This is a genomic window from Christensenella sp. MSJ-20, from assembly GCF_044357945.1.
GTDB lineage: Bacteria > Bacillota > Clostridia > Christensenellales > QAND01 > QAND01.
Map to the genome: position 1 here is coordinate 1144787 of NZ_CP076563.1, position 228805 is coordinate 1373591.

222 protein-coding genes, 2 tRNA genes, 3 rRNA genes, 1 pseudogene and 1 riboswitch (1 of these 229 only partly in view) are annotated in these 228805 nt (G+C 56.8%); of the genes and pseudogenes, 113 read left to right on the forward strand and 115 right to left on the reverse strand.

Going from position 1 to position 228805, the window contains the following annotated elements; translation table 11 throughout:
* The first annotated feature begins 357 nt into the window (after window positions 1-357).
* Complete coding sequence (locus KP626_RS05850; protein ID WP_395975711.1) at window positions 358-822, forward strand: pyridoxamine 5'-phosphate oxidase family protein; 465 nt, start codon at window positions 358-360, stop codon at window positions 820-822.
* A 25-nt stretch (window positions 823-847) separates the two neighbouring features.
* Complete coding sequence (locus tag KP626_RS05855; RefSeq protein ID WP_395975713.1) at window positions 848-1303, forward strand: GNAT family N-acetyltransferase; 456 nt, start codon at window positions 848-850, stop codon at window positions 1301-1303.
* 317 nt (window positions 1304-1620) lie between these two features.
* On the opposite strand, the gene KP626_RS05860 is transcribed toward KP626_RS05855, so the two are convergent.
* The 4 genes from KP626_RS05860 to KP626_RS05875 form a co-directional block, all read right to left on the reverse strand.
* Entirely contained in the window at window positions 1621-2052 is a 432-nt protein-coding gene (locus KP626_RS05860; protein ID WP_395975715.1) for a hypothetical protein, read from the reverse strand.
* A 74-nt stretch (window positions 2053-2126) separates the two neighbouring features.
* Window positions 2127-2957 carry a uridylate kinase gene (locus tag KP626_RS05865; protein WP_395975717.1) on the reverse strand — a complete coding sequence of 277 codons (831 nt, stop codon included), beginning with the start codon at window positions 2955-2957 and terminating at the stop codon, window positions 2127-2129.
* Window positions 2958-2966: 9 nt separating this feature from the next.
* A complete protein-coding gene (locus KP626_RS05870) occupies window positions 2967-4331 on the reverse strand; it encodes an MATE family efflux transporter (RefSeq protein ID WP_395975719.1) in 1365 nt (454 codons plus the stop codon).
* 30 nt (window positions 4332-4361) lie between these two features.
* On the reverse strand, window positions 4362-5327 hold the full coding sequence (locus KP626_RS05875) for a D-2-hydroxyacid dehydrogenase (protein WP_395975721.1): 966 nt from the start codon (window positions 5325-5327) through the stop codon (window positions 4362-4364).
* 231 nt (window positions 5328-5558) lie between these two features.
* On the opposite strand from KP626_RS05875, the gene KP626_RS05880 reads away from it, so the two are divergent.
* From KP626_RS05880 to KP626_RS05890, 3 genes are all read left to right on the forward strand, one after another.
* Window positions 5559-6299, forward strand: a complete 741-nt coding sequence (locus KP626_RS05880; protein WP_395975723.1) for a hypothetical protein — start codon at window positions 5559-5561, stop codon at window positions 6297-6299.
* A 391-nt stretch (window positions 6300-6690) separates the two neighbouring features.
* The gene (locus KP626_RS05885) at window positions 6691-7281 is read left to right on the forward strand and encodes a hypothetical protein (RefSeq protein WP_395975725.1); all 591 of its coding nucleotides are present in this window, start codon (window positions 6691-6693) and stop codon (window positions 7279-7281) included.
* 195 nt (window positions 7282-7476) lie between these two features.
* Window positions 7477-8535 (forward strand): DUF3592 domain-containing protein, encoded by a 1059-nt coding sequence (locus KP626_RS05890; RefSeq protein WP_395975727.1) that lies wholly within the window; start codon window positions 7477-7479, stop codon window positions 8533-8535.
* Between the two features lie 51 nt (window positions 8536-8586).
* Here the strand turns inward: KP626_RS05890 and larA are convergent, their stop codons facing one another.
* On the reverse strand, window positions 8587-9858 hold the full coding sequence (gene larA, locus KP626_RS05895) for a nickel-dependent lactate racemase (RefSeq protein ID WP_395975729.1): 1272 nt from the start codon (window positions 9856-9858) through the stop codon (window positions 8587-8589).
* A gap of 168 nt (window positions 9859-10026) precedes the next feature.
* Here larA and KP626_RS05900 point away from each other — a divergent pair, with 168 nt between their 5' ends.
* On the forward strand, window positions 10027-11046 hold the full coding sequence (locus tag KP626_RS05900) for an aldo/keto reductase (RefSeq protein WP_395975731.1): 1020 nt from the start codon (window positions 10027-10029) through the stop codon (window positions 11044-11046).
* A gap of 42 nt (window positions 11047-11088) precedes the next feature.
* Here KP626_RS05900 and KP626_RS05905 read toward each other — a convergent pair whose 3' ends face one another.
* The 4 genes from KP626_RS05905 to hisC form a co-directional block, all read right to left on the reverse strand.
* Window positions 11089-11520 carry an RrF2 family transcriptional regulator gene (locus KP626_RS05905; protein ID WP_395975733.1) on the reverse strand — a complete coding sequence of 144 codons (432 nt, stop codon included), beginning with the start codon at window positions 11518-11520 and terminating at the stop codon, window positions 11089-11091.
* Between the two features lie 62 nt (window positions 11521-11582).
* Window positions 11583-12434 carry a PHP domain-containing protein gene (locus KP626_RS05910; RefSeq protein WP_395975735.1) on the reverse strand — a complete coding sequence of 284 codons (852 nt, stop codon included), beginning with the start codon at window positions 12432-12434 and terminating at the stop codon, window positions 11583-11585.
* 26 nt (window positions 12435-12460) lie between these two features.
* On the reverse strand, window positions 12461-13288 hold the full coding sequence (locus KP626_RS05915; RefSeq protein WP_395975736.1) for a histidinol-phosphatase HisJ family protein: 828 nt from the start codon (window positions 13286-13288) through the stop codon (window positions 12461-12463).
* A 19-nt stretch (window positions 13289-13307) separates the two neighbouring features.
* Window positions 13308-14372: a histidinol-phosphate transaminase gene (hisC, locus tag KP626_RS05920; protein WP_395975737.1), complete on the reverse strand. Its 1065-nt coding sequence runs from the start codon at window positions 14370-14372 to the stop codon at window positions 13308-13310.
* A gap of 266 nt (window positions 14373-14638) precedes the next feature.
* Between hisC and nifJ the strand changes: the two genes are divergently transcribed.
* Entirely contained in the window at window positions 14639-18163 is a 3525-nt protein-coding gene (gene nifJ, locus KP626_RS05925) for a pyruvate:ferredoxin (flavodoxin) oxidoreductase (RefSeq protein WP_395975739.1), read from the forward strand.
* A 240-nt stretch (window positions 18164-18403) separates the two neighbouring features.
* Entirely contained in the window at window positions 18404-18607 is a 204-nt protein-coding gene (locus KP626_RS05930) for a helix-turn-helix domain-containing protein (RefSeq protein WP_395975741.1), read from the forward strand.
* Between the two features lie 135 nt (window positions 18608-18742).
* On the opposite strand, the gene KP626_RS05935 is transcribed toward KP626_RS05930, so the two are convergent.
* The 3 genes from KP626_RS05935 to KP626_RS05945 form a co-directional block, all read right to left on the reverse strand.
* Window positions 18743-20161 (reverse strand): MATE family efflux transporter, encoded by a 1419-nt coding sequence (locus KP626_RS05935; protein WP_395975743.1) that lies wholly within the window; start codon window positions 20159-20161, stop codon window positions 18743-18745.
* A gap of 118 nt (window positions 20162-20279) precedes the next feature.
* Window positions 20280-20717 (reverse strand): GNAT family N-acetyltransferase, encoded by a 438-nt coding sequence (locus KP626_RS05940; protein ID WP_395978971.1) that lies wholly within the window; start codon window positions 20715-20717, stop codon window positions 20280-20282.
* Between the two features lie 311 nt (window positions 20718-21028).
* Window positions 21029-21253 (reverse strand): hypothetical protein, encoded by a 225-nt coding sequence (locus tag KP626_RS05945; RefSeq protein WP_395975745.1) that lies wholly within the window; start codon window positions 21251-21253, stop codon window positions 21029-21031.
* Window positions 21254-21402: 149 nt separating this feature from the next.
* Between KP626_RS05945 and KP626_RS05950 the strand changes: the two genes are divergently transcribed.
* A complete protein-coding gene (locus tag KP626_RS05950; protein ID WP_395975747.1) occupies window positions 21403-21654 on the forward strand; it encodes a helix-turn-helix domain-containing protein in 252 nt (83 codons plus the stop codon).
* 684 nt (window positions 21655-22338) lie between these two features.
* On the opposite strand, the gene KP626_RS05955 is transcribed toward KP626_RS05950, so the two are convergent.
* A complete protein-coding gene (locus tag KP626_RS05955; protein ID WP_395975749.1) occupies window positions 22339-26289 on the reverse strand; it encodes an efflux RND transporter permease subunit in 3951 nt (1316 codons plus the stop codon).
* A 282-nt stretch (window positions 26290-26571) separates the two neighbouring features.
* Here KP626_RS05955 and KP626_RS05960 point away from each other — a divergent pair, with 282 nt between their 5' ends.
* On the forward strand, window positions 26572-27108 hold the full coding sequence (locus KP626_RS05960; protein WP_395975751.1) for an HdeD family acid-resistance protein: 537 nt from the start codon (window positions 26572-26574) through the stop codon (window positions 27106-27108).
* 86 nt (window positions 27109-27194) lie between these two features.
* On the opposite strand, the gene KP626_RS05965 is transcribed toward KP626_RS05960, so the two are convergent.
* The 4 genes from KP626_RS05965 to KP626_RS05980 form a co-directional block, all read right to left on the reverse strand.
* Window positions 27195-27824 carry a GyrI-like domain-containing protein gene (locus KP626_RS05965; protein ID WP_395975753.1) on the reverse strand — a complete coding sequence of 210 codons (630 nt, stop codon included), beginning with the start codon at window positions 27822-27824 and terminating at the stop codon, window positions 27195-27197.
* 15 nt (window positions 27825-27839) lie between these two features.
* Window positions 27840-28958: a sensor histidine kinase gene (locus KP626_RS05970; protein ID WP_395975755.1), complete on the reverse strand. Its 1119-nt coding sequence runs from the start codon at window positions 28956-28958 to the stop codon at window positions 27840-27842.
* Window positions 28948-29646 carry a response regulator transcription factor gene (locus KP626_RS05975; protein WP_395978973.1) on the reverse strand — a complete coding sequence of 233 codons (699 nt, stop codon included), beginning with the start codon at window positions 29644-29646 and terminating at the stop codon, window positions 28948-28950. Before KP626_RS05975 ends, KP626_RS05970 begins: the two co-directional genes overlap by 11 nt.
* Window positions 29647-30219: 573 nt before the next feature.
* Complete coding sequence (locus KP626_RS05980; protein WP_395975757.1) at window positions 30220-31407, reverse strand: amidohydrolase; 1188 nt, start codon at window positions 31405-31407, stop codon at window positions 30220-30222.
* 175 nt (window positions 31408-31582) lie between these two features.
* Between KP626_RS05980 and KP626_RS05985 the strand changes: the two genes are divergently transcribed.
* A complete protein-coding gene (locus tag KP626_RS05985) occupies window positions 31583-31714 on the forward strand; it encodes a hypothetical protein (protein WP_395975759.1) in 132 nt (43 codons plus the stop codon).
* Between the two features lie 107 nt (window positions 31715-31821).
* On the opposite strand, the gene pflA is transcribed toward KP626_RS05985, so the two are convergent.
* Together pflA and pflB are read right to left on the reverse strand one after the other, a co-directional pair.
* Window positions 31822-32547, reverse strand: a complete 726-nt coding sequence (gene pflA / locus KP626_RS05990; RefSeq protein WP_395975761.1) for a pyruvate formate-lyase-activating protein — start codon at window positions 32545-32547, stop codon at window positions 31822-31824.
* 2 nt (window positions 32548-32549) lie between these two features.
* Window positions 32550-34784 carry a formate C-acetyltransferase gene (gene pflB / locus KP626_RS05995; protein WP_395975763.1) on the reverse strand — a complete coding sequence of 745 codons (2235 nt, stop codon included), beginning with the start codon at window positions 34782-34784 and terminating at the stop codon, window positions 32550-32552.
* A gap of 53 nt (window positions 34785-34837) precedes the next feature.
* A riboswitch (ZMP/ZTP riboswitch) is annotated at window positions 34838-34919 on the reverse strand.
* A 117-nt stretch (window positions 34920-35036) separates the two neighbouring features.
* On the opposite strand from pflB, the gene KP626_RS06000 reads away from it, so the two are divergent.
* Genes KP626_RS06000 through KP626_RS06010 form a run of 3 tightly spaced genes read left to right on the forward strand, consistent with a single transcriptional unit; the run spans window position 35037 to window position 36767 of the window.
* On the forward strand, window positions 35037-35792 hold the full coding sequence (locus KP626_RS06000; protein ID WP_395975765.1) for a molybdopterin-guanine dinucleotide biosynthesis protein MobB: 756 nt from the start codon (window positions 35037-35039) through the stop codon (window positions 35790-35792).
* Window positions 35792-36445 carry a hypothetical protein gene (locus KP626_RS06005; protein ID WP_395975767.1) on the forward strand — a complete coding sequence of 218 codons (654 nt, stop codon included), beginning with the start codon at window positions 35792-35794 and terminating at the stop codon, window positions 36443-36445. Before KP626_RS06000 ends, KP626_RS06005 begins: the two co-directional genes overlap by 1 nt.
* A gap of 58 nt (window positions 36446-36503) precedes the next feature.
* Window positions 36504-36767 carry a TIGR03905 family TSCPD domain-containing protein gene (locus KP626_RS06010; RefSeq protein ID WP_395975769.1) on the forward strand — a complete coding sequence of 88 codons (264 nt, stop codon included), beginning with the start codon at window positions 36504-36506 and terminating at the stop codon, window positions 36765-36767.
* A gap of 78 nt (window positions 36768-36845) precedes the next feature.
* Here KP626_RS06010 and KP626_RS06015 read toward each other — a convergent pair whose 3' ends face one another.
* Window positions 36846-37661, reverse strand: coding sequence for an amidohydrolase family protein (locus KP626_RS06015; protein ID WP_395975771.1), 816 nt, complete (start codon window positions 37659-37661; stop codon window positions 36846-36848).
* A 208-nt stretch (window positions 37662-37869) separates the two neighbouring features.
* On the opposite strand from KP626_RS06015, the gene KP626_RS06020 reads away from it, so the two are divergent.
* From KP626_RS06020 to KP626_RS06055, 8 genes are all read left to right on the forward strand, one after another.
* A complete protein-coding gene (locus KP626_RS06020) occupies window positions 37870-38799 on the forward strand; it encodes an efflux RND transporter periplasmic adaptor subunit (protein WP_395975773.1) in 930 nt (309 codons plus the stop codon).
* Complete coding sequence (locus KP626_RS06025; RefSeq protein ID WP_395975775.1) at window positions 38796-39488, forward strand: ABC transporter ATP-binding protein; 693 nt, start codon at window positions 38796-38798, stop codon at window positions 39486-39488. Before KP626_RS06020 ends, KP626_RS06025 begins: the two co-directional genes overlap by 4 nt.
* Window positions 39485-40660, forward strand: coding sequence for an ABC transporter permease (locus KP626_RS06030; RefSeq protein WP_395975777.1), 1176 nt, complete (start codon window positions 39485-39487; stop codon window positions 40658-40660). The genes KP626_RS06025 and KP626_RS06030 overlap by 4 nt, the downstream gene beginning before the upstream one ends.
* A 24-nt stretch (window positions 40661-40684) precedes the next feature.
* Window positions 40685-41218 carry an NUDIX domain-containing protein gene (locus tag KP626_RS06035; protein WP_395975779.1) on the forward strand — a complete coding sequence of 178 codons (534 nt, stop codon included), beginning with the start codon at window positions 40685-40687 and terminating at the stop codon, window positions 41216-41218.
* A gap of 78 nt (window positions 41219-41296) precedes the next feature.
* Window positions 41297-41764 (forward strand): TspO/MBR family protein, encoded by a 468-nt coding sequence (locus tag KP626_RS06040; protein ID WP_395975781.1) that lies wholly within the window; start codon window positions 41297-41299, stop codon window positions 41762-41764.
* Window positions 41765-41985: 221 nt separating this feature from the next.
* The gene (locus KP626_RS06045) at window positions 41986-42981 is read left to right on the forward strand and encodes an aldo/keto reductase (RefSeq protein WP_395975783.1); all 996 of its coding nucleotides are present in this window, start codon (window positions 41986-41988) and stop codon (window positions 42979-42981) included.
* Between the two features lie 188 nt (window positions 42982-43169).
* Window positions 43170-44162: an aldo/keto reductase gene (locus KP626_RS06050; protein ID WP_395975785.1), complete on the forward strand. Its 993-nt coding sequence runs from the start codon at window positions 43170-43172 to the stop codon at window positions 44160-44162.
* Between the two features lie 186 nt (window positions 44163-44348).
* On the forward strand, window positions 44349-45341 hold the full coding sequence (locus KP626_RS06055; protein WP_395975787.1) for an aldo/keto reductase: 993 nt from the start codon (window positions 44349-44351) through the stop codon (window positions 45339-45341).
* Between the two features lie 87 nt (window positions 45342-45428).
* On the opposite strand, the gene KP626_RS06060 is transcribed toward KP626_RS06055, so the two are convergent.
* The 17 genes and pseudogenes from KP626_RS06060 to KP626_RS06140 form a co-directional block, all read right to left on the reverse strand.
* Window positions 45429-46220 (reverse strand): ZIP family metal transporter, encoded by a 792-nt coding sequence (locus tag KP626_RS06060; RefSeq protein WP_395975789.1) that lies wholly within the window; start codon window positions 46218-46220, stop codon window positions 45429-45431.
* Between the two features lie 48 nt (window positions 46221-46268).
* Entirely contained in the window at window positions 46269-47030 is a 762-nt protein-coding gene (locus tag KP626_RS06065) for a DeoR/GlpR family DNA-binding transcription regulator (RefSeq protein WP_395975791.1), read from the reverse strand.
* Between the two features lie 253 nt (window positions 47031-47283).
* Complete coding sequence (locus tag KP626_RS06070; RefSeq protein ID WP_395975793.1) at window positions 47284-48192, reverse strand: sensor histidine kinase; 909 nt, start codon at window positions 48190-48192, stop codon at window positions 47284-47286.
* A 53-nt stretch (window positions 48193-48245) separates the two neighbouring features.
* A complete protein-coding gene (locus tag KP626_RS06075; protein ID WP_395975795.1) occupies window positions 48246-49010 on the reverse strand; it encodes an ABC transporter permease in 765 nt (254 codons plus the stop codon).
* Window positions 49003-49923, reverse strand: a complete 921-nt coding sequence (locus KP626_RS06080) for an ABC transporter ATP-binding protein (RefSeq protein ID WP_395975798.1) — start codon at window positions 49921-49923, stop codon at window positions 49003-49005. The genes KP626_RS06075 and KP626_RS06080 overlap by 8 nt, the downstream gene beginning before the upstream one ends.
* A gap of 219 nt (window positions 49924-50142) precedes the next feature.
* Window positions 50143-50832, reverse strand: a complete 690-nt coding sequence (locus tag KP626_RS06085; RefSeq protein ID WP_395975800.1) for a response regulator transcription factor — start codon at window positions 50830-50832, stop codon at window positions 50143-50145.
* Between the two features lie 70 nt (window positions 50833-50902).
* Window positions 50903-52108 (reverse strand): glycosyltransferase family 4 protein, encoded by a 1206-nt coding sequence (locus KP626_RS06090; RefSeq protein ID WP_395975802.1) that lies wholly within the window; start codon window positions 52106-52108, stop codon window positions 50903-50905.
* A 184-nt stretch (window positions 52109-52292) separates the two neighbouring features.
* Window positions 52293-54434 carry a ferrous iron transport protein B gene (feoB, locus tag KP626_RS06095; protein ID WP_395975804.1) on the reverse strand — a complete coding sequence of 714 codons (2142 nt, stop codon included), beginning with the start codon at window positions 54432-54434 and terminating at the stop codon, window positions 52293-52295.
* Between the two features lie 64 nt (window positions 54435-54498).
* On the reverse strand, window positions 54499-54699 hold the full coding sequence (locus KP626_RS06100; protein WP_395975806.1) for a ferrous iron transport protein A: 201 nt from the start codon (window positions 54697-54699) through the stop codon (window positions 54499-54501).
* 214 nt (window positions 54700-54913) lie between these two features.
* Window positions 54914-55081, reverse strand: coding sequence for a hypothetical protein (locus KP626_RS06105; protein WP_395975808.1), 168 nt, complete (start codon window positions 55079-55081; stop codon window positions 54914-54916).
* 36 nt (window positions 55082-55117) lie between these two features.
* Window positions 55118-56011, reverse strand: coding sequence for a sugar phosphate nucleotidyltransferase (locus KP626_RS06110; protein WP_395975810.1), 894 nt, complete (start codon window positions 56009-56011; stop codon window positions 55118-55120).
* Window positions 56008-57603, reverse strand: a complete 1596-nt coding sequence (locus KP626_RS06115; protein ID WP_395975812.1) for an ABC transporter permease subunit — start codon at window positions 57601-57603, stop codon at window positions 56008-56010. Before KP626_RS06115 ends, KP626_RS06110 begins: the two co-directional genes overlap by 4 nt.
* Window positions 57600-58373, reverse strand: coding sequence for an ABC transporter ATP-binding protein (locus tag KP626_RS06120; protein ID WP_395975814.1), 774 nt, complete (start codon window positions 58371-58373; stop codon window positions 57600-57602). Before KP626_RS06120 ends, KP626_RS06115 begins: the two co-directional genes overlap by 4 nt.
* Entirely contained in the window at window positions 58361-59344 is a 984-nt protein-coding gene (locus KP626_RS06125) for an extracellular solute-binding protein (protein ID WP_395975816.1), read from the reverse strand. The genes KP626_RS06120 and KP626_RS06125 overlap by 13 nt, the downstream gene beginning before the upstream one ends.
* Before the next feature lie 135 nt (window positions 59345-59479).
* Entirely contained in the window at window positions 59480-60460 is a 981-nt protein-coding gene (locus KP626_RS06130) for an extracellular solute-binding protein (protein ID WP_395975818.1), read from the reverse strand.
* Between the two features lie 163 nt (window positions 60461-60623).
* Complete coding sequence (feoB, locus tag KP626_RS06135; RefSeq protein ID WP_395975820.1) at window positions 60624-62636, reverse strand: ferrous iron transport protein B; 2013 nt, start codon at window positions 62634-62636, stop codon at window positions 60624-60626.
* An 88-nt stretch (window positions 62637-62724) separates the two neighbouring features.
* Window positions 62725-62973: pseudogene (locus KP626_RS06140) on the reverse strand (ferrous iron transport protein A); the annotation flags it as partial.
* A gap of 113 nt (window positions 62974-63086) precedes the next feature.
* On the opposite strand from KP626_RS06140, the gene KP626_RS06145 reads away from it, so the two are divergent.
* On the forward strand, window positions 63087-63476 hold the full coding sequence (locus KP626_RS06145; protein ID WP_395975822.1) for a metal-dependent transcriptional regulator: 390 nt from the start codon (window positions 63087-63089) through the stop codon (window positions 63474-63476).
* Between the two features lie 300 nt (window positions 63477-63776).
* Here KP626_RS06145 and KP626_RS06150 read toward each other — a convergent pair whose 3' ends face one another.
* The 6 genes from KP626_RS06150 to KP626_RS06175 all read right to left on the reverse strand — a co-directional run bounded on the left by KP626_RS06150 (window position 63777) and on the right by KP626_RS06175 (window position 71271).
* Window positions 63777-65855, reverse strand: a complete 2079-nt coding sequence (locus KP626_RS06150; protein WP_395975824.1) for a CotH kinase family protein — start codon at window positions 65853-65855, stop codon at window positions 63777-63779.
* Between the two features lie 14 nt (window positions 65856-65869).
* Window positions 65870-66541 carry a DUF4956 domain-containing protein gene (locus KP626_RS06155; RefSeq protein ID WP_395975826.1) on the reverse strand — a complete coding sequence of 224 codons (672 nt, stop codon included), beginning with the start codon at window positions 66539-66541 and terminating at the stop codon, window positions 65870-65872.
* Window positions 66542-66680: 139 nt separating this feature from the next.
* Window positions 66681-67364 (reverse strand): polyphosphate polymerase domain-containing protein, encoded by a 684-nt coding sequence (locus KP626_RS06160; RefSeq protein WP_395975828.1) that lies wholly within the window; start codon window positions 67362-67364, stop codon window positions 66681-66683.
* Between the two features lie 188 nt (window positions 67365-67552).
* Window positions 67553-69013, reverse strand: coding sequence for a sensor histidine kinase (locus KP626_RS06165; protein WP_395975830.1), 1461 nt, complete (start codon window positions 69011-69013; stop codon window positions 67553-67555).
* Window positions 69003-69683 (reverse strand): response regulator transcription factor, encoded by a 681-nt coding sequence (locus tag KP626_RS06170; RefSeq protein ID WP_395975832.1) that lies wholly within the window; start codon window positions 69681-69683, stop codon window positions 69003-69005. Before KP626_RS06170 ends, KP626_RS06165 begins: the two co-directional genes overlap by 11 nt.
* A 349-nt stretch (window positions 69684-70032) precedes the next feature.
* Window positions 70033-71271, reverse strand: a complete 1239-nt coding sequence (locus KP626_RS06175; RefSeq protein ID WP_395975834.1) for a S1C family serine protease — start codon at window positions 71269-71271, stop codon at window positions 70033-70035.
* A gap of 409 nt (window positions 71272-71680) precedes the next feature.
* Here KP626_RS06175 and KP626_RS06180 point away from each other — a divergent pair, with 409 nt between their 5' ends.
* Entirely contained in the window at window positions 71681-72505 is an 825-nt protein-coding gene (locus tag KP626_RS06180) for an aldo/keto reductase (protein ID WP_395975836.1), read from the forward strand.
* Window positions 72506-72584: 79 nt separating this feature from the next.
* On the opposite strand, the gene KP626_RS06185 is transcribed toward KP626_RS06180, so the two are convergent.
* The 3 genes from KP626_RS06185 to KP626_RS06195 form a co-directional block, all read right to left on the reverse strand.
* The gene (locus KP626_RS06185; RefSeq protein ID WP_395975838.1) at window positions 72585-73403 is read right to left on the reverse strand and encodes a DUF4097 family beta strand repeat-containing protein; all 819 of its coding nucleotides are present in this window, start codon (window positions 73401-73403) and stop codon (window positions 72585-72587) included.
* Window positions 73400-74071, reverse strand: a complete 672-nt coding sequence (locus KP626_RS06190; RefSeq protein WP_395975840.1) for a LiaF transmembrane domain-containing protein — start codon at window positions 74069-74071, stop codon at window positions 73400-73402. The genes KP626_RS06185 and KP626_RS06190 overlap by 4 nt, the downstream gene beginning before the upstream one ends.
* Before the next feature lie 154 nt (window positions 74072-74225).
* The gene (locus KP626_RS06195) at window positions 74226-75821 is read right to left on the reverse strand and encodes an amidohydrolase (RefSeq protein WP_395975842.1); all 1596 of its coding nucleotides are present in this window, start codon (window positions 75819-75821) and stop codon (window positions 74226-74228) included.
* Window positions 75822-75955: 134 nt separating this feature from the next.
* Between KP626_RS06195 and KP626_RS06200 the strand changes: the two genes are divergently transcribed.
* Genes KP626_RS06200 through KP626_RS06210 form a run of 3 tightly spaced genes read left to right on the forward strand, consistent with a single transcriptional unit; the run spans window position 75956 to window position 77070 of the window.
* Complete coding sequence (locus KP626_RS06200; protein WP_395975844.1) at window positions 75956-76177, forward strand: spore coat associated protein CotJA; 222 nt, start codon at window positions 75956-75958, stop codon at window positions 76175-76177.
* A 5-nt stretch (window positions 76178-76182) separates the two neighbouring features.
* Window positions 76183-76449, forward strand: coding sequence for a spore coat protein CotJB (locus KP626_RS06205; RefSeq protein WP_395975846.1), 267 nt, complete (start codon window positions 76183-76185; stop codon window positions 76447-76449).
* A 3-nt stretch (window positions 76450-76452) separates the two neighbouring features.
* Window positions 76453-77070: a manganese catalase family protein gene (locus tag KP626_RS06210; RefSeq protein ID WP_395975848.1), complete on the forward strand. Its 618-nt coding sequence runs from the start codon at window positions 76453-76455 to the stop codon at window positions 77068-77070.
* A gap of 84 nt (window positions 77071-77154) precedes the next feature.
* On the opposite strand, the gene KP626_RS06215 is transcribed toward KP626_RS06210, so the two are convergent.
* Window positions 77155-78696 carry a hypothetical protein gene (locus tag KP626_RS06215; RefSeq protein WP_395975850.1) on the reverse strand — a complete coding sequence of 514 codons (1542 nt, stop codon included), beginning with the start codon at window positions 78694-78696 and terminating at the stop codon, window positions 77155-77157.
* 251 nt (window positions 78697-78947) lie between these two features.
* The gene (locus KP626_RS06220) at window positions 78948-79325 is read right to left on the reverse strand and encodes a metal-dependent transcriptional regulator (RefSeq protein ID WP_395975852.1); all 378 of its coding nucleotides are present in this window, start codon (window positions 79323-79325) and stop codon (window positions 78948-78950) included.
* Window positions 79326-79528: 203 nt separating this feature from the next.
* On the opposite strand from KP626_RS06220, the gene KP626_RS06225 reads away from it, so the two are divergent.
* The 4 genes from KP626_RS06225 to KP626_RS06240 all read left to right on the forward strand — a co-directional run bounded on the left by KP626_RS06225 (window position 79529) and on the right by KP626_RS06240 (window position 82682).
* The gene (locus KP626_RS06225) at window positions 79529-79747 is read left to right on the forward strand and encodes a ferrous iron transport protein A (protein WP_395975854.1); all 219 of its coding nucleotides are present in this window, start codon (window positions 79529-79531) and stop codon (window positions 79745-79747) included.
* A 25-nt stretch (window positions 79748-79772) separates the two neighbouring features.
* Entirely contained in the window at window positions 79773-79994 is a 222-nt protein-coding gene (locus KP626_RS06230; RefSeq protein WP_395975856.1) for a ferrous iron transport protein A, read from the forward strand.
* Window positions 79995-80062: 68 nt separating this feature from the next.
* Complete coding sequence (locus tag KP626_RS06235; protein WP_395975858.1) at window positions 80063-82489, forward strand: ferrous iron transporter B; 2427 nt, start codon at window positions 80063-80065, stop codon at window positions 82487-82489.
* A gap of 19 nt (window positions 82490-82508) precedes the next feature.
* Complete coding sequence (locus KP626_RS06240) at window positions 82509-82682, forward strand: FeoB-associated Cys-rich membrane protein (protein ID WP_395975860.1); 174 nt, start codon at window positions 82509-82511, stop codon at window positions 82680-82682.
* A gap of 154 nt (window positions 82683-82836) precedes the next feature.
* On the opposite strand, the gene KP626_RS06245 is transcribed toward KP626_RS06240, so the two are convergent.
* Together KP626_RS06245 and KP626_RS06250 are read right to left on the reverse strand one after the other, a co-directional pair.
* Window positions 82837-84417 (reverse strand): L-serine ammonia-lyase, iron-sulfur-dependent, subunit alpha, encoded by a 1581-nt coding sequence (locus tag KP626_RS06245; RefSeq protein WP_395975862.1) that lies wholly within the window; start codon window positions 84415-84417, stop codon window positions 82837-82839.
* Between the two features lie 237 nt (window positions 84418-84654).
* Entirely contained in the window at window positions 84655-85497 is an 843-nt protein-coding gene (locus tag KP626_RS06250) for a phosphate ABC transporter substrate-binding protein (RefSeq protein WP_395975864.1), read from the reverse strand.
* A 177-nt stretch (window positions 85498-85674) separates the two neighbouring features.
* Between KP626_RS06250 and KP626_RS06255 the strand changes: the two genes are divergently transcribed.
* A complete protein-coding gene (locus KP626_RS06255) occupies window positions 85675-87366 on the forward strand; it encodes a M14 family metallopeptidase (protein ID WP_395975866.1) in 1692 nt (563 codons plus the stop codon).
* Window positions 87367-87420: 54 nt separating this feature from the next.
* Here KP626_RS06255 and KP626_RS06260 read toward each other — a convergent pair whose 3' ends face one another.
* The 3 genes from KP626_RS06260 to KP626_RS06270 are packed head-to-tail and all read right to left on the reverse strand — an operon-like array spanning window position 87421 to window position 90190.
* Entirely contained in the window at window positions 87421-87768 is a 348-nt protein-coding gene (locus KP626_RS06260; RefSeq protein ID WP_395975868.1) for a DUF6054 family protein, read from the reverse strand.
* Window positions 87743-89008: a GNAT family N-acetyltransferase gene (locus KP626_RS06265; protein ID WP_395975870.1), complete on the reverse strand. Its 1266-nt coding sequence runs from the start codon at window positions 89006-89008 to the stop codon at window positions 87743-87745. Before KP626_RS06265 ends, KP626_RS06260 begins: the two co-directional genes overlap by 26 nt.
* 6 nt (window positions 89009-89014) lie before the next feature.
* Window positions 89015-90190, reverse strand: a complete 1176-nt coding sequence (locus KP626_RS06270) for a MalY/PatB family protein (RefSeq protein ID WP_395975872.1) — start codon at window positions 90188-90190, stop codon at window positions 89015-89017.
* A gap of 559 nt (window positions 90191-90749) precedes the next feature.
* Between KP626_RS06270 and KP626_RS06275 the strand changes: the two genes are divergently transcribed.
* A complete protein-coding gene (locus KP626_RS06275; protein ID WP_395975874.1) occupies window positions 90750-91259 on the forward strand; it encodes a helix-turn-helix domain-containing protein in 510 nt (169 codons plus the stop codon).
* A gap of 227 nt (window positions 91260-91486) precedes the next feature.
* On the opposite strand, the gene nagA is transcribed toward KP626_RS06275, so the two are convergent.
* From nagA to KP626_RS06295, 4 genes are all read right to left on the reverse strand, one after another.
* Entirely contained in the window at window positions 91487-92617 is a 1131-nt protein-coding gene (nagA, locus tag KP626_RS06280; protein ID WP_395975877.1) for an N-acetylglucosamine-6-phosphate deacetylase, read from the reverse strand.
* Window positions 92618-92769: 152 nt separating this feature from the next.
* Window positions 92770-93612, reverse strand: coding sequence for a class II fructose-bisphosphate aldolase (locus tag KP626_RS06285; protein WP_395975879.1), 843 nt, complete (start codon window positions 93610-93612; stop codon window positions 92770-92772).
* A 75-nt stretch (window positions 93613-93687) separates the two neighbouring features.
* Window positions 93688-94530, reverse strand: a complete 843-nt coding sequence (locus KP626_RS06290) for a class II fructose-bisphosphate aldolase (protein ID WP_395975881.1) — start codon at window positions 94528-94530, stop codon at window positions 93688-93690.
* 199 nt (window positions 94531-94729) lie between these two features.
* The gene (locus KP626_RS06295) at window positions 94730-95059 is read right to left on the reverse strand and encodes a hypothetical protein (RefSeq protein ID WP_395975883.1); all 330 of its coding nucleotides are present in this window, start codon (window positions 95057-95059) and stop codon (window positions 94730-94732) included.
* Window positions 95060-95237: 178 nt separating this feature from the next.
* Between KP626_RS06295 and KP626_RS06300 the strand changes: the two genes are divergently transcribed.
* Entirely contained in the window at window positions 95238-95888 is a 651-nt protein-coding gene (locus KP626_RS06300; protein WP_395975885.1) for a hypothetical protein, read from the forward strand.
* 63 nt (window positions 95889-95951) lie between these two features.
* Here the strand turns inward: KP626_RS06300 and KP626_RS06305 are convergent, their stop codons facing one another.
* The 12 genes from KP626_RS06305 to rlmD all read right to left on the reverse strand — a co-directional run bounded on the left by KP626_RS06305 (window position 95952) and on the right by rlmD (window position 105432).
* On the reverse strand, window positions 95952-96299 hold the full coding sequence (locus KP626_RS06305; RefSeq protein ID WP_395975887.1) for a hypothetical protein: 348 nt from the start codon (window positions 96297-96299) through the stop codon (window positions 95952-95954).
* A gap of 120 nt (window positions 96300-96419) precedes the next feature.
* A complete protein-coding gene (locus KP626_RS06310) occupies window positions 96420-97778 on the reverse strand; it encodes a hemolysin family protein (RefSeq protein WP_395975889.1) in 1359 nt (452 codons plus the stop codon).
* A 314-nt stretch (window positions 97779-98092) separates the two neighbouring features.
* Window positions 98093-98785, reverse strand: a complete 693-nt coding sequence (locus tag KP626_RS06315) for a tyrosine-protein phosphatase (RefSeq protein WP_395975891.1) — start codon at window positions 98783-98785, stop codon at window positions 98093-98095.
* 174 nt (window positions 98786-98959) lie between these two features.
* Entirely contained in the window at window positions 98960-99355 is a 396-nt protein-coding gene (locus tag KP626_RS06320; protein ID WP_395975893.1) for a DUF5655 domain-containing protein, read from the reverse strand.
* Window positions 99352-100539 carry a GGDEF domain-containing protein gene (locus tag KP626_RS06325; protein ID WP_395975895.1) on the reverse strand — a complete coding sequence of 396 codons (1188 nt, stop codon included), beginning with the start codon at window positions 100537-100539 and terminating at the stop codon, window positions 99352-99354. Before KP626_RS06325 ends, KP626_RS06320 begins: the two co-directional genes overlap by 4 nt.
* An 84-nt stretch (window positions 100540-100623) precedes the next feature.
* Complete coding sequence (locus tag KP626_RS06330; RefSeq protein WP_395975897.1) at window positions 100624-100821, reverse strand: ribbon-helix-helix protein, CopG family; 198 nt, start codon at window positions 100819-100821, stop codon at window positions 100624-100626.
* A gap of 158 nt (window positions 100822-100979) precedes the next feature.
* A complete protein-coding gene (locus KP626_RS06335; RefSeq protein WP_395975899.1) occupies window positions 100980-101423 on the reverse strand; it encodes a GNAT family N-acetyltransferase in 444 nt (147 codons plus the stop codon).
* 27 nt (window positions 101424-101450) lie between these two features.
* Window positions 101451-102431 (reverse strand): NYN domain-containing protein, encoded by a 981-nt coding sequence (locus KP626_RS06340; RefSeq protein WP_395975901.1) that lies wholly within the window; start codon window positions 102429-102431, stop codon window positions 101451-101453.
* Window positions 102432-102525: 94 nt separating this feature from the next.
* Window positions 102526-102990, reverse strand: a complete 465-nt coding sequence (locus KP626_RS06345; protein WP_395975903.1) for a hypothetical protein — start codon at window positions 102988-102990, stop codon at window positions 102526-102528.
* 10 nt (window positions 102991-103000) lie between these two features.
* Window positions 103001-103210 (reverse strand): helix-turn-helix domain-containing protein, encoded by a 210-nt coding sequence (locus KP626_RS06350; RefSeq protein WP_395975905.1) that lies wholly within the window; start codon window positions 103208-103210, stop codon window positions 103001-103003.
* A 213-nt stretch (window positions 103211-103423) separates the two neighbouring features.
* Window positions 103424-104056 (reverse strand): GNAT family N-acetyltransferase, encoded by a 633-nt coding sequence (locus KP626_RS06355; protein WP_395978975.1) that lies wholly within the window; start codon window positions 104054-104056, stop codon window positions 103424-103426.
* A gap of 32 nt (window positions 104057-104088) precedes the next feature.
* The gene (gene rlmD, locus KP626_RS06360; RefSeq protein WP_395975907.1) at window positions 104089-105432 is read right to left on the reverse strand and encodes a 23S rRNA (uracil(1939)-C(5))-methyltransferase RlmD; all 1344 of its coding nucleotides are present in this window, start codon (window positions 105430-105432) and stop codon (window positions 104089-104091) included.
* A gap of 118 nt (window positions 105433-105550) precedes the next feature.
* Here rlmD and KP626_RS06365 point away from each other — a divergent pair, with 118 nt between their 5' ends.
* Window positions 105551-107797, forward strand: coding sequence for a hydratase (locus tag KP626_RS06365; protein ID WP_395975909.1), 2247 nt, complete (start codon window positions 105551-105553; stop codon window positions 107795-107797).
* A 53-nt stretch (window positions 107798-107850) separates the two neighbouring features.
* On the opposite strand, the gene KP626_RS06370 is transcribed toward KP626_RS06365, so the two are convergent.
* Entirely contained in the window at window positions 107851-107988 is a 138-nt protein-coding gene (locus KP626_RS06370; protein ID WP_395975911.1) for a hypothetical protein, read from the reverse strand.
* Between the two features lie 378 nt (window positions 107989-108366).
* Here KP626_RS06370 and KP626_RS06375 point away from each other — a divergent pair, with 378 nt between their 5' ends.
* From KP626_RS06375 to KP626_RS06390, 4 genes are all read left to right on the forward strand, one after another.
* A complete protein-coding gene (locus tag KP626_RS06375; protein WP_395975913.1) occupies window positions 108367-109659 on the forward strand; it encodes a uracil-xanthine permease family protein in 1293 nt (430 codons plus the stop codon).
* A gap of 227 nt (window positions 109660-109886) precedes the next feature.
* Entirely contained in the window at window positions 109887-110441 is a 555-nt protein-coding gene (locus KP626_RS06380; RefSeq protein ID WP_395975915.1) for a nitroreductase family protein, read from the forward strand.
* Window positions 110442-110458: 17 nt separating this feature from the next.
* A complete protein-coding gene (locus tag KP626_RS06385; RefSeq protein ID WP_395975917.1) occupies window positions 110459-111022 on the forward strand; it encodes a nitroreductase family protein in 564 nt (187 codons plus the stop codon).
* A 9-nt stretch (window positions 111023-111031) separates the two neighbouring features.
* On the forward strand, window positions 111032-111475 hold the full coding sequence (locus KP626_RS06390; RefSeq protein WP_395975919.1) for a hypothetical protein: 444 nt from the start codon (window positions 111032-111034) through the stop codon (window positions 111473-111475).
* Window positions 111476-111544: 69 nt separating this feature from the next.
* On the opposite strand, the gene KP626_RS06395 is transcribed toward KP626_RS06390, so the two are convergent.
* Window positions 111545-111973, reverse strand: a complete 429-nt coding sequence (locus KP626_RS06395; RefSeq protein WP_395975921.1) for a PTS sugar transporter subunit IIA — start codon at window positions 111971-111973, stop codon at window positions 111545-111547.
* Window positions 111974-112407: 434 nt separating this feature from the next.
* Here KP626_RS06395 and KP626_RS06400 point away from each other — a divergent pair, with 434 nt between their 5' ends.
* The 13 genes from KP626_RS06400 to KP626_RS06460 all read left to right on the forward strand — a co-directional run bounded on the left by KP626_RS06400 (window position 112408) and on the right by KP626_RS06460 (window position 126621).
* Window positions 112408-113247, forward strand: coding sequence for a MurR/RpiR family transcriptional regulator (locus KP626_RS06400; RefSeq protein ID WP_395975923.1), 840 nt, complete (start codon window positions 112408-112410; stop codon window positions 113245-113247).
* 291 nt (window positions 113248-113538) lie between these two features.
* A complete protein-coding gene (locus KP626_RS06405; RefSeq protein ID WP_395975925.1) occupies window positions 113539-114702 on the forward strand; it encodes an ABC transporter substrate-binding protein in 1164 nt (387 codons plus the stop codon).
* A gap of 206 nt (window positions 114703-114908) precedes the next feature.
* Entirely contained in the window at window positions 114909-115799 is an 891-nt protein-coding gene (locus KP626_RS06410; protein WP_395975927.1) for a branched-chain amino acid ABC transporter permease, read from the forward strand.
* Between the two features lie 10 nt (window positions 115800-115809).
* On the forward strand, window positions 115810-116781 hold the full coding sequence (locus KP626_RS06415; RefSeq protein ID WP_395975929.1) for a branched-chain amino acid ABC transporter permease: 972 nt from the start codon (window positions 115810-115812) through the stop codon (window positions 116779-116781).
* Entirely contained in the window at window positions 116778-117572 is a 795-nt protein-coding gene (locus KP626_RS06420) for an ABC transporter ATP-binding protein (protein WP_395975931.1), read from the forward strand. The genes KP626_RS06415 and KP626_RS06420 overlap by 4 nt, the downstream gene beginning before the upstream one ends.
* Entirely contained in the window at window positions 117572-118276 is a 705-nt protein-coding gene (locus KP626_RS06425; RefSeq protein WP_395978977.1) for an ABC transporter ATP-binding protein, read from the forward strand. Before KP626_RS06420 ends, KP626_RS06425 begins: the two co-directional genes overlap by 1 nt.
* Window positions 118277-118539: 263 nt before the next feature.
* On the forward strand, window positions 118540-119448 hold the full coding sequence (locus KP626_RS06430; protein ID WP_395975933.1) for a DMT family transporter: 909 nt from the start codon (window positions 118540-118542) through the stop codon (window positions 119446-119448).
* Window positions 119449-119497: 49 nt separating this feature from the next.
* Window positions 119498-119965, forward strand: a complete 468-nt coding sequence (locus KP626_RS06435; protein ID WP_395975935.1) for a YbaK/EbsC family protein — start codon at window positions 119498-119500, stop codon at window positions 119963-119965.
* A gap of 2 nt (window positions 119966-119967) precedes the next feature.
* Window positions 119968-120939: a lysophospholipase gene (locus tag KP626_RS06440; protein WP_395975937.1), complete on the forward strand. Its 972-nt coding sequence runs from the start codon at window positions 119968-119970 to the stop codon at window positions 120937-120939.
* A complete protein-coding gene (locus KP626_RS06445; RefSeq protein ID WP_395975939.1) occupies window positions 120936-121634 on the forward strand; it encodes an HAD family hydrolase in 699 nt (232 codons plus the stop codon). Before KP626_RS06440 ends, KP626_RS06445 begins: the two co-directional genes overlap by 4 nt.
* Window positions 121631-122746 (forward strand): alanine dehydrogenase, encoded by a 1116-nt coding sequence (gene ald, locus KP626_RS06450; protein WP_395975941.1) that lies wholly within the window; start codon window positions 121631-121633, stop codon window positions 122744-122746. The genes KP626_RS06445 and ald overlap by 4 nt, the downstream gene beginning before the upstream one ends.
* 345 nt (window positions 122747-123091) lie before the next feature.
* Window positions 123092-124816, forward strand: coding sequence for a M3 family oligoendopeptidase (locus KP626_RS06455; protein WP_395975943.1), 1725 nt, complete (start codon window positions 123092-123094; stop codon window positions 124814-124816).
* Between the two features lie 191 nt (window positions 124817-125007).
* Window positions 125008-126621, forward strand: a complete 1614-nt coding sequence (locus tag KP626_RS06460; protein WP_395975945.1) for a Na/Pi cotransporter family protein — start codon at window positions 125008-125010, stop codon at window positions 126619-126621.
* Window positions 126622-126920: 299 nt separating this feature from the next.
* On the opposite strand, the gene KP626_RS06465 is transcribed toward KP626_RS06460, so the two are convergent.
* The gene (locus KP626_RS06465; protein ID WP_395975947.1) at window positions 126921-127412 is read right to left on the reverse strand and encodes a molybdenum cofactor biosynthesis protein B; all 492 of its coding nucleotides are present in this window, start codon (window positions 127410-127412) and stop codon (window positions 126921-126923) included.
* Window positions 127413-127603: 191 nt separating this feature from the next.
* Between KP626_RS06465 and glp the strand changes: the two genes are divergently transcribed.
* From glp to KP626_RS06490, 5 genes are all read left to right on the forward strand, one after another.
* Window positions 127604-128827: a gephyrin-like molybdotransferase Glp gene (glp, locus tag KP626_RS06470; protein ID WP_395975949.1), complete on the forward strand. Its 1224-nt coding sequence runs from the start codon at window positions 127604-127606 to the stop codon at window positions 128825-128827.
* A gap of 12 nt (window positions 128828-128839) precedes the next feature.
* Window positions 128840-130744: a molybdopterin biosynthesis protein gene (locus KP626_RS06475; RefSeq protein WP_395975951.1), complete on the forward strand. Its 1905-nt coding sequence runs from the start codon at window positions 128840-128842 to the stop codon at window positions 130742-130744.
* A complete protein-coding gene (moaA, locus tag KP626_RS06480; RefSeq protein ID WP_395975953.1) occupies window positions 130737-131675 on the forward strand; it encodes a GTP 3',8-cyclase MoaA in 939 nt (312 codons plus the stop codon). The genes KP626_RS06475 and moaA overlap by 8 nt, the downstream gene beginning before the upstream one ends.
* 4 nt (window positions 131676-131679) lie before the next feature.
* Window positions 131680-132153, forward strand: a complete 474-nt coding sequence (gene moaC / locus KP626_RS06485) for a cyclic pyranopterin monophosphate synthase MoaC (RefSeq protein WP_395975955.1) — start codon at window positions 131680-131682, stop codon at window positions 132151-132153.
* Window positions 132154-132214: 61 nt separating this feature from the next.
* Entirely contained in the window at window positions 132215-132652 is a 438-nt protein-coding gene (locus KP626_RS06490) for an MOSC domain-containing protein (protein WP_395975957.1), read from the forward strand.
* Between the two features lie 42 nt (window positions 132653-132694).
* On the opposite strand, the gene KP626_RS06495 is transcribed toward KP626_RS06490, so the two are convergent.
* The 10 genes from KP626_RS06495 to KP626_RS06540 form a co-directional block, all read right to left on the reverse strand.
* Window positions 132695-133267 (reverse strand): hypothetical protein, encoded by a 573-nt coding sequence (locus KP626_RS06495; protein ID WP_395975959.1) that lies wholly within the window; start codon window positions 133265-133267, stop codon window positions 132695-132697.
* Between the two features lie 114 nt (window positions 133268-133381).
* Complete coding sequence (locus KP626_RS06500; protein WP_395975961.1) at window positions 133382-134179, reverse strand: undecaprenyl-diphosphate phosphatase; 798 nt, start codon at window positions 134177-134179, stop codon at window positions 133382-133384.
* Between the two features lie 554 nt (window positions 134180-134733).
* On the reverse strand, window positions 134734-135165 hold the full coding sequence (locus KP626_RS06505; protein WP_395975963.1) for a hypothetical protein: 432 nt from the start codon (window positions 135163-135165) through the stop codon (window positions 134734-134736).
* Window positions 135166-135178: 13 nt separating this feature from the next.
* Complete coding sequence (locus tag KP626_RS06510) at window positions 135179-136381, reverse strand: recombinase family protein (RefSeq protein ID WP_395975965.1); 1203 nt, start codon at window positions 136379-136381, stop codon at window positions 135179-135181.
* A 199-nt stretch (window positions 136382-136580) separates the two neighbouring features.
* A complete protein-coding gene (locus KP626_RS06515; RefSeq protein ID WP_235380564.1) occupies window positions 136581-137051 on the reverse strand; it encodes a DUF4411 family protein in 471 nt (156 codons plus the stop codon).
* Complete coding sequence (locus KP626_RS06520) at window positions 137045-138229, reverse strand: ImmA/IrrE family metallo-endopeptidase (protein ID WP_395975968.1); 1185 nt, start codon at window positions 138227-138229, stop codon at window positions 137045-137047. The genes KP626_RS06515 and KP626_RS06520 overlap by 7 nt, the downstream gene beginning before the upstream one ends.
* 18 nt (window positions 138230-138247) lie before the next feature.
* Window positions 138248-140887 (reverse strand): DEAD/DEAH box helicase, encoded by a 2640-nt coding sequence (locus KP626_RS06525; protein WP_395978979.1) that lies wholly within the window; start codon window positions 140885-140887, stop codon window positions 138248-138250.
* A 16-nt stretch (window positions 140888-140903) separates the two neighbouring features.
* A complete protein-coding gene (locus tag KP626_RS06530) occupies window positions 140904-142496 on the reverse strand; it encodes a site-specific DNA-methyltransferase (protein ID WP_395975970.1) in 1593 nt (530 codons plus the stop codon).
* On the reverse strand, window positions 142465-143028 hold the full coding sequence (locus tag KP626_RS06535) for a hypothetical protein (protein WP_395975972.1): 564 nt from the start codon (window positions 143026-143028) through the stop codon (window positions 142465-142467). Before KP626_RS06535 ends, KP626_RS06530 begins: the two co-directional genes overlap by 32 nt.
* 171 nt (window positions 143029-143199) lie before the next feature.
* Window positions 143200-143403: a DNA-binding protein gene (locus KP626_RS06540; protein ID WP_395975974.1), complete on the reverse strand. Its 204-nt coding sequence runs from the start codon at window positions 143401-143403 to the stop codon at window positions 143200-143202.
* A 406-nt stretch (window positions 143404-143809) separates the two neighbouring features.
* Here KP626_RS06540 and KP626_RS06545 point away from each other — a divergent pair, with 406 nt between their 5' ends.
* The 8 genes from KP626_RS06545 to KP626_RS06580 all read left to right on the forward strand — a co-directional run bounded on the left by KP626_RS06545 (window position 143810) and on the right by KP626_RS06580 (window position 150274).
* Window positions 143810-144139, forward strand: a complete 330-nt coding sequence (locus KP626_RS06545; protein ID WP_395975976.1) for a plasmid mobilization protein — start codon at window positions 143810-143812, stop codon at window positions 144137-144139.
* A gap of 18 nt (window positions 144140-144157) precedes the next feature.
* On the forward strand, window positions 144158-144373 hold the full coding sequence (locus KP626_RS06550) for a hypothetical protein (protein ID WP_395978981.1): 216 nt from the start codon (window positions 144158-144160) through the stop codon (window positions 144371-144373).
* A 93-nt stretch (window positions 144374-144466) separates the two neighbouring features.
* Window positions 144467-145120: a replication initiator protein A gene (locus KP626_RS06555; protein ID WP_395975978.1), complete on the forward strand. Its 654-nt coding sequence runs from the start codon at window positions 144467-144469 to the stop codon at window positions 145118-145120.
* Window positions 145121-145125: 5 nt separating this feature from the next.
* Window positions 145126-145977 (forward strand): ATP-binding protein, encoded by an 852-nt coding sequence (locus KP626_RS06560; protein ID WP_395978983.1) that lies wholly within the window; start codon window positions 145126-145128, stop codon window positions 145975-145977.
* Window positions 145978-145998: 21 nt separating this feature from the next.
* Entirely contained in the window at window positions 145999-146205 is a 207-nt protein-coding gene (locus tag KP626_RS06565) for an excisionase (RefSeq protein ID WP_253494726.1), read from the forward strand.
* Window positions 146206-146329: 124 nt separating this feature from the next.
* Window positions 146330-147511 (forward strand): tyrosine-type recombinase/integrase, encoded by a 1182-nt coding sequence (locus tag KP626_RS06570; protein WP_395975980.1) that lies wholly within the window; start codon window positions 146330-146332, stop codon window positions 147509-147511.
* A gap of 113 nt (window positions 147512-147624) precedes the next feature.
* Window positions 147625-148719 (forward strand): redox-regulated ATPase YchF, encoded by a 1095-nt coding sequence (ychF, locus tag KP626_RS06575; protein ID WP_395975982.1) that lies wholly within the window; start codon window positions 147625-147627, stop codon window positions 148717-148719.
* Between the two features lie 262 nt (window positions 148720-148981).
* On the forward strand, window positions 148982-150274 hold the full coding sequence (locus tag KP626_RS06580) for an amidohydrolase family protein (RefSeq protein WP_395975984.1): 1293 nt from the start codon (window positions 148982-148984) through the stop codon (window positions 150272-150274).
* A 398-nt stretch (window positions 150275-150672) separates the two neighbouring features.
* On the opposite strand, the gene KP626_RS06585 is transcribed toward KP626_RS06580, so the two are convergent.
* From KP626_RS06585 to KP626_RS06605, 5 genes are all read right to left on the reverse strand, one after another.
* Window positions 150673-151665, reverse strand: coding sequence for a DMT family transporter (locus KP626_RS06585; RefSeq protein ID WP_395975986.1), 993 nt, complete (start codon window positions 151663-151665; stop codon window positions 150673-150675).
* 73 nt (window positions 151666-151738) lie between these two features.
* Window positions 151739-152542, reverse strand: coding sequence for a glycerophosphodiester phosphodiesterase family protein (locus KP626_RS06590; protein WP_395975988.1), 804 nt, complete (start codon window positions 152540-152542; stop codon window positions 151739-151741).
* Between the two features lie 17 nt (window positions 152543-152559).
* On the reverse strand, window positions 152560-153564 hold the full coding sequence (locus KP626_RS06595) for a DMT family transporter (protein WP_395975990.1): 1005 nt from the start codon (window positions 153562-153564) through the stop codon (window positions 152560-152562).
* Between the two features lie 237 nt (window positions 153565-153801).
* Entirely contained in the window at window positions 153802-154137 is a 336-nt protein-coding gene (locus KP626_RS06600) for a GIY-YIG nuclease family protein (RefSeq protein ID WP_395975992.1), read from the reverse strand.
* Window positions 154137-154616, reverse strand: a complete 480-nt coding sequence (locus tag KP626_RS06605) for a DUF6530 family protein (RefSeq protein WP_395975994.1) — start codon at window positions 154614-154616, stop codon at window positions 154137-154139. The genes KP626_RS06600 and KP626_RS06605 overlap by 1 nt, the downstream gene beginning before the upstream one ends.
* 177 nt (window positions 154617-154793) lie before the next feature.
* Between KP626_RS06605 and KP626_RS06610 the strand changes: the two genes are divergently transcribed.
* Complete coding sequence (locus KP626_RS06610; protein WP_395975996.1) at window positions 154794-154931, forward strand: hypothetical protein; 138 nt, start codon at window positions 154794-154796, stop codon at window positions 154929-154931.
* 109 nt (window positions 154932-155040) lie between these two features.
* Here KP626_RS06610 and gyrA read toward each other — a convergent pair whose 3' ends face one another.
* From gyrA to recF, 4 genes are all read right to left on the reverse strand, one after another.
* Window positions 155041-157509 carry a DNA gyrase subunit A gene (gene gyrA, locus KP626_RS06615; RefSeq protein WP_395975998.1) on the reverse strand — a complete coding sequence of 823 codons (2469 nt, stop codon included), beginning with the start codon at window positions 157507-157509 and terminating at the stop codon, window positions 155041-155043.
* Between the two features lie 370 nt (window positions 157510-157879).
* On the reverse strand, window positions 157880-159787 hold the full coding sequence (gene gyrB, locus KP626_RS06620; protein WP_395976000.1) for a DNA topoisomerase (ATP-hydrolyzing) subunit B: 1908 nt from the start codon (window positions 159785-159787) through the stop codon (window positions 157880-157882).
* A gap of 123 nt (window positions 159788-159910) precedes the next feature.
* Window positions 159911-160177: an extracellular matrix regulator RemB gene (remB, locus tag KP626_RS06625; RefSeq protein ID WP_395976002.1), complete on the reverse strand. Its 267-nt coding sequence runs from the start codon at window positions 160175-160177 to the stop codon at window positions 159911-159913.
* Between the two features lie 198 nt (window positions 160178-160375).
* On the reverse strand, window positions 160376-161470 hold the full coding sequence (gene recF / locus KP626_RS06630) for a DNA replication/repair protein RecF (protein ID WP_395976004.1): 1095 nt from the start codon (window positions 161468-161470) through the stop codon (window positions 160376-160378).
* A gap of 354 nt (window positions 161471-161824) precedes the next feature.
* On the opposite strand from recF, the gene dnaA reads away from it, so the two are divergent.
* On the forward strand, window positions 161825-163126 hold the full coding sequence (gene dnaA / locus KP626_RS06635) for a chromosomal replication initiator protein DnaA (RefSeq protein WP_395976006.1): 1302 nt from the start codon (window positions 161825-161827) through the stop codon (window positions 163124-163126).
* Here dnaA and KP626_RS06640 read toward each other — a convergent pair.
* Window positions 163116-163277, reverse strand: coding sequence for a hypothetical protein (locus KP626_RS06640; protein ID WP_395976008.1), 162 nt, complete (start codon window positions 163275-163277; stop codon window positions 163116-163118). The two genes, dnaA and KP626_RS06640, sit on opposite strands and share 11 nt — an antisense overlap.
* A gap of 119 nt (window positions 163278-163396) precedes the next feature.
* Between KP626_RS06640 and dnaN the strand changes: the two genes are divergently transcribed.
* The 13 genes from dnaN (at window position 163397) to KP626_RS06705 (ending at window position 175197) form a co-directional block, all read left to right on the forward strand.
* Entirely contained in the window at window positions 163397-164500 is a 1104-nt protein-coding gene (gene dnaN, locus KP626_RS06645) for a DNA polymerase III subunit beta (RefSeq protein WP_395976010.1), read from the forward strand.
* 429 nt (window positions 164501-164929) lie between these two features.
* Window positions 164930-165064: a 50S ribosomal protein L34 gene (gene rpmH / locus KP626_RS06650; protein ID WP_395976012.1), complete on the forward strand. Its 135-nt coding sequence runs from the start codon at window positions 164930-164932 to the stop codon at window positions 165062-165064.
* Window positions 165065-165088: 24 nt separating this feature from the next.
* Window positions 165089-165442, forward strand: coding sequence for a ribonuclease P protein component (gene rnpA / locus KP626_RS06655; protein WP_395976014.1), 354 nt, complete (start codon window positions 165089-165091; stop codon window positions 165440-165442).
* 1 nt (window position 165443) lies between these two features.
* On the forward strand, window positions 165444-165671 hold the full coding sequence (gene yidD / locus KP626_RS06660; protein ID WP_395976016.1) for a membrane protein insertion efficiency factor YidD: 228 nt from the start codon (window positions 165444-165446) through the stop codon (window positions 165669-165671).
* A gap of 1 nt (window position 165672) precedes the next feature.
* Complete coding sequence (locus KP626_RS06665; RefSeq protein ID WP_395976018.1) at window positions 165673-166686, forward strand: YidC/Oxa1 family membrane protein insertase; 1014 nt, start codon at window positions 165673-165675, stop codon at window positions 166684-166686.
* A 14-nt stretch (window positions 166687-166700) separates the two neighbouring features.
* Complete coding sequence (jag, locus tag KP626_RS06670; RefSeq protein WP_395976020.1) at window positions 166701-167588, forward strand: RNA-binding cell elongation regulator Jag/EloR; 888 nt, start codon at window positions 166701-166703, stop codon at window positions 167586-167588.
* A gap of 120 nt (window positions 167589-167708) precedes the next feature.
* Window positions 167709-169070, forward strand: coding sequence for a tRNA uridine-5-carboxymethylaminomethyl(34) synthesis GTPase MnmE (gene mnmE, locus KP626_RS06675; protein WP_395976022.1), 1362 nt, complete (start codon window positions 167709-167711; stop codon window positions 169068-169070).
* An 11-nt stretch (window positions 169071-169081) separates the two neighbouring features.
* Window positions 169082-170965, forward strand: coding sequence for a tRNA uridine-5-carboxymethylaminomethyl(34) synthesis enzyme MnmG (gene mnmG / locus KP626_RS06680; protein WP_395976024.1), 1884 nt, complete (start codon window positions 169082-169084; stop codon window positions 170963-170965).
* Entirely contained in the window at window positions 170962-171672 is a 711-nt protein-coding gene (gene rsmG, locus KP626_RS06685; protein WP_395976026.1) for a 16S rRNA (guanine(527)-N(7))-methyltransferase RsmG, read from the forward strand. The genes mnmG and rsmG overlap by 4 nt, the downstream gene beginning before the upstream one ends.
* Window positions 171673-171965: 293 nt before the next feature.
* On the forward strand, window positions 171966-172814 hold the full coding sequence (locus tag KP626_RS06690) for a ParB/RepB/Spo0J family partition protein (RefSeq protein WP_395976028.1): 849 nt from the start codon (window positions 171966-171968) through the stop codon (window positions 172812-172814).
* A 347-nt stretch (window positions 172815-173161) separates the two neighbouring features.
* Window positions 173162-173416, forward strand: a complete 255-nt coding sequence (locus KP626_RS06695) for a hypothetical protein (RefSeq protein WP_395976030.1) — start codon at window positions 173162-173164, stop codon at window positions 173414-173416.
* A 161-nt stretch (window positions 173417-173577) separates the two neighbouring features.
* Entirely contained in the window at window positions 173578-174351 is a 774-nt protein-coding gene (locus KP626_RS06700; RefSeq protein WP_395976032.1) for a ParA family protein, read from the forward strand.
* Entirely contained in the window at window positions 174352-175197 is an 846-nt protein-coding gene (locus KP626_RS06705) for a ParB/RepB/Spo0J family partition protein (protein ID WP_395976034.1), read from the forward strand.
* Between the two features lie 228 nt (window positions 175198-175425).
* Here the strand turns inward: KP626_RS06705 and KP626_RS06710 are convergent, their stop codons facing one another.
* The 6 genes from KP626_RS06710 to KP626_RS06735 form a co-directional block, all read right to left on the reverse strand.
* The gene (locus KP626_RS06710; protein ID WP_395976036.1) at window positions 175426-176127 is read right to left on the reverse strand and encodes a hypothetical protein; all 702 of its coding nucleotides are present in this window, start codon (window positions 176125-176127) and stop codon (window positions 175426-175428) included.
* 16 nt (window positions 176128-176143) lie between these two features.
* Entirely contained in the window at window positions 176144-177277 is a 1134-nt protein-coding gene (locus KP626_RS06715) for a hypothetical protein (protein ID WP_395976038.1), read from the reverse strand.
* A gap of 76 nt (window positions 177278-177353) precedes the next feature.
* Complete coding sequence (locus KP626_RS06720) at window positions 177354-178163, reverse strand: phosphorylcholine transferase LicD (RefSeq protein ID WP_395976040.1); 810 nt, start codon at window positions 178161-178163, stop codon at window positions 177354-177356.
* 10 nt (window positions 178164-178173) lie between these two features.
* Entirely contained in the window at window positions 178174-179592 is a 1419-nt protein-coding gene (locus tag KP626_RS06725) for a lipopolysaccharide biosynthesis protein (protein ID WP_395976042.1), read from the reverse strand.
* A gap of 1 nt (window position 179593) precedes the next feature.
* On the reverse strand, window positions 179594-180601 hold the full coding sequence (locus KP626_RS06730; protein ID WP_395976044.1) for a glycosyltransferase family 2 protein: 1008 nt from the start codon (window positions 180599-180601) through the stop codon (window positions 179594-179596).
* Window positions 180598-182007, reverse strand: coding sequence for an O-antigen ligase family protein (locus tag KP626_RS06735; protein ID WP_395976046.1), 1410 nt, complete (start codon window positions 182005-182007; stop codon window positions 180598-180600). Before KP626_RS06735 ends, KP626_RS06730 begins: the two co-directional genes overlap by 4 nt.
* A gap of 222 nt (window positions 182008-182229) precedes the next feature.
* Here KP626_RS06735 and KP626_RS06740 point away from each other — a divergent pair, with 222 nt between their 5' ends.
* From KP626_RS06740 to KP626_RS06765, 6 genes are all read left to right on the forward strand, one after another.
* Window positions 182230-183096: a diacylglycerol/lipid kinase family protein gene (locus KP626_RS06740; protein ID WP_395976048.1), complete on the forward strand. Its 867-nt coding sequence runs from the start codon at window positions 182230-182232 to the stop codon at window positions 183094-183096.
* 50 nt (window positions 183097-183146) lie between these two features.
* Window positions 183147-184523, forward strand: a complete 1377-nt coding sequence (locus tag KP626_RS06745; protein WP_395976050.1) for a CCA tRNA nucleotidyltransferase — start codon at window positions 183147-183149, stop codon at window positions 184521-184523.
* Window positions 184524-184867: 344 nt separating this feature from the next.
* Window positions 184868-185710, forward strand: a complete 843-nt coding sequence (locus tag KP626_RS06750; RefSeq protein WP_395976052.1) for an alpha/beta fold hydrolase — start codon at window positions 184868-184870, stop codon at window positions 185708-185710.
* Window positions 185711-185713: 3 nt separating this feature from the next.
* Entirely contained in the window at window positions 185714-185911 is a 198-nt protein-coding gene (locus tag KP626_RS06755) for a DUF951 domain-containing protein (RefSeq protein WP_395976054.1), read from the forward strand.
* The gene (gene lepB / locus KP626_RS06760; RefSeq protein ID WP_395976056.1) at window positions 185901-186467 is read left to right on the forward strand and encodes a signal peptidase I; all 567 of its coding nucleotides are present in this window, start codon (window positions 185901-185903) and stop codon (window positions 186465-186467) included. The genes KP626_RS06755 and lepB overlap by 11 nt, the downstream gene beginning before the upstream one ends.
* Before the next feature lie 79 nt (window positions 186468-186546).
* The gene (locus KP626_RS06765; RefSeq protein ID WP_395976058.1) at window positions 186547-187167 is read left to right on the forward strand and encodes a hypothetical protein; all 621 of its coding nucleotides are present in this window, start codon (window positions 186547-186549) and stop codon (window positions 187165-187167) included.
* 103 nt (window positions 187168-187270) lie between these two features.
* Here the strand turns inward: KP626_RS06765 and KP626_RS06770 are convergent, their stop codons facing one another.
* Both KP626_RS06770 and KP626_RS06775 read right to left on the reverse strand, forming a co-directional pair.
* Window positions 187271-187684 carry a hypothetical protein gene (locus KP626_RS06770; protein WP_395976060.1) on the reverse strand — a complete coding sequence of 138 codons (414 nt, stop codon included), beginning with the start codon at window positions 187682-187684 and terminating at the stop codon, window positions 187271-187273.
* Between the two features lie 82 nt (window positions 187685-187766).
* On the reverse strand, window positions 187767-188597 hold the full coding sequence (locus KP626_RS06775) for a substrate-binding periplasmic protein (RefSeq protein ID WP_395976062.1): 831 nt from the start codon (window positions 188595-188597) through the stop codon (window positions 187767-187769).
* A gap of 173 nt (window positions 188598-188770) precedes the next feature.
* On the opposite strand from KP626_RS06775, the gene KP626_RS06780 reads away from it, so the two are divergent.
* Window positions 188771-189175 (forward strand): FMN-binding protein, encoded by a 405-nt coding sequence (locus KP626_RS06780; RefSeq protein ID WP_395976064.1) that lies wholly within the window; start codon window positions 188771-188773, stop codon window positions 189173-189175.
* 53 nt (window positions 189176-189228) lie between these two features.
* Here the strand turns inward: KP626_RS06780 and KP626_RS06785 are convergent, their stop codons facing one another.
* Window positions 189229-191019: an alanine--tRNA ligase gene (locus KP626_RS06785; protein WP_395976066.1), complete on the reverse strand. Its 1791-nt coding sequence runs from the start codon at window positions 191017-191019 to the stop codon at window positions 189229-189231.
* A 279-nt stretch (window positions 191020-191298) separates the two neighbouring features.
* Here KP626_RS06785 and KP626_RS06790 point away from each other — a divergent pair, with 279 nt between their 5' ends.
* Complete coding sequence (locus KP626_RS06790) at window positions 191299-191763, forward strand: serine acetyltransferase (protein ID WP_395976068.1); 465 nt, start codon at window positions 191299-191301, stop codon at window positions 191761-191763.
* A 26-nt stretch (window positions 191764-191789) separates the two neighbouring features.
* Here KP626_RS06790 and KP626_RS06795 read toward each other — a convergent pair whose 3' ends face one another.
* From KP626_RS06795 to KP626_RS06805, 3 genes are all read right to left on the reverse strand, one after another.
* Window positions 191790-192272: a GNAT family N-acetyltransferase gene (locus tag KP626_RS06795; RefSeq protein ID WP_395976070.1), complete on the reverse strand. Its 483-nt coding sequence runs from the start codon at window positions 192270-192272 to the stop codon at window positions 191790-191792.
* Complete coding sequence (locus tag KP626_RS06800) at window positions 192259-192729, reverse strand: methylated-DNA--[protein]-cysteine S-methyltransferase (RefSeq protein WP_395976072.1); 471 nt, start codon at window positions 192727-192729, stop codon at window positions 192259-192261. The genes KP626_RS06795 and KP626_RS06800 overlap by 14 nt, the downstream gene beginning before the upstream one ends.
* 702 nt (window positions 192730-193431) lie before the next feature.
* Window positions 193432-194232, reverse strand: a complete 801-nt coding sequence (locus tag KP626_RS06805) for a lipoprotein (protein WP_395976074.1) — start codon at window positions 194230-194232, stop codon at window positions 193432-193434.
* Window positions 194233-194592: 360 nt separating this feature from the next.
* On the opposite strand from KP626_RS06805, the gene KP626_RS06810 reads away from it, so the two are divergent.
* The 3 genes from KP626_RS06810 (at window position 194593) to KP626_RS06820 (ending at window position 198549) form a co-directional block, all read left to right on the forward strand.
* Window positions 194593-196548, forward strand: coding sequence for a sodium-translocating pyrophosphatase (locus KP626_RS06810; RefSeq protein WP_395976076.1), 1956 nt, complete (start codon window positions 194593-194595; stop codon window positions 196546-196548).
* Window positions 196549-196661: 113 nt separating this feature from the next.
* Window positions 196662-197210 carry a pyruvate kinase alpha/beta domain-containing protein gene (locus KP626_RS06815; RefSeq protein ID WP_395978985.1) on the forward strand — a complete coding sequence of 183 codons (549 nt, stop codon included), beginning with the start codon at window positions 196662-196664 and terminating at the stop codon, window positions 197208-197210.
* A gap of 358 nt (window positions 197211-197568) precedes the next feature.
* Window positions 197569-198549, forward strand: coding sequence for an aldo/keto reductase (locus KP626_RS06820; protein ID WP_395976078.1), 981 nt, complete (start codon window positions 197569-197571; stop codon window positions 198547-198549).
* Window positions 198550-198935: 386 nt separating this feature from the next.
* Here KP626_RS06820 and KP626_RS06825 read toward each other — a convergent pair whose 3' ends face one another.
* Together KP626_RS06825 and thpR are read right to left on the reverse strand one after the other, a co-directional pair.
* A complete protein-coding gene (locus KP626_RS06825) occupies window positions 198936-199184 on the reverse strand; it encodes a hypothetical protein (RefSeq protein WP_395976080.1) in 249 nt (82 codons plus the stop codon).
* Window positions 199185-200158: 974 nt separating this feature from the next.
* A complete protein-coding gene (thpR, locus tag KP626_RS06830) occupies window positions 200159-200692 on the reverse strand; it encodes an RNA 2',3'-cyclic phosphodiesterase (RefSeq protein ID WP_395976082.1) in 534 nt (177 codons plus the stop codon).
* Between the two features lie 196 nt (window positions 200693-200888).
* On the opposite strand from thpR, the gene KP626_RS06835 reads away from it, so the two are divergent.
* The 5 genes from KP626_RS06835 (at window position 200889) to KP626_RS06855 (ending at window position 209578) form a co-directional block, all read left to right on the forward strand.
* Window positions 200889-204023 carry a PD-(D/E)XK nuclease family protein gene (locus KP626_RS06835; RefSeq protein ID WP_395976084.1) on the forward strand — a complete coding sequence of 1045 codons (3135 nt, stop codon included), beginning with the start codon at window positions 200889-200891 and terminating at the stop codon, window positions 204021-204023.
* Window positions 204007-207294: a UvrD-helicase domain-containing protein gene (locus KP626_RS06840; protein ID WP_395976086.1), complete on the forward strand. Its 3288-nt coding sequence runs from the start codon at window positions 204007-204009 to the stop codon at window positions 207292-207294. Before KP626_RS06835 ends, KP626_RS06840 begins: the two co-directional genes overlap by 17 nt.
* Window positions 207295-207306: 12 nt before the next feature.
* Entirely contained in the window at window positions 207307-208038 is a 732-nt protein-coding gene (locus KP626_RS06845) for an MBL fold metallo-hydrolase (RefSeq protein WP_395976088.1), read from the forward strand.
* A gap of 133 nt (window positions 208039-208171) precedes the next feature.
* Window positions 208172-208333 (forward strand): rubredoxin, encoded by a 162-nt coding sequence (locus KP626_RS06850; protein WP_395976090.1) that lies wholly within the window; start codon window positions 208172-208174, stop codon window positions 208331-208333.
* 72 nt (window positions 208334-208405) lie between these two features.
* A complete protein-coding gene (locus KP626_RS06855; protein WP_395976092.1) occupies window positions 208406-209578 on the forward strand; it encodes an FprA family A-type flavoprotein in 1173 nt (390 codons plus the stop codon).
* A 60-nt stretch (window positions 209579-209638) separates the two neighbouring features.
* On the opposite strand, the gene KP626_RS06860 is transcribed toward KP626_RS06855, so the two are convergent.
* The gene (locus tag KP626_RS06860) at window positions 209639-211339 is read right to left on the reverse strand and encodes a phospho-sugar mutase (protein WP_395978987.1); all 1701 of its coding nucleotides are present in this window, start codon (window positions 211337-211339) and stop codon (window positions 209639-209641) included.
* A gap of 340 nt (window positions 211340-211679) precedes the next feature.
* Here KP626_RS06860 and KP626_RS06865 point away from each other — a divergent pair.
* From KP626_RS06865 to rrf, 5 genes are all read left to right on the forward strand, one after another.
* Window positions 211680-213197, forward strand: a 16S ribosomal RNA gene (locus KP626_RS06865).
* A 159-nt stretch (window positions 213198-213356) separates the two neighbouring features.
* A tRNA-Ala gene (locus KP626_RS06870) sits at window positions 213357-213432 on the forward strand.
* 4 nt (window positions 213433-213436) lie between these two features.
* Window positions 213437-213513 (forward strand) — tRNA-Ile (locus KP626_RS06875).
* A gap of 131 nt (window positions 213514-213644) precedes the next feature.
* Window positions 213645-216554 (forward strand): 23S ribosomal RNA (locus KP626_RS06880).
* Window positions 216555-216648: 94 nt separating this feature from the next.
* Window positions 216649-216765, forward strand: a 5S ribosomal RNA gene (gene rrf / locus KP626_RS06885).
* Together the 16S, 23S and 5S rRNA genes with 2 tRNA genes alongside form the textbook arrangement of a ribosomal RNA operon.
* A gap of 312 nt (window positions 216766-217077) precedes the next feature.
* Here the strand turns inward: rrf and KP626_RS06890 are convergent.
* Window positions 217078-217962 (reverse strand): SPL family radical SAM protein, encoded by an 885-nt coding sequence (locus KP626_RS06890; protein ID WP_395976094.1) that lies wholly within the window; start codon window positions 217960-217962, stop codon window positions 217078-217080.
* A gap of 161 nt (window positions 217963-218123) precedes the next feature.
* On the opposite strand from KP626_RS06890, the gene KP626_RS06895 reads away from it, so the two are divergent.
* From KP626_RS06895 to KP626_RS06950, 12 genes are all read left to right on the forward strand, one after another.
* On the forward strand, window positions 218124-218669 hold the full coding sequence (locus KP626_RS06895) for a GNAT family N-acetyltransferase (protein WP_395976096.1): 546 nt from the start codon (window positions 218124-218126) through the stop codon (window positions 218667-218669).
* Between the two features lie 38 nt (window positions 218670-218707).
* On the forward strand, window positions 218708-219373 hold the full coding sequence (locus KP626_RS06900; protein WP_395976098.1) for an HAD family hydrolase: 666 nt from the start codon (window positions 218708-218710) through the stop codon (window positions 219371-219373).
* A 3-nt stretch (window positions 219374-219376) separates the two neighbouring features.
* Window positions 219377-220021 carry an HAD family hydrolase gene (locus tag KP626_RS06905; protein ID WP_395976100.1) on the forward strand — a complete coding sequence of 215 codons (645 nt, stop codon included), beginning with the start codon at window positions 219377-219379 and terminating at the stop codon, window positions 220019-220021.
* Window positions 220022-220639 carry a dTMP kinase gene (tmk, locus tag KP626_RS06910; protein ID WP_395976102.1) on the forward strand — a complete coding sequence of 206 codons (618 nt, stop codon included), beginning with the start codon at window positions 220022-220024 and terminating at the stop codon, window positions 220637-220639. It begins immediately after the preceding gene.
* Window positions 220636-221511 carry a hypothetical protein gene (locus KP626_RS06915; RefSeq protein ID WP_395976104.1) on the forward strand — a complete coding sequence of 292 codons (876 nt, stop codon included), beginning with the start codon at window positions 220636-220638 and terminating at the stop codon, window positions 221509-221511. Before tmk ends, KP626_RS06915 begins: the two co-directional genes overlap by 4 nt.
* Window positions 221483-222400, forward strand: coding sequence for a stage 0 sporulation family protein (locus KP626_RS06920; protein WP_395976106.1), 918 nt, complete (start codon window positions 221483-221485; stop codon window positions 222398-222400). Before KP626_RS06915 ends, KP626_RS06920 begins: the two co-directional genes overlap by 29 nt.
* An 82-nt stretch (window positions 222401-222482) precedes the next feature.
* Window positions 222483-222653 (forward strand): DUF362 domain-containing protein, encoded by a 171-nt coding sequence (locus tag KP626_RS06925; protein ID WP_395976108.1) that lies wholly within the window; start codon window positions 222483-222485, stop codon window positions 222651-222653.
* 72 nt (window positions 222654-222725) lie between these two features.
* Complete coding sequence (locus tag KP626_RS06930) at window positions 222726-222998, forward strand: hypothetical protein (protein ID WP_395976110.1); 273 nt, start codon at window positions 222726-222728, stop codon at window positions 222996-222998.
* Between the two features lie 146 nt (window positions 222999-223144).
* A complete protein-coding gene (locus KP626_RS06935; RefSeq protein ID WP_395976112.1) occupies window positions 223145-223576 on the forward strand; it encodes a cytidine deaminase in 432 nt (143 codons plus the stop codon).
* A complete protein-coding gene (locus tag KP626_RS06940; protein WP_395976114.1) occupies window positions 223576-224250 on the forward strand; it encodes a cytochrome c biogenesis CcdA family protein in 675 nt (224 codons plus the stop codon). Before KP626_RS06935 ends, KP626_RS06940 begins: the two co-directional genes overlap by 1 nt.
* A gap of 10 nt (window positions 224251-224260) precedes the next feature.
* Complete coding sequence (locus KP626_RS06945) at window positions 224261-224878, forward strand: redoxin domain-containing protein (protein ID WP_395976116.1); 618 nt, start codon at window positions 224261-224263, stop codon at window positions 224876-224878.
* Window positions 224853-225623, forward strand: a complete 771-nt coding sequence (locus tag KP626_RS06950) for a tRNA1(Val) (adenine(37)-N6)-methyltransferase (protein WP_395976118.1) — start codon at window positions 224853-224855, stop codon at window positions 225621-225623. Before KP626_RS06945 ends, KP626_RS06950 begins: the two co-directional genes overlap by 26 nt.
* Window positions 225624-226050: 427 nt before the next feature.
* Here the strand turns inward: KP626_RS06950 and KP626_RS06955 are convergent, their stop codons facing one another.
* The 7 genes from KP626_RS06955 to KP626_RS06985 all read right to left on the reverse strand — a co-directional run.
* Window positions 226051-226365 carry a hypothetical protein gene (locus KP626_RS06955; protein WP_395976120.1) on the reverse strand — a complete coding sequence of 105 codons (315 nt, stop codon included), beginning with the start codon at window positions 226363-226365 and terminating at the stop codon, window positions 226051-226053.
* Window positions 226366-226436: 71 nt separating this feature from the next.
* Window positions 226437-226694: a phage holin family protein gene (locus KP626_RS06960; RefSeq protein ID WP_395976122.1), complete on the reverse strand. Its 258-nt coding sequence runs from the start codon at window positions 226692-226694 to the stop codon at window positions 226437-226439.
* Between the two features lie 14 nt (window positions 226695-226708).
* Window positions 226709-227056 (reverse strand): hypothetical protein, encoded by a 348-nt coding sequence (locus KP626_RS06965; RefSeq protein ID WP_395975472.1) that lies wholly within the window; start codon window positions 227054-227056, stop codon window positions 226709-226711.
* 13 nt (window positions 227057-227069) lie between these two features.
* Window positions 227070-228017 (reverse strand): N-acetylmuramoyl-L-alanine amidase family protein, encoded by a 948-nt coding sequence (locus tag KP626_RS06970; protein ID WP_395976124.1) that lies wholly within the window; start codon window positions 228015-228017, stop codon window positions 227070-227072.
* Between the two features lie 22 nt (window positions 228018-228039).
* Window positions 228040-228456 carry a carbohydrate-binding protein gene (locus KP626_RS06975; protein WP_395976126.1) on the reverse strand — a complete coding sequence of 139 codons (417 nt, stop codon included), beginning with the start codon at window positions 228454-228456 and terminating at the stop codon, window positions 228040-228042.
* A complete protein-coding gene (locus KP626_RS06980) occupies window positions 228456-228719 on the reverse strand; it encodes a hypothetical protein (protein WP_395976128.1) in 264 nt (87 codons plus the stop codon). Before KP626_RS06980 ends, KP626_RS06975 begins: the two co-directional genes overlap by 1 nt.
* A gap of 15 nt (window positions 228720-228734) precedes the next feature.
* On the reverse strand, window positions 228735-228805 hold the 3' end of the coding sequence (locus tag KP626_RS06985; protein ID WP_395976130.1) for a DUF859 family phage minor structural protein. It continues 1756 nt past the right edge of the window; only the last 71 of its 1827 coding nucleotides appear in the window; its start codon lies beyond the right edge, outside the window — the gene reads right to left on this strand; the stop codon is at window positions 228735-228737.

A 228805-nucleotide genomic window follows, 5' to 3' on the forward strand; every position in this document is an offset into this window, starting at 1 on the left:
TTTTTTCTGTTAGTTTGTCCTGATTTTTTTGATGAATACCAATATAATAAGTACAAAATCAGTAACTTTGTGAAGGATGTACGCTTTTTAAGTACATTAATATTGACAGAAAATTGATAAAATTGACCGCAATTTACCATTTGTAGTAGAATTTGTACCTAATTTGCCGTTTATTTACCGTTTTGTTTATTTTACGATGGGTAATTCGTTCTTTGGGAATACAAAAATTTTCTTCGCTACATAAAAGAATAGGAAATGTGTAAGAATTGTCGAATTTGTCGGTTTTTATTGACGCAGCGGGAGGCCGGCGCGCTTCTATGGTATAATGCTGATAGCGTAACAAAAGGAGGGCTTTTTATGCGGAGAACGGATCGTCAAATGCCCCTGGAGCGGAGCATGGAATTGCTGGCGTCCGGGGAATATGGCGTACTATCTGTGGTGGACGGGGACGGCCTGCCCTATGGGATTCCCTTAAACTACTACTTTTCCCGGGAGGACAACGCCATCTACTTCCATACCGCCAAGGAGGGCCGGAAGATGGAAGCCCTGCTCGCCAATCCTCAGGTACATTTTGTGGTGATCCCCAGGAATGAGATCGCCCAAGACCTTTATACCACCCATTACGAGAGCGTTATGGCCCAGGGGGTGGCGTCCATCCTGGAGGATCCGGAGGAGGTACGGGAGCAGCTGCGCCGGCTTTGCCGCCATCTGGTGCCGGACGCCCTCTACCGGCTGGAGGAGGTCATCGACAAATATAGCACCGTTGCCGTCGTAAAAATTGCCCTCACACAGGTGACGGGCAAGTGGAACCGGGAACAATAGACCGTAAAGAAGGAGGCATCGTCCTATGATCCGATCCATGAGGCCGGAGGACCGGTCCGACTATCTTGACATGACCCATGAATTCCATCATTCTTCCGCCGTCCTTCATCCCACGCCTCGGGCGTATCGAGAGCGGACCTTCGATCACATCGTAGGGGGAAGCCCTTTTGTTCGGGGCTATATCCTGGAGGAGGAAGAGGGGCCGGCTGGATATGGCATCGTGGTGTTCAGCTATTCCACCGAGCGGGGGGGCATGATTTTGTGGGTGGAAGAGCTATATGTCCGGAGCGCCTTCCAAGGGCGGGGGCTGGGCACCGGATTTTTCCGCTATTTGAAGGAGGAGTTTGGCACGCTTCCCAAGGGATATCGGTTGGAGGTAGCGCCCGACAATGAAGGCGCTGCCCGGCTATATCAGCGGCTGGGCTACCGGGACGTCCAGTACCGTCAGTTATTCGCTCCGGACATCTTCCCGGCAGGCTGAGCCTGCACCCTCGCCGCGCAAAAACAACCCGAAAAAAAGCCTACATCGGCCAGCGGCACAGCGCTACCCAGCTTCCCCGTGCCTAACTAGCAGGCTGAGCCTGCACCCTCGCTGCGCAAAAACAACCCGGGAAAAAGCCTATGTCGGCCAGCGGCACAGCGCTACCCAGCTTCCCCGTGCCTAACTAGCAGGCTGAGCCTGCACCCTCGCCGCGCAAAAATAACCCAGGAAAAAAGCCTACATCGGCCAGCGGCACAATGTTACCCAGCTTCCCCCTACCTAACTAACGCGCAATATGGAACCGGTTATTGCCCGGATTACTCCTTTTCCGGGTTGGAGGCTATCATTCGGGCGATGGCATCATCGGTATAGGAGAGCAGCTTGCCCATGCGATAGGCCAGTTGATAGCGGGCATCCCCATGATAGGCCTTGGACTCCACCAGGGCCTTTTTGAGTGCCTTCAGGTCCTGATACTCCTTAAGATCCCCCTCGGCACCGTAAAAGATGATGATGTGCTTTCCCCGGCACATGGACACGGGATAGAGGTCGGTAACCAGCAGATCGCTCTCGGGGTACAGGCGGGTGCCGTATTTCTCACAAGCGGCCCGAGCCGGCTCCAGGAACGCATCCCGCTCCTCCGCCGTTGGGCTGGTATGGCTGAAGGCCATCCGCTTGACCCCCGCCGCCACCATCTCGTTGAAACAGTCAATGACACCGCACCGAAAGGAATACTTGTCGATCTCACGCATATGCGTCCCCTCCTATTTCCTCGGCCCACCGGCCGGTTTTTGACCGTATCCAGGATTTCAACCCATGCTCCGTCTCAAACGAGGCCAATCCGGGTACAGGGCACTCGCCCTGCCAGGAGGTCGCTGAGCCGATGCCGGGCATGGCCGATGATCACCGTGGTACCGGCCATGGCGGGCTCTTTGATGAACTCCAGCTTGGCTCCCGCTCCGTTGGCCCCCGCACGGCTGGCCCCCACGCAGCTGCGCTGCAGCTCGGAGATCCGCCGCAGCAGTTCCTGGGAATCCTTAGCCGTTACCTCCCGCACCAGGGTGCCGGGGTCCGCGGGATCGGCATAGATACCCTCCACCCCCGACAGGATCACCAGGGTGCGCGCCTTGACGGTAAGGGCGATGACCGCCGCGGTTTCATCGTTATCGATGCATTCCACCGGATGCCCGCCCCCCTCCCGGGTGATGGCGGCAATCTCCATCTTTCGGTTTTCGGTAGAGGAGACCGGGTCGTTATAATTGACGATGGGAATGGCGTTCTGCTCCTTGGCCCGAAGCAGCAATCCCTTGATATGCGCCCGTTTCTGAGGGTCGTTGAAATGCTGGTGTTCCACCAGCACCTGGCGCACGGAATACTCCGGCCGGACAAAGCGGCGGTAGTTTTCCATCAGGATCGCCTGTCCCTGGGCAGCGTAGTCGGTCTTCACCTCATCCATATCCCCGTGGAGCTCCCGGCCGCCACTGCGCTTTAAATAGTCCAGACGGCCGATCTCGGTGGCGCCGCTGCTGACCCAGATCATCCCGGGGCGCAGCTCGGCGGATAGACGAGAGAAGATGTTGTAGTCGATGTCGTTATCCTCCTTGCGGATCAAGGCCATGGACCCAATCTTTCCCACTACATCGTATTCAAAGTTCATGTCGATCCCTCACTTTAAAACATTGATCCATTTTCTGGAGTAAAACCGGCGTCTGCCGATAAAAAATTTGATGATTTCAGCCGGAATGGTAAAGGCAAACACCCAGGGAAGGGGGACCTGGAGCACAAAGGCTCCCAAGGCCACAAAGGGCAACACCAGCAGCCACTGGGCGCCGGAATCCACTACAAAGGCAAACCGGGTATCCCCTCCTGCGCGAAGGATGCCCACGATCATCATAAAATTGTGGGCGTCAAAGGGCAGCTTTACCGCAAGGGCAAGCAGGCTGCACCGGACGATGTACTTTGCCATGGGACTGGCGTTGTACAATCCCAACATGGCTGGGCCAATAAGATTGATCAGAGGGCCCATTACAAAGGCCAGGGCGATGGTCAGCCGGCGCAGCCGCAGGGCGTAGGTATAGGCTACATCGAACCGCTCCACACCCAGCTCCTTTCCCACGATGACCACGCCGCCGTTGGACAGCGCCATAAAGAAGATCAGCGCGATCTTTTCCAACACGTTGAAGATGCCCATGGCCGCCGTCATCTGGGTGCCCAGCTGGGCATACAGGAAGATCAGCATGGTCTGGGCGCCGGCCCAGAGGGCCTCGTTGCCCAGCACCGGCAGGGCGCGGGCAAAAAACCGCTTGGGGTACCCCGGCATCCCCCGGAATACCGGGCTGTGGTCCTCGACCAGGGGACTCTTTTTGGTATACATCAACAGGATCAGCAGGGCGCAGTTGACCACGTTGGCGATAACCGTAGCCACGGCGGCTCCCAGAACTCCCATGACGGGAAAGCCCAGCTTGCCGAAGATCATCAAATAATTGAACACGCAGTTGACGATGACCCCGATGATGGTGGTAAAGGTGGGGATCTTCAGCTCTTCCATACTGCGAAGCATGGCCCCCACTCCCAGAATGATGGGTTGAAGCAGGTAGGTATAGCCCACCGCGCGGAGATAGACCACTCCCGCCGCGATGACGGCCTCGTCCTTGCTGAAGATCCGCAGCAAAAACTCTGGACAGAACTGGCTCAGGATGAAAAAGACCACGCCCATGGCCCCGGCGCACAACAGCACCAGACCCATGGTACGGCGGATGCTGGGCACGTCCCCGCGCCCCCAGTGCTGGGACGCGAAGGCGGTGCCGCCGGCGCAGATGCCCATGATGAGGATCATCACCACAAAGGAGACCTGATTGGCCAAAGCCACCGCCGCAATGACGGTATCCCCCAGCGAGCCCACCATGATGTTGTCCACAAGCTGCAGCACGAAGTTGATGGTTTGCTGCAAAGCCAGCGGCACGCACACCTTCCAGATGCTCCGATAGAAGACGGTATCCTCAAAACCAAAGTACGCTGAAATTTTGGACATCCACTCACATCCTGTTTCTAAAATGTTGGATCAGGGGTTCACCACGTTGATGGGATTCCCCGCTAAATAGGCTCTGATGTTTCCCTCGGCGATCTCCATCAGCCGTTTCCGGCACTCGATGGGCGCCCAGGCGATGTGAGGGGTAATGATGGTGTTGGGGGCGGTCAGCAGGGGGTTATCGGCCTTGGGCGGCTCGGTGGATAGGACATCCACCCCCGCTGCGGCCACCTTTCCGCTATGAAGGGCCTCCGCCAGATCCGCCTCGTTGACCACGCCGCCCCGGCTGGTGTTGATGACGATGGCTCCGTCCTTCATCCTTTCGATATTTTCCCGGCAGACAAGGCCGGTGGTCTCGGGGGTCAAGGGGCAGTGGAAGCTGAGAATATCACAGGTGCTCCAAAACGCCTCCAGGGGCAACACCGGGTAGGGCACCTCCTTGCCCGCAACGTGGGCGTCGGCCACCACCACCTCCATGCCCAGGCCCGCCGCCGCCTTTGCGGTGGCCTGGCCGGTCTGTCCGAAGCCATAGATGCCCATCCGCTTTCCCGCCAGCTCAAACAGGGGGTGCTTCCAGTAGGTAAAGCTGGGGCTCTTCACCCAGTCCCCCCGGTGAACGGAGGCGCTGTGGTCCCCCACATGGAGGGCAATCTCCAGCAGCAGGGCCATGGCCATCTGGGCCACCGCCTGGGTGGAATAAGCGGGGATATTGGTCACCGTCACCCCGGCCGCTTTGGCCGCGGCGGTATCCACCACGTTATATCCGGTGGCCAGAACCCCGATATAGCGGAGGTTGGGCTTTTCCGCCAAAAGGGCGGCGTCAATGGGAATTTTGTTGAGCAGCACCAATTCCGCGTCCCCAATGCGGGAGAGAACCTCCTCCCGAGGGGTACTGGGATAGATGTTGTGGACGGTTAAATCGGTGACGCCGGCAATGGCGTCCCAGCTCAGATCGCCGGGATTGACGCCGTCGGCATCCAAAATCACGCATTTTTTCATGGCTCTTCCCTCTTTTTTCCTGGGATTGACCGGGAAAACGCATCCCGGGCTTGGATTCTATCCGTTGATGTATCCTATCATAGCCGGTTCCCCAAAAAGATGGAAGAGGGAGAAGGATAGAAATTCAAATTTAATTTACGTTGTATTTTTCCCGATATTATAATTGATTTATTATATATAATTGTTAAAATGTAAATAGATGGAAAAATATTTAAATATTTGGTGATTTTTTTGAAAAAAGTATTTTTGCTTATCGGTTTGATTGGTTTGCTTTTCCTCTATTCCGGTTGTTCCGGTCCTCAGGCCAATGACTACGCAGCCCTCTCTTCAAATGATCCTGATCTTCATGTGACTATGAAAAACTTCTATGCTGCAGATTGCCTAGCTCAAACTGGAGGAGAGTTTTTTCAAGCAAAACTTTTACAAGGAGCGAAAATCCCTACATTCAACACAGAAGGCGAACCTACAACGGATTATTTTTATCATATTATTATTGCACCTAGAACAGAAATGCCCCTTTACGAAGTAGGTTTTCGCATGCTACCCGGTAAACTGGCTCAGGATTACTTTTCAAATAAATTGAATGAAGATATTAACAGCGGTTCTAGCAGTGATCTTCGTTGGGACAAAATGATTAACCCTATGTCAACAAAGAGCGAGTTCGTCTGCTTTGACTTTTATATTAGTTGGAATAATCTTGGAAATGCATATTTTGAAAGCTCACAAATCCAATTAAGTTCTTTTGATCAGGCAATGAGCCAGATCACCATTATGATTCAATACAATGATTTCCATTGTGAAACGCTCGAGTTGTCTATCCAGCCCAAAATACATGAGGTTTCTTCGCTGGAAGATCCAATTGCAAAAAAAGACCGTATTGTTTCGTCGTTTTTAAAGGGGAAACCATTCGGGAAAGTAAGAAAGTACTTTTATAAAGATCTTTGTTTAGAATGGAGTGGAGGTGAGTATTAGTTCAAGAGTATTATAATCATTATTCCTATTCAGTTTAGCTTTACTTATGATTTTTTCATTTCCTACATTAGGACTAGCTAGTGAAGCTAATCTAAATACTGATCAAGAAAACATATCTTCCATTGATATTAGCAAAATTGAAACAAACGAACCTGCCATCCCTTTATTGAAAAGCAAAAGTGTTCTTACATCTAACACTATATAACTTCCTGAACGAAAAGCCTGGGTTGCTACAACCACGGCTGAACTTGAAAAAGCCTATGGTCAAAAAATACTAAATGTGGAAGAAACTCAAGATGTAATACGCTTTGTTTATGAAACTAGAGACTACGAACCGAGAGCAGAACTTGTCAATGAGGATGGTATCCCATGCACACCACAGCAATTGCTTATGACGGAATATACCAAACCTGAAAGCAACCTTGCTGCAAAGTTAAGCTCTAGTGCTAGTCCTAGAGCACTAAGCACGAAGATCAATTACTATTACGAATGGTCTGCATACTACAATCTTCAACGCAAGGGTGCACAAAGCTTCAACGCTGCGTATAATGTTGCTATTCTTATTGCTGGGGCGGTGACAAAGCCATTGGCCTCCGTAGTTATAAGTGTTGCAACTTGGTTAGGAGATAGTGTACTCAATTCACAACCAGTAGAAGCTGAAACTAAGGTCAAATACTATTATCAAACTAAAGCTGGTTGTGTTCTTGCAAATGGAGTTTGGACTGCAACTGTACAGGTTGGCTGTAGAAAGGGATTTGGACATTGGTGGGCTTCTTATAGAAATAGCTATAATGATCCGATTGCAGATTGGAGTGCCCCACATAACGCAAACAATTCCACCAATCCCAGTAATCAAGACTCCGTAGAGTATAAAGCGAATTTTAACAACAATACGTGGATACTAAATAAAGCCATTGAGTGTTATAATTCTGGTGTTCCTTATGTGGATATCTATGGTATAGCATCAAAACCTATTCCGTAAAAGCAAAAATAGTATTCTGAGTATGAGGACCATACAAGTATGGCCCTCATATTTTTGAATAGCACAGAATCAGGTTTTACTTGATCCCGTGGCGCTGACTTGCAATAAATGAAAAAGAGGGTAAAATCTATCCAAGGCGAAAGAGCGTCTAATATGGAGGCGCAAGGCTGCGAAACAAACGGGAGGGCAAGAAAAATGGATCAAAAGCGCTTTGCCGCAATGGGGATGCTGGTTCCTTCGGCCGTCACCACCGTCCTTCTGCTTTCCCTGTTTTTTAAAAATCCCAATGCCATGACCAGGCTCACCCTAATCCCCTTTCTCGTCTGCGGGCTCGCGTCCTTGATAAAATCACTCCTGCTTCTCTGCAACAGACCCCGGTACGTGGCGCTCTGCAACAGGGTGTTCGCCGGCGGGTTTCTTTTGTTTTGGTTCGGTTTTCTCATCGTCTGGTGTGTCACCGCTTTCCGGGACAACACCCCTCTGCTTTCCCTGCTCTCCCTGCCGTTTTGGTTCGTTGGGTTCTATTTGGCCAAAAGATATCTTCTGCCTCGAAAAACGGGGGAGGGGACCGCGCGGAAAAAGACCGGGCGGCAGGCTCGGCTTCGGATCAATCCTAAGGTGGCCATCAGCTGCTTTCTGGTGGGGGTCATCCTGATCGCCGGCGTATCGCTATTGTTCTTCGGCATCCGGGATACCTGGCGGCTGAGGACGGCCACCCGGGGGTATGCCGTTACCCAGGGGTATTTCATGGACTACCGGATTTACAGCCAAGATGAGGACGGCACCACCTACCAGCTCATCTACGCCTATCAGGTGGACGGGGTGGAGTACACCGTCCATACGGACTACGGCGCCGGGCAGATTCCCGCCGAGAACAGCCAACGGGAGGTGCGGTATGACCCGTCAAACCCCTCCAAAGCCGTGCTTTCCGGCGCCAACGGTAAGAATATGATGCTCTTCTTTGGGCTTTTCTTTACCCTGGGCGCCCTTGCCTTTATCCTGGCGGCGCTGTCCATAAAGGGCTGTTTTGACCGGTTCCGAATCGATGTGATGGGCGCCTATATCGGGTTCGTCCTTCTGGCGGTAGGCGCTGGGCTTCTCCTTTTCCAGAGCGGTACCGCATCCTCCTTCTGGGAGGGGATCCGGCTCATGGGGCTATGGGTTCTCATCCCCATCCTGTTCCTAGGAATCGGCGTATACCTGCTGATGAGAAGCCTATTCTTCGTGAGGCGAGGCGGGAAAACGCCCCAATAAAAAGAGGAAGGGCCGTGAACATCCACGGCCCTTCCTCTTTTTTTCATGTGGTTACAGGGGGATGATCTCCACCCCGTTGGGCAGAAGAAGCACGCTGCTCTCCCGGCCCATCCACTGATCCGCCAGGGCAAGGGCGGATTGGAGATCGGATGCATGGAGCAGACCGAAGTCCTCGATGAGGGCGGGATCGCATTGGTCGGTGACCAGGATCACCGTGGCCTTTTGCATCACCCGGGCCATGACCTGGGCCTGCCATTGATCGGCCATGGTATCCTCCGGCGCCTTTTCCAAGATGGCGCCCATGACCCGTCTGGGACTGCCATGGGTTTTGAACAGGTCATAAAAGCCCTGGCTGCCGTGCCCGTCCACACAGGAACAACAGGCGATGATCACCCCGTCCTTGCGGACGAATGCCTCGGCCCCCGACATGCACTTAACGCTCTGGTAGATGTTCAGGTCCAGGGGATAGCCGCCGTTGCCCGTGATGACGATATCCGCGGTGCGGGTCTTGGCGCCGGTACTCCGCCGGACGAATTCACAGCCCTTGCGATGGGCGGCGGTGCGGTCCCCCGCCACGGCGTAGGTGATCTGCTTTTGCTCGTTAAGGCACACGTTTAGGATAAAGGCCAAGCCTGCCCGCTCGGCGGCGTACTCCATGTCCCGGTGGATGGGGTTTTCCTCCAACACCCCCACCCGGCTGTGTTCGTCCGCCAGAAACCGGGCGTTGTGGTTATAGAACACCGTGGCCTGGCCCGAGATGCCGGGCAGCACGCTCTTGCGGCCGCCGGAGTATCCCGCGAAGAAATGGGGCTCGATGAAGCCCTCGGAGACCAGTAGGTCGGCCCAGGAGACCAGGGAATTGAGCCACAGCTCGCCCCCCGAGGGAAGGGTGCCGTACCGGGTAAGGCCGGCGTCATCCCGGGAATCGTGGACCAGGATGGTTTCCCGCTCAAAGAGGGCGTCCCCAAACCGCTGGCGCATCTCCGCCTCGGTCATAGCCCGGTGAAAGCCGGTGGCCACGATGATCTTGATCTCCGCCTGGGGATTTCCCGCTCGGATCTCGTCCAGGAGAAGGGGCAGGGTAATGGCGCTGGGCATGGGCCGGGTATGGTCGCTGGTGATCACCAGCACCCGCTGTTTATCCGCCGCCAGTTCCCGGAGCCGGGGGCTTTCGATGGGCTCCCGAAGGGCTTCCGCCACGATCTGCCGCTGCTGTTCCTCCGTCCGTTGCTCCTGATGCCGGGCTTTCACCGCTCCCAGCACCCGTCCGGCGTCCAGATCCGCCTCCATAACGCCTTTATAGTATGGAATGGAAATCCGCATGAACTCTGCTCCTCCTTTTTCCTGCGGGCCCCGCTGGGCCCATCCATGATCCTATGGTACCATATTCCCTGCCAAATGGAAGCATGGCTTTTCCCATTTGTCCCCGAAAGGGTTCCGTGATATGATAACAATATCGTTTATTCCTAGGGAATTTGGAGGTATGCCAGTATGGACAAAGTACGCTTGGGCCGCACCGGCCTTATGGTAACCCGCACTTCCTTCGGCGCCCTGCCCATCCAGCGGGACGATATGGACACCGCCGTCTCCATCCTGAGAAAGGCCTATGACGCCGGCATCAATTACTTTGACACCGCCCGGGCCTACACCGACAGCGAGGAGAAGATTGGCCGGGCTCTGGGCCATGTGCGCCAGAACCTTGTGATCTCCACCAAGACCAACAAGACCGACAAAGCCGGGGTGCTGGCCGATCTAGAGGAAAGCCTCCGCATGCTGAAGACCGATTACATCGACGTATATCAGCTCCACAACATCGCCTTTCTGCCCGACCCCGCCGATCCGGACTCCGTTTACGGCGCCCTTCTGGAGGCCAAAAAAGCCGGGAAGATCCGGCATATTGGCATCACCAACCACCGCATCGATCTGGCTATGGAAGCGGTAAAAAGCGGAGCCTATGAAACCATGCAGTTCCCCTTCTGCTATCTCTCCGGCCAGCGGGAGATCGACCTTGTTAACCTCTGCCGGGAAACCGACACCGGGTTCATCGCCATGAAAGCGCTCTCGGGCGGGCTCTGCGGCAACGTGCCGGCCACCTTCTGCTTCCTGCGGCAGTATGAGAACGTGGTGCCCATCTACGGCATCCAGCATGAGTGGGAGCTGGACGAGTTCTTGGCCCTGGACGCCAATCCTCCCGTCCTAGACGCCGAGATGGAGCAAGCCATCGCCGACGACCGGAAAACCTTCGCCGGGGAATTCTGCCGCTCCTGCGCCTATTGCATGCCCTGCCCCCAGGGGATCAACATCCCCACGGCGGCCCGCATCTACTGGCTGTGTACCCGGTCCCCCTATCAGAATTATATGACGCCGGAATTCTACGAGGAGATGCAGCGGGTCAAGGACTGCATCCACTGCGGCGCCTGCGCCAAGAAATGCCCCTTCGGGCTGGATACTCCCGCCCTTTTGGCAAAGCAGTATGAGATGTACATGGAGTTTTACGAAGCCCATAAATAACGGCATAAACGGAAAAGCCGCGGGAATTCTCCCGCGGCTTTTTTATGCTTCCGTCGCCTGAAGCGGTTGAACCGACAGACTGGCGAAGGTCACGGCAGACAGCCGGTCCCTTAGGGCAGCGCCCGCCTCCATGAGCTGTTCCTGGATGGGGCAAAGGTCCCAATCCGCCTCCAGGCCGCAAAAATCCTCATCCCGGATGCACCGGCACAGGGCCACCGGCCCCTCAATGGCCTCGATGGCCTCCAGCAGCGTCAGTTCCTCGGGGCTCCGGCACAGGCTGAAGCCGCCATAAATCCCGCGGCTGGACTGCACGATGCCCTTCATGGACAACTTTCTCAGAATCTTCAGGTTGAACCGTTCCGGAACGGACATCCGTTCCGCGATCCGTCCGGCGCTCACCTTCGCCCCGGGGCCTTGGGCCACCAGGTACAGGATAATACGCAGGGCGTAATCCGTTTCCCTTCCGATATGCATCTTATCCCCTCCAATGAAATGCACTTCGTTTTTTTATATGAAAGCCGAACCCGGCTTTGTTTTTAAAGGGAGAGCGCTCGATCCGGCTCCCAAGGATAGAAATGATAGCGGAACCCCAAGGATTTGGCAAGCTCCCTGGCCTCGGCAAAATTGGCGGCCAGCCGGTTATCCCCGTGGGCGTCGCTGGCAAAGCAGATGCGTTCGCCGCCCAACCGCCGGTAGGTCCGGAGCATCTCGGCTCCCGGCATAAACTCCTCCCCCGGCCCTGTATAGCTGCTGGTGTTGATCTCCACCAGCTTTTCGCTTTCAGCCAAAGCCTTGGCAACCTCCCCCATCCGCTCCCGGATGACGGCCCCGTTTTGGGTGAGAAGGGGGCTATCCAGGGGCAGGCCCCGTTTGTAGATGTCCACATGGCCCACCACCGTGTACTGGGGATAGGTGAGGACGTCCAGGATGTCGTCATAATAGCTGTGGATGACCTGGCCCATAAGGGCGGGGTCTGAGATGGCGTTTACCGCCCCCTTTTTGGATACTCCTACGCTGCCCTGAGGCGTTCCCACCCGATGGACAGATCCGATGAGGTAATCATAGGGCTGGCGGCGGAGCTCCCTTAGGGCATGCGCCATGACATCCTTGTCCTCGTCGTGGGTGACCTCCAGGCCCAGATAAACCCGGTAGCCCCGGCCCTGGGCTCCTCGTACCTCGGCGGCGTACCGGTCGCAATCGAAGAGCTTTTCGGGCGAAGAAAGCTGCTCCGGCCCGGGATGGACCTCCATAAAGGGGTGGTAGTGGTCGGCAAAGCCGATGGCTTCCGCTTCCCCCCGGTCGATGCGGCGAAGATACGCTTCCATGGGACACTGGCAGTCCCAGCCGGAATGATGGGTATGGACGTGCATGTCAATGATCCGGTGCAAGGTATGGTCAGATCCTTTCCGTGTGATTACAGGGCCACGGCATACTCCGGGGCCCAGGGATAGAACAGGTGGGAAAAGCCAAGGGACCGGGCAAAGGCCCTGGCGTCATCAAAGCTCCGGGCCAGGTCCTTCGCGTCGTGTGCGTCGCTCCCCAGGCAGATGCGCTCCCCGCCCAGCCGCCGGTACAAAGCCAAAAACTCCCGACCGGGCATATACGCCTTCTGGGGCCGGGAAAGCCCGGAGGTGTTGATCTCCAAAATGGTTCCGCTCTGAGCAGCGGCCCGGGCGGTCTCCTCCATGCCGGTTTGAATCAGATCCCGATGGGTCCGCAGCATGGGATGATCCGGGGGCAAGTTGCGTTTATAAACATCTACATGGCCCAGCACCGTAAAGCCAGGATCCCGGAGGATGGCCTGGCAGTCCCGGTAGTAGGCCGCAAGGATGCCGGGAACCTCCTCGGGCCGCTCCACCTCCTCATAAAAAGTGGAGCGGCTCACCGACACCCGGCCGATGAGATGGACTGAGCCGATGGCATAGGCGTACCGCCACCGGCGAAGCTGCTCCCTGCACCGTTCCATCACCTGAGGCCGGGGATCGTATGTGACCTCGATGCCTCCATGGATCAAAAAGCCGCGATTCTGGGCGGCAGCGATCTCCCGGCGATAGGCGGCGTGGTCAAAGGGGGGCTCGCTTGCTCCCTCCGGCCAGAGGTCCAGATGGGGGTGGTAATGCTCCGCGAAGCCGATTTCACGGGCGTCCCCCCGGGCGATCCTCTGAAGATACCTTTCCATGGGGCAGGTGCAGTCCCCCACGGAATGGGCGGTATGGACGTGCATATCCGCAATGGCTTCCATGGCGGGGCTCCTTTCCGGATCAGCCGATCTCCGTCAGAGCCGCCAGCACCCGCTCCATCTCCTCCTGGGTGCCGATGGAGATGCGCAGCCACTCCGCCGTCCGGGGAGCGGTGAAGTGGCGTACGTGGATGTTCCGCTGGGCAAGGGCCTCAAACACCTGCTGGGCATCCCCCCGGGGCGGGCGGGTAAACACGAAATTGGCGGCGCTGGGCAGGGTCTGGTAGCCCAGTCCGGAAAGGCCCTCTGTGAACCATTCCCGGGTGGCCATGACTTTTTTTGCGTTTGCCACCGCATAGGGGGTGTCCTCTACGGCGGCGGTAGCCCCTGCCAGAGCGATGGCGTCCAGGTTATAGCTGTTAAAGCTGTCCCGCATGTTGATCAGTGCCTGAATCAGATGGGGCTGGCCCAGGGCAAAGGCCGCCCGAAGCCCCGCTAGGGAATAGCCCTTTGATAGGGTCCGCACCACCAGAAGGTTGGGATACGTTTCGATGAGTCCGGCGGCGGTATGGCCCCAGAACATCTGATAGGCCTCGTCGATGAGCACCACGCAGTCGGGATTGTTCCGCAGCACCTCTTCGATCTCCCTGAGGCTGGCGGCGATGCCGGTGGGGGCATTGGGATTGGCGATAAGCACCCCGCCGTATTGGCCATGGAAAGCGGAAAGGGGCGCGGTATAATCCGAATGCAACGGGATGGCGTCGTACTCCACCTGGTAGAACTTGCAATATACCTTATAGAAGGCATAGGTGATGTCAAAGAAGGCGATGGGCTTTTCCTGTTTGAAAAAGGCAGGAAAGCACAGGGACAGGACCTCGTCGGAGCCGTTGCCCACGAAGACGTTTTCCGTAGAAAGCCCTTCCATTTTAGCGATGGCGGACCGAAGGGAGAGGCAATCGAAGCTGGGATACAGCTTGAGGTTCTCCCCGATGGCGGACCGCATGGCCTCCACGGCCCGAGGAGAGGGGGGGTAGGGGTTTTCGTTGGTATTGAGCTTCACCAGTCCCTCGTTGTTTTGGGGCTGGTAGCCCGGCACATAGGGTTCCAAGTCCCACAGATAGGAGGACAGAAACTTCTTGGTTTCCATAGGCGTTTTCCTCGCGCTTCCTTCCGGGAGCTCCGCAATCCATACCGGGTTTCTCCCGCTTTTGCCTCTATTCTACCATGAAAATCTCAGGAGATTAACGGCGATTTTCCCTTCCGGCAAAAATCCCGTGGGAATTGGCGTTTTTCCTGCAAGTTAGCCCCTTTCCTCCCTTGACATGGCTCGGCTGGTATTCCTATAATAAACGGGATACGGGGTTTCCGTTTTTGAAAGAAACCATTCAGAACCACTAAGGAGGTTTTTGCACAATGGCACATACCATGACCATCGATGGCAATACCGCTGCCGGCTATATCGCATATGCCCTAAGCGACGTAGCTGCCATCTACCCCATCACCCCTTCCTCCCCCATGGCGGAAGTCTGTGATGAGTGGGCCGCCCAGGGCAAACCCAACATCTTTGGCCAGCCCATGCACATCGCCGAGATGCAGTCCGAGGCCGGCGCCGCCGGCGCGGTTCACGGCTCTCTGGTAGCAGGCGCCCTCACCACCACCTTTACCGCCTCTCAGGGCCTCTTGCTGATGATCCCCAACATGTATAAGATCAGCGGCGAGCTGCTGCCCTGCGTATTCCACGTGAGCGCCCGCGCTCTGGCCTCCCACGCCCTGTCCATCTTCGGTGACCATGGCGACGTGATGGCCGCCCGCCAGACCGGCTTTGCCATGCTGGCTTCCGCCTCCGTCCAGGAGGTTATGGACCTGGCCCTGGTTTCCCACCTGGCCACCCTGGAGTCCCGGGTGCCCTTCGTCCACTTCTTCGACGGCTTCCGCACCTCCCACGAGGTTCAGAAGATCGAGGCCATCGATTATGAGGACATCAAGAATCTGGTGAACATGGACGCCGTCAAGGCCTTCCGGGCCCGGGCCATGAACCCTGAGCATCCCCATGAGCGGGGCACCGCCCAGAACCCCGACGTGTTCTTCCAGAACCGGGAAGCTGCCAACAAGTACTACGACGCCACCCCCGCCATCGTCCAGGAGATGATGGACAAGGTTGGCAAGCTCACCGGCCGCCACTATAAGCTCTTCGACTATGTGGGCGCTCCAGACGCTGAATCCGTCATCGTGGTGATGGGCAGCGGCTGCGACACCGTGGAAGAGACCGTCAATTACCTGGTCAAGGAAGGCCGGAAGGTAGGCTGCTTGAAGGTTCGGCTGTACCGTCCCTTCTCCGCAGAAGCGTTCCTTTCCGTCCTGCCCAAGACCGTGAAGCGCATCGCCGTTCTGGACCGGACCAAGGAGCCCGGCAGCATTGGCGAGCCCCTTTTGCAGGATGTCCAGACCGTCATGAATGCCCATGGCATGAGCGATGTGAAGGTCATCGGCGGCCGCTACGGCCTGGGCAGCAAGGAGTTCAACCCCTCCATGGTGCTGGCCGTTTACGACAACCTGGATGCTGAGCATTCCATCAGCGGCTTTACCGTAGGCATCAACGACGATGTAACCCATCTGTCCCTGCCTGTGGAGAAGCACATCGATACCGCTCCCTCCGGCACCTTCCGCGGCATGTTCTACGGCCTGGGTTCCGATGGCACCGTGGGCGCCAACAAGAACTCCATCAAGATCATCGGCGACCACACCGATATGTACGCCCAGGGCTACTTCGTCTACGACAGCAAGAAGTCCGGCGGTATCACCATCAGCCATCTGCGGTTCGGCAAGAGCCCCATCAAGTCCCCCTACCTCATCGATGTAGCCGACTTCGTGGCCTGCCACAACCCCAGCTACCTCAACAAGTACGATATGGTGAGCAACCTGAAAGAGGGCGGTATCTTCCTTCTGAACAGCCCCTACAACACCCTGCCGGAGTTGGAGCAGGCGCTGCCCGCCTCTATCAAGAACATCATCGCCAAGAAGAAGGTTCGGGTGTACAACATCGACGCCATCCAGATCGCCCAGTCCATCGGTATGGGCGGCCGGATCAACACCGTCATGCAGTCCGCCTTCTTTAAGATTGCCGGCGTAATCCCCGAGGCTGACGCCATCGATTACATGAAGCAGGCCGCTCTGAAGTCCTACGGCAGAAAGGGCGAGAAGATCGTCAACATGAACTACGCCGCCATCGACGCCGGCGCTGAGGGCCTCACCGAGATCAAGTATCCCGACAGCTGGGCTACCACCACCGAGGGCGCCAGCGTGGCCCCCGCCACCGGCGACGAGTACTTCGACACCGTGGTTCATCCCATCCTCATCCAGGAGGGCGACAAGCTGCCGGTTTCCGCCTTTACCCCCGACGGCGTGGTGCCCACTGGTACCACCCAGTATGAGAAGCGGGGCGTTGCCGTAAACCTGCCCAACTGGATCCTGCCCAACTGCATCCAGTGTAACCAGTGCTCCATCGTGTGTCCCCATGCCTGCATCCGCCCCGTGCTGGTGAAGGAAGAGGATCTGAAGGATGCTCCCGCCGGCTTTGAGACCAAGCCCGCCATGGGCAAGGAGTTTGCCGGGTACCAGTTCCGGATGCAGCTTTCCAGCTTGGATTGCACCGGCTGCGGCAACTGCGCCGATGTGTGCCCCGCCAAGGAGAAAGCCCTTGTGATGGTTCCCGCTCGGGAGATCATGGACGCCGAGGCCGAGAAATACGCTTTCTCCGCCAAGCTGCCCAAGCCCGATGTGGATTACAACAAGCTGACCGTGAAGAACAGCCAGTTTGAGCAGCCCCTGTTTGAGTTCTCCGGCGCCTGCGCCGGCTGCGGCGAGACTCCTTACGTCAAGCTGGTGACCCAGCTCTTCGGCGACCGGATGATCGTAGCCAACGCCACCGGCTGTTCCTCCATCTATGGCGGCAGCAGCCCCACCTGCCCCTACACCAAGAACGAGAAGGGCCATGGCCCTGCCTGGGGTAACTCCCTGTTTGAGGATAACGCAGAATACGGCTACGGCATGCGCATCGCTGCCAGCGCTCGGGAGAACTACGTTGCCGCTCTGATGAAGGAGTGCATGGATAACGGCTGCGACGCCGCTGTGGCCCAGGCCATGAATAACTGGCTGGAGAACCGCGGCGACGCTGAAATGAGCCGCAAGGCTTCCGACGCCTTGAAGGAGATCCTTCCCGGCGCCATCCAGGCCGACGCCAAGAACGCTGAGAACCTCCAGATCATCCTGGACAATGCCGATCAGCTGGTGAAGAAGTCCATCTGGTGCTTCGGCGGCGACGGCTGGGCCTATGACATCGGCTACGGCGGACTGGACCACGTGCTGGCCATGGGCGAGGATGTGAACATCCTGGTCATGGACACCGAGGTATATTCCAACACCGGCGGCCAGGCCAGCAAGGCCACCCCCACCGGCCCCATCGCTAAGTTCGCCGCTGGCGGCAAGCGTACCAAGAAGAAGGATCTGGGCGCTATCGCCATGACCTATGGCTACATCTACGTGGCCTCCATCTGCATTGGCGCCAATCCCGCCCAGGCCATCCGGGCGCTGGCTGAGGCTGAGGCCTATCCCGGCCCCTCCCTGGTCATCGCCTACGCCCCCTGCATTAACCACGGCATCAACATGAGCAAGTCCATTGCCGAGGCTAAGCGGGCGGTTGAGGTTGGCTACTGGCCCCTGTACCGGTTCAATCCTGCGCTCACCGACGAGGGCAAGAACCCCTTCACCCTGGACAGCCGCGCACCCCAGGAGGGGTACCGCGACTTCATCATGGGCGAGGTGCGGTACCGTTCCCTGTACGCCGCACATCCTGAGCTGGCTGAGGAGCTGTTCACCCGCTCCGAGAAGGAGGCCAAGGATAAGATCGCTGGCTACGAGGCTCGGGCCAAGCAGGACTAACCTAGACTGAAGACCCATAAGACGTTAAACACCCGGCAGGGATTCCCTGCCGGGTGTTTTTTTCATTTCACCGACTGAAATCGGGTTGGCGAATCCCCGCTTTTTCCCCAGACTGGACAGGGGAAAGAAAGAGGTTTCCGCTTGTCATTTTCCCCCTCTCTTTTACCAAACAATATGCTCAATAGATATAGCATGATCCATTTATTGAGCATGCTAGGTTTAGGAAGAGGAGGTGAAAACATGATTTCCTATGAACCGTTCTTTCAAACCCTATTGGACAAGGGCGTCACGGAATACCAGCTTATCTACAAACATGGCTTTTCCAGCCATACCCTGCATCGCATGCGGCACGGCATGAACATGAACGTCAAAACCCTGGACACCATCTGCTTCATTCTGGACTGCCAGGTCTCCGACGTCATTCGGTATGTAAAGGACCGCTGAGCGGCATTTTTTATTTTTGGAGAAATTCCCGATCGGATATTTCATTTTTCTTCCATCCAATTGGCAGGGCATGAAAGCAGAAAACGCCGGAGGCAGTTTCGCTTCCGGCGTTTTTCCAATTAGAATCGGATGGCGCTATTTCTCCGAGGCAACAGGCTCCTCCTGGTCCTCCTGGGAAGCGGGTTCGTCCTCCCCGGCCGTGGCCTTGCTCTTGATCAGCTCATGATCCAGCCATTTGCCCTTGATAAACCTGGGCAGGAAGAATACAATCCGGAAAACCCAGTCGGCGTACATGCCGATCCAGATGCCGTTGATGCCGATCTTCATCACCTGGGTGAAGTAGTAGGCGATGCCGATCCGCATGAAGATCATGGCGCCCACGCACACCGCCGAGGTATACACGGCGTCTCCCGAGCTCCTTAGGATGGAGGGCAGCGCAAAACCCATAGGCCACAGGATGGGCACCAGGAGGCAGATCATGCCGAACACATGGATGATCTCGTTCTGGACCTCTGGGGCGTCGGTAAACAGGGTGGTGAGGGGCGGCAGGAAGATGTACATCAAAAGGCTGGTAATGGCCAGCGCCACCGTGGCCAGGCCCAGGAACTGCACGCCCTTGCGCTTGGCCTCCTTCTTATCCCCCCGACCGCAGTATTTGCCCACGATGGGCGGCGCGGCGTTGCTTACCGTGAGCCCCGGGACGATCTGCAGGCTGTGGATGTTGTTGACGATTCCGTTGGCAGCGATGGCGTTGGTGCCGAAGGCCACCGAGAAGGTCTGGGTGATGAGCTTTCCGCCCTGGAACAGCAGGTTTTCCAGGAACAGGGGGAATCCCACGGTGAATACCGGCCGCATGATCTCCCCTTGGAGCCGGAGGGACAGGCGGTTCACCCGCATGTTCTCGTTGCCGCGCATCAAAAGCCAGATGCTGGCGGCCGCCGCAAGAATCCGGCTGGCCAGCAGGGAAATGCTAACCCCCGTCAGTCCGGTGTCCAGCACATAGACCGCCACCGCAGCCATCACCGCGTAGCCGCCGTTGTGGATCAGGGTAGCCCACAGGGAGGTACGGGGGAATCCGCTGCCGCGAATGGCCGCGGACGCCACGGTATAGATGGCGATAAAGGGCAGGGACAGGACGTTATAGACGAGATAGGTCCGGCTATAGGCGTAAACCAGAGGCTCGGAGTCCGCCAGGATCAGCCCCAAGAGGGGCTCCATGAACACGAAGCAGCCCAGGGCTACCACCACGCTTAAATAGATGGACAGCATGATGGACTGGCTGGCTGCCCGGCCGGTGGACTGGGTGTCCCCCCGGCCCAAGTACTGGGCCACCACCACCGTAACGCCCACGCCGATTGCCGTATAGGTTTGCTGGAACAGCATGGTAAGGGAGTTGAGCAGGTTGACGGACGCAACGGCCGCCATGCCCGATCCCTTTACCATAGCCGAGACCAGCATAGCCATCAGGGCGATGGTGAGCTGTTCCACGAACACCGGGATGCACATGGCCTTGATTTCCCGCACGTCCTCCTTGGACATTTTTATGAGTTTCAAAATTTCCCCTCCACTCCACGCACAAGCCGTGGATATTAAGATCATATGAAACGAACGTTTCTATATTAATCCCATTGGCGTTGAAAATGCAAGAGGGTTTGGAAAAGTCTGGTTTTCTTTATGGGGTTTGAATGTAGAAGAGGTGGATATCCTGGTAGGCTCCGGTTTTATCCCAAAACCCGCCGGGAATGACGCCTAGGTGGGTAAAACCCAGTTTTTCATACAGATGAAGGGCCGCTTTGTTGCTATCCACCACGGCGTTAAACTGCAAAATGGAAAATCCCATTCCCCGGCAGGAAGCCAGGCAATGGCGCACCAGGGCTTCCTCCACCCCATGGCCCCTGCTGTCCCGGGAGACGGCATAGGAGGCGTTGCCAATATGCCCGCACCGCCCCAGGTTATTGGGGTGCAGGATATACAGGCCAAGAATGGCTCCATCCGGCCCTTGGGCCACCGCCGACAAGGACTGGCCGGCAAAGAAGCCGGCGGCCTCCTGGGGGCTGAGAGGGTCGGTCTGGGGAAAAGCCATGCCGTCCTCCACCACGGCGTTCCAGATCTAGGTCATGGCGGGGAGGTCTTTTTCGGTATAGGGTCTGACGGTTACGGACATGGGACACGCCTCCCGGCAATTTTTTCTTATGATAGCACCGGCGAGGGCGAAAATACAAGCCGTAGGTATGGGGCGCCTCAGGCGGAGGCCTCCCAGCCATAGGGGAGGTTTCCCCCGCGATCCCCTGCGGGAGACAACGGAGGGTTGCTGGGAGGCCAGGCCCGGCGGCCGTTTGGCCGGTTTGGAGCGGCACAAACAACAGGGAGGACAAAAACGGGGCCCTGTTGCAGCTCCAGGACCCCAGGGATGGGCAGTGGTTATTCGGTATGGCGGCGGCGCCGCTCTCGCCGCGGCCGGTGCACGGGTTTGGACCAGGTGCGGGGCGCGCAATCGGCGCTGTCCTTCCATCCCGCGATATAGGCCTGGCGGAGCATGGTAAACAGGGTGGTTTCGGCGTACTCAAAGTACTTGCTCTCGGTGTACTGGTAGAACATAACCTCCCGGAGGTTTTTGATGGGCGGGGGGGATTCCATTGGTGACACGGCGGCACCTCCTAGATGGACTAACCTCTGGCAATACTTTTTTACAACTTTGTTTAAGTATAATTTATAAATTTTTAATTTGCAATCTATGTTTATTAAATTGTGTATTAAACCCAGCAATTTAGTTAATCTTATTTTGGGGTGAGAAAATGTCTAGATCGATGAAAATAAGCAATAAAAATAGATCTAGATATATTGAACTTGGCCTCAATGTTGCATATTACCGAAAACTAACAGGAATTACGCAGGAAGCATTAGCAGAAAGATGTGGCTTAAGCAGAACATATATTAGCAATATTGAAGCTTCCAATATGATTACAACGGTTTCCCTGGAAGCTCTATTCAATATTGCAGATGCCTTAGAAATAGAGCCATACAAGTTGTTAGAGTTTAGAACGTAGAGCTGCTAGTCGCAGCTCTTTTTTTACTTTTCTTGCAGAGTGGGGCCAGGGGGACTTTCGCAATGCCCCCCTTAGGCCCCCTCTGCACTCCCCCATAACCCCCCAACGACACGGGGGAAGTTTCCCCCATGACCCCCTCGCGGGGAGACAGGTACGGCTATAAGGAGAAGATTGGCATTTGTAGGATGGTTGGTTAAGGGCACACCAGCAACCGCGAAGCGGTTGCAACAGGGGTGCAGGCTCAGCCTGCCCCATAACCCTCCAACGACACGGGGAAGGTTTCCCCCATGACCCCCACGTGGGGGGACGGGTTTGGATAAAGAGCAGATGTTGGTGTTCATAGGATAGTTGGCCAGGGGCAGGCACGCACGCCATAGGCGTGCAACGTGGAGCCGACTGCCGCCAGTGGCGGAAAAAGGGAGGCGAAGGTTCTTGGCTTTGCGAGGTAAGTGGGAGCACAAGCGAACCACGAACCCGCAAAACAAGTGGGCGGCAAGTACGCCGAAGCCAACTGCCGAAGGCAAATGACGCTGCTCCCGTGGTCAATATAGGCAAGAAGCCGCTCAAAGAGCGGCTTTTTTTCTTTTCAAACAATGGTTAGCGGTAAAACACTGATCGCAAACGCAAAGCGGTTACGGGCTGCTGGCACGCCAAGGCGTGCAACAAGGGTGCAGGCTCAGCCTGCTAGAGGCCCTCCAGCTCCTGGTCCACGTCCCGGGGGGATTTGCGCTGGAAGATATCGTACATGACGGGAACCACAAAGAGGGTCAGCAGGGTGGCGTAGGTAAGACCTCCCACGATGACCACCGCCATGGGCTGGAGCATATCCGCCCCCATACCCATGCCAAAGGCCAGGGTACACAGGCCCAAAATGGTGGTCAGGGCCGTCATTAGAATGGGACGGATCCGAAGCCGTCCGGTCTCAATAAGGGCCTCCCGGCGGTCCATGCCCGCCAGCCGCAGACGGTTGACGCAGTCCACAAACACGATGCCGTTGTTGACGATGACCCCCGCCAGCACCAGGAATCCCAGCATGGAGATGACGCTTAGCTCAAACCCGAAGATCCACAGGGCCAGAAGGCCGCCGGTGAAAGCCAGGGGCAGGGTGAACATCACGATGAAGGGGGACAACAGGGACTGGAACTGGGCCACCATGATGAGGTAGATCATCGCCACCGCCAAGCATACCATGAAAACCAGGTCCCGCATGGTGTTCTGGATGGTCTCGTTCTCCCCGGACAGGGAGATGGTGTAGCCCTCAGGCACCTGATAATCCGCCAGGGCACGCTCCACCTCCTGGCCCACCTTGCCGATGTTGTGGCCAGCGTCCACCATGGCGGAAGCGGTGATGCTCCGCACCTGGTCGGAATGGCTGATGGCCTGGAGCTCCTTCCCCTCCTCCAGAACGGCGATCTCGGAAAGGGCGACTTCGGTCTCGGCCCCGTCCTTCTGCCCGGTGATGCTGAGATCCATAAGGGTATCCCTGCTGGGCAGGTCTGCCTCGGCGCGTTCTACCACCACAGCGTAGTCCTGGGCGTCCAGGGTGACGGTGGTGGCCTCGGTCTCGGCGGTGATGGCCACCGCCACCTGCTGGTATACCTGGGCCACGGTAAGGCCGTATCCCAGCGCCTTGTTCTTATCCACCACGATCCGGGTTTCGGCGGAGGCATCCTCCATGCCATCGGACACATCGGCGGTGCCGGGCACGCTGCTGAGAATCCCCGCCACATCCTGGGCAATGGACTGGAGGGTGTCCAGGTCATCCCCGGTGATGTTCACCTGGATTCCCTTTCCCCCCATGGCGGAGATGTCCATGGTGGATCCGGACGCGGTCACGTCGCAGTCCAGGTCTTCGGTGGCGTCCAGAACCATCTGGGCGATTTCGCCGCTGGTGTGTTCCCGATCATCCGCCAGGCGCACATAGATGCTGATGGTATTCCCGCCGCCGGTGGCGCTGCTCTGCATGCCGCCCACGGTCTCCACACCGGGCAAGGCCATGACCCGCTCCATGACTTCGTCCCCCAGGGCCCGGGTCTCGGCCTGGGTGCTGCCGCTGGGCGCTTCCATGGACACGGTGATCTCCTGGCTATCGGTCTCGGGCATAAAGGCGGTGCCCATCTGGGTCACTCCAAACACGCTGAGACCCAGAAGGCCGATCACCAGAACCAACAGAAGGGCTTTGTGGGAAAGGGTCCAGCCCAATAGGCGGCTATACCGGTTTACCATGCCGTCGAACAGGCGGTGCTTGGTCTCGTCCTGCTTTCTGAGGATGGTGCTGGACAGCGCCGGCACCATGGTAAGGGCAATGAGCAGGCTGGCCAGCAGAGAGTAGGCGATAGTGAGGCCCATATCGGTAAACAGCTCCCGGGAGATGCCCTGGGTAAACACGATGGGCAGGAACACGCAAATGGTGGTAAGGGTGCTGGCGGCAATGGCTCCCGCCACCTCCTTGGCTCCCTGCACCGCCGCCCGGGCCACGGACACGCCCTCCTGACGAAGGCGGTAGATGTTCTCGATGACCACGATGGAGTTATCCACCAGCATGCCGACCCCTAGTGCCAAGCCCGCCAGGGAGATGGCGTTGAGGGTGACCCCGGTGAAGTACATCAACACCACTGCCAAGGTCAGGCTGATGGGAATGCTCACCGCCACGATAAAGGTGGGCTTTAGGCTGTGGAGGAACAGGAACAGAATCAGAATGGCCAGAATACCGCCCATGGCCAGGTTCTGGAGCACCGATCCCGTTACGATGTCGATGTACACCCCTTGGTCGCTTAGGGCCGTCATGTGGAGGCCGGGATTCTCCGCCTCCAGCTCTTCCATGGCCTCCCGGATGGCGGAGGATACCTCGGAGGTGCTGGCGGTACTCTGCTTTTGCAGGGACAGCAGGATGCCGTCGTTGCCGTTTATTTTGGCGTACATGCCCCCGTTATCGCTGGTAAAGGCCACATCGGCCACATCGGCCAGCTTGATGTCTCCCACGTCCCCGGCGGCAACCGTAAAGAGGGTCAGGTTCGAAAGCTCCTCCAGGGAGCTGAACCGGTCTCCCACCTTCACGGCGTATTTCTCCCCATCCTCGGTAAGATAACCCGCAGGCATGGAGAAGTTTTCCCCCGCCAAGATGGCGGCAATGGTCTGCTGGGTGATGAGGCCGGAAAGGTCAGCCTGGTCCCGGGCGGTCTCCCGGGCGCTATCCAGCTGGGCGGACTGCTGGCGAAGCTGCTGTTCCCCCGACGCCAAAGCCGCCGTTCCCTGGCTCAGCGCTAGGTTCAGCTGGTTTCGGCCCACTCGGATGGCGGACAGCTTTTCATTGAGACCGGTAAGCGCGGCGGATAAGTCCCCCTCCTGGGCGGTCAGGTCGTTTAAAGTGGCCTGGGTGGCGGAGATGGCCTGATCCATGGCGGCAAGGGACTGGGCAAGTTCCTCATCGGTGGGATCGCCCATGGCGGCAAGGGCCGATACAATGGCATCCCGCTGGATCGTAAGGGTGGTTAGGCCGGCGGACAGCTTCTTCTGATCGGTTTCCTTGCCGGAAAGGGCCGCTTCCTTTTGGCCGATGGTGGTATCGCAACCGGCGATAAGGGTCTGCAGCTCCTCCCTGCGGGCAGTGTTTTCAGGGAGGTCGGGCAGGGCGCTCAGCTCGGCCTCATAGCCCTGCTTTTCAAGCTTGGCTTGATCGATCTCCTCTTTGAGCCCGGTGATCTCCCCCTCCAGAGCGGAGAGGCCCAGCCGCGCGCTCTCTATCTGCGCGTTTAAGGCGGGCAGGGATGCTTTGCCCTCCACCAGGGTCTTAAGTTGATCCCGCTGGGCCATGGTCTCTTGAAGGGTTCGCTGCAAAAGGGTACGGGTTGCGGACAGTTTGCCCAGGCCCTCTAGCGCCTGATCCTTGCCGGCGGTAAGGGCGTTCTCCGCCTCGTCCAGCTTATTCCCTTCCTCCTGGGCCTTTTGCGCAAGCTGGCTCCGTTGGTTTTCGATCTCTCCCAGCCCCTGGTTGATGAGGGATTGGGCCTCGTCCAGCTGTCCGTCCACCGCGTCCAGCACCCGCTGGTTCAGGGCGTCGATCTTCTCCTGGCTCAGGGTGATGGTCAGCTGTTTTTCCACCAATCCCATCCCCGTTACCGACGCCACCCCGCCGATCCGCTCCAGGGCGGGGATCACCGTTTCGGACACCAGGGCGCTGGTCTCCTCGATGCCCTTGCCGGAGACATCCGCGCTGGCCACCATCACCGGCAGCATATCGGGGTTGATCTTCATCAGCACCGGAGCGCCCACGCCGTCGTCCAGGGTGGCCTTGACCATATCCGCCTTGTTGCTCATCTCAATCATGGCGCTGTCCATGTTGGTGCCATAGCTGAACTGAAAGACCACCATGCTGCTGTTTTCCTGGGAGATGCTGGTGACCTTCTCCACCCCGCCCACCGTGGAGAGGCTGCTCTCCAGAGGCTTTGTCACCGTCTGCTCTACCTTCTCGGGGTTGGCGCCGGGATAGGTGGTGATCACCGCCAGATAGGGCAAATCGATACTGGGCAGTAGATCCGTGGGCATCTGGGTAAAGGAAATGACCCCCAGGATGATCACCATGATCACCGCAACAAACACCGTCATAGGCCGCCGTACACTGTATTTTGCAAACATATGGTTTTTCCCCCAGCTTTGGATAGCGGCCGATGAAATGGGCACGCTAGAACTTAGACGGCTCCCGGCGACACCGGTCCCCGATTTTTCATGTAGCTTATTGTACTGCAATTCCCCCACGGGCGCAACGAAATGGTTATTAAGATATAAGGTTATATTATGAAAAATGATTAAGAATGCCGTCTTTCCTTTGCATGACAGCGCCCAGGGGTATAGAATTTAACTGACCGTTCCCGGATGGTTCCAGCGCTGGAAGCATCCCACAAAAAAGGAGTGTTTTTTATGAAGCATCGGACCCTTTACCGCGTACTGTGGTGCCTTTCCGGCATCCTTCTAGTGGTGATGGGGGTGCTGTTCCTCTCTAGCCCCACCACCACCATGGTGACGCTATCCGCCCTTTTGGCGGTAGTGATGCTGGTGGACGGCATCATCGATATGGCCACCTATTTTACCGCCAAGGATTTCGTCTACGGCGCCGGCTGGGTTCTGTTGGACGGCGTTCTGACCACCATCGCGGGCCTGTTCCTGCTATTCAACCGCACGGCTGCGGTGCTGGCGGTTCCCATTCTCTTCAGCCTGTGGATCCTCACAACCGGCATCACCCACACCGTCCGGGCCTTTGGGCTCCGGCGTCTGGGATCCTTTGGCTGGGGCTGGCTCTGCACCCTAGGAGTGCTGGAGATTCTGGCGGGCGTCCTCACCCTATTTGAGCCCATCACCGCCATGGTAGCCATCAGTGTGATCCTTGGAGTGGTGCTTCTTTTAAAGGGCGTCAGCACCACCCTCAACGCCATCTTCCTGCCCCGCTGGATGGATTGACCAAGGCAGGCAAGGAATGGCGAAAAGGGCTTTTATCCCCGCCAGATCAAAACACAAAAAAGGACGGATCAACCGTCCTTTTTTATCTATTGCGGCCCTTTGACGGGAAGCCGAACCACGGTTTTCAGCTTTTCCACCGCCGTCCGCCGAGGATCGCTGAGATAGATTTCATGGTGCTTCCGTTCCGGGTCCAGGGACAGACCCTGTTCTGCAAGATATTCCAACATCCGCTGGACGGTAGGGGTCTCGTCGTCATAGGAGCCGCGGTGCATCATCTGCACGCAGAGCCCTTCCTGAAAGACCGCAAACCGGACGCCGGTCAGATCCACCTCCGGCTTCTTTTTCCGGCATTCCTCCACTGCCCACCGAAACACGTTCTCCGTAACAAATTCAGGCTGGCGGATCATGGAGGTCCAACGCCAGGAGGATTTGGGAGCATACAGATCCAATCCCCCGCCCGGACTCCACCAGAGCCCCTCCAAAGGAGGAACCACATATTCAAAATAGCCCGGAATGGGCCGCTCCCCCATCTTACTCATCTTGATGGTAAAGGACAGGCCATAAAGGGCGTTCAAGGCCCTTTGATAGCACTCGCCTCCCGGCTCTCCCCGTCCGTCCACCTGGAGAAACCCCATGGCGGGCACATCCACCAGGACGGGCTGAGCCTTGGGCTGGTACAGGTCCCGGTAGACCTTTTTATAATCCAATTTTTCCATGTAGCCTTCCTCCAATTAAGCCTGGGGCGGTTCCAAGGGCAGCATGATGTCAAAAGCGGTGCCGTCAAAGGTTTGCCGCGCCTGCATGGACCCGCCGTGGAGCTCCACGATTCCCCGGCTGATGGGCAGACCAAACCCCGTGCCTCCCGTGGCCTCGGACCGGGATTTTTCCAGCCGGTACAGCCGATCGAACACGTGCTCCAACTCCTCCTTGGGAATGGGGTTCGCATGGGTCACCACCGATACCAGAATGCAGCCCGCCCCCTTCTTCTGAATCACGTCGATAAAACGGCCCTCCCGAGCGTAGCGGATGCCGTTGACGATGAGGTTATCGAATACCCGGAACAGCAGATCCCCATCCCCCACAAAGGTTACATCCTCATGCTGGAGAAACAGGCGCAGCTCCATACCCGCCTGATCCACCATCAGTTCCGACTCGTCCTGAACCTGCATCAAAAGCCGTTTGATGCTTAGCTGGGAGGGGGAGAATCCCGTCTCCCGGGTGGTCAGCCGGGACAGGGTAAAAAGGTCATTGACCAGCTTTTCCATCCGCTTGCTCTTGGCGTTGGCGATGGCGGCGTACTCCTTTACCTTCTCAAGGCTCAGCTCCTCCTCATCGATGAGGGTCAAATAGCCTGTGATGGACATCAGGGGCGTTTTGAGGTCATGGGCGATGTTGGTGATGAATTCATCCTTCATCCGCTCCGCCTGGCGCTGAACCGCAAAGGCGTGCTCGATCTCCTCCGCCATGCGGTTCACGCTCTGCTCCAGGGTGCCGATCTCATCCCGGTTGTACTCCGGAAGCTCGGGATGATAATCCCCCTCCACCACGTTCTGCACCGCCTGGGAAACCCGATCCAGCCGCTTCATGGTCCGGCGGCTCAAAAGATAGAAGATCCCGATGAACAGGGGAAAAGCAATGAGGAACCACAGCATCCAAGGGGTGGAAGACACCACCCATTGGATGGCGTACAGCACGTTGGCAAATTGATAGGCTCCGGTGCCCGGCAGCTGCAGCACATAGGTGATGTAATAGTAGATGATGAACAAGCCCAAAAGCGCCAGCAAAAAACTGGCGATGGAGATGACGATGAGCTTTCTTCTCAGGCTTTTTCGTTTCGGCCTATTTCTCAACCTTATAGCCGACCCCCCACACGGTGTGGATGTATTTGGACTCCCTCGGCATATCCCCTAATTTACTGCGGATCCTACGGATATGCACCATGACGGTATTGTCCTGACCTAGGGAATCCAGCCCCCAGACCCGCTCAAAGATGGCTTCGGAGCTGAATACCATATTGGGATTTTGGGCCAGAAGCAGGAGGATTTCAAACTCCTTGGGCGTAAAGGCGATGAACTCCCCGTCCCGCTGGACGGTATGCTCCGCCGGGTTGATGATGAGATCCTTTAGCACGATCTGACCCTTGTTTTCCTCCCGGCTGTCGGTGCCAAGCTGATGAAACCGCCGAAGCTGGGCCTTGATCCGGGCCACCAATTCCATGGGATGAAAGGGCTTGGTAAGATAATCGTCGGCGCCGGTGGCAAGACCCATGATTTTATCCATGGGCTCTCCCTTGGCGCTGACGAAGATGATGGGGATGTTCTGGGTTTCCCGGATACGGCGGCAGGCTTCCATACCGTCCAGCTCTGGCATCATGATGTCCAGCACCAGAAGGTCCACTTTCTCCGCTCCGATGCGTTCCAGGCACTCCCTGCCGTTATAGGCCGTAAGGGTTTCATAGCCCTCGTTCTCCAGATACAGACAGATCAGCTTTACGATCTCCCTATCGTCGTCCACCACCAATATGCGGCCCTGGGCCAATGGGATCACCTCGTCTTCCTGATGAAAGCGGCCGAACGCCGCAGCAGCGTTTCCCTTTCCGGCAAGCGCTTATAAAACATTATAGCATATCCGACCGGGGTCCATCATAATAGGGCGGTTAGGCTCTGCATCTCCCCCAAGGCCATGCCGATGGCGGCGATCATGGCAATTCCCACCACATAAAACCAGGTTCTATTCATGGGGCTCCCTCCTTTTTGATGGTTCCATGCTACCCCATAGTTCTTAATGAAACCCCTATGGAAAACTTAAGTTTTCATAAACCCCCAAAGGGGCCGGTACCTTGCCGGAAACGAGGCGTCTGTTTTCACGGTTAAGGGGCGGGCAGCGACACGGCGACGGACGTATTCCCCGCGGTTATCACCTGGATCTCTATCGCGCGCAAAGCGCTCAGTGTAATATTGCAGTGCTTTTATCAAAGATTTTTCCACAAAAAAAGCAGTGGAACAAGCTGCTGCAAAACTTGTTCCACCACCATAGGATCGATTCACCCATTTTTATACGACATTTTTTCCGTTCCTGCAACCGATTAAAGTCATTTTTTTCTTTTTTGGATCAACTTTTCTCCAAATTTCGGCCATCATGGGCGTAGACCAAACGGCCGTCAATGATGGTGAACAAAGACTTGGTAAATACCTCCATGGGATTGCCGGTGAATACCGCCACGTCGCCGTCCTTGCCGGGGGCCAAGCTCCCCACCCGGTGCTCCACCCGGCAGATACGGGCGGCGTTGATGGTGATAGCCCGAAGCCCTTCCTCCACTCCCAGCCCCTCCCGGGCCGCAAACCCAGCGCAGATGGGCAGAGTTTGGATCAGGGTCACCGGATGATCGGTGGTGATGGCCACCTGCACCCCCGCCCGATGCAGTACCCCCGGGGTACGGAAGTCGGTGTATTGCATCTCCACCTTGTTGTGAAAACTAAGGCTGGGCCCCACGATGGCAGGAAAGCCCGACGCCTGGATTTCCTCCGGGATGATGTGGCCCTCGCTGCAATGGTCCAGGGTCATGGAAAGTCCGAATTCCCGGGCAATCCGCACGGCGGTAAGAATATCGTCCGCCCGGTGCACATGGGCTTTTAGGGGAATCCTGCCCCGAAACACCGGCTCCCAGCAGTCAAGGGTATGGTCCGTTTCAAACGCCTCGCGGTTTTCCGCCGCAGTCCATTTCCTTTGTAGATACTGCCGGGCCCGGGTCAGCTCCTCCCGCAACAGGCCGGCGATGGCCATCCGGGTGGCGGGGACGTTGCCGTTTATCCCATAGGTGTTCTTTGGGTTCTCTCCAAAGGCCACTTTCATGGCGGCGGGCTCCAGCACCACCCGGGATTCCATGGAGCCGTCCCCCATGGTCTTCATAAACAAAAATTGGCCGCCCACCACGTTTGCGCTGCCGGGGCCCACCATACAGGAGGTAATTCCCGCCCGAGCCGCCTCCTCAAAGGCCCGGTCCAGGGGATTGACGGCGTCCAGGGCCCGGAGCGCCGGCGTGACGGGGCCGGTGCTTTCGTTACAATCGTCCCCCGCGGTGCCCTTGTTGGCCTCTGTGATGCCGATGTGGCAGTGGCTCTCGATGAGTCCGGGCATAATCCAGCCCCCCTGGGCGTCCAGGATATGATGCCGGGGCAGGTTTGTTTCATCTATGGTTGGCGCGACTCGCTTGATCTTGCCCCCTTTGATCAAGACGCAGCCCTGGGGAAGGGTGGTTCCCTCCATGGTCAGCACCCGCCCATTTTTGATCAAAAGCATAACCCTTCCTCCTCCTGATTCCAATGGATTTAGTGTGATCCGATAAAAGATTTTTATGCGATTCATTGGAAAACAAAGGGATTTCTACCGGGCATTGCGGATTGGATTCAGGTATAAAGACGGGGCGGCGGGAAATACTAGGACTGAAATCTTTGCTGAAAGGAGGGACTTCATCGTGAACAACAACAAGCAGAATCAGCAGAACCAGAACCAGCGGCAGCAGCAGAACCAGCAGAATCAGCGCCAGCAGCAGAACCAGCGGCAGCAGCAGAATCAGCAGAATCAGCAGAATCAGAACCAGCAGTAAGCTTAGGTGAACGATAGCCATTCGGCATGAAACGATGCATCAAAAAAGACCGGCAGCGGGAAGGCTGGGGAAATTCCCCATCGGCCCCGAGGCCGGTCTTCTTCTTTTTATTTTTTTGCTGCTCCTTCCCCTGTTAGGCGGATCATGCCGCGCAGGCGATCCAGAAGGGCAGGCTCCGGCGGCTCTCTATCAGCAAAGGGAAAAGGGATTCCCAGCGCTTGATATTTCTCCAAACACAGCTTATGAAAGGGCAAAAGCTCCACCTTTTCCACGCAGGAAAAGGGCGCAATGAGCTCATTGAGCCGCAGGAGATTCTCTTCATCGTCGTTGACGTCCCGGATGATCACCTGGCGGATCCAGGTGGGAATCCCCCGTTCCTGAAGGCGGGCCAGAAAGGATATGGCGTCGGACAGGCTTCCGCCGGTATAGCGCCGGTAGTCCTCCTCCCGGGTCATTTTAATGTCCAAAAGCACCAGATCGGTGGCGGATAAGGCCCGCTCCACCTCTTGATTCCAGACGCAGCCGCTGGTGTCCAGGCAGGTATGGATCCCCTCCTCATGGCACAGAGAGAACAGCTCGTAGACGAACGCCGGCTGGCATAGCGCTTCCCCTCCCGAAAGGGTCACTCCGCCCTCGGGGCCAAAGTACTCCCGGCACCGGCGGATCCGGGCCATGACCTCCTCCGGGGTATAAGGGGTTCCTCCTGCAAAATCCCAGCTATCGGGGTTATGGCAATATGCGCACCGAAGGGGACAGCCCATGAGAAAAGCCACAAACCGGACGCCGGGGCCATCCACCGTACCCAGGCTCTGAAAGGAATGAATCCGTCCCATTTTCACAGGGCGCTGTGGAAAGTCCGGCTGATGACCTCCCGCTGCTGCTCCCGAGACAGCTTATGGAAGTTGACGGCATAGCCTGAGACCCGAATGGTGAGGTTGGGATACTTGCTGGGATCGCCATAGGCCTCCTCCAGCATCTCCCGGTTGAGGACGTTAACGTTGATGTGATGGGCCCCTTTTTTAAAATAGCCGGCAAGGATATTCACCAGGTTCTGAGTTCTGGCCTCGTCGTCCCGGCCAAGCGCGGCGGGCACGATGGAGAAGGTGTTGGAAATGCCGTCCCGGCAATCGTCATAGGAGAGCTTTGCCACGCTGTTGAGGGAGGCCAGAGCGCCTTCCCGCTCCCGGTTATGCATGGGATTGGCGCCGGGGGCAAAGGGCGCTCCCTTCTCCCGGCCGTCGGGGGTGGAGCCGGTCTTTTTGCCGTACACCACGTTGCTGGTGATGGTCAGTACCGAAAGGGTGTGGACGGCGTTCCGATAGGCCGGGGTTTTACGCAGCTCGGTGATGGTATCGTGGAGGATGGCCTGGGCGATGGAGTCCACCCGGTCGTCATCGTTGCCAAATTTGGGGAAATCCCCCTCGGTCTTAAAGCCAACCATATAGCCGTTGTCATCCCGAATGGGCGTTACCCTGGCGTATTTCACGGCGGAAAGGGAGTCGGCCATCACCGAAAGACCCGCCACCCCAAAGGCCATAAACCGGCCCACGTCGGTGTCATGAAGGGCCATCTGGGTCTTTTCATAGGCGTACTTATCGTGCATGTAGTGGATCACGTTCATGGTATTGACGTAAAGGGCACACAGCCATTCCCGGTAAACGGCAAGGCGCTCCATAACGGCGTCATAGGAAAGGACCTCTCCCGCCATGGGCTCCATCTGGGGTCCCAGGTGGAGGCCGGAGGTGTGGTCATAGCCGCCGTTTAAGGCCAGCAGCAGTAGCTTCGGCAGGTTGCACCGGGCTCCAAAGAACTGCATCTGCTTGCCTACCCGCATGGCGGAGACGCAGCAGGCGATGGCGTAATCATCCCCATAAAGAGGCCGCATCAGGTCGTCGTTCTCGTACTGGATGGCGTCGGTATCGATGGACAGCCGGGCACAGTAGCGCGCAAACGCCCGGGGCAGGTCCTGGCTCCACAGCACGGTCAGATTGGGCTCTGCGGAGGGGCCCAAGGTCCGGAGGGTGTGGAGGATGCGATAGCTGTTCCGGGTCACCAGGGTACGGCCATCCTCCCCCATGCCCCCTACGCTCTCGGTGATCCACATGGGGTCTCCCCCAAACAGCTCGTTGTACTCCGGAGTCCGCAGATGCCGGGCCATCCGGAGCTTCATGACAAAGTCATCCATGATCTCCTGGGCCCCTGCTTCGCTGAGGGTTCCCTCCCGGAGATCTCGCTCCAGGTAGATATCCAAGAAGGTGCTGACCCGGCCCAGGCTCATAGCGGCGCCGTTCTGTTCCTTAATGGCTCCCAGGTATCCAAAATAGGTCCATTGGGCCGCCTCCAAGGCGGTCTCGGCAGGCCGGGAGATGTCCACGCCATATAGGGCGGCCATCTCCTTTAGTTTGCCTAGAAAGGCGATCTGCTGGTACAGCTCCTCCCCCAGCCGGATGTTTTCCACATCCATGAGCTGACGGCCTTTGGCTTCCTTATCCTTTTGTTTTTCCTCGATGAGCCGGTCCACCCCGTAAAGGGCCACCCGGCGATAGTCCCCGATGATCCGCCCCCGGCCGTAGGCGTCCGGCAGGCCGGTGATGACGCCACTCTTCCGGGCGGCACGCATCTCCGGGGTATAGACCCGATAGACGCCATCGTTATGGGTGGTGCGGAAGGTGAACTCCTCCCGAATCTTCTGGCCCATTTCATAGCCATACGCTTTACAGGCTCCCTCGGCCATGCGAATGCCGCCAAAGGGGTTCACCCCCCGGCGCAGGGGCCGGTTGGTCTGCAGCCCCACAATCAGCTCCTTTTCCCGATCCAGATACCCAGGGGCATAGCTGGTCAGGGAGGAGACGGTTTCGGTGTCGATGTCCAACACCCCACCGAATTCCTGCTCCAGGGCCAGCAGCCGGTTGAGCTTTTCCATCAGCTCCTGGGTGCGGGGGGTAGCGGAGGCCAGAAAGGACTCGTCCCCCTCATAGGGAGTGTAGTTGCGCTGAATGAAATCCCGGACGTCGATGTTTTCCTTCCAGGGGCCGGACACAAATCCCCGATAGGCTCTGTTTTCTTCCATTGCGGTTTCCTCCTTAGCACTGGTAAGAAAAAAGGACAGCCTTTTGCATGTGCAAGGGCTGCCCAGACGGTCGGCGTTATAGCCCCGCACTCCCCTGTGGTAAACCCACAAAACCCGTCAGTCGTGCGGAACGTCCTCTTTCTTTCACCCTCAGTATAGGTTCCTTTCCAGGGCTTGTCAACAGTGGCTTCCTTCTTTCTTGCGTCCCGGCAAAAGCCGGGGTACAATGACGAAAAAGGGAGGCGTTTTAGCATGAAAGCCATCGCCATAGTGGGCCATAGCAAAACCGGAAAAACCACCCTGTGCGAAGCCCTGATCCGGACCCTTACGGCCCGTGGATACCGGGTGGGAAGCGTTAAGGAAATCCATGCAGAGGGATTTTCCATAGATGATCCCGCTTCCAACACCGGCCGGCACCGGTCCGCCGGAGCCCGAACCGTCATCGCCAGAGGCCCGGCGGAAACCGACGTGCTCCTTGACCACCCCATCCCGCACCGACAGCTATTGTCCTATTTTGATGAGGACTACGTCATCCTGGAAGGGGTGCGGGATGTGCCCTGCCCGTTGATCCAGTCAGCGGCCTCCCCCGAGGACCTGCCCAATCCCCTGGACCCTCGGACGGTGGCGGTATCCGGAGTCATCGCCAATGGAGGGCTCCGTGAAGTTCAAGGCCTTCCGGTTCTGAACCCCTTGGGAGATCCCGACGCTTTGGCGGACTTTGTGGAGCGGACTGCCTTTCCCCCGCTGCCAGGGGTGGATCCTAAATCCTGTGGGGCATGCGGCTGTGACTGCATGGCCTTTGCGGGAAAAATCGCCCATGGAGCGGCCCAGCGGGAGGACTGCGTCCAGTATCGGCAGCCCGTGTCCATCACCGTGGGCGGCAGGGAGCTCCATCTGGTGCCGTTTGTGGAGCGCATCGTCAAAAATGCCGTGCTGGGTCTGGTTCGGGAGCTGGACGGTTACCGGGAGCACAGCGAAATTACCGTCACCATCCGGGAGGATGGCTGATGAAGGGCCATCTCTTTCATTCCCGCCGCAACCAGGTGCGCTTGGTCCGCCGGCGGGGAGAGCTGGTGATCCGCAAGGAGTACCGGGATGAAGAAACCCTATTAACGGAGCAGCGCACCCTTCTTCTGCTCCATAGCCGGGGGGTGGACTCCATTCCCCGGGTTTTATGGAGAAAAGGGCGCTGCCTGTACCTGAACTATCTTCCGGGGGAGAACTACGCCGAGCTGGCTGACGCCGCCGAGACCGATGCCCAAATCCCGCTTTCCGCCGCCATGAAAGCGCTTTGCGATTGGATCGCCAGGTACCACGCCATGACCGGTTGTCTGCGGGGGGACGTGAACCTGCGAAATTTTCTCTACGACGGCATGATCTGCCGCTCGGTGGATTTTGAGGAGCCCCTCATCTCCGGGCCGGTGGAGGAGGATCTGGGCCCTATCCTGGCCTTTCTTCTAACCTACCTTCCCGCCTTAACCCCTTCCAAACTGGCGGCGGGAGAGGCCTTCTTACGCCAAGCAGCCGTTCATGGAACGGATATGGAAGCCCTGGAATCCGCCTATCTGCGGGAATTGGACGCCATGTATCTGCGCCGGGGACCGGATTCCCTTCCCATCCTTTCCAAAGCCAAGGACGCCTTCCGCCGGATACGCCCCTAGACAATGGGGATAAATCCGGGTATACTCCAAGGCATCACGGGCAAAAGGAGCGTTTTGTATGAGACACACCTACCGTACCAGCGGCACCTGCTCCCGCTCCATCGCGTTTGATTTAGAGGGGAATGTGGTAACAAACGTGGTATTTGAAGGAGGCTGTAACGGCAACCTCCAGGGCATTGCCCGAGCGGCGGAGGGCATGACCGTGGAACGGCTCCACGAGCTGTTTGCCGGTATCCGTTGCGGCATGAAGCACACCTCCTGCCCCGATCAACTGGCGCAGGCGGTAGCCGCTGCCTTTGGGGAAGAACGGGAGGAGCAATAGGCTGTTTGACCAAACCCCAATTCCAGAAAAATGCCCCCGGCGCTTGCCGGGGGCATTTCTTCTTCCTTTCACCCTCTTCTAAACCTCTACCCCGAAGAACGTCTCAAAATTGCGGTACAGGATCATTTCGTTCTCCCGGTCCGTCAGGCCTAGATTCAAAAACCGCTCCAGCTCTAGCACATGGTCCCACATGGGAAAATCGGTACCGAAGAAAAACCGCTCCGGCCCCATATGGCGGATCATCTCCACGGCATATTCCGGGGAAAGCTGAAATAGGCTGCTGCAGGTGTCGAACTGAATGTTGCCCTCGTAGAGACAATCCATGGCCTCCTGCCACCGCTGGTAGCCCCCAAAATGGGCGGCGATGCACCGGAGGTCCGGCACCGCGTCAGCGGCGTTCCGTAGCCGGAAGGGAGCGGAACGGTCATAGCGAGCATCCCCCATGTGGAACAGCACCGGCAGCCCGCTTTGGGCGATACACCGGTACAGGGGAATGCAAGCGGGATCATCTATGCAGAAATCCTGAAAATCGGGGTGGAGTTTGACGCCATGAAGGCCCAGCTCCAGCATCCGGTCCAGCTCCGCTTCCCAGCCCTCCATCCGCGGATGCAGGGTGGCGAATCCCAAAAAGCGGGGCTCGCGGGCGCATTCCCCAGCGATGAAATCGTTGATGGAACGAACCTGGTCCGGCCGGGTGGCGGTGGAGCACACCAGATACTTTCCCACCCCTATCCGGCTGCCGCTCTCCAGCAAATGACTGCTAAGACCGATGAACTGCATGGGCACATTATAGAACTTGCTGATGGACGCCGTGGCCTTTTCCGCAATTTTCGCGGGGAAGATATGGGTATGGGCATCGGCGATTTTTCCGTGATATTCCGCAGGGTTTTGCATCTTTGTTCGTCTCCGTGGTCCGCCCCGCCGGGCGGAAGAATGGACATATTCTAAACCCTTAAAGGCCAAATGTCCACCTGGCGGGGCAATTTTTCAGGAAAGTTTCCCGTCCATACCTCCTCTTTGGGCGCATAAGAAGTCCCCGGAAGCAAACAGTATAGAAAAGGATTTGAAACCGCCGGAAACCATGGGGAGGGAGCGACGCCAGATGACAAGCCGCAGGGATGAAAAGCCGTTTGGAGCGGCGGAAAAACAGAACGGGGCATTCCGGCCCCACAGGCGCAAAACCCGGCTGCTCTGGGCGGCGCTTTTATCGGTGGTTTTGGCCGGGTTGGTGCTATTGGTCGCCCTTTCCCGCTCCCCCGATGACGGCTACATCCAACAGACGGCCCTTACCGGAGACCTCACCACCTATTATAGTTTTTCCGGGTCGGTCATCGCGCCGGAACGGACGGTATCGGTTGCGGAGGACCCCCTTACCATATCCCAGCTTTATTACAGGGAGGGGGATCGTGTGGAAAAGGGAGAGGCCGTATTGAAAACCTCCGATGGTCGGGTATACCGGGCTGGTATGGACGGCGAGCTATGGGGACTTACCCTTTCAAAGGGCCAGACCGTCCCAGCGGGACAAACCCTGTTTTCCGTGGTAGACTACCAGGATCTGCGGATACGGATTCAGGTTGACGAACAGGATGTGGCCGCCCTCTCCCTGGACCAGCCCGTCCGCGTTTCCATCCATGCCCTGGGCCTCACCCAGGACGGCCGCATTTCCCGCATTGCCAGGGAGGCGTCGGGCCAGGGAGGCGTCCCCTATTTTGAGGTAGAAGTTGTGTTATCCCAACTGCCCGCAGGGCTGCTGGCCGGTATGTCCGCAGAGGTCAAGCTGGAAAATCAATCGGTGACGGATGGAGTGCTGCTGCCGGTAAAGGCCCTTCAGACCGACGATCAGAACCGTCCTTACGTCTATTATGTCAACGAAAAGGGCCGTATGGACGCCAAATACGTCACCGTGGGAATCAGCGACGGCATATACGCCCAAATTCAGCAGGGTGTGACGCCGGGAGAAACCGTTTACTTCCCGGTGGAACAGCCCCAAAGCCTGAACCCCATGGATTTGATCCGGGAGGAAACGGAATGACTCGGCGGCCCATTTTAACCCTTAGCGGGGTGGAAAAGGCCTATCCCATTGGGGAGGAGGAGCAGCTGGTGCTAAAAGGGGTGGACTTCACCCTCTACGAGGGGGAGTTTGTAGCGGTGTTGGGCCCCTCGGGCTCCGGGAAGTCCACCCTCATGAACATCCTGGGCTGTCTTGACATGCCCACCCGGGGGCGGTATACCCTCATGGGACAGGAGGTGTCCTCCTTAAGCGAACGGGAGCTGGCACGACTCCGCAACCGGGAGATTGGATTCGTCTTTCAATCCTTCTATCTGTTGCCCCGGCTCACCGCCCTGGAAAACGTGGAGCTTCCCCTGACCTATGCTGGCGTTGGCCGGCGCCAGCGCAGGGAGATCGCTCAGGGACTTTTAAGCCGGATGGGGCTGGAGAACCGAATGGCCCACTACCCCCGGCAGCTGTCGGGAGGCCAGCAGCAGCGGGTGGCCATTGCCCGCGCCCTCTCCTGCCGGCCCTCCCTTCTCCTGGCCGATGAACCCACCGGCGCCCTGGATCAGCACACCGGCCTCCAGGTGATGGAGTTGTTCCATGACCTGCACCGGGAGGGCAACACCATCGTCATGATCACCCACAACCAGGATTTGGCGAAAACGGCGCAGCGGGTGGTGAACATCCTGGACGGCCGTCTCTCCTCGGGGGAGGCGTTGTCATGATTCTGGAAAGCATCCGCATGGCTTGGCAGAATATCCGGCACAACAAGCTTCGCTCCTTTCTAACGGTGCTGGGCATCGTCATCGGGGTTGCGGCCATCATCGCCCTTATCTCCATGGTTCAAGGGGTCATGGGAGCCATCAATCAGAAATTCATCGGCCTGGGAGCTGGCAAGCTTTCGGTCCAGGTCACCGGCACCGCTCTGAAGGAGGGGCTTTCCTCCCAGGATCTGGAACGGCTGGAGGGCATCTCCTCGGTTTGCGGCCTTTCCCCCAACCTATCCGTGACAGCGCCCGTCCGGATGAACGGACAGACCGTAGAGGATGTGACCGTCCTGGGCAAGAGCCATGTGTACTTTCGGGAGGAGGCGCCCGCCATCAAATCCGGCCGGGCGCTGACCGCTTTGGACGCCTCCGCCCACAGCCGGGTGTGTCTCATTGGAGAGGACACCGAACGAGCCCATTTTCTGGGAGGAAGCGCCCTGGGCCGCACCATCACCCTTCATGGGGTAGATTTTACGGTGGTGGGGGTTACGGATCGGTCCCGGGCGGTGGACGCCATGTTCTTGACGGGAGAGGATCTGGTCATCCTGCCCTATGAGGCCATGATGTCCCTTCTGGGCCAGGATAGCCTTGGAGCCGTGGATCTGTATCTGCGGGATTCCGCCCAAATGGATGCCGCCGTAGAAGAGACGAAATCCATCCTCCGCCAGGCATTTAACTACCGGGAGGGCGCTTTCTCCATCATCAATATGGATAGCTTGACAAAGGTGCTCCGGGAGCTCCAAGCCATGATGGAGGCTCTCCTCATCGGCATTGCCTCCATCGCTCTTTTGGTAGGGGGCATCGGCATCATGAATATGATGCTGGTGTCGGTTTCAGAGCGGACCACCGAGATCGGCCTCCGCAAAGCTCTGGGCGCCGAGCCCCGGCGCATTCAGCTGCAGTTTTTGCTGGAATCCATGTTCCTATCCCTGCTGGGCGGGCTCATTGGAGCGGTTGGGGGCGTTCTCTGTACCCTGCTGGCCTCTGCCGTCATCGGGGTCTCCTGCTCCGTCTCCTTTGGTGCTATACTATTGGGGGTCGGCTTTTCCGCCGCCGTGGGCATCCTCTTTGGTTTTGCCCCCGCCCGGAAGGCCAGCCGGCTCAATCCCATCGAAGCCCTCCGCCATTAGCGGATGGAGAAGGAGAGAATTCCCATGAAACGCGAGGAAACCATCGTCAGCCAGTCCACGGTGTTCAACGGAAAAATCTTTTCGGTGGACCGGATGGAGATCACCCTGCCAAACGGCCGTCCCGCTCTCAGAGAGGTGGTGCGGAACCCCGGCGCATCCGCCGTTGTGGCAGCGGATGAAAATGGCCGGGTGGCCATGGTGCGCCAGTACCGTATTGCCGCTCAGTCGGAGCTATGGGAGCTTCCCGCCGGGAAGCTGGATCCGGGAGAAGACCCCCTTGCCTGCGCGCAGAGGGAGCTGTCCGAGGAGACGGGGCTCTCGGCCAAGCGATGGCAAAAGCTCACCGCCATGTGGTCTTCTCCCGGGTTCTGCGACGAGGTACTGCACATCTACCTGGCCCAGGATCTAACAGCAGCGGACAGCCATCCTGACGAGGGTGAATTCGTTTCCCTGGAGATGGTGCCCCTCCCCGTCCTATGGGAGCGGATCATGGCGGGGGAGCTCCGGGACGCCAAAACCATCGTTGGCCTTCTCATGGCCAAGGAGATCTTGGAATAAAAAAATAGGCCGCATAGGGGAGCTGGGTTCTTCTAATCCTAATCTAACAGCATATCGTTAGATCATGAGGTGAGTGCAATGTGGAACCGCGTCAAACCCTATGTCTATTCCATTCTCATCGCCCTGGGCGTGGGCGGGCTCTCCGCCCTTTTGACCGGCGGAAGCATGGATCTTTACAAAACCCTTAACCAGCCGCCGCTGGCACCGCCTGCCTGGGTATTCCCCGTGGTCTGGACCATCCTGTATGTCCTGATGGGCATTAGCAGCGCCCTGGTCTACCGGGAAGGAGGGCCGGACAGCAAGCGGGCCCTTCTTCTCTACGGCATACAACTTCTGGTGAATTTTATCTGGCCTATTCTATTTTTCCGATTTCAGTGGTATCTGCCCTCCTTCCTCTGGCTGGTATTGCTATGGGTCCTGATCCTCTGGATGATCGTCGCCTTTTACCGGGTTCGTCCCTTGGCTGCCTATCTTCAGATCCCCTACCTGGTGTGGGTTACCTTTGCCGGTTATCTGAACCTTATGATCTATCTACTCAATCCCTAGTGTCCTAACTGAAGAAGGAAGCCGCAATGCGGCTTCCTTTTTTATACGCCGTCAGCGAGCAAAAAATGAAAGAACGCTTTTCTGCATTCCAGGACAAGGGCGCCGGCCTTGACAGTCCTTCTTCCCCCATGAAATAATGAGCCCGTTACAGTTTCTTTGGTATTTGCCGCGCTTTGGCGCTGGTCAGGATACATATTTACTTTATTGAAGGAGAGAGACAAATGGTTTACAACAAGATTGGTCAGTCCGGTCTGTACGTCAGCCGCATCTGCCTGGGCACCATGGCCTTTGGCGGACTGTGCGACGAGAAGGAAAGCTTTCGCATCATGGACGAGGCCGTTGAGAAGGGCATCACCTTCTTCGACACCGCCAACGTGTATGGCCGCGGCGCCAGCGAGGAGATCATCGGCAAGTGGTTCGCCCAGGGCGGCGGCCGCCGGGAGAAGGTCGTCCTCATCACCAAGTTCATGTTCCCCGTGGGCGACGAGCTGGACGGCGCCAACAACCGGCCCGGCCTGTCCGCCTGGAAGATCCGCCGGAATCTGGACGCTTCCCTCCGCCGGCTGCAGACCGACCATGTGGAGATCTTCATGATGCACCGGGTTGACCGCACCGTATCCTGGCGCGAGCTGTGGCCCGCCTTCCAGGCTGCCCAGTTCCAGGGCAAGCTGGACTATGTCGCTTCCTCCGCCTTCTCCGCCACCGACCTGTGCACCGCTCAGTTCGAGGCCGAGAAGCGGGGCATGATGGGCCTCATCTGCGATCAGGGCCGTTACAACCTGGTTACCCGTCAGCCCGAGCTGGAGGTCATCCCCGCTCTGCGGCGGCTCGGCATGGGCATGCTGGTCTTCAGTCCTCTGGGCGGCGGCCATCTGTCCGGCCATGCTATGGATAACCCCGGTCCCCGGTCCAAGGGCCGGAAGCTCCACGACTATCAGATCGAGCAGCTCACCAAGTTCAAAGCCTTCGCCGAGAAGATGGGCGTGCCCGAGGCCATCATCGCTCAGGCCTGGCTGCTCCAGAATCCCGATGTGAGCGCCATCCTGTCCGGCCCTCGTACCTCCGAGATGCTGGACGACACCATCAAGGCTCTGGATGTGACCTTCACCGAGGAGCAGATCAAAGAGCTGGAGACCATCTTCCCCAGCCACGGCATGAACAAGCAGGGCACCCTGGTGACCGAGCATGTGGAAGCCACCGACGCTTACAACTGGTAAGTAAACCAAAAAGAGCCGCTTGCGCGGCTCTTTTTTTATTCCTAGTTTCTGTTTTTGCACGACGCGCCGTTGGGGCGGGCCCTGCGCTTGTAATGCCACGGCATTTATGCAATAATTTCTATATATTCCATACGCAAAACCGCGGGCTCATTCCGCGGAAATACCTATCATAAGGAGAGAGATGTACAATGGTCTACAACAAGATTGGTCAGTCCGGTCTGTACGTCAGCCGCATCTGCCTGGGCACCATGGCCTTTGGCGGACTGTGCGACGAGAAGGAAAGCTTCCGCATCATGGACGAGGCCGTTGAGAAGGGCATTACCTTCTTCGACACCGCCAATATCTATGGCCGCGGCGCCAGCGAGGAGATCATCGGCAAGTGGTTCGCCCAGGGCGGCGGCCGCCGGGAGAAGATCGTCCTCATCACCAAGTTCAACGCGCCCATGGGCGAGGCTGACGGCGCCAACAACAAGCCCGGCCTGTCCGCTTGGAAGATCCGTCGTCACCTGGACGACTCCCTCCGCCGGCTGCAGACCGACCATCTGGAGATCTTCATGATGCACCGGCCTGACCGCAGCGTGTCCTGGCGTGAGCTGTGGCCCGCCTTCCAGGTAGCCCAGTTCCAGGGCAAGACCGACTATATCGCTTCCTCCGCCTTCTCCGCCACCGATCTGTGCACCGCCCAGTATGAGGCCGAGAAACGGGGCATGATGGGCCTCATCTGCGACCAGGGCCGTTACAACCTGGTTACCCGTCAGCCCGAGCTGGAGGTCATCCCCGCTCTGCGGCGGCTCGGCATGGGCATGCTGGTTTACAGCCCCCTGGGTGGCGGCCAGTTGTCCGGCCACGCCATCAGCGATCCCGGCCCCCGTTCTTCCGGTCGGAAGCTGCATGACTATCAGATCGAGCAGCTCACCAAGTTCAAAGCCTTCGCCGAGAAGATGGGCGTGCCCGAGGCCATCATCGCTCAGGCCTGGCTGCTCCAGAATCCCGATGTGAGCGCCATCCTGTCCGGCCCCCGCACTGTGGAGATGCTGGACGACACCATCAAGGCTCTGGATGTGACCTTCACCGAGGAGCAGATCAAAGAGCTGGAGACCATCTTCCCCAGCCACGGCATGAACAAGCAGGGCACCCTGGTGACCGAGCATGTGGAAGCCACCGACGCTTACAACTGGTAAGTAAATCAAAAAGAGCCGCTTTGGCGGCTCTTTTTTTATTCCCAGTTTCTGTTTCTGCAACCCAGTCCATTGGGACGGGCCCTGCGCTTGTAATCGCCTTCCATTTGTGCAATAATTTCAATGTTACAAACCCAGTAAAGCTGCGGCTGGACGCCGCGGAAATATACCATTAAGGAGCGATGTAGTATGCAGTACAACAAGATGGGCCAGTCCGGTCTGTACGTCAGCCGCATCTGCCTGGGCACCATGGCCTTTGGCCGTCTGTGCGACGAGAAGGAAAGCTTCCGCATCATGGACGAGGCGCTTGACAACGGCATTACCTTTTTTGATTCGGCCAACGCCTACGGTGGCGGCGCCAGCGAGGAGATCATCGGCAAGTGGTTCGCCCAGGGCGGCGGCCGCCGGGAGAAGGTCGTTATGTGCACCAAGTTCAACGCCACCATGGGCGAAGAAGATGGCGCCAACCGGCAGCGCGGCCTGTCCGCCTGGAAGATCCGTCGCCATCTGGATGACTCCCTCCGCCGGCTGCAGACCGACCATGTGGAAATTTACATGATGCACCGGGTAGACCGCAGCGTTGCTTGGAAAGAGCTGTGGCCCGCCTTCAAGGTCGCTTATTTCCAGGGCAAGTTCGACTATGTCGCTTCCTCCGCCTTCTCCGCCACCGACCTGTGCACCTGTCAGGAATATGCGGAATCCATCGGCATGATGGGCCTCATCTGCGACCAGCACCGTTATAACCTGGTTACCCGTCAGCCCGAGCTGGAGGTCATCCCCGCTCTGCGGCGGCTCGGCATGGGTCTTATGTGCTACAGCCCCGTGGGCGGCGGCCATCTGTCCGGTCACGCTATGAGCGATCCCGGCCCCCGCTCCAAGGGCCGTCAGCTCCACGATTATCAGATCGAGCAGCTCACCAAGTTCAAGGCCTTCGCCGAGAAGATCGGCGTGCCCGAGGCCATCATCGCTCAGGCTTGGCTGCTCCACAACCCCATGGTCAGCTCCATCCTGTCCGGCCCCCGGACCCTTGATATGCTGCATGACACCATCAAGGCTCTGGATGTGACCTTCACCGAGGAGCAGATCAAAGAGCTGGAGACCATCTTCCCCAGCCACGGCATGAACAAGCAGGGCACCCTGGTGACCGAGCATGTGGAAGCCACCGACGCTTACAACTGGTAAGTAAATCAAAAAGAGCCGCTTACGCGGCTCTTTTTTATTGCTTGACTGGGTGCAGCTGACTCCGGCTTTCCACCGGACGAAGGTCCTTTAGCCCAAGGCTACGTCCAGAATCATCATCACTAAGAAGCCAGCCATAACCCCCAGGGTGCCCACATGGGAGTGTTCCCCCAGATGCGCTTCGGGAATCAGCTCCTCCACCACTACATAGATCATAGCGCCGGCGGCAAAGGCCAGCATCCAGGGCATAGCACTGCGCATGGTTCCCGCCATCAGGACCCCTACTACCCCGGCTAACGGCTCTACAACGCCGCTCAAAGCGCCATAAACAAAGGATTTCCCATTACTAAGCCCCTCCCGTTTTAGGGGCAGAGAGATGGCGGCTCCCTCGGGGAAGTTCTGAATGCCCATCCCCAGAGCCAGCACCAGCGCGGCGCTGAGGCTTGCCACTCCCTCTCCCGCCAATCCAAAGGTGAGGCCCACCGCCATGCCTTCGGGGATGTTGTGCAGCGTGACCGCCAAAACCAGCATGGTGGTGCGCTTCATGGAGCTGGGCAGCCCCTCTGGGATATCGCAATCGGCATGGAGATGGGGCAGCAGACGATCCAGCACCAGGAGGAACAGTCCCCCTAAAAGAAACCCTCCCGCGGCGGGCAGCCAGCCGATCATGCCCTGTTCTTCCGCCATATCGATGGCGGGAATCAGAAGGGACCACACCGAGGCTGCCACCATGATCCCGGCGGCAAATCCCAAAAACAGCCGCTGCTGGTCGGCGGAAACTTCCTTGCGGAAGAAAAATACCATGGCGGCTCCTGCCGCCGTCATAAAAAAGGTAAACCCTGTGCCCAACAGGGCAAGCGCCAGGGGAGAGATTCCGTCCATTCATTCACTCCTCAAAAGAAAAGAGGGCCAAAGGCCCTCTTGTTCGCCTTATTCCGCTACGTATACCGTAACCCCCAGATCCCGAATCCTTTGCAGGTAGGTGGGATCGGACTGGTTGTCGGTGACGATATAATCGAACTCGTCCACGTCGGCCTGCTTAACCAGGAAGGTCTGTCCCAGTTTATTGTGATCCGCCAGCAAAATTTTAACCTTGCCAGCCTGCAACATGGTGCGCTTGATGTTGCACTCGGTGAAATCCGCCACCGTAGCGCCCCGCTCCAGCTCCAAGCCCTGGGTGCCTAAAAAGGTCTTGTCCACATTAAAGGTCTCAAAGAACCGCATGGTCATATCGCTGATGACTCCCGCCTGGTTTTCCTTATATTCCCCCGGCGCTAGGATCAAAGTCACCCTGCTGTTGGAGCGGAAGTAGTTTACCAGAACCCAGGAGTTGGTAATGATGGTGATCCGCTTATCCTGCAGGTATTTGGCCATCTGCAGCACGGTGGTGCCGCAGTCCATGATGATGGTATCCCCATCCTCCACCAGCTTGCTGGCCTCATAGCCAATGGCCCGCTTGGTTTCAATGCGCTGCCCCGACTTTAGCGAAAAACTGGCGTCCATCGAAGTGCCCTGGTTGAGATAGGCGCCTCCGTAGTTGGTGGTGATGAGCCCTTGCTTTTCAAAAATGGCCAGATCCCGGCGTATGGTCATGGTAGAAACGGAAAACATCTTGGCCAGATTGTTAACCTCCACCGATTTGTTGTCCTGTATGATGTCAAAGATCCGCATTCTTCTCTGGGACGTTGTCATGTGGCCACTCCTCACATCATCAAAAAAGTAATCTCTTTTTCTTCAGTGTAGCCAACAATCCATCAAAAGTAAACAACATATTTTGTGATTCGGACAGCATTTTTTGCAAATAAGGGCTTTGATCCTTGATTTTACTCAAAATGCATAGGAATTCTCTTAAATCCTCCAGGATCGCACAACCCAGCAAAAAGAGAAGCCCCGTTTGCAAAACGCATCAACGAGGCTTCTCTTACATGTTGCAACATAACAGCAATCAGGCCTGGTGCCAGCGGATCAAAATGTACAGATCCTGGCCTTCCATATGTGCTTCAATGCGGCCCTTCATCTGTTCCACCAGCATTTTTACGATGGCCAGGCCCAAACCGGTGTTCTGGCCGGTGCGCATCCGATCGGCGGTAAAGAACCGCTCAAAAATCCGGCTGGCGTCCTCAGGGGATAGCCCATGGGTATCGTTGCAAAAGGCTGTTACCACCTGTCCGCTCTCCAGATATGCCCTAACCGACACCCGACTTACCCCATGGCGCAGAATATTCTGGATCAGATTCCCCACAATACGCATCACCGCCTTGGGATCGGCCAACACCGGCGGCAGGTGGGCGGGCACGTCCACCGATACCAAAAGGCCCCGGTCCTCAAAATCATTGTAGTAAGCGGCCAGCTGCTCACAGAGCAGAGGGGAAAGGTCTAGAGGTTCTGGCTCCAGGGGATACTCCCCCGCCTGGAGCCGAGACAGCTCGTAGAACATGGAGATCAGCGTCTTAAGGGCGCTGGCGCGATTTTTCATCACCGACAGATACTGGGCCCGCTCCTCCTGGGTGGCGGATGGATCCTCCAATAGCTGCAGGTATCCCATGATGGAGGTAAGGGGAGTGCGCAGGTCATGGGAGATATTCTCAATGGCGCTGCGCAGCTCCCGGTCGTTTCGCTGGTACTCCTCCATGGCCGCATTCTTTCCATCAATAACCCGATTGACCTGATCCACCAGCGCCTTGGTCTCCTTGGATGGAGAGGGCAAGTTGAGGCGGATCCGGGCGCCCAGCTGGTTGAGCCGCATCAGATCCTGGGTGATCTGCCGCATATCATGGCGCTGAACCAGGTACAAAAACAGGGAAAAGGCGGCAACAGCCAGGGCCATGGCCAGCGCGACCAGGAACCAAACCATTGATACCACCTACTTCCCCGATAGAGTTTCTATATTAAGCCGGCGTCCCGGCGCTATCTGATCTCCTTTTTCCGGAACACCAGAAGGCCCAGAAGGAAGAAGAACACCAAATATACCAAGCCCGTTAAGGCCGCCGTGGATACGATGCTGCCAGCCTCCACCCCAGGGTAGGCCACCATGCTCAGGCGGCCAAGCTGGTTCATGATGGTGTAGGGCTTTAGCACCTCAAAGCCGGCCCAAATCTTACCCAGGAACATGATGGGCAGTTCCAGAATGGAGATGATTCCCACCGATAGAAAGGCCGCCAGGATATTGCTCCGCATGATGCTGTTAAGGCAGATGCCCATGGCCACGCAGGCCATCCACAGGGGCAAAGCGCCCATTAGGCCCTGGAGCAGATAGGTAACGTACTCCATGGAAACGCCTCCGCCAATGGCGAACAGCAGCCATCCGCTGCCATATAGAGCAAGGAGGATCGCGGCAGCGCTTAAAAAAGAGACCGCCAAGGCAACCAGAAACTTGCTGATATAGATGGTACTCCGGCTCACGCCCATGGACACCGCGTTCTTCATCGTGCCGTTTTTGCTCTCCTCACCGCTGATCCAATCGGTAAACAACAGCACCAGATAGGCGGGCAGAACCAGGTAGTATAGTCCCATCAGGAGGATCTGGTCAAAGATCTCGGCCTGGCCAAGGCCGCCGTAAAAGCAGGAAAGCACATTGGTGGCAATGGCCAAAAGGGAGATCACACCCGTAAAGACATAGAAGGATTTCCTGTGAAATACCTTATAAAATTCACCTTTTAAGTAGTTAAGCATCCTTGCCACCTCCCACCAATTCCACATAATAGTTCTCCAGGTTGCTCTCCTGGGGGACGACGCTCATCACCGCGATGTCGGCGTTTACCAAGGCCCTGGTGATGAGATGGGGGGTGTCGATGCTCTGATAGACCCGAAGCTGGTTGCCGTTTAGAACCTCATAATCCTGAATGGAGAGGCTCTGCTCCAGCACCGCCGCGGCTTTGGCGCCGTCGTCCACCGTAAAGGCGATGGATTTCCTGCACCGCTGATGGATCTCCTCCGCCGAAACCTCCTCGATGATCCGGCCATTTTCAATGAAGCCATAGTGGGTCGCGATCTGGCTCAGTTCCCCCAAGATATGGCTGGAGATGATCATGGTGATGCCCTTCTCCTGATTCAGCCGGGCCACAATCTGCCGAAATTCCACGATGCCCATGGGATCCAGCCCGTTGGTGGGCTCATCCAGGATCAATAGGTCTGGATTGCCCATAATGGCAAGCGCCAGGCCCAGCTTTTGTTTCATGCCCATGGAAAAGTTTTTAAACTTCTTGTTGCCGGTGTTGGTCAGTCCCACAATGGCCAGAGCCTCTTCCGCCGACTGATCCTCCGGGATCCCCCGGATGGTCCGATAGTATTCCAAATTTTGCTTGGCTGTAAAATAGGGGTAGAAGCTGGGGCTTTCCAAAACCGATCCGATCCGCCGCCGCTCCATCAAGAGCCCCTTTTCCTCCACCGCTCCAAAGAGGCTGATGGTTCCCTGATCCGGCAGGGCGCATCCGCACAGCATCCGGAGAATGGTGGTTTTACCGGCGCCGTTGCGGCCTACCAGGCCGTATACCTGTCCCCGGTTTACCTGGATGTCCGCATCCCGGACCACGGCCTTATTTTTATAGACCTTGGTAAGATGCTGGGTGCTTACCGCAATATCCATGATTCATCACCTTTCCTTTTGATGACCCCAGTATATCGTCGCACCCGAAAGAAGCCCTAAAGCAAACCTTAAAAATCACTAAAGAATGCAGGCTGAGCCTGCGCCCCGTTGCAACCGCTTCACGGTTGCGAGGATGCTTTTAACCACGTTTTCCCGCTAGACGCCTACGCGTTCATAAACGCCGCTCTTTTCCTACGGCCTATCGGCAAAGGGAGCGGACTAATCCGCCATCTTAAAGCCAATACCCCAAACCGTTTTAATATACTCGCCATCGTCCACCTTGCTGAGCTTGCTGCGGATATTGCTGATGTGGACGTTGACGGTGTTATCATCTCCCATATAGGTATCGTTCCAAACGTGCTCAAATAGATTCGCCCGGGTGAACACCTTGGTGGGATACTCCATCAAAAGCGCCAGGATGGAGAACTCCCGAGCGGTAAGAGGAACTGGAACGCCGTTGAGGGTTACCTGAACGGTTTCCCGGTTTAGCACCAGCCCCTTATGGCGAAGCTCCCTCTCCTGCTCGGATGCCGGCGCAAATTTTTTATACCGCCGGAGCTGCGCCTTCACCCGGGCCAACACCTCCTGAAGATCAAAGGGCTTGGTGATAAAGTCGTCGGCGCCCATGGTAAGCGTCTCCACCTTATCCTCCTGGGCGGTTTTAGCCGAGATCACGATGATGGGCATGGTCTGGGTCTTCCGCAGCTGCGCAATGAGTTCCTCCCCCGTCATGCCCGGCAACATCAGGTCCAACAGCAAAAGGTCGTACCGCTCCTGGGAAACCCGGAGGCTGGCCTCGGTCCCGGAATAGGCCTGGGTCACCCGATATCCCTCTTTGGTCAGTATTTTAGCCAAAAGGGCGTTGATATCCCCGTCGTCCTCCGCAATTAAAATTCGGTCCTGCTCCATTTTCGGCATTCCTCCTTTTTGGGAACGTTTCCCCTATAAAAAGGGGCGGCTTCCGCCGCCGGTAGTGCACTCAGCTGGACTGTTCGGCCAGCTCCCTTAGATTCCGCTCAAGCTGTGCTAGGAACCGCGCCTTGGTAAAATGCTCCCGATAATAGGCCCGGCCCCGCTCTCCGCACCCCGCAAAGTCCTGGGGCTTGTCCATAAACCGCTCCAGAAGATCCGCCAATCCCTGGCTATCCCCTGCCGCTACGCAAGCGCCGCAGTCCGCCTCCCGCACAATCTCAGCGGTACCGCCGTTGATGGCCCCCAGCACAGGCTTCCCTGCCGCCATATACCCCTGGAGCTTCAAAGGGATGGTATTGCCAATATAGCTGTCCCCACGGAGGGTAACCAGGCAGGCATCGGCCAGACGGTAATATTCCCCCATCTCCCGGCCGGGACGACGGCCATGAAATACCACGGTCTCTCCCAAGTCCAAGCTGCGAGCCATCTGTTTCATGGCGGCAAGATGGGAGCCGTCCCCCAGGATGTGAACCCGGAAATCCCGGCGGTGCCGGAGCTGGGCGCTGGCGTGGAGAATGCATTCAATATCCTGAAGTTTACCTACGTTGCCCGCAAAGAGGAAATCCCACACCCCGTTGTCCAGGGGGGTAAAGTCCTCCTCCAAGTTGGCGTCGTTGGAATATTGGGGCAGGTACTCCATCCGACCCCGCGGGATCCCAGCCACCTCCGTCAGATAGTCCAAAAAAGGCGGGGAGGATACCAGGATCCGGTGGCTGCGCTGATATAGAAAACGGCTGATCTTCCGAATGATGCGGAAGGATAGGTTTCGTTCCCGGATGCCAAAGGCCTTGACGCTTTCCGGCCAGATATCCAGGCAATAGGTGAGCACCCGTTTTCCGCTTTTATTGGACCAGCGGATAGCAGGCATCAGCATGGTGGCAGGAGAAAGCTGATAGACGAAAATCACATCGAACTCCCGTTTATGAAAGGTGGCGTACAAAGACCCGTTTATTGCAAAGGACAGATAGTTGAGGGAACGGCAAAAAGCCCCATGGTGCCGGGCAAAGGTGGATACCCGAAGGATCTCCACCCCATCCACCCGCTGTTTCCGATTGCGGAAGAAGCGGTACTCCCGGGGGACGCTGCTGGTTGTATAATCAGGCAGCCCCGTCAGCACGGTGACCTCATGGCCTTGGGCTGCCAGGGAACTGGTGATATCATTGATCTGAAATTGATCTGGGTAGTAATTCTGGCTGATCACCAGTATCTTCATGGATTCTATCCTCGCCGTTTCTCGATAGCCATAGCTATTTTATTATTATAGTGCAAGGACCCGGAAGAAGCAAACAAAACCGCGGATTCCGGCTTTTTTCATCCATCAGGGGAAGCGGAAGCCAGCGCCTCAGCGTGCATTTGGAAAAACAAAGGACCCCGAACGGTCGGGGTCCTCGGGCGCTTTAGCCCAGTCCGCAGAAACGGGCCAGGGTGGCGATCACAAAGCATAGAAGAATGCCCGCCACCGTGGGGATAGCAAACCCCAGCGCCATCCACTTGGTGCTTCCTGTCTCCTTGCGGATGGTCCAGCAGGTGGTGCCGCAGGGAAAATGGCATAGGGAAAACACCATGGTGCACAGGGCGGTGATCCAAGTCCAGCCATTGGCCACCAGCAGATTTTTCAGCTCCATGAGATTATCCATCTCAATAAGGCTTCCCGTGGCAAGGTAGGTCATGATAGCGATGGGAATAACGATTTCATTGGCTGGAAATCCCAGAATAAAGGCCATGAGGATCACTCCATCCAAGCCGATGACCCGGGCAAAAGGATCGAAAAAACGGACGCAGTGGGCCAGAATGCTCATATCCCCCACCATGGTGTTGGATAAGGCCCAGATGAGGAGCCCCGCTGGAGCCGCCACCGCCATGGCCCGGCCCAGCACGAAAAGAGTCCGGTCAAAGATGGACCGCACGATGACCTTCCCTACCTGGGGCCGGCGGTAGGGCGGCAGCTCCAGGGCAAAGGAAGAGGGCATCCCCTTTAGGAGGGTGCGGGACAACCCCTTGCTCACCAATAGGGTCATGATCACCCCAAAGACGATGAGCCCGGTCAGCATCAGGGTGGAGAGAAGAGAGGCGCCCAATCCTCCCGCCGTACCCACAAAAAACATGGTGATGATGGAGATTAAGGTGGGAAAACGGCCGTTGCAGGGCACGAAGTTGTTGGTCAAAATGGCAATGAGCCGTTCCCGGGGGGAATCGATGATCCGGCAGCCCATGACGCCACAGGCGTTACAGCCAAATCCCATAGCCATGGTCAGGGCCTGCTTGCCGTGCGCTCCAGCTTTGCGGAAGTACTTATCCAAGTTAAAGGCTACCCGAGGCAAATAGCCCAAATCCTCCAGTAGGGTAAACAGCGGAAAGAAAATGGCCATGGGAGGCAGCATCACCGCAATCACCCAGCCCAGCGTTCGGAACATCCCCTCCACAAAAAGGCCATGGAGCCAGGCCGGTGCGCCCCAACCCGAAAACAAAAGGGTCAACTGCCCCTCCAGATAGCCGAAGAAAGAGGATAGCAGCTGAGAGGGATAGTTGGCTCCGGTGATGGTCAGCCAGAAGATCAGGGCTAGAAGGGCGATCATCACTGGAATACCGGTGGCCCGGCTGGTCAAAAGCCGGTCCAGGCGGCGATCCCGCTTATCGTATCCCTGCTTTTTCAGGTTCACACAGGAAGCATATACCCGCTCCGCCTGACACACGATGCGGCTTACCACCTGATCCCGCATGGTTTCCTGCCCGATCCCGGCCCGGCCCAGGTCTTCCCGTGCCCGGGTCAGACATTCCTGAATCACCGGGTCTGCCATCACCGGCATTCCCAAAAACCGCTCTAGGTTTTCGCTAAGGGTGTCGTCCCCATCCAATAGCTTAAGACAGGCCCAGCGTGGGTTCATGCGTTCTCCGCACAGCTCCGACACCCGGGGCATCAGAAGGGCAATGGCCTCCTCTATCTCCTTGCCATAGTAAAGATCCCGCGGGGACTGAGCCTCCCCAAAGGATACCTGGGAGATGGCTTCCATCAAATCCGGCAGCCCTTTGCCCTGCCGGGCGCTGGCGCCCACCACGGGTACCCCTAGCTCCCGGGATAGGGCGGCAAGGTCAATGGTGATGCCCTTCTTTTTGGCTTCATCCATGAGGTTTACGCAGACCACCATCCGGCCTGTCACCTCCAATACCTGCAGCACCAGGTTTAGGTTTCGCTCCAAACAGGTTGCATCCGTCACCACCACCACGGTGTCGGGTTCTCCGAAGCAGATAAAATCCCGGGCCACCTCTTCCTCCAAGGAGTTGGCCATCAGCGAATACGTTCCGGGGATATCCACCAGGATAAAATTCTCCCCTCCATATCGGTAGCGGCCCTGAGCGTTGGCAACCGTCTTCCCAGGCCAATTGCCCGTATGTTGGTTCAGTCCAGTCAACGCGTTAAATACCGTACTCTTTCCCACATTGGGATTCCCCGCCAAGGCGATGACCCGTTCCCGATCGTCCTGCCGCTGAATCACCAGCCCATCCCCATCCTGGATGGGCGCCCGATTGAGTAAACCCATGATCCTCCTCCAAACTATGTATGATAGGCCGGAAAGCGCATCCGCGCCTCCCGGCCCGGTCCTTCTATTGCAGTCCGGCCTGGTCTTCTACCAATACCTTTCTTGCGTCCTCATCCCGCAGGGCAATCACCGCGCCCCGGATAAAATAAGCGATGGGATCTCCCCCGGGGCTCTTATGTAAGGCCTCCACCACCGTACCTTGGGTTAGTCCCAAGTCCAGCATTCGGCGCCTTTGGATCCCCTGGGAGGTTAGCGATAAAACCATGGCCCTTTCCCCGACATGCAAACGATCCAATGTCTTTGCCTGTGGTTCCATTTCCATTACTCCAATGTGATCAATTTCCAACAACCCGAAAGGATTTTACGCCCAGGCGGGTTATCGGCTAATGCTAATATATGTATGGCCCGGGTCTGCCGTTCGTTTCCTTGGGATAAAACAAAAAGGCCCAGAGGCAATACCCCTGGGCCTTTTTACTATGTTAGGATTCTTTCCCATGCTCGTTTTGATCTTGGCGCTCCTCCTGGCATCGGCCGGCCATGGGACAACCGCCACAACACCCCGAGCACTTTCCCTTGTTTCGGATGGTATAGGCAACCGCAAAATACAGGGCCACCGCGATCACCGCGATGAGAATTCCCTCCAGCATCTCCGTACCTCCTTCCGACCATCGTCGGAATGATTTTTACCCTATATCATATGTGCTATCCAACCGAACCAGTTCCCGGAACGTATCGATCTCAATGATATCCTCAAAGGTGCATTCTCGAATGGCCACCCGATAGTCATGGATAAAGTATTCCAGAGCAGCCTGGTCCCAATACCGCTCCTTGCCGCCCGGCATATCATATACCTGCTGTAGATGCCCCGCCAATCGCGTGCCGTCCTGTTCCGTCCAATAGGATATCCCAAATAAATGATGACAGTTCCTTCCCCCTACTACCAATTTGGTGATAATACCATTCTTGCTGTATAAGCACCAATCATCAGTTACCTCTACCGGTACCCCAAGATAGTTGGAGCAATATTGATATTTTTGAATCAAAGCGGGATTGTAGAGCAACAGGTCGGCCTCTAGTACATAAGCGCCTCCCAGCAGATCTTTGGCGCAGATGGCCGAAGAGATGTTGTTGGCCTCATTATAGATAGGATTCTCAATAAAACGAATATTGGGATATTTATAAAGGAGCTGGTCGAACTGCTCAGCCAAATATCCCCGCACGATGACGATCTCCTCGATCCCTGCCGCCACGATGGCGTCCAGCAGGGTATCGATGATCCGGGTCCCGTTAACCCGGACGAGAGGCTTGGGGGTATTGAGGGTAATGGGCACCAGTCGGGTGCCAAAACCCGCGGCGATGAACACCGCCCGCTTCACTCGGTAGGGTTCCAATGCCTCCAATCCCTTGGGAGTAATGGTTCCATCTTGAAGATAGCCAAGCTGGGATAAATTCAATACCGTTTTATTGATGGTGCCCAAAGAGCGGCCAGTTGCGTTTGCCAGCTGCCTCTGTGTAACACTTTCCGTGTTTCGTTCCAAATAGGCTAAAATATCAAACTGGGTTTTTGTGAGACTCATTTTGCTTCCATTCCTTTTTGAGTTTTTCGCTTGTATAGATAGATCAAGCCCTTCATCACCAGGTTTACCGCTAGGATCAAAAGGGAAACAAAGGCAGCGCATTCCAGCAGCATCTGAGCTTCAAAAGCATTGATCATCAGAGAGATCGGCTGGGTATTGATATTGGATAGGAAGGAGACCGCTGAGATGGTCATCATAGAGTTTACGAAGAAATAGGAAAACATCTCAGCAAGGGTTCCTCTGGATTGGGGAATCAGCACATCCTTGATGATCCGCATACGCCCGATTCCCAATGTGGCCCCTACCGCTTCCAAGTTGCCGTTGAGCTTACCCAGGGTATTGTACATCATCAGGTAGGGCGAAGCAAAGAAATGCATCAGGTTCACCAAAATCAAAATGGCTAAGGTCCCATAGAGGAAGGATCCCTTAAAGAACAGCACATAGGAAATACCCATGGCCAAGCCGGGGATTGCCAGAGAAGTAATGGAGATCAAATGCAAAAACCGGGAGGACTTACTGGGCATCCGCGCCGTCAGATAGGCGGTAGCAAAGGAAATAACCACCCCAATTACGGCAACGAATAACCCGATAACCACCGAATTCAACAGGTACTGCCCTCCGCCCATATCCAGAGTACGCAACATATTGTTGAATGTAAAGGTCATATTGAGGGGATATTTCACCACAAAAGTAAGAATTGCAAAGGCAGCGATAGGCAAAAACACCAATAGCGATGCCGCAATACACAGAGCATAGGCCACAGCGCTGCTTCCTTTGGATCTGTTAGGCGCAAAGGGGCGAATGGCATAGCTCATATTCCCCCGATTCTTGTTCATAAGGTCAACCACAAAGGCGATCAGAGCCGGCGCCAGCAGCACCAATCCAATGACGCTGCCCTTTCCAAAATCCAGCAGCCCGATGACATCCTGGTACATCAGCACTGGCAACGTAGCAAATTTCCCTCCAATGGTGATGGGTACACCATAGTCGGTAACGATAAGGGTAAAGGTGGCAAAAATTACAGAAATCATGGGCCGCCGCAAATAAGGCAGCGTGATTGCGGTAAACTGTCGCCACTTGGGAATCCCCAAAAGGGACGCCGCTTCATAAGGCGTGCTGTCCTCATAGCGCAAAATATCCACGATCATCAAAAAAGCTACCGGGAAGGAATACATCACCGATCCCACCAAAATTCCCGATAAACCATAGATGCTGCCTTGTATTCCCAAAAGGTTGGTCAGCACGCCATTGGATCCCAATAGCACAATCAACCCCATTCCATGGGAAATGGAGGGAATTAACATGGGAAGGGTAAAAAGAAGGGTCCACATGCCCTTCCATTTGATGTTGATCCGCACGATACACCACGCCAGTGCTGTTGCCAAGAGCACCGACAAAAGGGTAGCAAGGCCTGCGGAAAGCAGGGAATTCTTCAGGGCGGTGGTAAACCGGGCTGAAGTAAAGATGGCCTTCACATCCGTCCCCGCAATGCTGGAAAACATGCTGATCAGGGGCAGGATTACCGCCACAATGAAAAATGCGGCCAGCAACAGTTTTACCGGTAAAGAGCCGTATCCAGACCGCCGGTTCATGCTTCAGACCTCACATATTGAATCAAGGAATCGATCTTCAGTTGAATATTGTGCAGTACGAACCGCTCAATGTACTCGTTGGCAGGATGATCCACCAGGTTGCGGGGCGTATCCAACTGTTGGATCTGGCCTTCCTTCATCACCATAATCCGGTCGGACAAGGCAAACGCCTCCTCCTGATCATGGGTGATATAGATCATGGTGGAGCCAAACTGCTTCTGAATCTTCTTCAGTTCTTCCCGCAGAATCAGTCGCGTATCCACATCTAAAGCGGACATAGGTTCATCGAATAGAATCACATCGGGATTAAGAGCCAACGTACGGGCAATGGCCACCCGCTGCTGTTGTCCTCCCGACAAACGGTGAGGATACTGCTTCATGTGATCCTTTAATCCCACCATCTCCAGCAGATTTTCAGCAATCTCCCGGGAACGGGGTTTCAGGTCGGGCTGCAGTCGGATGGCATATTCCACGTTCCGCAGTACCGTCATGTTCTCAAATAACGCGTAATTCTGAAATACAATTCCCATTCCTCGCTTGCTGGGCGGAAGATGGGTGATCTCCTGGCCATCCTTATAGATATGTCCCGAGGTAGCGGGAGTCAATCCCGTTAGAATTCGAAGTATCGTGGTTTTTCCGCATCCAGACGGACCAAGGATGGAGAGAAACTCTCCATCCTTGACCGAAAAACTAATCCTATGCAGCACCTCATTGGCGCCAAATTCCTTGGACAGTTCCTGGACAACCAATTTGTCCTTTAGTGGTTCCATTTTTCCAGCAGCCTTTCCTTTTCCTCGTTGGTGTTATTGCTCATATCAGCATATTTAATATCGCTGGGGTAATTCTCAATTTCAAAAGTCAGATCTTTATAGATCTGCTCTGGAAAATATAGCTGCTTATCTTCTTTGATCAGATCCGTATAGAAGAAACGAAATACGTCCTGAACGCATTTTCGGTCTTGCTTCCCTTCAACAATTCCCATCCCGTAAACCGAGTAAGGAGAACCCTCTTCAAAAAACAATATTTCTAGATCGGCGCCCTTGTTGATCTCGGTAACCGTTTGTGCCGTCATGGCAAGGCCAATGGCCGCCTCCCCCTGAACCAGCGCGTTGACGGGGCCGGATCCAGAGGAGGTAAACTGTAGGATGTTTTCCGCCAGTTGATCAAAATAGGCAAAGGCTTCCTCCTCACCCCAGGCGTTGACCAGACTCTTTAAAAACATATAGCCGGTACCGGAGGATTTGGGATTGGGCATGGAGACGAGCCCTTTGTACTCGGGCTTCAAAAGGTCTGCATAACTGGTGGGAACCGCCAAGTTCTTTTCCTCCAGCAGCTTTCGATTGATCGCAATACACCCTCCGTTTCGAACATGTGGAAGGATATATCCGCCAGGGTCCACAACTTCATCCAAATAAATGGACATATCATAATCAGAAAGGTCGGCCAGTACATCACCAAGTTGTGCAACGTAGCCATATTCAATGTCATAAGCAATATCACAGGGCGAATCCTTGCCTTCAGCCAGTAACTTTGCAACCTGATTTCCAGAAGGCATATATTCTATGACCACATTATATTCTGGAAACTGTTCATTCAGCCGCTTTTGAATATACTCGTTGCGATACTCCTCTACACTGGAATAAATCACAACTTTGTTTTCATCTGCAGTATTATTGCTGCCGCAGCCGATCGCACCGATTGCCGCTATCATCGCAAGCAACATCGTCCAAATTCGCTTCATCAAACAATCCTCCAAGTCATCCAGTTCATTTTCTTTTCATATTATCATCTTTTATGAACATTCACAAGAAAATTATTTTGTCTAACTTTTATTTTTTCTATGTTTTTTCTCATACGCAAATATGGAGAATCAGTATCAATGCTTCCATTTTTCCAGCAGCTTTTCCTTTTCTTCCGTAGTATTGCCGCTCATATCGGCGTATTTAATGTTGGTGGGGAAGTTTTCGATCTCAAAGGTCCGGTCCTTATAAATTTGTTCTGGGAAGAAACGCTCCTTGTCCTCAGGTACCAGGTCGGTATAGAAAAAGTTGAAAACCTCTTGCACCGCCTGCCGATCCTGTTTTCCCTCGATGATTCCCATGCCATATACGGTGTAGGGCGAACCTTCTTCAAAGAATAGAATCTCCAAGTCAGCACCCTTGTTGATCTCGGTTACGGTCTGGCCCGTCATGGCAAGGCCAATGGCCGCCTCCCCCTGAACCAGCGCGTTGACGGGGCCGGATCCAGAGGAGGTAAACTGTAGGATGTTTTCCGCCAGTTGATCAAAATAGGCAAAGGCTTCCTCCTCACCCCAGGCGTTGACCAGACTCTTTAAAAACATATAGCCGGTACCGGAGGATTTGGGATTGGGCATGGAGATGAGCCCTTTGTACTCGGGCTTCAAAAGGTCTGCATAACTGGTGGGAACCACCAAGTTCTTTTCCTCCAACAGCTTTCGATTGATCGCAATGCACCCTCCGTTTTTATATTCCGGCAGAATACACCCACTGGGATCTAGCAAATCTTCCAAGAAAATAGAGGTGTCATAATCGTCGGATACCTTGGCAAAAATACCATCCAATTGACCAATATAGCCGTATTCCAGATCATAGCTGATGTCGCAGGGAGTATCCTTCCCTTCGGCCTTTAGCTTGGCTACTTGGTTGCCGGTAGGCATGTATTCAATGACGATATCATACTGGGGAAACTGTTCATTTAGCCGTTTTTGAAAGTATTCATTGCGGTATTCCTCTGCGCTGGAATAGATGGTTACCTTCTCCGCTTTCTGCTCTCCGCCACAGCCGATCATGGCAAAAAGGGTGAAACCTGCAAGCAACATGCCCAGGATCCGTTTCATATCCGTACCGCCCTTCTGTTCATTTTATGGCGATCATATCACATTTTTAGAACGCAAGCAATCCTTTTTGTTCATTTTCTTTTCAATTATTTTTAATATTAGAACACCGGCCCTATTTAGGAGCCGGTGTTTCTCTGGGCATTCTTCCTATCTTTGATCCCGATTATCCCAATCCAAGAACCCGGCCCCAGGTATAGACCAGGAAAGCCACCACCCAGGCTACAGAGGTCTGGAAAGCCATGGCGGAGAGGGCCAAGCGGCCGGAGCCCAGTTCTTTTCGAGTGGCGGACATGGCGGCGACGCAGGGCATATACAACAGGGTAAAGACCAGGAAAGACACGGCGGCAAGAGGGGTGAACATCCCCTGAAGCGCCGTGGAAAGAGCGGCGTCAGTGCCAGCTCCGGTGAGGACTGAAAGGGTGCTGACCACCGTTTCCTTGGCGGTAAGGCCGGTGATGAGAGCGGTGCTGGCCCGCCAATCCCCGAAGCCCAATGGGAGAAAGATGGGGGCAATGAGGCGGCCCAGGGAGGCCAGGATGCTCATGGAACGATCGGTTACCATATTAAACTGCCAGTCAAAAGTGCTCAGGAACCAGATCACCACGGCGGCCGCAAAGATGATGGTAAAGGCCCGCTTTAAGAACTCCTTGGCCTTATCCCACATGTGCAAAAACACGTTCTTAAGAGTGGGAAACCGGTAGGCGGGCAGCTCCATGATAAAGGGCACGGGATTGCCCTTAAAGGCGGTATTCTTCAAGAGCAGGGCTCCCAGAATAGCCACCACCACGCCGGTAACATAGAGACAGGTTACCACCAGAGCTTTGTTGGTGGGAAAGAACGCCGCCGTAAAAGCCGCATAGATGGGAAGCTTTGCGCCACAGGACATAAAGGGCACCAGAAAGATGCTGATCTTCCTGTCGCTGTCGCTGTAAAGGGTCCGCGCCGACATGATGGCGGGCACACTGCATCCAAAACCGATGAGCATGGGTACCAGGGAATGGCCCGACAGGCCGATCTTCCGCAGCAGCCGGTCCATTACAAAGGCCACTCGCGCCATATAGCCGGTATCCTCCAAAATGGAGAGGAAGAAAAACAGCATCAGGATGGGGGGCAGAAAGGACAGCACGCTGCCTACGCCCGCCAGGATACCGTCAATGATAAGGGAGTGGAGCCATAGGCTGATGCCAGCACTGGTAAGCCATCCATCCACAAAGTCGGTGCCGGCCTGGATGAGGCCAGAAAAACCATCGCTCAAAAAGGTTCCTATCGGACCGAAGGTTATGGCAAAGATACTGGCCATAATCAGAATAAAAATGGGGATGGCCAGATATTTATGGGTGAGAACGCTGTCAATGCGGTAGGACCTCTGCTGGGCCTTGCTCTCCCCGGTTTTCTTGACGGTTTTGCGGCAAAGATCCTCGATGTAGCTGTACCGCATATCCACAATGGCCGCTTCCCGGTCGGTACCTAGGCCACTGGTCATCTCGTCCACAATATGGCCGATGATATCCAGATCGGCGGCGCTAACCCCCAGCTCCCGCTCCATGGGTTCGTCCTTTTCGATGAGCTTGGTGGCCGCAAACCGGGGGGAGATCCCCAGGCGCTTGGCCTTGTCCTCTACGATATGGGCAATGGAATGGATGGCCTTATGAACCTCTTGGGTACAGAAGTCAAAATGCTCCGGCAGGACGTGGTTCCGCCCGGTCTCCACCGCCCGCCGAATCAGTTCATCCACCCCTTCGTTCTTGCTGGCGGAGATGGGAACCACCGGCACGCCCAGCTCCCGCTCCATGGCGGCGACGTCGATGGTGGTGCCGTTTTCCCGCACCTCATCCATCATGTTGAGGGCGATGATGATGGGCAAGCCCAATTCCATCAGCTGCAGGGAAAGATAGAGATTCCGCTCGATATTGGTAGCATCTACGATATCGATGATGGCATCGGGCTTCTCCTTCAGCAGAAAATCCCGGCTGACCAGCTCCTCGCTGGTATAGGGGGACAGGGAATAGATGCCCGGCAGGTCCACCACATAGACATCCTTTTGCTTTTTAACCGGGCCGGTCTTCTTTTCTACCGTAACCCCCGGAAAATTGCCCACATGCTGGTTGCTGCCCGTCAGCTGGTTGAAGAGGGTGGTCTTGCCCGAGTTCTGGTTACCGATCAACGCGAAGACCATGGATCCTCCCCTCCTTTCCATGGCGGTGTCCATGACGGCCAGGGCCATCCTGTTGTTGGTCCTGGCCGGGGGAATGCCCCTTTACAGGTTCCACCTTAATGCGGGCGGCGTCCTCCTTCCGGAGGGTCAGCTGATAGCCCCGCACCGTAAGCTCCAGTGGGTCTCCCATGGGGGCTACCTTGCGGATGGATATGATTGTTTTGGGGGTAAGCCCCATATCCAGAAGCCGCCTTCTTAAGGCGCCTTCACAGTCCACCGCAAGGATCCGGTAGGGCTCTCCAAGCGTTCCATCGTTGAGCGTCACAAAAATTCCTCCCAAGTTAGATTCCTCTAACATTATAATCCAAACAAAAAAGACTGGTGTTAGCCAGCGCTTACAGATTACTTGCTTTTTTCCCCTCTGTCAAGTAAGCTGAAGGGGCGGATTCCAATGCATTTGAGGTGATTTTTATGAACCTGCCCTCCGCATCCAGCCAGGACTATTTGGAGGCCATTTTAGCCCTCTCGCCCCAAGCTCATGTGGGGGTGCGATCTGTGGATATTGCCGAAGCTCTGGGGGTATCCCGGGCCAGCGTCAGCCGTGCCATGGGGGTGCTGCGGGAGGCTGGGTACATACGGCATGAGCGCTATGGGCGCATTACCCTGACGGAATCCGGCCGGGCGGTGGCCCAAGCCGTCATGGGTCGGCACCAGGTGCTCAAGCGTTTTCTCATCAACGTTCTGGGCATTGATGAAGCCACCGCCGAGGCAGACGCCTGCCGCATGGAGCATGTGGTCAGCGCGGCCACCATGGAGAGCCTCATCGCCCACCTTGAGCGAGGCGGCCTGTCCCCTCGATAGCGTCCTAGCCTCCCCGTTGTTTTTGGAGCGTTTTTCCTTGGCCGGCATGCCACTTGCCGGCTTTTTTTATGAGACGCCTGGGGTTAGCCTGGAACTTCCATGGGCAAAAACCGGTTCTTTTCTGCCGGCAGAATGGGCGCAGCCGGGCGGACAGACGGTATGGTCGGCCTGTCCCACTACCACCCTATGCGGAAAAGAGGGAGGATAGAAGCAAAAAAGGAGCGGAAAACCGCTCCTTTTTTGCTGGGCCGGATTGGCCCAAATTGGTCTTGATTGGCCCTAAATCGCCCATTTGATCCATCAGTTTCTTCTTCGACGGAATCCTTTGGCCAGAAAAATCCCCAGAACCATGGCCGCTAGGCAGCCTCCTAGAACCAACCATTGGGCCATGGCACCGGAGGAGGCGCCTTGATCATCCTGGTCCCCTGGCATGCCGTTTGGATCCATGGCGTTATCCGGGGGGGCCATGCCATTCTGGCGGCCGCCGCCCATGTTCCTTCCACCGCCCTCCTGCGCTCGACTTTGTATGGCGGCAATCTGTTCCTCCGTCAATCCCAGGGCCAGAAGGGATTGGGTCTGTTCCTCGGTGAGCGTAGTGCTGTCTCCGATGATGGCCAGGGCCTGTTCCATGACCTCCCGGCTAAGGCCGCCCATGGCGTCCCCACCCCCCTGGGGCATCTCCGTTCCATCGGGGGGCATCATCCCACCGTTTGTGGCGCCTCCCGTCCCGGGCAGCTCCATACCGTCCGGGGGCGTCATGCCCTCCGGAAAATTGCCTCCCGCGGGCGGTTCCATCCCATTAGGAAGGGTGATCTCCCCAGGGTCGGCGGCGGAGCCCTCCTCCCCGGAGGATTGGCCGTCTGTGCCGTCGCCGGGAACGGCGTTTTCTGCACCCGGCAGGGAAAACGCCTGGCCCCCCGGAGGCGTCTGCTGGTTCCACTGGCCCCCGCCGAATCCGCCGCCCATGCCCCCCATGGAGCCCATATCCGATAGGACCAGGCCGGAGGCGTCGATGAGGGAGGCGGGATCGGCCTCCTGGCCCTGGCTGGTGGCGGGGATGGTCCCCTCCAGTTGGCCCGTGAGGCTCTGGGCCCGCAGTCCGATATAGGCGCGGAGGGCGGTAAGGCCGGTCTGGTATTCCTCATAGGTATAGAAGGCGGTGGCGTCGTTTTTCACGTATTCCCCGATGAGAGCGTCCAGGGCGTCGATCTTCTCCTCCGCCGTGGACATCCAGCCTGTAACGATTTCCTGGATATAGGCGTGGTACTGGGCCAGATAGCTTTCCTCCTCCAGGAGCCGGGCCAAAAGGGGCCGCTCCGAAAGGGAGACTCCGGATACGGGCGTATCCATGGGAAAGTTCACCGCGGCGCTGGCGGAGCCGGTCTGGAACCCGGCAAAGCTCAGGTTGTAATCCCAGGGCAGGATGGTTAGCACGCCGTCCTTTTCATAGAGATAGTAATTGTGCTTTAAGCTGCTGACGTAGCTGTCCAGATTGACCAGAACGGTGTTGGCAGCAAAGTACCGGAGGGCGCCGTCCACATCGAGATAATCCGAAAGATCCTCCCCCTGGTTCAAGCCCTTGATGGCTTGGATCAGCCGATTATAGTCGCTGGTTGTGCCGCCCAGCACATCGTTGTTCAGGATATCGGCATAGCTCGTCAGACTGTCATCGGTATAGACCAAATCGCTGCCGCCGGAGCCGGAAATCTGGGTCTCCCCTTCCAGCACCTCCTGCATAAAGCCGCCGCCCCGGCCGCCCATGCTCTCCGGCTTATAGAGGCTGCCGTAATCGCTGCCGTAGTTCCGAATGAGGAAGCTCTCCTCCAAGGCCTCCACCGCAAGGTATAGACCCCAGGGTTCCCCATTTACCGTGACGCTGGCGTAGCAGTAGAGGGGGGTCGTTACCCCGATGTAGTTGAGCATATCGTAGGACAGGTATTCCTTCAGATAGGTGGCGTCGCTGATGCAGTTGTTGAGGACGAATTTATCCAAGCCCAGAAGGGTTTGGTTCTTCACGTATTCATCCATTTGGATTTTGAAGCTGAACCGGTCGGTGGTGGCGTCGCTGGCCACCTGGCTTAAGCTGGTGTTGCCCTTGGGGCGGATCCCCACCCCGTAATAGGTGGTCCCGTTGACCACAATATCGCACTGGATGTAGGTTTCGGCGGTGGCGTTCTCCAGCATGGTCTCCCAGGCGCTCTCCTCCACCTGGATATCCACCGTCATCACGGTATCGGGGTCGAACAGAGCCTCGTAGGCCATGGCCGTGCCGCTGGAGTTCCCGAGGTCATCCCGGGGGATCAACAGCATGGCCGCCACCGCCAGAAGGGCCAGAACTAAAACCACGGCTACCGTCCGGTGAAAGGCTTTTTTCTCCATGGCGTCCTCCCGGCCTAGGCCATATACTCCCCGTTATAGCTCACCAGCACGGCGTTCTGCACCCCGGGCAGGGCGGCCAGCTGGTTTACGAAATCCGTGGAGTTTCCCGCAAGGCGCACCTCCATGGTGAGCTCCACCCCGTCCATGCCCACCGTCTTGGTTTTGACGGCGCTTTTCCTGGCCTGGGCCTTAACACAAGCCTGGGCGGATTCCTCTGAGGCATCCCCATCACAGCTGACCAGCAGAATGTAGGGAGTATCCTGGGATTTTTTGTTGACGAATACCATGAGAAGCAGGCCCAGGCACAGGGAGCCAATGACCGCAAGGGGAATTAGGCCGGCGCCCAGGATGATGCCCGCCGCGATGGCCCAAAATAGGTAGGCGATATCCATGGGTTCCTTGATGGCTGCCCGGAACCGGACGATGGACAGGGCGCCCACCATGCCCAGGGACAGTACCACGTTGCTGGTAACGGCAAGGATCACCACGGTGGTGATCATGGTCATGGCCATGAGGGATACCCCAAAGCTGTTTGAATACAGCACCCCGGTATAGGTCTTGCGGTATACGTAGTGGATAAACAAGCCGATGGCAAAAGCCATGGCCAGGGCGATGAGGGCATCCACCAGGGAGAAGGAGGAAACCTTCTCCAGGAAGCTGGATTTGAAGATGTCGTTAAAGGTCATGGGGAAATTCTTCCTCTCTATTTTGGATTTGTGGGGCGGCGGGAAGCGTATGGAGGGGGGAGGGAGCGGAAGCGAACCACGAGTCCGCAAAACAAGTGGGCGGCAAGTACGCCTTTATAGGAAACCGGGCACCGCCCGGCTAACCGAAAACGCGGGCGGCGGCGTATTTGCTGAAGGCGGTCCACCGGCGGTCCGGTATCTGGAGGAGGTCTCGGATCAAGTCGGGAAGGAAGGCGTCGTACTTGACCTCCAGGACCACGGTATCCGGATCCCCCGCCGGCAGGGTAGGGGCATGGGAATCGAAGAAGTTCCGGCAATAAACCCCGGTGCGGACGCCGCTATCCACGGTGATCCGTACGTTGCCCGGCCGGTAAAGGTACGCCTCCCGGGTGTAGTCCACCAGGGTCCGGGGCATGAGCTGCTGCTCCTTCTGCTTGATATACAGCTCCCACAAAAGGGGGTGGTCCCGGTCCGGCTTGGGGATTTGGCCAAGGAGAAGAGCTTCCACATACTTTCGGCCCACCTCCACGGAGCTCTTTTGACACAGGCCGTTTTCCTTCCGTTTCTTTTCCAGCCGAAGGAAGCTGTAGTCGCCGTTGTAGCACCGGACCCGGAATTTTTCCCGGCGGTTTACCCCATCCAGCTTCTCCAAAAGGGCTTTATCCCGGTAGTTGTCCAGATACAGGCTCCGGACCGTATATTGGCCGTCGGCAACGGCATAGGGATCGGGCTGGGCCAGGGGCCGAAGCCGGCTGCGGAGGGTCATCCAGTCCCCTCGGTGAATCAGGTGTTTGATCTCATGGCGCATGCCGGACGCTTCCATAAGCATCGCTCCTTTCGTTCCGCGCTTAGTATCCGCCCCGGGCGTGACGGTTTGGTGAACCGTCTTTGAATCAGCCCTGAATGTTACGCCTGGATGAAGTTCACGTTAAGGCGAAAGGAGCGGAAACCCCGCGAAAAATGGAAAAAGCCTCATCCTACAAAGGATGAGGCTTTTTCAAAAAGGCGTTGTTAGGAGGCCTGATACAGGGGCAGGGCAAACCAGAAGGAGGCTCCCTTCCCCGGCGGGCTTTCCACTCCAAACCGAGCGCCGTGGAGCTCCAGAATGGACCGGACGATGGACAGACCCAAGCCGGTGCCCACCTCCGCCCGCCGATGGGCCTGGCTGGACTTATAGTACCGGTCCCAGATATAGGGGACATCTTCCTCTGGAACCCCCTCGCCGGTATCCGTCACCCGAATGGTAACCCATCCATCCTGGATCCGCTGATCCACGGTAACGGTCTTATCCGCTCCGGTATAGGTGATGGCGTTGTTGATGAGGTTGTACAGCACCTGTTCGATCTTCACCTGATCGGCGTTGACCCAAGCATCCTCCCCATGGCGGAAGTTCAGCGTATAGCCCTTTTGCTCCGTCAGCTTTTGGTACCGGGAAAGGGTATCCGTTACGCTGGAGGTCAGATTATAGGGCTGGGGATCCATGGACATAGCGCCTCCCTGAAGCTTGCTCAGGTCCAGCACATCGTTGACCAGGGTGGTCAGCCGGTTGGCCTCGTCGATGATCACCTGGACGTTTTCCGGGGTATTCTCCCCCGGCAGGTCCCGCATCCCCTCGGCGTAGGCGGTGATCATGGTTAGGGGAGTACGGAGGTCATGGGAGATGTTGGCGATGAGCTCGTTCCGAAGCCGCTCCACCTTTCCCAGTTCCTCCGCCGCTTGGTTGAGGGTATCGTTCAGCTGGATGATCTCCCGATAGGCGCCGCTCCGCAGATCCAGATGGTATTTGCCATAGGCCAGCCCCTTGGCCGCCTCGTTGATCTCCACGATGGGCCGGTACACCCGCCGGCCGATGATAAAGGCCAGACCCAGGGCCATGACCACCAGGATCACGGTGATATACACCAGCTGCCGCCGGAGGGTCTGCACCGTGGCCGTCACCGGGCTTAGGGTGGTATTCAAAAGGATCAGGGCCGGCTGACCATCGATGAGGGTGGTTTGGGCATAAACGATGCTCTCCATCATTCCCCCATCCTTGGGCGGCACGTTTCCCTCATAATGGTCGTCGTTATACCGGTTGTTGAAAAAGCCCTCTCGGCTGAAGCGGTCCAGCCACTGGCCCCCTGCCGCCTGGGTTTTATCGAACATCCGCATCAGCTCCTCCATGGGCAGCTTGTGGATGATACACCCCGGCAGGATATCCGCCTGGGCCACATCCCGGCCATCCCGGGATATTACCCGGATACAGACCTCGTACCGCTGCGCCATCCGTTCCACCAGCGTCTGGATTTCCTCGTTATCGGCGTTCACCGAGATGGCGTTGCTGCACGCCCGAATCTCCCCCATCTTGCTGGCCTTGTAGAAGGAATCCAGAAACACCGTCTGAAACAGCCACAGCAGTACCAGCATCATGGCGGCGAACAGAAGAAAATAGGCGAAGATACGCCATTTGATGCTGATTCCGCTACGCTTCAAAGCGATACCCCACCCCTCGCAGGGTGACGATGAGGTCCCGGTATTTCCCCAGGCTGCTCCGCAGCAGCTTGATATGGGTATCAAGGGTTCGGTCGTCCCCAAAGAAGTCGTAGCCCCATACGTTGCTGATGAGCTGTTCCCGGGTGAGGGCAATGCCCCGGTTTTTCACCAGGTAGAACAGCAGGTCATAGGTTTTGGGAGACAGCTCCACCGTCTCTCCATCCACCTGTACCATCCGGGCGGTGAAGTCGATGGTAAGCCCTTGGTGGGTAAAGGTCACCCGGCGCACCCCGGCATCCTTCTTGCCGTTGCGCTGAAGGATCACGTTGACCCGCATCATCAGCTCCCGGGGGGAGAAGGGCTTGACCACATAGTCGTCCGCCCCCACCTCAAAGCCGTGGATCTTATCGTACTCCTCCCCCCGGGCCGACAGCATCAGGGCGGGAATGTCCTTACGCTTGCGGATCTCCCGCACGGCGGAAAACCCGTCCAGCTCCGGCATCATGATGTCCATGATCATCATATCGAAATCCTGTTTGCGGCAGAGGGACACCGCCTCCATGCCGCTGGCCGCCTCGGTGACCTGATAGCCCTCAAACTCGGCGTACTTGCGGATGATGGTCCGAATCTTCTCCTCGTCGTCCACCACCAATATGCGGTTTTTATTCATGGCATCTCCCTCTCTTTCCCCGGGCGGTCCCCAGGAGCGCCCACCATTTGGTGTTTATTGTACCCAGGCTTTGTGATGGAAATGTGACAACACCCTGACAATCGCCGGACGGCGGGGGCTTGGGGCGGACGCCCAGAACGCACGGAAGCCGGGCATCCGCCCGGCTCCTTATGTATGCAGGTTTTTTCCTGTTCTCTTTTATGGGGTTATGGGTACATCTCTTGCTTTGATCCACACGTTATCGTTTGATCCTCGATGGGCAATCACCTTCCTTTCAGCATTCTGGCACTTGGGTCTCGTCTACCATGGCACATCACCTCCTTTCCTGCTTCATATGGATAAAATTCTTTTATGAATTGGAGGGAACATACTCGCCAAGGGTGACGGTGACGCTCTGCTCCTGATTGTTCCGCAGCACCGTCAGGGTGATGGAATCCCCCACGGATTTTTCCGCGATGAGACCCGTTACCTGGCTGGCGGAGGCGACTTCAGCGCCGTCTACCGCAAGGATGCAATCCCCCGCCATAAGCCCCGCCTGAGCGGCTTTTCCGTTTTCCTCAACCTTTAGGACATAGACCCCCTGCCGGTTCACCCGGTACATCATCATGGTCTGGGCGTCGGTGATGTCCAAAAGGGTGGCCCCCATATAGGGCCGTCCCGTCACATAGCCGTGTTTGCTCAACTCCTCCAGCACCGGGGTTACGTCGTCGATGGGGATGGCGAAGCCCAGACCCTCCACCTCGGTACCGATGGATTTTGCCACCACGATGCCCACCAGCTCACCGGAGGCGTTGAACAGGCCGCCTCCCGAGTTGCCGGGGTTGACCGCCGCGTCGGTCTGCAAAAGGTTCATGGTTTCGCCGCTTACGGTGATCTCACGGTCCAGGGCACTGATGATGCCCTGGGTCATGGTGCCGCCCAGCTGCCCCAGGGGGTTGCCTACCACATAGGCTTTATCCCCCATCTGAAGGTTGCTGGAGCTGCCGATGGTGGCTGCCGTAAGGCCGGCAGCCTCGATCTTTAGAAGGGCGATGTCGGTTTTTTCATCGGTGCCCACCAGGGTAGCGTCATAGGTTTCCCCGTTTCGCAGGCGGATCTGAATGGTGTCCGCGTCCTCGATCACATGGTTGTTGGTGACGATATAGCCGTCGGCGGTGACGATAACCCCGCTGCCGGCCCCCTCCGTCACGCTCTGGCTGCCCATCATACTCATACCGCCGCTTCGGGCGGTGGTGACGATCTCCACCACGCTCTCGGCTGCGGCCGCAAGCCCTGTGGGCGCGATTTCATCCTGGCTCCCGGTGGAGGTGGCGGTGACGTTAAGGTTCAGCCCCGTCTGGGCTTTACCATCGTCTCCCCAGAGCCGGAAGGCGGCGTATCCTCCTCCCATGCCCGCTCCAAAGGCCAGCAGCAGGCCCAGCATGACGGCCCCGCCGCGGCGGAATCCTCCGCCTCGTTTCCGATTCATATTCTTCCGATCCTCCTCTGGTTTCATAGGAGTAAGGGGTTCTCCGGTCTGGGATCCAAGACCGGGGCCATACTGCGCTTCGTTCCGATATTCTTTATATTCATTGCCGTTTTCCATCATTCCTCCGGCCTCCTTTCTCTTGATGGGCATAGAATAGCCGTCAAATGTGAAGGAAGTTTGAACAGCCTTTGACACAATTCCGAACCTTTGTGGCCGGGCAAGACGGGCTGAGCCTGCCTCCATGCGGCGGGAAGGGAAGGTGAAAAAAAAAGCGGTTATGACCAACGGCAAAGCGTTGGTTTGGGAAAAGTTGGATAAAAGCGGAGGCTGGTTCTAGGAAGCGGATTGTTCGAGGCAGGAACAGCACGTCACCGGCGCACAATATGGGCCCAGCCCGGGAGAGGGGCGGTTTGACTTCTATACTTGACTTTTTTTGTGTATTTTACTAGACTAAATCCATAGGCATTTGGAATAATATAGAAGCTTTGTATCAAACCGGGCTTTTGCCCTGGATATTTGGAGGTAACCTATGGATTTGAACACCACCCGCAGACTGAACAACGGCGTCGAGATGCCCATGATGGGCTTGGGCGTTTTCCGTTCCCAGGATGGACAGGAGACCGTGGACGCCGTCCGCTGGGCCTTGGAAGCCGGGTACCGGCACATTGATACCGCCGCCTCCTACGGCAATGAGGAAAGCGTTGGCGAAGGGCTGCGCCAGAGCGGTGTACCCCGGGAGGAGGTCTTCATCACCACCAAGCTATGGACCACCGAAATGCGGGCCGGAAAGCAGAGGGAATCCTTCCTGCGGAGCCTGGAAAAGCTGGGCGTGGACTACATCGACCTCTATCTCATCCACTGGCCCGCCCCCCTGGTATACAAGCCCTCCTACAGGATCGTGGAGGACCTTTACAAAGAGGGGCTCATCCGGGCCATTGGCGTCAGCAACTTCCATGAATGGCATATGGAGGATCTGCTGGAGGAAGCCGAAGTGGTGCCCGCCGTCAACCAGATCGAGTTTCATCCCCTGTTGACCCAGCTGCCTCTCATCAAATACTGTGAGAAGATTGGCTGCGCTCCCGAGGCCTGGAGCCCTCTGGGCGCCGGCCATCTGCTGAGCGATGAAAGAGTGGTGTCCCTGGCCAAAAAATATGGCAAGACCCCTGCTCAGGTGCTTCTGCGCTGGGATCTTCAGATGAACGTCATCACCATTCCCAAGTCGGTGAAAAAGGAGCGGATCATCGAAAATTCCAAGATCTTCGATTTTGAGCTGACCCTGGAGGATATGGCCATTTTGGCGGCTATGAACACCTGCACCCACTTTGGCAAAAACCCCGATATCTGGAGTTTTTAAAGGGCAGGGCGGCGACAGGAAAACCGCCCATCGCAAAAGAGGGGCCGGACGATTGTCCGGCCCCTCTTTTTGCTTCGCTCTATTGAATGTTGATGTTGACCGCGCCGATGCCTCCGCTCACATGGAGGGCATTGGGCGCACCCGGCGTCCCGGCGGAACCGCTGATCTTCTGGCCGTTGAGGCTGATGGCGCCGATGCCCATATCGGCGGTGATGGAATAGTCCGCCACATTTCCGCTGATGTTAAGGGTGGTTTCCCCTACTCCGCATTCCACCCGGCTGCGGCCGGTAACGCTGCCGGTGATGGTGGTGGCTCCCACACCGGTTTCCAGGTCCAGGTCATGGAATTCCGCCTGTTGGATGGAAACCTCCCCTACCCCGGCGTCGATGTTGGTCCGCTGGGCGCTCATATCCTGGCCATAAAAGGCCCCGGCGCCGTTTTCGATGGCAAGAAGGCCGGCTTTAAGGCCCTTGATCTCCACCCGGCCGGCACCGTTTTCAATCTCCACCCGCTGGGCCTCATAGCCCTGAGGCAGGGTCACCACGATCTGGGTGCCGCCCGCCCCCCATCGGAAGGGATTCCAACCGCCGCCGCTTTCGATTTTCAGGGTGTCCCCCTGCTGGCGGCAGGTAAAGGAGTTCCGCGCGTCATAGGCCTCCACCCGAAACACGTCTCCCTGGCGGATGGTAAGGGCGCCCATATCGTTATCGATATCGATGTTCAAAACGCCGGCGTACTCCTGGCTGAAGTTCACGGTTCCCATCTCCCCTTCCTGCCACCATCCAACGACGCCAAAGAGGGCGCTGACGCCCCCTGCGATGGCCAGGATGATGGACAGCGCCAGGCATAGGCCCAACGCCATGGCCACATATTTAACGGTCCTTTGAAATCCGTTCATTTAATGTCCGCCCCTCCGAAGATGCACACGCTGTTGACAAACAGGGTGGGGGCGTTGGGATCGCTGGGAGGCAGCGTCTTGTTGCTGGTGCCGCCAAACACCGGCACGCTGCTCACCTTGACCTTGACGCCCTCGGGCGCGAAGATGTCCACTCCGCCGAAGATGGCCGAGGAATTGATGACGCGGTCCTCCGTCATGGTAGCGCCCCGGAGGTCCAGGGTGACTCCGCCAAATACCGCCGTTACGTTGGCCCCGGTAAACTCCTCATGGTACAAGGACGCGCGGTTGCCGCTGAATACGGCGGAATACTCCACCTGGCCGTCCTGGCGGACATGGCCGGTGCTCTGCCGCCGGAACATCCCTCCAAAGATGATCTGAAGGCCGATGAGCACTAGAATAAGGGGGAAGATCAGCCGCCCGATGACGCGGCCATTGACAAGGCCCTGGGCGGACAGCAGCAGCAATACGCCGATGACAAGGCCCCCCAGGTTCCAAAACCCCAGGCCGTCCCGGATCAGACTGATGAAGCAGGGCACGATGAGAAAGAGCGTCCACCAGCCTGAGAAGAAGAGGTTAAAATTCCACAGCCCCAGGGCTTGGCCGCCGAACCCCAAACCGGCCACAAGAAAAGCCAGCCCGAACAGGATGTTCCCAACACGTTGTCTCATATGGATTCGCTCCTTCTACCGTTTTCCCCGGGGGCGCGCAAACGGCCTTCCTCTCCCGGGACAGAACCAGTATAGGTTCATTGTATTAAGAAACCCATAAGAAGTCCACAACTATTTGTGAATGTTTTATCATATTATGGGCTGCTTTGGGCCCTCACTCCCCTTGATATACGGTTTTACCGTCCTTAATGGTTTCCAAAACCCGGATCCCGCGCAGGGCATCGGGGGGAGTGGTAAGGGGATTTTGGCTCAGAATCACCAGATCTGCCCGTTTACCGGTTTGAAGCGTTCCCTTCTCCCCTTCCTCAAAATACTGGTACGCCCCATAGGCCGTAATGCCCAACAGCGCCTGGTAGGGGGTCACCGCCTCCTCCTGGGATAGCAGCGCTCCCGCCCGGGTTCGACGGTTGACGGCACACCACAGGGTATCGATCATGTCGGGGGGCAGCACCGGGGAATCCTGATGGAGGGTGAAGGGCATGCCTCGCCGCACGGTGGAGCGGAGCGGGCTGATGGTCTCCGCTCGCCTCCCCAGGTTCTGCAGGTGCACGTCCCCCCAGTAATAGGTATGGGCTACAAAGTAGGAGGGGAGGATGCCCGCCGCCCGCATCCGGTCCAGCTGGTCCACCCGCACCATCTGGGCGTGGACCATCACCGGCCGAAGGTCGGCCTTTTGAACCCCTTCCCTCCGGACCACCTCCACCGCCGTGATGAACTGCTCCGCCGCCGCGTCGCCGTTGCAGTGGCACAAAAGCTGACGCCCCTGGGAGAACGCCGTCCGGACCAGCTCTGCCACCCGTTCGTCGGTGTGGATGGGGTATCCCCGATACCCGTCCTCCGCCCCCTCGTAGGGCTGGGTTAGCCATGCGGTGCGGCCTTGGGGGGAGCCGTCCAGAAAAATCTTATAGCCGCCGATTTTCAGCCTTTGCCGGTAGCCCATCAGGTATGCGGGGTTTTCCTGCGCCAGGTTGGGCGCTTTATCCAGATCCACATAGGCCGCCACATCCACCCGGAGGCGCCCAGCCTGGGCCATCTGCTTGAGGAGGGCCAGCTCGCCCTGGCCGGTCAAGCCCTCCTGCACCGTGGTGATCCCGTGGCGCAGGTAGATATCCTGGGCCTGATCCAACAGGGCCAGAACTCTCTGGGGACTGGGCGGAGGCACCTGCCTTCCCACCGCCATAAAGGCGGCTTCCTCCAGATACCCGTTAGGAGCGCCGCCAGCTTCTCGGCCAATCACGCCGCCCTGGGGGTCCTGGGTGCTGGCGGTGATCCCCGCCAGGGCCAGCGCCCTGGTGTTCACCGCTCCCATATGTCCTGAGGCGTGCGTCACCATAACGGGGTGCTCCCCCGCCACCCGATCCAGGTCCTGGCGGGTGGGATGCTCGCCTCCAGCCAGCAGGTTATGGTCATATCCAAACCCCACCAGCCAGTCGCCGGGAGCCAGATCCTGTTCCTTGGCAAAGTCCTCCAACCGCCGGAGGATTTCCCCTACGCTGCCGGCGCCCGATAGATCGGCCAATCCCAGGGTATTGGCATAGCTGGTAAAGTGGCTGTGGCCGTCGATGAATCCCGGCAAAAGGGTCCTCCCCCCTAGATCCACCCGGCGGCAATCGGGATTGACCAGATCCGCTAGACTCGATCGGGAGCCCAGAGCCTGTATCCGTCCATCCTCCCCCACCAGCAGGGCCTCGGGCTGGGGCGTTCCCTCCTCCATGGTGAGAATCGTGCCGTTGTAATATAGGGTTTGCATTCCTCCGCCTCCTTTGTTTTCCCCTCTATTATATCCTCTTCTTTGGATTTTCACATCGGGTACCCGCCTTCATATTATATAGTAAAGCCCTGGCTTGGGCCCGGGCTCTTCACAATGGAAGGGAGAACAATCACTTGAACAGATATCAACCAAGGTATATGGGTGCACAGCATGCCCCATGCCGTCATATGACGGTGGTAAAAACCGCCGCCCTTGCCGATTGCATCGATCGCGCTCCCCTGGCCATGGCCTATGTGCCCATGCAGCAGTGGGAACGTACCTATGACCTGGACGTGGCGCTGGACCGGGGGACCATCTTCCCCGAGCTGGATCTGCCGTTCTGCGCGAAGAGGTGAGCGATATGACGAGAAATTGTAACAGCGACCGTCAGAGAAAAATGCTTCAGGTACAGATGGCCGACTTCGCGTTGATCGACGCCAACCTCTACCTGGATACCCATCCCGGCTGCCAGAAGGCCATGGAGTACTTCCAGCAGCAGCACGAGGCAGCCCAGCGGATCCGCAGGGAGTACGTAGAGCTCTATGGCCCCCTTACCGCCGCCGACGCCGCCGGCAAAGACACATGGACCTGGGTAGAGACCCCCTGGCCCTGGGAAATGGAGGCATAACACATGTGGATCTATCAGAAAAACCTGGAATACCCCGTTAAAATCGCCCGGCCCAACGCCAACTATGCCAAGATCATCATCACGCAGTTTGGCGGCCCCGACGGCGAACTGGGCGCCTCCATGCGCTATCTTTCCCAGCGCTACGCCATGCCCTACCGGGATGTGGCCGCAGTAATGACGGATATTGGAACTGAGGAGCTGGCGCACATGGAGATCGTCAGCACTATGGTGCATCAGCTAACCCGGAACCTCTCCACCGACGAGATCATCCGCTCGGGATTCGATACCTATTTTGTGGACCATACCACCGGCGTCTGGCCCCAGGCTGCTTCCGGCATGCCCTTCAGCGCCTCCACCTTCCAGTCGGTTGGGGATCCCATCACCGACTTGATGGAGGATATGGCCGCCGAGCAAAAGGCCCGGACCACCTATGACAACCTGATCCGGCTCATCGACGATCCCGACGTGCTGGACGTCCTGAAGTTCCTGCGGGCACGGGAAGTCGTCCACTTCCAGCGGTTTGGCGAGAGCCTGCGGCTCACCACCGACCGGCTGGATTCCAAAAACTTCTATGCGTTCAATCCCGCCTTTGACGGGGTGGACGGCAAGGGCTGCAAATAACCCCAGCCCTTTGTGTCATGGATTCGTTCCAAACAAATCGCGCCCCGCGGAGGATCCTCCGCAGGGCGCTTTTTTCGCTATTCTTTAGTTTTCTTCCGCTTTCCTACCTTTCTTGCCACAGAAAATCCCGCCCAGAATACAGCCGGCACTGGCCAGCAGAAGCCCTATCAGAAGCCCAGGCTGCGCGCCGTCTCCGGTTGGCGGAATCTCTGGATCCACGGAATCCGGGGTATCCTCCGCCGGAATCAGCGTGTAGACCGCATTGATGACGGTATCGGCGATAATGGCCTTTCCATCCCCATCCCACGCTCCGGTATAGCCTTCCTTTGCGGGAACCTCCGGCGGAGCCGCATCCATCCCATGCTCTACCCGCACCGTGGCTACGATTTTTCCGTCCGCCCGATAGGTGACGGTATAGACATTGACTAGCTCCACCCTATCCGCCACCACGGCTGCTTCCGTGCCCTGTGCAGGCGCAAGATCAAAGACGGTATAATAGGTGTCGCCGTACACATCGATTTTATTCTGCTCAGGAACCTTGATTCCAAGATTGTCCGCCAGCTCGATGCCTGTTTGGGCGCGGATCGCCACAACCGACACGCCCTGGCCCTCTGAATCGGCGGTAATGGGGCCCACCGCCTTTTTGATCACAACCTTGCCCGCATCCGCGCGGATCCCATAGCTGCTTCCCGTATTCCCAGCGCCTCCATTGCCGCGGATGGCCCCGGTTGCGCCGCTGATCTCAACATCGCTATTTATGGAGCGAATGGCGCATTGTCCGGTGATATCGCCCAGTGTTCCGCTGATCTCAACCTTTTCCATGGCATAAATGCCATGGGTTCCGCTGATATTGCCCACCGTACCCTCTATGGCAACATTCGCAATCGCCATGATTCCGCCGCTGTTGCCCGATACATCGCCCACGCGGCCGCTGGGGGCAACGCTGAAATTCTTGTACGCAAAGACGCCGTAATCGGTGCCCTGGATTTTCCCAACCTGGCCGGCGATGATTACGTCGTGGTTATACTCCGACGTGATTCCAATGACGCCGGTGACATCGCCCACCTTGCCGTTTATGGTGATGTTTCCATTATCGGTTTGAAGGGTATACCACTCGCTATGCAAGTCGCCAAGAACGGCTCCCTCGGCGATGGTAATGTTTCCCTGAGTGGAATAGATTCCGCCATCCGTGCCACCGGTGATATCACCCATGGCACCCTTTATGGTGATGGCTCCCCTGGCAAAGATGCCGTTTTTTCCGCCGGAAACGGCGTTTTCACCGTTTGCCGGGGTATCCACCCCTACAACGGTGAGATCGCCGGCCACGGCCTCGATCCCGTTGCCGCCCGCGTTTTGAACCGTGGCGTCCGTCAGGGTAACGGTGGGAACGCCCTCCACCAACTCAAACCGTATGGTATGGTGATCGGCGTCGGCTCCCACGGTGGTCACCGCTCCCATGGCGTCGTTGGTAGCATAGGCAACGGTGTTTCCGGCGCCGATGGTCAATTCCACGCCTCCTACAAACACGGTATAGCTGCCGTCATCGGCTAGGGTGGTCGCAATGCCTATGGACATGCAAAGAATGAACGCAAGCAAGAAGGTGAAAAACCTTGAAAACCGTTTCATTACAGCCCTCCAGTCGGTCTCAGCGGTTGATTTTATTGTTCATTATTATATACCATTGTGACCAGCTTGTAAATGCGTCTTCCGCCGTCCTTTTTATAAGAAAAAACCGAATCAAGCAAAAAAATATTTCTATTTTTTGGATGATGCTAAGCTGGTCACAATGGTATAGGTTTTTATCAGAAAGGCATGAAAAAAGGCCATCCCAAAGGGAATGGCCCCATAATCCAATGCTGATAAAAAAAGTACTCTTTTTACCCCTTTTCACTCTCCAGACCCGCGTGCCTTTTTAGGGCGTCAAAGGTTGCGTCGCTGATGTAATGCTCGATCCGGCAGGCGTCCGCCGAGGCGGTTTCCTCGTCCACCCCCAGCCGGGTAAAGAGCTGGGTCAACAGGCGATGGCGCTCGTAGGTACGCTCTGCAATCCGACGGCCTGCGTCCGTGAGAAGCAGGTGGCCTTCCCCGTCCACCGTCACATAGCCATCCTTCTTCAAAAGGGACATGGCCCGGCTTACGCTGGGCTTGGAGTATCCCATCTCCTCCCCAACATCGATGGCCCGAACGGGGCCTTTTTGGCTTAAAATCAGGATGGTCTCCAGATACATTTCTCCCGATTCCTGTATGCGCGCCATGGCTTCCCCTCCTTTCCTTGGATGATAGCCTACATCCTTCATAAAATCAAGGTTCCTCCCTCCCGGCTCCTCAAATGGAAAATCTTTTAAAACCTGTTGACAATCCCCTATTGTCGGAGTATGATATCCGTAGTTAGCGAAAGCTAACTATATTTTGACCCATGGGTTAGTCTATGCTAACCATCGTGAGGAGGAGGTCCTTTGTGATGCCATTGACCCTTGCAACGCCCGGGGAAGAGAGCACCATCCAGCGGGTGGGTGGAAACCCAGAGGTGCGGGCCCACCTAAAAAACCTCGGTTTTGTGGTAGGCGGCGACGTAACGGTGATCTCCATCAACAGCGGGAACGTCATCGTGAAGGTAAAGGAAGCCAGGATCGCCATCAGCCAGGAAATGGCGGGCAAGATCATGGTTACGCCATAAATCTTATTGTAAAGGAGGAGCGTGGATGAAGACCCTAAAGGATGCAAAGGTGGGGGAAACCCTTACCGTGATGAAGCTCCAGGGGACCGGCGCCATCAAGCGGCGGATCATGGACATGGGCATCACCAAGGGCACCCAAGTGCACATCCGCAAGGTGGCGCCCCTGGGGGACCCGGTGGAGGTCAACGTGCGGGGGTATGAACTGTCCATCCGCAAGGGGGACGCCGAGCTGATCCTGGTGGAATAGCCAACGGACTGGACTACGTCTTTTCTTCTTACTCGATTCGCATTGCCTGATTTTAAAGGAGCGGTACCATGGAAAAACAAATCAGAATTGCCCTTGCGGGCAATCCCAACAGCGGGAAAACCACCCTGTTTAACGCCCTGACCGGAGCCAATCAGTTTGTTGGCAACTGGCCTGGCGTTACGGTGGAAAAAAAGGAAGGGAAACTCAAAAAACACGATGGCGTCATGATCATGGATCTGCCGGGCATCTACTCCCTCTCTCCCTACACCTTGGAGGAGGTGGTGGCTCGGGATTACCTCATTGGAGAGCGGCCCGACGCCATCCTCAACATCGTGGACGGCACCAACCTGGAGCGAAACCTCTACCTCACCACCCAGCTCACCGAGTTGGGCATTCCGGTGGTGGTTGCCGTCAACATGATGGACGTTGTAAAAAAGAACGGCGATAGCATCCATACAGAGGAGCTTTCCCGGGCTCTGGGCTGCCCGGTGGTGGAGATCTCCGCCCTCAAAGGGCAGGGGGTGATGGAGGCGGCCCAGGCGGCGGTGGACGCGGCCGGCACCACCATGGTCCCCGCTCACACCTTTTCCGGGGTGGTGGAGCACGCCATCGCCCACATCGAGGAGGCGGCGGTACACGGCCTTCCTCAGGAACAGCAGCGCTGGTATGCCGTCAAGCTGTTTGAGCGGGATGAGCGAGTCCTGAGCCAGCTTAACCTCAGCCAGGAGGTTCTAGGCCACATTGAGGAGGATATCGCCGCCGCCGAGCGGGAGATGGACGACGACGCCGAAAGCATCATCACCAACGAGCGGTATCTCTATGTGGCTTCGGTGGTCAAAAGCTGCTGCAAAAAGAAACGCGCCGGAGGTCTCACCACCTCCGACAAGATCGACCGGGTGGTCACCAACCGTTGGCTGGCCCTGCCCATCTTTGCCGTGGTCATGTTCCTGGTTTACTTCATCTCAGTAACCACCGTAGGTACCTGGGCCACCGACTGGGCCAACGACGGCGTCTTTGGCGATGGCTGGCATCTTTCGGGCGGCGTTGCCTATGAGGCAGCCGCCGAGGAATACGTGGTGCCGGGGGCCATGAAGGACGCTTTTGAAGAGGCTGCCGAGGCAGCGGGCGTGGACCCCGCTACCGCCACTGATCTGACCGCCACCGCCTTCCTCTATGACGACAACGGCGAAATCGAGGAGGAACTGCCCGTCACCTTTGCCGACTATCAGGAGGCAGCCCAGATGGAAGAGCCCGACCCGGCGGATTACGGGGTCTGGGTTCCCGGTATCCCAGCGCTGGTGGGCGACTGGCTAGAGAGCATCCACTGCGCCGACTGGCTTCAGGGGCTGATCCTGGACGGCATCGTCGGCGGCGTTGGCGCGGTATTGGGCTTTGTCCCCCAGTTGCTGGTTCTGTTCCTGCTACTGGCCTTCCTGGAAAGCTGCGGCTATATGGCCCGGATTGCCTTTGTGCTGGACCGGATCTTCCGCCGGTTTGGTCTCTCCGGCAAATCTTTCATCCCCATGCTGGTGGCCACCGGCTGCGGCGTGCCCGGCATCATGGCCTCCCGGACCATTGAAAACGACCGGGATCGGAAGATGACCATCATCACCACCACCTTTATGCCCTGCGGCGCAAAGCTCCCCATCATCGCCTTGATCTCCGGCGCCCTCTTTGGCGGCGCCTGGTGGGTGGCTCCCAGCGCCTACTTCATCGGCATCGGTGCAATCATCCTCTCCGGCATCATTCTGAAGAAGACCCGCCGGTTTGCGGGGGATCCCGCTCCCTTTGTGATGGAGCTTCCCGCCTACCACTGGCCCACCGTTCCAAACGTCCTGCGCTCCATGTGGGAGCGGGGCTGGTCCTTCATCAAGAAGGCCGGTACCATCATCCTGCTGTCCGCCATCGTCCTCTGGTTCCTCCAGGGCTTCGGCTTTGAAAACGGCTCCTTCGGCATGGTGGAGGATCTCAACAACTCCATCCTGGCGGCCATCGGCTCCGCCGTGGCCTGGATCTTTGCACCCCTGGGCTGGGGTACCTGGCAGGGCGCCGTGGCTTCCGTCACCGGGCTCATCGCCAAGGAAAACGTGGTTTCCACCTTTGGCGTCCTCTACGGCGGTCTCAGCGAGGTAGCCGAAAACGGTTGGGAGGTTTGGGTCAACGTACGGGCTGCCTTCACCCCTCTGGCCGCCTACTCCTTCCTCACCTTCAACCTGCTCTGCGCCCCCTGCTTCGCCGCCATGGGCGCCATCAAGCGGGAGATGAACAACGCCAAATGGACCCTCTTTGCCATCGGTTATCAATGCTTGTTCGCCTACTGCGCAGCCCTGGTAATCTACCAGCTGGGCATGCTGTTTACCGGCGCCGGCAACCTCCTGGGATCTCTGGCGGCCCTGGCCATCGTGGCGCTGACCCTATACCTGTTGTTCCGGCCCTATCGCGAACCCAACAGCCTTGTGAGCAAGCGGGAAGCCAAACTGCGCAACGTAGCATAACCCAAAAGGAGATGATTTCATGCTCAACTGGATCGGAGCAAACGGTTCCACTTTCTTGGTGGCCGGCATTCTTGCGGCCGTGGTGGCGGCCATCGTCATCCATCTGGTGCGGAACAAGAAAAAGGGCAAATCCTCCTGTGGCTGCGGCTGCGGCGGATGTCCTATGAACGGAAGCTGCCACAGCAGCCATTGATTCTTCCTCTAAAAGAAGCGCCGTATGCCGGACTTTGGCATACGGCGCTTCTTTGATGGAGCGGTTCCCTTTTCTACAATTTGGGATGAAAGCGGGCATAAAAAAGGGCTGGATGTAATCCAGCCCTTTCTTTGCAGCTCTAAAAGCGGCCCTACTACTCCCCTTGGTGCTCGGGGGATTCCGCCGCAAACCGAATACCGGTAGGGCTCATACAGGTGCCGCACCGATGGCCCAAATCCCGAATCTCGGCGCCCACCCGCACCATGGTGGTGATCATCTCGCTGAAGGGCACCAGCACGTCAAAGCCGCCCAGCACCGCGTTGGCATTGGCCATGGCCGTAGCCACCGCCGCCACATTTCGGGCCATGCAGGGCACCTGTACCTTGCCGGCGATGGGATCGCATACCAGACCCAAGAGGCTCTGGAGGGACATGGAAGCGCCATCACAGCACTGCTGGGGCGTTCCGCCCAGAAGGTGGATCAGCCCGCCGGTGGCAAGGGCGCAGCCGCTGGTGACCTCGGCCTGGCAGCCCCAGGCCCCGGAGAAGTTGGTCTCCCGCGCCATGATGGCGCCGATCATGCCGGCAGCCAGAAGGCCCTCTACCATCTTCTCATCATCCAATCCCATAGCCTGGCCGGCGCCGTACAGTACCCCGGGCACGATGCCGGAGGAGCCGCCGGTGGGGATGCACACGATGACCCCCATGGAATTGCTGTACTCCATAACCGCCTGGCTGGCGTAGATGGCATGGTTCAGGGCGCCCAAATCCAGGGCCTGGGGCGTGGAGACGAAATCCCGCATCTCGGTTGCGGAGGTCTGGATATAGCCCACCAAGGGGGATTCCTTGCTGAGGCCTTTTTCGATGGAATTCTTGATGACGCTCCACAAAAACCGGGCGTGCTCCAGCACCCCTTCCCGTCCCCATCCGCTCATGGCGGACTCATAGGCCACCGCCAGCTCAAAGAGGTTCAAATTGTGGGCTTCGCCGTAGGCCACCATTTCCTCGGCGGTTTCAAAGGGCGGCTTGTGGTTGATGTTTGCCACCACGGGATGGACCGGATTTACCACCCGGATATACTTTACCCCGGGGATGGCCTTCACCTTCTGGATATCCGCCTCGTCCCAGGGCTCCCCGGTTTTGAGTTCCACGATGGAGACGTCCTTTTTCCCCACCAAGCAGTTTACCGCATTGAGGGATTTTGCCATAGGCTTGGCGGCCTGGGCGATCCGCTCCAGCTCCTCCTGGAAAGCTGGACCGGTAAACAGAAGCAGCTCGTAGTGATCTCCTTTGATGTCGGTCAAACAGCCGTCGATCTCCTGAATCACGCAGGTTCCGCCGCCGGTGGAGTTGGTCACCAAGGTGGTTTCAAAGCCGTTCTTCCCCTTCATGATGGCCCGAATCCCCTGGACATCCCCTGGGATATCGATATCCAGAAACACGAATTCCACTTCCAGCCCCGCCTTTTTCGCCTCCTCCCGTGCCTGGGGGAAGTTCTCCTGGGGAGGCTTTTTACCCAGAAGGCCGCTGATGAGGGCCTTGTCGGTGTTCATACCCATATAGGAGTTGCGCATGGAGCTGGTGCTGGGGAACTCAAACCGCACGTGAGCGGGCTCCTCCCCCAGCAGATCCCGGCACAAAAGGCCGATCCGTCCGGGGCCTCCGGTACTGCTGCTGCTGGGGCCGGGGGTAACGGGGCCAAGCACCTGGTTGAAGATGGCGGGGTAACTTTTCATGGCATTCTCTCTCCCTCTTTGTGTATATGATGGATGCGCCGCCGGCGGATAGCCCAAGCGGCCATAGGTGGATCAGGTCCGGCAGAAAAGCCACAGGAGTGATCGCAATTTATTCGATGGATGGAGTGTCATTTACAAGAAGAGAGTACCATTTTCCCCCTACCCCGTCAACCGGGAGAAACCGACAAAAGGGGGGCCGCCGAAGCGGTCCCCCTTTTGCCTTGAAGGGACGATTTTTTAATTTACGGGAACGAAGCCTGCCTCAACCACCTGTTCCTGGCCGGCGTCGCTGAGGATGTAGTCCATGAACTCCTTTACCTTGCCGCTGGGCTCCTCGCTGGTGAGGAGGAGGAAGGGCCGGATGATCTTATAGGTGCCATTCTGGGCGTTGGGCTCGGTGGCCTCCACGCCGTCCACCTTCACGGCCTTGACCTGATCGGTGAGGCTGCCCAGGGAGATATAGCCGATGGCCTCCTCCTTATCCTGGACGTTCTGGGCCACGGCGTTGGTGGCGTCCACAAAGATGGCGGTGCTTTCATTGATGAGGGATTTGCCATCCTCGCTAAGGCTCATGATCTCCTCAAAAGCATCCCGGGTACCGCTGCCGGCTTCCCGGCAAACCAGGAGGATCTCCTTATCGGGGCCGCCTACGTCCTTCCAGTTTTTGATCTCCCCTTTGAAGATCTGGGTGATCTGCTCGGAGGTCAGGTCGGTGACGGGGTTATTATTGTTGATGATGACCGCGATGGCGTCGGTTGCGATCTGGGTCTCATGGAGGGTCTTCTCCTCCTCCTTCAGCTCCCGGCTGCTCATGCCGATGTCGGCCGTGCCGTCCTGAGCGGCCTTGATGCCGGCGCCGGATCCGGGGGCGGTGATCTCAAAGGTGACGGTGCCATCCTGCTCCGCGAATTGGTCGCTCAGGGAGATGGCCAGCTTTTCCACCGAGGTGGAGCCGTTGATGGTGATGGTGGTCTTCTCGCCGGTGGTGCCGCCCCCGTTTCCGTTTCCGCCGCAGCCCGCCAAAAGGCCCAGGGCCATGATTCCGGCGCACCCCAATGCAAACAGTTTATTCTTTTTCATGTCATATCCACTCCTTTATGGTTACGGCCCAAGGGTACCCCCACAATGTTAAGGCAGTATTTTACCCTTTTAACGGCTGCATTAAGTTTTTCCATTTTTCCATACTTTTTTGCGGAATACGATTGCATATTATTCGTATATATGGTATATTTATACGCACTAAGGAGGTTTTTTATCATGAAGCTCACGTTCGACCATTATTATGAATACGAGGAATTGACCGCAGCGGTAAAGGCCATGGCGGAGGAATACCCCGGCCTGGTTCATCTGGAATCCGCCGGCGTAACCCCCGAGGGCAGGGATATTTGGGCTCTGTCCATCACCGATTACGCCACCGGCGACCACAGCGAAAAGCCGGCCTATTATATGGACGGCAACCATCACGCCGGGGAGGTTACCGGCTCCATGGCCTGCATTTACTTTGCATACCGCCTGGTGACGGGCTACGGGCAGGATGACAAGATCACCGCCTTGCTCAAAACCACCACCTATTACATCATCCCCCGCATCTCTCCCGATGGATCCCAGGCTTACCTTACCAGCCCCGAGATGCTCCGCAGCGCCAACCGGCCCTATCCCTATCCCACCCTGTGCGCCGGAGTGCAGCCCCAGGATCTGGATGGCGATGGCGAGATCCTCATGATGCGGGTACCCGATCCCAGCGGGGAATGGAAAATCTACGACAAGGATCCCCGGATCATGGTAAAGCGGAAACCCGACGACATTGGCGGCACCTATTACCGGATGTTCCCCGAGGGGATGGTCAAGGATTATGAGGCGGGACAGTTCCTCCAGCCCGCTCCCGCCAAATGGGGGCTGGACCTGAACCGGAACTATCCCTTTGGCTGGTTCCCGGAACACCGGCAGCCTGGCGCCAGCGCCTATCCGCTCTCTGAAGTCGAGACCCGGTCGGTGGCCAACTTTGTGCTGGCCCACCCCAACATCGGCAGCGCCACCACCATGCATACCACCGGCGGCGTGCTGGCCTATCCCCCGGGAACCCGCAAGGCCGCTTCCGCGCCCAAACGGGATATCCAGATGTATAAAGAGGTGGGCGAGATGGCCACCGTGGAGATGGGCTATCCCATTGCCAATGTGTTTGACGAATTCCTCTCGGACCAGGAGAATTATTCCTCCGGCGCGTTTGACGACTGGATGTACGAACACCAGGGCATCCCCTGCTACACCGTGGAGCTATGGAACCTCCAGCAGCGCAGCGGCGCGGAGGACCGGTGGCCTGAGGTCAACAAGATGACCGAGGACCAGAAGGCCATGGATTACCTGAAAATGGTGAAGTGGAGCGATGAGAACCTGGGCGGAAAGGGCTTTGTTGACTGGGCTCCCTATGACCATCCCCAGCTGGGTAAAGTGGAGATCGGCGGTCTGAAGTTTAAATTCGTGTTCCAAAACTGCCCCAACGAGTATCTGGAGCAGGAGGTGGAAAAGACCTTCCGCTTCTGCCTGCGGCACAGCGCAGTCCTGCCCCATCTGGCTTTGAAGTCGGTATCCTGTCAGAAGGCCGGGGACGCCTACTGTGTTACCGCTACCGTCCAGAACACGGGGTATCTTCCCACCTTCATCACCGCTTCGGCACAGAATCTGAAGATCGACAAGCCGGTGAAGGCGGAGATCACCCTGCCGGAAAGCGCAAAGCTGGTCATTGGCAAACAGTCCATGGAGCTGGGCAGCCTGGAAGGCTTTGGCGGTGTGGATACCGGATATTACTATGGCACCATCGCTACCCACAAGAGCGATCCCACCCAAATTACCGTCCAGTGGATGGTGGAAGGCGCCGCTCCCGGCAGCACCGCTACCGTCAGCTTCAGCCATCCCAAGGCTGGATCCGTGGCAGCGGAAGTGCAATTTTAAGGGGTAACAAAGGACAAAAAAGCCGGATGGAGGATTCCATCCGGCTTTTTTATGTTACGTACCGCGGTTCTCAAACCGCTCCACCACTTCCTGTATCTGCTTGAGGAAGTTCTTTTCCCCAAAGGTGTTCATCTTCACATATACGGCCTCGCTGCCCCCCGACGTGATGATGGTCAGATAAACGCGCTGACCGTCGCCCACCAGGGTAACGCTGGCGCTCACCCGGTTGGAGCCCAGGTAGCTGTACCGCTCATAGACCCGGACGGCGCACCGTACCCCCCGAAGGTCATAGTCGGCGCCGTCCTCGTAGCTGGCCGACGCGCTTCCTCCAATAATGCCCCCGTCTACCCAGCGGAGCAGCTCGTCAAAATCCCCCTCAAGGACGCATTGGTATTTCGCCATGGAAATCCCTCTCTTTTTCCCAGTCTTTCCGGGAAATGGTGTAGATCAAATGGAGCATCTCTTTCCCTTTATAGCGTTTTATAAAGGAATCCGCCTCTCTGAGCCCAAGGGCCTCGGATACGCGGCGGGAAGCGGTGTTTTCAGGCCGGATCTCGGCGATGACCTCTTCCGCATGAAGGGTGGTAAAGGCGTAGTCCAAACAGGCGCGGGCACCCTCAGCTGCATACCCCATGCCCCAGCGGTCCCGACGGAGGATATAGCCCAGGCCCACATGGTCCTCCCCATGGATGGTCTCCACAAGGGGCCCTATAAGGCCGATGATCTCTCCAGTGGATTTTTCCACCGCCTTCAGATAGGCGTAGCCGTGGTTCCCATACCGCAAAAGGCATTCCTTTATGAACGCCACCACCTCTTGGTGGGAAAAGCCATGTTCCCAGGCGTACATGGTTTTTTCATCCGACAGGATGGGCTTCACCGCCTCCACATCTTCCATGGTTAGCCGAAAAAGGCACATCCGCGCCGTAGTGAGAACGGGCGTACGCTTCCGGTGCTGGAGAATCGCCTGGCCCAGGGCCAGATCCAGGGGGGTGGTGATCTTGATATTCTCTTTGTTTCCCAGGCACAGCCGGGGCTGGCGCCCGGTCATGGCGGCGTAGAGGCCGCAGTCGTCCGTCACCTCCGGGGGCGCGTCTTGAGCCGCATAGGCTTCATGGGCCTCAAACAGCTCTCCTAACCGAAATCCCTGGGGGGTTTGAACGGTATAGCAATCCTTTCGGGGGGGCTGCTGCTGGGCATACAATCCATCCTGGCTCAGCAGCATGGTGTTCTCGCTGGGATATACCGTATTGGCGGCGCCGCAGGTTTCCGCCGTCCGGGCGCATCGAATCAGGGTTTCCCCCGTCACCAAGGGCCGTGCGGCATCGTGGACCAGCACCACATCCTGGGAATCGCACTCCTCCAGCATGGCGGCAAGGCCCCGGTGGCAGGAGGCCTGCCGGGTTGCCCCGCCCGGCACCATCCGCCGCAGCTTGGGATAGCCTTCCGCCGGAATCAGAGCCCGGGTCTCCTCCAGATGCTCCGGGTGGCATACCAGATAATAGCCGTCCACCAGGGGACAGTCCTCAAAGACCTCAAGGGTATGGAGCAGAACTGGTTTTTCTCCGAGGGGTAGGAATTGCTTGGGCCGCTCTCCTCCCATCCTGCTGCCGATACCTCCTGCCAGAATCAATCCATAGACCATGGCGGGTTATCGGGCGGCGATGGCATCCGCCAGGCGGCCAATCACATCCACCACGTCGCTCTGCTGGGTGGCCAGGTTAATCCGCACAAAGCCGTCTCCAGCCTGGCCAAACTTCTTGCCCCGGTCCAGCCACACCCCGGCGTCCTCCGCCAGAAACCGGTCAAACTCCTCGCCGTAGAGGCCCAGGAAGGTCAGATCCACCCACATCAGATAGGTGCCCTCCAGGGGACTTACCACCGCCTGGGGAATCCGTTCCCGGATCAGGTCTTCCGCCACTCGATTGTTGTCCCGGATCAAATCCAGAAGGGCCTCATACCAAGCATCGCACTGGGTATAGGCCGCAATGGTGGCCGCATAGGCAAAATAGGGAATGCAGTCAAACCCCTCTACCAGCACCTGGGCATCGTAGATTTTCCGCAGGTTTTCGTTGGGGATCAGGATGTTGCTGCAGCACAGGCCCGCCAGGTTGAAGGTCTTGCTGAGAGCGGTGCATACGATGGCGTTATCCGCAAACGCCTGGCCCAGGGAACAGAACATATGGTGAGGGCGGTCTGGCCGCAGGGCCAGGTCGAAATGAATCTCATCCGACAGCACCAACACCCCGTTCTCCCGGCAGATATTGCCTAGGCGGCGGAGCTCCTCCTCTGTCCAAACCCTTCCAGCTGGGTTGTGGGGACTGCACAGAATCAACAGCTTGTTGTTGGGATCCTTGGCCTTTCGTTCCAGATCAGCGTAGTCCATGGTGTACCGGCCGTTTTCATTGATGAGGGGATTCTCCACCAGAACACGGCCGTTGTTCCTTACTGCGTTATGGAAGGGGGGATACACCGGAGTCTGAATGATGATTCCCTCCCCGGGCTGGGTAAAGGCGCGAACGCAGATATTGAGCGCCGCCACCACGCCGAAGGTGCAGCGGATGGCCTCGGGGGCTACGGTATAACCGTGCCGGCGCTGGATCCAGCTGATCACCGCCTCTCGATAGGGGCCGTCTGGCATGGTATATCCCACCACGCCATGGCGGGCGGCCTTCTCCATGGCCTCTATGATGGCCGGAGCAGTCGCCACCTCCATATCGGCCAGGGATAGGGGAATGCTGCCCGATTTCCGGATATGTTCCGGCACCACCGCCCATTTTTCCGAGCCCGTACCCGTCCGGTCTACCCGCAGAAATTCAAAACCCATGGAACTTACCTCCTCAATATTCCGTTGCATCACATCAACCGTTATGTATAAATGTATCACAGCCCTTTTGGATTGACAACAGCCACCCAGGCTGAGCCTGGTGCCCAGTGGGCACTTCCACGCCGCGGGAAGACGTAGGTGGTTGGACAGGTACGGTAACCACGGTGCCGGGCAGGCTGAGTCTGCACCCGCGCTGCAGGCAGAGGGTGGATGGTTGGATCTGTGCCGCAGCTAGCGGTAAAACGGTAGCTGCCGACATGCTCACGCAGAAGGTCACGCAGACTGAGCCTGCACTCGTGCCGCAGGCAGAGGGTGGATAGTTGGATCTGTGCCGCAGCCAGCGGTAAAACGGTAGCTGCCGACATGCTCACACAGAAGGTCACGCAGACTGAGCCTGCACTCGTGCCGCAGGCAGAGGGTGGATAGTTGGATCTGTGCCGCTTGCGGAGAGATGGACGCTGAGGAACGGCTCGATGGAATGTTACTACGCGTTGCTTGTAGCAACGGGCCGTTCCTCCTATTATAGTGATAACGGTTAGGAAAAAGGAGGTTGCCCCTCGTGTTAAACAAAAACATCAAGACCATCAGAAAATCAAAAGGACTTTCACAAGAAGAGCTCGCAATCAAGCTGCATGTTGTGCGGCAAACAATCTCTAAATGGGAGCAAGGACTGTCAGTTCCTGATTCCGAGATGCTGCTTTCCCTATCGGAAGCGCTTGAAACGCCTGTAAGCATTTTGCTCGGGGAAACTGTTGTTGAGTCACAAGCCGATGATCTAAAAGCGATTTCCGAAAAGTTGGAGATTATAAACTTGCAACTTGCGCAGAGAAAGTCCACTGGAAGAAAAATCCTTCATTGGCTTTTTATCTCCTTGTGTGCGGTCATAGCAGCAATGTATGCGGCTTTATTCGCATTGAATAGTCCTTATTTAGGCTGGAATTATGGCGACCCTGAAACCGCAGTTCTTGGGACAGCGTTTCACGCATTTGAATGGCTATTTATCAGGTTTGCGCCGATTCTCCTAATTGGGACGATCGCTGGAATACTCTTGACGCGAAAGAAGGCATAAATCCATCCTGCTTTTGGGCACGGTTTATTTGAGGACGATAAGCATTCGGAGCGGCCATCCGCGCCACTCGATACAGCAAAGCAGGCCATGCCATATGATAAAAACAGAGAGCAGAAACCCACGGGCTTTCTGCTCTCTGTGCAGCAATCGTGAAGCGGTGCCTTGCACACCTTGACCGCTCGACGCGTTTTAAAAGAGTGCCCTGACCGGCGCTCTTTTTTTGTCGTTTACAGCATGGCCTTGCCGCCAACGTAGGTCTGGACGCTCTTGAAATCGGCATCCAGTACGGCGATGTCGGCATCGTAGCCGGATTTGAGGAGCCCCTTCCGGTCCCCGATTCCCAGCATCCGGGCGGGATTGATGGTAGCGGCGTTGATGGCGGTGGCCTCCGGCAGGTCCGCCAGATCCATAAGATTTTTCACCGACTGGGACAGGGTGATGCAGCTGCCGGCCAGCTTACCGCTGGGCAGGCGGCCTACGCCATCCTCGCCGATGGTTACTTTGCGGTCCACGCTCTCATAATAACCGGGCTTCAGGCCCTTATAGCGGGAGGAATCGGTAATGACAATGAGCTTATCCTTTCCCTTCATGGTGCCGATGAGGTTGATGACCGCCGGATGAATGTGGATGCCATCCGCGATGACCTCCGTATAAAGCCCCCGGATGGTAAGCGCCGCACCCGGCAAGCCTGGCTCTCGGTGATGGAGGGGGATCATGTTGTTAAAGCAATGGGTGATGTTGCTAGCCCCCTCGGTATACGCCTGATAGGCTTCATCATACAGCGCGCCCGAATGGCCCATGCTGACGATGATCCCCCGTTCTACGCAGTATTTCAGCAGTTGGTGCCCTTCATCCTGCTCCACCGCCAGGCCGATCATCTTGATCCGGTTGCCGGAAGCCTCCTGAAACATCTTAAACTGCTCCACCGAGGGTTTCTGGATGAGGTAAGGATCATAGGCGCCTTTAAAATCGTGAGAGGTATAAGGCCCCTGAAGAAAGATTCCATAGAGGTTAGCCCCCTCGATCCGCTCCTCATCGGCCTCGGCAATGGCGTGCATGGCCTGGAGAATGCGGGCCTCACTCCGGGTCACCGTGCCCGGCAAAAAGGTGGTAACCCCTTCCTTAGGATAGTAGGGAATCCAGTTGCGGATGGTATCGGGGTTGCCGTCCGACGCATCGCCGCCGCCATAGCCATGGGTATGGGTATCGATAAGCCCGGGCAGAATCCGATGCTCCCCGTAGTCCACATCCGCGCGGCCATCCCCTGGCAAGACGCTCTCAATTCGATCCCCCGACAGCTCCACCACAGCCGGGATAAAGGCTTCGTCCACCCACACATTTTTACTCTTGATCCTCATACTAGCATCCTTCCTTTCCCTATGAACCATCGTGACGGGAGCAAAAACCCGCACCCTTTTGGGCATAGTGTACCATAGGTTGGAAATTTTGTGTATGCGCCCTACAAAAAAAGGACCCGGCATTGCCGGGCCCCTCTTCTGCTCTTTGCTGTTTACCAGGCTTTGTTCTCCATGTTGAACAGCTTCATGTAGTGGATCAGCTTATCCTTATAGCCGTTGCGCAGGGTCTCAACAGCCTGCATAACGCCCATGTTCTCGGGCAGGCCCTTCTCCTCCAGAGCGGCAACAGCGGCCAGGCTCAGGTCGGTGAAGATGTTGACCTTGGCGATACCCTCGCGGGTTGCACGGGCCAGGTTCTCATCGCCGGTGCCGGAGCCGCCGTGGAGCACCAAGGGGGTGTTGGGGATGGCCTTGCGGACAGCCGCCAGCACGTCGAAATCCAGGTGGGGGGTGCCTTTGTACACGCCGTGGGCGGTACCCATGGCGATGGCCAGCAGGTCAACCTTGGTCTTCTCAACGAATTCCTTGGCCTCGGCGGGGTTGGTCATGCCGGCGTCGCGGTCGGCGGCGTAGGTCACTCCCTGACCCACATGGCCCAGCTCGGCCTCGATGGAAGCGCCGCAGATGTGGGCGATGTTGGCCAGCTCAGCGCACTGGGCGATGTTGTCGGCCAGCTCCAGCTCGGAGCGGTCAGCCATGATGGAGGAGCAGCCCTCGCGGAGCGCCTCGATGCAGACCTCGAAGGTCTTGCCGTGGTCCAGGTTGGCGCACACGGGCACTTTGGCGTCACGGGCCTTCTCGATGACCATCTGCATGAAATGATGGAAGCCGTTGACGGCCATGCCGGGTCCCAGATCCAGGATCATAGGAGCGTTGAGTTCCTCAGCGGCGCTGATGGCGGCGGTGACGGAATATTCATCATATACGTTGGGAGCGGTTACACCGTAGCCGCCTTCCATTGCACGTTTGGCGATTTCTGCCATGGTTACATACATTTTAAATTACCCCCTAGTTGTTATTTGGGAGCCGCGGGGAATCCCCGCAGCGGAAGTTGCGTGGATCTGCCCTTGTTACCAGGCTTTGTTCTCCATGTTGAACAGCTTCATGTAGTGGACCAGCTTATCCTTGTAGCCCTTCATCATGATGTTCATCACGGGAAGTACGCCCATGTTCTCGCTGAAGCCGTTCTCACGGATGGCAGCGACAGCAGCTAGGCTCAGGTCGGTGAAGATGTTGACCTTGGCGATACCCTCGCGGGTTGCACGGGCCAGGTTCTCATCGCCGGTGCCGGAGCCGCCGTGGAGCACCAAGGGGGTGTTGGGGATGGCCTTGCGGACAGCCGCCAGCACGTCGAAATCCAGGTGGGGGGTGCCTTTGTACACGCCGTGGGCGGTGCCCATGGCGATGGCCAGCAGGTCAACCTTGGTCTTCTCAACGAATTCCTTGGCCTCGGCGGGGTTGGTCATGCCGGCGTCGCGGTCGGCGGCGTAGGTCATGCCCTGACCCACATGGCCCAGCTCGGCCTCGATGGAAGCGCCGCAGATGTGGGCGATGTTGGCCAGCTCGGCTACCTGAGCGATGTTCTCCTCAAGGGGCAGAACGGAACGGTCAGCCATGATGGAGGAGCAGCCTTCCCGCAGAGCCTGGATGCAAACCTCGAAGGTGCCGCCGTGATCCAGGTTGGTGCACACGGGCACTTTGGCGTCACGGGCCTTCTCGATGGTCATCTTCATGAAATGATGGAAGCCGTTGGGGGCCATGCCAGGAGTAACGTCCAGAATCACAGGAGCGTTGAGTTCCTCAGCGGCGCTGATGGCAGCGGTGACGGAGAACTCATCGTACACGTTGGGAGCGGTTACACCGTAGCCGCCTTCCATTGCACGTTTGGCGATTTCTGCCATGGTTACATACATAGTCTAGTTCCTCCTTGTGTATATGATAGTTTTTAATTGGCTGCCGGTTGGGGCGCTCAATTATCATACACCCGTTAAAATTTGATACTTACACAACTCATATTGTATACCATAACCCACAAATAGGAAAGAGAAATCCGCAAAGCTTCCCCTCCTTTTCCCGCTCAGAATCTGAAAGAGGCCGCTTCCATTTTATAGGCTATCCCCGGTAGCGGGAGAAGTACTGCCGCTCTCCCGAAAGGATGAGAACCAGCTCTCCCGACGCGATGGCGTAGGTGCCGGAAAAGCGCTCCTCGCCCCCCTCCAAAAGGATTTCGATGCCCGCCTCCCCCACAAGGGTATAACTGCCCCGCAGCACGTTGCCGGGATCGTCCGGCTGGCGCACCGAAAAGCCGCCGTCTTTTTCAAATTCAAAGACCAGGCCGTCCATGGCCTGGGCCTGCCAAGCGCCGTAGATGTTCCCAGCGCCGCAGCCTACAAGGGCCAGCAACAGGGTGGCCAGCGTCAATGCCCATAAGATCCTCTTCATGGTTTTCCTCCGTTCCCCGGGGCATATCCCCTATCCATATCTATTGCGGACAGCCTTTTTTCATGTCCAGCCGGGTAAAATCGGGGGAATTCCGCCGGTTAGGGCTAAAAACCGGGTTTGCCTTTTTCTCCGGTTCTATGGTATGAATGAAAATATTCTTCCAAAGGAGGGTTTTCAGATGAAGAAGAAACTGATTACAGTGCTTGCGTCTCTCACCGCGCTCTCTCTGTTGGCCACCGCCTGTTCCGGCGGCGGGGCGGGAAACAAAACCTCCCTCTTGCAAAAGGGGCTGGAGCTGGCGGGACAGCTGGACCTGCTGGCGGAAAGCGAGGATTACCGGAAATCCGTTACCACCGCACAGGAGGTGACCGGCGTGGTGGAGGAGATCGGCAGCTATGACTACGATTCGCCCCGGGCTGTGTACCAAATCCAGGGGGCGGATACCGCGTATCTGGGTATCCTGGCCTTGAGCGGCGCCAACCTAAGCCAGGAGATTCAGGACATCCTACGCCCGCGGTTTACCAGCGCCGTGGCGTCCATGATCAATGGTCAGCAGGGGGTTACCATCCTGGCCGCCACCGCTCTTCTAACCGTTAGCGACAGCTTTTTATACAGCGGGCTGGACAAGTCTTTGATCTATCTCTATCTCTACGAAGGCAAGTACAGCATAATGGTATCCTTCTCCCCCGATGACGAGGGCATCGTCAACGCCAACGCCAGCATCGTGGCGGATGAGGATCTTTCGGATCTTCAGAACACCGATGACGTCTCCGCCTATCTCATGGGCCGGGGCCTTGCGGGAGTAACCGTCACGCCGGTGGAGCAATGACGCATTGACAAGCGAAAAGGGAGCCGTGGTTTGACTACGGCTCCCTTTTTGTTTGTCCTCCCTTTATTGCTGGCCCTCCTGATAGCGGACCAGCTTCTGTTCCGCTTGGCCGCTCAGGGTTAGATACAGGGCATCGTCCTCCACCCGAAAGGTTCCGGTGGAGGAGACGGTATCCTCTCCCTCCGCCGTCATGGTAATGTCGCTGCCGTTGACCTTGTAGGCCATGGTGATGGATAGGTCCGGCATCAGGGGGGAGTAGGTCTTTACCTGGCCGTCCCGGGTGAACTCGATCACCGCCGCGCCATAATCCGCCTCATCGGTCCACTTGCCCACGATAGAGGCTCCGCCGCCGCAGCCCAAAAGGGCCAGCAACAGCAGCGCCGTCAGAGCAAAAGCCGCATATCGTCTCATGCAATCCCTCCTATCGCCCCAGGGGGCGTTTCATCCTATCCCCAGCATAGCAGGAAACGGCGATACCGGCAACGATGCAACGAAAAAAAGCGCGGGCGGCTATGCCGCCCGCGCAAAGGCTTACTCCTCCTCCGGCTCCGCTTCCGGGGTGCTCTGAGGCAGTTTTTCAACCAGGGCCCATTCCACCCGGCGGTCCATCAGCTCCTCCACCCGGATTCGGAGGCCTGCCACCTCCAGGGTGAATTTGCTGCCATCCCGAGGGATGGTGGTCATCTGGCTGAAGATTAGGCCGCCCAGGGTATCGCAGTCCTGACAGAGGGGCTGAAGATCGATTTCCAGACGCTCCTCCAGCTGCTCCAGATCCACCGAGCCCGACACCCGCCACAGGTTCTCCTCCAACTGTTGGATCTCCTCATCGGCCTGGGGGTCGTATTCATCATAGATATTGCCCACAATCTCCTCGATGAGGTCCTCCATGGTAACGATGCCGCTGGTGCCGCCGTATTCATCCACCACGATGGCCATATGGTTTTTCTTCTGCTGCATATCCCGGAACAGGATGTTGGTCCGCACCGATTCCGGCACAAAATAGGGCGCCCGCAGCAGCTCTAAAAGGGGCTTGGGCTCAGGACTCTTGGCGTTAAGAAGGTAATCCCGGGCAAATAGGATGCCCACGATATTGTCCACATCTTCCCCGTATACGGGGTATCGGGACAGACCGGAGTTCACGATGGTCTCCACGATCTCCTCATCGGTATCCTCCAGCCAGATCGCCACCACATCGGTGCGGTGGGTCATCACATCCCGGGCGGTGGTGTTGTTAAACTCGAAGATGTTGTCGATCATCTCCCGCTCACCGCTTTCGATGGTTCCCCTCTGTCCGCCGATGTCCACCATCATGCGGATCTCCTCTTCGGTAACGTTTTCCTCATCGTCCTTGGGATCGATGCCCATCAGCCGCAACACGCCGTTGGTGGAAACCGACAGCAGCCAGATGGCAGGGCTCACCACTTTGCTGATGACGTTGATCACGCCAGCCGACATCCGGGCCACCCGTTCCGCCTGTTTCATTCCCAGACGCTTGGGCACCAGTTCGCCGAACACAATGGTGAAATAGGAGAGGATGATGGTGATGACCACCACCGAAATGGTGTTGAGGGTGGCGGGAGAAAGGGCGGTGACGCCCACGCCGTTGACCAGCCAATCCACCAGCCGATCCGAGAAATTATCGGCGGCAAAGGCGCTGGCCAGAAAGCCCGCCATGGTGATGCCGATTTGGATGGTGGACAAAAAGCGGCTGCTCTGCTGGTTCATCCTAAGAATCAGCTTTGCCTTTTTATCCCCCTCGTCGGCCTGGCGGCGGATGCGGTTCTCATTGACGGAGATCACCGCGATTTCGGTGGCGGCGAAAAACGCGTTCACCAGGATCAAAATGACTTGCAGTAGCAGTTGACTCCACACTGGGTCGGGGTCAGCCAATTTCAGTTCCTCCTTTATGGAAATAAAAGTGTTTTAGCGTTATTATACACGAATCCTCCCCCAAAGTGTGAAAAATTCATCATTCTTTATAATTCCCAGGGAAAGCGGGGCCTAGTCAGGCTGAAAAAGCGCCCATCATTGGAGCCTGGCCTCTCTTTAAACAGGCCCTTCGCTCCAAGCCTCCAGCCTATCCAAGCCGGCAGAAACGCCTCTCCCATCTTTCCCGGGGAATAGATTTGGCGCCTGGGGATAGACCCGGCAAGCGCCCTTTTGCAATCCTAGCATATGCCCCGGCTCGCCAACGGCTGCGCGGGCTATTTGGTCAGCTTTCGGACCACGGCGTCCAGATCCTCCTCCACAACCCCCGCGCCCAGCAGATACCGCCGGGCTCCGCCATAGGTCTGGGCAAGCAGGTCCAGAAAGCCATTCATATAGGCGGGATCGGAACGGCCCACAAAAGCGGGCATATCGGGGTTTTCTATGCAGACCTGGCGGATGAAATCCTCCAAATAGGTATAGGATACCTGGTAGTTGGCCACAATGTCCGCCCGGGCCACCCCCGCCAGCTCCAGCAGCAGGGCGGACAGGATCCCCGTCCGATCCTTTCCAGCGGTGCAGTGATACAAAACCCCACCCGGCGCCGCCGCGATGATGGCAAAGATCCGGGCTATGTCGCCGGCCCGCTCCGTCAGCACCTGGAAATAGGATCCTCCCACCTGGGAGGGATCCTCAAGGGAATTGCAGGACAGGTGGATGGGCACGTTGTGGTAAACAAAGCCGGGCTGGCCAGCGAGAGCGCAGGGGTTCCGCGCGATCTCTTCTCCGTGGCGCAGATCGATGACGGTGGTTACCTTTAGATCCCGGAGCAGCCCCGCGTCCTGGGGCGTGACGGTGATGGGCGCATCGCTCCGCAGCAGCCGGCCAAACCGGGTCTCCCCGCCTCCGGCCAGGGGATAGCCCCCCAGATCCCGGGTGTTCATGGTGTGTGTCAATGGATACCGTTTCATGGTTCACCTCAAATATAGTCCAATGCTTTCGCATGGCTGATCCAACTCATAGGCCCTATACTGCCAAATTCCACGGCTTCCCGCAAGTCGCTTTTTGTCGGAAAGCCGCGAAATTCGCACAAAAAAAACGTCCTTTAAAAAGGACGCTCCCGTTCTCTCCGGAATTCGGAAGGTTCAACGGGCTCTGGATTTGGTCTGGGAGAACCGATAGGCTTCCTCCACCCAGGAGAGAAGCTCCTCATCCAGCTCCGCCGGATCCGCCACCAGTACATGATGGGTCCAGCGGCCGGGGTAGGGTTCCACCGCTTCCACGATCCGGGGATGCTCCAAATGATGGCCCAGGCCAAAGGTCAGAATCAGATAGCGGCCGGGGCGACCCTTGACGCGCCAGGTAGGCAGGGAGACAAAGGCGTAGTTGTACCGGTTTCGGAACGCGATCTGGCTTTTCCCCGCCCGAAGGGTGGTTTCGGGCAGCCGTTTTAGGATGGCCGCCTCCACCTGCCGATACAGGGGAAGGAGGGACGGATCCCTTTGAAAGAACACAATGGCAGTTTCGAGGGCGAGCATCATGACGCCATCTCCTGGCGGACATAACCTTCCACCCGGTTTCTGCCTCCCTTTTTCGCGGTATAGAGGGCGTCGTCCGCCCGGCGGATCAGATCCCGAAGCTCTCCGGGCTCAAACACGGACTGGGTGGCATAGCCGATGCTGACGGTGACGCTATCCAACAGGGGGGATGCCTGGAAGGGGATGTCCGCCTTCCGAATAGCGGCCCGCAGGGCGTCAAACCGCCGGCCCGCCTGAACGTAATCCAACCCCGGCAGAATCACCAGGATCTCCTCCCCGCCGTAGCGGCAGATCATGGTCTCCTCCTTTGCAAAAAACGCCTTGACCATATCGCTGATCTTTTTTAAGCAGTCGTCCCCCTCCAGATGGCCGTAGGCGTCGTTATAGACCTTGAAGTAGTCGATGTCGATGAATCCGCAGGCCACCTGCCTGCCCCGCAGGTCTTCTTTATGGGTTTCCATCCAATTACTCATTCCCCGCCGGTTCAGCAGGTCCGTCAAATAATCCACATGTGAGACCGCTTCCAGCTGAATCCGGCTGAGCTGGGTGGATAGAAAGCTGCTGAAAAAAACCTGGTTCACCACGAAAGCGCTCATCATCAGCATGACGCATTGCTGCAAATGGTTGGCGGGCGCATGGGCCAGAAGCAGCACTACGAGCTGGAACGACAGGCTCAGGCCAAAAAGGGGCGCAGCCTCCCGGGCCTCCAGCACCGGGAACACGCCCAGGTAGACCACTAGAGCCCAGAAGTTGTTGAGGGAATTCCGCTCAATGAGGTCGACGACGCTGAATCCCAGGATCAGGATGGAGATGAGAAAATAGTAGAGAAGAATAAACCAGCGCTTGCTCCGGCGGTAAACGCCTTGGGCGCTTTTATCCCTTAGAATCACCAGCACCCAGTGAGTAGCCAATAAACAGACGGCGATGATGCACAAGGCACCGATGTTAAAATAGATGCCATACGAACCATGGGCCTTGGTTAGTAGATCCACCGCCAGGTTCATAGTCTGAAACAGGATCAGCAACACGTTGGATAACATGATTCGGTTTAGGTTGGCCGCCATGCGCTGTTGCTGTATCTGCTCCATGTCCTGGGGAGAGAGTCCCCGCCGCCAGTGGAACACACGAGCAAGCGCGCTTTGGGCGCTATGCAGCAGCTCTTTAAAAATGGCGATGAATTCTCTCACGGATACGGCTCTCCTTTTGACCCCTACTGATCTATTATGATACCACATTCTCCCTCCAGTGCATAGGACGGTTCCCCATCTTCATCAAGAATTGGCGATTTCACAGTTCTCAATGGCGTATTCCAGTAGGATGCCGATGAGCTCGTTGCGGCTCCGGCCGGAATACAGGGCGAGCTGATCCAGCCTCCCCGCCGTCTCGTTCTTGATCCGGATGGAAAAGGTTTTATAGCCATCCTCTCCTTTGGGTAGCTTTGGCGTAATCCGCAGCTTGTTTTCTGCCACTATTCATACCCCTTTCACCCCTTATCTTAAGGCAGACGGCGGACATAATTATATGTTATGTTTTCTGTTGGAATCCCCTGGATAAAATACAAATATATAGAAAAATAAAACTTGGCCGGGTATTTCCCGGCCAATGGCATTTGGCGCTGATTTGACGCCTAGAAAAAATCCTTTTCGTAGTTGCGCTGGTTCTTTCGATGCACATACCCGTTGTGTTCATAAAATTCGTGGGCTGCGCCCCGTTCAAAACCGCTCATCAGCCGGACGCCCCGGCAGCCGTCCTCCCGGGCCCAGTCCTCGACGGCGCGCAAAAGGGCTTTCCCCACGCCCTTCCCTCGGGCAGCTTCCTCCACACAGATGGCCACCAAGGTCTTCATAGGGCTCCGATAGGTGCACAGATAGCCGCTGCCATGGGCATATCCCACCACCCGGCCATTTAGCTGCGCCACATACAGCCGGTCCGTTTCCGACAGGCCAATGTGCTCCACCTGGCGGACGGCCTGCTCCCGGGGAAATTCATAACCAAAGCAGCTTCGGTTCAAACGCCAAATGGCCGGCGCATCCGCCGCATCCGCCAATCGTACCAGGATCTCCCCCGGCATGGCATCCGCCTCCCTCTGGGCGCCGCCCTATTTTTTAAGCTGTACCACCCGGTTCCCTGCCCGGTTGGGCCGAATCTCCAACCCCTCCACGCTCTCCACAAACCGGGCCAGGGTGGTATAGCCGTAATCCTTTACATTGAACTGCTCAAACCGGTCGTTGAGCTTTCGCCCAAGGGTCTCAATCCGCATGCCGGACTTGCCGTTCTGCCGTACCAATTCCACGGCGCAGGCATCCAGCTCCTTGCGGGGAATCTGCCGATCCCGGAGCCGCACCGTAACGGCGCTGTTGCTCTTGCTCAGCTCAAAGGCGTCCATCTCCTCCAAAAATTTGCTGAGGGAGCTATACCCATAGTTGCGCACGTCAAAATCCGAGTATTTTTTCACCAGGCGGCTGCCCAATTCTCCCAGCCCGGTGGGCTTATCCTTGTCGTCATTCTCGCTGATGATGGCCGCGATGTCCGCCTCAATGACCCGCTGATGGATCAGCCCGCTTCGGCGACTGGGCTCCTCCTCCATGGCGGTTTCAGCGGGGCGGGCGGGAGGCGCCATGGCGGGCGCGTCGGGCGCGTCGTCCTGGTCCACCAATACCTCCAAAGTGGTAAACACCGAGCAGGCCGCCCGGAAGGACCGGGGGGTTTTCTCCTCCCCCATGCCGATAACCTGCATCCCCGATTCCCGCAGCCGGCTGGCTAGGCGGGTAAAGTCGCTGTCGCTGGACACGATGCAAAAGCCGTCCACATTGCCGGTATAGAGGATGTCCATGGCATCGATAATCAGCGCGGAATCGGTGGCGTTCTTGCCCACGGTATTGCTGAACTGCTGAATGGGCATGATGGAGTTTTCCAACAGCTCCTTCTTCCAGCGGGTGGTTTGGGCGCTGGTCCAGTCGCCATAGATTCTTTTATAGGTGACTACGCCGTACTTGGTCATCTCGTCCAGAATGCTGGAGATATAGCGGGCGGAAATGTTCTCGGAATCGATGAGAACGGCAAATCGTTTTTCTTCCATGTGGCTGCTCCTTTTTTGATGATGGGAGAATCGTCTCTAGGGACATTGTACACCCAACGGGCGTTTTGTACAGGAGAAGCCGGGAATCCAAGCGTTACAGGTAGTCTGCAAGAAGCGCCAGCACCCGTTTATTTGTCTCGTTGATCCGCTTATACCGAGCGAATTCATCGGTGCTCATCTCGTAATCCGGCTGCTTTAGCCCCTGCGCAACCCGTTGGGCCGCCGCCCGCCAGACGCCAATGACCTCCTCCTCCGTCAATTCCGTCCGAAGGGCGGGCTTTTGCTCCGGCGCTGTGGGCTGCAAAGGCGCTTCCTCCCGGGAGGGCGCCTCCGATAAAAGGTACTGATATACCCCCTTTTTCTTCTTGACCAGGCGGGGGGTATTCCGCTCCATCCGGCTCATGATGCTGTAAAAGGTGTTTCGGTTGAGCTTCTCCTCCGGGTTCCGCTTCTGACAGAAGTCAAACAGCTCCCCTACCGGCCATTCCGCTCCATTGCTCACCGCCTCCAGCGCGGACGCCCGAACCCGGTCCGCGATGCTGCATTCCATATTCATCATCCCTTCCCCCTTATGCAGAAACCAATAGTTCTTCTACGCTGTCCAAATGAAACAGTTTGCACATTTGGAGCATGCAGTCCACCGTGGGGAGGTTCCTTCCCCGGATATAGTTTCGAATCGCACTCTCGCTCAGATTCAGTTGAGCGGCCAAGGTCTTTACGGTATAGCCATTTTTCACCATCAGAGCTCGGATGTGTTCCCCCGTTTTTTGAACGCTCACGGTCTGTCCTCCCACAATCAATGAGCATTACCTCCCTTGTATTTTCTGATATCTCTTATTTTCAGTATACAGAGGCGCTTGCTGATTGCAACATTCAAATTGTGCGTTTTTTCGACAGCATCTTGCAAGATGCACAACGTTCACAAAGTCTCCATTTGGATGCATGAATCCAAATGACCCCTTCCGGCCATGCCGCAGACGGCAAGAAAGGCCCTATTCCACAGAGGAATGGCTGAGGATGTAAAATTCCTCCTGACTTGGACGATATGTCGTCTCTCGGGGGGCAAATGTCCGGTCAAAGGCTTCTATCGCATCCTCCTCCACCCGATAGGCCGGGCTATCATAATAGATCCAATTTTTCCCCTCCAGGGCGCCAGGCCGCAGTTCCTTTACCAGCATCGCTGCGGGATACCTGCCGTTTTCCAGGCTGACCTGGTGTTTTTTACAGCTTTGAAAGCCCCGCCCCACATAGTTCGCAGGATTGCCAAAGATCACAACCACATCATATTCCAGGGCAATGGCCTTTTCAAAGGAGTGCTCGATCAACGCCTTCCCGTACCCCTTTCTCTGATACCCCGGCCGAATGGCAACCGGGCCGAAGGTCAGGATATCCTTCTGGTTTCCTTCCGCGTCCACCAGCTTGGCCTTTGTATAGAGGATGCTCCCGATGATCCCCTCTTCCGTTTCCAATACCAGGTCCAGCTCCGGTATAAAGTCCGGATGCTCCCGTACCACATGGGCCACATAATGTTCGACACAGCCCGGAACATAGAGGTCCCAGAACGCGTCCCGGAGCAGTTCTTCTACTTCCCGGTAATCTGCCTTCTTTTCATTTCGGATCTTCATTTTCATGGCGTTTCTTTCCTTTGTCTTATTTGTTATTCCCGAACCAGCTGCGCCGCGCATTCTACATGGGGTGTGCGGGGGAAAAGGTCTACGGGCTGCGCTTTCTTCACCGCATATCCCGCCTGGGACAGAATTTTGACATCCCGGGCCAGGGTAGCGGGGTCACAGGAGATGTAGACGACCCGCCGAGGGGACAGGCGGGCCACGGCGGACAGGGTAGCGGCGTCACAGCCACGGCGGGGCGGGTCCAGGATGATGACCCGGGGATGAACGCCTTCTTTTAGAAGGGCCTGGGCCAACGTTCCAGCATCCCCTTCACGGAACGCCGCGTTGGCGATGCCGTTGCGGGCAGCGTTATCCCGGGCGTCCCGGATGGCGCTGGGCACAGCCTCCACGCCGATGAGCCGCCGGACGTCCCCCGCCATGGTAAGCCCAATGGTGCCGGTGCCGCAATAAAGGTCCAGTACGGTATCGTCAGCGACCGGCTCCGCCATGGCCCTTGCGGTCTCATACAGGCGCTGCGCCTGGGCATGGTTCACCTGATAAAAGGAGGTGGGAGAGACGCGAAACCGCAGCCCGCAGAGGGAATCCAGGAGATGGCCCGAGCCAAAGAAAACCTGGGTTTTCCCCGAACCCAGGACAGCGGATCCTCTGCCGGCATTTATATGAAGGGCTCCGGTATCCGCCCCTGCGTCCAACAGAACCCTTGCCAAAAGCTTCTTCTGGGGCAGCGCCTCAGCGGTTGCCACCACCGTGACCATGAGGCCGGATTCCGCGGTCCGCAGACAGAGGTGCCGGATCAGCCCCCTGCCGGTTCGGCGGTCATAGGGAACGGCGCCGGACTCCATCAGATAGCCTGCAAAGGCCTTTAGCACCTGAGGAGCCTGAGGCATCTGCAAAAGGCAGTCCGCAACCGGCACCACCCGATGGCTTTCCCGGGCGTAGAAGCCCAGAACAGGCTCCCCCGCGGAACCGCCCACCGCGAACTGGGCGTTGTTCCGGTACCGGCTGATCTCGGGCGCACCCAGGATGGGCAAGATGGCTTCCGGCTTCACGCCGCCCAAGCGGATCAAAGCGGAGGCCACCCGTTCCTGCTTCACCGCCAATTCCCCCGGATAGGTCATGCTCTGGTAGGTGCACCCGCCACAGTCCGCAAAATAGGGGCAGGGAGAGGGCTGCCGGTAGGGGGAGGCGTTTTCCACTCGGATCAGTTCCCCCACAGAGCTGCGTTTTTCCCGCCTAATGACGCGGCACCGGACGGTGTCCCCCAGGACGGCGCCCGGCACAAAGACAACCATGCCCCCATGGCGCCCGATCCCCCGTCCGTCATGGGCCATGGCCGTGATCTCCATGATGATCTCCTGTCCGTCCGTCATTGCCGTCCCATCCTTTTTTTGAATTGCCCTCATTTTACCACAGGGACGGGGGGATTGCGATTGCGCACCGGGTCCTTTCTGTGTTAAATTAGGAAAAAACCAGCTTGGAGGGCTGCACATGATACAGTTAATCGACCACGGCGTCTATCTATACAACGGCGAACCCCTGGGGGACGGCTGCGCTCCGGCTGCCGCTCCTGCTCCCCAGGATGCCCGGGAACAAACCATGGCTTATCGGATCCTGCGAGCCCATGACCAGGGCGGGGACGAGGCGCATTTGAGAGTCAAGTTTGACTCCCTCACCTCCCACGACATCACCTATGTGGGCATCCTCCAGACCGCCAAAGCCAGCGGCCTTCAGGCGTTCCCGGTGCCCTATGTATTGACCAACTGCCACAACAGCCTCTGCGCCGTGGGCGGTACTCTCAACGAGGACGACCACGTCTTTGGTCTGTCCGCCGCCAAGAAGTACGGCGGCATCTTCGTACCCGCCCATCAGTCGGTGATCCATTCCTATGCCCGGGAGATGTCCGCCGCCTGCGGCGCCATGATCCTGGGTTCCGACAGCCACACCCGCTACGGCGCCCTGGGCTGCATGGGTGTGGGGGAAGGCGGCCCTGAGCTAGTAAAGCAGCTTCTGTCCAACACCTATGATATCCCCGCGCCCCAGGTCATCGCCGTCTATCTCACCGGTACACCCCGGCCCGGAGTGGGGCCTCAGGACGTATCCCTTGCCATCATCAAAGCCACCTATCAGAACGGTTTTGTAAAGAACAAGGTCATGGAGTTTATGGGCCCTGGCGTCGCCAACCTTTCGGTTGATTTCCGGTGCGGCATCGACGTAATGACCACCGAGACCACCTGCTTAAGCTCCATCTGGGTCACCGATGAAAAGGTGGCGGACTACTATCGCATTCACGGCCGTCCGGAAGCCTATTCCCCTCTGGCCCCGGGTGAGGTTGCCTATTACGACGGCATGGTGATGGTGGACCTGAGCAAAATTGAGCCCATGATCGCGCTGCCCTTCCATCCCAGCAACGCCTATACCATTCGGGAGCTAAACGAAAACCCCTATGAGATCCTTCAGGCGGCTGAGGACGCCTGCCGCAAGCAGATCGACAACCCCGGCATCGATTTCCGTCTTACCGATAAAATCGAAAACGGCCGGATCAAGGCCACCCAGGGGGTCATTGCCGGGTGTTCCGGCGGTATTTTTGAAAATATCATGGAGGCATCGGCCATCGTTCGGGGTCACGGGGTGTCCAAGGACTATTTCTCCCTGAACGTCTATCCCGCCAGCGCCCCCGTAAACCTGGCCCTGATGAAAAACGGCGCCTATGCCGACTTGATCCAGGCCGGCGCCATCATCAAAACCGCCTTCTGCGGTCCCTGCTTCGGCGCCGGGGATACCCCCGCCAACAATGGCTTCAGCCTGCGGCACACCACCCGAAACTTCCCCAATCGTGAGGGCAGCAAGCCAGGAGACGGGCAGATCAGCTCTGTGGCCCTGATGGACGCCCGTTCCATTGCCGCTACCGCCATCAACGGCGGCTATCTCACCTCCGCAATGGATGTGGATCTGCCGGAGGTTGACCTGACCTACTCCTTTGACGGAAGCGTCTACGAGAGATCCGTCTACAACTGCTGGGGCAAGGCGCAGCCCGATCTGCCGCTGAAGTACGGCCCCAACATCGCCGATTGGCCCCAGATGCAGCCCCTTTCCGAAAACCTGCTGCTGCGGGTGGCCGCCGCCATCCATGATCCCGTCACCACCACTGACGAGCTGATCCCCTCTGGGGAGACCTCCACCTACCGGAGCAATCCCTACAAGCTAGCAGAATTCACCCTTTCCCGGAAGGATCCCGGTTATGTGGCTCGAGCCAAATCCGCGCGGGAGGCCGAAGCGGCCCGTTTGGCTGGGGAGAACCTGCCCCAGGAGGCCGCCGCCATGCTGGAAAAGGCGGGCGCCGATCCCAAGAACACCGCGCTGGGTTCCCTGGTCTACGCCAACTGCCCGGGCGACGGCTCCGCCCGAGAGCAAGCCGCCTCCTGTCAGCGGGTGCTGGGAGGGGTGGCCAACATTGCCCAGAGCTATGCCACCAAACGGTATCGCAGCAACCTCATCAACTGGGGGATCGTCCCCTTTGTGCTGGAGGAAGGGACGGACTTCGCCCCCGGGGTGGAGGATTACCTCTATATTCCCGGCGTCCGCTCGGCCCTGTTGGAGGGAAAGCCCTCCGTCACCGCTACGGCGCTCCTCTCCGGAAAGACCTATTCCCTTCTATTGAAGGATATCACCCCCGAGGAGCGGGATATTCTGTTGGAGGGCAGCCTCATCAACCACTATGCTAAGACGGCAAAATAGCGTTATAACGGATACAAAAAAAGGACCGCGGGTGCGGTCCTTTTTTATTGTGGTTATTCTGCCCAGCCCCAGCCTTCGTTTTGATCAATGGCGTGGATCTCCTGCGCAATCCGTTCAAAATCCGATTCATCCACATTCTTTTGAAAATGACGAAGCCCATGGATGATCTTCCATTGCACAAACTGGTGCAATTTCCTCCTCTGCCGTCAAAATACAGTAGTAGGCTCTATCTTCCGTATTCCAAAGGATCGGGATATGAGATGTTCCCTGGTCTGGACATCCTGCGCCTCTCTTTTTAGTATACCATTCGGCAAAAGTATGGTAACATTCCCTAATGTGCCTTTATAAAGGTTGTTTTTCGACAAAAAAAGCTGGACAGGTTATTGCTCCCGTGGTATCCTAAAAAAAATGCGTTCTGACCAGGTTGTTGCACCGGGTGGGTTCATGGGAACGATGCGTCTTGCCCGGCGGGTAAGACGCTTTTTTTGCGGCCATTTTCCCGCCTGCTGCCAGGGTGGCCGCTCCAATTACCGCCCATATATCCATTCAAAATAAAGGGGAGATTACAAATGGAAAACACAACCCATTCCGCCGGTAAGCTCTGTATTCTGGGCATCCAGCACGTCTTCGCAATGTTTGGCGCTACGGTATTGGTTCCGCTGCTCACCGGACTGGATACCTCGGTAGCGCTTTTTTGCGCCGGCGTGGGCACCATCATCTTTCACCTGTTTACCGGCCGGAAGGTGCCGGTATTTTTAGGCTCCAGCTTCGCCTTTATCGGTGCCATCCAGGTGACGGCCTCCATGATGTCCGGCGGGGCGGCCATCGGCACCGCTGAGTACATGGTGGGACTCCGCTACGCCTGCGGCGGCATCATCGTGGCTGGCGGCCTCTACGTGGTTCTGGCCCTTTTAGTGATGGTCTTCGGCGCCGACAAGATTCGCTCCTTCTTTCCCCCGGTGGTCACCGGCCCCGTCATCATCATCATTGGCATGATGCTGGCCCCTACCGCCATCAACAGCATCATCCTCAAGGACGGCGTAGCGCTGATGGGTTCCGCTCTGTGGGTCAACTGGGCCATCGCCGCCATTACCATCGGCACCATGTTCGTGGTCTCCATCTACATGAAAGGCTTCTTTAAGATGGTACCCATTCTCTTTGGCATCGCGGTGGGATATCTGGCCGCCGTCATCTTCAATGCCTGCGGCTTCCCGGTGGTGGATTTTACCCCCGTAGCAGAAGCTCCCTGGGTCTCCGCTCCCAAGTTCTTCCTGCCCCTCTTTGATTGGCGGGCCATCGCGCTGATCGCCCCCATTGCCATCGTCACCTTTGTGGAGCACATCGGTGACATCAGCGCCAACAGCGCCGTTGTAGGCAAGGACTTCTTCCAGGATCCCGGCCTCCACCGCACTCTATTGGGCGATGGCGTAGCCACCATGTTCGCCGGCTGCATTGGCGGTCCCGCCAATACCACCTATTCCGAAAACACCGGCGTGCTTGCCGCCACCCGCAACTACAACCCCCTGACCCTTGAAATTGCCGCGGTGTTTGCCATCTGCCTCTCCTTCTTCAGCAAGTTCGGCGGATTCTTGAGCACCCTGCCCGGCGCCGTCATGGGGGGCATCAGCATCATCCTCTTCGGTATGATCTCCGCAGTGGGCCTTCGGACTCTGGTGGAAAACCAGGTGGACTTCAAAGACAGCCGGAATCTAATGATCGTGGCCGTCATGCTGGTTTTAGGCCTGGGCGGCGCCGTGATCCAGGTCAGCGAGCAGGTGGCCATCTCGGGTTATTCCCTGGCCGCCATCATCGGCATTATCCTCAACAAGCTCCTGCCCGAGAGGATCGAAAAGAAGGATTAACTCCTTTTTTACAACACGCACAGAAAGAGCGGGAGCATGTTCCTCCCGCTCTTTTTTCTTGACGGTTTTCTCCCAGTTCACGGGAAGATGCGCGTTTCCCCGCGGCAAAACCAGTCCATCCAATTCCTCCCAACGAGCTATGGCTACATTTTTTTATTTGCCATTTTCTAGTCTTCCGGTCTGTGATAGAATGGAAGCAACAGGAAAGAAAAAAGGAGGAATGTTCCATGACAATCCGGGATGCCATTGAAGGGCGCAGGAGTATCCGCAAGTACAAAAGGCAGAGCATTCGCCGGGAGGTCCTCTACGACGTCCTTTGGTCCGGCATGCTGGCTCCCAACGCCAACAACAGCCAGGATTGGTTCTTTATCTCCATTGAAGAACGCGCGCGCATCGAGTCTCTGGAAGACGCCATCAAGGAATATATGGCCCAGAGCAGTAATCCCTCCACCGTAGCCAATTCCAAGCAGGACGACTACCATCCTCTGTTTGAGGCGCCCGCCGTGATCCTCGTCTGCGGCAAGACCGACAATCGCTGGAGCGATGTGGACTGCGCTCTAGCCGCTGGCAACATCTCCCTGGCCGCCCTGGACCGGAACCTGGGCAGCTGCATTGTGGGCTTCCCCGGCACGCTGTACCGAGACGATGCATACCGCCATCATTTCGACGGATACGCCATCCCCGAGGGGTTCGAGGTAAAATTCGCCATGACCCTGGGATATCCCGACGAGTCCCCCGCTCCCCGGCCCCGGGATGTGCGGAAGATCGTCTACTACGATTGAGAAAGGATTCCTACGCCATGCCTGATATTATGGAGGCCATTGAAGGCCGCCGCAGCATCCGCAAATACAAGGACCAGCAGATTTCCCGGGAAGCGCTGGATGCCATCCTCCGGGCTGGAATGCTGGCCCCCAGCGCCAGCAACAAGCAGCCCTGGCACTTTATCGCCATCCAGGACCAGGCGCTCATCGCGGAACTCAATGACGCCATCCTCCGGGCCATGGGCAAAAACAGCAACGCATATGTATCCGCCATGGCCGCCCGGGAGCGGTACGCCCCCCTGTTCCATGCCCCTACGGTGATCCTGGTGTGCGGGGTGGAGAACAGCAGCTGGAGCCATTGTGATTGCGCTTTGGCCGCTCAGAACATGGCTCTGGCCGCCTATGGCATGGGCATCGGAAGCTGTATGGTGGGGTTTGCCCTGAACCTTTATGGGGATCATGCGGGAGATCAATCCGCCCTATTGGCAAAACTTCGGATTCCCCAGGGGTACCGCATGCACTACGCTTTCTGCTTTGGCTATCCTGATGAGACGCCGCCGGCACGGCCTCGGGATTACGATAAGGTCACCTATATCGGTTGAGGAGCGCCTATGGATCCCAGATATGAGATGGAGCACACGGTGCTTCCCAGCCTATTGTTTCAGCAAACCCAGGATCTGATCGCAGTGGCAGGGGCCCATGGCGCACGGTTCTTCTCGGACTCCTACCGGGCCTATTTCAATGGCCAGGGGATGGACTGTCCCTACGGAGAAGAGGCGTTCTCCCTATGCCGGAAGGAGGGAACGGAAGCCGCCGTCTGGATCCTTAGGCTGCCCCAGCCCCAGAGCCCCGGCCACTGCCGGACCATTTTTATGGGGTTTCGCGCCGATGGCGCCGCGCAGGATTTCTGCGCCGAGGAGTTGGGAGCAGACGGTATCTTCTACCTGCTGCGCATCGACGGTGAGGACCGGCGGGTGATCCTGGGCCCCGCCCAGGATGTGATAGAACGAGTGCCAGACCTGATGCAGACAGCCCTTTGCCAGCAAGGGGAATGATCCACATGGCACAAAAGAAAAAGGAGAGAGCGCTTGCTCTCTCCTTTTTGCATACAAGTTGGGGTCGGCTTAGAACAGATCGTCGTCGGAGTCGGGCTCTTCAAACTTGGCCATCTCGGCGTTGACGTATTTGATCTCCTCTTTGGCCATGGCGATGGACTCCATGATATAGTCCACGGTGACCTCCTCCTCAAAGCACAGAGCGATTTGAAGGGCCATGGGCAGGTTGGTGCCGGTGATCAGATGGAACTTGCGCTGGGGCACATAGTTCATGAACATCTGGTTCACGCTGCCAGCCATCAGGTCGGTCATAACGATGAGCTCATCCTCTTCCGGGAGGTTGTTGAAAAACTCTTCGATGACGGGTTTGGGGTTGGGAACCTCGGTAAAGCAGTTGATAACGGTGATGTTATCGGTGTTGCCGGCCAGGATGCCCAGGGAGTCTTTGATGCCAGCCGCCATGCTGGCGTGGGTCGCGATCAAGATCTGTCTAGCCATTGTCGTGAAATCCTCCTAAGTCAAAGATGATTGCTGGCTGCGGTATCATAACCAACATAGTCCTGCAAATGCAATTATGCTTTAGTATACCAGCCCCACCCGGAAATGGGCAAGAAAAATCTGGTGAAAAAGGCTGTATCGAATGGTTTTTTTCCTTTTTAAACGCTTTTCTCTCCCCAAACCCACCGGCAATCGTTGCAGGAATTGTATCTTTGATATATCATATATCATATATCATTATGGTTATTGTTTTAGAGCCCCGGGATCCCGGAGGGGAGCTGCCCGTTTTCCCGTAAATCCTTCTATTCTGAGGTTTTTTTGTGAAAGCAACAGGCTTTTGTTGTCTTGTTATCTGGAAATACACATGATATAATCAAACCATTCATCCGAAGATTTTCTTTTTTTGCTTTTCCAACATTTGAAAGGATGATCCCATGTTTGAGCTTGTTAACCGTTTGCTGCACCAGGCGGATCTTTCCGTGGCAAAGACCATGGACAAATCCATGTCCCATGGCCTCCTGCGGCATTACCGCGAGATTCCCAACATGCGCCTGGAGGAGATCGCCCGGGAGTGCTTTGTTTCTCCCGCTACCCTGAGCCGGTTCTGTTCCAAGGTGGACCATGTCAACTACAGCAGGCTTAGCCGGGCCGCTCGGGAGGACGTGGAATACTTTGACGAAATCAGCCAGGAGTTTGTGGAGTCCATCAAGGACAATGAAGGCATCACCGCCGATGGCGTCGCCATGGGCACCCTGGAGAACCTTACCAACGCCATGAGCGCCCTGCGGGACAGCGTGGACTACGACCAGGTGGTCACCGTTGCCCAGCGGCTCCACGATTCCGACCTCAGCATGATCATCATGCACAAGGCCCACCGGGCTGTGGTCACCGATTTCCAGCTGAACATGACCCTTCTGGGCAAGCCGGTGTTCTGTACCAGCAGCACCGCTCCCGACATCTCCCCCATCAGCCGGAACCGCTCCTATGTGCTGCTGATCCCCATTTACATCGATCACTTCATCGGCAACGCCCTTACCGAATCCTTAAAGGATTTGATGGCAAGCCTGGAGGACACCGGCAACCTGCGGGTGGTGTACTTTAGCATGCATCCCGAGCGGCTGGATTTAAAGGAGTACGAGTGCTGCTTCCCCCTGCCCCATCCCACCGAGCCCCTGCCCTTCCCCTCTTTGGTGGGAAAACAGCTTTTGCAGTCGGTGCTGGATATGGTGTATTATTCCTACTTTTATATCGACGCCATGGAAAAGGCCAAATAAATCCGGTTTTCCCTCTGGAATGCCGAAAATACGGCAGTTTCTTATTGCATTGATTAGGTTAAAGTGCTAAAATAACCCCATACTTTCCGGGGGTGGCCCGGATCCATACGTGTTACGGTTGATACGGTGTTACGGTCTTGTGTGGAAGTGCGGCGGTTATACGCGGTTGCATAGTTGCATATTGTTTGAGATTAAAGAGGAACAATGGCGTTCTTTCCCACACGAAGAAGTCTGCCATGTTCTTTTTTAATATAACGGATGATTTTATCTGCTAAATTGGAGGAATTGACTATGAAGAAAACCCTGGCAATCCTGATGGCCGTGGCCATGCTTGGCCTCTTGGCCGTGGGCTGCGGCGGCGACTCCGGCAACGGCGGCGCTTCCGATCCCGGCGCCGGCGATTCCCTCTTCGTTGGCTGCCTGGCCCCCCTCACCGGCGAGGTATCCGCATATGGCGTTACCACCAAACAGGGCGCCGAGCTGGCTTTTGAGGAGATCAATGCCAATGGCGGCGTGAAGGGCAAACAGCTGACCTATGAGTTCATCGACGAGAAGGGGGACTCCATGGAGGCCGTCAACGCCTATAACCTGTTGGTGGACAAGAACATGGTGGTCCTTTTAGGCGACGTTACCAGCAAGCCCACCATCGCTGTGGCCGAGCTTACCGCCGAGGACGGCATGCCCATGATCACCGCTACCGCCACCCACCCCGATGTGACCAAGAAGGGGACAAACGTGGTTCGCGCTTGCTTCCTGGATCCTTATCAGGGGCAGATCATGGCCCAGTTCGCCGCGGAGAACCTTTCCGCCAAGACTGCCGCCATCATCTACAACACCTCGGACGACTATTCCAGCGGACTGAAGGATTCCTTCACCCAGTATGCCGCCGATAAGGGCCTCACCATCGTTGCCACCGAGGGCTATGGCTCCGATGACAAGGACTTCAAGACCCAGCTTACCAAGATCACCAGCGAGAACCCCGACGTGATCTTCGTTCCCGAGTACTACCAGAAATCCGCTCTGATCGCAACCCAGGCCCGTGAAATCGGCTATGACAAGCCCCTTCTGGGCGTAGACGGCTGGGACGGCATCCTGGGCGTGCTGGACGAGGCCAACTATGGCGTGGTGGAAAACTGCTACTTCAGCAACCACTATTCCACCGACGACGAGACCCCCGTGGTCGCCAACTTCATCAAGAACTACACCGAAAAGTACAACGAGCCTCCCACCGCCTTTGCCGCTCTGGGCTATGACGCCGTTTACATGCTGAAGGCCGCCCTGGAGAATGCCGCTTCCTTCTCCCATGAGGATGTGATCAAGGCGCTAAAAGCCGTGGAAATCGATGGCGTTACCGGCCACATCACCCTGGACGAGGAGGGCAACCCCATCAAGAGCGTTTCCATCATCGTCATCAAGGACGGGAAATACACCCTGAATACCAAGATCGAGCCGTAAGCGCGAAGAGACTCAATCTGTAACCACCGGCACTTTGCGAAGCGGGGCTCATGAAATGACGCCCTGCTTCGCCATGTGTACGGGAATCCCCATGGCTGAGAACCCGTTTCCTTTTCCTTGGGAGATTCGCTCCCCTTTTTCGGACTACTATCCGCGCGCTATTGATTTATCATTGATTCTTAGCCTAAGAATTGGAGTCGGTATCCATGTTAGACTTATTGAAACAGCTCATAAACGGGCTGCAGGTGGGCAGCATCTACGCCCTGGTGGCCTTAGGATACACCATGGTGTACGGCATCGTGAAGCTCATCAACTTTGCCCATGGCGACATCATCATGGTGGGATCCTACGTCTGCCTGATGGCCATTCCCATCCTCAGCGCCGCCGGCCTGCCCCTTTGGCTCTGTGCCGTGGGCGCCGCCCTTTTCTGCGCCATCCTGGGCGTGGTGATCGAACGGGTAGCCTACAAACCCCTGCGGAATTCCCCCCGTATTTCAGCGCTGATCACCGCCATTGGCGTCAGCCTTTTGCTGCAGAACGTCTTTATGCTGTTGTTCACCGCTACCCCCAAGCCCTTCCCCGCCATCTTTACAGGCGGGAACGTGACCCTGGGCGGCGGTTTTACCGTCAGCTTCATTACCCTGCTCACCATCCTGGTGGCTGTGGTGCTGATGGTTCTTCTACAGCTCTTCATCAAGCGGACGAAAATCGGCAAGGGCATGCGGGCGGTTTCTGAGGACGCCGGGGCGGCCCAGCTCATGGGCATCAGCGTCAATACCACCATTTCCGTCACCTTTGCCATCGGCTCCGCTCTTGCGGCGGTGGCCGCGGTGCTGTACTCCTCCGCCTATCCCATGATCGACCCCTATATGGGCTCCTTTCTGGGCATCAAGGCCTTTGTGGCCGCGGTGCTGGGAGGCATCGGCTCCATCCCCGGCGCTATGGTAGGCGGACTTGCCATGGGCGTGGTAGAAAGCCTGACCAAAGCCTATATCAGTTCCCAGATGGCCGACGCCGTCGTGTTTTTGATCCTCATCGTGGTGCTGCTGGTCAAACCCACCGGCATCATGGGCAAGAACATCGGCGAGAAAGTGTGAGGTGTTCGCGATGAAAAAACATACCCTTGCATCCTATCTGGTGAACTTCGTGGCGGCCGCCGCCGTCTATATCCTCATCACGGCCCTGATGAACGGGGGCGTGATCTCCCGCCAATACCAAGGCGTGCTGGTCTTTGCCTGCATCAACTGCATTCTGGCGGTTAGCCTAAACCTCACCACCGGCTTCCTGGGGGAGATCGCCCTGGGCCATGCCGGATTCATGTCTATCGGCGCCTATACCGGGGCCCTCATCACCAAGGCGGATCTTCTGCCCGGCACTCCCGGCCTGCTTCTAGGCATGCTGGCGGGCGGCCTGGTAGCCGTGATCTTCGCTCTGTTCATCGGCCTCCCGGTTCTGCGGCTAAAGGGGGACTACCTGGCCATCGTTACCCTGGGGTTTGGGGAGATCATCCGGGTCATTGTGGAAGCCCTGCCCTTTACCGGCGGCGCCAAAGGCCTCACCGGTATCCCCCGGCTGACCAACTTTACCATCGCCTACTGGGTTATGGTAGCAGTGATCGCCATTCTGTTTGCCTTTATCCGCTCCCGGCATGGACGTGCCATTATCGCCATCAGCCAGGACGATATCGCCTCTGAGGCGGCGGGCATCCCCAATACCTACTATAAGACCCTTGCCTTTACCATCGCCGCCTTTTTTGCGGGGGTGGCAGGCTGCCTGTTTGCCAACTATATGGGCATCCTGGGCGCCAAAACCTTTAATTTCCTAAAGAGCATCGATATCCTGGTCATCGTGGTGCTGGGCGGTATGGGCAGCTTTACCGGGTCCATTGTGGCGGCCTTTGGCCTCACCCTTCTTCCCGAGCTGCTTCGGGGGTTTGACCAATACCGCATGTTGGTCTACTCCATCGCTCTGATCCTCATGATGATGTTCCGTCCCTCCGGCCTCATGGGGGGCTATGAGTTCTCTCTGACCCGGCTGATTTACAAGCTGAAGCCCAAGCGGAAGGAGGCCACAAAATGAGCAAATCCCTTTTGACCGCCCAGGACCTCACCGTCCAGTTTGGCGGCCTCGTTGCGGTGGATGGATTCTCCTTGGACCTTCAGGAGAACCAGCTTCAAGGCCTCATCGGCCCCAACGGCGCCGGCAAGACCACCGTTTTTAACCTCCTTACCGGGGTATATAAGCCCACCCGGGGCACCATCACCCTGGATGGCAAGGAGATCGCTGGGCTAAAGCACCACCGCATCGTCAAGATGGGGGTGGCGAGAACCTTTCAGAACATCCGGCTGTTCAAGGGGATGTCGGTGTTGGATAACGTCCGCACCGCCTACGACCATAACCTGCACTATTCCGTGGCCAGCTCCATCCTACGGCTGCCCTCCTACTGGAAGCAGGAGGAGGAGGCCACCCGGGAGGCTATGGAGCTGCTCCGAGTGTTTGGCTTGGCGGGGCTTGCCACCAGCCGGGCCGATAACCTGCCCTATGGCCAGCAGCGGAAGCTGGAGATCGCCCGTGCCCTGGCCACCCGTCCCCGGGTGCTGCTGCTGGACGAACCCGCCGCAGGCATGAATCCCACCGAAACCCAGGAGCTTATGGAAACCATCCGCACGGTGCGGGAACGGTTCCAGATCTCCATCCTTTTGATCGACCACGACATGAGCCTCATCATGGGCATCTGTGAGGCCATCTCAGTGCTGGACCACGGGGTACTCATCGCCCATGGAACGCCCGAGGAGATCGCCCAGAACCCCGATGTCATCGCCGCCTATCTGGGGGATGACGAGACCTTTACGGAGGTGCAGGACGCATGATGCTGGAGATCAAGGACCTACATGTGAAATACGGCGCCATCCATGCCATCCAAGGGGTAAGCCTGGGGGTGGACGAGGGTGAGGTGGTATCCCTCATCGGGGCCAACGGCGCCGGAAAAACCACCATCCTGCACACCATCTCGGGGCTGGTAAAGGCCGCCAGCGGTTCCATTGAGCTGCTGGGCACCAACCTGTTAAAAACCAATCCCAGCGCCATGATTCGGCTGGGCCTGGCCCATGTGCCCGAGGGCCGACGCATTTTCGCCAGCATGACGGTGGATGAGAATCTGGAGATGGGCGCCTTTGTGCGCAAGGACCGGGATGCCGTTCGGGAGGAGATCCGCGAGATCTATGAGCGGTTTCCCCGGCTCATGGAGCGCAGAAACCAAATCGCGGGGACGCTCTCCGGCGGGGAACAGCAGATGCTGGCCATCGGCCGGGCTCTCATGGGGCGGCCCAAGCTCCTTTTGATGGACGAACCCAGTATGGGGCTGGCGCCCATCTTGGTGCGGGAGATCTTTAAAATCATCCAGGAGTTAAAAGCCAGCGGTATGACGGTTCTGCTCATCGAGCAGAACGCCCGGCTGGCCCTGTCCATCGCCGACCGCGCCTATGTGCTGGAGACCGGCCGCATCGTCATGGAGGGCAACGCCCAAGAGCTTTTGGAGAACGATCAGGTCCGTAAAGCATACCTGGGGGCGTAGGCGGGGAACCCCCGCCGGTATGTTGCAACCGCTTTCGCGGTTGCGGGGGTCCTTAGCCAGCGCTTTTTCCTTGGCCGCTTTAGCCTCCAATCGCATCACTTTTCCATGGTGAGGCACCGGGTACCACCCGGTGGGCGGTCCCATTTTGCAACCGCTTCGCGGCTGCGGGGTTAGGGTGGCGCACAAAGCGCGGCGGGGCTCCAGGCTCTACCTGGCTGCTCTGCGTTTGCAGAGCAGTTTTCCTTTTTATCTAAGGGGATCTTATGAAATTACAAAACAAGGCCCTCTGGGCCGACGCCGCCATTCTATTGACCGCTATCATCTGGGGCAGCGCCTTTGTGGTGCTGAAAAGCGCTCTGGACTACGTCACGCCCATCTATTTGATGGCCTTCCGGTTTTCCCTGGCCGCCCTGGGTATGGGATTGATCTTCCATAAGCGTTTGGCCAAGGTAGATAAGGCCACCCTTTGCCGGGGATCTGTCCTGGGCGTAGCGCTGGCCTTGGGCTATGGAATCCAAACGGTGGGGCTTCAGTACACCACCGCCGGGAAAAATGCATTTTTAACCTCCGTCTATGTGGTGTTGGTCCCCTTTCTGTACTGGGTGTTCTACCGCAAGCGGCCCACCGCCTATAACCTGGCTGCCGCCGTTCTCTGCCTCTTGGGGGTAGGTTTTCTCTCCCTGGGGGAGGGATTTACCATGGGGCTGGGAGACGCCCTGTCCCTCCTGTGCGGCGTCTTTTATGGGGTGCACATCGTGTTGCTGAGCCGGTATGCCCAAAACAGTGATAATTTTTCCCTGACCACCATCCAGTTTGGCGTGGCAGCGGTGCTGTTTTGGATCTACGCTGGACTTTTCGAGCCCTTCCCCAGAGAGCTGGGCTGGCCCGCGGTGGGGGGGATTCTGTATGTAACCGTGTTCAGCACCATGGTGGCCCTATCCCTCCAGACCATTGGGCAGAAATACACCTCCGCCTCCCATGCCTCCATCCTCATGAGCACCGAGGCCCTTTTCGGTACCCTCTTTGGCATTCTGATCCTGGGAGAGCGTTTTACCGCCCAGACAGCTTTGGGCTGCGGGTTGATCTTTTTGGCGGTGCTGACCAGCGAAACCGAGTGGTCTTTTTTCCGGCGCAAGCCCAGCGACCCTCTGCCCCCTCCTTTTGACGAATGAACGGAAATCCCATATAATGGAGGGTAAATCCCTGATAAGGAACGAGAACATGACCAGAGTCGAACGGTATTTTTCCGACAACAACATCCCCCTCACCCCCATCTATCTGGATGAGAGCAGCGCTACGGTGGAGCTGGCGGCCGCCGCCCTGCACACCGAGCCCGCCCGCATCGCCAAGACCCTTGCCTTCCGTCTGCCGGACCGGGCCATTGTAGTGGTGGCCGCCGGTACCTCCAAGGTGGATAACCGGAAGTTCAAGGAGCGGTTTGGCGCCAAGGCCCAGATGCTGAAACGGGAGGAGACAGAGGCCGTTACCGGGTATCCCCCCGGAGGCGTATGCCCCTTTGGCTTAAATCCCGGGGTGGAGGTATATCTGGATTCCTCCCTTATGGCCTTTCACCACGTCTACCCCGCAGCCGGTACGCCTAGTTCAGCGGTGCTGGTCAACACCCGCTACCTGGCGGAATACACCGGCGGCACCTGGGTGGACGTCTGCAAAACCCCAGAGGAGATTTAAGCATGAGCGGCAGCACCGGTTTGATGACGGGTAACTTCAACAGCACCAATGGCAAAGATCATCTTGTCTACGGGTATATCCTGCCCCAGGATGGGCCGGTGCGGGGTATTGTACAGATTTCCCATGGCATGGCCGAGCACTTCGGACGGTATACCGACTTCGCCCGCTACTTGGCGGGCGAGGGCATCGCGGTATATGGCCATGACCACCTGAGCCACGGCCTTTCGGCGGATACCGACCGGGATCTGGGTTACTTTGGCGAGACCGGGCCGGACGTTTTGGTGGAGGATCTCCACGAGATGACCCGGATCATCAAATCCGCACACCCCGGCGTGCCCCTGTTCCTCTTTGGCCACAGCATGGGCTCCCTCGTTGCCCGAGCCTATATCGCCCGTTACGGCCAACAGATCGATGGCGTGGTGCTGTCCGGCAGCCCCTATAAAAACCCTGCCGCCTCCTTGGGCATTTTTCTGGCTCAGACCCTGGCAAAGCTCAAGGGCAAGCGCCACCGCAGCCCCATACTGGAACGTCTGGCCTTTGGCAGCTATAACAAGCGCATCAAAAACGTGATCTCGCCCCATGACTGGCTCAGCCGGGACCGGGACATGGTCGCCCGGTACGATCAGGACCCCCTTTGCGGGTTTAACTTCACCCTCTGGGGATACCGGGATCTCTTTACCCTGCTGCGGCAGGTGTCCGCCAAGAGCTGGACCGAGGGCATCCGCACCGATCTGCCGGTGCTGCTTTTGTCGGGAGACGGGGACCCGGTGGGGGGATATGGAAAGGTGCTCCCCTTTTTAGAGCACGCCCTTTTGGACCACGGCCTCACCGACGTTACGGTACAGTGTTATCCCGGAGGACGCCATGAGATGCTCAACGAAACCAATCGGGCCCAGGTCTACGCAGACATTCTCCATTGGCTGAAGGAGCGCCTGCCAACGCCCCAAAACGCACCCGTGGAGGAGACTCCATGATTACGCATCTTCTCTGGGATTGGAACGGGACTCTGCTGGACGACCTGGACGTAAGCCTCAAAGTGCTGAATACCATGCTAACCCGCCACGGACTGCGTCCCATCGACCGAGAGGGTTACCGGGAGGTCTTTTGCTTTCCCATCCACGACTATTATCAAAGGGTGGGCTTTGATTTCACAAAAACCCCGTATAGCCAGCTTGCGGAAGAATACTGGGAGCTATATGATCCCCTGGCCCGTACCGCTCCCCTGATGGACGGAGCCCAAGAAGTGCTGCAGGCGTTGTCTGAGGAGGGTTTTACACAGATGATCCTGTCCGCCTCGGAGCGGGATCACCTGCGGTCGGTGGTCATGCATTTTGGGATCGAAGGCTATTTCGCCCAAGTGCTGGGCCTCCATGACACCCATGCTGTCAGCAAGGTGGAGCTGGGCCGGCAATGGATGGAAAAGAGCGGTGTCCCGCCCAATCAGGTGCTGTTCGTGGGGGATACCGCCCATGACCAGGAAACCGCCCGCCGCATGGGGGTTTCCTGCGTGCTAATCCCTCAAGGCCATTACAGCCTTGACCGTTTGAAGCCCCTGGGCTGCCCAATTTTGCCCAATATTCGAGCGCTTCCCGCCTATTTGGCTCAGCGGGGCGATTTCACCCCCGCCATGTTACAGCAATTCTCTCGTGGAAAGGAGTCGTTATCATGATTATCAGCGTACCCAAAGAGATCAAACCCCAGGAGGACCGGGTTTCCCTAACCCCCGCCGGCGTTCAAACCCTAACCCAGCTGGGACATACCGTCTACGTCCAGGAGGGAGCCGGCGTTGCCAGCGGCTTTTCCGATGAAGAATACATCCGCATGGGAGCCCAGATTCTATCCAACCCCCGAGAGCTTTACCTGCGGGGGGATATGGTGGTTAAGGTAAAGGAGCCCCTGCCAGCGGAATACGGCTATCTGCGGCCGGGTTTGGTTCTCTTTACCTATCTGCACCTGGCCCCCGAGCCCGGTTTGACCAAAGCGCTGTTGGACCATCAGGTTACCGGCATCGCCTATGAGACCGTCCAGACCGATCAGGGGCATCTGCCCCTTCTGGTACCCATGAGCGAGGTTGCCGGGCGTATGTCCGTACAGGTAGGCGCCCACCTGCTGGAGCACATGAACGGCGGCCGCGGCGTTCTCCTGGGCGGCGTTCCGGGCGTGGAACCCGCCAATGTCACCATCATCGGCGGTGGCAATGTGGGCACCGGCGCCGCCAAGGTGGCAGCCGGCATGGGCGCCCGGGTAACGGTGGTGGAGCTGAACAACCAGCGGCTCACCTACTTGGACGATCTCTTCGGCAACCAGGTGGTAACCCTCATGTCCAACAGCTATAACATCGCCAAAGCGGTAAAGGAGTCCGACTTGGTCATCGGCGCGGTGCTTCTGCCGGGAGCCAAAACCCCGGTGCTGGTCACCGAGGAGATGGTCAAGACCATGCGGCCGGGCAGCGTCATCGTGGACGTGGCCATCGATCAGGGGGGATGCATCGAGACGGCGGACACCGTCACCACCCACGAGAATCCCTATTATGTGCGGCATGGGGTGCTCCATTATTCCGTGGCCAATATGCCGGGCGCGGTGCCCCGCACCTCCACCTTCGCCCTCACCAATGCCACCCTGCCTTATGTGATCCGGTTGGCTCAGCTGGGTGCCGAGGGCGCCATGCAGGCCGATCCTGCCCTGCTTCGGGGGCTTAACACCTACAAGGGGCAGGTCACCTATCAGGCAGTGGCTGAGGCCCAGGGGCTTCCCTACACCCCCGCCCGGGAACTCCTCTAGGCAGGCTGAGTCCTGCACCCCTGTTACGGCCACTACGTGGCCGCCAGCATACATATAGAAAAGCACCGCGCACGAAGTGCGCAAATGGGAGCGGCCGGTGGCCGCTCCCATTTTGTAACCCCGGCGCGGCTGCTGGTATGCCCTTAACCAACCATTCTTTAAATGCCAACTTTCTCCTTATAGCCATTCCCTTCGCCCCGCGAGAGAAATAGGGCCTGCAGGCCCTGCCTGTCCGGAAGATTGTACGTTATATCAAAGTATGGCACAAGCTGCCCGCACATTATTATTCCAGGGGTCGCGGTCCAGGCCGTCATGGGGTATACTATGGCCATGGAGGCGAACGCAATGGAAAACCAGAAACTCTTTGAGGAATTCCCCTATAAGCGGCCGGATCTGGACCAACTGAAGGAGGAGTTTCGCGATTTAACCCAAAAGCTTCGGAACGCCGAAGCGTTTTTGGAAGTACAGGCCGCCATCGAGGAGGCCAGCCGGCTTCAGAACGATGTGGGCACCATGTCCAGCCTGGCCAGTATCCGGAATTCCATGGATACCCGGGATCCCTACTACGAAGCGGAAAAGGACTATTTTGACGAGATCCTACCCATCCTTCAGGAGTACACCACCGAGTACTATCGGGCCCTGGCAGAGTCCCCCTTTTCAGCGGAGATCGAACAGGCCTATGGCAAGCACATCCTGGATCTGGCCCGGCAGGAGGTTAAAAAGTTTATTCCCGCCATGATAGAGGACCTCCAGGAGGACAACCGACTCAGCAGCCAATATCAAAAATTATTGGCCTCCTGCCAGATGGAGTTTATGGGGGAGGTTCGCAATCTCTATGGCATCACTAAGTTCCTGGAAGATCCCGACCGCAGCGTGCGGAAAGCGGCTTTTCAGGCCTGGGCCAGCTTCTTTGCCGAAAATGAGGAGACCCTGGACGCCCTGTTTGACGACCTGGTGCGGGTTCGCACCAGCATGGCAAAAAAGATGGGGTTCAGCAGCTATGTCAACTCCAGCTTTGTGGACCTGGGGTACCTGATGATGGACCGGCTGGATTACGGCCAGGAACAGGTTGCCGCTTTCCGGAAGCAGGTGCGGGAGGTCATCGTTCCCCTCTGCACCCAGCTCTATGAGCGCCAGGCCAAGCGTATTGGGGTGGATCACCTCAAGTACTACGATGAGGCCTTCTCCTTCCCGACGGGAAACGCCGCGCCCAAAGGGGATGCCTGGGCCATGCTGGATGCCGCCGGCAGCATGTACCGGGACATGAGTCCCGAAACCGGCGCATTCTTTGCCATGATGCGGGAGCGGCACCTTATGGATCTATTGAGCCGGCCCGGTAAGGCGGTAGGGGGCTACTGCGACTATCTTCCGGACTTTGGCGCCCCCTTTATCTTCAGCAACTTCAACGGCACCTCCGCCGACATCGATGTGCTGACCCACGAGGCGGGCCATGCCTTTATGGCGGACTGCTCCGCAAAGCACAACCGGCTTCCGGAGTATCTCTTTGGCAGCAGCGAGTCCTGTGAAATCCATTCCATGTCCATGGAGTTCTTTGCCTACCCCTATATGGAGCTGTTTTTGGGGGACCAGGCGGATAAATACCGCTTTGCCCATATGTCCGACGCCCTGACCTTCATCCCCTATGGGGTGGCGGTGGATGAATTCCAGCATCTGGTGTACGCCAACCCCTCGATGACCCCCGGGGAGCGAAAAGCCGCCTGGCGGCAGCTGGAAAAAACCTATCTTCCCCACCGGGATTATGACGGAGAGGATCTCATGGAGCGGGGCGGATATTGGTTCCGCCAGCTTCACATCTTTATGTATCCGTTCTATTACATCGACTATACCCTGGCCGCTATGAGCGCCTTCGAATTCTATGGCAAGATGCAGAAGAACCGGTCAGCAGCCTGGGACGACTACTACCGACTTTGCTGCGCCGGCGGCAGCGAATCCTATCTGGATTTGCTCAAGATCGGCAATCTCATGAGCCCCTTTGAGCCGGGCACGGTGGAAGCTGTCATCGCCCCCATCGCCCAAACCTTGTGGGAGATCGACGACACCAAGCTGTAGGCGCATCATAAAACGCCCTGGCGTATTCCGGGGCGTTTTTTTCGTGCAATGATTCTCTTTTTTGCCATAATTCCAGCGCTTTCCCCATAAAAATGGATCCTGATCTGGGAATGGGCCTTTACTTTTCCATCCGTAAACTTTAAAATTAAGTTAAATTCATGTTAAATAACCTTTTTAAAGGATTCTGAAATATGTCGATTTTAAACGTATTTTCCCTGCTGGGTGGTCTGGGGATGTTCCTTTACGGCATCAGTATGATGGGAAATGGGCTCAAGAGCACCGCGGGGAACAGGTTGAAAAATTTACTGGAAAAGATCACCAGCAACCGGCTTGTAGCCGTGCTGGTGGGAATGCTTGTAACCGCCGTCATCCAGGCCTCCGCCGCCGTAACCGTTATGGCGGTTGGTTTTGTAAACGCTGGACTCATGACCATGAGCCAGGCCTTTGGCATTATGTTAGGAGCCAACATCGGTACTACCATCACCGCCTGGATCATCTCCTTTAACATCACCAGCCTGGCGCCTTTGTTTATCATTTTGGGCGTCATACCCATGGAGTTTATCAAAAATGAAAAGGCCAAGAACATCGGTGTCATCATCACCGGGTTTGGCCTTTTGTTTATGGGCCTCAATATGATGGGGACCGCCATGGAACCCCTTCGCAACGAGGCCTGGTTCGTGGGGCTTATGACCCAGTTCCAAAACCCGCTCCTGGGAGTGCTCATCGGCATTGTGGTCACCACGGTGATCCAGTCCAGTTCCGCCGCCGTCGGCATTTTACAAACCCTGGCGGCCCAAGGGCTGGTGTCCTTGAACGCCGGCCTGTACATCGTGCTGGGCTGTAACATCGGCACCTGCGTCACCACCCTTCTGGCGGGTATCGGCACCTCTACCAACGCAAAACGCACCGCCCTTTTGCATCTATTTAACAAGACCTTTGGCGCCGTAGTGTTTACAGGATTGATCTACTTCTTCCCCTTAACGGAAATCGTGGCCCGGATGGCGCCGGGCAACCCCATGGTGCAGATTGCCAATTTCCATACCATTTTTAACGTCCTCAATACCCTATTGCTGTTGCCTCTGGGCAATGTGCTGATCAAGGCCGTGACGGTGCTGATAAAGGATAAGGACAGCGATGAGGAGGAAGGGCTGCGGCTCAAATATCTGGACGAACGCATCCTGGAAACCCCGCCCTTTGCCATGGCCCAGCTCAAAAAAGAGATGCTGCGGATGTACGAGAAGGCCATGGAAAACTATGAGCGCGCTGTCCACGCCTTTTTTGACATGGATCGCAAGATCGTTCCCAAGATCTACGAAGAGGAGGAGAAGATCAACTTCATCCAATCGGAGATCACCCCTTATCTGGTACGGATCCAGTCCCTGCCCACCATTACCGAGGAAAACAAGAGCACCATTTTAAGCTATCATAACCTGGCTACCTTCATTGAGCGGATCGGCGATCACGACAAGAATATCGCCGAGTTTGCCCTGGAGCGTTTGGATAAAGGGGCCGTGTTCTCCGAGGAAGCTCTTCAGGAGCTGCGGGATATGTGCCACCTAGTGGATGACGCCCTCCACATGGCCATGGACGCCTTTGAAAAGGGCCCCAGCCATGATACCGTGGCCCGCTCCTTCGAATTCGAAAACAAGGTGGATAACCAGCACACCATGATGCGGGAGAACCACATCCGCCGGCTCAACAGCGAGCAGTGCAACGCCCGGGCGGGCATGATCTTTACCGATATTTGCATCGATCTGGAGCGGATCACCTTCCACGCCATGAAGATCGCTCGGTATGCCGCTTGAGAACAAAAAAAGAACAGTAGGCTAAGCTGCTGCAATCACTTATCCTACCGTTCTCTTGTGAGAGCCCACGGCCTTCACTTCCCCATCATTATATTGGGTCTCCCCCGGCTCCGTCAACTCGTTTGCCATTTCTGATACAATTTGAACGGAACCCAAGGTATTTCATGGTTTTTCCTGATTTCCTGGAAAATACAGGGGGATGTTGGCTGCTGTCGGTGTTTTTCCGACGGGGTCTTTTCTTTTACCGTTTTTCAATCCGCCTATCGGCAAAGATCTCCCGGCCAGTGGCCAGTTCCACCTCAGTCTGGCCGGGCGCACTCAGAGGCTTGGCCGGTGAGAATTTCCACCCCATGGGGCAAAGCAGGCAGGATCACGGCAAGGCACTCCCGAACCCCCTTGGGGCTCCCCGGTAGGTTGACGATGATGCTGTCCCCCCGGATCACCGATACCGCCCGGGTGAGCATTGCACGGTTGGTGATGGCTAGGCTAGCCGCCCGCATGGCCTCCGCGATGCCGGGCGCATTGCGCTCCATCACCGCCAGGGTGGCCTCGGGGGTCACATCCCGTTTGCTGAACCCAGTGCCCCCGGTGGTAAAAATCAGATGACAGCCAAGGTCATCCGCCATGTGGATCATGGCAGCCTTTAGAGCTTCAAACTCATCGGGCACCACCTCATAGGCGGCCACCTCCCCGCCGATCTCCCGAATCATCTCCTCTATGGCGGGCCCGCTCAGATCCTCCCGCTGGCCGGCCGCTCCCTTGTCGGACGCCGTAATAATACCTACCTTCATGGGGCATTCCTCCCATCCGTTGTTTTGGAACCATTATAGCACAGGCCAAGCATTGCCAGGGGAAAAGGGGAGAAAATTGGTGGAAAAAATTGATTCCACCCCTGAAATCTGTTATGATATTTTCTGGAATAATGGGTGATTTCCGCCCATTTTTCATTTTAATTTTTCCATGAAAGGGGGCGGCGGCAGATATGCTGACCGTTGCCAGTCCCGCGGACGCCCTGGCCGCCATCCAGGAGCATTTTGGCGCCATCCGAACCCGGGTGGTTTCCGTGCCTTTGGCGGAAAGCCTGGGCCGGGTCCTGGCGGAGGACATCCGCAGCCGGGAGGACGTACCCGGCTTTGACCGCAGCACCATGGATGGATATGCTGTCCACGCCCAAGACACCTTTGGCGCCACCGAGGCCCTGCCCGCCATGCTGAAGCCGGTGGGTACCGTCCATATGGGACAGGTGCCTGCATTTTCCTTAAACAAGGGGGAGTGCGCCTACATCCCCACCGGAGGAGAACTACCCCAGGGTGCGGATGGGGTTGTCATGGTGGAATATACCGAAAATTTAAACGATGGCTTCCTCTACGTTCAAAGCTCCATTGCGCCGGGAGCCAACGTGATCTACCGGGGAGACGACGTAAAGGAGGGCCAGCTTCTGATGAAGCAAGGCCAGGTGATTCGTCCCCAGGAGGTGGGCGCGCTGGCCGCCCTTGGAGTTCCCCTCGCCCCAGTCTATGAACGCCTCCGGGTGGGGATTCTTTCCACAGGGGACGAGCTGGTGGAGGTCTCCGCCCCCCAGACCGGCTCGGTGGTCCGGGATGTGAACACCTATGCCCTTTCTGCGGGGCTTTCCGCCATTGGGGCGGAGCCGGTACGCTACGGTATTACAAAGGACGACCACGCCTCCCTGACCGCCGCCCTCTCCATCGCCCTTAGGGAATGCGACGCGGTGCTGATCTCCGGGGGCAGCAGTGTGGGCACCGCCGATATGACCCGGCGGATCATCGATGAAGCAGGCCGCCCCGGGGTATTTCTCCACGGGGTGGCGGTAAAGCCCGGTAAGCCAACCATCGTGGGGGATATCGGCGGTAAGCCGGTGTTCGGCCTGCCGGGGCATCCGGTCTCCGCCTATTTCATCTTCCGCATCTTTGCCGCCCCTATCCTCCAGCGGATGATGGGGGTCATCCGGGAGCAGCCCCGGGAAGCCTTTGCTATAATGGGGCGCAATGTCCCCAGCAACCATGGCCGCCAGGAATATCTGCCGGTAGCGCTCACGGAGGAGGACGGCCGGAAAGTTGCTCTGCCGGTAGCCAGCAAAAGCGGGCTCATCACCACCCTGGTGGGAGCCGACGGATTTGTCTGCATTCCACGGGACGCCGAGGGCCTCATGCGGGGCCAGCACGTCACCGTCACCCTATTTTAGGAGGGATTTTCCTTGAATTACACCTATCTAACCAACGTATCCCTAGAGGAAGCCCGAACCTCCTTCCTTGACATGATCGCCGACCGCTGCGCCTCCCTTGGGGAGGAGCAGGTCCCCATCTCGGAGGCCACGGGACGAGTGCTGTCCCGGCCGGTATACGCCGCCATCTCCGCGCCTCACTTCCACGCCAGCGCCATGGACGGCATTGCCATGATGGCCCGGGATGGCTTTGGCGCCACCGAAACCACCCCCGTTACCCTCTCCCGGTACACCGTGGTGGACACCGGCGATCCCGTTCCCGATGACTGCGACTGTGTGGTGATGGTGGAGGATATCATTGACGAGGGCGGCGTGCTGAAGATCGCGGCGCCACCGGTGCCCTGGCAGAACGTGCGCCAGATCGGGGAGGACATCTGCGCCGGAGAGATGGCCTTCCCCTCCTATACCACCATGTCCCCTTCGGCCATTGGGGTGCTGATCTCCTGCGGCATCACTACGGTGTGGGTGGTAAAGCGGGCCCGGGTGGCCATCATCCCCACCGGCGATGAGATCGTGGCGCCCAAGGCCGACCCCGCCCCCGGGGAAATTTTGGAGTTCAACTCCTCCATCTTCTCGGGCATGCTTCGGGAATGGGGCTGCGAACCGGTGGTATATCCCATCATCCCCGACGTGCTGGAGGACATCACCCGGGCGGTAAAGCAAGCCTCGGAGGAATGTGATTTCGTCCTTCTCAACGCCGGAAGCTCCGCCGGCAGGGAGGATTACGCCAGCGCCGCCATTCAGGCGGCGGGAGAGGTGCTGCTCCACGGCATCGCCATCCGCCCCGGTAAGCCCGCCATCCTGGGCCGGGCGGGAAAGGCCCCCGTGGTAGGGGTGCCGGGATACCCGGTATCCGGCGTCATCGTCATGGAGGAGCTGGTGCGGCCCGGTCTCTCGGCCATCGCCCACCTGCCCCAGAAAAATAAAATCATGGTGGAGGCAACCCTCTCCCGAAAGGTCAACTCCCCTCTTAAGTATGAGGAGTTCATTCGGGTGAGCCTGGCCAGCGTCAAAGGCCGGCTCATCGCTACCCCTCTCAGCAAGGGAGCCAGCGTCATCTCCAGTTTTGCCAAGGCCGACGGTCTCATGACCGTCCCCCAGAATGTGGAGGGATTGGAGGCCGGCGCCATGGTAATGGTGGAGGCCCTCCGCCCCATGAACCAGATCGAGAATACCATCGCCGCCATCGGCAGCCACGATCCCCTGTTTGACGAGGTATCAAACTTCATCAACCGGCGGTTCCCCGGCCTGTATCTGTCCTCCACCCATGTGGGCAGTATGGGCGGCATCACCGCCATCAAGCGGGGAGAGGCCCATGTGGCGGGCATTCATCTGCTGGATGAAGCTACCGGGGAATATAACTTAAGCTATCTTCGCACCCATTTCCCCGCCGGTGGGGTGAAGCTCATGCGGGGAGTGGGCCGGCTCCAAGGCTTTATGGTTCAAAAGGGCAATCCCCTGGGCATTAAGGGGGTGGAGGATCTCTTAAAAGAGGGCCTCCGGTACGTAAACCGCCAGCGCGGCGCGGGTACCCGCATCCTTCTGGACTACCTCTTGCAGCAAAAGGGGATTCAGGTGGATCAGATTTATGGCTATGAACGGGAAGAGTTCACCCATCTGTCGGTGGCGGCCCAGATCGCCTCCGGTTCCGCCGACGCGGGCCTGGGCATCTACTCCGCCGCGGCTTCCTACGGCCTGGACTTCATCCCGGTGTGCGTGGAGCAGTACGACATCCTCATGGATGAAACCTTCACCCAATCGACCTTATTTGACGCCTTTGCCAGTATCATCCGCAGCAAGGAGTTTGAAGAGCGCCTGACCCAGCTGGGAGGCTATACCTTTACCGATACCGGAAAGATGGTGGAATACCTTGATTGACGCACTTGGCCGGGAGATCCGCTACCTGCGGCTGTCCGTTACCGAGCGGTGCAATTTAAACTGCATGTACTGCAGCCCCGCCAAGGATGATCCCGCCGCCCTTTTGACCCCCCATGAGATCGGGGAGGCAGTGGGCGCCTTTGTACGCCTCGGAGTGGACAAGGTCCGCATCACCGGAGGGGAGCCCCTGTGCCGCCAGGACCTAGCGGACATCATTCGCCGCCTTTCGGCTATCCCCGGGATTGGGGACCTGCCCATGACCACCAACGCCGTGGGACTGGACGTCCGGATCCGGGAGCTGGTGAAGGCTGGCATCAGCCGCTTTAACATCAGCCTGGATACCCTGGACCGGGAGCGCTACCGAGAAATCACCCGGGTGGACGGCCTCCAGTCCGTCCTTCGGGCGGTGGATATCGCCCTGAGCCTGGGGGTCAACGTCAAGCTCAACGCCGTTCTGATCCGGGGGGTCAACGATGGGGACGTATCCGGGTTTATGGACTATGTCATGGAACATCCCGTAGAGGTGCGATTTATTGAGCTGATGCCCATCGGTGCGTTTGGGGAGGATAACCAGGACAAGGTGGTCCGCCAGGACGAGATTCTGGCCGCCTACCCGGGTCTATCCCCAGTAGGTACCGCGTCAGGGGGTGTGGCTCGGGTCTATGCCGCTCCCGGTATGAAGGGCAGCATCGGTTTCATCAGTCCGGTAAGCCACAAGTTCTGCTCCACCTGCAACCGGGTCCGCCTTACCGCCGATGGCCGTGTACGCCCCTGTTTGGGGGACAACGGCGAGGTGGACATCCGTCCCTATCTGGGGGACGAAGCGGCGCTGCTGGCGGCCATTCGGGACGCCGTCTACCGGAAGCCACAAGGACACCACTTTGAATCCGGCTTTTCGTCCAGCCGGGATATGCAGCACATTGGAGGATGAACCCATGGAACTGACCCATGTAAATGGAAACGGAGAAGCCCGGATGGTAGACGTGGGGCACAAGCCCATTACCACCCGCACCGCCGTGGCGGTGGGCCGGGTGTTCGTACAGCCCGAGACCCTGCGCCTCATCGCAGAAAACGGCATGAAGAAGGGGGACGTGTTGGCCACCGCCCGGATCGCCGGGATCATGGCCGCAAAGAAAACCGCGGAGCTGATCCCCCTCTGCCATAGCCTGCCCCTAACCTCGGTATCGGTGGACCTGGCGTTGGATCAGACCAACTGCCGGATGGAGATCACCGCCACCGCCAGCTGCGATTACAAGACCGGGGTGGAGATGGAGGCACTGACCGCCGCCAGCGTGGCGGCACTCACCGTTTACGACATGTGCAAGGCGGTGGACAAGGAAATGGTTATCGGGGATATCACTCTGGTCAAAAAAACCGGCGGGAAATCGGATATCCACCGCACCATATAACACAAACAACGGGCAACGGGCGGATCCGCCCGCCGCAATCATTAGGAGGGGGAATAGAATTATGGCTAAGATTACCGCCATCAGCATCAGCAAGGTTCGGGGGGTTCCAAAGGAGAACATCCCCTACGCGGAGTGCCGCATTGATCACGGCATCGTGGGGGATGCCCACGCCGCCAATTGGCATCGTCAGGTGAGCTTTTTGGGTCAAGAGAGCATCGATAAGATGATTCAAAAAGGCGCCGGAGATTTGAATCCCGGGGACTTTGCCGAAAACGTCACCACCGAGGGCATCTGCCTTTACGAGCTGCCGGTAGGCACTCGGTTCCGGGTGGGGGAAGTGGAGTTTGAAGTAACCCAGATTGGCAAGGAATGCCACCATGGCTGTGCCATCTATCAGCGCATCGGCGACTGCGTCATGCCCCGGGAGGGCATCTTCGCCAAGGTGCTGAAGGAGGGCGTCATGCGGCCGGGGGATGAACTGGTGCTCCTGGATCAATAAAAGAAACCCACGAAGAAAGCCGCCTATTGGCGGCTTTTGTTTTTAAGTAAGCGGGCTGGTCAGCCGGAACACGAGGATCTCGGGCATGTGATTCGGCCGTTGGTAGATGGCCAGATATTCTATAAAAAACACCGCGTTGGCTGGGCGGCCGCTGTATTCATCGGAATAGTATGGATGGGACAGGGACGGCAGGGTCAGCCATCTGTCGTTTTCCAGCTTTGTGGAGTGATAGCAGTCCACTGGCAACCCCTGGGACACGCCAACCAGCCGCCCATGGGCATCGTAGGTCTGTGCGTTTTGTACTCCATACCGCACGCTATATCCCCAAAGCTTCCCCTCAGCCCAAGCAAGCTGACGCAGCTTAATTCGAAAAAATGGACGCAGCAGCATGCGGCCATCGACCCGTTCACAGTTGCTCTGAATTCGCAAGATGCTTTCTAGCTCCAGCGCTTCGCTGTCCACCATGATGGAGTGAGTCCTGGATTCAAATCGTCTACTGCCTTCTAATATCTCCGGATCCGGCAGCTCTTTTCCGCGCCAATATTCCGGTCCCGCGCATCCCAAGGGCGCCAGCAGCAATAGGAGAATTCCCATGAAAAGGCCCATTCTACGCATTGCTACGCACCCCCTTTACCATAAGGATAGAGGAGGATGCGATTGTTTGTCAATATTTGGTTGTTTATCGGGCGTCTCCATAAGTAAAAAAGGCGCCGAAGCGCCTTTTTCTGATTATGCGACTTTGAACACCAAATGGAAGAACCACTGGTCGCAAAGCACCAGAACGCCAAGGATGGCCACATAAACGGCGAAGGTCCACAGCTTGTTTTCCCCCACGATCTTCAGCATAAACTTGATGGCAAAATACCCCGATGCCGCCGCCACCATCACCGCCACGATAACGGACAGCATGCCGATATCCCCCATGCCCTCCGTCACCAGATCCTTAAAGGAGAACACCAAGGAGCCCAGAATTGCGGGCACCGACATCAAAAATCCAAATCGCACGGCGACTTTCCGATCCAGCCCGGACAGCACGCCGCCGGTAAGGGTGGAACCGCTCCGGGAAATGCCCGGCAAAATGGCGACGGCCTGCATCAGGCCCATGACCAGGGAGTCCTTTACCCCCATATCCCGAAACCGCCTGCCGCCCCGCTGGGCGCCGAACTTCCAGGCCACCAGCAAAAACACAGCCGTTAAGAGGAACCCGAAGCCCAGGTAGCTGCCCCCGAACGCGCTTTCGATGAAGTCCGAGAAAAAGAGGGTCACCACCACCGCCGGTATGGTGGCCACAATCAGAAAGATGGTCTGCTTGCTGGTGGGGTGGGTGATCATAAACCAGATGTCCTTGTAGAACACGGCGCAAACCGCCACCAGGGTGCCCAGGTGCACCATCACCTCAAATAGGATGGGAGATCCTGTGATGCCAAAGATGTTTCGGAACAGCACCAGGTGCCCCGAGCTGGACACCGGCAAAAACTCCGTCAGTCCCTGAACCAAACCCATAACAACCGCTTCTATCAAACTCATGGTTCTTGCCTCCAATGGTTTTCTTGGTATGTTATTGCTAAAGTATATCAGCTTTCGGAAGATTTCACCACTGTTTTGTGCCCCCTGTTGAACCGCGCCGCCGCCTCCATTATAATGGAATGGAACCCAGTAAGGAGGAATCTTTCATGAAGCTAGGTATCGACGGCGATTCACCTGATTTTATATCTCAATGCTTCTCCATATATGCGAATATAGCTTGATTTTGGCGTGTTTTTCAGATAACCAACCATATTATAACTTCATATATCTCCACACCATCCCACGCAGAAATGGTGTAAAAATGGTGTAGCGATATGAACGGATTGCGACTGTGAAAAAGTCCACTGCTACAAAAGACCTTCTAAAATGAGCATGGCCGAGCAACTCGGTTGTGCTCGTTTTTGTTGCTTTTCGGGGCACATATAAGCGATGTTCTTTCCTGTGTGCCGTTTCTTTTTCTTTGCCATATTGCTTTGCCCTTTTCTCTCCCTTTTGCCAAATAAAACGGTAAGCACCCCAGACGGAGTGCTTACCTTGCAAAGTTATTTCAGTCGTTATTCAGCATCACTGTTCGGCGCGACGGGGCGAAAATCTTCCTGAACACCTTCGTTCAGATCAAAACACATGGTTTTTGCGTCAGCAACCCAGAAGCCACGCACCCTATACCGCTTTCCGGGAATATAGTCCTCACCCGTAACAGCCCGCAGTGGGTCAAGCAGGTTCTTGTTGGAAATTGTTACGACACCCTTCTGTTCTCCCTTCGGCTTGGAGAACTTAAATCCCTTCGGCTCGTTGCTCTTGCACATACGGATCGCAAACACCTTCGCCTTTGCATCCATTAGGCACAGGACATAGGCGGGATAACCCAAGTCCTCAAGCACCTTCTTGGTGAAGGTCACGCCATTCTGGTTCAGGAACATATCAGGGTAGGCGTTGATGTTGGAATCAATGGTTTCAAAGTTCAAAGCGGAAAAATCAAAGTTCATAGTAAAAATCCTTTCATTTCATTGTGTTTTGCGCCTCATCCACGATTTTCATAAACTCCTGACGTTCCATAAAAGACCATCGGGAGTCCATGATCAGATAGCCCTTGAAAAGACCATCTTTCACGCGGTATGCGACGAAGTGATTGCTCAGGCGACGCAATGCAGCTCGTTTTGCCGTGCTGTGCCGCTCTGACAGCAGTTTCTGTACTGTTATCCAATCCTCTTTTTTGATAATCGCTGTGTGATGGTTTTCCTTGAAATACATATTCAAGTCCGTGTTTTTAACCGACTTGTGTGTGCGGAAATCTTTGGTATAGGTTTTCTGCATCAAGGCATCACCGCAGTATTTCTCATTTCGGAGGATGCTGCGGACAGTACCGGCAGACCAGAGGTCATTACCCATGGGAGATTTGATCCCCTGCTCTGTCAGGGCAGCGGCTATTTCCGCTGGCGTTGCGCCCTCCAAGCAGCTTTCGTAGATATACTCGACAATTCGTGCCTCGGTAGGTTCGATAACCAACCGCCCAAAGTGGTCACGGTAGAAGCCCAACGTGTTCTGCACAGAGAACTTGTAAATGCCCTCCGCCATACGCCAGCGAATACCTGCTTTAATGGCCTCACTCTTTTGTTGGGATTCCATTTCAGCCAGAGCAGCCAATAGTGAGATCAGGAGGTTATTCCGTCCATCACCGGTATAGGTAATTCCCTCTGTCTCAAACTCAACGGAAACAGGGGGATTCAGTGCGGAAAGCGTTCGCAGATTATCCAGAATATCCACGATATTTCTACCAAAACGGCTGATGCTTTTCGTGAGGATCAAGTCAATTTTTCCGTCCACCGCGTCGGTAATCATTTTCTGAAAGCCCAGACGCTTTTGTACGGTAGTTGCACTTATCCCTTCATCTTGATAGATTTCAACCAGTTGCCATTGCGGATTGGCTTCAATTCTCTTGGTAAAATGATGAATCTGCATATCGAAACTGCCGATCTGTTGTTCCTCCTGCGTGCTGACGCGGCAATATGCCGCAACGCGGAGTTTGGGTGGTTCCGCTGCAATTTCTCGCCTTTTTTGCGGCGGGATGACAATGACACCATTTCCGCGCTGATTATAGGAAATTTCGTCCTGCATCTGGCGACGTTTTTGTTCTCTGCGCTCAGCTCGGCTGCTGGTCTGCCGCTCGGCCTCTATCGCTTTGGGATCAAGCGGTTTTGCCATATCCTGCCTCCTGCACCGAGAACGCAACTATTCTTTTGCGCTGCATGGGCATACCACCTCCTTTTCAGTAAATTTTGACTTTTCACGGAATCACCACCTTATCTTCCAATATTTCTATGACATACCGAAAAATCGGGCTGCCAACATAAATAGAGGGCGGCAGAATGCCCTGCCGCCCTGGAATCAATATTCAGTTGCTTCAAAATTGCCATCCCTCACGCTCGCATAAGCCCAAAATGTCAATGCACGGAACATTCAAGCTTTTGCAGACATACGGTATTTTCTTTTCACCTTTTTTACTCTCTTCGGTGATTACTGTTAGTCCATACTTCATGGCTGTGGCAATTAAGAAGGCATCTCCCGATGATTTGACTTGCTTGAAATCGATAAGTTGTGGATTAGATGTAACGACCTTTTTGACGTTATCCTGAATATCATCATCAATGGGCAGCACCACGCCATGTAACCCTATGTACCATTTTTTTAAATCGTCATCATTCACTTCTTCAATTATTTCCGAGCAGGTTACTATGCGCTTTTGCTCAATTAGCTCGTCCATGTGATGCCAAAGTGTCTTATTGATGCTTCTCCGATGTGGTTCATCATCTTTTTGTGAAAGGATCGAAGATGTGTCTATGATATATTTGGGTTCAGAATCATGATTCACCATTTCGATACCTCCCACATAAATTTTTCTATATGGTTCTGTTTTACGCCGAGATAGCGAGATATATCCTGCTTGTCAAAGTAACCCTCTCGATAACCATGAAAGAATGCCCGGCATAATGCAGGGCTATTCTGGTCAATAGCCTCACGCGGAATATTCCTAGGAATACCTTTACCAGTTAGCTTTCTATATTCCTGTGCAGCCTTTCGCTCGTTTTCAAACTGTGATCTTATTGCGGCTATCAGCATCGCATACTTAGGTTGTCCAATTTTCCCAGAATCCAGTAAACGGCGACAAATAACTTCCTTACTTACTGAAAACTTATCCGCTAGTGATGAAACAACGTCCAAATCTATTTCTGATTGCGTATAGCTGCCAAGCTGTTTGTTCAGATTTACCCGGGGTACAAGAACTTCTCCAGCAACCGCGTTGCAAAAGACTTCCTCCGCCTGTGCGGAAAATGAGTCAATCATGTCATTACAGATAACCGAACTTCGCTTAATCAGGTGGACAAGTTCATGAATAATCGAAAATGTTTTAGCCGGGTATCGATCATCATTATTAAGCCCGATAATTGGCATTGTGGTGTCGTATATGGCAAATCCACGGGCAACCTCAGTATCTACGCCGGTAAAGCAATGCACAAATACACCGGCATTCTCGACAACATTGCGAATGTATAAATAGAACTGCCTTGTGCTCTGGCATTTATATTGCACATTTGAATCAATACCAAGACTATTTCTGATTTCTCGTGCCCAATGGATAACATTATCATCTGGACAATTTATGGACATACCAAATTTCACGGTGCGCTCTCTCAAAGCTTGCCTGGATTCCAGAAGCAAATCGCGAGCAGAAAGAATATCGGAAATAGCAAGATTCAATGCGCTGTTATCAACAACTGCGTCGGGCAAAGTACGGAGATTTCGCATTTGAGGCAAGTGCTTTACATTAATGTCACTTGCATTCATATACAGTCCTGCAAACGGAATACGGTAACATTTTGCGATGGATTTTGCCTGATTTATTGTGGGAAACTTCCCTGATTCATCATTTTCCCACAGAACAATTTTTTCTTCCTTGAACTTTGTAATCCGTGTTACATAGTCAAAAGATATGGCTTTCTTCTCTCGTATAAAGCGCAAAGTGTCTTTATTTATGCGAGCATATATATACATAGGTGGAACCACCTCCTCTTACAGTGCCTTTATCGTCTCCACAAACTGACTCATGCTGACAGCTCCCGGCAGGAGATTTTCTCCATCCCTGAACACCATGTAATAACGGTACTGGCTCCCGGCGGCAGTCCGCCATGCGCGTCCCAATTCAATCTTTTCCCGGCTGTCATCGTTTTTCAGATGCTCGCCCTTGGTTTCTGCAAAGATTACCTTGCCGCTCTGGGTCATAATCATAATGTCCGGGTAGTGCTTGATATAGCCGTTGATGGCAAAGCCATGCCGGGAGAGATTGCGGTGCCACCAGCGAACATTCGGAAGGGCGGTCAACTCCATAATCAAATCCTGTTCCAGCTTGTTGATGTCGCCATCCTCGGCTTCATACAAAGAACCGCCGTATATGTCTGTGCTGGTCGTGGGATGAATAACTGACGGCAGCCGATAGGACGGCTGGCATACAATGCGTTCGGTTTCCAGCCATTTTACAAAGGTTTCCCGATAATGTGCATCCAGCAGGGATTCAATCTTTTCTCTGATTTTTTTGGCATATCCCAGCGGTGCCTTCTCCATAGCGGCGATCTGTGCCTTGTCCATATCGTCCACGATGCGGTTTATGTAGGCTTTCAGTTCGGCAGCGTCCACCATGTTCAACTTATTAAGCTGATTGAACATCATATCCTTGCACTGGCGCACACGGCTTTCAGGCGGAAGGTTATTGAAGTATTCCTTGAAATACCGCTGTTCTGCACTGGTCATTTTGAATACCTTGGGCAAGCCACCCTCGTTTGCCCGCACATCGACCTCGGCAATCTCATCATCGGCAGCACCAAAATCAATATCGTATGCCTTACCTTTCAGCGTGAAGCCTTCGGCGAGCTGCTCTTTTTCCAGCAGTTCCAATGTACCTTCCGTAAACAGGGTATCGGGGATCACCTGGAAAAACTGCGGTATTACGAGAGTTTCAATGTCACTCTGGAATTGAGGCCGAATACGAAAAGTAGCCACTTGCTCCCGCACCTCCCAAGGAAGATTTTGAATCTGCGGATCATCCTGCCCCTGTTTAACGGCGTTGTTGTACGCGTCACCGGCTTTGGCGGCATCATCCAGCATACTGTCAGCTTTTGGGGTAATTTGGGAGGATTTTTCCTGTTCCCGGCGGCGTTGCAGTTCTGCCCCGATGGATTTCCCATCCAGCTCTGCAAAATCGTCCTGTTCCGTTTCCGAAGGGGCTTCCGTATCGGAAACTCCTTGCAGTTCGGTAATGTCGATCTGCACCGGGGGCTGCTCCGAGACCTGGGGCTTCACAGGTTCGGCCAGACGATAATCCTTGTCGCTGAATCCTGCACTGTTTAATCCCTTGATGATGTGCTGCACGGTAGTGTTAAAATCGTTGGAGGAAGTCAGCACATAGGACATATTCAGAGCTGCCTGTGTATGCTGGCTTGTATGGGGCAAGCGGAGGATACGCCCCAAAATCTGCTCCACATCCACCTGACTGGTTTTGTTGGCAAGGGACGCGAGAATATAGGCAAAGGGGCAATCCCAGCCCTCTTTCAGCGCATTGACCGTGATGATATAGCGAACAGGGCAATCGGAAGACATCAAATCCACATTTTTCAGTTCGTTCACATCAGCCGTGCGAATGGCAATCTGCTCTGCCGGGATGCCAGCGTCCACCAGCTTGTCCCGCAGTTTTTCAAAGGTGGTAGCGTCCTCCTTGCCTTTTGGTTGTGCCTGGAACAGCGCGATGGGGCGAATATACTTTCCTGTTTTGGCATACTCCCCACCGGCGAGTTCTTCCAGCTTATTCCGCAGATCAATCGCGTCAATCAGCACATCGGCTTGGCTGTCCCGGTTGTAAACAATCACGGGCAGCTTGACCATGTTTTCCGTCTTTAACTGAACCGCGTCCACATAGGAGATAATGTTGCTCTCCTTTTTCGGGGTAGCGGTCAAATCCAGAACAAAGCAGGGATTGAAGTTTTCCAGCATTTCAAGGCTGAGATCAGACCGGGCGTGGTGGCTCTCGTCCACAATGACAAGCGGGTTAAGCTGATTGATAATCTGGAACAGGGCGGTTTCGTCCGCTTTCTCAATGGGGCTGTCGGGCTTGCCAAGCACCTTGGCAAACTCGGCAAGATTGCTGTTCTCCTGATAGGCTTTCAAGCCCTCCTTGCCGCGCCCACGGAAAGAATCATAGGACAGCACCATGATGGAAAGCTGTTCGGTAACAGCAGTCGGATTGAAATTCTGACCGTTCAAAAGCTCCTGCTTGGTGTAGACCTCCACGCGCCCGCCAAAATCCACATCAATTTTCTGACGGTAGGGATGCTGCGTGTCTTTAAGTGCTTTCACCGTCTGCGCCAGGATTGCGTCCGAGGGGACAAGCCACACCACCGCCTTTGTCTTGGTAACTGGCAGCGCGTCAAAAATGGGGCGGATGGCGTTGCAGGCAATAAAGGTCTTGCCGCCGCCTGTGGGCACCTTGAAGCAGAGGTTGGGAACGCCGGGCAGAATATCCTGATAGTACCCCAATGTAGGCGCGCTTTTTTCCTGCCAGAAGAAGCGGAACGCCGCTTCATAATTCTTGGTTTCATTCAGCAGTTCCAGATAGCGGGTCAAGTCCGCTATAACCTTTTTCTGATAAGATTTCAGTTCCATAGAGCGAACACCCCCTTTACAGTCTGCTGATGTCGCGGGGAATCTTCTTGAAGGTAATCCCCATCTGCGCCAGCTTGTCCTCACCGATGGAGCAGCGGTCGGCATAAATGACCGTCCCATCAGCTTTTTCTTTGATGGTGGCAAGAAACGCATAGTCCAAAACCGTCACGCGCTGCGGCTCATAGTAGAAGTAGTAACCCGTGCTGTTGTGCTGACCGAGATAATACGGATTGCCGCTGCTGAGTGGGGCATAGGGCGTTTTGGTTTCCATGAACCAGATGTATTCGCGGATTTTTTCGGGGGCAACCGCTTCGTTCAGGCAATCGCCCACAAGCAGCGGTTCGCCCAAGTCATAAAAGCTGAAATTGCCGCCCGTACCCGCCACGGCATTCTTGCCCTCGCCGTAGCCATTGATAACACGCTTGACGCGTTCGGCGGTGATGCTGTCAGCATAGTCTCCCATTTCAACAAGAATGAACTTTCTATTTCCTCCATCCCTATTGAGGTCTAATACAGCATGAGCAGTCGTTCCCGAACCTCCAAAGGAATCCAAATATATCCCGTCTTTATCATCCTTTCCATCAAACACAAATGAAAGTAAGTACTTTATCAATTCTTTCGGTTTGGGGTTGTTGAAGACCTTTTTGCCAAAAATCGTTTCAATTTCTTTCGTTCCATCTTGGTTATAGGGTCCTGTTAAAATGGATATTGGTTTTCCCAAACGCATAACACCATTCTCGTCTTTTAAGTACTGCTTGAATCGAACGCTCCATTTTCCACTGTTTTCGCTAAATACAACTTCATCATTTTCAATAGCTTGATACAAGCGAGATTTTTCCCATATCCACTGTTTATCGGGGTATATTTCCACTCCATTGTGATAGACCGGGTATACCAAATTAGGGCGATCATCTTTGCTTCGTGTTGCAAGCGGCTGCGTGATGAAGCCACCACGCACCTCAAACTTATCGTCCTTCATTTTGTATTTCTTGATTTCTTCCTCGGACAGCGGTGCAGCAACAGAAAGTAGAGGTTGCTTCGAATAGCAGACAATATACTCGTGAACGTTTCCTACACCACGGGTAAATGCTCCCGGACCGTATTTATTCTTCCAAATAATTTCATGGACAAAGCAGTCAGCGCCAAATATCTCATCTAAAATCAGACGCAAATACTTTATTTCATTATCATCAATGCTGATGAAAATAACACCATCGTCCGCCAGCAGCTTTTGCAGCAGCTTCAAGCGCGGGTACATCATGCACAGCCACTTGTCGTGGCGGGTCAGGTCCTCGCCCTCTTTGCCGACAACCTCGCCCAGCCACTTCTTGATTTTTGGGTCGTTGACATTATCGTTGTAGACCCAGCCCTCGTTGCCCGTGTTGTAGGGCGGATCGATGTAAATGCACTTGACGCGCCCCTCATACCGGGGCAGCAGCGCTTTCAGGGCCTCCAGATTATCGCCCCGGATAATCATGTTTTCGCTGCCGTTATCTTCTTCATGCTGGCCCTGCTCGTCATAGCTGTATTGGCGCTCCAACACCCGGAACGGCACTTCCTGATGGTGATTGATGACTTTACTTTTTCCAATCCATCCCAGTGTTGGCATGATAATAAGCCTCCGCCTCATCAAAATATTCTGCTATCGTTTTAGGTGATCTGACCTTGTATTCCTTGTTGGTGCTATCCTTTACAATCCACAATAGGCGACGGTTCTTTTTCTTGTATTTGGGAGCCTCGTCTTTAATGAATGCATAGAACGTCCGCTTCTCCCAGTATTGAGAGGCTTGATCTTCTGGTTCAAGTAAAACAGGCCACGCAGGCGCAAGCATTTTCCCTATTGGGGATATGTCTTGAACAATCAACGCACCATGTCCATCTGGAAACCGAATTTGCCAATTACAAACTTTGATTCTCCTGTTGCCGATATTTGTAGCAGTGATTCCGACATACTCGCGTTTCTGCGATAAATCACCTTGCGATGGTACTACGATAATATTATCTGAGAACTCAACTTTCAGCCTTTTCTTGTTTGCGTATTTTGTTTGCCACAATGCAACAATTACCGCTGCCGTTGTCGCAACAGCTCCGAGAGTTCCACCTATTGCACCAAATGCTGTCCAAAACAAATTCCAATCCATGCAAATATATCCTTTCGAATTCAAAATCTAAGTCAGGATTTTCACGGTGCCATTGTCTGTAAAATCGACGATTCAGGCAGGTTCGTAACAAGGAATAAGTACGCCCATTCGCACCCTTGGGGTGGAATGCACCCCATTATTTCGAGTCAGGGTCGCTGATAATTCTGTGGCTCACTCGTTATTATCGGTGGGTTTCTTGACATACTTTCCGCTTTTTATTCTTGCGTCTGCGGGCTTTGGCTCATCATCTGGAATGCCCCATACTGTTCCAATGCGGATGGCGCCTGGGACACGCCCTTCGGCACATAAAATCTGTATGCGCCGGGTGGAAATACCCCATCGTTCAGCGGTCTGTGTGATTGATAAGTATTTCATGGGCCACTCCTATCTCACTCGCTTCTGCCTACAATAATTCATATTATATTATAATCGGATAAGCGAATAAAATCAAGCCGCTTTCTCAAAAGTTCAAAAAGTTTTTTCTTTTTAGAATACGAGGGGCTTGGGGACTCCCCAAAACAGAAAATGTGAGTTTGAAGGCAAGGCCGATACTCACATTTTTCCGGTATGTACGGACACCGGATGTGCTTGCTATTCTCTATAATTTCATATCCGCAGATACAACGCGCTCCCGCTTTCACAAAAGCAGGGGCGCATATTTTTTTAAGAGGGTGTCAAGTTTTTGAGAAAAAAAGTCCGTTAAAAAGTAAAAAGAAATTTTTCGCGTTACCCCCCATTCACAGAAAATCTGTCCGTTGTAAAGTGAAAGGAGTGTTTTATCATGCCAGACCGCACGCGGCCCATCCGCAAGGAAATCTGCCTGAATGAGCAGGAACTAAATCTCATCCAACATAAGATGCGCCAGTTGGGAACGCACAACTTCGGCGCTTACGCCCGCAAGATGCTCATCGACGGTTACATCATCAAGGTCAATTACACCGAGCAAAAAAAGCTGGCTGCTGCCGTCAGCCGCGTTGCCTCAAACATCAATCAGATTTGCCGCCGCATCAATCAGACCGGGCGATTCTATGCTGCCGATATTGCCGAGCTGAAAGTACGTCAGGAAGAAATATGGTCGCTTTTGAAAGAATCGCAAAAACAGGAATTATGAATGTAAGGGGGGCACAATATTCCGCGCATGAGTAAATCAAGAAAGCTGGAATGGTCGTTCTTTCTCAACGACCGTGGCCGCATCACCTTTAACGCCCTCTGCCGGAAATGCGTATATGATTGCAAGCAGAGTTTCCGGGCGGTCGTGATAGAGTGTCCGCACTATCGTTCCAAACGCGCAAAAACTGAGCATGACGTTTCACTTCCAAGAGGTCCGACGGACAAGCCGCCATAGGCACAATATCCTGCCGCACCAGAGAGGAAGTGATGGAAAATCTATTTCAAACGAAATACCGCGCTGCCGCCGTTTATTCCCTTGCCGCGCTTCATGCTGACAGGCGAGTATTCCATCAACGCCAAGCTGTTATACGGGCTGCTTTTGAACCGCACCATGCTTTCCCAGAAAAACGGCTGGGAGTCTGAGAATGGAAATGTCTATGTGATCTATACGATCAAGCAGATGGCGAATGATCTTGATCGGAGCGAGAGAACAGTCAAGACCGCTCTGCGGGACCTGGAAAACGCAGGGCTAATAACCCGCGTCCGTCAAGGCTGGAATCAGGCAAACCGTATATTCCTGCAAATCCCGGATGGGGTGCAGTTTTCTTCCCGTCCAGAGGGAAATATTTGCCCGATGGATGGGCAGGATTCTTCACCCAGCATAGGGCAGGAATTGCCCACAAGTAATACTGAACAGGAATATAAAGATAAAAGCCAGACAGAAAAAGCAGAGAGAACACGCCGCCGTTATGGAGAGTTTGAAAATGTTTTTCTCTCGGATGGTGAAATCTCTGCCCTGCAAGCTGATTTTCCCAATCAGTACGATGAGTACATCCAACGCCTGTCGCGATATATGGCATCCAACGGCAGACACTATGCAAATCACTACGCAACAATCCGGAAATGGCTTGACGAGGACAACAGGGGAAAGTCCGCTAAGAACTACACCTATGATGATTATAACGAGGGAGAATGTCTGTGAAAAATATGAACCCTATTCTATCCGCTATTATTGATACGACCGAAACGCTAAACAGCGCACCTGATGATTACATCGATCCCTCTGATGGGCTGAAATATTGCGGCAAATGTCACACTCCAAAAGAAGCGTTTTATCCCGCCGATCTACAAAATCAGGGCTTCCATAAGCACCCGGTCATGTGTCAGTGCGCTGCCGAAAAGCGAGATCGCGAAGAAGCTGAACGCCGGGATTTTGAACGCATGACCCGAATTACCACTCTTCGCTCCGAAGCGTTCCACGATATTCCTGCCGCTGGCTGGCGGTTTGATCATGCCGTCGTTACACCCCAACTTGCGAAGGCGAAAGAGTACGCCGCAAATTGGGACAGCTTCAAGCAAGATGGTATCGGCCTGCTGCTGTTTGGGGATGTCGGGACAGGAAAGTCCTATGCCGCTGGTTGCATTGCCAATGCTCTCATTGACCGTATGGAGTCTGTGCTGTTCGTGGGAATGGCCGATGTGGTGAATCGTATGCAGGGAAATTTCGGGGCTGACCGTGACCGTTACATAAAATCCCTTATGCGCCCTGACCTCCTCATTCTGGACGATTTGGGGGCAGAGCGTAACACCAGCTTTGGCAAGGAGAGAGTGTTTGATGTGGTTGACAAGCGGCTGCTGTCAGGCAAGCCCATGATTATCACTACCAATATTCCGCTGAGCGTCATGCAGAAAGCTACCGATCTTGATGACCGTCGTATTTATGATCGTATTTTAGAGGTCTGTGTCCCGGTTGTGTTCGGCGGTGACAGTTTCCGAAAAACCAACGCTGCCGATAATATGCAAAAAGCAGCGCGCTACCTGAACGGTGCAAGCCATTAACCCAGCAAAGGAGGACGCTCTATGGATGATACCATCGGCAAAGTTCCCATTCACCTTAAAATGACGCTCACTACGAAAGAAGCGGCTGAATACAGCAATATAGGTATTAACAAAATCGACAGTATGCTCCGATCTCCAAACTGCCCCTTCGTCCTGTTTGTCGGGACAAAGAAGTTGGTGAAGCGGAAAGAGTTTGAGCAGTACATCAGTCAACGGTTGGTGATTTAAGTCCCGGATAAGCTCATATACACAGACTTGTTTACAATTTAGCGCTTGAGAAAAAGGGCAGCATCTGTTATAATTATAGTGTAGCAGTGTGTCCTTTTTCGCAAACGCGGAAAGGAGACAATCAATGGGAAAGAATCTCAAAGGGAAAGACTGCGGTAAGGGTATCTGCCAAAGAAAGGATGGGTTGTATTACGCGCGTTTTGTTGATAAAGCAGGAAAACGACACGACAAGTATTTTCAGACGCTTCCCGAAGCCCGAAACTGGCTTGAAGAAGCAAAATACGCCGATAAGCACGAAGATGTTTTTGCAGCTACCGAAACTACGGTTGATGAATGGTTTAACTTTTGGATAGAGAATATTGTGGGTGATTTAGCACCTAACACGCTCAGAAATTACCGCGAGCGATATGTCCACAACATTCAGCCTGTCATGGGCAGCATGATGATTGCAAATGTGAAGCCTATGCACTGTAAAAAGGTGTTCATTCAAATGGATGCCGACTATGCAGGTTCTACCATCCGTCAGACATACATTACGATGGGTACAATGTTCAAGGCCGCGAAGATGAATGACCTGATTTCCAAGCACCCGATGGACGGCATTCGATTTACAAAGCCAGTTCGTGCAACAGACGATATTAAGTTTCTCACCCGTGACGAGCAGCGTGTATTTCTTGAAACAGCACGACACTCCCATAACTACAATCAATATGCGCTGATCCTCGAAACAGGCTTGCGCACTGGCGAAATGATTGGTCTTACATGGGATGCAATCGATTTTGAGAAACGGACGCTTACGGTAAACAAAACATTGGAGTTCCGTCATTCTCAGCAGTATTGGCGTGCTGGTCCTCCAAAAACACAGAACAGCTATCGCACCATACCTCTGACTGACAGGGCGTATGAAATCCTCAAAGAAATGTGGGATAGCCGGGGGAAGCGAAAAGAATCTCCGATGTTAAATCAGACTCTGGAATACATGGACAGACGCACAGGCATTTCCTCACAGCTTGTCATGCGGGATCTTGTTTTTATCAACTGGCGCACAGGAGAGCCTGCTAAAAACAGTTCTTATGATACCCACCTTTATAAACTCTGCGACGAAGCAGGGATACCCCGCTTTTGTATGCACGCGTTACGCCATACATACGCCACCAGAGCGATTGAAAGTGGGATGCAGCCAAAGGTGCTGCAAAAACTGCTGGGGCACGCCAGTATCAAAACGACGATGGATCGGTATGTTCATGTAACCACCGATTCTTTAGATCAAGCTGTTAAGCAATTCCAGCTTAACGGGGTTTTTTGATAAAAACCAATGTAATTTCATGCGTGAATGGTGTAAAAATGGTGTAGCAGCCGAAACGCCAAAGCGCAAAAACCCTTGTAAATCAAGGAAAAATCGAAGGAGAATGAAGATATATGAAATTAGGAATCGTGGGACTGCCCAACGTGGGTAAGTCCACGCTTTTTAACGCCCTGACCCGGGCGGGGGCCCAGGCCGCCAACTATCCCTTCTGCACCATCGATCCCAACGTGGGCATCGTTCCGGTGCCCGATAAGCGCCTTCATGTGCTAGCCGAGATGTACCACCCTAAAAAAGTTACCCCCGCCACGGTGGAGTTTGTGGATATTGCGGGACTGGTCAAAGGCGCCAGCCGGGGAGAGGGTCTGGGAAACCGGTTTTTGTCCCACATCCGGGAGGTAGACGCCATCGTTCACGTGGTTCGGTGCTTTGAGGATGGGGACATCACCCATGTGGATGGTTCAGTGGATCCCATCAGGGACGTGGAGACCATCAACCTGGAACTGGTCATGGCCGACGCCGAGATGGTGCAGAAGCGCATCGAGCGGGTAGGCAAGATGGCCAAGACGGGAGATAAGCGGTATCCCGTGGAACAAGCGCTGTTAACCCGGCTGCTGGACCACCTCAACGATGGCAAACTGGCTAAAAACTTCCCCATGAACGAGGAGGAGGCCGCTATGGTGGCGGAGCTGTGGCTGTTGACCAACAAGCCGGTGCTGTATGCCGCCAACGTCAGCGAGGAGGACATAGCCCGGGGAGGCGATGTACCCCTGGTACAGAGGCTCCAGAAGTACGCCGAGGCCGAGGGCAGCGGCGTGGTAGCGGTTTCCGCCCGGATCGAGGAGGAGCTTTCCCAGTTGGAGGACGCTGAGCGGGACGAGTACCTGGCGGATCTGGGGGTGGAGGAATCCGGCCTTGCGCGGCTGGCCCAGGCCAGCTATGAGCTGTTGGGGCTCATCAGCTATCTTACCGCCGGCGTTGACGAGGTTCGGGCCTGGACCATCCAGAGGGGGACCAAGGCCCCCGCCGCCGCCGGCAAGATTCACTCCGATTTTGAAAAAGGGTTCATCCGGGCAGAGATCGTCCCCTATGAAACCCTCATCGAGTTGGGCTCCGTAGCCGCCGCCCGGGAAAAGGGGCTGTACCGCTCCGAGGGCAAGGATTACGTGATCCAGGACGGGGACGTGGTCCTCTTCCGCTTCAACGTCTAGCGGCGAGTCGCCGCTGACATTGTCGCGGGCGGGGTTAAGCTGTTAGAAAACCTCTTGATTCCAACGGCAAGACGTATGAGTAGAGGCACATCCGCAACCCCGGAGCAGGCAGGCTGAGCCTGCACCCATGCCACGGACAGGGGTTAGATAGCTTAAAGCCTAGTCATGCCAGCGGTAAAACGACAGCTAGAGGCACATATCCGCACACCGAAGGCGTGCAAAACGGAATCGGGCACTGCCCGGCGCCGAAGGAGGGAGTTCCATGCTGTTTTCCGATATCACCCTATTGGATGAGACGCTCACGCCCCGGGAGCATATGTACCTTGGAGTGCGGGATGGACGCGTCGCCTATTTAAGCGATGTCCCTCCAGAGGAGGAATATGGCGAGGTCTATCACGGCCACAAGAAGCTTCTGATGCCCGGCATGTACAACGTCCATACCCATCTTCCCATGACCCTTCTCCGGGGGTATGGAGAGAATATGACCCTGGATGATTGGCTACATAAGCGCATCTTCCCCTTTGAGGCCAAGATGACAGGGGAGGACATCTATTGGAGCACCCTGTTGGGCCTGGCGGAGCTGATGCGGTTTGGGACGGTATCCGCCTCGGATATGTACTACCATGGGGCGGATATGGCCCGAGCGGTTTTGGAATCCGGCATGAAGTGCTCCATCAGCGCCACCGCTTTGTGCTTTGACGATTCCCCTCTCAAGGCGCTTCCGGTCTACCGGGAAACCGTATCCCTGTTCCGGGACTGGAACGGCAAGGGAGACGGCCGTATCCAGGTGGATTGCAACATCCACGGGGAGTACACCAGCACCCCGCGGGTGGTTGCGGATATGGCGGATCTGGCAAAGGAGCTGGGTGCCCGGGTTCAGGTGCATCTATCCGAGAGTGAAGCGGAGCATCAGGGCTGCCTCCAGCGTCATGGCAAGACCCCCGCCCGGTATTTTTACGATCTGGGCTTCTTCGATTCCCCCGCCGTGGCCGCCCATTGCGTGTGGACCACCCCGGAGGATTGGGAATTGTTCCTAGAAAAAGGGGTCACGGTGGCCACCTGTCCCGTGAGCAACCTAAAGATCGCCAGCGGGATCGCTCCGGCGGCACAAATGCTGGAGCGGGGCGTCAGTCTAGCCCTGGGCACCGACGGGGTTGCCAGCAACAACGACCACGATATGTTCCAGGATATGAAAATTCTAGCCTTGATTCAGAAATACCGTGCCTGGGATCCCACCGCCATGAGTCCCCGGCAGGCCCTCTCTGCCGCCACCCGCACGGGCGCTCTTGCCCAGGGCCGGACCGACTGCGGGAGTATCGCGCTGCACAACCGGGCGGATCTCGTGGTTCTCAACATGGATGCGCCTCACTGGGAGCCGGTTCACGACCTCCTCAATACCCTGGTATATTCCGCTTCTGGCCACGACGTCTGCCTGACCATGGTGGACGGCCAGGTTGTCTATCGGGATGGGGAATACCCCACTTTGGATCTGGAACGCATCTATTGGGAGGTCAGCGCCCGCAAGGACCGCATATTAGGGGAGCTGGGAGCATAACGCGATCCAGCAGCCGTTAAAATTTTCGTTGCTCTAGTATAGGAGCAACCCTCCCCGTTTTTTGTGCTATTCTTCTCTTAATCCCATAGTGCATCATAAGCTTGGATTGATCTCCTATCGAGAGTATCGTTCTCTCAACCACATGATCGAGCACTGGATTGAAGATGGAATCAGACGTGATGAGGAACAGCACAGCGCTCTTCCCACAGACACCCACGGCCTAAGAAAATAAAAAGCCCCGGCTATCGCCGGAGCTTTTCTTTCTTATCCTCTGTAATTCACATCCATTTTGCTTTTTGCAAGTATCATGTGGGCGATCCCTTTTCGCGCGCCTTTGGTGCGCGTTGCACTCCCGTTGCTGCTTATCATCGGTCCAGTGCCCTGGGCCCCAACCGCGTTCACTTTTCCGCCACCTGGGGCTGCCGGTCGGACACGTTTACAGCCTCCAACGCCTCTGGCCTCGGCTCAGGCTGCACCGCCCGGGGCTTCCGCCCCCGCTCGGTGGCCATAAGGTAGACAAACAGGCCCAGAAGCACCACGCCTCCGCCCAGCAGGATGCTGGGCGCCACCGTTTCCCCGATGAGCACAAAGGCGGTAAAAGCGGATACCACCGGGGAGAACAGGTATACCACCGAAATGGTGGTGGGCTTAATGGTGCGCATGCACCAACTGGAGATGGTCTGGGACAGCACGGTACAGAACAGGGCAATCACCAGCACATAGGGCAGGGTAGGGGCGGGCAGGGCCATGCTGATTCCCGACACCGTGCCAAAGCACAGCACCATCACCATAGAGGTAGCAAAGACGTACAGCATCAGGGGAATCACGGAGATTTGCCGGGTCACGTCCCGTCCCAGCAGCAGGAAGATGCCATAGGATAGGGAGGACAGCGGCATGATGATGATGCTCACAAGGGACGCGCCTCCGGTGGCGCTGCCATTCAGGCCGATAAGCACCACCCCGATAAGGCTGATCCCAATGCCGAAAAGGGCGGGCAGAGAGGTCTTTTCCCGGTACAGCACATACAGAAGAATGATGGTAAAGATGGGGGTGATGTTCCCCAGAATATTCACCACAAAGGTGCCGGACATGGACAGGGACATGCTCCAGCAGATGGTCTCAAAACCCCGGGTTACCCCCATGGCAATGACCGTCCAAAAGAGCTTTTTATCCTTGGCCACCTTACACACGTCGCTCCACAGGCTCTTCTTCAGCCGGCAAACCACCAGCAGCAAAGCCACGGTAAACACCATCCGCCACAAGGCCACTCCCACGGGGGTGATCCCCAGCTTCAGAGCCGTCTTAAAGGTGGGGGACATCAAGGAGCCCACAACCATGGCGGTGATCAATCCCGCAAAACCCATGGCCTTGGAGGCCGGCGCCTTTTCCATTGCTTGTTACCTCCTAAAAAGAGAAGAAACGGTGCCCCCGCCGCAACCATGCGGGCAGGGGCATTTGTTCGCCTTACAGCGTATCATCATATTCCATTTCAGGAGCTTTGTCCATAGGCAAAAAGTTCTGGAAGATATACCCATCCACATATGGGCCAATTCGCTCCACATCCTCCTGGCTGCACAGGGTATAGGCCACCACGGGAAGTCCGTGCTTGCGGCGGTTCTGAACCACCTTGGCCTCCACGCCATCCTGGCTGTACGCGATGAAATCCGGCTTGGCGTAGCCTCGGAACCACAGGCGGCTGGCGGCAAAGGCAAACAACGGACTGGTATCCTCAAACCGCCGGGCAGATAGCTGTCCCACCGGCCGGCGGGGCTCCAGCTTTTTCAGTAGGCGAACCGACGCGGGATTAAAGGACTCCAGGGCAATTCCGCCAAAATAGCCGGTAAGATGGTGGCTTACCAGCCGTTCCAGCTTGCCCACTCCTAAGAGGGTGGGCTGCTTAACCTCGATCAAAAAGGGCACTCGGCCCGCCACCTCTTCCAACACCTCACAAAGGGTGGGGATGCCCAGATCCTCTCGGCCGAACAACCGGCGCTCCCGCAGCTGTGACAGGGTCAATTCCCCAATCAAAGTTTTCTCCCCGGCGGACCGGGCCAGGCTGGCATCGTGATGAACCACCACCACGTCGTCCCGGGTAAGCTGAACGTCCAGCTCAATGGGATACCCCAGCCTAAGGCAGTTGCAGAAGGCCTCCATGGAGTTTTCCACTCCCCCAGGCCCGGCAAGGCCTCGGTGGGCGATGGGCCCCAGCAACCATTGCTGGCCCAGCAAATGGGAATCATATTGGTGGGCGCGCTCCTTTTTGGGCAAAGGTTCGGTTCCTTTCCTTATCCGGCAGCGTTTTGCTGCGGTACAGCCTCTCCCTCCATGGCCTTCACATCAGCCTGCTCCTTGGCCAGAACCGCGCGGCTCTCCTGGAGTTTGGCCAGGTTGTACACGCATAGACCCACCAGAACCAAGGCGCCGCCGATGAGCACCATAATGCTGGGAATCTCGCCCAGCAGGAAGTAGCAGACCACCGCGGAAACCACCGGCCCAAACAGGTTAAAGATGGAGGACTTCACGGGGCTGATGTACTTCACGGCCCATACGCCGCAGGAGTGGCCCAATAGGGTACACCAGATGCCCATGACCAGGAAGATCAGCCAGCCCTCCATGGTGATGGGGCCAAAGGGCGATCCGGAAAGCACACAGCAGGCCACCATCTCCAGGGTGGAGAAGATATAAGCGATGAACAGCATGGGCCAGAAGGAAACATCCTGCTGTACCAGCTTGCTGAACAGCAGGTACAACGCCATGAGAATGGCGGAACAGAACATCCCAAACACCGCCCACAGGCTGATGGTGCCGCCGCTAAAGCTGGAAATGCTGATGATGCCCACCCCAAACAGACAGATGAACACCCCCAGCATGGCCTTGGGCCCGGTTCGCTCCTTAAACATCAGGTAGCTGCCCAGCATAATGAACAGGGGCTGGGTGTTGGAGATCATATTAAGGACAAAAACAGGGGTCTGGCTGTCCAGGCAATAGGCCCAGATCAAAAGGCTGCTGGCCTTAAAAATGCCCATCAGCGCCAGGATGATGAACACCCGGGGGTTCTTACAGATCTTTACGATCTCCTGGCGGTAGTCCTTTTTGATGGCGCACATGACGGCTACGCCCACCCAGGCGAAGAACATCCGGTACACCGACATATTCTCGCTGGTCATGCCGGTGTTGTGGGCAAGGCCGATTCGGAACAACGGCGCATGGAACGTACTGGCCACCATGCCGAAGATCAGCACGGCATAGATCACCGCCATAGACGGTGCTTTGTTCTGCTTAAGCTCCACTGGTTTCCCCTCCAAAATCAATGAATCGTAATAAAATATCTAAAAGAAAGACGACCAATGGCAATCCATTGGCAGTCTTTATTTTCTAAGAGTTGTACGCAATCGCCTTCATTCCAGCGTGACTATACACCCCCCAGGGGGATATTTCAATGGTTTAGCGGAAAAAACCGCATCCAATTTCTGAAACCATCCTTTTTCTGCCCGGTTATCCAGGAGCTGCTATCCCCGGCCGGCAGCCTAGGCTTCGTTCTCCCGCTGCCGCCATAGCGCTAAGAGCTGGTTCAGATCCTCCCGAAACTCCTTGGGGGTTTGACCCTCCTGGGGCCTCAGGGTTTCCAGCACCTCAAAGGAATACCCTGCTGGGCCATAGGCCGCCCAGTCCTTCTGAAGCGCAGCGTAACAGCAGCTATTGGTCTGAATCGCAAACAGAAATTTGTTCCGCGCTCCCGATAGGTTGGGCTCCGCCAGCAGAAAGCGCTGTCCCGTCTCCCGGTTTTGGATGCAGATGATCCCCCCTTCCCGGGGAGCCTCCCGGTACTGCCGGCGCAACGTGCGCCGCCGCTCCTGGTCCATCAGTAATCCATCTCCTTCAGAATACGGCTTAGAACCCTAAGCCGCTCCCCAATGAGCTCGTCATCCTTGGCCAGTGCGTCCAAAAACAGCCGAATATCCTCCTGGATGTGTTGATTTTCAGTACAGACCTGAAGGGTCATGGCGTCCCCCTGAATCCCAATGCGGTCCACCATCGGGTTCTCGGGATCATAGAAATCGGGGTAGCGGTACGCGTCCCGCAGATACTGTTTGGCCCGGCACACCAAAATGGCCAGATCCAGCACCCGGTGCAGGGGAATCTCTTCGGATTGGCGGGACCATTTCTCCCCGGTATGCCGCCACACCTTGGCCGAAATATCCACCCGGCCCCGGTCATTCCACTGGGCTAGACCCAGGGAAAGCCCTTTGGCGTCGCTATGATAGGCCAACCGGCCATCCACATTCTCATAATTCTCCACGGTAAAAACCGGCTTATGCTTTAAAGTGGTGGGAATTTGCATCAACATCACTCCTATTAGTAAATTACTAATTTACTAAATTTATATCATGCTGGCACCCTTTCGTCAAGGTCGGATGCTCGGCATGAAATTCCAATCTTTCCGGCGCAAACCCTCTTGAATACGGGACAAAAGCGTGCTACCATAATCATACAGAATTTTTTGAGGAGTGGATCTACCATGGCTGGATTTGACAACAAGTTCTCTGGTAAGGTAGGCGGCCGGATGGATGATCTGATGGCCACCCTGAAGAAGAACAAGGAAGCCGCCACAAAGAAGGAAGCGGAAAAGAAAGAAGAAAAAAAGGAAGATAAATAACCTGGAAAAACGCCGGCGTCTGCCGGCGTTTTTCTTTGATCCAGTGATGGCGCCGCCGTCCAAACAAAAAAGAGGAGCGTCTGCTCCTCTTTTTTGCATCTATTTTTTTTTATTCCTCAACAGTTTCGGCAGTTTCCCCTTCCGGCATCTCCTCATCGGGCTCCACCACGGCGATGGCCACCACCCGGTTGCCCTCGCTGACCCGCATGAGCCGTACTCCCTGGGTCAATCGGGACAATACGGAAATCTGGCTGGCGTTGATGCGGATGATGGTGCCGTCCTGGTCGATCATCACCAGATCCTCGTCCCCGGATACCACCTTAAGCCCCGCCACCGGACCAGTCTTCTGGGTAACGTTAAGGGTTTTGATCCCCATACCGCCTCGATTCTGCCGGGTATATTCCGATGCAGGGGTCAGCTTGCCGTATCCATTCTCACTGATGGTCAGCACCAGCTCCCGATCCAACTTGTTGACGTCCAAAACCTCGTCTCCCGGTTTCAATTTGATGGAGCGAACCCCCATCGCCGACCGGCCCATAGGCCGCACATCCTCCTCGTGGAACCGGATGGACATCCCCTCGCGGGTGCCCAGGATGATATCATCCCGGCCGGAGGTAAGGAACACGCCGCAAAGCTCGTCGTCCTCCCGGATGCCTATAGCAACCAGGCCGTTTTGACGGATGTTACGGAAGTCCTCCACCGGGGTCTTTTTGATGATCCCCTTGCGGGTAGCCATCACCAGGTATTTTCCGGAATCGGACAGGGGCAGTACGGTGGTGATCTTCTCCCCCGGCCCCAATCGCAGCAGGTTTACAATGGCGCTTCCCTTGGCGGTGCGGCCGGCCAGGGGCAGCTGATAGCATTTGAGGGTGAAGACCCGTCCGGTATTGGTAAAGAACAGGATGGGGGTGTGGGTGTTGGCCACAAAGACCGTTTCCACAAAATCCTCCTCCCGGGTGGTAAGGCCGCTAATCCCCTTGCCGCCCCGGTTCTGGATGCGGTAGGTATCCGCCCCAATCCGCTTGATGTAGCCAAACCGGGTCAGGGTCACCACCATATCCTCCTCCTGGATCAGGTCCTCAATGTCCACCTCGCCTTCGATGGGCTCGATCTTGGTACGACGGTCATCCCCGTATTTCTCCCGAACCTCCATCAATTCATCCTTGATAATCCCCATCACAAGGGCCATGTCCCCCAGCACCCGGGTGAGATACTCGATGGTCTTTTGCAGCTCGGCGTACTCCGCCTGGATCTTATCCCGCTCCAGACCGGTGAGCCGGCGAAGCCGCATATCCAGGATAGCCTGGCTCTGCTTTTCCGATAGGCCAAAGCGCTCCATCAGCCGCGCTTTCGACTCAGCGTCGTCCCGGCTGCTGCGGATGATGCGGATCACTTCGTCGATATGATCCAGGGCAATGAGAAGCCCTTCCAGGATATGGGCCCGGGCCTGGGCGCGGTTCAACTCATACCGGGTCCGGCGGATCACCACGTCCTTGCGGTGCTCGATGTAATAATGGAGCATTTGATGCAAAGACAGGATCTTGGGCTCTCCGTCCACCAGGGCCAGCATGATCACCCCAAAAGTATCCTGCATCTGGGTATGCTTATAGAGGTTGTTGAGCACCACGTTGGGGTTGACATCCCGCTTCAGCTCGATGACGATACGCATGCCGTTGCGGTCGGATTCGTCCCGCAAATCGCTGATGCCCTCCAGGCGTTTATCGTGAACCAGCTCGGCAATCTTCTCCACCAGCCGGGCCTTGTTCACCTGATAGGGGATCTCGGTAACCAAGATGCGGAACCGGTTATGGGTAAACTGCTCGATCTCGGCCACGGCCCGAACCACAATGCGGCCGCGTCCGGTGGCGTAGGCGCTGCGGATGCCGGAATATCCCATGATAACCCCTCCGGTGGGGAAATCCGGGCCCTTCACATACTCCATGAGCCCAACGCTGTCCAGATCGGGATTGTCAATAAGGGCGATGGCGCCGTCCACCACCTCCCGCAGGTTGTGCGGCGGGATGTTGGTGGCCATGCCAACGGCAATGCCGCCGCTCCCGTTGACCAAAAGATTGGGGATTCGGCAGGGGAGCACCAGGGGCTGGGTTAGGGTCTCGTCAAAGTTGGGGCCGAAGTCCACGGTCTCTTTATCGATATCCGCCAGCAGCTCGCTGGATACCTTGCTCATCCGCGCCTCGGTATACCGCATGGCCGCGGCGGAGTCCCCGTCCACACTGCCAAAGTTGCCATGGCCATCCACCAGCGTGTAGCGAATGGAGAAGTCCTGGGCCATGCGAACCAAGCTATCGTACACGGCGGAGTCCCCATGAGGGTGGTATTTACCCAGCACATCACCCACAATACGGGCGCATTTCCGGTAGGGCCGGTCGGACCACAGGCCCAACTCCGACATGCTGTACAGGATCCGCCGGTGCACCGGCTTCAGCCCATCTCGCACATCGGGTAGCGCCCGGTTGATGATGACCGCCATAGCGTAGGAGATAAAGGATTCCTTCATCTCTTTCTCAATATCAACGCTTTGCACCCTTCCAATGTTCATCTGTTTGTTCTCGTCCATAACAATCCCTTCTCCCCCGGCAGGCTGAGCCTGCACCCCTTTTGCAACTGCTACACAGTTGCGGGGCAGTATAATGCTTCCATTTTGTACATCTTGCAGTACGGCAGGTTGAGCCCATGCTCGTTTTGTAACTGCTATGTAGTTGCGAGGGTGATCAAATCAATATTTTGCTGCTGGCCTCTATGGATTTCTAATCGCTGTCCTCCGCCCGCGGCAGGGATCCAAGCTTAGCCTGGCCAGCCAGTGCCCAGTTCCATTTTGCACGCCTCACGGCGTGTGGAGCGCCTCTATCCAAAGCTCTTGCCGATGGCTTCCTTAGGTTTCTAACCACTATCCCCCCGCCCGCGACATGTCAGCGACGACCCGCCGCTTAGATGTCGAGGTTGGCCACCAATTTGGCGTTCTGCTCGATGAACTCCCTGCGGGGATCCACCTTATCGCCCATGAGCACCGAGAAGATTTCGTCGGCGGCCATGGCGTCCTCCAAGGATACCCGCAGCATGGTACGGCTGTCGGGATCCATGGTGGTCTCCCAGAGCTGCTGTGGATTCATCTCTCCCAAACCCTTATACCGCTGGAGGTTGATGCCCTGGCGGCCGTATTCGTTGAGGTTTGCTTCCAGATCCTCGTCGGTATAAAAATAGGTTTCCTCCCGGCCTCGGGTCAGTTTATAGAGCGGCGGCTGGGCGATGTATACATGCCCCTCCTCAATGAGAGGACGCATATAGCGGTAGAAGAAGGTCAACAGCAGAATGCGGATATGGCTGCCGTCCACGTCGGCATCCGTCATGCAGATGATGCGATCATAGCGCAGCTTAGAAAGATCAAACTCCTCGTCGATGCCGGCGCCAAAGGCGGTGATCATGGCTTTGATCTCCGCGTTGCTGAGGGTCTTATCCAACCGGGTTTTCTCCACGTTGAGGATCTTTCCCCGCAAAGGCAGGATGGCCTGGAAGCTCCGGTCCCGGCCCTGTTTGGCACTGCCGCCGGCGCTGTCCCCCTCCACAATGAATATTTCGCAGCGGTTGGGATCCCGCTCGGAGCAGTCCGCCAATTTACCGGGAAGGGTTCCCGACTCCAGTGCGCTCTTGCGCAGGGTCAGTTCCCGCGCCTTCTTGGCGGCTTCACGAGCCCGTCGGGCGAGCAGGCACTTATCGGCAATTGCACGGGCCTCCTGGGGATGCTCCTCTAGATACTGGGCCAGACCGGCGCTGACGGCGGCATCCACCATGGAACGGATCTCACTGTTGCCCAGCTTGGTCTTGGTCTGACCCTCAAACTGGGGATTGGTGAGCTTTACGCTGATGACGGCGGTCATTCCCTCCCGCACGTCCTCCCCCGTGAGGTTGGCCTCGCCGCCCTTTAGGATGCCGTTGCGCTTGGCATAATCGTTGATGGCCCGGGTAACCCCAGTACGGAAACCCGCCAGGTGGGTGCCTCCCTCCATGGTGGCGATGTTGTTGGCAAAGGAATAGACATTCTCGGTATAGCTGTCGTTAAAGGTAAGAGCAACTTCCACGGTGCTGCTGTCCCGCCGTCCCTGCATGTAGATGGGAGGCTGGAACATGGGGGTACGAGCCCGGTCCAGATACTCCACATAGGAGATTACCCCTCCCTCGTAATGGAAGATCTCGGATTTTTCCTGGCCCTGCCGCTCGTCGGTAAGGGTGATGCTGACCCCGCCGTTCAAAAACGCCAGCTCCCGAAGCCGGTTTCGGAGAATATCGTACTGGAACTCGATACCCTCCTTAAAGATCTCCGCATCCGGGAAGAAGGAGATCACGGTGCCGGTGCGATCGGAAGCCTCCAGCTCAACCACCTCAGTGGTGGCGTTGCCCCGGGCAAACTCCTGGCGCACATGGCGGCCGTCCCGGTATACGTCGGCCCGAAGCCACAGGGACAGGGCGTTGACCACGCTAACGCCCACTCCGTGAAGGCCGCCGGACACCTTATATCCATCGCCGCCAAACTTACCGCCGGCGTGGAGCATGGTAAGGGCCACCGTCAGGGCGCTGACCCCCATCTTGGGGTGAATATCGATGGGGATGCCCCGGCCGTTATCGGTAACGGATATGGAACCATCGGGGGCGATGGTCACCTGGATATGGGTACAGAAGCCCGCCATGGCTTCGTCAATGCTGTTGTCCACCACTTCCTGCACCAGATGATGCAGGCCCCGGGTATCGGTGGTGCCGATGTACATTCCCGGCCGGATGCGCACGGCTTCCAACCCTTCCAATACCTGAATCTGTGAAGCATCATAATGATTGTGTTCCATTGTTTCTCCCTACCTTTGTATATCGCCGCCCATTGGGCAGCCGCGTACTCGCTCTATATCAGCAGATAGCTGATCCACGCCCCTTGCGTTTTTCGCGGCGTAGCAGTGCTAGGCTCGGTCTGGCTAATCCATATCGAGGGTGGAGATGCCGTCCTCTTCCAGCCGGCGCAATAGGGTGCCCGCCGATATGGGGGAAAGGTAACAGGCACCGGACTGCAGCACCACCAGACTGCCGGGACGGCCGCCGCAGATGTCCAAGAGTTTTCCCCGATCCTGAACGGCTTTTAAATAGGCACGGCCGCCCTTTGTGGCGGTCAATCCCTCATATTTGATTATTGCCACGATGTCCCGGCGGGAAACCATCTCTCGGGCGCCGATGTGTAGGATCATCAGAAGACCCTCCTCCGTCTTATACTAGAACGGGCGCCGACGGACTTCCTGGTGCCCAACAAAAAAACCGCCGGGCCAAGGGCGCCCACTTAGGACCGCTCCGATCCGGTTTTTTTGACCTCTAATATGAATATATATATATTATATAATATATTTTAGATAATGAAAAGGGAAACCACTGATTTCCCCATGGTTTTTTTATCGAACCGATGTCCCCTTCAAAACACCCGCCTGAACCTGAAAGGCCCGAACACCCGCTCCGGAGATGCCGCTGATGGGCACAGCGGTGGTGATAAAGGCCTGGCCTTGAATACAGGACAACAGGGCGTTCTGCCGGCCCTGATCCAGCTCGGAAAGCACATCGTCCAGCATCAGCACCGGCATTTCGCCGGTCTCCTCCCGCATCAGCTCCATGGCTCCCAGTTTTAGGGCCAGGGCAGCGGTGCGCTGCTGTCCCTGGGAGCCGTACATTCTGCCATCCCGGCCAGCGATTTCCACCACAAGGTCATCCCTATGGGGCCCCGCGGTGGTCTGGAACCGGCGGATATCCTCTGTCCGGCGGCTTTCCAAAAGCTCCAATAAAGAAGCCTGACAGGCGTATTCATCCAACCCTTCCACCTGGGAACGATAGGAAAGATCCAGGGCCTCTCCCTGAGCAATGGCGCTATGAGTCCGCTGTGCGGCGGCGCGGAGCTTTTCCCCAAAGGCTCTGCGCTGGGCTATGATCCGCCCTCCGTAGGCGGATAGGGTGGCGTCAAAGGCCGCCAGGGTGGATGCCTTCTGCGGATCATACCGCTTTAAAATGGCGTTGCGCTGGGCAAGGGCGTTGTTATACTGATAGAGCGCTGTAAAATACCCGGGCCGAAGCTGGCATAGGGTTACGTCCAAAAACCGCCGCCGGGCGGAGGGCCCCCCTTTTACCAGCTGCAAATCCTCGGGAGAAAAAAATACGCAGTTGATATGTCCCATCAGCTGGCTCATTCGCGCGATGGATACCCCTAGAACCTGGATCCGCTTGCGGGAATCCCGGGAAAGCAAAACCTCCACCTTTCGGCCACCGTCCCGCCGGCTCACCGAAATGCCGCAATAGGCGGACCGCGCTCCCTCCCGGATCATCTCCTGATCCCGGGTAGTCCGGTGGCTCTTGCCGATACAACACAAATAGACCCCCTCCAGCAGGTTGGTCTTTCCCTGGGCATTCTGGCCCATCAAAAGATTGATTCCCTCTCCCGGCAATAGGGAAAGGGAGGTATAATTGCGAAAGTCCTTTAGTTGTATCTCGGTAATCCGCATCACAGTTCCCCCATATATGCTATCATTATAGCATCCACAATCCCCGGTGTCCTCCACAAAATTGAATGATGCCATCAGAAAAATCAAAAGTTATCCACAAGCATAAAACATACGTTCCCATTGATTATTCACAGATTTTTTGCTATTATTTTGTCAGTGTCTGGGGATTTGCCCCTAATAGAACCAAGTTATCCACAGAAATACCGCCAAAACAATTGGTTTTGGGCGGTATCTTCATTTCAGGAACAATTATGCACAGCCTGTTCTTTTCCTGTGGATAACCTATACACAGGTTTTATTTTTTGCTTTCATTCGGTACGGCTGCATTTCGATAAAGGGGGTATTTCGTTTCAAATGGAATTGAATCTATCCAGCGTCTGGAGTTCCGCCTGCTCCATCTTAAAATCGGAATTATCCGACGCCTCCTACAACAGCTATATCACCAGCCTGCGTCCTCTCTCCTTGGAAAACGGCAGGATCCTACTCCAGGTTCCCGATGAGCGGGTACTGGCCACCCTCAACAAACAGGAATACTATAATTTCATCAAAAGCGCATTGGTGGCCGCCAGCCGGAGGGATCTTTCCCCGGTGTTTACCATCGAGGAACCCCGGGTGGAGGCATCGGCACCCAGCCGAAGCGGCCTGCAGCTCAATCCTCGGTATACCTTTGATACCTTCGTGGTAGGAGAGGGCAATCGTTTGGCCTGTGCCGCCGCAAAGCTGGCGGCCGAGATGCCGGGCAACAAATATAATCCCCTGTTCATCTACGGCGGCACAGGGCTGGGAAAAACCCACCTGATGCATGCCATTGGCAACTATGTTTTAAGCCAAAATCCCCATGCCCAGGTCATCTATGTCACCTCGGAGCGGTTTACCAACGAGCTGATCACCGCCATCCAGATGGGCAAACCCGATGATTTCCGGAACAAATATCGGGGAGTGGACGTTCTGATGGTGGACGACATCCAGTTCATCGCCGATAAGGAGCGAACTCAGGATGAGTTCTTTCATACCTTCAATGTCCTGCATGATTCCGGCAAACAGATCATCCTAACGGCGGATAAACCCCCCAAGGGCATCGCCATGCTGAAGGAACGGCTGGCCTCCCGGTTTGAGGGAGGGCTGCTAGCGGATATCTTCCCACCGGATTATGAGACCCGGGTGGCGATCCTGGCGGAAAAATCCCGGACGGAACGCATCGTCCTGGAGGATGATTCCGTCCTGCCCTTCATTGCCAATATAGTCAAATCCAACATCCGGCAACTGGAGGGCACCCTCAACCGGGTGGTGGCCTTCAGCAACCTAACGGGTAAACCCATCACCCTGGAACTGGCGCAAACCGCCCTTGCAGACTACGTTTCCCGACCCAAAGTCATCACTGCAAAGGACGTTCAAGCAGCCGTTTGCAACTATTTTTCCGTTTCCCTGGTGGATCTTTGCTCCACCCGCCGGAGCCGAGAGCTAGCGGTGCCTCGGCAGATCGCCATGTATCTGGTTCGGGATATGACGGACCTTTCCCTGCCGGATATCGGTAAGCTCTTCGATAAGCATCACTCCACCGTGCTCCATGCCTGCGATAAAATCGGAGCAGAGCGGAAGGAAAACCAATCCTTAAACAAGACTCTGGAGGATATCAAGAGCAGCCTCACCGAGTAGCCCGGTTATCCGCAAGCTGTGGATTGCTCCTGTGGATTCCCTGTTCTTCCCTGTCCACAAAGAGTGGATAATCAAAAAGAGGATTTTCCCTTCTGCGGATAACCGCTTCCCCTTGTGGATGATCCGCAAAAACATCCACGGGATTATCCAAAGGCAAATCCTCCTAACGTCGGGGCCTTTCCCCGGATATCCACAGCTTCCACAGCATATATGATGATGACGATGATTCTTAACCATCATAAATAACCATCACGAGAAGGAGATGTTTTCATGAAGTGTAATTGCCTGGTAGACGATTTGATCCTTGCCATCAACACCGCGACCCGCGCGTTGTCGGGGAAGACCGCCATTGCCGCCCTGGAGGGTATCTATCTCCAGTCTGAAGACAATCGGTTGTCCCTAACCTGCAGCGATCTGAATATCTGCATCAACACCAGCCTGGCGGCTATGGTGGAGGAGCCCGGCGAAATCGTGGTGCCCGGCCGGTTGTTTTCCGATATGGTACGCCGGTTGCCGGCGGGAGAGGTATTCATTGAGACCGCTGGTCAAAGTGTAAAGGTGGTATCCGGCAAGGTGCGGTTCTCGGTATCTGGCATCGCCGGGGAGGATTACCCCACCATGCCGGCTTTGGCCCAGGTAAATCCTCTGGTGCTCAGCAAGGAGCAGCTGCGGGATATGGTACGGGCCACCCTGTTTGCCTGTGCTACCGATGAGAGCAAGCCCATTTTGACGGGAGCGTTGTTTGAGGTCAAGGAGGAATCCATTAGCGTGGTAGCCTTGGACGGCTATCGGCTGGCCATCTATCGGGATGTGCCCCAGAACCATCGTCTGCCGGTGGATTTTGTGGTTCCTGCCCGGTATTTGAGTGAGATCGCCCGAACCCTTGGAGATGGGAAGGAGGATATCTCCCTGTATTTGGGTCAAAACCAGATGATGGTGGATTTGGGCAATACCCGGATCACCACCCGGCTCCTGGAGGGAGAATACATCAAATATCAGGCCATCCTGCCCAAGGAATATGCCACCCGGGTGCGGGTTTCCCCTAAAACCTTGTTGGAGAGCGTGGAGCGGGCTTCTTTGATGGCGTCCGCCGGTAAAAATAATCTGATTAAGATCGCCATTACCGATGGATCCCTTGTTCTAACCGCCAATTCCGAACTGGGTGACGTCTATGAGGATATGGAGATTGAAAAGGAGGGCAAGGATATCGAGATCGCTTTCAACGCGCGGTATCTGATGGAATCCCTGCGGGCCACCGGAGAAAAGGATGTCTATCTGGATTTCAATTCCAACATCAATCCCTGTGTCATTACCCCGGTGGAAGGGGATCGGTTCCTATACCTGGTGCTACCCGTCCGCATCTATGGGGCGTAGCAGAATCGCCGCCAGTGGTGAAAAAAGGAGTGTTGGGTACGGAAGTATCCAACACAACTATTTTGAACCGTGGAGCCAAGCCATCGAGTGCCCGGACCCTTTTTGCGACTGCTGCACAGTCGCGGATGCCCATAGGAAGGTTTTCAGAAACCTCTTTTGTCCCTGCGGAGGTGTTTCTCCCGCAAAGATTGTTGACAGCATTCATCGGGCGTCCGTTATCTAGTGTTTCGTAAAAGACTGGGAATCCAAACATCACAAGATATGCCCTCGGCGGCTTGGAGCCCTGGGCGGGGTTTACCCGGAAATGACGTGAGAAACCCGGAAAATACAGGGGTTTTCAGAGATTTTCATTGACAGGAAAACCATCCTTCAATATAATGTTAAAGCATTGTAAAATGGAGAAACATCTGTAAAAAGGAGTGCTTATACATGCTTCAGACCTATCAGCCGAAGAAAAGACAGCGGAAAAAGGTACATGGTTTCCGCAGCAGGATGAAGTCCCATACCGGTCGCAACGTCATCACCCGCCGGCGTAGAAAAGGCCGTAAAACGCTGTCTGCGTAAAAGCCGCTCTGCGGCTTTTTTCACATGAAGCAGAAAGTTTTTTCCCTGGATAAACGGCATCGGCTCCGGAAAAACCGGGATTTTCAGATCGTCTACCACCGGGGGAAGTCCCAGGGTTCGCCCCTGATGACCCTCATCGTTCGAAAGACCCGGCGAGGATACCGGGTAGGGTTTACCTGCGGAAAAAAGGTGGGTAACTCCGTCCAGCGGAATCGTGCCCGGCGTTTGATGCGGGAAAACTTCCGGCTGATGCAGCCCCGGCTTACCGGCAACTGGGATATGGTCTTTGTGGGGCGGCCCGCCATTCGGGAAGCGGATTTTGCCCGGGTGGGACAAACCATGGAAAAACTGCTTTCAAAAGCCGGTATTTTAAAGTAAAATGATAAAAAAATGGGTCTTATCCCTGATTCGGTTCTATCAACGGCATGTGCGGCATGCGCCCTGCTGCCGGTTTACCCCAACCTGCTCCAATTATGCCATTCAAGCCGTGGAGGAGTGGGGTGTGATCCGAGGTCTGGGTCTGGCCGTTTGGCGGGTTTTGCGCTGTAATCCCTTTTGCAAGGGCGGCTATGATCCCGTCCCCATGAGGAAATCGCCAGGAGGGTAATATGGGATTTTTAACCGATAACTTTCTCTCACGATTTTTCGTAGACGTCATCAACCTGTTCCATGGGTTCACGGGGGATTACGTTTTGGCCATGCTGTTGTTTGTGCTGCTGGTCAAGGTTCTGCTTTTGCCTCTGGACGTCAAGAGCAAGCGCTCCACCCTGAAGACCCAGATGGTGCAGCCCAAGATCAACGCCATCCGGGAGCGGTATAAGAACGACCCTCAGAAGCAGAGTATCGCCCTGCGGGAGCTCTACAAAAAAGAGGATATCAAGATGACGGCCGGCTGCTTGCCCATGCTGCTGCAGCTGCCCATCCTGTTTGCTATGTTTGGCGCCATCCGGATTCTTTCCAACACCCAGTCCATTGAGCTGGTGGTGGGATTGGCCAACGGCCAAAGCGTTCTGCCCCCCTCTTTCCTATGGATTCGAAACATTTGGCAGCCCGATACCGGCCATTCTCCCGTTATGCCCAGTCTGGCGGAGTTCAGTACGGCGGTATCCACCGTGGGCAAGATGGATCCCACCATCCTGCAAAGCGCCCAGGATGTGTTGCATTACAGCGCGGTCAACCAATTTGCGGGAGCTACTTCCGGCCTGACGGATACCACCCTTTTGGGCAATCTGTTTTCCACCGCCTATCAAACCATTCCCGCGGATTTGGTCCAAACCGCTTCCGCCCTCAACTATCAGACGGTGATCACGCCGGTATTGGAAGCCCATGCCGGATTTAACAACGGATATTACGTTCTGCCCCTGTTGACCTTCGTCACCCAGTGGATATTGGCACGGATGCAGACCAAGCAGCAGGCTATGACCACGGGAAGTGTCTCGGGCAGCAACTTTATGATGGAGCTGCTGATGCCCCTGATGATCGCCTGGTTCGCCATGACCACCGGCGCCCTGTTCGCCCTTTACTGGACGGTGGGCAACCTGTGGAGCCTTGGCCAGTCTCTGGTGCTCAATAAGGTGCTGACAAAGAGCTTGAACGAGGCGGCTGCGCCCGCCAAGAAATAATAGGAGGATCCGCCGTGAGAAAAGTGGAAGCCACGGGAAAATCCGTAGATGAGGCCATCTATAACGGCTTGGTGCAGATGGGCCTTTCCATCGATGAGGTGGACATCGAAATTGTGAGTCAGGGAAGCCGGGGCCTGTTTGGCCTGGGCGGCACTAAGGTGGTGGTAGCCCTTACCGAAAAGGAGACCGTCTCCCTGGTGGATGAAATCTTCCATTCCTCCGAGGAGGCGCCCGCCCCCGCGCCCAAACGGGAACAGGGACCGCCCCGCCGGAATGAAAATCCCACCATCCCCCGTCAAAACGCCGATCGTCCCCGCCGGGACCGGGATCGCCGGAGCGGCGGAGGAAAACAGGGGGACCGGAGACGGGAGGACCGTCCCCGCCGGGATCGCAACGACGGCCGTCGGGGCGAGCATAGCCAGCAGGCCGCGGTGAATTTAGGGGAGAAAATCGACGGCGGCAAGGAGCAGGAATTCCTTGTGGGCATCCTTACCCGGATGGGGATGGATCAAACCAAGGTGGACTGCTATGCCTGCGACGATAACTGCGTTTCCTTTACCCTGTCCGGCCCCAGCATGGGGGTACTCATCGGCCGCCGGGGAGAGACCTTAAACGCCTTGCAGTATGTGGTCTCCCTCTATGCCAATAAGAGTGATAAGGAATACAAGCGGTTTGTGGTGGATACCGAAAATTACCGCATCAAGCGGGAGAATACCCTCCGGAAGCTGGCTAAGAAGAAGGCCCAGGAGGCTAGAAGCTCTGGAAAGAGCGTAGCGCTGGAGCCCATGAATCCCTACGAACGCCGGGTGCTGCATTCCGAGCTGCAGGGATTCCCGGGGGTGACCACCCACAGCGAGGGGGAGGAACCCCACCGCCATGTGATCATCAAACCGGAGGATTGACCGCCCAGTTACGGACGAGGTCCATCCCAAACCCGTTGAACAGATTCCGGCCTGAGGCCGGCAGGAGAAGCCCCCGGCCCATACCGGGGGCATTTTTGTTGCCATGAAAGGAGGAAACCCATGGAGCGGACCATATACGCCGTCAGCACGCCGCCCGGCCGGGGAGGCATCGGGGTGGTGCGGCTGAGCGGCCCTTTGACGAAGGAGATTCTCCATCGGGTATTTCCCGGTAAAACCTTTCCGCCCAGGCGGATGGTCTATGGGCGGCTGACCGATGGAGCGGGCCGTCTCCTGGATCAGGCCATGGGGGTGTTCTTCCCAGGGCCTAGCTCCTATACCGGAGAGGATCTGGGGGAGATTCATGCCCATGGCAATCCCGCCCTTTTGGACGGGATCATGGAGGCCATCCAGAAGGCCTTTCCGGAGAGCCGTCCCGCGCAGCCTGGAGAATTTACCAAGCGGGCGTATCTCAATGGACGGATGGATCTGATGTCGGCCGAAGCGGTAATGGAGGTGATCTCCGCGCAGAGCCAGGCTGCCCTTTCCGCCTCCCTGCGGCATCTGACGGGGGAGACGGGGGACGCCATCCGTAGGATCCGGGATACCGTTCAGACGGCTGTAGCCGGCCTGGAGGCGGCCATTGATTTCCCGGAGGAGGATTGGGAACGCCCGGCGGTGGAAGCCGCTCTGGGCCAGCTGAGGGCAGCCTATGAAGAGATCAGCAGCCTCAGAGACAGTTACGCCACCGGCAGGCTGATCCGGGATGGAATCCGTTGTACCATGGTGGGCCGTCCCAACGCGGGAAAAAGCTCTCTGTTAAACGCCATTGCCGGCTTTGAACGGGCCATTGTGGACGAAACCCCCGGCACCACCCGGGATGTGCTGGAATACCCCTTCTCCCATCGAGGCCAGTTGATCCGGCTGCTGGATACCGCCGGACGCCGGGAGGTGGAATCGGGAGCCGAGGCTACGGGGCTTCGGCTGGGAGAAACGGCGGCCCGGGAGGCGGATGTGGTGCTGCTGGTGCTGGATGGCAGCCGCCCCATTGGGGAGGAGGACCGCGAGGCTGCGGCGCTCACCCGGGGACGGCCCACGGTGGTGGCCCTTAATAAAACGGATCTGGACTTCTACCTATCCATCCAGGATGTGGAGCAGCTGGTGGAGCCGGGGGCCCGGATTGTGCCGACCAGCGCCAGCGAGGGAACCGGAATCGAGAATCTGTTGGATGCGGTGTTGGAGCAGGCGGGCTGGCGGGAGGACGTAGGGTCCGCCGTCATCACCAGCGCCCGGCAGAGGGATTGCCTTTCCCGGAGCCGGGAGGCCCTTGGCCGGGCACTGTCCGCCCAGGAAATGGGAGCGCCCTTTGATCTCATTAGCATGGACGCCATGGATGCTCTGATTCCCCTGATGGAGCTTACGGGGGAGGACGCCCGGGCAGCCGTGATCGATACCATCTTTGCCAAGTTCTGTGTGGGAAAATAGGGGGAAAGCCTATGGAATCATATGACGCCATTGTAATCGGCGGTGGCCACGCGGGCTGTGAGGCCGCTCTGGCTTTGGCCCGGACGGGACGAAGCACCCTTTGCCTGACCCTGTCCCTGGACGCCATTGCCCATATGGCCTGTAACCCTGCCATTGGGGGCACCAGCAAGGGGCATTTGGTGCGGGAGATCGACGCTTTGGGCGGTCAGATGGGCCGGACCATCGACGCCACCTTCATCCAATCCCGGATGATCAACACCCGAAAGGGGCCGGCGGTACATTCCCTCCGGGCCCAGGCCGATAAGGCCCGGTATTCCGCATTCATGCGCCGGGTGCTGCTGGAGACCCCCAACCTAACCCTTTTGCAGGGGGAAGCCAAAGAGATTTTAGTAAACCCCGATGGTACCGTAGGAGGGATCGTCACCACCCATGGAGCTTCCTATTCCGCTCGAGCGGTGGTGGTTGCCACGGGGGTGTATCTGCAAAGCCGCATCCTTGCGGGGGAATTCCGGGAGGAAACCGGCCCTGGTGGCCTGATGCGCAGCAGCCATCTAACCGCCAGCATCCGGGACCTGGGCTTTTCCATCATGCGATTTAAAACCGGCACTCCGCCTCGGATCAACAAGCATACCGTAGAGGTGGAGCGGATGGAGCTACAGCCGGGGGATGAGCCGGTAGTGCCCTTCTCCTTTTTGACCGATCCCCAATCGGTGCAGATTCCCCAGGTGCCCTGTTATCTTACCTATACCAACCGGGAGACCCACGATATCTTGCGTTCTAATCTGGATCGAAGCCCATTATATAGTGGTATCATCCAGGGAATGGGCGCCCGGTACTGCCCCAGCATTGAGGATAAAATCGTACGGTTTGCCGATAAGGAGCGCCATCAGCTCTTCATCGAGCCCGAGGGGTTGGATAACGACGAGCTCTATGTGCAGGGCTTTTCCAGCAGCATGCCCTTTGATGTCCAGGAGGCGGCGCTCCATACGGTGCCCGGCTTGGAGCGGGCCGCCATCACCCGGTACGGCTATGCCATCGAGTATGACTGCATCGACGCCACGGCTCTCACCGGAGCCCTTATGGCCAAGGGAATCCCGGGCCTGTTCTTCGCGGGCCAGGTCTGCGGCAGCAGCGGCTATGAGGAGGCCGCGGCCCAGGGGCTGATGGCGGGGCTCAACGCTTCCCTCTATCTACGGGAGCGGGAGCCTTTGATTCTCACCCGGGATCAGGGATATATCGGCGTGCTGATCGATGATCTCACCACCCTAGGAACCCCGGAACCCTATCGCATGATGACCAGCAGGGCGGAATACCGCCTGATTCTGCGCCAGGATAACGCCGATCTCCGCTTGACCCGCCTGGGTTATGAAGCGGGCTTGGCCGGGGAGGAACGGTACCGGGCTGTGGAACGGAAGGAGCGAGACCTTGCGCGGGGATTGGCGTATCTGGAGCAGCGGCGGCTTACCGCGGCTGAGACGGAACGGGTTGGAGAGGCCCTGGGGGCGCCCATTCAGCCGGGGGCTACCCTTTGGTCCATTCTGGCGCGAAATGACGCCGCCTTTGATACCGTGACGCCCTATCTTGCGGAATCCTTCTCCCCCGGCGTAGCCCGGCAGATGGAGATACAGGTAAAATATCAGGGCTATATCCAGCGTCAAGAGCGGGATATCCAGGCCTTTCTGCGGATGGAACAGGCTGTCTTGCCTGATGATCTGGACTACCAGGCCATCTCTTCTTTGCGGATAGAAGCTCGGGAGAAGCTGAACCGCGTCCGGCCCCGGAATTTGGGGCAGGCGGGGCGTATCAGCGGGGTTTCCCCCAGCGATATCAGCGTTTTGATGGTCTATCTCAAGCACCGCGCCACTGGATCCGGCGGCCGGAAGGAGGAACCATGAGAGAGGAATTGGACCGGGGCCTTGCCCAGCTTGGCGTCACCCATAGCGCAAGGCAGTCGGAGGAACTCCTGGCCTATTTGGGTATGCTGCTGGAGACCAACCGCCGGATGAATCTGACGGCCATTCGAGAGGAGAACACGGCCCTGCGCCTGCATTTATTGGATAGCGCCACCCTCCTGGCGGTGGCGCCCCCTCCCCAGGGGTCGTCCGTCATGGACGTGGGCACCGGGGGCGGGCTTCCCGGCATGGTGCTGGCCATCTTACGTCCCGACTGCCAGGTGACCCTTTGCGACGCCACCCGGAAGAAGGTGGACTTTCTTTCCTCCGTCATCGGGGAATTGGGGCTGCGCAATGCCCAGGCCATCCAGGGCCGGGCGGAGGAGTTGGCTCGGACGCAGCAGCACCGGGACCATTATGATTATGTCACCGCTCGGGCGGTGGCTGCCTTGGACCAGTTGGCGGAATACTGTCTTCCGTTGGCGCGGGCAGGGGGCCTGTTTCTTGCCATGAAAGGCCGCCGGGGAGCGGAGGAACTGGAGCGCGCCCGTTCGGCCATTGCCGCCCTGGGAGGCGCCTCCCCCCAGCTGTTTCCCTCTCCTCTGGCGGGCATGGAGTGCTGCATCATCAAGGTTAAGAAATGGCGGGATACCCCACGGGAATATCCTCGCAGCGGCGGGGTGATCCGCAAGCATCCCATTGGGGGATGAATGGGAGCGAGCCGCTACGGAAATTGCCGGGAAAAGGCCCTTCTTTTTAGGGCCTTTTTGTTGTTTTATGGAGCTATTTCAGTTCTACTATATCGGCGATCCCCTTTCAATAGGCCTTTTGATGGGCGACGTCAGGAATCCTCATTTCCCCGATTCCTTCCCATTTTTGCGCGAATATGCGTGGGTATTTTCGGTTCTTTCGTCGAATCCAGGGTGGTTTTGCGATCGGGAAGGAATCCCATATGTTGTGGCGAACTTACCCTTCAGATACTAATGAAGGGGGAACTGCACCAATGATTCGAAAAGAGGAAACCAGCGGCATAAAAGTGGTGGAGCCCATACCCATCGATCTGATCACGCCCAACCCCTACCAGCCCCGGCGGAGCTTCTCGGCTGCCTCCATCGATGAGCTGGCCCGCAGCATCCTGCGCTACGGGTTGATTCAGCCCATCTCGGTACGGCGGACCCGGGAGGGCGGCTATGAGCTTATTGCGGGGGAACGCCGTTTGCGGGCCAGCAAACGGGCGGGGTTTACCCATATCAACGCCATCGTGTATACCGCCGGAGAGCAGGAGAGCGCGGTCATCGCCCTTATCGAGAACCTCCAGCGGGAGAACCTCCACTTCTTTGATGAGGCGGAGGCCTATAAGAACCTACTGTTGGAGCACGGCCTTACCCAGGAGGAGCTGGCTAGGCGCATCGGGAAGAATCAATCCACCGTGGCCAATAAGCTGCGGATCCTTCGCCTATCCCCCCGGGTTCGGTCGGCCATCAATGAGGGGCGGCTGACCGAGCGCCACGCCCGGACCCTTTTACGCATCCGGGATGAAGGGACCCAGCTGGAGCTGATCCAGCGGATCCGCAACGAGGGGCTGTCCGTCAAAGAGACCGAGGATGCGGTGGAAAAGATTTTGGACAGGCTCTATGAGGAGGAGGATCCTCAGCCCAAGCAGCAGCGGCAATCCCGCCGGGTGGGTATTCTGCGGGACGGCAGGCTGGTGGTCAACAGCCTGCAGCAGCTCATGGAGCAGTTCAACAGCTGCGGGTTTGAGTCCAGCTATAAGATGAAGGACAAGGGAGAGTTTTTTGAGATCAGCATCAAGGTAAACAAGGTGCAGACCAAGATTCGCTCGGTGGGATAGGATGCGTTTTCCTGGTCCACGGCGGGGAGAAAGCGGGGCGCAGCCGATGGGGTGGTTGCAGCAGAATTTGGGACCTCGGGGAATATCCCGGGGTCTTTTTCTCTGGGGCGCGGGGATGAAAGGAGGCTGGAGTGTTTCACGTGAAACAGAGAAAGGGGGCAAAGGTGAACCAGCCATTCGTAAAAAAGGGGTAAAATGTCCCCTGGGAGCAGGAGCGTTTCCCCATCTTAATTATCCATAATGGGCCCATTTTGGCCTAATTTGGCCGCAATACCCAGGGTATCAGCCAGGGATTGACCGAAAAAGGAATGGATTGGACCCCAGGGCGTTAAACGGAAGGAGCATCGTTGGAAACCCATAGAAGAGGCCATCCCTTCTGGAAAAAATCCAAAGGCGCAGAGAGGGAATGGAGTTCTGGGAAAACAGATGCCCCCATGCAATATGAAACGGAAGCTGACGGCACCATGGGAGAGAAAGGGGTAGGATTCCTTCAAAGAAGAAGTCATAAAAGGTTGATAATTAAAAAGCGCCTGGGAAGGCAGAAATGGGGAAAGGGAAACGAATTGGCAGAAAAAGTGCCATCCAAGGATGGAAAAGAGTGAGCGAACCTTTGAAAGGAGGGGCGGAGATGAAAAAGTGGCTGTGAAACGCCGTGAAACAAAAAAACGCCCGGCGGTTGTTTCACGTGAAACAACGCTCTTGCCCTTCCCCCTCCCTGCCGTTATAATGAAACGTGGAGTGAATCCGTTGGGAGGATGGTAATTTGGGCAAGATTATCGCCATTGCAAATCAAAAGGGCGGGGTGGGGAAAACCACCACCAACGTCAACCTGAGCGCCTGTCTGGCGGCGCTGGGGAAGAAGGTGCTGACCATCGACATCGATCCCCAGGGGAATACCACCAGCGGCCTGGGCGTGGAGAAGAGCGAGGTACAGGATTCCATCTATGAGGTGCTTATCGGCCAGACCGATCCTCATGAGGCCATCCTGCCCACCTGCGTGGAGAACCTATCCTTGCTGCCCAGCAACATCAATCTGGTGGGCGCGGAGATCGAGATGACATCCATGATCGCCCGGGAACACATCCTGAAGGAGGCCCTAAAGGGGGTGCGGGAGGAATATGACTTCATCCTCATCGACTGCCCGCCGTCCCTGGGACTTTTGACCCTCAACGCCTTGACAGCGTCCGATAAGGTACTGGTGCCCATCCAGTGCGAGTTCTATGCGCTGGAAGGCTTGAGCCAGCTCATCAATACCGTGAATATCGTGGGCAAGCGGTTGAACCCCAGCCTTTCCATGGAGGGGGTGGTTCTTACCATGTATGATCCCCGCACCAACCTATCCCAGCAGGTGGTGGGCGAGGTGAAGCGCTTCTTCAACAACCGGGTGTATGAAACCATGATCCCCCGCAACGTGCGGCTGGGGGAGGCCCCCAGCTTTGGCCTGCCCATCACCCTATACGACCCCAACTGCAGCGGCGCCAAGGCGTACCTGGCCCTTGCGCAGGAGGTCATCGACGCGAATGGAGGAAACGAATAGATGGCGAAAGAGATTCGATTGGGCAAAGGGCTTTCCGCCCTGCTGGCCGACGCCGCCGTGGCGGAACCCCGGGAGGAGGATTACATCAACATCCCGGTAGGGAGCCTGGATCCCAACCCCTACCAGCCTAGGAAAACCTTTGACGAGGAGATGCTCCGGGAGCTATCCGCCAGCATCTCCGTCCATGGGGTGGTTCAGCCCCTGGTGGTGAGCCGGGGCGGAGATGGGCGCTATACCCTCATCGCCGGGGAACGGCGGCTGCGGGCCGCTCGGATGGCGGGGCTCCAGGAGGTTCCCGCCGTGGTCCGGGATCTGGGGGAGCGGGAGCTGATGGAGGTATCCCTCATCGAGAACCTGCAGCGGGAGGATCTGTCGCCGGTGGAGGAGGCGGTAGCCATGAAGAAGATCATGGATGAGTTCTCCATGACCCAGGAGCAGCTTTCCCGGCGCATCGGCAAGAGCCGCCCAGCCGTGGCCAACGCCCTGCGGTTGTTGACCCTGCCTCAGGAGGTGCTGGAGATGATGGATCGTGGCCAGCTCACCGCCGGACATGCCAGGGCGGTGCTATCGGTTTCGCCCGAGCTGATGATTCCCTTTGCTCGGGAGATCATGGATCGTGGACTGTCCGTTCGGGAGGCAGAGCGGTTGGCGCCCCTCTTTGGGCTGGAAGCGCCGGCTCGGGCTCCCAAGGAGAAGGATTTGTTTCTGCGGAACGCCGAGCTGGAGATGACCCGGAGCCTGGGAACCAAGGTGCAGATCAATGGCAGCGAACGGCGAGGGAAGATCGTCATCGAATACTACAATGCCGAGGACCTGGAGCGGCTGTACGAGCTGCTGCAGGGATAGAAAAGATATGAAAAGACCCATACAGGAGTATGGGTCTTTTCATATGCGCAAAGGGCCGCCGGCGCATACGGCAGAATTTGCGGAGAAAACGAGGGCGGCTAGGGATGGGAATGCATAAAAAGGCGCATAAAAAGGGAGCAGCTGTTGGCCGCTCCCTTTGTCGTTTACATCTTGAGGAAAATCCAGATCGGTGTTGCAAGAATGAACGCGCCAATGACACGCAACCCGCTAACGGCCGCCGATGAGCAGGAAGAAGAGATTGGTCTTATAGAAGAACGACCCGAAGAAGGAACCGTTGAAATAGTCCACGATGGCGGTCATATTGAACACGCTCAATACCACCGGCGTGATGAAGAAGATCACATAGCACAGGATAAACGCCTGGGCAAATCCCGACAGAGCGGCGAACAGGGTATCGTTGCGGATCAGCACCGGGAAGGGCGTTTGGTAGTCCATGATGTTGATCAGCACCCCAAGGGTGATCCGAATGATCAGGAACAGAATCAGAAAGCAGAGGATGTTGAGGGACGCCTCTGCAACGGTGTGATCAAAATACTGCCCGACGGTGGTCAATCCGCGGCCCGCAAAGGATTCTCCCATGAGATTGCCCTTTACCAGCCGGTTAAAAGGGGTCATCAGGGTGGAGGTGTCCACCAGATTGGCCAGGGCCTCATGGGTCATGCCCGATACGGGAACCGAGGACATGGAGGCATCCGCCAGCTTCTTTGCTCCCTCGGTATAGTTGATCAAGCCGTTGATCATTCCCTGGCCGCCTAAGATCCAGGACAGCACCGGATGCAGAATGAACGCAGCAATCATGGAGACCAGGGACGCCCCCGCCTTCATCATCGAGTTGAGGAAGCCACGGTACATGGCGAATACAATACAGAATACAAAGACCAGGATCACGAATAGATCGATTAAGTTCATGGTCGCCTCCTTGCAATCAAGGCAGTTTTAGCAGATAGACGGCATCTGCGGTGGACAGGCCGATATGGCTACCGCTGCCCACGGAATGAATCTTCTGGGGGGCGAAGGGAAGCTGATAGCTGCCCGTTTCCTTCCCCGTAAGGTCATAGGACGTGAGAACACTCTCCGCGATGGTGAACAGCTTGCCATTGCCCATGAAAACAAACCGGGTATTGGCTTTCATCTGAATATAGACGTCGCTGCCGCTTAGGGAACAGAGCCGCACGGTGGTGATGTTCTCCGAGCCGGAAAAGGCGCCGCCCGGAACAAAAGCGAACATAGGCTCCCCGTTTTTTGGCTGTACATAGCCGAAGTAGTTCCAGCCGTAGATCAGCTTGCTGTCCCGCTGATCCCCCACATAGCCGATATCATAAAGGTGGTTGGTGCCCACGGCGTAGAGATGGTCTGGGAAGAACACGATGTTCTGCAGCAGCTGCCCCTGGATGGAGATCTTTCCAGTGGAATTCAGGGAACCGTCCATAGTCTCGATCATGGCGGAAGGGGTCACGGAAAGGCCGTCCAGGGTGTGCAGATAGAGGTTATCCCCCTGATAATAGCCGTAGTCCACCACATACTTCCCCTCCAGAGAGATGTTGTGGTCGTTTCCGGCGGCATCCAGCACCACGAGGCGGTAGAGGCCGGAGCTTTCCTTCACGTGAACCGCTAGGTAGGTATCGCCGCAGCGCACCGACTGAATGGCGCCCACAAACTCCTTGGCGTACTTGAGGTTGCTGGAGGCGTCATAACACTGAACCTGGGTGTCGGAATACACCGCCACCTGCTTGCTGGACGCCGACACCCGCATGCCATCGGTGGAGGTGGTGGTGTTCCACTTCTCCTGGTTGCGGAAGTTGGAGGCGTATAGCTGGGATCCCTGGGTGTAGTAAAGGGTATCTGACGTGGTGGTCCAGTTGGCGTCGGGGCCAAAGCCCAGCTGGGTCAGGTTCTTGTCCACATGGTAGGGGCGCAGAAAAATCAGGTATATCCCCAACGCCAGCGCCGCCACGGCTAGAATGACGGCCGTCCAGAGCATCCAGGGCTGAACCTGGGTGCGGCGCGCGCTGGGCCGATGCCGGCGGCGTCCGTTGGACTGTCTTTGGGGTGAGAACATGTCATACCTCCGAGGAATCAGTATTCATATTATTTTAGCACAGGGCGCTGGGGGAAACAATAAGCCAATTGCGGGATCAGCGCCAGGAAGCGGTAAAGGAGTGGGAGGGCTGCTGCGATTCAACGGGCGGAGGGGTGCGATAGTCTCCATATAGGTTGGTTAAACGAATATGGTATCCTGCTGTGGCTTGGAAGGGGTGGCCCTCAAACAGCAAAGTGGTACGGGGGAGAAAGATCTCCTTTGAAATGGGTTCTCGATGAAAATTCCAGTCCCAACAGACACTGCCAATAGAATGGGCTGTTTCGTAGGGAGCGAGTTTGGCTAGGGAATTGATTTTGTGAAGATATCGATGTGGCCCAATGGAATGAAGGATAGGATAAAGTAGCGTTTTAGCTACGGTATGAAGTCCGCTGCTACCCTTGGTTACGCTTGATACAGTATGAGGCAAGATACGGTAATACCGGTGTACCGACTGGTAAATCTGCTCCCATTTGCTGGAGTCCTCTATGAGGCCATCCAGCGGAAAGATATCCAGATATACCCCCATAATATGCGCATCGCCAATGGTATGCTCGACGAGGATAGTACGAGGGTCGATCATCTTAGCGATTGGATAAAAATAGCCCGGAGTATATTCTCCAGATCGAACTTCATAGATGCCAAGCCCATTTTTAGTCAGGGATAGAAAACGGTCATAGTCCGGCCGAGGCATAGAAATATCGATATCATCATCCCAGGGAATAAACCCTTGGTGCCGTACTGCACCCAGTAAAGTGCCATAGTCCAAAGAATAGTGAAGATCATTGGCCGCACAGAACTTATCAAATGCGATCAGCAGGTCCAGCTGAATTCTACGAAGCTCCAGAGAGGTAATCTGTGCGCCCATGGTATACTCCTTATTTGTTCGTCTTACGGGATGATCTTACTCGCCTGAAGATCCGCCCTATTTGAGCCAAATACTTTCGGAATAGCAGGGCTGCGATGCCCAAAGCAAGAAGTGTCATGAAAAGATTGGCTATGGCCCCATAGCGGTTATATACAAAGATAAATCCCACCAGCAGGGGAACCATGTACAAAAAACATTTGGTATCAAACTGGAAGGGAATTTGTTTTTTGATGGCATAGATGCCGATGCCGTCTCCCACCAGATAGCCCAGCAGCAGGGAGATACAGGCCGCCTGAACGCCCAGGGGGCCAATGAGCAGGTGCACCGTCGCCACGTTGGTGAGGCAGGCAAACAGGGTGCAGTAGAAGATGGAGGTGGTTTTCAAATAGGCCGTCAGGATGCTGTTGAGAAAGGTGGAAAGGATACCCGCCACCGTGGCCAGGATATAGATGGGCACGATGGAAAGGGCACTTTGATACTGGGGATCCACTAAATATGGAAAAGCCAAGTTTACAAGGGGGATCAGACCCAGGGCGCCGCAAAACAAAAACTTGACGTAGAGGTTGGTGGCTTTGGAATAGAATTGGGCGGTTCCGGCATCCTGGCCGGATTTGCCAAAAGCCAGCTCCTGCCAGGCCATGGAGAAGCAGGAGGAGAGAAGGTTCAGCACCAGAGAGAACTTGGTGGCTACGGCAAAATAGCCGTTGAACTCGGTGCCCATGCTCGAGATCACCACTTTGTTGTATCCTGTCAGCAGCCAGTAGCAAACCGAGTTTACCGATAGGGGCAGGGAAAACCGAAAGAGCTGCTTGACCAGGGAGGATTGGATCATCCCCCGGCGGAATCGGGTCAGAAGATGCACCTTTCCCTCCAATAGAAGGCACTGGACCAGGATTCCAGAGATATAGGAAAGATATAAGGCTCGGTAGTCCCAATGAAACACCGTTAGCAGCAGTAGGTTCAGCCCCACGTTGATGAGGGTGGACAGTGCCCCTGATGCGGCGAACAGGACGTTATAGCCCAGGGCGCGGGATACATAGCTGTAAAGGTTTTGAACGCAGATGATCAGGCCGTATAGAAAGACATAGACCTTATACTGCACGGGGAAAAACAGGGTGATGCCGAAGAACAGCAGGGCGTAAAGAGCGGTAGAGCTGAAGAAAAGCACCAGGCCGCTATATATCACCGAATACCGGTCCTCCAGCTTCTGGTGGTTGAACATAAACCGCATGATCCCGGACCAGATGTCCAGAAACAGCACCGAGCTGATCAAAAGGATATAGGTGGTGGCCAGATCGTAATAGCCCAGCTCCGCCGGGGCGATATACTGGGTATGGACGGGCAGCAGCAGAAAGGAGATCAGCTTGGTGGCAACGCTGCCAAAGAGATAGATGACGGTGGATTTTGCCACCCGTTTGGCTTCCTGCACGCTATCCCCTCCTTTTTAAGCGCTGTTTGATCCGAAGGGCCCGGTGGCAGGTCCACAGATAGGCGCGCACGCCCCATAGCCGGTAGACGCCGTACAGGATCCGATGGCTTTTCCGGGGGGAATGGGGCAGGATGTCCAGATGCTGGCAGAACAGAGACATGGCGGCCTCCCGGTCCTCCCGGGGAAGGGCGTAGATGGTGCTGGCGCTGTTGACATAGCCCCGTGCCATCCGCCCCGCTAGAATGGAACGCCCTTCTCCATGGTAATGGGATTGAAACCAGTTATACCAATGGGAATAGGTAGTCCAATCTCCAAAGTAGCTTTTCAGAGTAGGAGCCCTGCCCACAGCGGAATTGGCATTTCCGATGCGGTAGTGGTATAGAACCGCATCCAGCCAGCAAAAGCGCGCTGCTTCTTGAAACAAGGAAAAAAACCAATAGCCATCCTCGTTCATGGCCAGATCCTCCCGGAAAAACAGCTGGTGCGTTAGCAGGAATTCCCGCCGACAGCATTGGCGGAACACGCCCCAACCATAATCGGGATAGGTTCGAAAAAGGTAGGTTAAAAAGGCTTCCGTACCCTGGTGAAATGGCGCGCTTGCCAGGGAATAGCGAACTGGATAGGGCGTAGGATTATTTGAAGAGAAGGTGGCGTATTGAAAAAGAACCACGTCGACCGATTCGCTTTCAAGGGTTTTTTTCAAGGATTCAAGGGCATGAGGAGCCAGTTGATCGTCCCCATCCAGGAACAGAATATAGTCTCCCGTGGCCTGGCGAAGCCCAGTATTGCGGGCGGCGGATACCCCGGCGTTTTTTTGGTGGATCACGTGGATGCGGGCATCCTTTTCCGCGGCCCGGTCACAGAGCGCGGGACAGCCGTCTGGGGAGCCGTCGTCCACCAGAAGAAGCTCCCAATCCCCATGGGTCTGCCCCGTGACGCTTTGTATGGTATCCGAAAGAAAGGCCTCCACCCGGTAGATGGGGACGATGATGGAAAACCGGGGGCTCATGCCGCGTCCTCCTCCCGTTGGGGAACGCTGTGCAACAGCTGGGGATAATCGCTTGAACCGGTGCTTTGACTCATAAGGAAGCCCAGGCCTGTCCAGAAGGTTAGGGCGGTAAGGGAATTGGAGAACAGGAAGGATACCTCAAACATGCCATGGGCGCAGATGCAAAGGGAGTAGATCACAAAAAACCAGATGGCCAAGGATTTCTTGGCATTCCAAGACAAAATGGTCTTTAGGCAATAGACGGCTAGGGCCAGCATCAAGAAAAAACCCAAAGCGCCATTTGCCACTAAAAGCTGGAGATAGGTGTTGTGCAGGCCGCCGTTTATAATGCCGGTAAGGGCATATTCGGGGTTTTCCGCCTGCACGACGGCAGGCAGGTTGCGTACGCCGACACCCAATACCGGATGGCGCAAAAAGGTTTGGAATCCGGCCTTGATCATGTTAAACCGGACTTGAGAAGAGCCGGCTTGCTCCTCCTCCGGGCGATGTATCACGGTAAAGCTGGGACGGGGTGGCGCATCCGGCGCTGCAAGCGAGGCTACGGCGGTTTCATTTATTGGAGAACCCAGAGCGTGGATCTGTAGATGGGGTACCGTCCATTGGGCCAGCGCCATGGAGAGAAAGCCTCCGATACAAACAGCCAGAGCCATTAGAACCGCTTGCTGCTTTTTTCCCCGCTTCAACCAATGGAAGAGGGCAAACAGGGAGAGCAAAAGGATGAACAGCGCCAATAGACCTGTAATGGCCCGGGAAGCGGAACAGGTAGTAACCAGCAGCTGAACCAGGATATTGAGCCCATGGAACCAGCGCAGCCAGCGGCGGCCGGCCATGAAAAAATACACCGATAGAAAGAGGGAAAGAAGCCCTACCACCGTAGTGTTGGGGTTGATATAGATACCGGCGAAGCGGTTTTCCATTACCGGCGGGATGCGGTCGATGACATATAGCGTAAGGGAGATGGCGGAAGCCAGAAAGGTCATGGCCACTACAAGGGCAAAGAGAAGGGTCAGAAGCCGCTTGCTTTGCTTCCGGTCTAGGGTGGATAGGTAGAAGAAAACCACCACCAGCTGGATGCCCATGGAGGCAAGGCCTTTGAGGTTCTCTACCTTCTGGGGGTTTACCAGCACCGTCATAAGATAGGCCAAAAGAAAGCCCATCACCAGGACGAACAGGGGGAAGGCGCGATGGGTGGGCCGGTAGGGCCGCTCCTGGATCAAAAGGGCCACGCCCAAAAGGCCGCCCCAGGCATATGCAAGAAGGTTGCATAGGGTCAGCACCTGTTCCGGGCAGTAATAGAGGGCGTGCAGCATGGCCACCGCCGTTAGATAACACAAAAAGGGCACGATGCCCAGCCGCTGAACCAGCCGGGGCTTGCCGTTCCCATAGGATTCGGATTGCACCGTCATCAATGGTACCTCATGGTATGGATGGAATACGGGTTACGCATCATTCTAACACGTATTATATCCGCTGTGGATAAAGTTTACCTTAACTTTATCATCGGCCAAAATGCGTGTCAAGGAACGGGGAAGGCGCTGGCGAGGGAAAAGATTGGCCTCCTCCCTGTTATTTTGCGCGAATTTTTGGTACCATTGTAGAAACAATTTGGATGGGACGAGAGGGCAAGTATGCTAGAAGTGCTGATCAATCCCTGCGCGGGGGGACAGGTGCGGCGGGCCAAAGAGGCGGTGGAGTGGCTGTGTAAGAAGAGGGGCATCCCCCATGCCATACGGGAGGCGGCAGATCCTGGGGAGATCACCCGGCGGTGCCATGAGCTGGCCCAGGCCGGCGCCCAGCGGGTGGTGGTCCTGGGCGGGGACGGAACCCTTCGGGACGCCGCACAGGGGCTTTGGGGCTCCCGCACTCTATTGGGCATCATGCCCTGCGGCACTGGAAACGATTTGATCCGGTCGGTGGGGGTGCCGCATGAGCTGGACCGGGCCGCCGAGGCGGCGGTGCTGGGCCGCCCCCTTGCCATGGATCTCATCGATCTGGACGGATACGCCGTGGTCAACTATCTGGGGGCGGGGATCGATAGCAACACCACCCTTTACGCCAAGCGAAGCGTTCTTGGGGGCATGGCCGCCTACCTGTACGGGCTTTTTCGGGCGCTGGCGGGGCTTCGGCCCATCGGCTACCGGTGCCGCTTGGACGGCGGAGAGGAGCGGCGCGGCCTGGGGGTTATGATCAACGTGGCCAACGGAGCCTACTTTGGCGGCGGCATCCACGCCTTTCCCCCTGCCAGCCCTGTGGACGGGTACCTGGATGTGATGCTGGTCCGCGACTTAAAACGCCGTCAGATTCTACCGGTGCTGCCCAAGCTCATCCGCGGGGGCCATGTGGGACATCCCTATGTGGAATTTCTGCGCTGTAAGGAGGTCTCCTTTTCCTTTGCGGAGGAAACGCCCATGAGCGCCGATGGGGAGGTCTTTGCAAAGAGGGCCTTTACCGCCCGGGTTCTACCGGGGGCCCTTTGGCTCTCGGTGCCCCGGTAACCGATTTTGGAAAGGAAAGGACAATGGAACAGGCAGGCCGTATCCCGCCAATGATGGAATTAGCGCCCTTGGCTCGGGCCTTTACCCGGGCGGAAAGCCCCTTGTATTTTGTGGGGGGCTCGGTTCGCAACGCCCTTTTGGGCCTGCCCTATGACGATCTGGATGTGACCGGCGCCGCATCCTCCCAACAGGCGGTGGATCTGGCCCGCTCCGCAGGCGGAAAGGCTTCCATCCGGGATACCGAGATGGGTACCGTGGATATCGCTGTGGGGGAGCTGGCCCTGGAATATACCCCGTTCCGCCGGGAAAGCTACGGCCCGGGCGGGGGACACCGGCCCCAGCAGGTGATCTTTACCCATCGGATGGAGGAGGACGCCTTGCGGCGGGATTTTACCGTTAACGCCCTTTACGCCGATGTTTTGACGGGAGAGGTGGCCGATCCCCTGGGGGGCCTGGCCGATCTTAACGCGCGGCGGCTTCGGTCCTGCCGGGCGCCCATGGAGACCCTGGGGGACGATGGGGCCCGTATTCTGCGGATGGTACGCTTTGCCTGCCAGCTGGGATTCTCCGTGGATCCCGCCCTCTATGGAGCTGCAAAAGCCATGGTGGGCAATCTGGGGGACGTGGCCATGGAGCGGAAGCGGGACGAGCTGCTGAAGATTTTGCTGTCTGACGTCCGGTATCCCGGCTTGGAAAAGGAGTTTGCCGCGCCGGGACATCTTCGGGGTCTCCTGATGCTGGAGGATCTGGGGGCGTTTTACGATCTGCTGCCCCAGCTCATGGAGGGCAGGGGCATGGAGCAGCCCGGGCGGTACCACAGGTACGGGGTGCTTCAGCACAACCTTATGGTGTGCGCCGCCACGCCGCCCGTCCCGGCCCTTCGGCTGGCGGGATTGCTCCATGACGTGGCCAAACCCCGGTGCTTCTATCTTACAGGGGGGAAGATGCACGGCCATGATCTGGCGGGGGAGGCTCTCTGCCGCCGGATGCTGGCGCGCCTTCGCCTGGATAACCGGACGGTGGACCATGTGGCCCTTCTGGTAGGCCGGCACATGTTTGACCTGGACGGATCCGCCAGGGAAAGCACCTGTCGGAAGCGTTTTGCAGGATGGGGATTCGACTTTGTCCGGGAACTCATCCTTCTCCGAGAGGCGGATGTGGTGGGCAGCGGCATGGGTGGATCCCTGTATACCGCCAAGAAGTGGCGGGAGATCCTAGCCGCCATGGAGGCGGAGGGGGCGGTGGACTCCATGGCGGGCCTGGCCATCACGGGACGGGAGATCATGGAGGCGGCGGGAATTCCCCCCGGTCCGGCGGTGGGGCGCATCAAGGCGCTGCTATTTGACCGGGTGGCGGTGAATCCCCGCCTAAACCGGCGGGAGGTATTGATCCGGGAGGCTAAAGGCATCTATAAGGGGCTTTCCTAGACGTCCGGCGCCTTGGGAGCGAGGAACGCGAAAAGCGGGAAAGCAGGAAAGGAGAGCAAAAGCGGAGGCTAGGCCACGGGCTGGCCGAGGAAGTGTCCACGGTCGCGAAACGACTGCAACGGGGAGCCGGGCCCTGCCCAAAACGGAAAAGCAGGAGAGGAGAGCAAAAGCGGGGGCTAGGCCACGGGCTGGCCGAGGAAGTGTCCGCGGTCGCGAAGCGACTGCAACGGGGAGCCGGGCCCTGCCCGGAAGCGGTTGCAAAGCGGCGGGGAATGATGTAAGATTCTAATTTGGAGGGGTATCCCTATGGACCCCCGGAATTTGTGCATCTGGAGGACGGAACAATGGACGAAAAAACCAATTTTATATATAACGAGCATACCGGGGAATTTGTGGATGTACAAGGGGTAAATATCCGGTTTACCGCCATGGGAGACGGAGACCCGGTACTGTTCATCCACGGCATCGGACAAACGGCCTATACCTTCCGCCGGAATCTGCCGGAGTTTGCAAAGTACTTTCTGGCCATCGCGCCCGACATGGTGGGCTATGGTTTTTCCGATAAGCCGGATTTGAGCTACTCCATCGAGGAGAACTCCGAGTTCATCCTGGCCCTCTTGAACGCTCTGCGTATCAAACAGACCCACATTGTGGCGGTGGGGTCCGGCGCCATCTATGCCCTGGACTTTATGATCCACTATCCAGAGCGGGTGGGCCGCGGGGTGATGGTGGCTCCCGGCGGCATGACCCGGAACTTTCCCTACTGGGTTCGGGCCTTGAACGGCGCCCTGGCGCCGGCGGCTTCCGCCATGCTGACCCGCAAGGTGGTGGCGGAGACCCTTTCCGCCTGCTTCTTTGATCAGACGGTGATCCGTCTCGAGGACGTGGAAACCTACTTTACCTCCTTGGACAGCAAGCTGGCCAAGAATATCCTGGTGCGCAGCATCCAGAACTTCAGCGAGGAGGAGGTGCTGGCCCGGCTGAAGACCCTTCAGCATGATACCCTCTTTGTATGGGGGGAGGACGACAAGGTTCGTCCCATGGAGGAATACGCCCGGAACTACTTTGGCATTCCGCCCCATGCCCAGGAGCTGGTGGTTCGCAACACGGGGCATCTGGTCCATGAGGAGAAGCCTGCAAAGTTCAACGCCGCCGCCATCGACTTCCTTGCCAGCTACGAGGCCTAGACGGTGGATAAAACGGTGGGTCTGCGGCCGGGTGACCGGCTGCAGTTAAAAAAGAATCATCCCTGCGGCAACAGTATGTTTACCGTCATCCGGGTAGGGGCGGACATCAAGCTGCAATGCCAGGGCTGCGGCCATGTGGTGGTATTGGAACGCCCGGTGCTCAACGCCCGGATCAAGAAGGTGCTGGACGGTGGAGAGTAGACAGAGCCGGCGCAGAAACCGGCGAACGGAAGACCGAAAGGAATACCGCTCCCCCTTGGGACCCTATCTGCGGACCATCCTGGTGGCGGTGGTGATCGCTCTATTGCTCCGCACCTTGGTGGTCTTTGCCGTGGCGGTGGAGGGCCCTAGTATGGAGCCCACCCTCCATACCTCCGATGTGGTGATGGTGGAAAAGGTGTCCCTATACTTTGGCGCGCCCAACCGCATGGATATTGTGATTGTGGAGTATCCCAACCGATCGGGACTTTTTGTAAAGCGGGTAATCGGCCTTCCGGGGGAAACCCTGGAGGTGCGGGAGGGCCGCGTCTATGTGGATGGCACCCCCTTGGATGACCCCTATAACCCGGACGGCACCATGGCACGGGATATGGAGCCCGTTACCGTTCCGCCCGGCACGGTATTCGTCATGGGGGACAACCGGAACCATAGCATGGACAGCCGGGACGAAACCGTGGGCCCCATCCCCCTGGAGAAGGTGCGGGGCAAAGGCTTGGTTTTGATCTGGCCCTTGAACAAGCTGAAGATATTGGAATAGGAAAAAGGCCCTGAAAGCGCTGCCGCTTTTCTGGGCCTTTTTTGCGGTTTCACGATCATACAAAGGAGGAAGAGGAATCATGAAACGATGGCTCACGCAAACCATGGCGGGACTGCTTTTGTTGGGGCTTATGGGCTGCGGCGGCACTCCGGCGGCAGCGCCCACCCCGGAGGTTACCCCAGAACCCACCCCCCAGCAGACGCCAGAGGCGCCCACCAGCGCCTCCGTGCTGCTGACGGACGTGGGAAACCAGATGTCTCTGATGACCCCCGCCGATTGGCCCCGATACCGGGCGGAGGAGGGCAACCAGGTGTATTACATCTACCAGGGAGACACCACCCAGAGCACCCTGTTCTCCATCTCCTCCTATGAGGCGTCCGGCCTTTCCCGGGACGAGGCCACCATCCGCAGCCTGGCCGCGGATCCCTGGGCGGCCTATGCCCAGGGATACCGGGAAAACGGGGTTGCGATGGAGGGCCTGACGGAGTGGAAGGCCATCCAGGTGGGAGAGGACTGCCATGGCCTAATCCGGGAGTTTGGCTATCACATTGGCGGACAGGAGGTTCACGGCTGGTACATGATGTGGAACACCGCCGGACGGGTGTATATTGCCACGGCGTCCGCTCTGCCCCAATACGAGGTTCTTACCGCTCAAACGGTGGAAAAGGCCCTGATCAGCTTCCGGTCTATGGAGGACTAGCCGTTTTGCCATGGGCACCCGCTGCCGGAGGCAAATCGGATAAAAAAACAGCCCGGCATGACAGCCAGGCTTTATCGTAGGGAAAAGCTTGTGGGGAAAAGGCTCAACCCCCTGGAGCGACGCCTTCGTACACGTTGCGGACAATGCCGTTGTCGTCATACTCCAGGTAATAGTAATGGGGCAGATGATCCGGCATGATGGGCCCGTTGTCGGTGTAGATGTAATAGCCCAGAACCCCGTTCCGGCTTATGTCAAAGGGGCCGTACCGCGCTTCCACCTGGGAGATGGTTCGGCCCTGCACCCACCAATCGTTGTATTTGTAATACGTGGGATGGGAGCAGACAAATAAGAGGACGAAGCCCAAAAGCGCCGCACTGAGGGAAAGGGCCGTGGCGGCCGCCTTTACGGACCGCTGTTTCCGCCGTGCCAGCAGCAGCCGCAGAAGCAGAAAAACCGTGATCAAAACAAGGGACGCCACCGCGCAGAAATATAGAATGGAGACGAGCATGCCGTTCATTTAAAGTCCTTCTTTCCATTTGATTGGACGCCGAAGGGAGGACGCGGCAGCCGGCGCCCCGCGCCTTAGGGGACCCGGGGAATCAATCCCCGGGTGGGGTGAGACCATGCTTTTGATAGAGGGCGCTTAGGGTGCCGTCCTTGCCCATATCCCCCAGGATTCGACCAACGATCTGGTAGAGGTCGGTTTCGTTCTTCCGCATCGTTACGGCGTAGTCGATGGTGCCGATGGTGTAATCGACAATGGAGAACCCCGATACGTCCATCTGCCGGAGCAGGCTTTGCTCGGCACAGACCAGGTCGATTTCTCCTGCCGTCAGGGCGGCGGACAGCTCTTCAAAGCTGGTGTAGTCGATGAGTTGGGGCTTCTGCTCCAGCTTTTCGGTTTTGGCCTGGAGCTGACTCTTGGACAGGGAACCTAAAAACACGCCGATGGTTTTGCCGGACAGGGAGCTCTCGGCGGTGACCTCTCCCGGCCGGCATAGGAACCCCACCGGATCCCGGTAGTAGGGATCGCTCTGCTGGTATCGGTCCTGGTTGGCCTGGGTGTTGCTGATCATGGCCACGGCGAAGTCGATGTATTCGTAATCCAGCTTGGCCGCCCGGGTACGGTTGGTGACGGGCACCAGCACCACCGCTTTTTCGTTGACGATCCGGCTGCCGATGGCCCGCGCCAGATCCGCCTCAAACCCGGTGAGGTTGCCGTCCGCATCCAGGGAGCCCAGGGGCGGGGTATCCGACGTGACCCCGATGAGGATGGTGCCCCGGCTGTAGATGCCCGGCAGCACCTGCTGGGGCGCGCCCCGGATGATCCGCAAAAACAAAAAAATACCCCCTGACAGCACGGTAAGAGCAGCCAGTACCATGAGGATCCGGAGCATCAGCTTTTTGCGGCGATGGTATTGTAGGTGCATAACGGCGCCTCCTCGTATTGTCTTATCTTATCAGAGCCGGAGCGTTTCTTCAACGGCAGAGGAGAAGGGTTGCGGGATTTTCACGGAATGTTTATAATCCTTTGAAATGAATATACTAAGGGCATGGGGCCGGAAGATCGGTCCGAACGCATCCATCGATTGGAGGATTTGAGATGAAACGAGTATTGAGCGTGGTCCTCTGCGTGCTGGCCGTGGTTTGCCTTGCTGCCTGCGGCGGCGGTGACAGCAAGAATCCCGCCGGGGAATACAAGGCCGAAAGCCCCAAGGACACCTATGGCAACAGCGCCGAACTGGTGATTACCCTGGGCGAGGATGGGAAGATCACCGGCGTGGATTGGAAGGAATATGCCAACGGCACCCTGAAGGATAAGGATTACGGTAAGGATTTGGGAGAGGACCAGTACCAGGCCGCCCAGACCGCCATTGCTGGTTCCGCCACCTATCCCAAGGCCCTGCTGGACACCCAGGACATCAACAAGGTGGAGGCGGTGGCCGGCGCGACCCAGTCCCATACCACCTTCGTGCAGCTGTACAACAAGGCCATGGAGAAGAAATGATGGAAAGAGAAAAGGCTGGACGGCAATCGCCGCCCAGCCTTTTTTGAGTTCGTTTATTCCGCTTTCAACACGGCCTTGATGCGCCGTACTCCCTGAGAGGAGCTCTCCTCCTTCTGGATTTTGAATACCCCCAGCTCGCCGGTGCGGCTGGCGTGGGGGCCGCCGCAGATCTCCTTGCTGAAGTCGCCCATGGTATAGACCTTCACCTTCTCGCCGTACCGGTCGGTGAACACGCCGGTGGCGCCCGCCGCCTTGGCTTCCTCCACCGTCATCTCCTCCATGGTGATGGGCAGATCCCGCCGGATGGCGTCGTTGACCAGATCCTCCACCTGCTGCTTTTCCTCGGGGGTCATCTTCCGTCCGAAGTTGAAGTCAAACCGCAGCCGCTCGGGGGTGATGTTGCTGCCCTTCTGGTTTACATCCTCTCCCAGCACCCGTTTCAAGGACGCAAGCAACAAGTGGGTGGCGGTATGAAGCCGGGCCGTCACCTCATTGGCCTCCACCAATCCGCCGGCAAACCGCTGCTGGCTACCCGCCTGGGATTTCTTCCGGTGTTCGCTAAAGGCGGCCTCAAAGCCCTGGGTATCCACCGTGAGACCCGCCTCTCGGGCCATCTCCTGGGTGATTTCGATGGGGAAGCCGTAGGTATCATACAGGTGGAAAGCGGTGACGCCGTCGATGGCGCCGTCCTGGGCCTTTTTGGCTACCCGCTCAAATTCCCGCACGCCCTGCTCCAGGGTCCGGGAGAACCGCTTTACCTCCTGGCGAAGCTGATCCATAATAAACGTCCTGTTTTGCACCAGCTCGGGATAGACTTCCTGATAGGTGTCGATGACCGCCTGGGCCACATCCGTCAGCCGCTCGGCGGGGAGATCCAGCTTCCGCCCGAACCGCACCGCGCGGCGGATCAGCCGCCGCAGCACATAGCCTTGGTCCACATTGCTGGGGCTTACACCCCGCTCATCCCCCATGATGAAGGTGGCACAGCGCAGGTGGTCCGCTACGATGCGGATGGCTTTTTTGATCTCCTCCCCTTGGGTGGTCTTTTTGCCGCAGATCTCCTCCACCGTGGAGATGATGTGCTGATAGATATCGGTTTCATAGACCGAGGATACCCCCTGAAGCACCGCAATGGTCCGCTCCAGGCCCATGCCGGTGTCCACGTTCTTCTGGGGCAGGGGCTCATAGGTGCCGTCGGCCTTTTTGTTGTATTCCATAAAAACGTCGTTCCAGATCTCCAGGTAGGCCCCGCAGGAACAGCCGGGGTGGCAGTCCGGGCTGCAGGGTTCCTTCATGATGAGGAACATCTCGGTATCGGGGCCGCAGGGGCCGGTGGCGCCGCCGGTCTCCCACCAGTTGTCCTTACGGGGGAGGAAGAAGATCCGATCCTCGGGAACGCCCAGGCTCCGCCAGATCTCGTAGGATTCCATATCCCGGGGCACGTCGTCATCCCCGGCGAACACCGTAAAGGCCAGCCTGTCCGGGTCGATGCCCAGGTAATCGGGGCTGGTCAAGAAGCGGTAGCTCCAGGGAATCGCTTCCTTTTTAAAGTAGTCCCCCAGGGACCAGTTGCCCAGCATCTCGAAGAAGGTGGCGTGGCTGTTATCCCCCACGTCGTCGATATCGCCGGTGCGGACGCATTTCTGTACGTCGGTAAGACGGGTGCCCATGGGGTGCTTGGCCCCTAGAAGGTAGGGAACCAGGGGATGCATGCCCGCCGTGGTAAACAGAACGCTGGGGTCGTTTTCCGGGATCAGGCTGGCGCCTTTGATCTGCTTGTGGCCCTGATCCACAAAGTACTGTATGTACATGCTTCGTAGCTGATTGCCCGTTAGTTTTTTCATAATCCTCCGCCTTTTTCATGAGATGGTTGAAAACCGATAAAACATTATATACGCCGGGAAAAATCCCTGTCAAGGCGGCGAGTCGCCGCTGACATGGTGCGGGCGGGGGATAGCGGTGGAAAATCGATAAGGGCCGGCGGTACCAGTGGAGCATCGACCGCGTTTAGAAAATTGTATGGGTTTTGTCAAAGAAGCATCAGGAGTTTGTTTGAGAAAGAACAGGTATTACAGGGCCTTTTTTGATACCATAACGGCGAGAAATGGATGGGAGGGCTCCACATGAACGGACGGGAGTGGATCAGCGATTATTCCACCGGGGACGGACTGCGAACCTTTTGGCGGCTGTTTCGGTGGAGGGAACGAACCCAAACGGGCTGGATGGGGGACGTGCTGACCTTTTTGCTTAACCGCATGGCCCACCGCCACGGAGGGTATATCGGCAGGGGCGCTGTTTTTGCCGGAGAACCGGTTTTGCCCCATGGCCTCCATGGGGTGTTTATTTCCCGCTACGCGGTCATCGGCGCGGGCTGCCGGATCTATCAGAACGTTACCATTGGGGAGGTGGGGCATGCCGCGCCGGAGATCGGCCCCGGCTGCGTGATCGGAGCGGGTGCGGTACTGGTGGGCAAAATAAAAATCGGCGCCCATGCGAAGATCGGCGCCGGTGCGGTGGTCTGTGAAAATGTGCCGGACGGCTGTACCGTGGTAGCCCAGCGCCCTCGGGTGCTTTCCAGGGATCCATGATGGAGGCGGGCCATCCGGGGGATACGTCAGACCAGGGATTTTTCAAAGAGCTGGGTATCCAGAAAACGGCCGAACTTCTCCCCAGCCGCCACCTTGATCCGGGTACGGCGGTATCCCAGGGCGTCGAACAGGGAGAGGGAGGGGGTGTTTTCGGTACACACCGACACAGCCAGATGTCTGGCGCCGGCTTTTTTTGCAAAGGATTCGCCGTACCGCACCATCTGCCGTCCCAGCCCCTTTCCGGTGTGCTGGGGCATCAGATAGATGGCTACCTCGTATTTTTTGCCCAGGATGGAGAACACGGGGGTCAGATGGACGTACCCCGCGATGGAGCCATCCTCCGCAACCGCCACAAAACAGTGATGGCCCGGCCCCCGCAGCAGGCCGTTCATGTACTGAGGGGAGACCTCGTGGTTGCAGTAGGTGGTCACGGTGTGTTGGGCGTAGTAGGAATACATCTTTGCAAGGGCCGGCAGGTCCTCATAGGCCAGACGCCTAATCTCGTACATAATCGGTTCCTTCCAAATCCAATAAAAATCGCTTCATCCGGCTGGAGGAGTAGCCCCCCAGCCGCCGCCCTGCGCCGATGACCCGGTGGCAGGGAATGATAAGGGGGAGACGACAGTGGGACATGGCGGAGCCCACCGCCCGGGCGGCGCCTGGACGCCCGCAAATCAGGGCGATTTCCCCATAGCTGCGCGCTTCTCCATAGGGAATCCGCCGCACCGCCTCATAGACACGCCGATAGAAGGGGGGGCCTTCCAGTTGAAATGGCACCTCTATTATATGGCGAGAACCTCCAAAGTACGCCCGTATCTGGGAAAGAATATCCGTTTGAAGGCCGCCGTCGATCCGGAGATCCAAGGGCGGCGCCTCCGAAAACCGGATGGAGGTTACCCCATATTGGTTCTCGGTGACGTATACATCCCCAAGGGGGGTGGTGGTTTGTCCAAAATAGGTCGACATGGCTGCTCCTTGCGTTCCGTCCGGTGATGATACCAGTAGTATAGCACAAGAAATCCCGGACGAAACAGGGAGATCCATGCAGCTAGGGGGAGAGAAGGGCCGAACCACAGGAGAGAAATGATACCGTGGGCGATAACGAACCCGGCTTAAAGGGTGTCCATGCCTAGAAGAATGCCGTTGGGGCCAGTGGCGCGGGACGGCATGATAGCGGATAGTAGATGCATAGAGCCGGCCGCCCGCAACCGCTATGCGGTTGCAAGATGTCAGCGGCGACTCGCCGCCCCATGCGGCCATTGGCGGGGAGGATGGGGGTTGGCAAAGCGGTGACCAGGGGCCGGCGCGCATACCGTAGGCGTGCAAAATGGAACCGGCAGGCAGAGCCTGCGCCTTGCCACAGGTAAAGAACCGCGGGGGGAAAGCATCGGAGCCAACGGCATGGGGCCGTCCGCAACCGCTATGCGGTTGCAAGATGCCCGCGACGGCTCGCCGCCCTATGCGGCCATTGGCGGGGAGGATGGAGGTTGGCAAAGCGGTGACTAGGGGCCGGCGCGCACACCGTAGGCGTGCAAAATGGAACCGGCAGGCAGAGCCTGCGCCTTGCCACGGGCAAAGAACCGCGGGGGGAAAGCGTCGGAGCCAACGGCATGGGGCCGTCCGCAACCGCTATGCGGTTGCAACATGTCAGCGGCGACTCGCCGCCGGTTAGTGGATGGAGGGGAGATAGCGGGACACGCCGTATTCCTCCATGCCGTAGAAATAGATGATGTCCTGGCCGGGGGTGTCCATCATCCAGCTGGCGAACTGAACCGCCAGGGAATCGGTATCCGTGCCCTGAACCACCATGCAAAACCGATCCACCAGGCCCTGGCACTGATCCTGCAGCAGGGTGAGGGTGGGGTATTGGTCCTTATAACGCTCATAGACATACCGCTCTACTACGGCATACCCGTTGTGATCCGCCGCCGTTTTTAAGATGCCGTCCTCGGCGGGGTCCGCTTCCAGATATAGGGCGGGATCGGGGGTGATGCCGTTCTGCTCCCAGAACAGGACCTCCTTCTTCCGCAGGTTGGTGAGGCTTGCCGCATGAACAAAGGGGCTCTTGGTGAGGATGATGTGCTTGAGCACCTGGTCGGCGGAATACTCCCCCAGCTGGCTCAAGCCAATCCGGTCCTCCCGTGGCCCGATGATGTACACGGGATCGTAAAAGATCTCGTTGATGGTGACCTCCTGGGTGGAGAGGGCGGCCTCGGCTTCCGGGGTCATCAGAAAAAAGGCGGAGGGAAATTCCCCCGATTCCAGGCGGTCCATGAGCTGAGCTGCCGGCAGGGATTCCACCACCAATTCCCGGCTTTGGGTTTCGTTAAACCCATTTACCAGGGCGAGGAAAAGGGGGCTTTCCGCCAAATCCTCGGGGACGTAAAGATCCGCTTCGGGTTGTCCACAGCCCGCCAGCAGCATCAAAACCATGGAGAGGACCATCAGCAGGCATATTATCTTTTTCATGCGCGTTCTCCCGTTTTTTAATTAATAGGATTATAGCATAAAAGGCCGGGGGGGAATCAAGCCCGGCAAAGGAACGGGGAAAGGCCGTTTACCGTGGCGCTGTATCAGGCGGGCTTTTTATGAAATGGAGGGCGCCGACGGTTTCCGATCTTGAAAATTCCCCAAAATCCGCCGGCCCGGCGGGGGTCAAATGGCAAGAAACTATTTACAAATGGCCATATTATATTATAATTGAAGCACTGTGAGACGCCCTGGATCCTGGAAAGGTCCATTTTATATCCTGGATATAAAATGGATGTTTTTTGGATAGATTTTCATTTTTGCGAGGGAACGCAATACTATTTCCATGAGGTGAGAAGCTTGAACTACTACCTGTATGCGATAGGGGTTTCCGTGCTTGCGCTGCTGTTTGCGGCGTATCTCTACGTGAAAAACGCCTCTATCAAAGTGACCAACGCCCGTATGGCTGAGATTGCCGGGTATATCTCGGACGGCGCCATGGCGTACCTCAAGCGGCAGTATATCGTGCTGGCGGCGTTTATCGTCGTCATGTTTGCGATTCTGTGCTTTACCCCTGGACTGGGCCTCAATACCTCCATCTGCTTTGTGGTGGGCGCCCTGTTCTCCATTGGAGCCGGCTTCTTTGGCATGAAGGCCGCTACCAAGTCCAACGTCCGTACTGCCCAGAGCGCGGAGAAGGGCCTAAAGCCCGCTCTGGACGTGGCTTTTGCCGGCGGCGCCGTTATGGGCCTGGCTGTGGTTGGCCTGGGCGCTCTTGGCCTGGCCGTGCTCTATTACATCTTCCAGGACATTAACGTGGTGACCGGGTTCTCCCTGGGCGCCAGCTCCATCGCCCTGTTCTGCCGCGTTGGCGGCGGCATCTACACCAAGGCTGCCGACGTAGGCGCTGACCTGGTTGGCAAGGTGGAGGCCGGCATCCCCGAGGATGACCCCCGGAACCCCGCCGTTATCGCTGACAACGTGGGCGACAACGTGGGCGACGTGGCCGGCATGGGCGCCGACCTGTTCGAGTCCTATGTTGGTTCCATCATCTCCGCTCTTCTGCTGGGGGCCCTGGCCCTGGGCGCCGTGGGCGTGAAGACCACCTTCCTGCTGGTGGCCGGCGGCATTGCCGCTTCCTTGATCGGCATCATCATCGTGCGGTTCATCAAGGGCAAGAACGCTCATGCCATCATGAAGTCCGGCACCTATATCTCCGCCATTCTCATGGTGGCGGCCGCCTACTTCCTGACCGCTTCCATCGACATCAACCTGTTCTATGCCATTATCTCCGGTATCGTTTCCGGCCTGGTCATCGGCGTGGCTACCGAGTACTACACCTCCGCTGACTACAAGCCCGTAAAGCGCATCGCGGACCAGAGCGAGACCGGTCCTGCTACCACCATCCTTTCGGGCTATGCCATCGGCCTGAAGAGCACCGTGGTGCCCATCCTCTTGATTTCCGCCGCGGTAATCGCTTCCTACGCCGCCGCCGGCCTGTTTGGCGTGGCGCTGGCTGCCGTGGGCATGCTGTCTACCGTGGGTATGACCATCGCCGTTGACGCTTACGGCCCCGTGGCCGACAACGCGGGCGGTATCGCTGAAATGGCCGGTATGCCCAGCGAGATCCGGGAGATTACCGATCACCTGGACAGCGTGGGCAACACCACCGCTGCCATCGGCAAGGGCTTCTCCATCGGCTCCGCCGCTCTGACCGCCCTGGCCCTGCTTTCCACCTATACTTCCGCCGTGGGCCTCACCCTGGTGGATCTTATGAGCCCCTATGTCATCGCGGGCCTGTTCATCGGCGGTATGCTGAGCTATCTCTTCTCCGCCATGACCATCGACGCCGTCAGCAAAGCGGCCAACAAGATGATCGACGAGGTGCGCCGCCAGTTCCGGGAGAAGCCCGGCATCATGGAGGGCACCGACAAACCCGATTACAGCACCTGCGTGGATATCTCCACCCGTGCCGCAATCCGTGAGATGATCATCCCCGGCCTCATCGCCATCGTGGCTCCCATCCTCACCGGTGTGGTGCTGGGCGCCGGCGCTCTGGCGGGCCTCCTGGTGGGCGCTACCGTTACCGGCGTGCTGGTTGCCATCCAGATGGCCAACGCCGGCGGCGCTTGGGATAACGCCAAGAAGTACATCGAGGGCGGCACCCATGGCGGCAAGGGCAGCGAGGCTCACAAGGCCGCCGTTATCGGCGACACCGTGGGCGATCCTTTCAAGGATACCTCCGGCCCTGCTCTGAACATCCTTATCAAGCTCATGAGCATTGTGGCTCTGGTATTCGCGCCGCTGTTCATGTAATCGAACCACAAAAGCGTCCGGCATCCGCCGGGCGCTTTTTTCTTTTCCTTGACGGAATGCCGGGGGAAATGCCTATAATATGATATCGAAGTGAAAAGGATGTGGGGGACATGATCGTTTTTGAAAAGCCCGGCAGGGAGAACCTGGAGCAAACTGTGGATCTTGCCATCCAGGCGGCGCAGGACCGGGGAATCGGCACCATTGTGGCGCCCAGCAGCAAGGGGGATACCGCCCGATACTTGGTCAAGGCTCTGGACGCAGGGCTTAACGTGGTGGCGGTGACCCTCTGCAACGGGTTTAAGGCGCCGGGGGAGCAGGCTTTCCCCGCCGACCTTCGGGCGGAGCTTACCGAAAAGGGAATGCACATTCTTACCGCCAGCCATGTGCTGAGCGGGGCGGAGCGGGGGCTGTCCACCCGGTTCCAGGGGGTGTATCCGGTGGAAGTGATGGCCCATACCCTTAGGATGTTCGGCCAGGGGACCAAGGTGGCTGTGGAGTGCGCCGTCATGGCCCTGGACGCCGGGCTGATCCCCTATATGGAGCCCATCCTGGCGCTGGGGGGCACCGGCGGCGGAGTGGACACCGCCCTGATCATGCGAACCGCCCACGCCGCTAGGATATTGGATTGCAGGATAGCGGAGATCATCTGCAAACCAAGCTGAGCTTGGAGCCAAGCCGCGGAACTGGCGTGGTGGATGAAAACCTATGGTAGCCAACGGTAAGGCGATGGTTAGGGGCACACCCGCAACCGCGAAGCGGTTGCAAAACGGGTGCAGGCTCAGCCTGCCGCGGGCGGAGAGCAGTGGCTCCAAACCTATGGCGGCCAACGGTAGCGGGCGGTACCCGCAGCCAAGCCGCGGACGGAGGGCTAGATGGTTGAGAAGCCGTAGTGCCCAACGGTAAGGATTGGTTAGAAGCACACCCGTAATCGCGGAATGGTTGCAACACGGGGCCGGGCACCGCCCGGAGGCGATGGAGCGCGACGGAGAAGTGAAGGAAAAAGAAACACAGGAGCATATTGTGCAGGCACAGAGGGATTACGGCCTGCGTCTGGCGGGGAAACGGATCCCTCCCATCGCCCTGGGCACCTGGAGCTGGGGTACCGGGTTTATGGGCGGTAACCAGGTCTTTGGCAACCATCTGCGCCGGGAGGACCTAGAACCCATCTTCCGGCGGGCAATGGAGGAGGGGTTCAATCTCTGGGATACCGCTCCCGTGTACGGCATGGGGGCGGCGGAACGGATTTTGGGGGAGTTCCTCTCCACCTATGATCGGGAGGACTACGTCCTATCCACCAAGTTCATGCCCATGGGCCCCATGCCCCGGGCAATGATGGGATGGTCCCTGGGCGGAAGCCTGAACCGGCTGAGGGTAACGGATACCGATATTCTGTGGATCCACCGGCCCGCTAAGGTGCAGAAATGGACAAACGCCATCATCCCTCTGGTGAAAAAGGGCCTGACAAAGAGCGTGGGGGTTTCCAATCACAACCTACGGCAGCTCCGGCAGGTGCAGGACATCCTGGCCGGGGAGGGGATTCCCCTGGCGGGAGTACAGAACCATCTGAGCCTCTTGTACCGGGACAGCCTCAATACCGGCATTGTGGATTGGTGCCGCCGGGAAGGGATCCCCTTTTTTGCCTATATGGTGCTGGAGCAGGGCGCTCTTACGGGGAAATACGACGCACAGCACCCCTTTCCCAGGGGTACCCGCCGGGCCAAGGCCTTTGGCAGGGAGGAGCTTGCCGCCATCGAACCCCTATTGGATCGGATGCGGGAGATGGGCGACCTACGGGGAGTGGGCCCAGCGGAGATCGCCACCGCCTGGGTTATGGGGCTGGGGGCTATTCCGTTGATCGGGGTGACCAAGCCGGGACACGTGGAAGCCGCCAAGCGAGCCACGCAGGTGACCCTATCGGTGGGGGAACAGGGGCTGCTGGAGGACGTGGCCCGGGAGACCGGGGTAATCCGCAAGGGGTTCTGGGAGGCCCGCATGCGGTAGGGATCATAGAAGCCGGCCTGATGGCCGGCTTTTTAATGTGGGGTATATTATACAATTGGTATTGACATACGACGTATGACCATATAAAGTAAGAAGAAAGCGGGCAATGGTTATATGTCTGACGTAAGAACTGTTTTTACTACGGCGGAAGTGGCAAATACCTTGGGAATTACCTCTAGTTATCTTTTAAGACTGGTTCAGACTATGAATTTTTCTCCAGCGGAGTTTAGAAGCGCTGGAAAGAGAAACTATCTGTTTAGCGAAGAAGCGGTGGAAAAACTAAAAAATCGGAAATAGAGGTGTCGGGAAGCGAAAAGGACCGGCCTAGCCGGTCCTTTCCATTGAGGAAAAAGAAAGTGCACGGCCCATGCTGCCGGGCCGTTTGCTTAAAATCCATCCCGGAGGTTATGCGTTGAGGGATGGATTCCAATGCCAATAAGGGTTTGGTTGATCTGCAGGAGCCGCTCCTGGTAGGAAAGCTCCTCTTGATAAACCAAGGCCTGGATTTGGGCTAGGGCACGGAGGGCTGTTTGGTTGACGGCCTCGGCCATGGCTTTATCATCCCAATCCATGAGGGATATGCAGAGAGGTTCCCTGGTGAGGATATGTACCATTACCTGTTGCAGCAGATTCATAGCATGCCTCCGTGGAACAGTTTAAGTGATCTGAACTAGGGAGGCTGTAACCAAAAATATAACCGAATCTGGTTCTAGTTGAAAAAAAGTTGGCCCGATATACTATTCATATAATGTGATATCTGGGTTAAAGATAAAACAAGGCGTCTTTACAAAAGATAGGATAGAATAAGGGCGGCAATGGTGAAAGGATGGGGGGATTGACCGGTGTTCCAAATTCAAAATGAGTTTAGCGGAGCCAATATTCCCCGTACCGTGCGCTTTACTGAAGGGTTGTTTGATCGATTAAACTGTGTGGCGCAACAGAATGGAATTTCTTTTAACCTATTGGTGTTGCAGTGTTGTAAATTTACTCTGGATTCCATGGAACAGCAGGGATTGGAAAAAAGGCTGGGGTAGAGCAAGAACTGAAGGGTTGGAGTTTTATTTTTTGAAAGAGGATGGCGAAGAGCCATCTTCTTTTTTTGCAGAGTGGGGCCAGGGGGACTTTCGCAATGCCCCCCTTAGGCCCCCTCTGCACTCCCCCATAACCCCCCAACGACACGGGGGAAGTTTCCCCCATGCCCCCTCGCGGGGGGACAGGTACGGCTATAAGGAGAAGGTTGGCATCTGTAGGATAGTTGGTTAAGGGCACACTGGCGACCGCGAAGCGGTTGCAACAAGGGCGCAGGCTCAGCCTGCCCCATAACCCTCCAACGACACGGGGGAAGTTTCCCCCATGACCCCCACGTGGGGGGACAGGTACGGCTATAAGGAGAAGGTTGGCATTTGTAGGATAGTTGGTTAAGGGCACACCAGCAACCGCGAAGCGGTTGCAACAAGGGTGCAGGCTCAGCCTGCCCCCATGGCCCCCTCGAAGGGAGAAGGGGAAATGATTTTGAAATATCTAAAGCCATAAATGGAATGCCCTTGTATCCGAATAGGAAATACAAAAACAGGAGACGGTGTGAGCCGTCTCCTGTTGATTTGGCGGGTTAGCGGGGCAGAGGAATGGACAGCAGGGCGTCGTAGACCGGAGGCCCCTCGGTGGTGACGCTGCGGTAAAGGGTGAGATTGGTGGCGAAGAAGATGTCGCTCTTGACGGTGAGCTGGTTGGCAGTGCGGTAATCTACCCCTCGCATCAGGGTGATGTGGGGGAAGAAGGGCCGGGGCTCCTGGGTGACGCCTCGCCGCAGAAGGGCGGCGCTGATACGCTGCTCCATATGGGTTAAAGCGTCGGTATCCCCGCCCATCCGGGCGTAGATGGTGTCGCCCCCGGAGCGGACAAAGCCGCCGATGCCGTTGACGGTCAACAGGGGCGCCAGAGCGGAATCCCCCTCGGCCTGCACCACCTGGGCGATGAGATCGACAAGGCTGTCCGGCACGTGTTCAAAATACCGAAGGGTGATGTGCATGGTGTTGGTGGGAACGCTCCGGCCCCCTACCCCCAGGGCCATCAGCCGCTGCTGCAGGGTGCCCAGCATCTCCTTGGCGCTATCGGGTATATCCAGGGCGATGAACAGCCGCATGACATCCATCCTTCCGTCGTTTCTTTGTTTCATTATACCGAGTGGAAGGGTTGGATACAAGACAGGGTTCGCCTTTTTTCGCATATTTTGTGGCTTGAGCAAAAATTGGGCCCAATATCTGTCCATCCATTGGGATGGGTTCTTTTCCAACGGAGGCTTCGGCGGTATAATAGGAAGAAACAAAGGAGGTGGCAGGATGGTCCATATGATCGCCGGACGGGCGGGCAGCGGCAAAAGCCGCAGGATGTACGAGATGGCGGAGGCCGCCATGGAGGCGGGCAAGCGGGTGTACCTCATCGTGCCGGACCAGGCCACCTTCCAAACCGAGTGGGAGATGGCAAAGCGCCGTCCCCAGGGGGGCATGGCGGGCAGCGGGGTGCTGTCCTTCTCCCGGCTGTGCGACCGGGTTCTGCAGGAGACCGGCGGCGCGGCCCGGCCCTATCTCTCGGAGCGGGGGGCTGTGATGGCGGTGTCCATGCTGCTGCTCCGCCATCGGGAGGAATTTGCCACCTTTGGAGGGTATGTGAACTCCCCCAGCTTTGCCGCCCTTTTATACCAGCAGCTCTGTGAGCTGCGGCGGTTTTCCATCGGGCCGGAGGAGCTGCGGGAGATGGATTCCCCCCGGGTGCGGGACGTGGCCCTGATGCTGGAGGCCTATCAAAAGGACATCCTCTCCCGGTACACCGACGTGGTGGGCCGCATGGAGATGATGGTGGGGCGCATCCCCGAGGCCCCCATGCTGCGGGGGAGCCATGTGTTCATCGATGGGTTTGAGATGGTGACGGACCAGCTTCTGCGGGCGGTGGGCGCCATCATGGGGACGGCGGAGGAGGTGGCCGTTACCTTCCGCCTGGGCCAAGAGAACGACCGGGATTTCCCCATCTTTGAGACGGAGCTGAGCCATTATAAGCGGATTGAAAAGCTGGCCCTTTCGGCGGGGAAACGGCTGCACCCCGTCCCCCTCTACGGCAAGGAGGCCGCCTTCCGCCAGCGCTCCCCCATGCTCCGGCATCTGGAGGCGGAGCTGTTCTCCCTCCCCTACAACGTGTACCGCGGCCCCTACGACGGCAGCGTCCTCATCCGGGAGGCCGCCCATGGCCGGGAGGAGGCCGCCGCCGCCGCCCGGTACATCGCCTACCTGGTACGGGAGGAGGGACTCCGGTACCGGGACATCTTCGTGCAGCTATGTGACCCCGGCCTATCGGGCCTTTTGCGGGAGGAGTTTGAGGCCCACGGCATCCCCTGCTTTCTGGATGAGAAGCGCCCGGTGATGCTAAAGACCGTCTGCCGGTTTGGCTTGGCCCTTTTAAAATGCGCCGTCTCCGGCATGGCCCGGGACGACGTGCTGGCCCTTTTGAAAACCGGCCTGTTTCCCGTCTCGGAGGAGGAGGCCGCCTTTGTCCAGAACTACATGGTGGAGCGGGGGCTGCGGTACCTATCGGCCCGGGCTGCCGCCCAGGAGGAGGATCCCGGCGCCCGGCGGCTTTTGGAGCGGGTCCATCGCCCCCTTAGCCGCCTGCGGGCGGAGCTCCGGGGCAATGCCGCCGCTATGGCCCGGGCCTTCTACGCCGCCATGGCGGAGTACGAGGAGGGCATCGCCGCCTTTTTGGGCGGCCTTGTGACGGAGGATCCGGAGGCGGCGGACGAGGAAAAACTAGCCTACGAGGCCCTTATGGGCATCCTCACCCAGATGGACGCCATGATGGGGGAGGCGCTATTGACCCCTGGGGAGTTCTATCAGACGGTGCGGGCGGGGCTTTTGGCGGAGGAGATCGCCGTTCTTCCTCCCACCGCCGACTGCGTGTCGGTGGGGGACATGGATCGGAGCCGGGCGGCGTTGGTGGAATGCCTCCTGGTGCTGGGGGCCAACGACGGCTGTCTGCCCCGGACGCCCCGGCCCTCCAGCATCCTGCCCCAGCGTGAGGTGGAGCGGATGGAGGCCGCCGGCCTCTGGCTGGGCAACGATGCCCAGCTTCGCATGGCAGAGGAGGAATGGACGGTCTATGGGGCATTCAGCAAGCCCAAGGGCCGGCTCTATTTGTCCTATTCCGCTCTGGACGGCCGGGGCACCCCCAGGGGCCGCAGCCCGGTGGTTTCCGATCTGCTGCGCCTGTTCCCGGAGCTCCGCGTGTACCCCGCCCAGGGCTATGGGAACGCCCGGGGCTACGCGGTAACGGCGCAATCGGGGGCGGCCGCCGCGCGAACCGCCGCCGGGGCCTATGGGCGGGGGGAAGCGGTGGACGGAAGCTTTGGCGCGCTGTACCGGGTCTGCCGGGATCGCATGGGTTGGGAGGAGCCGGATCTACACCGGTTGGACCACTTGGACGAGGGTTTGGCGGAGGAGCTGTTTTTGCCGAAGGGCGCGGTCTCCGCCACGCGGATGGAGCGATACGCCCGGTGTCCTTTCTCCCATTTTGTGGAAAGCGGTCTCCGTCCCCAGGAGATCCGGGAGCCGGGGGTGGCTCCCCGGGACCGGGGGGATATCCTCCATGAGGCTTTGGAAAAGGTGGTGGCTCTGCGTAAGGGGGACTGGACCCTTGGCCGGGAGGAGATTCAGAAACTGGCCCTGGAGGTGGTGGAGAAGATCTTTGCCCAGCGCAAGGCCGCTCCCGGGCCTCGGGACGGCTATCAGAAAAAGGCCTTGGGCGAAGCGGCTCAGGAGGCCTTTCTCGCCCTGTTCGCACAGCTGCGAGACAGCGGGTTCCAGCCGGTGGGGGTGGAGGACTTTTTCCGGGAGGGGGCTCTCATCCAGTTGCCGGGGCGGCGTCCCGTCCGGGTGATGGGGAAGATCGACCGGGTGGATCTGGCCACCGTCCATGGCCGCCGGTATGTCCGGGTGGTGGACTATAAATCCGGCAAGGCGTCCTATGATCTGGAGGCCATCCGGGAGGGAACGGATTTGCAGCTGCCCATCTACGCCGCCGCGGCTCAGGAGGCCACGGGCGCTCAGGTGGCCGGGATGTTCCTCATGCCGGTGGGCCGGGGGGACAAGCACCGTTTGGACGGGGTGGCCCTGGGGGAGGACGACGTCGTCAACGCCATGGATCCGGCCCTTATGACCCAGAACAAAAGCGAGATTCTGCCCATTCAGCGAAACCGGGACGGCAGCTTTAGCAAGCGCTCGGGGGTAGGCAGCCAGGAGAGTTTGGAGGAGATCCTGAACCTGGCCCGCACCCGGACCGGGGAGCTGGTGGAGGCCATGCTGGAGGGGGACTGCCAGGCCCGGCCCAACCGTCGGGCCAACCCCTGCCGCTTCTGCGCTTATGGGGGCATCTGCCGCCGCCGGGGCGGCGAAAGGGAGGAGGGCCGATTCTATGAAACGGATGACTGACGCCCAGCGGGCCGCCGCCCTGACCTGGGACCGCAATGTGGGGGTATCCGCCGGGGCGGGCAGCGGCAAGACCTCGGTAATGGTGGAGCGGGCCGTGGGGCTCATCACCCATGGGGCGGATATTCGGGAGATGCTGATGATGACCTTTACCGTCAACGCCACAGAGGGCATCCGGAGCCGCATCCGGGAGGCCCTGGCGGAGGCCGTAGCGAAGAAGCCCGACAACCGGCTCCGGCGGCAGATCTCCGCCATTGGCTCCGCCGGCATCAGCACCATCCACGCCTTCTGCCTGGACTTGGTCCGGGAGTTTTTTCATGCCGCTAGGGTGGATCCCATGTTTTCCCTTGTGGGGGAGATTCAGCGGGCTATGCTGTCTACCCGGGTCATGGAAACCCTTATGGAGGATCGGTTCTCCACGGGGGATCAGGGGTTTTATGACCTGGTGGACCGCTGCGGCGGGGAGCGGGCCCTGGCCCAATTGATCCAGCGGGTGGATCAGACCGCCCAGACCCTGCCCGACCGGGAGGGGTTCTATGCCCGCCTGACCCAGCCCTATGCCGACGCCGCTTGGCTGGCGGAATATGCCCAAGAGGCCCGGCAGCGGCTTCGCTGTGAGCTGCTCCTTCCGGTGGAGGAGGCGGTCCGGGCGGTGGAGGAAGGGGCTCCGGGAGCGGAAAAATACTTGGGCGAGCTGCGGGGCTGTGTCCTAGGCGTCCGGGAGGCGCTAACGCTGGAGCCGGGGCCCCAGGCCCTGGCGGCTCTACACGCCCTTGTATTTCCCCGGATTACCCCTTTGAACCGGGAGGAGCCGGAGCTTCGGGATTATGTCAAGGAACGGGTGGATGCCGCCAAAGCCGCCATCGCCTGGGCGGGCAAATGTCCCGTCTACCTGCGCTCTCCGGAGGAGAATCGAGCCGCGCTCCGGGAGCTTCTGCCCCAGGCGGACCTGCTCCGGGAGCTGGCGCTGGAATACCGGCGGCTTCTGGATCAGGAGAAGAGCGCTCTGCGGCTGTTGGAGTTTTCCGATGTGGAGCATCTGGCTCTCCGGGTTCTCCGGGATCCGTTGGTCCAGGAGGAGCTGGGGCATCGATACAAATACGTGTTTGTGGACGAATATCAGGATGTAAGCCCCCTTCAGCAGGCGGTCATCGACCTGCTGCCGGGAAATCAGTTCTTTGTGGGGGACATCAAGCAGAGCATCTACGGATTCCGGGATGCCGAGCCCACCCTATTTCTCCGGCGGTTTGAGGACTACCGGGAGCGGGAGGATTGCTTGGCGGTTCAGCTGCAGCATAACTTCCGCAGCAGCCCCGCCATTTTGGAGGCCGTCAACGCCGTGTTTGACCGTTGCATGACCCCGGAGCTGGGACGGGTGGATTATCAAAAGGAGCATCGGCTGATCCCCGGCCGGCAGGGGGAGTGGGGGGAACGCCCTCGGCTGCTGCTGGTTCCCGACCTGCGGGAGGAGGAGCTTACTAACGCCGCTGCTCAGGCGCTGGTCATGGCCCGGGAGATGGAACGGCTGCGGGGAGAGGGATACCGGTATGGGGATATGGTTATCCTTTTGCGGAGCATAGGGGATAGGGCGGGAGAGATACAGAGGGTGCTCAGCGCCGCCGGCATCCCCGCTGTAACCCCGCCTATGGCGGGCTATTTTGGAACCCCCTCCATGGAAGCGCTTTTGGGCCTGCTGCGGTATGTGGACAATCCTTTGGACGATACCGCTTTGTTAGCTGCCCTTGCCCTATGGGGGCTTTCCGCCGACGACCTGGCCGCCATCCGGCTGAGCTGCCGGGAGGGAGCTTACCATGAGGCCCTTAGCGCCTACCAAACGCCGGGCCCCCTTCTGGAGGCGGTTACCGATTTTCGCCGAAGGATGGCGGAATACCGCCGTTATGCCGCCGTATACGGGGTGGAACGGCTGGTGGCACGGATCAAAGGGGAGTTGGCGGGGCCTTTGGATCTATATTCCCTGAACCAGGATAACCTTTCTCCTCTTACGGCTGTTCTAGCATATGCCCGGGAATTTGACCAGCGAGGAGGTGGAAACCTCTATGAGTTTTTGAAGGTGCTGGATCGGGTTCGGGAGGACAGCCACGCCGGCCGGGAGATGCCCATCGCTCCCAGCGCCGCTGGCGATGCAGTGCGGATCATGACGGTTCACGGCAGCAAGGGGCTGGAGTTTCCGGTGGTGTTCTTTGCCGCTGCTGAAAGCCGATTTAACACCGCCGACCTGCGAGGGGTGCCGGTGGACCGGGACCTGGGCGTGGCGCTGCCCCTTCTGCGGGAGGGGGAGCGGGAGGACGGCCCTTTGCGGGAACCCATGGGATCGGCCATCCGCCGCCGGAACCTGGAGGAGGAGATGCGCATTCTCTACGTGGCCCTGACCCGGGGGGAACGGGAGCTCCTGGTGGTGGCTACGGGGGACGGGGAAACGGCGCCTCCAGCGGCTCAATCCGCTCGGTGTCCCCTGGATTGGATTCTGCCCGCGGCCGAGGCCTTTGCGGTGGAACGGCTCACGGAGGTCCCCCGGCTTCGGGCGGCCCAGCGGCCCACCTTTGCCCGACTGGCCCAGGAGGCCGACCCACGGGAGATGGAGGAACTGGCCCACAGGCTGGACTACCGGTACCCCTATGAGGATCAGGTAAAGCAGCCCCAGCGGGCGGCCCCTTCCGCCGTGGGCACAGCCCCTGAGGAACGGCTGGAGCTGGTCCGCCCCCGGTTTGTGGGGGAGGAAGAGGGATTTACCGGCGCTGAACGGGGAACCATCGTCCACAAAGCCATGATGCTCCTGGATCTTTCGGCTATTGCTACCGCTGAGGACTTGGCCGCCCAGCTGGAGGGCCTGGTTCGCCGGGAGCTGTTGACCCAGCGGGAGGCGGAGGCGGTGGATCCCGCTATGATCCTGGGTTTTGTGAAGTCTCCTGTTTACGCCCGGGTAGCATCCAGCCCCCGGGTTTATCGGGAGCTGCCCTTCAACCTTGTGGTACCAGCCCGGGAGCTTTTGATGGAGGGGGACGGCGAGGTGATGGTTCAAGGCATTGTGGACTGTGCCTTTGTGGAGGATGGCAGGCTGATCATCCTGGACTATAAAACCGATTATGTACGGCCGGGCGGGGGAATCCTTGCGTTGCAGGAGCGCTACCGCCATCAGATGCGCATCTACCGTCGGGCCATGGAACGGACCATGGGCCTTAGGGTGGGAGAGGTGATCTTGTTTTTGCTGCGGACAGGAGAAGCGCTTACCATGCCTTTGGAAGAGGATATGTAAGGAGGAACCGTTATGGAATTGATCTATCTGGGCCACAGCGGCATGCTGGTACATGGGGAAAAAGCATCCTTTCTCATGGATTATTATCTCGATCAGGGGGAGGGGCGGGGGCTTTGTCACGGTGTGATGGACGAGGAGGGGCTCTCCCTGCCGGGACGGCTGTATGTGCTGATTTCCCACAGCCACGGGGACCATCTCAACCCCGTGGTGTTCGGCTATGAAAACTGCCGGAAGGACGTGGTCTATGTGGTGGCCCGGGAGGCCCAGGACAAGGTACCCAAAACCCTTCGGTCTTCGGTGGTGTTTTTGGAGAAAGGGGAGGCGTATCGGGATGAACTGGCGTTGATCCGGGCCTATGGCTCCACCGATCTGGGCGTTTCCTTCTATGTGGAGGCCGAGGGAAAGCGGTTTTTCCATGCCGGGGATCTCAATGACTGGCACTGGAACCAGGAGGTGCCCCCAGAAGAGGCCCAGGGATATACTCGGGCCTACCGGGAGGAGCTGGCGGCCCTTTCCCGAGACGTCTCCACATTGGATCTGGCGATGTTCCCGGTGGACGGCCGCCTGGGCCCTGATGCCGCCAACGGCGCCGTGGCCTTCCTTTCCGCCATCCCTACCCGGGTGTTCGCTCCCATGCACTTTGGGGAGGACTACCGTGCCCAAGACGGACTTGTTGCCCGCGGGCCCTTCGGCGGCACCCGGGTGATTCGGTGGACCAGGCGGGGGGAGCGGGCTTCCTTTTAATGGTTTTACGGTCATAGTTTCATTTTTATATGGGGATTTGTTGAAAAAAGGGATCCTCCGAATTTCCAAGGTATATGGATTCGAGAGCGATGGAATGCTATAATAGGAAAAAAGCACCAAGGAGGACGATAGCATGGATAAATATTACTGCACCGCTTGCAGCTGGGAATACGATCCCGCCGTTGGAGTACCCGACCAGGGCATCGCTCCTGGAACTCCCTTTGAGGACCTTCCCGAGGACTTTACCTGTCCCATCTGCGGCCTGGGCAAGGACGCCTTTGCCAAGGTAGAGTAGCCGAACGAGCCGAACCGCTGGGGGCATGGGATTATCCCAGGCCCCCGGTTTTCGATTTAGGAGGGAATCCCAATGAAATTGACCGAACATGTCCGTTACATCGGGGTCAGCGATCCTGATCTGCGGGTATTTGACGTGGTGATGCATACCCAGTATGGCACCACCTACAACAGCTATTATGTAAAGGGCACTGAGAAGTCCGCCATCATCGACACCGTTAAGGAGACCTTCTTTGACCGGTGGCTGGAGATCATGGAGGCCGAGGGCGTGGATCTTGGCAGCCTGGACTACATCGTTATGAATCACACCGAGCCGGACCACAGCGGCTCCATCGGCCGCCTTTTGGAAAAATGCCCCAAGGCCGTAGTCGTGGCCTCCCAGGCCGGGCTCAACGTGGCCAAGGAAATCGTAAACGGCCCCTTTGAGAGCATCCGGGCCAAGGATGGGGAGATCATCGATTTGGGCGGCGTGACCCTTCAAACCATTTCCGCCCCCTTCCTCCATTGGCCCGATTCCATCTTCACCTATGTGAAGGAGGATGGGGTGCTTATGAGCTGCGACGCTTTTGGGTTCCACCATGCCGCTCCCGGGGTGCTGGAGGAGACCATGGACGTGGCCGAGCTGTACAGCGAGCAGAAGTATTACTTTGACGTAATCATGGGCCCCTTTAAGCCCCATGTGCAGAAGGCCATTGCCGCCATCCGGGACCTGGACATCCGGATGATCTGCCCGTCCCATGGGCCGGTTTTGAATCGGGATCCCATGGGCGCGGTGAACCGCTATGAGGAGTGGTCCAGACCGGAAGCCAAGGGGGAGAAGCCCCAAGGCGTGGTGGCCTATGTTTCCTGCTACGGCTATACCCGAGTCCTGGCCCAGGCCATCGCCCGGGAGCTTACGGAAATGGGAGCGGACATCCGGCTGATGGATGTGGCAGAGGACGGCGTGGATGCCGTTTCCGCCGCCATCGGGGAGGCGGACTTCCTTGCCCTGGGGTCTCCCACCTTTAACCGGGACGCCCTGCTGCCCATTTGGGACGTGCTGGCCCGGACCAGCTGCATTACCAACCGGAACAAGAAGGCCCTGGCCTTTGGCTGCTTTGGATGGAGCGGGGAGGCCGCAGGCTTCCTAGCCCAGCGTATGGAACAGATCGGCCTTAAGGTGGTGGGCACCGCCACCTGCAGGATGCGGCCCAATCAGGAGAAGCTGGACGCGGTTCTGGAGACCGCGCGCAAGCTGATGGAATAACGAAAACGCATAAAAGGACCCGCCCCATATGGGACGGGTCCTTTTTGATTTGGTAAGGCGTTATTTGCTGATCCAGTCCTTCCTGTCCAGAAGGATGGCATCTAAAAGGGCGTGGGCCTCCTCCTGGGTGGCGCCCGCCGCCGAGGCATAGACCTTCAGCTTGGGTTCGGTGCCGGAGGGCCGCAAACAGGCCCAGCTGCCTCCCTCCAGCTCGTAGAACACCACGTTGGACTTGGGATACGCAAGGGGTTCCTGGACGCCGCCTGTGGCGCGGACGCTGGCCTGATAGTCCCGGACCGCCAGCACCCGTTTACCCGCGATGGCCTCCGGCAGTTCTTCCCGGGCCTGGGCCATGATGGCCGCCATCTCATGAAGGCCGTCGGGGCCGGGGAAGGGAAGGGTATCCGCCCGCTCCTCCTGGTAGCCATAGGTTTCGTAGATTTCGGTCATCACATCCATGAGGCTTTTCCCCTGGCTCCGGTAGTAGCAGGCCGCCTCGCACAGATAGAGGGCGGAGGATACGGCGTCCTTATCCCGGGATAGGTCCACGCACAGATAGCCATAGCTTTCCTCAAAGGCAAACACCAGAGGAATGCCCTTTTCAGCGTGGAGGTCGATCTGCTGGGATACATAGCGGAATCCTGTAAGGACTTCCGTTACCGCAAGGCCAAAGCCGGCGGCAATCCGATCCGCCAGGGAGGTGCTTACGATGGAGCGGAGGATCAAGCCGTTTTTCGGGAGAAGACCCAGCTCCTTCATCCGGGAAAGCCGGTAATAGAGCAGCAGACACGCCGCTTGGTTGCCGGTCAGCTTGTGGTATTCCCCATTCTGGGGGATGGCGATGGCCAGCCGGTCGCTGTCAGGGTCGGTGGCCAAAGCCAGGGCGGCGCCTTGCTTCTTGGCGTCCCGGATCACCAGGCGAAGGGCGTCATCCTCCTCGGGATTGGGAGCCTTGAGCCCAGGGAAATCCCCATTGGGCCGTTCCTGCTCTTTTACCACTTTGACGTTGTGGAAGCCCGCCTGCTTTAGCAACTCCCGGACCGGGTGGTTTCCCGCGCCAAAGAGGGGGGTATAGGCGATGGGAAGATCGGCGTTCTGTTGGATGGCCTCCGGGGACAGGATTCCCTGGAGCGCCTCTTTATAATAGGAAGCCAGTATGTCCTTGCCTACATAGTGCAGCCGCCCGGTTCGAAGGGCCGCTTCCTCCGTCATATAGGCGACGTCGGCCAGGGAGGACAGACGGCGCATGTAGGACAGCACGGCGGCACAGTCGGCGGGGGGCAGCTGTCCGCCATAGGCGGCGTAAGCCTTATAGCCGTTATACTGAGGCGGGTTGTGGGAGGCTGTGACGGTGATGCCCGCGGCACAATTCAGGTGCCGGATGGCGTAGGAGAGGATGGGCACCGGGGTGATCTCGGAAAACAGATATACGGGAATCCCGTTGCCGCAGAAGACCAGAGCGGCCTCCCGGGCAAAATCCTGGGAGCGGTGGCGGGAGTCACAGGCGATAACCACTCCTTGAACGGCCTGGCGGTTCTCCAGGAGCACCCGGCTTAAGGCTTCGCTGGCCAGCTTGATGTTATAGGTGTTCATCAGCATGGAGCCGGCGCCGATCTCTCCCCGGAGGCCGGCGGTGCCAAAATCAATATCATCATAGAACCGGTTTTTGATCTCCTGGTCGTCTTGGCGGATGGCGAGAAGCTCCCTCCGCAGATCCTCGTCCAGCAGAGGATCGTGCAGCCACGCGTAATATCTGCCCATATAATTCAAAATCAATTCCTCCTGACAAAAAACTTTTTCACAGGTTTCCTACAAATTATAATACAGTTTGCCCAATAGTTCTACCACATCTAGTGGTTGTCCTTCCGCATAAAATGATAAGTTAAAAATTAATTAAAAAAAGGGGATTGACAGTGAGGGGATGATTTGGTAAGATGATCAAGCTCGCCCGAGAGGGGGAGCGGAGCACCTTGAGAACTACATAGTGAAAAACCAAGCGCAAACTAGAAGAGAGAAGCCAAGAGTTTAGAAATCGAGCGAACGGTCATCTTCTGTGTTAAGTAAGAAGCGAGCATGTCCGAAGGGCATGGTAGCAAATATTTAATACAAGAGTTTGATCCTGGCTCAGGACGAACGCTGGCGGCGTGCTTAACACATGCAAGTCGAACGGACGAAGCCCCTTCGGGGGCCGAGTTAGTGGCGGACGGGTGAGTAACGCGTGAGCAACCTGCCCATAAGAGGGGGATAACATCGGGAAACCGATGCTAATACCGCATAAGACCACGATAGCACATGCTAATGAGGTCAAAGGAGCAATCCGCTTATGGAGGGGCTCGCGTCCCATTAGGTAGATGGTGGGGTAACGGCCCACCATGCCGACGATGGGTAGCCGGACTGAGAGGTTGAACGGCCACACTGGGACTGAGACACGGCCCAGACTCCTACGGGAGGCAGCAGTGGGGAATATTGGGCAATGGGGGAAACCCTGACCCAGCAACGCCGCGTGAAGGAAGAAGGTTTTCGGATTGTAAACTTCTGTCCTAAGGGAAGAAAGAAATGACGGTACCTTAGGAGGAAGCCCCGGCTAACTACGTGCCAGCAGCCGCGGTAATACGTAGGGGGCAAGCGTTGTCCGGAATTATTGGGCGTAAAGGGTGCGTAGGCGGCCGATCAAGTCAGGTGTGAAAGACCCGTGCTTAACATGGGGGTTGCACTTGAAACTGGTTGGCTTGAGTATGGGAGAGGCAAGCGGAATTCCCGGTGTAGCGGTGAAATGCGTAGAGATCGGGAGGAACACCAGTGGCGAAGGCGGCTTGCTGGACCAAAACTGACGCTGAGGCACGAAAGCGTGGGTAGCAAACAGGATTAGATACCCTGGTAGTCCACGCCGTAAACGATGGATACTAGGTGTAGGGGGTTTAACACCTTCTGTGCCGGAGCAAACGCAATAAGTATCCCGCCTGGGGAGTACGATCGCAAGATTGAAACTCAAAGGAATTGACGGGGGCCCGCACAAGCAGCGGAGCATGTGGTTTAATTCGAAGCAACGCGAAGAACCTTACCAAGGCTTGACATCCCCTGACAGACATAGAAATATGTTATCTCTTCGGAGCAGGGAGACAGGTGGTGCATGGTTGTCGTCAGCTCGTGTCGTGAGATGTTGGGTTAAGTCCCGCAACGAGCGCAACCCCTACATTTAGTTACCAGCGGGTAAAGCCGGGGACTCTAGATGGACTGCCGGGGACAACTCGGAGGAAGGTGGGGACGACGTCAAATCATCATGCCCCTTATGTCTTGGGCTACACACGTGCTACAATGGCCGTTACAAAGGGAAGCGAGTGCGTAAGCAGGAGCGGAACCCATAAAAGCGGTCCCAGTTCGGATTGTGGGCTGCAACCCGCCCACATGAAGTCGGAGTTGCTAGTAATCGCGAATCAGCATGTCGCGGTGAATGCGTTCCCGGGCCTTGTACACACCGCCCGTCACACCACGGAAGTTGGGAGCACCCGAAGCCGGTGGCTTAACCGCAAGGAGAGAGCCGTCGAAGGTGAGATCAATGACTGGGGTGAAGTCGTAACAAGGTAGCCGTATCGGAAGGTGCGGCTGGATCACCTCCTTTCTAAGGTGTAAGTAAGAAAAGAAGCGGAAGAGGATCAAGAGCGAGATTGAAGCTGTTGGCGCTTTTCTGGGATGCGTTTGGAATCACTATGTGGTTATCGGGGTAGGGCTGGAAGGTCCTAAGCTCCGAGGCCGGAGACACGCGAGTCTGAGAGGACGCGGGGGTGTAGCTCAGCCGGGAGAGCACCTGCTTTGCAAGCAGGGGGTCAGCGGTTCGAACCCGCTCATCTCCACCAGCGGGGGCTCATAGCTCAGCAGGTTAGAGCGCACGCCTGATAAGCGTGAGGTCGGTGGTTCGAGTCCACTTGAGCCCACCAGCGTTTGAAAGAAACGCGGAGCACATTGAAAACTGCATAGGAAGAAAAGAAGCAAGGCAAAAGTAGAAATAGGTAATGCGAATTACTGAAAGCTACTACAATTTTACGTCGAGAAGACAAAACAAGGAACCGATCAAGCTAATAAGAGCGTAGGGAGGATGCCTTGGCACTAGGAGCCGACGAAGGACGTGGTAAGCTGCGAGAAGCTGCGGGGAGCTGCAAACAAGCATTGATCCGCAGATGTCCGAATGGGGAAACCCGGCAGTGGTAATGCGCTGTCACCCATGGGTGAACACATAGCCCATGAGGAGGGAACCCGGAGAACTGAAACATCTAAGTACCCGGAGGAAGAGAAAGAAAATCGATTTTCTGAGTAGCGGCGAGCGAAAGGGAAAGAGCCCAAACCAGGTGTCTACGGATGCCTGGGGTTGAGGACCCGCGTAATTTTGCGATGTGTTAGACGAACAACGGTGGATAACCGTGGCCGAAGAGGGTGATAGCCCTGTAGTCGAAAACGCAGAGCGAAAGGTGGGGATCCAGAGTACCACGGGACACGAAGAATCCCGTGGGAAGCAGGGGGGACCACCCCCCAAGGCTAAATACTACCTAGTGACCGATAGAGGAATAGTACCGTGAGGGAAAGGTGAAAAGCACCCCGGAAGGGGAGTGAAAGAGAACCTGAAACCCTATGCTTACAAGCAGAGGAAGCACGATTAATGTGTGACCTCGTACTTTTTGTAGAACGGGCCGGCGAGTTACGTTGTGTAGCGAGGTTAAGGTGTAGAGCACCGGAGCCGCAGGGAAACCGAGTCTGAACAGGGCGCATAGTTGCATGACGTAGACCCGAAACCGGGTGACCTATCCATGGGCAGGTTGAAGGTGGGGTAAAACCCACTGGAGGACCGAACCACACCAATGTTAAAAAATTGGGGGATGACCTGTGGATAGCGGAGAAATTCCAATCGAACCCGGAGATAGCTGGTTCTCCTCGAAATAGCTTTAGGGCTAGCCTCAAGAGAAGGCAAGCGGGGGTAGAGCACTGAATGGGCTAGGGGGCCTCAAAGCTTACCGAACCTTATCAAACTCCGAATACCGCGTTGCTGCTTCTTGGGAGTCAGACTACGGGAGATAAGTTTCGTTGTCAAAAGGGAAAGAGCCCAGACCATCGGCTAAGGTCCCCAAGTTCAAGTTAAGTGGAAAAGGATGTGCAATTGCTTAGACAACCAGGATGTTGGCTTAGAAGCAGCCACACATTTAAAGAGTGCGTAATAGCTCACTGGTCGAGTGGTTGTGCGCCGAAAATGTACCGGGGCTAAACTTGACACCGAAGCCATGGAATATATCCATGATATATTGGTAGAGGAGCATCGTGCACGGGCAGAAGCCATACCGCGAGGAGTGGTGGACTGTGCAGGAGAGAGAATGCCGGCATGAGTAGCGAGAGCGAAGTGAGAATCTTCGCCGTCGAAAGCCTAAGGTTTCCTGAGGAAGGTTCGTCCCCTCAGGGTTAGTCAGGACCTAAGCCGAGGACGAAAGTCGTAGGCGATGGACAACAGGTTGATATTCCTGTACCACCTTTGAGCGATTGACCGATGCAGTGACACAGTAGGATAGGCAGAGCGGGCTGATGGTAGAGCCCGTCCAAGCGTTGAGGCAGGTGCGTAGTGAAGTACGCGCACCATAATGCTGGGGCGTGATGGGGACAGAAAACAAGTATGGAAGCTGCTGAATTCACACTGGCGAGAAAAGCTGCTAGGGAGCAAAAGGGTGCCTGTACCGCAAACCGACACAGGTAGGCGAGGAGAGAATCCTAAGACGAGCGGGAGAACCCTTGTTAAGGAACTCGGCAAAATGACCCCGTAACTTCGGGAAAAGGGGAGCCTCGAGAGAGGCCGCAGAGAATAGGCCCAAGCGACTGTTTACCAAAAACACAGGTCTGTGCGAAGTTGAGAGACGAAGTATACAGGCTGACGCCTGCCCAGTGCCGGAAGGTCAAGGGGAAGTGTTAGGAGCAATCCGAAGCACGGAACTTAAGCCCCGGTGAACGGCGGCCGTAACTATAACGGTCCTAAGGTAGCGAAATTCCTTGTCGGGTAAGTTCCGACCCGCACGAATGGCGTAACGATTTGGGCACTGTCTCAACAAGGGACCCGGTGAAATTGTAGTATGCGTGAAGATGCGCATTGCCCGCGATAGGACGGAAAGACCCCGTAGAGCTTTACTGTAGCCTGACATTGGATTTTGGTAACAGATGTACAGAATAGGTGGGAGACTGGGAACCACGGACGCCAGTTCGTGGGGAGTCACCTTTGGGATACCACTCTTTTGTTACTGGAGTTCTAACGTTGCGCGGTGATCCCGGTAGCGGACATTGTCAGGTGGGCAGTTTGACTGGGGCGGTCGCCTCCGAAAGAGTAACGGAGGCGCCCAAAGGTTCCCTCAGAATGGTTGGAAATCATTCGCAGAGTGTAAAGGCAGAAGGGGGCCTGACAGCGAGAGAGACATTTCGAGCTGGGACGAAAGTCGGGCTTAGTGATCCGGCGGCATTGAGTGGGTGAGCCGTCGCTCAACGGATAAAAGCTACCTCGGGGATAACAGGCTTATCTCCCCCAAGAGTCCACATCGACGGGGAGGTTTGGCACCTCGATGTCGGCTCGTCGCATCCTGGGGCTGGAGCAGGTCCCAAGGGTTTGGCTGTTCGCCAATTAAAGCGGCACGCGAGCTGGGTTCAGAACGTCGTGAGACAGTTCGGTCCCTATCCATCGTGGGCGCAGGAGATTTGAAAGGAGCTGTCCTTAGTACGAGAGGACCAGGATGGACGCACCTATGGTGTACCGGTTGTTCTGCCAAGAGCATGGCCGGGTAGCTAAGTGCGGACGGGATAAACGCTGAAAGCATCTAAGCGTGAAGCCCCCCTTAAGATAAGATCTCCCATCCTTATGGAGTAAGACCCCTTGAAGACTACAAGGTAGATAGGCCGGAGGTGGAAGCGCAGTAATGCGTGCAGCTGACCGGTACTAATAGGTCGAGGGCTTGATCAAGCATACGACTTTGTTAAGTCGGAAGACGTAGAATTTCTTGCTTCCTTCTCCTATGTGGTTTCCTTTGTGCTCAAAGATAATTTGATATCAAATTTCCGGTGGTAATGGCTAAGGGGATCCACCTGTTCCCATTCCGAACACAGCAGTTAAGCCCTTACACGTCGACAATACTTGGCTGGCAACGGCCTGGGAAGATAGATCGCCGCCGGATTCTAATTTACAAGCCCTGTCTTATGACAGGGCTTGTTTTTTGCAGGCGAAGGCGGTTCATGGTTGCTGACCTGTTGTGGGGAGGGGATGGCGATACGAATCTGTAGCGTCCGGCGGCAATGGTGTGTTGCTGCACCATGTTGTGGATAGAGGGCAGCGGTTGGAAAGCTGTAGAAGCCAGTGGTACAGCTGTATTTGGGTGTAAGTGAAGAAATTTTGCAGCAAGGCCAGGAGAAGGGGAATCGGCGATGGTATTTTGCAGCTGCTCTGTACGCCCAAGGCTTGCAAAAGGGGTGCAGGCTCAGCCTGCCCGTTATAAAAAAGTGAGTTGTTCCCCCGTATAGGGGGCATGGATGAGGTGGTCGATATCGGCTTGGCGGAATAGGAGGCCGTGGCGTTTGCATTCCGCCCGGAGCAGGGCGCCCAAGCTGGCATCCGGTACGGGGCAATGGTATTTGAAGCCATAGCGCTGGACGTATCGCTGACGGATACCGGGGAACTCCTGATCCAACATCTCATAAAAATATTCCCGCTGGCCTTCCCGCATGGTGACCCCTAGTCCGCCATAGGTGGCGATCCACTTGGCCCCTGCCTGGGCGGAGAGGGCAACCACCTGTTTGAGGTTGTGGGAATTGTCGTTGAGAAAGGGGAGGAGGGGCATCAACGTGATACCACAGGAAATCCCCGCCTCCGAGAGGACGCGGATGGCCTCTAGACGTTTGCTGGTGGGGCACACATTCCGTTCAATCCGTTGACAAAGGGCATCATCGGCCGTGGTAATGGTGAAGTTCACGGCCACCGGGGCGTGGGCGGCGATGGACGTGAAAAGGCCGGCGTCCCGGGCAGCCAGATCCGATTTGGTGATGACCACCACGCCATAACCATGGCGCAATAGCAGGCGGAGGGCTCCCTGGGTCAGCTTTTGCTCCTCTTCCCAAGGATTATAAGGATCGCTCATGGAGCCGGTCAAAACCGCGCCCTTTCTGCGCTTGGCTTTTAGCTCGCGATCCAAAAGAACCAGGGCATTTTCCTTGGCCTTGACCCGATCGAAGTCCTGGATCTGGTAACAGGCGCTCCGACTGTCGCAGTAGATGCAGCCATGGGAACAACCCCGGTATAGGTTCATATTGTAGTGAACGCCAAACCATCCCTGCTCCAGATAGCCCGAAAGGATGGTTTTAGCGGGAATGATCTCCATGTCGCACCGCCTTTCCGCTCCCCAAGTATAGCACAGGACCGGAGGAAAAAACAAACAGATGTTCGCTATTGCTGCGAGGGATGAATTCGCGCGTAGGGAAACCGCTTTTTGGCTTGTGGGATGCCGACATTCCTTTTATACTAATCGTATTGGTAGAATCCATGGAGGCGATGATCCTGATCCGCAGAGGAACCGCAGGGGATATTCCGGCGTTGAACGAAATCATCAATTACTATATTCGGGAAACCACCTACAACTACAGCACCCAGGAGCAGTCCCTTCCCGAGACCGCCCGGTGGTTCAACACCGTAAGCGCCGGGGAATACGATCTGTTTGTGCTGGAAATAGAGGGAAAGGTAGTGGGCTATGCCAGCTATGGGCCCTTCCGCAGCAAGACGGGGTATGCCCCTACCGTGGAGCATTCCGTCTATCTGCTGCCGGGCTATGAGGGCTATGGATACGGGCGGGCTCTGCTCACCGCCATCATGAACGCCGCCCGGGAGAAGGGCTATTGGACTATGATGGCGGTCATCGACAGCAGCAACCGAACCAGCGTGGCGTTTCATTTGCACATGGGCTTTACCATGGTGGGAACCCTGTCCAACGTGGCTAAGAAGTTTGGCCGCCCTCTTCACGTGGTCTATTTGCAGTACCCGTTGAACGATCCCGCAGACGGCGTGGCCGCTGTTTGGGAGTCATCGCTCTGACGGGAGAAAACCCGATCTTTTTTGAATAGGAGTAGGATATGATCAAACATCTGTTTTTTGACCTGGACGGCACCCTTGTAGACAGCGCTGACAGTATTTCCTGGAGCTTTATTGAGGCGGCAAAGCCTTTTTCCGACCGGGTGGTGACCCAGGACCAGGTGATTCCCCTCTTGGGCGGATTCCGGCTTCGGGTGTTTGAAGATCTCTATGGCCTTGCCGGGGAAGATCTTTTGGCGGCTAAAGCCCACTATGGGACGGTGATCAATGGGGATGGATATTTGAAGGAAAAGCTGTATCCTGGCATTCGAGAGCTGCTCTTGGAACTGTCTATCCTGCCGGAGCTGGAGCTGTCCATCTGCTCTGCCCGCCGGGCGGCAGGATCCATCCAGTCCCTTCGATACGCTGGCATTGAAACGCTATTTACCCATGTGATCGGGCCTGATGAGCGAGGCCAGGAGAACAAGGCCCAGGTGCTTCGGGAGCATATGGAGGCTTATGGGATGGATCCCTTGGAGACGCTAATGGTGGGGGATATGGTGGGGGATATCCACGCGGCCAAGGAAAACCGGGTGTCCTCCATCGCCTTAAGCTATGGATTTGGCACCCTGCAGGATATGGAAGCCACCGGGGCCGATTATCTGGCCCATAGCGTTTCGGAGCTGCGGGAGATCCTGCTGCCGCTTCTTCGAGAGGGGAGGGAGTAGGGCGTGTTTTCCCACCTGATCTTCGATATAGACGGCACCTTGATGGATTCTCTGCCCTTTGTCACCAAGGCTTATCTGGAGGCCTGCTCCGCCATGGGCCTGGAGCCCAACCGGGAGGCTTTTCTGGTTCATGCCGGCATCCGCACCGCCCTGGTATTTCGGGAGTACTATCGCTTGAACGAGGAGGAATTCCAAAAGGCCTCCGCCATCTATGGGGCGGCCTTTCACCGGGACAGCCATACCGCCCGGCCCTTCCCCGGCATCCCCGAGCTGCTTTCCCGTCTAAAAGAGGCGGGGGTTCAGATGTGCGTTGCCACCGCCAGAACCCAGGACGCTCTGGACGCGCTGTTTGGGAGCCGGGGCATTTGGGATTACTTCTCCTATTTTGGATGCAGCACGTCCCGGCAGGAGCGTCCCAATAAGGCGGACAGCATCCGCCGCTGTGCCCAGCACATGGGGGTGCCCCCGGAACAATGCCTGATGATTGGGGACCGGTATGTGGATATCCGAGGCGCTCGGGAGGCGGGCGCCATGGCCTGTGGAATTACCTACGGGTTTGGCAGCCGAGCGGAACTGGAAGCGGAGGCCCCCCAGTATCTTGTGGATTCCGTGGAGGAGCTTTCTGGGCTCCTTTTAGGAGGAAAATAGATGAAACCCCTGTTTATTACCTTTGAAGGACCGGATAAGGCCGGGAAAACCACCCAGATCGCCCTGTTCTGCCAGGCGCTGAGGGACCGGGGAGTGGACTTTATCCAAACCCGGGAACCGGGCGGCTGTCCCGTCTGCGAGAAGATTCGGGCCGTGATTTTGGACAAGGACAACGAAATGGGAGCCGTATGCGAGGCCCTTTTGTATGCTGCCAGCCGGGCGGAACTGGTGGAGCGGGTTATCGCACCCGCCCTTAGGGCCGGGCGATGGGTGATATGCGACCGGTTCGTGGACAGCAGTATCGCCTATCAGGGCTATGGAAGGGGATTGGGCTATGATACCGTTGCGGCCGTCAACGCCATCGCTGTGGCCGGAAATGTGCCCGATTTCACCTTTTATCTGGACATCGATCCCCGGCAGTCCATGAAGCGGGCCGCCGAGGGAGAAAAGGACCGGCTGGAACAGGAGCCTGACGCCTTTTTTCTTCGTACGGTAGAGGGATACCGGGAGGTGGCCAGCCGAGCGGCGGATCGTGTGGCGGTGATCGACGCGTCCGGCACCATAGAGGAGGTTCATCAGCGGATCATGGACGCCTTTGCCCGGAGGGTATCCCCATGACCGGGCACGCCGCCATTCTGTTGGCCCCCCGGGAAAGCTTTTTACCCCTGGCCCGGGAGCAGGCGATGGCTTATCTCTGCCCGGAAGGAGGCTGCGGCGCCTGCCGGGTTTGCCATCTCATCCAGGCGGGAGACCACCCCGACGTACTCTATCTTTCCCCCGATGGGACTTCCATCAAAATCGGCCAGGTGCGGGGGCTGTTGGAGGAGCTGGCGGTCAAGCCCTACATGGGGGAAAGGCGGCTTGTGGTGATTCTCTCCGCCGACCTCATGACGGAGCAGGCGCAAAATGCCCTCTTGAAGACCATTGAGGAGCCGGCGCCTGGCTGTGGATTTCTGCTTTTGGCCGAGAGCCGGGAGAAGCTGCTGCCTACCATCCGGTCCCGCTGCGGCACCATCCGCCGGGACGGAGGGCGAATAGAACAGGGACTGTGCCTGGCGGCCCGGGTTATGGGCCGGGATGAGGGGGAAGCGGCTCTCTGGCAGCGGGATATGGAGGAAAAAGGGCCTCTTTATACCGCCTGGGAAGATGGAAAAAAAGCCCTGTACTTGGGATTTTCCCAAAAATATAGTATGATGGAAGAGGTTCTGTCCGAGTCCAAGGCCGACGGGGAGACGCTGCTGGATTGCATGGCAAGCCAGGCAGCCCATCTTCTGTTGGTCAAGGCGGGTACCCAGCCCTTAGATCCTCAGATGGAGGAGCTGTTTCGGGTGTTTCCAGGGGATGGGTATATTGCGGCCAGGATCGTAGAACGCATACAAACGGCGGGAAGGATGCACAGCGCTCACGTAGGAAAACGGGGGTACTTGCAGTGGCTTTCCCTTGCCGTCATGGAGGAACTGGATGAAGACCGTAGTCGGTGTAAAATTTAAAAAGACCAGCAAGACCTATTATTTTGATCCCAAGGACATTCCGCTCCAGGAAGGGGATGGGGCCATTGTGGAGACCGCCCGTGGCCTGGAATATGGGGAGATCGTCATGGGGCCCACCCAGGTGGAGGACGAAAAGGTGGTGGCGCCTTTAAAGAGCGTTGTCCGCAAGGCCACGGCCGGGGACTATAAGCGCATGGAACAGAACCAGCAGCAGGAGAAACAGGCCTTTTCCGTCTTTGAACAGAAAATTGCACAGCATAAATTGGTTATGAAGCCGGTGGAGGTGGAATATGCTTTTGATGGCAGCAAGATCACCTTCTTCTTTACCGCCGACGGCCGGGTGGATTTCCGGGAGCTGGTGAAGGACTTGGCCCATCATTTCCGCGCCCGCATCGAGCTGCGGCAGATCGGCGTCCGAGACGAGGCCAAGATGCTGGGCGGCCTGGGGAAATGCGGCTGTCCTATCTGCTGCAAGCGGTTCCTCTCAGAGTTTTCTCCGGTATCCATTAAGATGGCTAAGGAGCAGAACATCAGCTTGAACCCCACCAAAATAAGCGGGCTGTGCGGGCGTCTCATGTGTTGTTTGGGCTATGAGCAGAAGTATTATGAGGAGATGAACCGCAAAATGCCCCGGAACGGCAGCGAGGTGACCACCCCCGACGGCAAGGGCAAGGTGGTGGAGAACCAACCCCTCTGCGCTCGTACCAAGGTGCGCCTGGAAAAACCGGACGGCTCCTATGAATTTAAGGTCTATGCCCTGGAAGACCTGACCTTTGACCGTACCCAGCGCCCACGGCCTAAAAACGAGAAAAAGAACGGCGAGCGAAAGGGAGACCGGGAAAAGCAGAAGCCCCGGGAACCAAAGGAAGAAAACGGCGGGAAAAAGTGAAGATAACCCTTGCCAAACCCTCATCCTGCGGATAAAATGAATGGTACAAATATCTACAACATATTCCTGGAGGTGTTGATCCATGGCCTACAAAGTTGGAACCGGTTGTATCCTGTGCGGCGCTTGTGCTGCTAGCTGCCCCGTGAGCGCCATCGCCGATGGTTGTGATAGCTACGTAATCGATCCCGATGTGTGCATCGATTGCGGCGCTTGTGCTGCTGGCTGCCCCGTAGAGTGCATCAAGCAGGCGTAACAAGACGACGAAACCATAAAAAAAGGCTTGTATAAGCCTTTTTTTATTTTCCCAGAAGGAGGAAAGAGCGCTGTGGAACGGATTACCAAGCAAGCGCCCGGGGGATATTGGGTGGAACCGGATGCGGTTTTGCCCCGGGAACAGGGATTCGGCGGGGCGGCCATCGAAAAACTGGCCCGGATGGAAAACCTCTATGAGGACCTATGCCGGCAACAGGAGCGCATTGCCGGTGAGTTGGAGGCCCTTCGTCTAGCGGGCAAGCAAAAGACCGTGCGGTTCCGCCAGCTTTTGGCCAACAAGGTCACCAATCAAAATATCATCGTGATGCTGGAGATGCATCCCTAAAAAAATCCCTCCCGCCAGGAGGGGTTTTTTAGAAAAGAAAACGGGAATGTGGCGAAAAAGGGAACCTTTTTTAAAAGGACAATCCCATCGTAAAAAGTATGGTATAATTCTTCTACCATATCGGTGATAGGAAGGGAGGAACCGCTATGCTGGATCAAGGTGCCATTCTGGAGCTGCTTCGGGAAGCGCGGGCCGCCAAGGAGTTTGCCTACGCTCCCTATTCGGGGTTTCGGGTGGGGGCCTGCGTGTTGATGGAGGACGGAAGGATTTTTTCCGGCTGCAACGTGGAGAACGCCGCCTATGGGGATACCATCTGCGCCGAGCGAACCGCTATCCTAAAAGCGGTATCCAACGGTAGTCGAACCCTTGTGGCCATCGCCATCACGGGGGACTCTGCGGAGCTTACCTATCCCTGCGGTTCCTGCCGCCAGGTGATCCATGAGTTTGCCGGGCCCGATACCCTTGTGGTGGTTTCCGACCGGGAACTGCACTACCGGGTGTTTCCCTTCCATGAACTGCTGCCCGGCGGCTTTGGCCGGGATCAGCTCCGAGGCCCGGAAAAGGAGGAGCGGGTATAATGCTTGGAGTGTCCGAAACCACTGCTCTGGTACAGGGGCTGGTATCCTTCTTTTCCCCCTGTGTGCTACCCTTGTTACCGGTGTATTTTTCCATTCTGGGATTGCGTGCGGGGAACCAGATCGGCCAACGGCGGGGTTGGCTGTTTTACAATGGCTTGAGCTTTTGTTTGGGATTATCGGTGATCTTTATCGCCTTGGGAGCGGTGGCCACCAGCCTGGGCCGGTTTTTGTCGGACCATCTGGAGCTGATCTGTAGAATTGCCGGCGGACTGGCCGTCCTCATGGGGGTTCTTACCCTGTTTTCCGGAAAAATTCCCTTCTTTAACCGGGAAAAGCGTATGGAGGTAAATCGGGCCCCAGGCCTTCTGACCTCCTTCCTCATGGGTATGGCCTTTGCCTTTGGCTGGGTGCCCTGCGTATCCGCACCGCTGGCCAGTATCCTGCTCTTGGCCTCGGTGAGCGCCACCATGTGGCGCGGGATCTGGCTTTTGGTATGCTATTCCCTGGGCTTTATCGTACCCTTTCTACTGTGTGCTCTCTTTGCCGGAGTCCTGCTTCGGAAGTTTCAGGGCATACAGAAATACGCTGGCGCCATCCGGGTGGTATCCGGCCTGCTGATGATTATGATGGGCATCCTGTTGTACAGCAATGCCTTGAACATCTTCCTGCGATAGGAGAATTTCCATGAAACGAATGCATCTCTTTTTGATAGCGGTTATGACGGTAGCAATGCTTGCCGGCTGCGGCAGCAAGGAAGGATCCCAGCCCGATTCCACGCAAAGCCCTCCTGCCGGGATCCAGGGAGAGCAGCTTTCCCAGAACGAGCAGCTCTTTTTGCAGATTCGAGAGAATACCCCTCTCCCTGAGATTCCAGTGGTGGATAAGGAGGGCGGGGAGACCGTCCTGCGGGCTCAAGAGGGGGAGATCCTGGTGATCAATCTCTGGGCTTCCTGGTGCGGTTATTGCATCAAGGAAATCCCCTATTTCAATGAGGTCCATGAGCGGCTGGCGGGAGAGGGCGTCCGCATTGTGGCGGTAAATGTTCTGGACAGCGCGGGGGATCCCTATACCCAGGCGGAGGTTCAGGCCGCCTTTTCCGAGGAGGAGCGGCTGGGCGTGGCCTTTCCGGGATATGTGGACTACAAAAACGAGGCGGCTATCCAGTTTGCCGTCCGATCGGTGCCCATGACCATCTTTGTAGACGGCAGCAACAACATCGTGCTTCGGTATCCCGGCATGTTTCAGTCGGCCCAGGAGCTAGAGGAGTGGTTGGGCTATGTGCAGAAATACGCCGGACAGTGACCCTGCCCTTCGACCAGGGGAGCGGGTGGATGACCTGGAGCTGGAAGGATTGCGGATCATTCAGAATCCCGATGCCTTCTGCTTTGGAACCGATTCCGTTTTGCTGGCGGACTTTGCCCGGGCAAAGAAGGAAAACCGCGTCCTGGATCTCGGCACCGGCTGTGGGGTGCTGCTCCTATTGCTTTGGGGGCGCTATCATCCCCAGGAGCTGGTAGGGGTGGAGATACAGCCCCAGATGGCGGATATTGCCCGGCGCAACGTGGCGTTTAATCGCTTGGAATCCGTTGCTCGGGTGGTGGAAGGGGATTATAAACGCCATGGAGAGGCCTTTCCCAAGGCAAAGTTTGACCTGGTGGTGGCCAATCCGCCCTATGTGAAGCTGGGTGCTGGCGCTGGCCGGGAAAACCAGGCCCATTATATTGCCCGCCATGAGGTGGCTGCGACCCTTGCGGACGTGGTGGAGGCGGCCAGCGCCGCTCTCATCACCGGAGGCCGGTTTTGCATGGTGCATCACCCCCATCGTTTGGCGGAAATCATCACCGCCATGCGGGGGGTTCGGATCGAGCCCAAGCGGATGAAGCTGGTTCAGCCCCGGGAGGATAAGCCTGCCAATATCCTTTTGATCGAGGGGATTAAGAACGGCCGCAGCGGCATGCATTTTGAGCCCACCCTTTCGGTCTATGGCCCGGACGGCGATTATACGGCGTCCATGCAGCGGGTCTATGGGGGGAAACCATACGCATAATCCGAAGGCAGAACCCGCTTGATTACTGGCTTTTCCAGCATTCAAGCGGGTTTTTCTATGCTTTTAGGCATGCAAATTCTTGTACAATTTTGTGGTTTTTTGTACATTGAATTACACAGAAAATACACAGTGAATTATTCCAATGCCTTTGCATTGCTTGGAGCAAAATAAAAAGAGGGGCCCAGCAAACGCCGAGCCACACGACAGAAAACAAATGTTATCTGCTGGTAAAGCTATGGTATCATTTTCGCAATGTCACGAAATTGATCAATGGATGTAATGGTAGAAAAAACATGTTTACAATGCGCAAGGATTAGCATATACTATGAGTGCGGGGATGACGCTTAGAATATCATCCGTTAGTATGAGTTTGTTTTAATGAGGCGATAATATCGCCTAGGTGGGCTGGCACCTTATCAATCCGAAATCAATGCCGGGTGAATAGACCGGAGTGTTGGCGAGCAACGGAAAAACTCGAAGTGTTGCCGGGTAAACAGACCGGAGCGTTGGCGGACAACAGAAAAACCAGCTCTTCGCTAAAGAAGATGTGTGACGGTTCTGACACATCGGTAAAATAAAAATGACCGAGCGAAGAAAGGAGCGGGCTGGCTATTTTGCCGGCCTTCTTCTTTATGGGGTGTGTTGTGGTGGAACATAGGATCACAATAGCGTGCTTGTCAAAATTGAATGGTTGTTGAGGACCGGAAATGGCCCCCGGCACACCCGAAAGGGTACCTGGCATGTGGGATACGCCGCCCCACCAACAACCAACAAAGAGCCCGGATTGCTCCGGGCTCTTTCGTTTTCTCTCCCTTATTCTTCTTTAGCTTTCTGGGCCTGTTTAACCATCTGATTTACCAGAACCGCAGCGCCAGCACAAAGTACCCCCTCCAAAATCCCCTGGGGGATTCCAATCAGCGCTACCCCAAACGCAATGCCGATGGCGGTCAGGATAAAGGGAATCGTCCAGTCTGGGATATTGGGGATGGATTTCAAAAACACCCCCAACACATACAGGACAGCCGCCACAATATACATGTTCTCGGTAATAAACTGGGTAAAGTCACTCATCACAAATTTCCTCCTCAATGTTTCAAGTCCTTGGTGGGGAGGGTATGAACCTTCTCTATCCTAGAATCCATATCTCCATTCCACCCATGGGCCTTGTAATTCAAAAACATCTCCTCCAGAATCCGCCGCTCCGATGGGGTGGCGTATCCCTTGTTCAACAACCTCTCGATTTCCTCGGATAGTCTGGCATAAGCCAACAAACGGATGGTATCAAGGCCTGTCCGCACCTCTTTGACTAGCGCGTCTCTATCCGCTTTTTCCTCCTTCGCCTCGCTGTCCTTCTTGTCAAAGAACCGCTTGATGAAAAACAGCAAAATACCATTGATCCCAAGAACCGAGAAAATCGATAACGCTACTTCCACATCTGATCACCCCCTATTCGATGGTTAGCTGGAATTTGCCAATGGCCTTGCCGAACAGCCCGGCATATCCATCCTGGCCGTTGGTGGTCTCGCTATCGTACTGGAAGGCGTAATACCCGCCACCCACAGGAGCCACGCGGTACTCGGCTTTTTTAAAGGGCCGAATATCATCGGGGGTATAGAAATACACCTCAATGGCGTCGATCACCTTCCCATTACCGGCGTAACCGTTCACGATATCATTGATGTTGTATCCAGTTACCCACGGGAGCCAGTCGCCGCCCATTACATGCACCCGGTACTTTACCGACCCATGGGACACCCCGATGGCCACATCGGTAATGGGGCTATCCTCCCACCCGGCATAGTCTGTAAGGTTACATACCTCCGGAAGCCAGCCGTGCTTCTGGGTGCGGACTCGATAAAATGCATCAATCTCCTTTGTACTGGGGACAGGAGTAGGGACAGGCCGGGGAGCTTCTTCCCCCATATATGCAGCTACCATGTCCAGGAATCGCTGCCAGCCCATATCCAAGGTACGGTGCGGACAATATTTCCCGCTGTAATCCTGATGCTTGGTCACTTTATCGATGCCCCAGCCGTAGCTTTTTAGCAGCATCGCGATATATTCAGCGGCGTTCTTCTCGGCTTGGATGAACCGCTCACCGCCAGACTTAGAGTAGCAGATTTCAATGGCGATCCCCTGGCGGTTGCCCACCCCATTCCCATCACCCGCGTTCCAGGAATTGCGGGTAAACGGAATGCACCGGATTACCTCTTTGTCATCTATTACTACATGAAAGCTGGCTTCGTTATTGTTTCGGGCCATGTACAAGGCTTCGTTTTCAGCCGAAGCGTCGTTTGCCGTATTATGAACGATAATCCGGGTTGCCGTCATAGCATAGGGGCATTTAATCCCATACTTGTTTTCAGGCACAAGCATGTTTCTAATTGGCACCATCAATATTCCTCCTTAATTACATTCAACCGACCACTTCAAAATAAATGCCTATCAGCTCTGAGGGCATATGTGAAATCGCCTGGCTTGTATCTCGGATGCAGCGATACACTGTCCCATCCTCGCTGTAATACTTGCCGTTTTCATATGCCATATTGGGAGCGGCAGGAATCGGATCATCAAGGGTTCCGCTATGGACAACGTCCAAAACCTCCCACAGCGCCGGGGCACCATCTGGCTCCCAGCCATCCTGCGTGATATGATCCTGCCTTGCCTTATATAGCCTATTGGGATAGTACCGCCTATCTCCCATAACAACACTTTCTCCAGGCTGCCATGCGGGGTATAGGGTGGGCATTCTTGCTGCTTCCTCGTCTAGAGCAGACTGCGCCGCAAACACCATGGAACGCCGGGCCTGGCGTGCCCATTCCTTCCTGTTCATCACTTCGCCACCCCAATCAATATGTCTATGATCTCCTGCTGAGCTGCCACTTGTTCTCGCAGTTGATCCAGTTCGCCAGGGCCCGGTTTAGGAGGTTCTTCAATGGGAAGTTCAACGAGCTTCTCTCCGTCCCATTTCGCGTGATCAAGGATCGATAGATCTATCCCATTTGAAACCTCTATTTCCATTCCATTTACAATCCCTCCCGATAACGCATAGCTGGTTATCCTATTCTCAGCATCCATTGAAATGCAAATCCTCATCAGAAATCCCTCCGTTTATTTGAACCCATAGATGGCACGCAATTTCCCATAATCGCCAAAGCCGTCAACCGATACTAAGGTGGTTG

What these genes read in the sequence shown, in the direction of transcription:
- KP626_RS06790 (WP_395976068.1), top strand. Translation starts at nt 191,299, where the DNA reads ATGAACGGACGGGAGTGGATCAGCGATTATTCCACCGGGGACGGACTG.
- KP626_RS06305 (WP_395975887.1), bottom strand. Translation starts at nt 96,299, where the DNA reads ATGAGACGATATGCGGCTTTTGCTCTGACGGCGCTGCTGTTGCTGGCC.
- KP626_RS06795 (WP_395976070.1), bottom strand. Translation starts at nt 192,272, where the DNA reads ATGTACGAGATTAGGCGTCTGGCCTATGAGGACCTGCCGGCCCTTGCA.
- ald (WP_395975941.1), top strand. Translation starts at nt 121,631, where the DNA reads ATGATTATCAGCGTACCCAAAGAGATCAAACCCCAGGAGGACCGGGTT.
- KP626_RS06565 (WP_253494726.1), top strand. Translation starts at nt 145,999, where the DNA reads ATGGATGATACCATCGGCAAAGTTCCCATTCACCTTAAAATGACGCTC.
- yidD (WP_395976016.1), top strand. Translation starts at nt 165,444, where the DNA reads ATGATAAAAAAATGGGTCTTATCCCTGATTCGGTTCTATCAACGGCAT.
- KP626_RS06585 (WP_395975986.1), bottom strand. Translation starts at nt 151,665, where the DNA reads ATGGAAAAGGCGCCGGCCTCCAAGGCCATGGGTTTTGCGGGATTGATC.
- nagA (WP_395975877.1), bottom strand. Translation starts at nt 92,617, where the DNA reads ATGAGGATCAAGAGTAAAAATGTGTGGGTGGACGAAGCCTTTATCCCG.
- ychF (WP_395975982.1), top strand. Translation starts at nt 147,625, where the DNA reads ATGAAATTAGGAATCGTGGGACTGCCCAACGTGGGTAAGTCCACGCTT.
- KP626_RS06085 (WP_395975800.1), bottom strand. Translation starts at nt 50,832, where the DNA reads ATGGAGCAGGACCGAATTTTAATTGCGGAGGACGACGGGGATATCAAC.
- gyrB (WP_395976000.1), bottom strand. Translation starts at nt 159,787, where the DNA reads ATGGAACACAATCATTATGATGCTTCACAGATTCAGGTATTGGAAGGG.
- KP626_RS06410 (WP_395975927.1), top strand. Translation starts at nt 114,909, where the DNA reads ATGTTAGACTTATTGAAACAGCTCATAAACGGGCTGCAGGTGGGCAGC.
- KP626_RS06240 (WP_395975860.1), top strand. Translation starts at nt 82,509, where the DNA reads ATGCTCAACTGGATCGGAGCAAACGGTTCCACTTTCTTGGTGGCCGGC.
- KP626_RS06150 (WP_395975824.1), bottom strand. Translation starts at nt 65,855, where the DNA reads ATGGAGAAAAAAGCCTTTCACCGGACGGTAGCCGTGGTTTTAGTTCTG.
- KP626_RS06405 (WP_395975925.1), top strand. Translation starts at nt 113,539, where the DNA reads ATGAAGAAAACCCTGGCAATCCTGATGGCCGTGGCCATGCTTGGCCTC.
- KP626_RS06030 (WP_395975777.1), top strand. Translation starts at nt 39,485, where the DNA reads ATGATTCTGGAAAGCATCCGCATGGCTTGGCAGAATATCCGGCACAAC.
- KP626_RS06270 (WP_395975872.1), bottom strand. Translation starts at nt 90,190, where the DNA reads ATGGGTTTTGAATTTCTGCGGGTAGACCGGACGGGTACGGGCTCGGAA.
- KP626_RS06690 (WP_395976028.1), top strand. Translation starts at nt 171,966, where the DNA reads ATGATTCGAAAAGAGGAAACCAGCGGCATAAAAGTGGTGGAGCCCATA.
- KP626_RS06570 (WP_395975980.1), top strand. Translation starts at nt 146,330, where the DNA reads ATGGGAAAGAATCTCAAAGGGAAAGACTGCGGTAAGGGTATCTGCCAA.
- KP626_RS06260 (WP_395975868.1), bottom strand. Translation starts at nt 87,768, where the DNA reads ATGGCGAAATACCAATGCGTCCTTGAGGGGGATTTTGACGAGCTGCTC.
- KP626_RS06445 (WP_395975939.1), top strand. Translation starts at nt 120,936, where the DNA reads ATGATTACGCATCTTCTCTGGGATTGGAACGGGACTCTGCTGGACGAC.
- mnmG (WP_395976024.1), top strand. Translation starts at nt 169,082, where the DNA reads ATGGAATCATATGACGCCATTGTAATCGGCGGTGGCCACGCGGGCTGT.
- KP626_RS06220 (WP_395975852.1), bottom strand. Translation starts at nt 79,325, where the DNA reads ATGGCGCGCATACAGGAATCGGGAGAAATGTATCTGGAGACCATCCTG.
- KP626_RS05955 (WP_395975749.1), bottom strand. Translation starts at nt 26,289, where the DNA reads ATGTTTGCAAAATACAGTGTACGGCGGCCTATGACGGTGTTTGTTGCG.
- KP626_RS05865 (WP_395975717.1), bottom strand. Translation starts at nt 2,957, where the DNA reads ATGAACTTTGAATACGATGTAGTGGGAAAGATTGGGTCCATGGCCTTG.
- KP626_RS06340 (WP_395975901.1), bottom strand. Translation starts at nt 102,431, where the DNA reads ATGGAAGAAAAACGATTTGCCGTTCTCATCGATTCCGAGAACATTTCC.
- KP626_RS06495 (WP_395975959.1), bottom strand. Translation starts at nt 133,267, where the DNA reads ATGCGTAGAATGGGCCTTTTCATGGGAATTCTCCTATTGCTGCTGGCG.
- KP626_RS05860 (WP_395975715.1), bottom strand. Translation starts at nt 2,052, where the DNA reads ATGCGTGAGATCGACAAGTATTCCTTTCGGTGCGGTGTCATTGACTGT.
- KP626_RS06465 (WP_395975947.1), bottom strand. Translation starts at nt 127,412, where the DNA reads ATGAAGGTAGGTATTATTACGGCGTCCGACAAGGGAGCGGCCGGCCAG.
- KP626_RS06945 (WP_395976116.1), top strand. Translation starts at nt 224,261, where the DNA reads ATGAAACGAATGCATCTCTTTTTGATAGCGGTTATGACGGTAGCAATG.
- KP626_RS06545 (WP_395975976.1), top strand. Translation starts at nt 143,810, where the DNA reads ATGCCAGACCGCACGCGGCCCATCCGCAAGGAAATCTGCCTGAATGAG.
- KP626_RS06825 (WP_395976080.1), bottom strand. Translation starts at nt 199,184, where the DNA reads ATGAATCTGCTGCAACAGGTAATGGTACATATCCTCACCAGGGAACCT.
- KP626_RS06430 (WP_395975933.1), top strand. Translation starts at nt 118,540, where the DNA reads ATGAAATTACAAAACAAGGCCCTCTGGGCCGACGCCGCCATTCTATTG.
- KP626_RS06170 (WP_395975832.1), bottom strand. Translation starts at nt 69,683, where the DNA reads ATGAATAAAAACCGCATATTGGTGGTGGACGACGAGGAGAAGATTCGG.
- KP626_RS06710 (WP_395976036.1), bottom strand. Translation starts at nt 176,127, where the DNA reads ATGAACTTAATCGATCTATTCGTGATCCTGGTCTTTGTATTCTGTATT.
- KP626_RS06975 (WP_395976126.1), bottom strand. Translation starts at nt 228,456, where the DNA reads ATGAACAGGAAGGAATGGGCACGCCAGGCCCGGCGTTCCATGGTGTTT.
- KP626_RS06555 (WP_395975978.1), top strand. Translation starts at nt 144,467, where the DNA reads ATGCTGACAGGCGAGTATTCCATCAACGCCAAGCTGTTATACGGGCTG.
- KP626_RS05855 (WP_395975713.1), top strand. Translation starts at nt 848, where the DNA reads ATGATCCGATCCATGAGGCCGGAGGACCGGTCCGACTATCTTGACATG.
- KP626_RS06250 (WP_395975864.1), bottom strand. Translation starts at nt 85,497, where the DNA reads ATGAAAAAGAATAAACTGTTTGCATTGGGGTGCGCCGGAATCATGGCC.
- KP626_RS06610 (WP_395975996.1), top strand. Translation starts at nt 154,794, where the DNA reads ATGGCTGGATTTGACAACAAGTTCTCTGGTAAGGTAGGCGGCCGGATG.
- moaC (WP_395975955.1), top strand. Translation starts at nt 131,680, where the DNA reads ATGGAACTGACCCATGTAAATGGAAACGGAGAAGCCCGGATGGTAGAC.
- KP626_RS06460 (WP_395975945.1), top strand. Translation starts at nt 125,008, where the DNA reads ATGTCGATTTTAAACGTATTTTCCCTGCTGGGTGGTCTGGGGATGTTC.
- KP626_RS06020 (WP_395975773.1), top strand. Translation starts at nt 37,870, where the DNA reads ATGACAAGCCGCAGGGATGAAAAGCCGTTTGGAGCGGCGGAAAAACAG.
- KP626_RS06015 (WP_395975771.1), bottom strand. Translation starts at nt 37,661, where the DNA reads ATGCAAAACCCTGCGGAATATCACGGAAAAATCGCCGATGCCCATACC.
- KP626_RS06535 (WP_395975972.1), bottom strand. Translation starts at nt 143,028, where the DNA reads ATGGATTGGAATTTGTTTTGGACAGCATTTGGTGCAATAGGTGGAACT.
- KP626_RS06720 (WP_395976040.1), bottom strand. Translation starts at nt 178,163, where the DNA reads ATGGGCGCACAGATTACCTCTCTGGAGCTTCGTAGAATTCAGCTGGAC.
- pflB (WP_395975763.1), bottom strand. Translation starts at nt 34,784, where the DNA reads ATGGAAGAAAACAGAGCCTATCGGGGATTTGTGTCCGGCCCCTGGAAG.
- KP626_RS06055 (WP_395975787.1), top strand. Translation starts at nt 44,349, where the DNA reads ATGCAGTACAACAAGATGGGCCAGTCCGGTCTGTACGTCAGCCGCATC.
- KP626_RS05915 (WP_395975736.1), bottom strand. Translation starts at nt 13,288, where the DNA reads ATGGAAGCCATTGCGGATATGCACGTCCATACCGCCCATTCCGTGGGG.
- KP626_RS06775 (WP_395976062.1), bottom strand. Translation starts at nt 188,597, where the DNA reads ATGCACCTACAATACCATCGCCGCAAAAAGCTGATGCTCCGGATCCTC.
- KP626_RS06560 (WP_395978983.1), top strand. Translation starts at nt 145,126, where the DNA reads ATGAACCCTATTCTATCCGCTATTATTGATACGACCGAAACGCTAAAC.
- KP626_RS06290 (WP_395975881.1), bottom strand. Translation starts at nt 94,530, where the DNA reads ATGTATGTAACCATGGCAGAAATCGCCAAACGTGCAATGGAAGGCGGC.
- rlmD (WP_395975907.1), bottom strand. Translation starts at nt 105,432, where the DNA reads ATGACGGACGGACAGGAGATCATCATGGAGATCACGGCCATGGCCCAT.
- larA (WP_395975729.1), bottom strand. Translation starts at nt 9,858, where the DNA reads ATGCGGATTTCCATTCCATACTATAAAGGCGTTATGGAGGCGGATCTG.
- KP626_RS06120 (WP_395975814.1), bottom strand. Translation starts at nt 58,373, where the DNA reads ATGGAACCACTAAAGGACAAATTGGTTGTCCAGGAACTGTCCAAGGAA.
- KP626_RS05950 (WP_395975747.1), top strand. Translation starts at nt 21,403, where the DNA reads ATGTCTAGATCGATGAAAATAAGCAATAAAAATAGATCTAGATATATT.
- KP626_RS06315 (WP_395975891.1), bottom strand. Translation starts at nt 98,785, where the DNA reads ATGAAACGGTATCCATTGACACACACCATGAACACCCGGGATCTGGGG.
- KP626_RS06515 (WP_235380564.1), bottom strand. Translation starts at nt 137,051, where the DNA reads ATGGTGAATCATGATTCTGAACCCAAATATATCATAGACACATCTTCG.
- KP626_RS06530 (WP_395975970.1), bottom strand. Translation starts at nt 142,496, where the DNA reads ATGCCAACACTGGGATGGATTGGAAAAAGTAAAGTCATCAATCACCAT.
- KP626_RS05875 (WP_395975721.1), bottom strand. Translation starts at nt 5,327, where the DNA reads ATGAAAAAATGCGTGATTTTGGATGCCGACGGCGTCAATCCCGGCGAT.
- KP626_RS06435 (WP_395975935.1), top strand. Translation starts at nt 119,498, where the DNA reads ATGACCAGAGTCGAACGGTATTTTTCCGACAACAACATCCCCCTCACC.
- KP626_RS06265 (WP_395975870.1), bottom strand. Translation starts at nt 89,008, where the DNA reads ATGGTCTATGGATTGATTCTGGCAGGAGGTATCGGCAGCAGGATGGGA.
- KP626_RS06420 (WP_395975931.1), top strand. Translation starts at nt 116,778, where the DNA reads ATGAGCAAATCCCTTTTGACCGCCCAGGACCTCACCGTCCAGTTTGGC.
- KP626_RS06195 (WP_395975842.1), bottom strand. Translation starts at nt 75,821, where the DNA reads ATGCAAACCCTATATTACAACGGCACGATTCTCACCATGGAGGAGGGA.
- KP626_RS06060 (WP_395975789.1), bottom strand. Translation starts at nt 46,220, where the DNA reads ATGGACGGAATCTCTCCCCTGGCGCTTGCCCTGTTGGGCACAGGGTTT.
- KP626_RS06190 (WP_395975840.1), bottom strand. Translation starts at nt 74,071, where the DNA reads ATGAGACAACGTGTTGGGAACATCCTGTTCGGGCTGGCTTTTCTTGTG.
- KP626_RS06355 (WP_395978975.1), bottom strand. Translation starts at nt 104,056, where the DNA reads ATGAAGATCCGAAATGAAAAGAAGGCAGATTACCGGGAAGTAGAAGAA.
- KP626_RS06765 (WP_395976058.1), top strand. Translation starts at nt 186,547, where the DNA reads ATGAAACGATGGCTCACGCAAACCATGGCGGGACTGCTTTTGTTGGGG.
- KP626_RS06455 (WP_395975943.1), top strand. Translation starts at nt 123,092, where the DNA reads ATGGAAAACCAGAAACTCTTTGAGGAATTCCCCTATAAGCGGCCGGAT.
- pflA (WP_395975761.1), bottom strand. Translation starts at nt 32,547, where the DNA reads ATGGGACGGATTCATTCCTTTCAGAGCCTGGGTACGGTGGATGGCCCC.
- dnaN (WP_395976010.1), top strand. Translation starts at nt 163,397, where the DNA reads ATGAAGTGTAATTGCCTGGTAGACGATTTGATCCTTGCCATCAACACC.
- KP626_RS06125 (WP_395975816.1), bottom strand. Translation starts at nt 59,344, where the DNA reads ATGAAGCGAATTTGGACGATGTTGCTTGCGATGATAGCGGCAATCGGT.
- KP626_RS06080 (WP_395975798.1), bottom strand. Translation starts at nt 49,923, where the DNA reads ATGGATATTGCGGTAAGCACCCAGCATCTTACCAAGGTCTATAAAAAT.
- KP626_RS05870 (WP_395975719.1), bottom strand. Translation starts at nt 4,331, where the DNA reads ATGTCCAAAATTTCAGCGTACTTTGGTTTTGAGGATACCGTCTTCTAT.
- KP626_RS06950 (WP_395976118.1), top strand. Translation starts at nt 224,853, where the DNA reads ATGTGCAGAAATACGCCGGACAGTGACCCTGCCCTTCGACCAGGGGAG.
- KP626_RS06050 (WP_395975785.1), top strand. Translation starts at nt 43,170, where the DNA reads ATGGTCTACAACAAGATTGGTCAGTCCGGTCTGTACGTCAGCCGCATC.
- KP626_RS06035 (WP_395975779.1), top strand. Translation starts at nt 40,685, where the DNA reads ATGAAACGCGAGGAAACCATCGTCAGCCAGTCCACGGTGTTCAACGGA.
- KP626_RS06805 (WP_395976074.1), bottom strand. Translation starts at nt 194,232, where the DNA reads ATGAAAAAGATAATATGCCTGCTGATGGTCCTCTCCATGGTTTTGATG.
- dnaA (WP_395976006.1), top strand. Translation starts at nt 161,825, where the DNA reads ATGGAATTGAATCTATCCAGCGTCTGGAGTTCCGCCTGCTCCATCTTA.
- KP626_RS06540 (WP_395975974.1), bottom strand. Translation starts at nt 143,403, where the DNA reads ATGAAATACTTATCAATCACACAGACCGCTGAACGATGGGGTATTTCC.
- KP626_RS06845 (WP_395976088.1), top strand. Translation starts at nt 207,307, where the DNA reads ATGGAATTGATCTATCTGGGCCACAGCGGCATGCTGGTACATGGGGAA.
- KP626_RS06105 (WP_395975808.1), bottom strand. Translation starts at nt 55,081, where the DNA reads ATGCTGGAGGGAATTCTCATCGCGGTGATCGCGGTGGCCCTGTATTTT.
- rnpA (WP_395976014.1), top strand. Translation starts at nt 165,089, where the DNA reads ATGAAGCAGAAAGTTTTTTCCCTGGATAAACGGCATCGGCTCCGGAAA.
- rsmG (WP_395976026.1), top strand. Translation starts at nt 170,962, where the DNA reads ATGAGAGAGGAATTGGACCGGGGCCTTGCCCAGCTTGGCGTCACCCAT.
- KP626_RS06785 (WP_395976066.1), bottom strand. Translation starts at nt 191,019, where the DNA reads ATGAAAAAACTAACGGGCAATCAGCTACGAAGCATGTACATACAGTAC.
- KP626_RS06800 (WP_395976072.1), bottom strand. Translation starts at nt 192,729, where the DNA reads ATGTCGACCTATTTTGGACAAACCACCACCCCCCTTGGGGATGTATAC.
- KP626_RS05905 (WP_395975733.1), bottom strand. Translation starts at nt 11,520, where the DNA reads ATGCATATCGGAAGGGAAACGGATTACGCCCTGCGTATTATCCTGTAC.
- KP626_RS06490 (WP_395975957.1), top strand. Translation starts at nt 132,215, where the DNA reads ATGGCTAAGATTACCGCCATCAGCATCAGCAAGGTTCGGGGGGTTCCA.
- gyrA (WP_395975998.1), bottom strand. Translation starts at nt 157,509, where the DNA reads ATGGACGAGAACAAACAGATGAACATTGGAAGGGTGCAAAGCGTTGAT.
- KP626_RS06510 (WP_395975965.1), bottom strand. Translation starts at nt 136,381, where the DNA reads ATGGCAAAACCGCTTGATCCCAAAGCGATAGAGGCCGAGCGGCAGACC.
- KP626_RS06730 (WP_395976044.1), bottom strand. Translation starts at nt 180,601, where the DNA reads ATGAGCCCCCGGTTTTCCATCATCGTCCCCATCTACCGGGTGGAGGCC.
- feoB (WP_395975820.1), bottom strand. Translation starts at nt 62,636, where the DNA reads ATGGTCTTCGCGTTGATCGGTAACCAGAACTCGGGCAAGACCACCCTC.
- KP626_RS06375 (WP_395975913.1), top strand. Translation starts at nt 108,367, where the DNA reads ATGGAAAACACAACCCATTCCGCCGGTAAGCTCTGTATTCTGGGCATC.
- KP626_RS06960 (WP_395976122.1), bottom strand. Translation starts at nt 226,694, where the DNA reads ATGAGTGACTTTACCCAGTTTATTACCGAGAACATGTATATTGTGGCG.
- KP626_RS06155 (WP_395975826.1), bottom strand. Translation starts at nt 66,541, where the DNA reads ATGACCTTTAACGACATCTTCAAATCCAGCTTCCTGGAGAAGGTTTCC.
- nifJ (WP_395975739.1), top strand. Translation starts at nt 14,639, where the DNA reads ATGGCACATACCATGACCATCGATGGCAATACCGCTGCCGGCTATATC.
- KP626_RS06895 (WP_395976096.1), top strand. Translation starts at nt 218,124, where the DNA reads ATGGAGGCGATGATCCTGATCCGCAGAGGAACCGCAGGGGATATTCCG.
- KP626_RS06735 (WP_395976046.1), bottom strand. Translation starts at nt 182,007, where the DNA reads ATGACGGTGCAATCCGAATCCTATGGGAACGGCAAGCCCCGGCTGGTT.
- KP626_RS06840 (WP_395976086.1), top strand. Translation starts at nt 204,007, where the DNA reads ATGAAACGGATGACTGACGCCCAGCGGGCCGCCGCCCTGACCTGGGAC.
- KP626_RS06090 (WP_395975802.1), bottom strand. Translation starts at nt 52,108, where the DNA reads ATGAAGATACTGGTGATCAGCCAGAATTACTACCCAGATCAATTTCAG.
- KP626_RS06040 (WP_395975781.1), top strand. Translation starts at nt 41,297, where the DNA reads ATGTGGAACCGCGTCAAACCCTATGTCTATTCCATTCTCATCGCCCTG.
- KP626_RS06500 (WP_395975961.1), bottom strand. Translation starts at nt 134,179, where the DNA reads ATGAGTTTGATAGAAGCGGTTGTTATGGGTTTGGTTCAGGGACTGACG.
- KP626_RS06285 (WP_395975879.1), bottom strand. Translation starts at nt 93,612, where the DNA reads ATGTATGTAACCATGGCAGAAATCGCCAAACGTGCAATGGAAGGCGGC.
- KP626_RS06300 (WP_395975885.1), top strand. Translation starts at nt 95,238, where the DNA reads ATGAAGAAGAAACTGATTACAGTGCTTGCGTCTCTCACCGCGCTCTCT.
- KP626_RS06855 (WP_395976092.1), top strand. Translation starts at nt 208,406, where the DNA reads ATGAAATTGACCGAACATGTCCGTTACATCGGGGTCAGCGATCCTGAT.
- KP626_RS05930 (WP_395975741.1), top strand. Translation starts at nt 18,404, where the DNA reads ATGATTTCCTATGAACCGTTCTTTCAAACCCTATTGGACAAGGGCGTC.
- KP626_RS05900 (WP_395975731.1), top strand. Translation starts at nt 10,027, where the DNA reads ATGGACAAAGTACGCTTGGGCCGCACCGGCCTTATGGTAACCCGCACT.
- KP626_RS06230 (WP_395975856.1), top strand. Translation starts at nt 79,773, where the DNA reads ATGAAGACCCTAAAGGATGCAAAGGTGGGGGAAACCCTTACCGTGATG.
- KP626_RS06890 (WP_395976094.1), bottom strand. Translation starts at nt 217,962, where the DNA reads ATGGAGATCATTCCCGCTAAAACCATCCTTTCGGGCTATCTGGAGCAG.
- KP626_RS06365 (WP_395975909.1), top strand. Translation starts at nt 105,551, where the DNA reads ATGATACAGTTAATCGACCACGGCGTCTATCTATACAACGGCGAACCC.
- KP626_RS06295 (WP_395975883.1), bottom strand. Translation starts at nt 95,059, where the DNA reads ATGAAGAGGATCTTATGGGCATTGACGCTGGCCACCCTGTTGCTGGCC.
- KP626_RS06980 (WP_395976128.1), bottom strand. Translation starts at nt 228,719, where the DNA reads ATGAGGATTTGCATTTCAATGGATGCTGAGAATAGGATAACCAGCTAT.
- KP626_RS06000 (WP_395975765.1), top strand. Translation starts at nt 35,037, where the DNA reads ATGAAAGCCATCGCCATAGTGGGCCATAGCAAAACCGGAAAAACCACC.
- KP626_RS06100 (WP_395975806.1), bottom strand. Translation starts at nt 54,699, where the DNA reads ATGGTTTTATCGCTAACCTCCCAGGGGATCCAAAGGCGCCGAATGCTG.
- hisC (WP_395975737.1), bottom strand. Translation starts at nt 14,372, where the DNA reads ATGGAAACCAAGAAGTTTCTGTCCTCCTATCTGTGGGACTTGGAACCC.
- KP626_RS06770 (WP_395976060.1), bottom strand. Translation starts at nt 187,684, where the DNA reads ATGAACGGCATGCTCGTCTCCATTCTATATTTCTGCGCGGTGGCGTCC.
- KP626_RS06205 (WP_395975846.1), top strand. Translation starts at nt 76,183, where the DNA reads ATGACGAGAAATTGTAACAGCGACCGTCAGAGAAAAATGCTTCAGGTA.
- KP626_RS06175 (WP_395975834.1), bottom strand. Translation starts at nt 71,271, where the DNA reads ATGATGGAAAACGGCAATGAATATAAAGAATATCGGAACGAAGCGCAG.
- KP626_RS06940 (WP_395976114.1), top strand. Translation starts at nt 223,576, where the DNA reads ATGCTTGGAGTGTCCGAAACCACTGCTCTGGTACAGGGGCTGGTATCC.
- tmk (WP_395976102.1), top strand. Translation starts at nt 220,022, where the DNA reads ATGAAACCCCTGTTTATTACCTTTGAAGGACCGGATAAGGCCGGGAAA.
- KP626_RS06390 (WP_395975919.1), top strand. Translation starts at nt 111,032, where the DNA reads ATGGATCCCAGATATGAGATGGAGCACACGGTGCTTCCCAGCCTATTG.
- KP626_RS05960 (WP_395975751.1), top strand. Translation starts at nt 26,572, where the DNA reads ATGAAGCATCGGACCCTTTACCGCGTACTGTGGTGCCTTTCCGGCATC.
- KP626_RS06925 (WP_395976108.1), top strand. Translation starts at nt 222,483, where the DNA reads ATGGCCTACAAAGTTGGAACCGGTTGTATCCTGTGCGGCGCTTGTGCT.
- KP626_RS06520 (WP_395975968.1), bottom strand. Translation starts at nt 138,229, where the DNA reads ATGTATATATATGCTCGCATAAATAAAGACACTTTGCGCTTTATACGA.
- KP626_RS06245 (WP_395975862.1), bottom strand. Translation starts at nt 84,417, where the DNA reads ATGAAAAGTTACCCCGCCATCTTCAACCAGGTGCTTGGCCCCGTTACC.
- KP626_RS06005 (WP_395975767.1), top strand. Translation starts at nt 35,792, where the DNA reads ATGAAGGGCCATCTCTTTCATTCCCGCCGCAACCAGGTGCGCTTGGTC.
- KP626_RS05965 (WP_395975753.1), bottom strand. Translation starts at nt 27,824, where the DNA reads ATGGAAAAATTGGATTATAAAAAGGTCTACCGGGACCTGTACCAGCCC.
- KP626_RS06580 (WP_395975984.1), top strand. Translation starts at nt 148,982, where the DNA reads ATGCTGTTTTCCGATATCACCCTATTGGATGAGACGCTCACGCCCCGG.
- KP626_RS06705 (WP_395976034.1), top strand. Translation starts at nt 174,352, where the DNA reads ATGGCGAAAGAGATTCGATTGGGCAAAGGGCTTTCCGCCCTGCTGGCC.
- KP626_RS06900 (WP_395976098.1), top strand. Translation starts at nt 218,708, where the DNA reads ATGATCAAACATCTGTTTTTTGACCTGGACGGCACCCTTGTAGACAGC.
- KP626_RS06600 (WP_395975992.1), bottom strand. Translation starts at nt 154,137, where the DNA reads ATGGACCAGGAGCGGCGGCGCACGTTGCGCCGGCAGTACCGGGAGGCT.
- KP626_RS06745 (WP_395976050.1), top strand. Translation starts at nt 183,147, where the DNA reads ATGATGGAATTAGCGCCCTTGGCTCGGGCCTTTACCCGGGCGGAAAGC.
- KP626_RS06955 (WP_395976120.1), bottom strand. Translation starts at nt 226,365, where the DNA reads ATGCCAGGTACCCTTTCGGGTGTGCCGGGGGCCATTTCCGGTCCTCAA.
- KP626_RS05850 (WP_395975711.1), top strand. Translation starts at nt 358, where the DNA reads ATGCGGAGAACGGATCGTCAAATGCCCCTGGAGCGGAGCATGGAATTG.
- KP626_RS06010 (WP_395975769.1), top strand. Translation starts at nt 36,504, where the DNA reads ATGAGACACACCTACCGTACCAGCGGCACCTGCTCCCGCTCCATCGCG.
- KP626_RS05980 (WP_395975757.1), bottom strand. Translation starts at nt 31,407, where the DNA reads ATGCTTTTGATCAAAAATGGGCGGGTGCTGACCATGGAGGGAACCACC.
- KP626_RS06860 (WP_395978987.1), bottom strand. Translation starts at nt 211,339, where the DNA reads ATGGGCAGATATTACGCGTGGCTGCACGATCCTCTGCTGGACGAGGAT.
- KP626_RS06395 (WP_395975921.1), bottom strand. Translation starts at nt 111,973, where the DNA reads ATGGCTAGACAGATCTTGATCGCGACCCACGCCAGCATGGCGGCTGGC.
- KP626_RS06850 (WP_395976090.1), top strand. Translation starts at nt 208,172, where the DNA reads ATGGATAAATATTACTGCACCGCTTGCAGCTGGGAATACGATCCCGCC.
- KP626_RS06780 (WP_395976064.1), top strand. Translation starts at nt 188,771, where the DNA reads ATGAAACGAGTATTGAGCGTGGTCCTCTGCGTGCTGGCCGTGGTTTGC.
- feoB (WP_395975804.1), bottom strand. Translation starts at nt 54,434, where the DNA reads ATGGGTTTACTCAATCGGGCGCCCATCCAGGATGGGGATGGGCTGGTG.
- KP626_RS06920 (WP_395976106.1), top strand. Translation starts at nt 221,483, where the DNA reads ATGAAGACCGTAGTCGGTGTAAAATTTAAAAAGACCAGCAAGACCTAT.
- KP626_RS06145 (WP_395975822.1), top strand. Translation starts at nt 63,087, where the DNA reads ATGAACCTGCCCTCCGCATCCAGCCAGGACTATTTGGAGGCCATTTTA.
- KP626_RS06320 (WP_395975893.1), bottom strand. Translation starts at nt 99,355, where the DNA reads ATGATGCTCGCCCTCGAAACTGCCATTGTGTTCTTTCAAAGGGATCCG.
- KP626_RS06045 (WP_395975783.1), top strand. Translation starts at nt 41,986, where the DNA reads ATGGTTTACAACAAGATTGGTCAGTCCGGTCTGTACGTCAGCCGCATC.
- KP626_RS06160 (WP_395975828.1), bottom strand. Translation starts at nt 67,364, where the DNA reads ATGGAAGCGTCCGGCATGCGCCATGAGATCAAACACCTGATTCACCGA.
- recF (WP_395976004.1), bottom strand. Translation starts at nt 161,470, where the DNA reads ATGCGGATTACCGAGATACAACTAAAGGACTTTCGCAATTATACCTCC.
- thpR (WP_395976082.1), bottom strand. Translation starts at nt 200,692, where the DNA reads ATGCGGCTGTTCATCGCCCTGGATATACCCGATAGCGCCAAGGAGATG.
- KP626_RS06255 (WP_395975866.1), top strand. Translation starts at nt 85,675, where the DNA reads ATGAAGCTCACGTTCGACCATTATTATGAATACGAGGAATTGACCGCA.
- KP626_RS06605 (WP_395975994.1), bottom strand. Translation starts at nt 154,616, where the DNA reads ATGCAAATTCCCACCACTTTAAAGCATAAGCCGGTTTTTACCGTGGAG.
- KP626_RS06525 (WP_395978979.1), bottom strand. Translation starts at nt 140,887, where the DNA reads ATGGAACTGAAATCTTATCAGAAAAAGGTTATAGCGGACTTGACCCGC.
- mnmE (WP_395976022.1), top strand. Translation starts at nt 167,709, where the DNA reads ATGGAGCGGACCATATACGCCGTCAGCACGCCGCCCGGCCGGGGAGGC.
- KP626_RS05885 (WP_395975725.1), top strand. Translation starts at nt 6,691, where the DNA reads ATGACGGAATATACCAAACCTGAAAGCAACCTTGCTGCAAAGTTAAGC.
- KP626_RS06740 (WP_395976048.1), top strand. Translation starts at nt 182,230, where the DNA reads ATGCTAGAAGTGCTGATCAATCCCTGCGCGGGGGGACAGGTGCGGCGG.
- KP626_RS06065 (WP_395975791.1), bottom strand. Translation starts at nt 47,030, where the DNA reads ATGACAACGTCCCAGAGAAGAATGCGGATCTTTGACATCATACAGGAC.
- KP626_RS06425 (WP_395978977.1), top strand. Translation starts at nt 117,572, where the DNA reads ATGCTGGAGATCAAGGACCTACATGTGAAATACGGCGCCATCCATGCC.
- KP626_RS06130 (WP_395975818.1), bottom strand. Translation starts at nt 60,460, where the DNA reads ATGAAACGGATCCTGGGCATGTTGCTTGCAGGTTTCACCCTTTTTGCC.
- KP626_RS05890 (WP_395975727.1), top strand. Translation starts at nt 7,477, where the DNA reads ATGGATCAAAAGCGCTTTGCCGCAATGGGGATGCTGGTTCCTTCGGCC.
- KP626_RS06215 (WP_395975850.1), bottom strand. Translation starts at nt 78,696, where the DNA reads ATGAAACGGTTTTCAAGGTTTTTCACCTTCTTGCTTGCGTTCATTCTT.
- KP626_RS06970 (WP_395976124.1), bottom strand. Translation starts at nt 228,017, where the DNA reads ATGGTGCCAATTAGAAACATGCTTGTGCCTGAAAACAAGTATGGGATT.
- KP626_RS06115 (WP_395975812.1), bottom strand. Translation starts at nt 57,603, where the DNA reads ATGAACCGGCGGTCTGGATACGGCTCTTTACCGGTAAAACTGTTGCTG.
- KP626_RS06440 (WP_395975937.1), top strand. Translation starts at nt 119,968, where the DNA reads ATGAGCGGCAGCACCGGTTTGATGACGGGTAACTTCAACAGCACCAAT.
- KP626_RS06385 (WP_395975917.1), top strand. Translation starts at nt 110,459, where the DNA reads ATGCCTGATATTATGGAGGCCATTGAAGGCCGCCGCAGCATCCGCAAA.
- KP626_RS06335 (WP_395975899.1), bottom strand. Translation starts at nt 101,423, where the DNA reads ATGCCGGGGGAGATCCTGGTACGATTGGCGGATGCGGCGGATGCGCCG.
- KP626_RS06345 (WP_395975903.1), bottom strand. Translation starts at nt 102,990, where the DNA reads ATGATGAATATGGAATGCAGCATCGCGGACCGGGTTCGGGCGTCCGCG.
- KP626_RS06185 (WP_395975838.1), bottom strand. Translation starts at nt 73,403, where the DNA reads ATGAACGGATTTCAAAGGACCGTTAAATATGTGGCCATGGCGTTGGGC.
- KP626_RS06380 (WP_395975915.1), top strand. Translation starts at nt 109,887, where the DNA reads ATGACAATCCGGGATGCCATTGAAGGGCGCAGGAGTATCCGCAAGTAC.
- KP626_RS06935 (WP_395976112.1), top strand. Translation starts at nt 223,145, where the DNA reads ATGCTGGATCAAGGTGCCATTCTGGAGCTGCTTCGGGAAGCGCGGGCC.
- KP626_RS06110 (WP_395975810.1), bottom strand. Translation starts at nt 56,011, where the DNA reads ATGAGTCTCACAAAAACCCAGTTTGATATTTTAGCCTATTTGGAACGA.
- glp (WP_395975949.1), top strand. Translation starts at nt 127,604, where the DNA reads ATGCTGACCGTTGCCAGTCCCGCGGACGCCCTGGCCGCCATCCAGGAG.
- KP626_RS06070 (WP_395975793.1), bottom strand. Translation starts at nt 48,192, where the DNA reads ATGGTTTGGTTCCTGGTCGCGCTGGCCATGGCCCTGGCTGTTGCCGCC.
- KP626_RS06750 (WP_395976052.1), top strand. Translation starts at nt 184,868, where the DNA reads ATGGACGAAAAAACCAATTTTATATATAACGAGCATACCGGGGAATTT.
- KP626_RS06400 (WP_395975923.1), top strand. Translation starts at nt 112,408, where the DNA reads ATGTTTGAGCTTGTTAACCGTTTGCTGCACCAGGCGGATCTTTCCGTG.
- KP626_RS06835 (WP_395976084.1), top strand. Translation starts at nt 200,889, where the DNA reads ATGGTCCATATGATCGCCGGACGGGCGGGCAGCGGCAAAAGCCGCAGG.
- KP626_RS06715 (WP_395976038.1), bottom strand. Translation starts at nt 177,277, where the DNA reads ATGTTCTCACCCCAAAGACAGTCCAACGGACGCCGCCGGCATCGGCCC.
- KP626_RS06505 (WP_395975963.1), bottom strand. Translation starts at nt 135,165, where the DNA reads ATGAACTTTGATTTTTCCGCTTTGAACTTTGAAACCATTGATTCCAAC.
- remB (WP_395976002.1), bottom strand. Translation starts at nt 160,177, where the DNA reads ATGATCCTACACATCGGCGCCCGAGAGATGGTTTCCCGCCGGGACATC.
- KP626_RS06665 (WP_395976018.1), top strand. Translation starts at nt 165,673, where the DNA reads ATGGGATTTTTAACCGATAACTTTCTCTCACGATTTTTCGTAGACGTC.
- rpmH (WP_395976012.1), top strand. Translation starts at nt 164,930, where the DNA reads ATGCTTCAGACCTATCAGCCGAAGAAAAGACAGCGGAAAAAGGTACAT.
- KP626_RS06415 (WP_395975929.1), top strand. Translation starts at nt 115,810, where the DNA reads ATGAAAAAACATACCCTTGCATCCTATCTGGTGAACTTCGTGGCGGCC.
- KP626_RS06075 (WP_395975795.1), bottom strand. Translation starts at nt 49,010, where the DNA reads ATGCTTAACTACTTAAAAGGTGAATTTTATAAGGTATTTCACAGGAAA.
- KP626_RS06210 (WP_395975848.1), top strand. Translation starts at nt 76,453, where the DNA reads ATGTGGATCTATCAGAAAAACCTGGAATACCCCGTTAAAATCGCCCGG.
- KP626_RS06025 (WP_395975775.1), top strand. Translation starts at nt 38,796, where the DNA reads ATGACTCGGCGGCCCATTTTAACCCTTAGCGGGGTGGAAAAGGCCTAT.
- KP626_RS06180 (WP_395975836.1), top strand. Translation starts at nt 71,681, where the DNA reads ATGGATTTGAACACCACCCGCAGACTGAACAACGGCGTCGAGATGCCC.
- KP626_RS06235 (WP_395975858.1), top strand. Translation starts at nt 80,063, where the DNA reads ATGGAAAAACAAATCAGAATTGCCCTTGCGGGCAATCCCAACAGCGGG.
- KP626_RS06915 (WP_395976104.1), top strand. Translation starts at nt 220,636, where the DNA reads ATGACCGGGCACGCCGCCATTCTGTTGGCCCCCCGGGAAAGCTTTTTA.